Here is a 229,114-nt window from a genome sequence, read left to right as displayed (position 1 = left end):
AAGGAGATCGAAGGTCTGATCGCGGAATCGACGGCGACCGTGCAAAGCGGCTTCCAGATCGCCGAGCAAGCCAGCACGACGATGCAAGGCATCGTTCAGCAGGTCGGCCAGGTGCGCTCAATCATGGGCGAGATCAGCGTTGCATCGCGCGAACAATCGGGCGGCATTGAACAGGTGAACCTCGCCGTTACGCAGATCGGCGAAGCGACTCAGCAAAACGCGACGATTGTCGGCGAAGCGGAAGACGCAGCCGCCGAGTTGCGCGAGCACGCCGCGCGTCTCGCGCAAGTGGTCAGCGTGTTCAAGCTGGAAAGCGGACGCGATTGAGTCGCCGCGGGGTCGCGGTTACGGAGCGGTTACGGAGCGGTTAGGTAGCGGTTAGGTAGCGGTTAGGTAGCGGTTAGGTAGCGGTTAGGTAGCGGTTAGGTAGCGGATACGTAGCGGCTCGGTCGTGGCCAACTAGCAGCTTTGCGGCACGTGACGACGCGTGGTGGCTGCCGCGTCATTCAAGCGCATCTGCGGCTCATCAGAACTCGACGTCCAGCTCGTCGATCTCTTCCGCTTCCTGCTGCGCGTCCGCGACCCACTGCTGCATCTCGGGCAAAGCCATGATGCGCTGCCCGTATTCGACGATATCCGGATCCAGCTTCACGTCGTAGGTCACGAAACGCGTGACGACCGGCGCGTACATCGCATCGGCCGCGGTGCGCTCACCAAACAGGAACGGACCGCCGTACTGTTTCAGGCACTCGCTCCAGATCGTCACGATACGGTCGATATCCGATTGCGCGCGCGCCCATACCTTGAAGCCGGGGAAATGCGCTTTGAGATTCATCGGCAGCGCCGAGCGCAGCGAAGCGAAACCCGAGTGCATCTCGCCGCAAATCGAGCGGCAATGCGCACGCGCGCGAATGTCCTTCGGCAACAGCAGCGCTTTGGGCTTCACCTCATTCAGATATTCGGCGATGGCGAGCGTGTCCCAGATCTTTATGCCGTCGTGAAAGAGGCACGGCACAAGAATGGACGGCGATAGAAGCAGCAGTTCGGCGCGCGCCGCCGGATCGTCGATCGGCATCACGATCTCATCGAAGGGCAAGCCGCTAAAGCGCGTCAGCAACCAGCCGCGCAGCGACCACGACGAATAGTTCTTGCTGCTGATGGTAAGCGTGGTGTTCGCCATACGTGTCTCCTCCAGATGACGCATTCGTGCGGCGCCCGACTGGGCGCATGCACGCTGCCGTGCGCGCGCGCACCAAAGCGCGGCGACTTCGGCCCGCCCGGACCAGGCGCGCAAATGCTGTGCCAATGCATCGCCGCGGCCCTATTGGTGCATTAACGCAATTGGCATATGACTTGCCTTCTATTCGGGCTCCTTGACTTCCAACGCTCCTGCGAAGGCATGAACCTGTTCGCCTACTCTACTTATCAAGCCTTCGCAGACATGATGCTGCCAATACGTCACGGCGCAGCGCTGGTGAACCGTTCGCTCGACACATGGGCCACGTTCGGCGCGACCTCGCATGGGCGGTCGCTGCGCGCCGGCTGCGATCTGCTGACGCTCGCGGGGCTCACTCCCGTGCGGCCGCCGTTCGAGATCCACAGCGTGATCGTGGAAGGCAAACCTGTCGCGGTCGTCGAAGAAATCGCTGCGCGCACGCCGTTCTGTTCACTCCTCCACTTTCGCAAGCAGACGACGCCGGCGGCGCCGCAACCACGCGTGCTCGTGATCGCGCCGATGTCCGGCCACTTCGCGACGCTGCTGCGCGGCACCGTGCGCACGATGCTCGCCGAACACGACGTGTACGTCACCGACTGGCACAACCCGCGCGATGTGCCGCTGAGTCAGGGCCGCTTCGGCTTCGACGAATTCGTGCAGCACGTGATCGACTTCACCGAAACTATCGGACCCGGCGCGCATCTGCTCGCCGTATGTCAGCCGACTGTTGCCGCGCTCGCCGCCGTCGCGCTGATGGCCGACGACGATCATCCCGCGCAACCCGCCAGCATGACGCTGATGGCCGGTCCGATCGACACGCGCGTCAATCCCACGCGCGTCAATGAACTGGCGAAGAGCAAGCCGATCGAGTGGTTCGAGCAGAACCTGATCAGCGCAGTGCCGTTCGGTTTTCCCGGCGCGCATCGGCGCGTGTATCCGGGATTCGTGCAACTGACCGCGTTCATGTCGATGAATCTGAGCCGGCATCTCGACTCGTTCGAAACCATGCATTACGAGCGGGCCAAAGGCGATCACACGAAAGCCGACACTATTCGCTCGTTCTATGCAGAGTACTTTGCGACGATGGATCTGACCGCGGATTTTTATCTGGAGACCGTCGATACGGTTTTCCAGCGGCACGCGCTGCCGTTACGCGAACTGGAAGTAATGGGGCGCGTGGTGGATCCGTCGAAGATACGGCGTACCGCGTTGCTCACCGTCGAAGGAGAAAAGGACGATATTTGCGCGGTCGGCCAGACACTCGCCGCACAGGACATGTGCGACAAATTGCGGCCGTATCTGAAGACGCACCATGTGCAGACCGGCGTCGGGCATTACGGCGTATTCAACGGGCAGCGCTGGGAGCGGCAGATTTATCCGCGAGTGCGGGCCGTGATTTACGACAACGAACCTCGCGCGGTGCTCGTGAGTTCGATGGCGCGCACCATTCAGCCGGTGCCCGCCGCTACTGCCGCTGAGGTGACGGTAGCGGCGCCAGTTGCGTCCGCGGTGGGTGCGGTGGACGCGGTGGATGGCGAAGCGGTGGCTGCATCCAATGGGTCGACTGCGGTGAAAAGCGGCGATACCGTTTCGACAGCGAAGCCGCGGGCCTCGCGGCCTTCGCGTCGGCGGCCACCGGCGACGCAATGAGCGCTGCCTCGCCCGGCGCGATTTCGCTCGCCGCTGTCTATGCGGTCGGGCGGAACATCTGGAACATGTCGCCGATTTCCGCGTAATCCGCGCGATAGCCGGCGCGCATGATCGGTTGCGCGGCGTGGGTATCGAACAGACCGTCCTTCAGATACGCGTCGTTGATGTGCACGCCGACCACCTGGCCGAGCGACAGATAGTTGTCCATCGGCTTGCCATCGAGACTATGAAGATGCACCACTTGCAGCAGCTTGCATTCGAGCGCAGCCGGCGCTTCGGCGACGTGCGGCACCTGCACGTTACGCCCTGGCGCAGGCGTGAGTCCCGCGAGTTCGAATTCGTCGACGTGCGCCGGGACGGGCGCTGACGAGCGGTTCATCTGCTCGGCGAGCGGTTTGCTCGCCAGGTTCCACACGAACTCGCCGGTGGCTTCGATATTGGCGACGCTATCTTTGCGGCCCTCGCTGCAAAAGCCGATGATCGGCGGGAAGCTCGCGAACGCGCCGAAGAAACTGTAGGGCGCGAGGTTCAGCGTGCCTTCGGTGTCGCGCGAGGAAATCCAGCCGATCAAGCGCGGCGCGACGATGGCTTTGAACGGATCGTGCGGGAGATTATGGCCGGCGGCGGGGTCGTAGAAGTAGTGGGGCATGAATGTAAACGGTAGCGAGCACGAGCGGTACTTATACCGCAGAGTTGTGCGGGGCGCTGCGGGCGGGTCTTACAGGCTAAAGGTTTCAAATGCGATTTACAGCTTTTAGCCTGTATTTGCTCGACCGACACCTCACGATTATGGGTGTCGAGGCGCCGAGCCAGTTTTTCCGCCGCTCTCGCCGGCGTCCGGCCGCAGTCCCTGCCTTTCTTCCCCTCTCATCCCCGCCGAATCAGCCGCTTGCGCCCTTCCTTCACTTGCGCCAGATGCGCTTCGTCCCAGTCATAAAAACCCGCACCGCTGCGCAGGCCGACACGCCCCGCCTGTACCTGCTGACGCAGCAGATCGAGCACGTCTTCGTCTTTTGCGAGTTCCGGCATCAGATGAGTGGAAATGTCGAGGAAGGTATCCAGCCCGCCCATGTCCGCGGCTTCGAGTGGACCGACGATTCCCCACCGGCGTCCGAGCGACGCCTTCATGACGCGATCCACCACATCCGGCGTCGCCGCGCCCGAGCGCACGATATTCAGCGCCTCGCGCAACACCGCGAACTGCAGGCGGTTCCCGACAAAGCCGGGAATTGCCCTGGCCAGAATCACGGGCTCCATGCCGATCGCGCTCATCAACTCGGCGGTTTTCGCCGTGACTTCGGGCGCGGTTGCGGTTCCAGGCACGACTTCGACGAGCGGAATCATGTGCGGCGGATTCCAGAAATGGGCTATGACAAAGCGCTCTTTCGCGCGCAACGGAGCGACGAGCTGGTCTGGCGGGAAACCACTGGTATTGCTGGCGAGAATCGCGTCGGCGGCGAGCAGCGCAATCAATTTTTCGTACAGGCGATGCTTCAACTCGAGCACCTCAGGAATCGCCTCGATCACGAAATCCGCCGACGCCATCACGTCCAGTTCCGCGTGTGTCTCGATGCGCGCGAGCGCCGCCCGTTTCGCATCCCGGTCGATGCGGCCGGCGTCGATCAATTCGTCGAGCACCGCTTCCGCTTTCGGCGCGACGCTCGCAAGACGCGCCGCGTCGACGTCATGGACGATCGTCCGGTAACCGTGCAATGCGCTTTGCGTCGCGATGCCGACGCCCATCAGTCCGGTGCCCACTACGCCTATCGTTGTCTTCATTGCCTCGCTCACGCCGCTCTCCCGCTGCCATCCATGAAAGCGTTAAAGCATAGCGCAGCGCGCAAGTTGGCAGTGCCGAACGCAGCAAAGCCGGCCTTCCGCGAGGAAGAGCCGGCTTTGCCCTTTTTCACGCCGCGTCAGGCGGCGACGTCATGCGCGGATCAGTAGCGCGGCGGCGGACGGTGTTCGTCGCGGCCATGATGACGCGGGTCGTTGTCGTGCGGATGATGGCGCATCCACTCGTCGTGGCCCCAGTAGCGGTGACCGTCGTAATAACGATCGCCATGCCAGCCGATGTCGATCGACATTCCCACCGGCATCATGTGCGGCTGGCCGTAGACGGCCGGTCCCGGGCCGCGTTCGACGATCACGCGTTCCTGAGCGGACGCGCCGCCCGCTGCCAGCATGGCGCCACCGGCCAACAGAGCCGCGATGATCGAACGCGATGTTTTGTTGAAAGCTTTCATAGTTCTCTCCCGTCAAAGTTTGAATCAAGCCGGCACCGTGTTCCGCGAGCCTCGAACTCTTTGTGGCCCGCACAAGACGCCGTGCGCTTGAGATGAACTTTAGCGACGCGAACCGCATGAAGACGTGAGCACTTGTAAGCGCACATTTCAAAGAAAGGGACGGATGGCGGACTCTTGATGTCGCCTACGCGACCCGTCGCGAAGGCTTTGGCGGCCAACCGTGCCGATTGCGCGGCAAGATGGTGTGAGCCGCCGTTACATTCATTTCGGCCGGGAAATATTCGACGGCTCGCTACCTCGTCGAACTGACGCGAAGAAGCGCACAAATGACGGCCTGCTACCCGCTCAGATAAAACAAAAGCCACGGCACGCGCTTCGCGGGCAGTGGCTTGAAATGACGCATGCGCACTTGAGGTGCGGGCCCGGCGCAATAACCGCGCGCAGGCCGGTACAGCGAGCTATTAGTCGGTCAGCTTGATGCCGAACAACGTAGCTTGTGCTTTACGCACGCGCTCTGCCTCGCGGGCACGCGCTGCATACGAGTAGTCCGTATCCAGCGGCAGATGGGGCGACGTAAAGAGGTCGCTGACCTTTTGGAACAATGCAAAGATGAAGCTCATGGCGACTCCCGGTTGGTTACTGCATTTGCTAGGGTATTCCCTTAAGAATCATTATAGGGTTTTCCCTAGGCAAAAGCTAGTGCAATGCAGCATTTTTCCGGTGTGGCGCCATGCGGTACCGCTCGGACGGTCATATTGCGTTGCAACACGACAACGTCCCCGTTTTTGAGACGCTTTCTGCTCGGTCCAAGCGCCTATTGCAGCGGGGTGGATCCAGGTTTCGGGCTAGCCGCGCGGCGCTTCGCCGGTGCGCTTTGGCGGGGATTGACCACGGCGGCGTCGATCGAACCTTGCGCCGACGCGTCGGCGCCCACTAGCGTTGCGCTGTTCACAGACACGATCAGTCCCGGCAGCGTGCGCGTCGGCTGGTCTTGCGGCTTGACGGCGGCTCCCGTGGCGGAGAACTCGATATTCAGAGCCCAATGTCCCTCGTGTATGCCTTGATCGCGCAGAAGCGCGGTGATCAGGTCCTCGACGCAGTATTTGTGTTCGCTAGTCGGCATGTTGGCTTCGGTGAAATGAGGCGCTGGCGTGCCCGGTCCGGCTACGCTACAGCATCGAGAGTGTAGAGCGCGGGACTTGGTTTGCGACGGATTGTCGGCGGCCTTCGCCTTACGGCGCCTATCAGGCCAAAGGGGCGGAGATTGCCGCCGCGGCCGGCGTTTCGCCGGCGCGGCGGGCTATCGCGGATTCAATGTGAGTTGGCCGTTTTCGGCTTGTGAGCGTGCTGTGCGCGCGCGGCGCGCTTGCCATTCGTGGATGCCGGGGCTGCGGCTTGCTGCGACGCCGCGAGCACCGGCGCTGTCGGCGCGGTCGGCGGCCGCGCGGCATTTGCAGCGGCGGCCTTGGCCATCGCCATTTGCGTGTCGAGCAGGCTGGCCGTCGCGGCCTGCTGGTTTTGCATCATCTGTTCGACGCGGTGTTGCTGAGCGGTGGTCTCACGCGTGAGGCGCATCAACAGCAAGGTTTGCGTGATGCCGATTGCGACCGTCATCAGGAGCGCGCCGACCACGATCGACAGCATCCATTTCATGCGGCGCGAATGGTCGGTCGCCGCGCGGCGCTGATCGGCGATCACACCGTATAGCGCGTCGACGGTGTCCGCGAACGCGGTCGCCCGCGCGCGGTCGAGTTCCGGCGCGGCGCGCGAAGCGGCTGCCGCCGCTTCGACGCGTTGCGCTTCTTGCCAGGGCACGGCGAAACTTGCGCGGGCTTGGGCGGACGCCGCCGTGCCGCCGGGCGGTTTCGTCTCTCGTGCTGATGCTTTTTCGGAGTCCAGCGAAGCGCCTTCAGTGCGCGCGTTCGTGGCGTTCGTGGCGTCCGCTTCGGCCGTGGCTGCTTCCCCGTGCCCGGCAACTGTGGTTTCGCTTACTAGCGGCGAAGGTTTGCCACTTGCCTCAGACGTAGCGCCAGCCGCCGTATCGGCTGTCGCACCGCCCCGCTCGGCGGCGGCCTGGCGCAGCGCGGTCACACTGCGCGCCACCGTCGCGGCGGCCATGGCGGGTGGAAGCGGCAAAGCGGCATCGCGCGCCGATGCAACGGCTTTGTCCTCGTCGGCCAGATCAGGAGCGCTCGCCTTCGGCCCGACCTCAGGCTCGGCCTCCGTCGACGACTCGATTTCCAGTCCACTCAATTGAGCATTAACCGCTGCCGGCTCGTCGGCCCGAACTGCGCGCGGTGCGCGGCGCGCCGCCTTTGCGTCCGGCGACGCGTTGTCGGCGGGCGGATCGAGAGCGCCGACGGCGGCCAGCACGACATCGGGCAATTCAAATCCATGCAGCGTGCCTTGCCGGACGTCGATGTTCATCGCTTCCAGCGTGGCGCGGGTGGGATCGTCGGGGAACAGGTCGAGCGTGCTGTCGTCGCGCGGAACGTCGCTCAGTTGCGCGAGGCGTTGTGCCGAGCGCGCGGCGCGCGCCAGCTTTTTTTCGGTTTCGGTCGAGACGGTGGCCTGACGCTGCTTCGGGGAAGCGGCGCGCGGAGGCCGGGACTGCGTGGATACTGCGGAATCTGCCATAGAGAAAAAAGCGGTCGTCGCCGGGGAGCAGGCGCCGGCACCGCTCGTCAATGCCATTGGAATTTTTCGAGACCGCATTGTCGCATGGCGCTCACCGCCACCGAAGCCATTCGCCGACGATTTTCCGTTTCAAGGCGATGCGTCGTCTTGCCGGAACTCCCTGACGCCCTGCAGTTGACGCAAGCGCGCGCAAATCGCCTCGTATTCGGTATTCGACACGCGGTGCAAGGTGATCATCACCTCGTCGCATTCTGGCGTTTCGTCGCTCTGCTGCATGACGAATTGTTTGACGCGCGGGCTCGCGGCGCCTAGTTCGTCGTGCAGCGAGTGAAATGTCATGGCGCCGCGTTCCACGATCATGGTCACCTGGCGCCGCTGCTTGACCGTGATGAACCGCCGCTCGAGCGGCTTGATGCCCGCGAGGATGATCAGAATGATGATGGTTGCCGCGATCGACGCCGTGTACAGCCCGCCTCCGACCGCGAGCCCGATCGCGGCGACCGACCACAGGCTGGCCGCCGTCGTCAGCCCGCGCACGATTTCGCCGCGCAGCAGGATCGAACCCGCGCCGAGAAAGCCGATGCCTGAAACGACCTGCGCCGCCATCCGCGAAGGATCGAGCATGATGTGTTGGCCCGTGAGCACTTCGGCAAAGCCGTAGGCGGACACGATCATGATCAGCGCCGAGCCCACGCAAACCAGCATATGCGTGCGCAATCCCGCAGCCCACGACAGACGCTCGCGCTCGAAGCCGATCACACTGCCGAGCGCCGCGGCCAATACCAGACGGGAGATGAGTTCGAGGTTGCCCAACATCGTCTTTCTCCTTCTTGAAACTATGAAGCGTTTTCCTCGTCCATATTGGGCGCCGGCTGACACTGGTTTGCTTTATCCTAAGCCGCACGCTGCCCCCGCGCGCGCGGCTTGCTGCCGATGGTCTGCCAGTTGTCTGCCAGTTGTCTGCCGGTTATCTGCCGGTTATCTGCTGGTTTTTTGCCGGCTTTTTGCCAGTCTTTCTGCCGGCAGTTGCACTATCGCCAGAACCGGGCCCGCTTTACCAGGCGCGCGTCCACGGGCGCTTTGAAATGTCGCATTTGACGAACTTGACTATGCCGAGCACGAACCCTACCGCCGCCTCAACGATCGCACTCGCCGCCGCACTACGCGATCACTTTAATGGCGTCATTCTGCCAATGTGGCGCGGCCCCGGTTTCAACAACGCGCTCAAGCTGCCCCACGAAGCACTCAGCGCGGAAGACCACCGTCCGGCACCCTCACAACGCTATCGGGCAATGGCCTGCGCGCGGCAACTCTTCGTGTTTTCTAAAGCTGGCGATGCCGCCCACGCACAGCTTCTATTCGATTCGCTCACACGCACTTTTCAGGACACGCAACACGGCGGATGGTTCTACAGCGTGGACGAGCACGGCGCACCGCTCGACACGGCCAAAGACCTGTACACGCATGCGTTCGTGGTGTTTGCCTGCGCGGAATATGGCCGGCGCTCCGGCAATGGTGACGCGCTGGAAATCGTGCATCGCACGTCGGCGCTGATTCAGTCGCACTTTGCCGCAGAAGACGACCTCTTCAACGCCGCACTCACCGCAGACTTCGCGCATGTCACCGGCACGCCGGTCCAGAATCCGTTGATGCATCTGACCGAAGCGTGGCTAGCTGCCCGCGAAGCCACTCGCGACAACGCTTTCGACGCCGCGCTGCGGCGACTCGCCGGCGCGGTCGCGCGTCACTTCGTGCATGCGCCTTCGGGCTGCATCGCCGAATTGCCGATCGGCACGCACGACAATCGCCTGGAACCCGGCCATCAGTTCGAATGGTTCTGGCTGGTCAACCAGGCGGGCGCCATGTTTGAAGGCTCGGGTCTCGTGGAAGCCATGCCGCGCGCATTCACCTATGCGCAACGCAATGGCGTGGATCAGGAAACGGGCGGCGTGTATGCATCGCTCGATGAAGACGGGCGGATCAAGGACCCAACGCAGCGTATCTGGGCGCAAACGGAATATCTGCGCGCACTCGCAAGCCATGACGAACCGGCTATGAATGCGGTTCTGCCGCGGCAGATCGAATTGTTCCAGCGGCGCTTTCTGCGCCCGGAAGGCTGGTTTGAATGCAAGACTTCAGCGGGAGAGGTGGCGCGGGCCGACATGCCGTCGACCACGCCTTACCATCTCGCTACCGCTTTTGACGCGTTGCCGGCCTGAAGCCAGCCCTACGTCAGTTTGTCGGTTCATCACTATCGTCACGCGCCGGCACCAAAGTGAGCCGGCACTGACTCAAACCGCATGGTCGATCAATACTCCTCGCGCTGCCAGGGGCTCCAGTCCTTCCCGTCTGATCTGAATCGCATATAAGTGGCGCTTTGGCCGGTAGGCGTATCCGACACATCGCCTTGTGGCTTTCGGTCGGTTGTGTGGAGGGCGAAAGCCTGGCGGTCATCGGCATCGACGGTGATGCGACCGACCGGGTCCGGCGCGCCTTCCTGAGGTGATTTAGACTCCAATATCGCGAGATAGGGGGTCAAACGACTCCAGAACGACGTGAGTTCTTCTTGCAGATAATGTGTCAATGTTTTTCCTGGAAGAGTAATACGCACAGTTTACCCTACCCGCAGGTGCGCCCTTTTTTGCGCCCTCGACGTTCCAAAAAGACCGAAGCCGGGGAATACCCGAATACTTGTTGATTGGCGTCCGTCATAAAGACGTGATACAACTCGTACTTCGCGCTCGATCTCGAGTTGAGAAATAGCGGTCGCGAATGCAATACACAACATTTACTGGATCAAAAATGGCAACAGGTACTGTGAAGTGGTTTAACGATGCAAAGGGCTTTGGTTTCATCACGCCGGACGACGGCGGCGAAGACCTGTTCGCACACTTTTCGGAAGTTCAAGGCAGCGGCTTCAAGTCCCTGCAGGAAAACCAGAAGGTGTCGTTCGAAGTTAAGCAAGGCCCGAAGGGCAAGCAGGCTGCGAACATCCAGCCGGCCTAAGTACCAACGGTACTTTGAGGCACCCATAGGCGCTTGCGTCTAGTACAAAATGGCCCGCTTTTGCGGGCCATTTTCTCTTTCCGGTTGCCCGATTCTTGAGCGCGAACGATTTAAATTGCGCGCATTCCGGACAACGCAAATTGTCCAGTTTCCGTCGGCATGTCGTCGATCTGTTGCGTGCGCAACACAGCCTCCGAAATTTCGAACACGGAAACCGCCTGCTTCAACTGCTGGGTCTGTTGATGCAGCGAAGCCGCCGCTGCCGCCGCTTGCTCGACGAGCGCCGCATTCTGCTGCGTCATCTCATCCATCTGCACGACTGCCTGGTTCACCTGCTCGATGCCCGTGCTTTGCTCAAGCGACGACGCGCTGATTTCCGCCATCATCTGCGTGACGCGCGAGATCGAGGCGGACACGTTGCTCATCGCTTCGCCGGCATGCTCGACCAGCGTGGAACCGCCCTGAATCTCGGCGACCGATTCGCTGATCAGCGTCTTGATCTCCTTGGCCGACTGCGCGCTACGCTGGGCCAGCCCGCGCACTTCGCCGGCCACCACCGCGAAGCCGCGGCCCTGTTCGCCGGCCCGCGCCGCTTCGACGGCCGCATTGAGCGCGAGAATATTCGTCTGGAACGCAATGCCGTCGATCACCGAAATGATCTCGGCGATCTTGTCGGAGCTCTGCGCAATGCCGCGCATTTTGTCCACCACCTTGTCGACCACTTCGCTGCCGCGCGACGTCGCCTCGAGCGCGGTCTCGGCGAGCGCGTTCGCTTCGCGCGCGTGATCGGCGTTCTGACGCACGGTGGCCGTCAATTCCTCCATGCTCGAAGCGGTTTCTTCGAGCGATGCCGCCTGGTTCTCAGTGCGTGCGGAAAGATCGGCGTTGCCGGTCGCAATTTCATCGGCGCCAAGGTGGATCGAGTCGGCGGATTCCCGCACGGTCCGCACAGTGCGCGCGACGCTCGCCTGCATTTTTGCGAGGCCCGAGAACAACCGGCCGATTTCGTTGGTGCCGCGCGCGGCGATCGGTTGATCGAGACGTCCTTGCGCGATGCGGTCGAAGTGACGGCCCGCTTCCTCGAGCGGCGCGACCACGCCGCGGCGCAACGCCATGTAAACCGCAAACGTCCCGCCGACCAGCGCCAGCAGAATCACGATGCTGACGGCGCGGAAGGTGTCCATGCGCGTATCGATTGAATCGAGCGATGCACGGCTCGCCGCGTTACCGAACTGCGTGAAGGTGTGCAACTCGGTCAGATAAGCGTCCTGGAACGACTGCGTCGGCTGGTCGAGAAATGCCTGAATGTTGTTCGCGTCGAGAAACTGCGCGAGCTCCGTGAGCGCGCCGTGCAGCTTCTTGTAGCGCTCGGCGAGCGCCGCCGCGCGGGCGCCGTTTTCGTCGCTGGTCTTCGGCGCGCTCATGAAGGCGCTGAACGACTGCTCGGCGGCCGTCAGCTGCTCGCGCGCGTGCTGAACGATGTCAGTCGGCTCCGCCCCGCCGCGCACCATGCGCGTACCGGCGCGCGACAGGTTGATGCGCGCGTCCATCAGATGCTGCGTGGTTTCGTTGACAGCATCCACCTGCTTCAGCGCAATGTTCGACAGATCGCCAACGTCGTCATGGGTGCGCGTCAATGACCAGAAACCCAGACCGACCGTGACAAGCTGGAAAACGCAAAACGCGGCCAGAACACACAACAGGCCGGATGCGACCTTGATCTTGCTGAACATCGTGAACACCTGAAGGCAAAGAATAACGGAAGCTACGTCAGGGTTAACGGCAGCAACCTGCCTGGCTGAAGACCAAGTACGTCAAAGATCGTCTTACATAGCTTTTACATCGGCCAACGTCTGAATTTCTGTCGGTTTACTCGCGCGTACCGCGCAGATATTTCCGATTCACCTTGACGGCGCGCGTCGGCGCTTCCTAGAGTGGGTAGGGACTGACGAGCGCACGCCAGTGCGCGATGCCACTGCGGGGCTTCCTCGAAGGAATCACAATGACCGACCTACTCGACCGGGCGCGCGGCGCACTGCATGCCCAGCCGTTCAGCGTGCTGTTAGGCGCAGACCTGATGCATACGGGCACCAATGAACTGACGCTGAGCTTGCCGATCCGCGACGAGCTGCGGCAACAGCACGGCTTCGTGCATGGCGGGGTGATCAGCTACCTCGCAGACAACGCGCTGACGTTTGCCGGCGCGCTCTCGCTCGGGCCGAAGGTGGTAACGGGGGAGTACAAGATCAACTATCTGCGTCCCGCCGTGAACGGCACGCTGATCGCGCGGGCGCAGGTGGTGTACGCAGGCCGCCATCAGGCGACCTGCCAATGCAACATCTTTGTGATGGAGGGCAACCGGGAGAGACTCGTCGCGGTTGCACAGGGCACCGTCAACCGGATCGGCGAGAACGGCGACCACGAACCGGCGAATTAACGCTTGCGCGCTCGCCGCCGGTTGACAACGGCTCACTCCGCCGCGTAAGTCTTCTGCGTTTGCTCGCCGAGACCTTCGATACCCAGACGGATCGTCTGGCCCGGCCTCAGATACACCGGATTCGGCTTCACGCCCATGCCGACGCCCGGCGGCGTGCCGGTCGAAATGACGTCGCCCGGTTGCAGGCTCATGCACTGAGACACGTACGAGACCAGCTTCGCGACGCCGAATACCATCGTCTTTGTGCTGCCGTTCTGATAGCGGTGACCGTCAACTTCGAGCCACAGACTCAGGTTCTGCGGATCGGCGACTTCGTCGCGCGTGACCATCCACGGGCCGATGGGACCGAACGTGTCGAAGCCCTTGCCTTTATCCCACGTGCCGCCGCGTTCGATCTGCCACTCGCGTTCCGACACGTCGTTGATCACGCAGTAGCCGGCGACGTAATCCAGCGCGTTCGCTTCGTCGACATACTTTGCCGGCTTGCCGATCACGACGCCGAGTTCCACTTCCCAATCGGTCTTCTTCGAACCGCGCGGAATTTCGACGTCGTCGTTCGGACCGGAAATCGCGCTCGTCCACTTGTTGAAGATCACCGGCTCGGCCGGCACGGGCAGATTCGACTCAGCCGCGTGATCCGCGTAATTCAAGCCGATGCAGATGAACTTGCCGATCTTGCCGACGCACGGGCCCATGCGCGGATTGCCTTCCACGACCGGCAGCGAAGCCGCGTCCAGCGTGCGCAATTTGGCGAGGCTCTCGTCGGTGAGCGCCGCGCCGTCGATGTCGGCAACCACGCCGGACAGATCGCGAATCTTGCCTTGCGCGTCGAGCAGGCCCGGCTTTTCCTGGCCTTTCGGCCCGTAACGAAGCAGTTTCATCGTTGCACTTTCCTCTGGTTTCAGTGGTGTTCAGTTCGTGTGTCAGGGGCGCGGGCCTGTGCGTCGGCTTTTGCGCTCAGCTCATGCGTTAGTTCGACCAGCCGCCGTCGATCACATGCGCGTGACCGGTGGTGAACGACGACTCGTCGGAAGCGAGATACAGCGCCAGCGCAGCGATTTCCTCGGGCTTGCCGATGCGCCCCATCGGCTGACGCGCGATGAACGCGGCCTGCACGGCTTCGAGCGTCGCGCCCTGCGCCGCGGCCTGCTCGACGATCCGCTGTTCGAGCGACGGCGACGACACCGTGCCCGGGCAGATCGCGTTACAGCGTACACCACGCGTGATGAAGTCCGCGGCGACGGACTTGGTCAGCCCGATCACCGCCGCCTTCGACGCGCTATACGCAAAGCGGTTCGGCACGCCCTTCACGCTCGACGCCGCCGACGACATATTGATGATCGAGCCGCTGCCCCGCTCGAGCATCGCCGGCAGGAACGCGCGGATCATCCGGTACATCGCCTTCACGTTCAGGTCGAACGCAAAGTCCCAGTCTTCTTCGCTGCATTCGAGGATCGACCCTGCATGCACGAAGCCCGCGCAGTTGAACAGCACGTCGATCGGGCCGACTTCAGCGGCCAGGGCCTTGATCGCGGCGCCATCGAGCACGTCGAGCTTGCGCGCCTCGACGGGCTTGCCGGCGAGCCCGTCGAGGCGAATGTCGGTGGCGATCACGCGCGCGCCTTCGCGCGCGAACATTTCGGCGGTTGCGAGGCCGATGCCTTGCCCCGCCGCGGTAATCAATGCTGTCTTGCCGGCCAGTCTTTGTGTCATCTACGACTCCAGTTGAATGGGCTAACTTGTCTACGTCACGTCAAAGTCGATAAAACGCGGCGGCGTTGCCGCCAAAAACCGCTTCGCGCTCGTCGTCGCTTAGCGACGCAAGCAGCGTGTTCGCCACCGAATGCCACAGCAGATAATCGCCGTTCAGTTCAAGCACCGGCCAGTCGCTGCCCCACATCAGGCGCGCCGGACCGAAAGTAGCCAGCAAAAGTTCGACGTAGGGCCGCAGCGTCTCCTCGGTCCAACCGGGCGACGCCTCGGTGGCGAGACCGGACAGCTTGCAATACACGCCCGGCAGCTTCGCAAGCCGCGCGATCGCGTCGGCCCATGTTTGCCAGCCCGCCCGACCGTAGCGGATAGGCGGCTTCGCGCCGTGGTCGACGACAATGCGCAGCGCCGGAAAACGCGCCGCGAATGTCTCCACATGCTCGACGTGCCGCGCGTAGATCAGTGCGTCGAAAGCGAGGTCGTGCTCGATCAGCGCTTCGATTGCCGGCGCGAGATCGGGGTTCGCGATCCATGTATCGTCGGGCAGGTCTTGCAGCATCGGCCGCACGCCTTTGAACTTCGGCTCTTGCGCGAGCGCTCCGATCAAGGACGGCGCGGTAGGTAGCAGAAGCGGCACCCAACCGACTACGCCCGCGATAGACGGCTCCTCGCGCGCAATGTCCAGCAGATAACGCGTTTCGTCGATGGTCGGCGCCGCCTGCACGACGACCGTTCTGTCGATGCCTGCTGTCTCTCGCAATGGTTTCAGATCCGTCGGGCCGAATGGCCGGTACAGAATCTCAAGCTCCGGCGTGAGCCATTCGTAATCGCCGCGAGCGGGGTCCCAGTAGTGCTGATGAGCATCGATATGCATCTTCAGATTCAGTCCTCTGGCGCGGGCGCGCGGCTGTCGAGCAAGCCTTCCTCGCGCAACGCGGACCACAACGCCGTGGGAATAGGCAACTCGAACGACGCAGCGTTCTCACGCAATTCATCGGCACTGCGCGCGCCGGTCAGCACAGTGGCGACCGCCGGATGCGCATATGGAAACTGCAAGGCCGCCGCGGCGAGCGGCACGCCGTAATCGCGGCACACCGCTTCCAGCCGCGCAACGCGCTCGATCACTTCGCGCGGCGCCTCGCCGTAGTTGAATTTCAGATCGCCCTCGACGCCGCGCGCCAGAATGCCCGAATTGAACGCGCCGCCTAACAGGATGCTGATGCCGCGCTTTTCGCATGCCGGCAAGAGGTCGTCGAGACTTGTCTGTTCGAGGAGCGTGTAACGGCCCGCAAGCAGCGCGCAATCGATATCGAACTCGGCCATCGCATCGAGTATGACCGCCCCTTCGTTGACGCCGAGTCCCACGGCCTTGATCGCGCCGGCCGAGCGCAGGTCGTCGAGCGCGCGAAAGCCGCCGCCTTCGGTCAGTTGCCGCCAGTAATGGGGATTGTTCTCGCCGTGCGTGACACGGCCGATGTCGTGAACCAGCAGAATGTCGATCTCGACAATGCCGAGGCGCTGCTGACTGTCTTCGAATGAACGCAGAATGCCGTCGTGCGTGTAGTCGTAGATGGCTTCAAAGGGCAGCGGATCCTGCCAGCCTTCCTTGCCGTCGTAGGGCGTGGTGCGCGGCACGAAGCGGCGCCCCACTTTGGTCGACAACACATATTCGCTGCGTGGATAGCGGCGCAGAGCGTCGCCCAGACGATGCTCCGCTCTCGTGTGGCCGTAATGCGGCGCGGTATCGAAGTAACGCACGCCGGCGGCCCATGCGGCAGCGACGGTCGCATGCGCGTCTTCATCGGACAGATCGCGGTAAAGGCCGCCCAACGGCGCCGTGCCGAGGCTCAATCCGGTGACTTCCAGCGCGCCGCGGCCAACGCGGCGGCGCTGCTGGATTTTCGAACCGTTCGTTGCAGTCATTGAGCGTGTCTCCTTCTTGCTCTCATCGCATGCAAATGGTTGCTGTTGCATGTCTTTTTATCACACATCAAGCCAACGCCAAGCCAACGCTCAGTGCGACTCCACAGCAACTGCGCGCCTCAGCGGCGCGGCGCTCGACGGCAAACAAGCAGGCCCGACTGGCTCGAAACTTTTGTACGTCAGAATGAATTCCTGATGTCCAAGCATTTCCGATTTCGACGCTGCGCCCTGCGACACGGCCACCGTCTGCTCGAACACTTCACGCCCCACTTCGTCGAGGGTGCCGCGGCCTTCCAGAATACGGCCCGCATCCACGTCCATGTCGCCGGCGAGATTGCGATACGTGGCGGGATTCGCGCACACCTTGATGACCGGAGAAATCGCGGAGCCGACCACAGAACCGCGGCCGGTCGTGAACAGAATCACATGCGCGCCGCACGCAATCAGCTCGCCGATTTCCGCGTTGTCGCTGATGTTCGGAAAGCCGAAACGCGGTTCGCCATCCGGCACGACATCGAGCAAATACAGGCCGCCGGTTGGCGGAATATCGCCCGGCTTGACGATGCCGGCAATCGGCGATGCGCCGCTTTTCGCATACGCGCCTAGCGATTTCTCTTCCTGTGTGGTGAGGCCGCCGTCCGCGTTGCCGACCGCAAAACTGCCGTGGCCCAGAATCGAGTAATAGCGCGCGGCCTTCGCGACGCATTCGACGATCGCATCGCCGAGTTCCGGCCGCGCCGCGCGCGTCTTCATATGGAATTCGCAGCCCACCAGTTCGCCGGTTTCCTCGAAGAGGCAGGTCGCGCCCGCGTCGATCAGATGATCGAACGCGCGGCCCACCGCCGGATTCGCGGTGATGCCGCTCGTGCCGTCCGAGCCGCCGCAAATCGTGCCGATCACCAGTTCGCTCAACGCCATCGGCACTTTCTGTTGCGCAGCGAGTTGCTTGCGCGTGCCGCGAACCCAGTCGACGCCATATTGGATCGTGCTGCGCGTGCCGCCCTTTTCCTGGATCGTCAGTACCTCGACGGGCCGGCCGCTCGCGCGCACCACATCGACGAGATAGTGCTTGTTCATGCTCTCGCATCCCAGCGAGACGAACAACACCGCGCCGACGTTCGGATGCGTGGTAAGCCGCTCGAGCATTTTTTCCGCGTACCCGTTCGGATAACAGCCGGGAAAGCCGATCAGATGCACGGGTGGTTCGTGCTCGGCTGAAGCGTCGGCAAGCGCGTCGCCGAACGCGTCGAGCGGCTCGCGGAACTGCGTGACGATTTCGCGCGCCACGTGATGCGCGCACTCGACCAGATACGCCACCGCGACCACATTGCGGATGCCTTTGCGGCCGTCGCTGCGCGGGTAGCCTTGGAGCATCGGCTGCTGCGTGCTGGCAGTTGCTACGGAAGTGTCAGTCATGATCGTTCCAGCGCGGCGCGAGGCCGCGTCGTTGTGCGCAAATCAGTGGTGTACGAATTGATGACCCGCGTCGTGCGTATAAGTCGGCAGGTAATCGCTTTCGAGGTTGTGCGTATGCAGATGCGCGCCGCGCTGCACCGCTTCGGTCACGTGGCCGATCACGGCGCCGTAGCGCAGCACCTTGTCGTCCTTCGCGAGTTCGCGGCGAGCCACCTTGTGACCGAGTTCGACGGTTCCCGTCAGCGTCACGCACTCGCCTTCGATCTCCACTTGCGTGCCGGCGTCGAGACGCGCCGCCGCGATCAGGCAGTTGTCGTCGGGACTGAGCAGGATCAGACGCGAATCCGTCTGCATTGGGCGGCTGGTCAAAAGAGTTCTCCGTGAGACAGTTGCATTAGTTCTGACCTTCGCCGCTCGCGAGGCGCGCCACCATCAACGAGCCGAGAATGATCGCGCCGTAAATCGCCTGGATCCAGAACGACGGCACCTGAGCGAGCGTCAACAGGTTCTGCACGACGCCCAGCAGCAGCACGCCGGACAGCGCGCCGATCATCGAGCCCTTGCCGCCGTCGAGCGAAATGCCGCCAATCACCGCCGCCGCAAACACCGTGAAGATCATGCCGTTGCCCTGGTTCGCATTGATCGCGCCGACGTAGCCGGTCACGATCAGCCCGCCGATCGAGGCGAGCATGCTGCCGAGAATGAATACGCCCCACGTGATGCGCTCGACGCGAATCCCCGCCGCGCGCGCCGCTTCCGGATTGCCGCCGATCGCGTACAACGCGCGGCCCAGGCGGTGATAGCGCAGCATGAACGCGGCGATCGCAAAGGCCACGCCGGCGAGCCATACGGATAACGGCAAGCCGAGCACGATGGTGGTCGCGAGCGAGAAGAACGACGACGGCATATCGAACAGCGTGCCGCCCTTGGTCGCGCCCACCAGCATGCCGCGCAGCACGATCAACATGGCCAGCGTGACGATGAACGCATTCAGCCGCAAACGCACCACCAGGAAGCCGTTGATCGCGCCGATCACTGCACCGACCACGAGGATCGCCAGCAAGCCGGCCGCCGCGGGCCATTGCGTGCCGAAACCCGCGGACGCAGCCGGCATCACGAGCATCGCGCCTACTGCGGGCGCAATGCCGACCGTCGATTCCAGCGACAAATCGAACTTGCCGGTCAGCACGATCAGCGATTCGGCGAGCACGACAAGCGCCAGCGCCGCCGATGCGCCCAGCACGCTAATCAGATTGGCTCGCGTGAGAAAGCTCGGGCTAATCAACGCGCCGATCACAACTAGCAACACGAGCGCCGGCAACAACGCCAGTTCACGCAAGCGCGCGAGTTCGGAACGAACGCGTTTGCCGCGCGGCGCCTGGGGGGCGGACGGTTGCGGATGGCCGTGGGCCTGCGCCGTACCGAATGCAGGACTGGGCACACTATTCTTCATGGAGACTGACTCCTTCAACGGATGCAATGAGGTCGTGGTCCTGCCAACCCGCGGGGAATTCGGCCGCGACACGGCCTCGGAACATGACCAGCACGCGGTCACAGGTGCGCAGATCGTCGAGCTCGCCGGACACGACCAGCACGGCCTTGCCTTCCTCGCGCACACGATCCACGACGGAGAGCAACGCTTCTTTCGATTTCACGTCGACGCCCGCAGTCGGGTCAATCAGCACGAGCACGTTGGGATTGGTGGCGAGTGCGCGCGCCATCACCACCTTCTGCTGATTGCCGCCCGAGAGGCCCGACACGACATGCTCCGGTCCTTGCGCGACGATGCCGAGCGCGTCGATCATCTTCTCGCCGAAGGCGTTTTTTTTCGCGGGCGTCGCGATGCCGAACTTGCCGAGCAGGCGCGCGATCGTCATCGACGCGTTTTCTGCGACCGATTGCGTCAACACCAGGCCTTCGTGATGGCGGTCTTTCGGCACGCAGCCAATGCCGTGCGCGAGGGCTGCGGGCACATCGCCGGGCGGCAATGTCACGCCGTCCACTTTGATCGTGCCGCGTTTCGCGGCGCGCAAGCCGGCAATCGCTTCGGCCACGCTCGTGCGCCCGCTGCTCGTCGCGCCCGTCAAACCGACCACTTCGCCGCGCTTGACGGTGAACGACACGTCGTCGTAATCGGACCCGCTTAGTTGATCGACTCGCAGCGCAATTGCGGTGTTAGCCGGCAGTGCGTCGCGCGCCGCCGCATCGGCGACAGCGAGGCCGCCGCGTTCGCCGGTCATCGCTTCGATCAACTTTTCGCGCGGCAACGCGGAAACCGGCGCGCTGATAATATGCCGCGCGTCACGCAACACGGTGACGGCCTGGCAAATCTCATACACCTCTTGCAGATGATGCGAGATGAACAGGAATGTCACGCCTTCGCGTTGCAATTCGCCGATGCGTCGAAAGAGACGCTTGATTTCATCGCCGTCGAGTTGCGCGGTGGGTTCGTCGAGAATGATGAAGCGCGCGCCATACGACAACGCACGCGCAATCTCTACGAGTTGCCGCGCTTCGACGCTCAGATCGCCGGCACGCGCGTTTTCACGCACGTCGATCTTCCAGTGATCGAGCAACGCGCGCGCGTCGCGGCGCATCGCTTGCCAGTCGATGACGCCGCCTCGCGACTGCTGCCGGTTGATGAACAGATTCTCCGCGACGCTCAAGTCGCGGATGATCGTCGAATGCTGATAGACGCAGGCCACGCGCTCACGCCACGCATCGCGATCCGCGATCGACGGCGCGGGCGCGCCGTTGAAACGCACTTCGCCGCTGTCGGGCTTGCGCAGGCCGGTGAGAATCGACACGAGCGTCGACTTGCCCGCGCCGTTGCGCCCGACGAGCGCATGCGACTCGCCGGGCATCACGCGGATGCTCACATCTTTCAGCGCGGCCGTGGAGCCGTAGCGTTTGGTGACGTCAAACGCTTCGACTACAGGCACGGATGGCGTCAGCTCGCTCATTTGACGGTGTTGCCCCACAAAGCTTTGTCGTCCACATTCGACTTGGTCACGAGCGGTGCGGGCAACTGGTCTTCGAGGATGCCCGGCGCCAGCTGGATGATGTTGCTGCCGTGATCGGTCGGGCCCGGCTTGAAGGTTTGCCCTGCCAACGCCGCCTTGATGTAGTAGAGGCCGTACTTCGCGTACGAATCGGCGGGTTGCGACACGGTTGCGTCGATGTCGCCGCGGCGGATCGCGTCGAACTCCTGCGGAATGCCGTCGTTACTGACGATCACGACATGCTTTGCATCGCCAGCGGGAAACAGCATCTGCTTGCGGCGCAAGGTCTGCAGCGTCGGCGACAGATACACGCCGCCTGCCTGCATGTAGATGCCCTTCACGTCGGGATTCGCGGTGAGCAGGCTGTCGAGCCCGGTAGCCGCGACGTCGCCCTTCCAGGCCGCCGGAATTTCCAGCACCGAGATGCCCGGATAGCCCTTCATACAGGAGCGGAATGCCTCGGACCGGTCTCGTCCGTTCACCGAAGCCAGGTCGCCCATGATCTGCACGACCTTGCCCGACTTCACGTGATCGCCGATGTACTTGCACGCCTTCTCGCCATACGCGTGATTGTCGGCACGCACCACCATCGCGATCTTGCCTTGCGTCGGCGCGACGTCCACGGCGACGACCGGCACATTCCTGGACGTCGCGGCATCGAGCGCACGGCTGATCGCGGCGGAGTCGAGCGGGCCGACCACGATGCCCTTCGCACCGAGGTTCAGCAGGTTGCTCATGTCGGTGATCTGCTGTACCGGATCGCCATTCGAGTTGACCGGCGCGAGGATGTCGATGCCCATCTCCTTCGCGTACTTGGGCAGATAGTTGTTGTACGACTGCCAGAACGGCGACGTCAGCAGGGGCAGGCCGAGACCGACCTTGCCCGCGTCGGCGGCTTGCGCGGTGCCGGCAACGCCGAGCGCCGTCAGGCACGCAGCAGCGGCCACGGTGAAAAGCGACTGGCGGAACGAACTGCGAACCAAACTGCGAGCCGCATGCGGCCCTTTCGCGAACGACATGGTTGTCTCCTGATGTGCGTTATATGAACTGCGTGGACCGGTCATGGACGCCGGCACTCCGTCCTGCGCTTTTTTACAAGTATTGGCGCGTGCATTCACCAATGAACGCATTATTCATATACGAACTTTATGAAGTCAAGCAAAGTGCACTGCACCAGGCGTCCGTATTTTCCCTGGACGCCTTCGATCGCACGAGATCGCTCGCCGCACTTACACTCAAGCGCCACCAACCGGGAACAACAGCCCACGGAACTCGCTTACGATGGACGCAGAAGATAAAGACGACGCTGACCGTTACCGCGCTCCCGCGCTCGACAAAGGTCTCGACATCCTGGAACTGCTCGCCGAGCAGAAGGAAGGACTGACCCGCGCCGAGATCACGAAGCTGCTCGGGCGCAATGCCAGCGAGATGTATCGGATGCTCGAACGTCTGGTCGCGCGGCAATATGTGGTGCGCTCCACAGGCGGCGATCGCTACTCGCTGAGTCTGAAGCTGTATGCGCTCGCTCATCGTCATCCGCCGATGAACCGGCTCATCTCGGAAGCGTTGCCGCTGATGCAACGTTTCGCCGACGCCGCCGAGCAATCGTGTCACCTTGCCGTGTACGACCGCGGCAATCTGCTCGTGATCGCGCAGGTGGACGGGCCGGGCACATGGGGCATGTCGGTACGGCTCGGTTCGCGAGTCGGCCTGATCGACACCGGCTCGGGCCGCGTGATGCTCGCGTTTCAAAGCGTCGAACAGCGCGCGCAGATGCTTGCCGAACACACCAAGGTCAAGGGCGAGGTGACGATAGACCGCGAGGCGCTGGAACAGGCGTGCGAGCGGATTCGCGCGGCGGGTTTTTCGCAGAAGGACAGCCAGCAGACGTTCGGCGTGACCGACGTCACGTTTCCGGTTCAGGGGCCGTCCGGCCAGGCAATCGCGGCGCTCACGTGCCCGTATTTGCGGCGCATCGACGAATACGTCGCGCCGACGCTCGAAGCCGCGACCGCGCTGCTGCGCGAGACGGTTCAGGCGCTGTCGATGTTCAGTGAGAAGGTTGTTGACGCGTCGCTACGTGAACCGGATTAGCGCGGCTGCCTGGCTCGATGCCGGCCGCTTGCGCACATGGTTTAGAATGGCGACCCTCTCAAAAATCACGCCGCATGAATTCATTCGTGCGCGCCCATCGACAAGCAATGGCGAAACTTCTGACCGATTCCGAATTCCAGCGTTTTTCCGAACTCCAGCAGAAGCAGTCGAGCTTCACGATCACGCCTGAAGAAGCCGACGAACTGCGCGACATCGTCGCTCATGCGCAAAAGCGCCGTGACGACCGCGCTGCGGCGATGCAAAGCATCGAGACCTTCATCCAGCAATTCGACATCAGCCCCGACGAACTCTTTTCGCCGGAGCAGATCGGCGACGCCGCGCGCACCTACGGCCTGATTCCGGCGGCCAAGAAAGAACGCGTGCTGCCACCATCGTTCACGTTCAACGGCAAGCCGTATCAGTGGACGACGCGCCCGCTGCCGGACGACATCCGCGTGCCGCTGTTCGATGCGTTCACGGCCGGCGAATCGGTCAAGTCGTTCATCGCGACGCCGAAGGACGCCAACCGTTGTGCGGCGACAATCGCGCGTCTGGAGCGCGAGACGGGCGCGGTGTATGCGGATGCATGGCTGGAGGAGTTGTCGGTGACGCGCGCGCAAGTTGATGAAGCCGTAGCCAAATTGCCGGCCTGATCGATCCAGTCGATCAGTCTGCGGGACGTGAGGCCTTCGCCTCATGTCCGGCTGATGAGCCCCCCTATATCGCGGGGCCGTGCCATGTTCACATCAAGGCACGTTGCGAGTAGTCTCCGTGCTCTTCTGCTCGTCGGCTTCGTTGTCCAGCGCCATCCGAAACCCCACCACGCCCGGATCTTCTGTCGGCGTAATCGTGAAGCCGCTCGATCGCGCCAGCGCGATCATCGGCCCGTTTTCACGCAGCGCCTCGCCGATCAGCCAATGCGTGCCACGCGCCCGCGCGTATTTGATGATGCGGTCCATCAGCAACTGACCGAGCCGCCGCCCTTTCTGATCCGAGCGAATGGCGACCGCGAATTCCGCCGTTTCGTTGTCCGGGTCGGCCACGGCGCGCACCACACCGAGCGTGCGCGAAATCCCTTCTTCGTTTTGCACGGTCGCGATCAACGCCATTTCGCGGTCGTAGTCGATCTGCGTCATCCGCGCGAGTTGCGAGTGGTCGAAGCTGCCAACGGCTCCGAAAAAGCGCAGCCGCAGATCTTCCGGCGTCATCGCTTCGGCAAAATCGTGATGCGCGGCCTCGTCTTCGGGGCGAATCGGCCGAACTGTCACACGCAGACCTTGCCAGTCGAGAATCTCTTCGAAGCGGCGCGGGTATGGGACGATCGCGAGGCGGCTGCGCGTCAGCGCAATACTGAGCGTGGGATCGACGACCGTCACGTGATCGCGGTAGACGCGCAGCGTGAGCGCGAGCCCGACAATTTCCCTGACGTCGCAGACGGCTTGCGAGAGCGCCGTCAATGCGGCTAACGCAGGCTCCGGTGCGACGAGCCGCGCATACGGCGAACGCGTGACGATGTCGCGCGCGAGCGTCGGATTGAGCGGCGGCAAACCATAAACGCGCAAGGGCTCTGAAACGCCATCAGCCGACGGCGCCGTAAAGCGGAACACAGGACCGAAGTTGTCGTCGTCGTGAAGCTCGACGGCGATATCGACCACGGGTTTTTTTAGTGACCCGGCCGCGTTTTCCGTGCAGTCATCTGAGTCACGCGACGTTTCAACGGCACCCGAACTTGCGCTGACGCGTGGCGTTTCTATCTCCAATCCGAAGCGCTCCAGCAAGCACGCCGCCGCTTCGCCGGTTAGTTGGCGCTCACCTGCCGCAAGCGCCGCGCGCGCCTGAACCTGAGCGGCCTCGATTGCCTCTGGGATGTGGGCCGGCAAACCTTCCGGCGTCTGCATCAGCAATTCCCGTCCCATCCGGTAATCGACGAGGCGCGCGAACGCGCGTGCGAGCCGCTGCGGCGTCGTGTGAACCGGAATACCTTGGGCGTGCAACGCGTCGCGCGTGGCCGCGTCCACGCCGCCGAAGAAACATGCGAGCAAGCCGCGATACGCGAACCGCTGGTTCGCGATCAACGCCTGCGCCACGTCGCCGACCGGCGCGCCATGCGTCGACGCGTGAACCACGAACGCGGTGCCGGTGCCGCGATGTTCGGCGAGCAGCTTGAGCGCGGTGCCGAAGTGCTCGGGACGCGCGTCGTCGCCAAGTTGCAGCGGATTGCCGCCGACCGCGTGCGGCAGCGCCTGCTGCAACGCCTGCGACGCTTCTTCCGGCCACGGTGCGAGCGCATTGCCGGCTGCGGCGAAGGCGTCGCAAGCGAGCGTCGCGAGGCCGCGGTCGCTCGTGATCAGCGTCGCCGTCGCGCCCGCCGCCACGCGGCCCACGCCGAGCGTCTCGATCTCGTCGAGCAGATCGTCGAGCGCGTCGACGCGCACCATGCCGGCACGGCGGAATGCGGCGGTGTAAAGCCCGTCGGCGGGATCGGCACGGCCCGAGCGCAGCGCGAGCACCGGCTTGTTGCGCGCCGCCGCGCGAGCCGCCGACATGAACTTGCGCGCCGCCCGCACGCTGTCGAGTTCGAGCAGAATTGCGCGCGTGCCGGGGTCGCTGGCCAGATAGTCGAGCACGTCGCCCGCATCCACGTCAGCCTCGCCGCCCAGCGCGACCGCGTGCGAAAAACCGAGGCCGCGGGCGTGCGCCCAGCCAAGCACCGCATTGGTTAGCGCGTTCGATTGCGACACCCAGGCGACGCCGCCCGCCTTCACCGTGCACGACGGCGCGCCGAGATGCGCGCGCAGCGCCGGCGACACCACGCCCAGGCTGCCCGGCCCGACGATCCGCAACAGATGCGGCCGCGCCGCCGACAGCGCATGCCGCAACGCGAGCCGGTCGTCATCCGAACGCGCCTCGCCGACGATGATCGCCGCGCGCGTCCCCAATCCGCCGAGCTTGTGAATGATGGAAGGCCAGCTCGCCGGCGGCGTACAGATCAGCGCGACGGTGGGAGCTTGCGGCAGGTCGCCGACATCGCCGGTTACGGCGTGCCCGCTTAGCGTGTCGTACTTCGGATTGACGGGCCACAGCGGGCCCTCGAAGCCGCCTTCCAGCAGGCGCGCCCACACCATGGCGCCGGTGCTGCCGGGCCGCTCCGAAGCGCCGATCACAGCGACAGATTTCGGTCGGAACAACGCGTCGAGATTGCGAACGGTCACAGGCGCTCCGCGGATAGAATGGCGCGCCGCTCGGGCGTCGATGCGCGCGTCTTCGTCAGCATAGGCGAAGTGAGGCCATCGCGCGGCGCTTCTCGGGACTCTACGCGAGCCATATCAAACGATGCTTGATCAGCGCCGCCGCGCGCTACGATTTTTAGTGCCGCTGACCACCGGAGGCAGACAGCGCGCCCACAACGAAAAAAGCCGCGTGCATGACACGCGGCTTTTTTTCGCTGTTGCAGACTCCGCAAGCCACCTACGCTCGCGAACTGCTGGTCTGGCGTTACATCGCCTTCTTGAACGGCGCGCCCGAATGCTCGCGCAACTCGTTGAACACGATTTTCGGCCATGCCTTCTGCGCGACTTCGATCTCCGACACGTGTGAGGCTAGATACGTCGGCGCGTCCGATGCATCGAGCGCGATTCGCGCGGCGTATGAATCGGTGAAGCGGCGCAGTTCGGCGGCGTCGTCGCACGTGACCCAGCGGGACATGCGGTAGCGCGCGGGCGCCATACGCACGTCGACCTTGTATTCGGTCGACAGACGATGCGACACCACTTCGAACTGCAGTTGGCCGACCGCGCCGAGAATCATCAAGCCGCCCACCTCGGGACGGAACACCTGAATCGCGCCTTCCTCGCCGAGTTGCTTCAGCGCCTCGCCGAGTTGCTTCGCGCGCATCGGGTCGACCACTTCGACGGTCTGGAAAATTTCCGGCGCGAAGAACGGCAGGCCGACGAATTGCAGCGCTTCGCCTTCGGTCAACGTATCCCCGAGACTGAGCGTGCCGTGGTTCGGAATACCGATGATGTCGCCAGGATACGCCTCGCTCACCGTCTCGCGCCGCTGCGACAGGAAGGTCACGACATTGTTGGCGCGGAACGTCTTGTTCGAACGCGTCACCTTCACGGCCATGCCGCGCTCGAAACGCCCCGAACATACGCGGATGAACGCCACGCGGTCGCGGTGCGCCAGATCCATGTTCGCCTGCACCTTGAAGACCACGCCGGTGAACTTCGGCTCGTCGGGCATGACCGGCCGCTGCACGGTCATACGCATCGACGGCGGCGGCGCCAGGTCGACCAGCGCGTCGAGAATTTCCTTCACGCCGAAGTTGTTGATCGCCGAGCCGAACAGCACGGGCGATTGCTGGCCGGCGAGAAACTGCTCGCGGTCGAAGTCGGGCGTGGCGCCGGTGATCAAATCGATCTCTTCCTTCGCCTTCGTCCAGCTATGACCGAAGCGGCGCTCGCCTTCTTCGTCGCTCAACGCTTGCAGCGTTTCCACCGCGCCGCCCGCCGTATCCTGCCCGGCGCGGAACACGCGAACCTGGTCGCGCTGGATGTCGTAGACGCCCTGGAATTCCTTGCCCATGCCGATAGGCCAGGTGAACGGCACAGCGGCCACACCAAGATGCTGCTCGATTTCGTCCAGCAACTCGAGCGGCTCGCGCACTTCACGGTCGAGCTTGTTGATGAAGGTGACGATCGGCGTCTTGCGGCTGCGGCAGACTTCGAGCAGCTTCAGCGTTTGCGCTTCGACGCCGTTTGCACCGTCGATCACCATCACCGCGGCGTCGACCGCGGTCAGCACGCGGTACGTGTCTTCGGAGAAGTCTTCGTGGCCTGGCGTGTCGAGCAGATTGATGACGGCGTTACCGTACTCGAACTGCATCACCGAACTGGCGACGGAAATGCCGCGCTGCTTTTCGATCTCCATCCAGTCGGACGTCGCGTAGCGATTGCTTTTGCGGCCCTTGACGGTGCCCGCGATCTGAATCGCGCCCGAAAACAGCAGCAGCTTTTCGGTCAGCGTGGTTTTACCCGCGTCCGGGTGGGAAATGACCGCGAAAGTGCGGCGGCGTTTGAGTTCGGAGACTGACATCGGGTCTGGCGGTCACGGATAGGGGTTCGGCGGTCTTCGAAAGCTTGCGGCTTCCGGGCGGCCACGCGTGCGCGGCGGCGTCGAGCTGCGGGAGTCGGGTCGGGAACCCGCATCACTATGGCAACCGGGCCGCGTCGGAAAACAGGTCGGGAACGAGCGTTCGACAATACGGGTAATCGCCAGCGCAGAACAGCGCAGGGAACGAATGATACACGCCGCGACGGCGGACGGGGAAAAGGCCTCCCGCGAGGAGTGGATGGCTGCGGCGGCTAGTGGAGCGGAGCAGGCGCTGCGCTTCGACGGCGCTTAGCCGCTCGCCTTGGTCCAGTGGCCGGCGCTCGCTTCGTTCAACGCCAAATGATCCGTTTCAGGCGCCCATGCAGGAAACGGTGAATCGCGAGCGGTGACGCGCGCGCAAAGGTGAGAGTTTTCGGGACTTCCGGTGACGCGTCGCATAGGACGGCGAAAGGTGAGCATGCGCGAAGTAATTCGCGCACCTGGGACGCGGCGTTGACCACGCGGCGATTCCTCGCCGACGTGCGCAGATGGATGTTCGTATTGCCTTCTGCGATTCTTCGCAGAGCCTGGGAACACCCGCCAGCAAAGGCTGGCGCGGGTTTCGGGGGCATCGGTGAGACGCGTTGCACTCATCGCCTTCACCGTGGCCGAGGTGCGTCGATCGGCGAAACCAGGCTCACCGAAATAATGCAGCATCGCCTGAGCGGCTAGTCGGAACCGAGGACGCGCTTTCCAGATTTGTTCGAAAGGTGAGTGTTTTCGGGACCGCCGGACGGTGAGAAGAGAACCGCTTGCGGCGTCACCGCAGCCTCACCGCGGCGTGGCTTCAGGCAGCGGCCCACGTAACGCGTGACAAGGCCCGGCGCGGCCAGGTCTTAGCCTTCGATCCGAAAACGCTCGCGATTCTTGCCTGCGAGCCAGGCAGGCGCGCGGCCACGACCGCTCCATGTCTCACCGGTTTTGGGGTTGCGATATTTGGCAACGGAAGGAGTCTTTCGCGCCACCGTGCGCGAGCTTGCGAAACCGAGTTCCTCGGCGCTCAGGTCGTACTCGGCGATCTTTTGCTTGATGTCGGCGATTGCTGCCGCGATCTCCTTTTCGCGAGCCGCCGCAACTTCCTTGTGAAGCTTTTCGAGCTGAGCGGTCAACTGCTTGTACGAGGCCATGACGGATGCTCCATTGGTTTGGCGATCTCAAGTGCGGACGCTATCAGACGAATAAAACGCCGGATAGGGAGCCCGTCATTGTGCCGCGTTAAAAGAACAGCCGGTGTCGGCGAGGCTCGCGGACTCAATCGTCGATTGCATCGTACACGCGGCGCTCGAAGTCGACGGCCATTGAAAACGGTTCGATGTCGCGGCGCTGAATCAGCATGATTCCGACCAGGTCTTCGACCGGATCGGCGAACCAGCTCGTGCCAAAAGCGCCGGGCCAACCGAATGAACCCGTCGAGCGATAGCCGTGCGGCAACTGCTGCGCGGGATCGTCGACGATGGACAAGCCCAGGCCGAACCCCTGGCCTGCCCACATGGCATGACCGAACGCCGGGACGCGGCGCTGGTCGCGCGTCAGAAAGTTCGAGCGCATCAGATCGACCGAGCGATGCGACAGCAAACGCGTGTCGCCGACCCGTCCACGCCGCAGAAGCAACTGCGCGAATTGCAGATAGTCCTGAGCTGTGGAGACGAGCCCGCCGCCGCCGCTCTGAAAGCGCGCCGGATTCGCCCAGCGGCTGGCCGACGGATGATCCTCCACCACGCGCCGCCGCGTGCCCGGATCGACACGGTATGCCGTCGCAAGGCGCGCGAGTTGCGGCTCCGGCACCCAGAACGCGGTATCGCGCATGCCGAGCGGCTCGAAAATCCGCGTGCGGAAGAACTCGCCCAGCCGCAGGCCGCTCACTCGCTCGATCAGCGCGCCGAGCACGTCGGTTGAAATGCCGTAGTGCCAGCGCGTGCCGGGCTGAAACATCAATGGCAAACCGGCGATGCGCGCAAGCCACATGTTCATATCGCCGCGCGCGTCGAAGCCGTTGAACGCTACCGAGTAGGCTTGCGCCAACGGACCGGTCGCGGTGAAGTGATAGGCAAAGCCCGCGCGATGCGTCAGCAGATCGAGCACGGTGAGCGGCGCGCACAAGGCAACGGTGTCGTCCAGCGGGCCGCCGGGGTCGCGCAACACACGTGGCGCGGACAACTCGGGCAACCACTGGGCGATGGGCGCGTCGAGCGCGAGCTTGTCCTCTTCGATCAGCATGAGGACGGCGGCGCTCGTCACCGGCTTGGTCATCGACGCGATGCGAAACAGCGTGTCGCGCTGCATCGACAAACGCGCCGCGTCATCACGTAGGCCGAGCGCCTCGAAATAGCCGGTCTCGCCGCGCCGCCAGACCAACGACACCACGCCGGCCACATCGCCTCGTTCCACGTAGCCCTGCATGGTGCTCGTCAGGGCCGTAAGCCGAGCCGGTGAAAATCCCGCTGGTTGCATGTCGATTGATTGTCGTGGCTCAACGTTGCCGATCGGACACTATAAGGCAACGGTGACCGGCAACGCCCGTCATGCTTTTTGTCGCTTCTCCAACGCCGCAAGCGCGGCATTGAGACGTTTGATGCGGTTGGCCTGCGCCGGCATACGGACCGCGCCGGAAACCGAATCAATGCGGTTGCGCCAATACGAAAGCGGTATTCGGTCTTCGGCCGAAATGTGTGAAATGACGTGTTCGAGATGTTCGATGTCTTTTTCGAGTTGTTGATGATTCATTGTTTTCCCCGGAATACGCGTTGACTTAATTCGAAACGCAATGAAACGCACATTGTGCCGCTCTTAAAGCGCGATTTTCGTTAGTCGGCAACTTCTTCCTCGCTTTTGCGCGTGGTCTCCCCATCCGGCAAAAGCTGCTGCTCGCATGCTGTGGCGAACCTGTGAAAACAGAATACTGCTACGGCACTTCGCGTTCCGTTACCTGGCGCACCGACTTCGCTCCAGTGCAAAAAATACCGTGACTTTTTATTGACGTCGAGCCACTCGGGAGTAAATCCGAAGTAAGGGATTATATGTATCGTGAAATCCCGCTTCTTCACAAAGCCGCATTGGACGAAGATATTTATGACGCTCGTGCAATTATGCAAAGGCGGCCCTCCGCGCAATCGCCTGGCGGCCAAGGCAACCGGATTAAAACCAGCGCTTTTGCAAGAGGACGAATGCAATGCATTGTGCGCAATTCGTCGACGAGTTGCGCAACGGTGGGAGGGTGTATCGATCGCGCGGCCGTGCGAGCAGTGCACGGCCGGGTGCCGTCACTTTGCCCGGCAGGCGTAGATCAGGCTCAGCGTGCCGCTATTTGTGGATCGCCGCACGACGTCGAATGCACCGCCGCAACTTACCGTGGCCTGCTGCGCGCAGGAGTCAGAACCCGCTGGGCATTGAACCAGCGTGGTCGGGCGTCCGTCCGACAAAAAGAGCGGCGCGCTGCTGCTGCAGCCGCTCAGCGCGGTGCCCGCTGCGATGGCCAGCATGGCGAAGACGCGGCTGACGAAGGAAGAGAAGCTCCGGTTCATTTGAAACCCCGATCACGTCTTGTTTTTCGATCACGCGATTGTGCCACGCGGCAATTACGCTGCGTGACTGCTGCGTGACTCAATCCATGAGATCAATGCAACGAGATCCAATGCAAAGCGACTTTTGTCACACGTCGATGCCATACGCCGCAATCTTTTTGTAGAGCGTCGCACGGCCCATGCCGATCTGCGCCGCAGTGTCGATCACGCGCCCGCCATTGGCGCGCAGAGCGTCGCTGAGGAAGCGTTTTTCGAACGCCGCCATCGCCTCGCTCCACGACGATTCTCCGGCCGCGCCTACGGTTGCGGCAGCAGGCTGCGGCTGAGCGCTCGGCGCGGACACGTTCGCGGTCAGCACGCCGCCCTGCCCCGAACCGATGAACGGCGCGAGCGCCCGCGCGTCGATCCGCTCGCTGTCGGACAGCATCACGGCGCGCTCGAGCGTATTGCGCAACTCGCGCACATTGCCGGGCCATCGGTAGCAGCACAGCAGGCGCAACGCGTCGTCCTCCAATTCGAAGTGGCTGCCGCCGCGCGCCTGCGTCGACAGATCCTCGAGCATCGCGTACGCCAGCGCTTCGATGTCGGAAGCGCGCTCGCGCAACGGCGGAGCGTGGATTGTCAGCACATTCAGACGATAGAAAAGGTCTGCGCGGAAGCCTCCCGCCGCAACGAGCGCAGGCAAATCCGCGGAGGTGGCCGCGATAATCCGCACGTCGGCGCGCACGATCCGGTTCGAACCGAGCGGCTCGAACTCCTTGTCCTGCAACACTCTTAGCAGCTTGCCCTGCAAAGGCACCGGCATATCGCCGATTTCGTCGAGAAAAAGCGTGCCGCCGTTCGCCAGTTCGAATTTGCCGACGCGCCCCTTGCGATCAGCACCTGTGTAGGCGCCGGGCGCCGCGCCGAAGAACTCGACTTCGAGCAGTGTGTCGGGAATCGCCGCGACGTTGACGGTCACGAGGGGCTGATTTGCACGCGCCGAGCCACCGTGGATCGCATGCGCGAGCAGTTCCTTGCCGGTGCCCGTCTCGCCGAGCAATAGAACCGGCGATTCAAGTTGCGCCGCGCGGCGCGCCTGGCGCTTCACTTCGAGGCTGGCCGCGCTCGTGCCGACAAAACTGCCGAACGTATATTTGGCGCGGCGCGCCTGTGCCAGCGACTGGCGCGTCGCGATCAATTCTTGCTGCACGCGCGAATAGTGCGAAAAAAGCGGCGTCAGCGCCTTTAGCTCGTCGAACAGGGCGAAGCCGACGGCGCCGACGGTTTCGCCAGCATCGTCCTTCAGCGGCAGACGCGTGACGACCAGCGGCTCGCGATCCGTCTCCAGAATGTCAAGCAGGATCGGCTTGCCGGTTTTCACCACTTCGCGCATCAGGCTGTTTGGAATCACCGCTTCGCAATCGCGGCCAATCGCCTGCTCGGGGTCCGCAAAACCGAAACGCGCGGCATAACGCTTGTTGATCCAGACGACGCGCGCTTCGGCATCGACGATAAACGTGCCCTCGCTGAAGTTTTCAAACGTGCGGAAGAGCGAATCCATCGCGCGGCGCAGGACGTCGCCATAGGTAGCGGGAAGGCCCGCCCAGTCGTTCATCATGTTGTCGCTGTCTCCGGGTATCGTTCTATTTGTCGTTGTCTCCATTCGTAGACAAGCTTATCTCAGCGACGAGATCGCCGACAAGCTTATCCATCATGGCTTACCGTCGATGCGGGCAAACCTTGCACGACTCGCGTCCCGATTCGGAGACGTTTGGGTACAATCTGCGGCACCGCGTCTTCCCGCTTTGCCCGCTTCGCCCGGTCGAATCAACGCACACGCCGTTGCCAGGCCGCATGGCATGGAACCTGCGTTCGCGGGCGCCATGTCGTCGCGAACTCGGGACGGCGTACATGTAGAACAAACCAAGCTTCTGGAGACTCAATGTCCTTTGTCATCGTCCTTGCCGCGCTGGCGTTTCTGATGTTCGCCGCGTATCGCGGCTACAGCGTTATTCTGTTCGCGCCGATCGCCGCGCTCGGCGCCGTTCTTCTGGTCGATCCCGCCGCCGTCGCACCGGTTTTCACCGGCATCTTCATGGAGAAGATGGTCGGCTTCGTGAAGCTCTATTTCCCCGTGTTCCTGCTCGGCGCCGTCTTCGGCAAAGTCATCGAACTGTCCGGCTTCTCGGAGTCGATCGTGGCCGCCGCGATTCGCTATATCGGCCGCTCGCGCGCCAATGCGGTGATCGTCGCGGTGTGCGCGCTGCTCACCTACGGCGGCGTCTCGCTGTTCGTGGTGGTGTTCGCGGTCTATCCGTTTGCCGCCGAGCTGTATCGCCAAAGCAATATCCCGAAACGCCTGATGCCTGGCGCCATCGCGCTCGGCGCCTTCTCGTTCACGATGGATTCGCTGCCGGGCACCCCGCAGATCCAGAACATCATCCCGACCACGTTCTTCAAGACGACGTCGTGGGCCGCGCCGGCGCTCGGCGTGATCGGCTCGCTGTTCATCATCGTGGTCGGCCTGACGTATCTGGAATGGCGCCGCCGCGCGGCCATGGCGACCGGCGAAGGCTACGGCACGGAACTCGTCAATGAGCCGGAGCGTGTCGAGTCGACGCACTTGCCGCATCCGTTGCTCGCGGTCGCGCCGCTCGTGCTGGTCGGTGTCGCGAACTTCGTGCTGACGCGCTGGATTCCGGACGTCTACGGCACGTCGTATACCGTCGCACCGGATATCCTGCCGGGCGTTCACACGCCGGTCACAACGACCATCAAGAGCGTCGTAGCGATCTGGGCCGTCGAAGGCGCGCTGCTGCTTGGCATCGTCATGGTCGTGCTCACCGCCTTTGGCCGCGTGCGCGAGCGTTTCGCGGTCGGCACCAAGGCTGCGGTGGCGGGCGCGCTGCTGGCGTCGCTGAACACCGCGTCGGAATATGGTTTCGGCGGTGTGATCGCGGCGTTGCCGGGCTTTCTCGTGGTCGGCGACGCGCTCAAGAGCATTCCGAACCCGCTCGTCAATGCAGCGGTGTCGGTCAGTTCGCTGGCGGGCATTACGGGTTCGGCGTCCGGTGGCATGAGTATCGCGCTGGCGGCAATGTCCGACGTGTTCATCAAGGGCGCCGAGGCCGCGCATATTCCGATGGAAGTTCTGCACCGCGTGGTCGCCATGGCGAGTGGCGGCATGGACACGCTGCCGCACAACGGCGCGGTGATCACGCTGCTGGCGGTAACCGGATTGACGCACCGTCAGTCGTATCGCGACATCTTCGCCGTAACCGTAATCAAGACGCTGGCGGTTTTCTTCGTCATCGCGGTGTATTACACCACCGGGCTCGTGTAATCGGGGTGTTGCGGGATGGATGCCGGCCACAGCGCCGGCATCACGAGTTTTGATCGGTTATTGTGTCAGTCCGACACTCGCAGCCGCCAGGCGCAGACCGTCATGAACTCAGCCCCCGTTTTCTGGACGATTCCCGGCGCACCCACGCCGGTCGGCCCGTTCTCCCATGCCGCTGAAGCCGACGGCTGGGTGCTCCTCACCGGCCAGATGCCGACCTCACCGACTGACGACGCCGCGCCGCTTCCCGAAGGCGTGGTCGCCCAGACCAGGCGGGTGATGGATAACCTCATGCTCGTCCTCGAAGGTCTCGGCCTCGGTCTGCAACACGTGGTCGCCGTGCGCATTTTCCTGACCGAGTTCAAGCGCGATTACGCGGCGATGAACGAGATCTACCGCGCTTATTTTCCCGCCAACGCGCTGCCGGCTCGAACCTGCATCGGCGTGACGGCGCTCGCGCGCGACGCGCTGGTCGAAATCGACTTCATCGCGCGGCGGCCCGGTTAATCGCCGAGGCCGCGCGCAAGATCAGTGCGTCGACTCTTCGTCGACGCGGTAGTGATCGCACAAAGCGTCGTGCAACGAAACGGCTCGTTCATCCATTTCGGCGATCCAACGTTCGCTGTCGTTGCATAGCCGTTGCAGCTGCCTGCATTCTTCAACGAACCGCGACTCCTGCACGATCACGAACGCGCCGCTCGCGCTATGCGCCCAACCGGCCAACGCCTGCCGGTCTTCTTCATCGACGATGGCGAGCAGGCGCGGCAGGTCGTTTTTCAGATGCTCCTTGAGCATGGCGGTGTAGCGCGCTTTGTCGTCCGCGGCGAGGGTGCTTTCCGTCGCCGCGGCGGACGCCGACGCCGGCGCGACGGCACGCGCCGCTCTATCCGCTGCGGCAGGCGCCACCGCGAGCAATGCGGCCTGGAGTTCGCCCAGCGACGCCGGCTTCGACACGTAACCGCTAAAACCGCGCTCGCGCCAGCTTTGCGCTTCCTGGTTCTCGGCCACGGCGCTAAAGGCAAGCAACGGCACGTCCGCATCCAGCTTGCGCAGCGCGACGAACAACTCGTAGCCGTCCATCGCCGGCATGTGGATGTCGGTCAGCACGACGTCGAAAGGCGTCCGTTCGAACAAGCCGAGCGCCTGTTTGCCATCCCCGGCGATGGTCGGCACACACCCGAGCGCGGCAAGCTGTTCTGCGATCAAACTCTGGATCAGCGGGTTGTCTTCCGCGACGAGAACCGTGAGGCCTTGCAACGCCGGATGCGTCGTCAGAGAAGGCACTGCGGCGCTTGCGATTGCGCTTGTGCTTTTGCTTGCGGTCGTCATTGCCGGCGCCGCTGCGGCGGGCGTGCCTTCTACTGCCAGCTCGATGGCCGAGCGAACCGCCGTCCGGCTGAATTCACTCACTTCCAGCACGCCCTCGCCGCGCGCTTCCGGTCGATGCGGACCCGCTCGCGTGACCCAGACTACGCTCACCGGCTGCAACGCGCGTAACGTGGCGATTGCATCGAGATCGTATGCGCCGGACACGATCAGCGCCTTAGGGCGATTCACTCTAAGCCACGCTTGCGCGGCAACCAGCGTGGGCACCGTATGCCCGGTCCAGCCGAAGTGCTCGAGCCAGCGGTCCAGCAACTCGGCGGCCTCCCGCTCCTGGCACAACGTGAGCAACGTTCCCCGTGCTGCGACGACCGGCGCCGACGCCAACATGTCGCCGGGCGCCGCCGCGAGCGGAATCGACATATGGAATACGCTGCCCACGTCCAACACGCTTTCCGCCGAAATCGTGCCGCCCATCAACTGGCATAAGCGCGCGCAAATCACGAGTCCGAGGCCGGTACCTTCCGCGCCTCGCGACGTGCCTGCCTCTCCTTGCACGAACGGCTTGAAGAGCCGCGCGACCAGTTCCTCGCCCATGCCCGGCCCGGAATCGGACACGCGGCAATTGAGGACCGGGCGGCCTTGCGCATCGTCGGTGACTTCCGCGTGCAACGTGATCTTGCCGCTCGACGTGAACTTGAACGCGTTGCTCAACAGGTTGTTGACGATCTGCGCGATCCGCATCCGATCGCCGATCACCGTACGGTCGAGCGTCGGCGAAAGCAGAGAAAAGAAACGGACGGCACGTTCGCTGCGCATCGGCGCGTAGGAAAGCGCGATGCTCTCGAAAGCGTCGATGAGAGCAAACGGCTCGCGCATCAACAGCATCTCGCCCGCATCGATCTTCGAAAAATCGAGAATGTCGTTGACGACACGGCGCAGCGCATCGCCCGCCACGTTCAAGGTGGCGAGCCGCTGCGCGTGCGCCTCCAGACCGGGCGTGCGCGCGAACAGTTCGAGATTGCCGAGCAGCGCATTCAACGGCGTGCGGATTTCGTGGCTCATCGCCGCGAAAAAATTGGTGCGCGCGCGCATCATGGCCTCGGACGTCTGCTGGGCCTGTCGCAATTGTTGTTCGAGCGTGTGCTGCGCCGTCACGTCGAGAATCGCGCAGAACAGCACGTTCTCGCCGGCATAACGAGCGGGCGCGTAGGTGACTTGCAGAAACTGCGCGGGCGTGTCGCCCGCTTCGTTCGATGCCGACACGGTTTGCGCGTTCGCGTTCGGCAGAGCCACAGGCTGCTGCTGCGCGGCCGCGACGAAGGCGGCAACCCGCGCGAACGCCGTAACCGAAGGTTGATCCGGCGCCTGAGCGAGAAACTCGGCGGCAATATGCGGCGGCAGCCGGCTCGTGCCTGGCTGGATCTGCAGCAACTCGGTGGCGAGCGCGTTCGCAGTCAGTATCGAGTAGTCGCTTTGCCGGACGATGCACAGCCCGATCGGCGTCGCGCTCACCAGGATGTGATTGATAGTCTCGCTTTCCAGCGCGCGCGAGGTCTCGGCGAATGCATTGCGCAAGAGCCGCAGCCCGAAGAAGCGCGCGGTCAGCGCGATGGCCAGCAAAACCAGCAACGCGGAGCCGCCAATCGCCGCGAGTTGCCAACCGAGCGCCACGGCCAGCACGCCCCACGGCACGTAGCCGACGAGTGAGCCGAAGCCCTGCATCAACGGCTCATGAAAAATCGCGCCTTCGCGGCCGTAGTGAAAGACGTGAGGCGGCGTCTCGGCCACCGTCTGTTGCAGCATTGCGCCGGTTTGCGCGTCGAGTGCAGCGGAAGATACCAGGAAGCGGCGGTCGGGCGCCATCAGCAGCGTCGCGCCCGCGCTGTCGGGCGGCGCAATGCGCGCGGCGAGCACGTCCAGTGGAATGCTGACGCTGATCAGCGTGACGGGCGTGTCGCCTTCGTAATAGGCGCTCACCGCCGACATCACCGACGTGTTTTCCAGTGGATCGCGATACGGTCCGACCCACACGCGCTCGCCCTTGCCCGGCACGCGCTTGCCGGTTTGCGACTGCAGTTCGCGTTCGATCGTCTCACGCAGCGTGCCGGCGACCGTCTCTTGCGGCGGCGGCGTGGCTGAGACCTCAGCCTCGGTGCTTGCGCCTGTTACGGATCGGGCCAGCGAAGGCAGAATCACGGCGTAGTTTTCATCGAGACCGATCAGCGTCGCGCGTTGCTGTAGCTCGAACGCCTGCTGCGTCACGAGTGTGGATTGCGCGGATTCGTACAGCCGCCCGAGATTGTCGCCGAATCGCGTGCCCCACGCGGCACGCGTCGCCTGTCCAATGACGATGTCGAAGTCCGCGTCCACTCGGTCTACCTTGCCGCGCGCCGCGCCCGTTTGCGCGATCGATCGCTCTACCGCATCGGGCGCGCGCCGTACTTCTGTGGCGCTGTAGTAATAGTCGAGCGTGAATTCCGCGCGCCGCAAGAACGACTCTTCCCGATGCAGCAGCAGCGACAGGTCAGTTGCATTCTGAGAGGCGAACGTGCGGCGATATTCGAGTTGCTTGAGCGCCGCGACGACCGCGAGTACCAGCGCAAAAATCACCACCATCAACATTAACGAACCGATTGTCGCCAGATAAACCCGCTGCTGGCGCCTCGCATTCTTTGCGAGTGAAGCGAACGCTTGCGCAAGCGACTCCTGAGTACGGTCGAGGATTTTCTGCATCGGCTCGCATGAGTGACGGATTCGCGCAGGCAGACCGCTGCAATCTCCGTGGCGAACTCCGTCTGCTGGCCTTACCGGCGCAGTGTAGTCCTTTTGACGGTGCGACGCGACGCATCCGGCACCTTTTACGCGGGCAGTATCCAGGCGTGCGGGAACGGTGTATGAGCGGCGCTATCGGGCGTAACGGCGCCCGCGCGAGGGGCCGCGGCCTCGGCGACGCGTGCGCGCCTGTTAACCGATGCTGCGCACTACCCGAGATCGGCAGCAACACGTCAGCATGCCCCGCACAACGCGCACGATAGAGCGTGAGGACGCCGCATTGATCTGATAGATCGGCGTTACTCCTACCTCGACAGCGAGGTAACGACGCCTCACGATGCAAGCGTCAGTGCCCAATGAATGCAAGGGCAGCTGACCCGAGTAACAACGGCGTTTAGCGGCCCGTCCCAAACAGACGGGCCGTTTTTTTGCACACGATTTATGCTGCTTGAGCAGGGCCAATTTGTGCTTGGGATATGCCCACGAATTTATGCCAATCAGCATCGATGGAGGCCGACATGATCCGTTCCGATTCGCGAAGCGCCGATCCGCGCGATCTCTTGTCTTCGCACTTCACCGCGATGGCGCATAACAACGCGTGGTCCAACCTGCGCCTCTACCGCGCGTGCCTCGCCCTGACCGACGAAGCGTTTGCCGAACGCAGAGTGAGCTTCTTCCCGTCGTTGCAGCTCACGTTGAGTCACATTTTGCTGGTGGACCGGTACTACTACGACGCGCTGGTCGGCGGCGGGGAGGGCCTCTCAATTTTCGACGACGAAGTGCCTTACGCACGTGCGGCAGAACTGTGGGATGCGCAGGCGAACAGCGACCATCGGTTGCTCGGCTTCTGCGAGTCGCTCACCGACGACGACCTGCCGCGCGAGGTGGGAATCGATCGTGGGCCGCCCGTCGGTGTGCAACGCGAAAGCATCGGCAATATGCTGCCGCATCTCTTCGTGCACCAGATCCATCATCGCGGGCAGGTTCACGCGATGTTGAGCGGCACGACAGCCGCGCCGCCGCAACTGGACGAGTTCTTTCTTGCCGGCGACGCACCCTTGCGCGCGTCGGAACTGCTCGACCTGGAACGCATGCGCGAGGCGCGGAACAGACCGCGATAACCTGCAGTCTGCAAAGCTGCGCGCGCGAGCCGAGTCTGCGTTTCGCATCGGGCCTTTTTGCCGCCGCCAGTTCGTCGCGCGGGTCGCGCTGTCTAACCAGGACGCACGTCATCCGCATGACAGTCTCGAAGATGGACTGCACCGCCGCGGGGCACGAAAAATGCGTCCGCCGTCGCGACGAGTCGCGTTAAACTGATTATTGCTGCGGGACGTCATCGCATGCGCGTCGCTTCGCGAGCCGCGCCAAGCAACGCGCGCGGCGGCGACGAGGCAAGCACGCAGACGCATCGGTCAATCCCCGAAGCGTGAACATTGCGCGACAGACGGCGCGTGATGCTGCCCGTACAATGATTCGATCAACAACGGAACAAGGACAACTTCGATGCGCACTACCGGGTCCTCCGGGTCAATGGCCCTGCTCACCGAATACGACGACGCAACCGGGCGCGAACTGCGTTCGCTGCGCCTCGAATCGACAGAAGACGGCAAAGGCATTCTTCTGGTCGAAGTCGACGAGCGCAAGCCAGGCATACATCGCGAAGTGCGCTATGAAATCACGCCTGCTGAACTGATTGCCGCGATTCGCGCGCACGGCGCCGAACTGCCAGGCGAGCAGCACAATCATCGTCAATAAGGGAAGCACGCGGCACTGCGCTTCGGCGTGAATGCCGCGTGTGTGCAGCGGATACTCGGCGTTGCGATTGCTGAGTGCCATTGCGTATTCGTCGCGCGCCGCTTTTCTTCAGGCCGCGCGAGCTTCAATCGTTCTCACTTTATTCGGGTCGCGCGAGGCTCCCGCCTGGTTCGAAGTTCCAGCCTGCACTGTTCAGGCATCGAGCGGGTGGCGGTAGCGCTTCCAAACCCCGAATAACCGGCGTTTTTCAGGGCCATTGCACGCCTTGAAAATGGTCCATAATCCCCCCATTCTCCTTTGCTTTCCTACTGCGCCGTGCCTGAAAAGGCCGCGGATGTAAGTCGATGCTACATGATCTCGTCGAGCAATATGGGCCGGCGCTCATCTTCGCCAACGTGCTGGCCGCCTCGATCGGCCTGCCCGTACCGGCTATGCCCTCGCTCGTGCTGTTCGGCGCCATGGCCGCGATGCACCCGGGTTCGGTCGGCACGCAACTGCTGCCGGTACTCATTCTGTCGATATTCGCCACGCTGATCGGCGACAGCGCCTGGTATCTCGCCGGCCGTGTGTACGGCGGCAATACGCTGAAAACCATCTGCCGTCTGTCGCTGTCGCGTGACACCTGCGTAAAAAAGACCGAGCGGTTTTTTGGCCGCTGGGGCGTGCGCGTGCTGGCCGTCGCGAAGTTCGTCCCCGGTCTGTCGATCGTGTCCATTCCGATGGCCGGCGCAATGGGCACGCGCTATCGCACGTTTCTCACGTACGACAGCATCGGCGCTGCGTTGTGGTCGGGCACCGGGCTCATCATCGGCGCATTGTTCGCGCAGCAGATCGACATGGTGTTCGCCGCAGCCGGGCGTTTGGGACGCACGGCGGGCGTCGTCGCTGTCGCGCTGCTGCTGTTGTACGCGGCGTACCGCTGGATTCGCCGTCGTCAGTTGATCAACAAACTCGCGTCGGCTCGCATCGAAGTGGACGAACTCGCCACACTGGTCGCGGCGGGCAACACGCCGGTGCTGTTCGATATCCGTTCGCACGAGAAACGCAAGCTCGATCCTTTCGTGATTCCCGGCTCGCAATTCGCCGACGAGCGGCACCTGGATCAGATCGTCGCCACGTATCCGCGCAATCAGAAACTGGTGATTTACTGTTCGTGTCCCAATGAAATTTCGGCCGCATGGATGGCCAAGCAGTTGAACGAAGCAGGCTTTGCCGACGTGCTGCCGTTGCGCGGCGGCATGGAAGCCTGGCGCGACTCCGGCAGGCCCGTCGAGGCCTTGCCCGGCATGCCGCCGCCCGAAGCCGCGGTCGAGCACATCGCGCCGAAGGCGGTTTGACGCCGCGGGCGTTGCCGCTTGCGCGCTTTTGCATGCGCGCCGCCGCGCCTTCGTTCAATCAATCAACAAACACCGAAGGAGAGCGGTTCAATGCTTTCGACTCTAGATCCTGAAGCGCAAGCGGAAGCGGTAGTTGCCGACGCGCCGTTTTCCAATCTGTCCACGCGCATGCATCAGATGTTCCCCGCGCTCACCCCCGCGGAGATCGATCGCGTGCGCCGGTTCGGCGAGGTCGGCCAATGGCGGGCCGGCGAACTGCTGTTCGAGACCGGCCGCACCGGTCCTGGCATGTTCGTGCTGCTCGAAGGGCACGTGAAGGTCTATCAGCGCGACGGCATCGGCCGCGAAGTCGTGATCGGCCAGCATGGTCCGGGGCATTTCCTTGCCGAAGTCGGTCAATTGTCGGGACGCCATGCGCTCGTCAACGGTATGGCGCTCAGCGCCGTGGAGGCGCTGCTGATTCCGCCGGAAAAACTGCGGGCACTACTTGTCGCGGAAGCGGAACTCGGCGAGCGGATTATGCGCGCGCTCATTTTGCGGCGCGTGTCGCTGATCGAAAAAGGCGCGGGCGGGCCGATCCTGATCGGCAGCAGCACCGACGCGCGGCTTGTGATGTTGCAAGGCTTTCTGTCGCGCAACGGTCATCCGCATTCCACGATCGACGAGTGCGACGAGGACGCGTTGCGTCTCGTCGAGCAATTCGGCGCGCAGCAGGAAGACATGCCGCTGGTGATCTGCCCGGACGGCTCGGTGCTGCGTCATCCGAGCATGCCAGAACTCGCCACCTCGCTTGGGCTTCTACCCGATCTCAACGACTCGCTGGTCTACGACGTCGCGATCGTCGGCGCAGGACCGGCCGGGCTTGCCACCGCAGTGTATGCGGCGTCCGAGGGCTTGTCGGTGATCGTGCTCGACAGCCGTGCGCCCGGCGGCCAGGCCGGCGCCAGCTCACGGATCGAGAACTACCTCGGCTTTCCGACCGGCATCTCCGGTCAGGCGTTGGCCGGACGCGCGTTCGTGCAGGCGCAGAAATTCGGCGCGCACGTCGCCATTCCGGTCCACGTGAAGGCGCTGCACTGCGGCGAGGCGCCGTACCGGCTCGAGCTGAAATGCGGCGGCCACGTTACCGCGCGCACCATTGTGATCGCGAGCGGCGCGGTTTACCGGCGCCCCGCGCTCGAAGGGCTCGACCGTTTCGATGGACGCGGCGTCTACTACTGGGCGTCGCCCGTGGAGGCGAAGCTGTGCAAGCGCCAGGAAGTCGTGCTCGTGGGCGGCGGCAATTCGGCCGGCCAGGCGATCGTCTATCTGGCGTCGCACGCGGCGAAGGTCCACGTGCTGATCCGGCGCAGCGGCTTTGAAGCCACCATGTCGCGCTATCTGATCGACCGGATCCGCTCGCTGCCGAACGTGGAGGTGCATCCGAATTCGGAGATCGGCCGGCTCGTCGCGGACGAAAGCGGCCTCGCCTCGGTCGCCTTGAAAAAGCCTTTGCCCGACGGCACCGATCACTTCGACACGCGGCATCTGTTCCTCTTCACTGGCGCAGATCCGAATACCGACTGGCTGCGCACCTGCGGCGTCGAGCTCGACGAAAAGGGCTTCGTGCTCACGGGCACCGGCGTGGACGGCGCGTCGGCTTGCGACCTCGCGACGACCGTGAAGGGCGTGTACGCGATCGGCGACGCGCGCGCGGGATCGACGAAACGCGTGGCGGCGGCGGTCGGCGAAGGTGCGGCGGTGGTCGCGCAGATTCATCAACTGCTGGCGGTTTCCGCCGATGACGCGGTTGCATCGGTAGCCTGAGGACGCCGGAGCCGAAGCCGGAGCCTGCGCGTGGTTCCGCCGCGCCGTAAAAAGGGCCGCCGAGGTAATGCCCTGTTACACACGCCTTCAACTCGTTGCACCTGCTTGTCTTTCTGCCTCGTAAGATGAACGTCAGCCATTCGACAGCAACTGGACGGCGTTGGGAACATCTTTCATCGGATCACAGGAGACAAGCATGATCAAACGCGCGATCGCTTTCGCCGCCTTCGGCCTTGCCGCCGCTTGCGCATCGACTGCCGCCTTTGCCCGCGTGGATGTCGGCGTGTTCGTCAACACGCCGGGTCCCGTGTACGCCGCGCCGCCGGTGATCTACGCGCCGTCGCCGCCGGTCATCTACGCGCCTCAGCCTGTCTACGGTTACGGCTATCGTGACGACTATTATCGTGACCGCCGTTGGCATCACGATCATGGCCGTCATCGCGGCTGGGACAAACATCACGGGCGCGGCTGGTAATCTTCTAGCGCGAGAGAAGGCGCGACCGTGACGCGGCCGCTCAGGCGCTTCGCGCCATCGCCAATCTCTCTGCCGCATTCACGCTACAGTAGCGTCTGCTGATTCAGGCCGGGCTTGTGCCCGCCATCGCAGTCACTCACTGAACGACGCTCGCGTGAAGATTCTTCCGCTTTCCGCCGCCCGCACGCTGCATCTGGCCGCACAAGGTTTGCTGACGCCGCCGCGCCGCAAAGCCGTGAAGGCCGACGTGCTCGACGCGATCCGCCGCATGGCGCAATTGCAGATCGACACGATTCACGTCGTCGCGCGCAGTCCTTATCTTGTGCTGTTCAGCCGGCTCGGCGCCTATCCGCAACAATGGCTCGACGACCATCTTGCCGAAGGCAAGCTCTTCGAATACTGGTCGCATGAGGCCTGTTTCGTCCCGACGGAAGACTACGGCCTGCTGCGCCATCGGATGCTAGATCCGAGCGGCATGGGCTGGAAATACGCGGCCGATTGGCATAAGAAGCATCGCGAGGACATTGAGAAGCTGCTTGCGCATATCCGCGCCACAGGTCCGGTGCGTTCGGCGGATTTCGCTCGGGAGGCGGGCAAGGGCAACGGATGGTGGGACTGGAAGCCCGAGAAGCGCCATCTGGAAGTGCTCTTCGCCATCGGGCAATTGATGGTCGCGGAGCGGCGCAATTTCCAGCGCGTCTACGATCTCACCGAACGCGTATTGCCAGGCTGGAACGACGCACGCGATCTGCCGCCGGCGCGCACCGTCACTGATGAACTGTTACGCCGCACGTGTCGTGCGCTCGGCGTCGCGCGGGCGGACTGGGTGGCGGACTACTACAGGCTGCCGCGCCGTCCCTATCACGACGAACTTCGCGCGCTCGCCGATCGCGGCGAATTGATTTCCGTTCAGGTGCCGGGCTGGAAGCAGGACACGTTCGTCCATCGCGATTTCGCGTCAATGCTCGACGACGCGGCAAGCGGCAAGCTCGCCTCAACGGTGACAACGGTGCTATCGCCGTTCGATCCGGTCGTGTGGGACCGCAAGCGGGCCGCCGCGCTATTCGACTTCGACTACGCAATCGAATGCTATACGCCCGCGGCGAAGCGCAAATACGGCTACTTCGTGCTGCCGCTGCTGAGCCGCGGGCGCCTCGTCGGCCGCGTCGATGCGAAAGCGCATCGCGCGCAAGGCGTCTTCGAATTGAAGTCGGTGCATATTGAACCGGGCGTGCGTCCGAGTGCGCGGCTCGCCGGTGATCTGCGGCGCGCGTTGCAACGTTGCGCGGATTGGCATGGCACGCCGCAACTGCAAATCACGTCCGCACCGCCGGAGTGGCGAAAAGCGCTGAGCGTGCGAGGCAGCGTCGGCGACCGCGTCGAAGTGTAAGCGCGCGGCCCGCGCGCGCAGTCAATGCAACGCCGACCACGCTAGCGACAGCGAAAACACGCCGAGCACGATCGACGCGCCGCGCTGCATCTTCGCCGGATCGAGCCACTTCAACTTGCCGCTGCCGAGCGCCGCGCCGAACGCGATCCACGCGAGCGCGATCGGCATTAGCAGGCACGCGAACGTCAGCATCGCCAGGAGATAAGTCGGCCAATGTGCGAAAGCGGCGGCCGGAAAGATCGTGCCCGCAAACAGCAGAGCTTTCGGATTGAGCAGCGTCGCGATGAAAAGCGTATGCATGCCGCTGGTCCGCTGCGTCGAATCGGGCAACGCGACGGCCGCGCGCCACATATCGACGGCAAGCCAGGCGATGTACAAACCCGCTGCCACGCGCAGCAGCGACGGCAGCCACGGCAATGCATGCGCGGCTTGAGCGAGGAAACGTCCCCAGACGGAAATAGAGACCAGATAGCCGGCGAGTTCGGCGGCGACGAGCGGCAGCGAGCGCTGCACGCCCTGGCGCAAACCCGCCGACGCGAGCAACGTATTGGTAGGCCCCGGCGTAAGCAGCACGACGACGATGCCGGCGGCCAATAACGCGATAGCGGACACAGAAAACATGGAAAAGGCGCAATGTTGGAAACAGTGCGCCTTTTTATCACAGACAGCGGCGTGGCCGGACGCGGCGCGCGATTGCGATGACGAATCGCAATCGTCAAGCGCTAATCTTTCAATCGCAACCGCAAAGCCGCGAGCCCCGGTTAGTGCTCCAGCTTCGCGCGCAGTTCGCGAGCGGCTTCGAGCAGCCCTTCATAGCCCGAACGCGCGTGCTCGGGCAAATCGGGATCGCCGACAAATGCGCCGAGCGTTTCGATCAGGCTATACAGAATGCCCTTGGCTGCGCCCGACGCAATGCTGCCGGAGGACACCTGCTGATCCACGTGACTGAGCGCTGCGTCGAGGTTTTCCAGATCGGGCCGGTCGCCCGTGGGCGGCTTAGGCGTTACGTCTTGCGTCATGATGAAGCATCTCTCCGTTTGAAGCGTCGGTGAACGAGCCATCCTTTCATGTTGTTATATACCGATCGCGCGTTGCCGTCTATTCGTGATCGGCGCGAACACGATCGGGATTAAGGCGTCCACCGATACATCAGGATTTTTGCGCGCGCGTCGTCTTCGACCAGGATCACGTACTCGCCGTTGTCGCGTTTCGCCGCGCTGATGCCGAGATACACATCCACCCATCCGCTCGTGTTGCCCACGCTCGCGCCCGGCGTCATATAACCGACCGGCTGACCGGTGCGCGCGTCGTAGACATCCACCTTCGCCGTGTACAACTCAGCAACGAAGATGTAGTCGCCGGCCACCGCGACGCCCACCGTGGTCGTCTGCGGCGTGGTCTGCGTGTTCCATGGCAGCGAGACCGCGTACTGCTGCGTGGGCGTGCCCGCACTCCAGTTGTCGTAGCGCGCGAGCACCGGGCCGGCCTCCTTCCAATGCGTCGAGTCCCACGGAATCGCGCTCGTGAAGCCGGAGAGATACATGGTGTCCGTCTCCGCGATGTAGACCAACCGCGCGAGCCGCGTGAACAGCTGCGGCATCGCGAACATCTTCGAGCTTGCGTAGGTGTAGATCGGATTGCCAGCGGAATCGAGACCTTGCAACGGCATCTCGCGGATGCCGCTCAGCGGCGTCGCAAGCCAGATGTTGCCAGGTGTGTCCACCCACCAGAAGCCGTTGCCCACTGTGCTGCCGGTCGACGGATTGCTGGTGATCTCGCTCGTGTCGACGACGCCGTTGCCATTGACGTCGCGCCACAGCCATTCGCCATAGCTCGGCTGCCCAGAAGGCCACGTGCCCGGCTGCGGATTTTGTGCGAGCAGGCCCGACGGAATCGCCATCTGACCACGCGCGGTATCGAAGCGATAGACGTTCAGATAATGTGCGCCTGGATCTAGCGTGTAGAGAAACGGCTGGCCGTTGATCCTCCGCACCATCGGCTCGCCGCGCACGCCGCGCGGCTGGTGAAACGTCGGACCGTCGGGATAATCGAAACGATCGAGCGTGAACGCCGCATATGACCATTCGTGGCCGGCAGGCTGACTATAGTCGAGCGTAAAACGCTTCGAGCCCGTGTAGACGGAAGTCGGCGTGGCCGGATCGAACGCGGCGCTGTCGACGAATGTCAGGCCGTACAGCCGCCAGTTGAACGCGTGCGAACTGTACACATAGCTTTCCAGAACCGCGCCTTGCCCGACGGATGCCGAGCCCGGCGGCCGCGGTCCTTCGCCGTTTTGTGCGACGTAGAGATTGCCCGCCGGATCGAGCCCAATACCCGTTATGCCATTGAAGCGCCAGTTGCCGGGCACGCCCTTGACCACGTGAAAAAGGCCGTTGCGCGTGCCGAGCGGCGCGGCGGCTTGCGGCTGACCGTTGGCGTCCTTGTTGAAGACCAGAATCTGCTGAGACGGGCCATTGTCCGCGACAAGAACTTGTCCTGACGGCGTGACGGTGATGTCGGCGGGAATCGCGCCGGCAGGCAACGGCAACGTGCCGGCGAGCGCGTCGCCGTTGGCAGTGAAGTGCACAATAGTTAGTATCCCTGACGATACGCCACTTATCACCCATAACGTCGAATCCGTGTCGATAGCGATGCGTCCCGGCGAACTCACGCTCCATGAGCGCAAAGGCTGCATGGAGTTCGCGTTCAACACGACGATGCGATTGGCGTAGGTGTCGGACAAGTACAGTTCGCTGTCCGTGGCGGCGAGTCCGCGGATGGCCGCGTCGGTGCCTGTGGTCACCGTGTCGACGGGCAAAAAGCTGTTCTTCGTTGCGTTCGCGCTGTTGCCCACACCGCCGCTGAACGCGACGCCGGCCGAGAGATTCGCCAGCGTGCGGCGCGTAATGCCGTACCAGGTCTGCCCAGCCGGCGGATAGTCCGTGCCGACCAGCCTGTTGTTCTCGCTACCGATCGACATCGCCGCGTACAGATACGTAGGGTTCACCGCGACGGCATCGCCACCGGCGGCGCCCCAACCGTGCGTGAAGCCGGCGACACCGACTTTGTCGCCCGCCCGATACGCGGCGATTTCGCTGCCGCTCTCGTCCCATGGCGCATTCGTATAAACAGTACCGTCGGCGCCGACGCTGATTGCCTGGATATCCTGCTGCACCCATTTGCTGTCGCCGAAACCAAAACTATTGCCAATCCACGACGTGCTGTACGTGAGTTGTGATTGCGCCGATGCGGTAACGGGAAAAAGACTGTGGCAAAACATCAATGCCATGCCCAGACGGGAGAGGAGTTTCACGACGGTTTTTCCTTGCGAGTGACGCTTTTATCGTCGCATAGAAAACGCGTGAATTAATTGATTAAAAATTTGTTTAAAGTGTTTAGCAAAGCAAATATTCGATGCGCATAAGTTCGCGCGGAGAGCCAGTTTTTCTGCTGTAGCGCGGCCTTGCGAGAATGAATCGGTGAGTTTTGTCAGGCTCGCGCAAGAGCTCACCAATTGGAGTTATTCAGGCCTTTTTACGTCCTCTTTACGTATTGCCATTTCCCCAAAGGCTCGCCTTCGCGCGCATGAACCATGCGCTGACTAAGCGTGACTTCGCCGCCCGAAGAGTCGCCGGGTCATATCGAACGCGACCAGGTTGCCGGCGACCACCAGCAGCAATCCGACTACGGCCAACGCGGACCACTGGTAGCCCTCGAATACTGTCGATACCGCCAGCGCCACGATGGGAAACAGCACGGTGGAATAGGCCGCGCGCTCCGGGCCGATGCGCCCGACGAGCATCAGGTACGCGGTAAAGCCGATCACCGAGCCGAACACCGCGAGATACGCGAGCGCACCGAGATAACGTGCGGACGGCTCGATGGCGAACGAGAAGCCGGCCAGCGCGCTGCCGATTGTCAGCACGCTGGCGCCGATCAGCATCGCCCAGCTATTGGTAGCGAACGGATGCAGGCCCATCGACTGCATGCGGCTCGACAACAGATTGCCCGCCGAGAAGCACAAAGTGCCGAGAAACGCGATGCCAAGCCCGAGCCATGCAGCGTGATCGCCGAGATGCCCGCTCATCTGCTGAACGAACAGACACACAATACCGACGAGGCCGAGCATCGCGCCCGCAATTGCGGAAGCTTGCAATGTGCGGCCCATGAAAAGCCGGCCGTTGATGGAGTTGAGCAGCGGCGCGGTCGAGAACACCACCGCGACCAGGCCGCTCGGCACGACCTGTTCGGCGTAGTAGAAGCATAAAAAGTTGACGCAGAAGAGCGCCAGTCCTTGTGCGAACAGTAACCGCCATGCGGCGCGCGGCGGCCACATCGGCCGGCGCATGATGCGCAGCAGCGCGAACAGCACCAATGCGGCGATCCAGAAGCGCCACGCGATCGACACCGGCGGCGGCACCGCGCCCAATTGCCATTTGATCGCAATCCACGTGGTGCCCCAGATCAGAACGGTAACGGCATAAAGCGACAGATTCATGGATCAAGCCTGCAACAGCGAATACGGGAGTTCTACTATGCGTGATCGCAAGCGGCGGGACTTGTCCAGGATTGCGCACTTTTCGCGGCAAGGCGCGGCCGCGTATGACTGCGTGCGTGGCTGGCCGTATACTGGCGCTTATCCCTTGCACCAGATATCCACCCGTTCCGTGAACACGAGCCCGCCCGTCCCTGTGATCGACGCTACTGAAACGCCGTTCGGCATTCAGTCGGTGTGTCACACGCTGAGCAGCTCGAACGCGAACCTGGACCGCTTCGCGTGGCTCGGCGACGGCCTGGCGATTGCCGTCTGGACGCGCGACACGGAAGTCGCCGAGACGGTGTACGACCGGCCCGGCCACCACACGCTGTCGTGCTATCTGGATGGCGGCTATCGCACCGAGCGTCAGAAAATGCCGGGGCGTTACGGCGCGCCGTCGCGACTGTGCGCATTGCCCGGCGACCACGAATCGCGCTGGTGGGTGCGCGGGCACATGCACTTCATGCACCTTTACTTCCTGCCCGAGCACTTCACGCAGCGCGCCGTGCAGGAACTGGACCGCGAGCCGCGCGAATTGACACTCGCCGATCGCACCTATTTCGAAGACACCCGCATCGCCGGTCTGTGTCAGTCGCTCGCGAATGAACATTGGGACGACGCCGACGGTTTGCTGCGCACCAACGAAACCGCGCATGAAGTGCTGAGTCTGTTGCTGCGTGCGCAAGGCGTGCGCCGGATCGGTTTATCGCTGAGGGGCGGTTTGTCCGTGGCGACTCGCCGGCGCCTGCGTGACTACATCGAGAGCCATCTTGCGCAACCGTTCACGCTCGGCGAACTGGCGAGCGTGGCGGCGTTGTCGGAGTTTCATCTCGCGCGCATGTTCCGCACGTCGTTTGGACTGCCGCCCGCTGCGTGGATCGCGCAGCAGCGGCTCGAGCGCGCCCGCACGCTGTTGCGCAGCACGGCGCTGCCGCTCGCGCAAGTCGCCGAACTATGCGGCTACGCGAACGCCAGCCATTTCAGCCACCGTTTTCGCGAGGGCGTGGGCGTGTCGCCTACCGCGTACCGGCAGGCCGTCACGGTCTGACGTTCGAGGCCGGCCGACCTCTGGCGCATCACTGCAATGCCATCGCGAGCACGCGCGCCACATGAATGGCCTCGACGCCCGTGCCATCGTGAATCTGATGCCGGCAACTCGTGCCGTCTGCGACCATGACCATATTGCCGTCGATCTTGCGCACTGCCGGCAATAGCGACAACTCCGCCATGGCCTGCGACGTCGCATAGTGTTCCGCTTCGTAGCCGAAACTGCCGGCCATCCCGCAACACGACGACTCCACCGTCGATACCTTCAGCTCAGGAATCCATTTCAATACGGTTTGCACGGGCGTGAAGGCGTCGAAAGCCTTCTGATGACAATGGCCATGCACCAGCGCCTGCGGCGTGGCCAAGGGCTTTAACGCGAGCTGCAAGCGTCCTGCCTTTTCCTCGCGCACCAGAAACTCTTCGAACAGGAACGCTTGGCTGGCAAGCCGCTGCGCTTCGTCGCCGAAACCGTAGTGCAGAAACTCGTCGCGCAACGACAGCAGGCACGAAGGCTCCAGACCGACAATCGGCACGCCGCGCTCCACGAATGGCTTGAACAGATCGAACATGCGCCGCGCTTCGTGCTTCGCTTCATCTACAAGACCCGCGGCGAGGAATGTCCGCCCGCAGCACACGGGCCGCTCGCCCTGACGCGTATTGAAATGCACCGTGTAGCCGGCCGCCTCCAGCACCTGCTGCGCAGCCCGCGCGTTGTCAGGCTCCATGTTGTTGTTGAACGTGTCGACGAACAACAGCACTTCCTTTAACACGGCGCCATGTGCGTTTACGGTCGGCGTTGCGCTCGATAAAAACGACTTCCTGAAGCGCGGCAAGCTCCGTTCGCCGGCGAAGCCGACCGAACGCTTGAACCACGCCGACAACAGCGGCACATTATCGGCAAGCGCCATCAAGCCCGGCATGCGGCTCGCGGCTGCGGCGTAACGCGGCATGAAGGCCACGAGCTTGTCGCGCAGCCTCAGGCCATGACGTTTGACACGCGCCGCGCGGGCCTCGATCTTCAACTTCGCCATATCGACGCCGGTCGGACAATCGCGCTTGCAGCCCTTGCAGGACACGCACAGATCGAGTGTGTCCTTAACGTCGTCGCTCGCTAATCCGGCTTCGCCGAGTTGGCCGGAGATCGCGAGACGCAACGTGTTCGCGCGTCCACGTGTCAGATGCTGTTCGTCTTTCGTCACGCGATAGCTCGGGCACATGGTGCCCGCATCGAACTTGCGGCAGTGGCCGTTGTTGTTGCACATCTCGACGGCTTTCGCGAGCCCGCCTGACAGATCGTTGCCGCTGCCGGGCGCGCTTTCGCGGCCCGTCAGCGGATCGCGCTGGACATTCCATGCCGACCAGTCCAACGCCGTTTCAATGCGCCGTTCCCGGTAGTCCGGCGCGAAACGGAAATTGCGAGCATCGTCCATTTTCGGCGGACGCACCATCTTGTCGGGATTGAAGCGGTTGTCCGGATCGAACAGCGCCTTGATCTCGCTGAACGCCTCGTTGAGCCTGGGCCCGTATTGCCACGCAACCCATTCGCCGCGACACAAGCCGTCGCCATGTTCGCCCGAATAGGCGCCCTTGTATTCGCGCACCAGCGCCGCCGCCTCCTCGGCAATTGCGCGCATTTTGATCGCGCCGTCGCGGCGCATATCGAGAATCGGCCGCACATGCAGCGTGCCGACGCTCGCATGCGCATACCAGGTGCCCTCCGTGCCATGCCGATGAAACACCTCCGTCAACTTGCTCGTGTATTCGGCCAGATGTTCGAGCGGCACCGCGCAGTCTTCGATGAAAGACACCGGCTTGCCGTCGCCCTTCATGCTCATCATGATGTTGAGCCCGGCCTTGCGCACTTCCCACAGCGCCTTTTGCGCATTCATATCCGGCATTTCGACGACTGAGCCGGGCAAGCCGAGATCGGCCATTAATTCGGCAAGCTGCCTGAGCGACTCGTGTTGCGCGTCGAGCGACTCGCCGGCGAATTCCACGAGCAGCACGGCTTGCGGCTCGCCGACCAGCGCCTTTTCGACCACCGGACGAAACGCGGGATTGCTCATCGCCAGATCGATCATTGTGCGATCGACCAGCTCCACTGCCACCGGCTTCAGCTTGACGATGTGCTGCGTGAGATCCATCGCCTGCCAGAAGGTCGGAAAGTTGACCACGCCCAGCGTTTTATGCGCGGGCAGCGGCACGAGCTTCAGCGTCAACTGACGGCTGAACGCGAGCGTGCCTTCGGAGCCGACCAGCAGATGCGCTAGATTGGCCACGCCGTCGTCGGTATAAGCGCGGGGGTTCTGGCAATCGAACAGGTCGATGTTGTAGCCCGCCACACGGCGCAACACTTTCGGCACGCGCGCCACGATTTCGTCGCGCTCGCGCTGCGCGATCCGCTTCACGCCTTCGAGTATCTGCTGCAAACGCGCGCCTTGCGGCGCTTCGCGCAATGATGCGAAACGCGCTTCACTGCCATCGGCGAGAATCGCGTCGATGGCCTCGACGTTGTGCACCATGTTGCCGTATTCGATGGAACGCGAGCCGCACGAATTGTTGCCCGCCATGCCGCCAATCGTGCACTGCGCGGCCGTCGACACATCCACCGGAAACCATAGACCGTGCGGTTTGAGCCACGCGTTCAGATGGTCCAGCACGACGCCCGGCTCGACGGTGACGGTGCGAGCCTCGGCGTCGAAATCGACGATGTTGTTCAGCCACTTGCTCGTGTCGATCACGAGCGCTTCGCCGACCGTTTGCCCGCATTGACTCGTACCGGCGCCGCGCGCAAGCAGTGGCACTTTTTCGCTGCGGGCGATTTCCAGCGCGATGCGCAGATCGTCCTGATCGCGCGGCACGACCACGCCCGTCGGCATGATCTGATAGATCGATGCGTCCGTCGCATATCGGCCGCGGCTCGCCGCGTCGAATAACACGTCGCCGCGCAACGACTTGTGCAGATGTTGCGCGAGCGGCGTCGTCAGACGCGCGGCGGACGGCACCAGATGAATCGGCTTGACCAGTAAAGCGGAAGTGGGATTCGTCATAACGTCTGTTGGAGCAAAACGCGGCAAGTGCAGTGAGCGCGCAAACGGTTAGTACAGCGTAACGCTGACGGGCGGCAGCCCTTCAATGCGCCCGTGCGCCGTGCCCGCGCTTCGTGGAAAGAACATTCCGGTGTATGAACCGGTAGTGACGACCATTTCCGGCGTCACCGGGATGCCACGCGAGCTCGCGTGATTGACGAGCCACCTGAGCAGACGCCGCGGATCGCCGGCCGGATTGGTGGGCGTCAATTCGACGACATCGCGTCCTTCGAAGTCGAAGCGCAGCGAAGGCGCGGCAAACGGAAAACGCTCGTCATACGGCAGGAATTCGCCGACGATCAGCGCGCCGTGATTCTGCAGATCCGCGAGTTGCGCGAGCTTGTCGACGTCGGGCCACGCGGCGAAGCGGCTCGCGACGATTTCGATCGTCGCGCCAAACGAGGCGATGCCCGCGTGCACGTCGGCTTCGCTATAGGACGTTGTCGAAGGCTCGAAGCGGCGGCCAAAGCGAAACGCGATCTCCAGTTCGAGCCCTAACGGCGCAAACGCTGCTTGCGGCAGACGGGTGCGATCGGCGTGCAGGTCGACGTCCGGCAGCGGCGCGCCCTGAATCGGACCGCTGTCGGACTTCGCGCCAATTTTCCAGCCGCCGATGCGCGCGCCCGAGATGGCCAGAATCTCGTGCTGGATCGCATACGCCGCTTGCGCGTCGGCGGGCGAGCGATCCGGCGGCAGATTATCGAGCGTCGCGTGGTTGCGGCGGGCGTCGGCAAGCAGCCGGCTAACGAGTTGTGTCGTCATGTCGATAGCGTCGGCGTGAGAGGAGTTCAGCATCGCGCTTACATGCCCATGCTGGTGGAGACCTGCCCCTTGTCCGCAGGACCGTTGGCGAACTTGCTTTCCGGTTGCATGCGGAACGCCAGCACGACACCGAGCGCCATCAACAGCATGCTGCCGACGAACGGCAACTCCCAGTTGCCGAAGTAGTCGATCAGGAAGCCGCCCACCACCGGCGAGATGATCGCCGCGAGCGCCGAGCCCGTGTTCATCATGCCGCTCGCCGTGCCCGAGGCTTCCGGTGCGATGTCCATGGGGATCGCCCACATCGGTCCAATCGTCATCTCGGCGAAGAAGAAGCCCGACGCGAGACACGCCATCGACAGATACAGGCTGTGGGTGAACATCAGCGGAATCAACGACAGCAGGCAGAACATCATGCACACCGACACCATCCAGCTACGTGCGCGCTTCAGGCTGCCGGTGCGTTTGAAGATGTAGTCGGTCACGATGCCGCCGAGCGTATCGCCCACCACGCCCGCCAGGAACACGACCGAAGCGAAGATCGCCGACTTCTTCAATTCCAGGTGATAGCTGTGCAGGAAGTATTGAGGGATCCAGCTCAGGAACAGCCACAAGGTCCAGCCGTAGCAGAAGTACACGATCGTGACCGGCGCCATCCGGCGAAACAGCTTGCCCCAAGGCACCCCTGCCGACTTCACCTTCGGAGCGGGCAGGATCTCGAGTTCTTCCTTCGTAATACGCGGGTGATCTTTTGGATGCTCGGTGAACGTGAACGCCCATACGACGACCCACAACAAGCTGAACGCCCCGCAGATGTAAAACGATTCACGCCAGCCCCAGCTCGCCATCACGAGCACGATGAGGCCAGGCGCGACCGCATTGCCGATGCGCGACGCGGCATGCGTGATGCCCTGCGCGAAGCCGCGTTTTTCTTTAGCGACCCAGCGCGCCATTGCGGATGTCGCAGCCGGAAACGTTGCGCCCTCACCGAAGCCGAGCAGCACGCGCGCCGCCAGCAAGGAGACGAGGCCGCCGGCGAAACCGGTCAGCAACGTGGCGATGCCCCAGATCGCGCCGCATGCGAGCAGTGTGCGTCTTGCGCCGAACCGGTCGCTCACCCAACCGCCGATGATCTGAAACAGCAGATACGGATAAGCAAAGGCCGAGAACACCAGGCCGACTTCCGTATGCGAAAGATGGAATTCCTTGCCGAAACCCGCCGCCGCCGTACTGACGTTGACGCGGTCGAGGTAAGTGATGAAGTACATGATGCACAGCATCACTAGAACGATACTGGTCGCACTCGTTACACGAAACCGCTTCATCGTCTCTCTCCATTTGCATGTATCGACGGCGCGCCTGAAATGACGCGCTTCGTCGTTGCCGCGGCGGCGCGCGCCGCGGGAACATCGCATGTTGTTCAGGGCCGCATTCTGTGCGCGGCTTCATGAAGGAACTGACTTTCGTTGATGCTTGCTTTCGTTGATTCTTGGCCTTCGTTTGGCTGCGCGCTTTTTTCTGCGCGTTTGCTTGTGCGTTTGCTTGCGCGTTTCCCACTCAGCGCGGCTGCCTGGCGTTTGATGCTGGCGTTTATGCCGGCTCGCTCAGGCTGCCGCCCTTAAACCGGAGGCTTGCGTCGGCTCGCTCAACCAGTCCATAGCGGCAGGCAAGCCGCTTTCCTTAAGCGGCACGCCCGCGAGCCGCAAGCCCATTTCGCAGCCAGCCAGCGTCGCGAGCAGTGTCAGGTCGTTGCAGTCGCCCAGATGACCGATGCGGAACATGCGGCCTTTCATCTTGCCGAGGCCCGTGCCGAGCGACATGTCGAAGCGTTCGTAGATCAGCTTGCGCACCGCGTCGGCATCGACGCCCTCGGGCATCATCACGCCGGTCAGCACCGGGCTATACACCGCCGGATCGGCGCACTGAATCTCGAGACCCCACGCACGCACCGCGCGACGAGTCGCTTCCGCGAGACGCTCGTGACGCGCGAAGACGTTGTCGAGCCCTTCGCCGAGAATCATTTCGAGCGCTTCGTGAAGGCCATACAGCAGGTTCGTGTTCGGCGTGTACGGCCAATAGCCGGTCTTGTTCATTTCGACGATTTCGCTCCAGTCCCAGAAGCTGCGCGGCAGTTTAGCGTGCTTGCTGGCGGCCACGGCCTTCGGCGAAATCGCGTTGAAGCTGATGCCCGGCGGCAGCATCAAGCCCTTTTGCGAACCTGAAACGGTGACGTCGACACCCCATTCGTCGTGGCGATAATCTGCACAAGCGAGCCCCGAAATGGTGTCGACGAGCAACAGCGCGGGGTGACCCACGGCGTCGATTGCGCGGCGCACGGCGGCGATGTCGGAAGTCACGCCCGTCGATGTTTCGTTGTGAACGACGCACACCGCCTTGATCGCGTGCTGCGTGTCGGCGCGCAGACGCTCTTCGATCATTTGCGGTTGAACTCCGCGCCGCCAGCCTTCGATGCCTGGCAAACCGAGGAACTCGGGCTTTAGCCCAAGGCTCTCCGCCATTTTTTTCCAGAGTGTTGCGAAGTGGCCCGTTTCGAACATCAGCACATGATCGCCGCGGCTCAGCGTGTTCGAGAGCGCCGCTTCCCATGCGCCGGTGCCGGACGCGGGGTAGATCACCACGGGCTGCTGCGTCTTGAAGATCTTCTTGATCCCGTCGAGCACCTTCAGACCCAGTTCGCCGAACTCGGGGCCGCGGTGGTCGACGGTCGGATAGCTCATCGCCCGGAGGATGCGGTCGGGCACGGGGCTCGGCCCCGGAATCTGCAGGAAGTGACGGCCGGCGGGATGAAAATCTAACTTCAGCATTGGGTTCCTCCGATTGAATTTTGCATGCAAAAAACTATATCAGACGAACTTGGCCGAGCGAAAGACGAAAACAGGGCTGTGAGACCGGTGTTTACCCGCGCGCTTACGTCGTCGACGCGGTTCGGATAAAATCACATCCAACGAGGCACGAGGGACGTTTGTATGCAAAATTCGGAATTTGACGCAGGCCTAGCGGCATCGTCGGTATTGCCGAAGGTGGAGCGTCAGCGCTTGCATGACACGGTGGTCGAGCACATTCGCCGCTTTATCGTCGAAGGCGTGCTGGAACCCGGCAAGAAACTGAACGAGCGCGAGTTGTGTGAAACGCTCGGCATCTCCCGCACGCCGTTGCGCGAGGCGCTCAAGGTGCTCGCTGCTGAAGGGCTGATCGAGATTTCGCCGAACCGGGGCGCGTCGGTGTCGAAGATGTCCGAGGCCGAGTTGCGCGAGACCTTTGAATTGATGAGCGGTCTGGAGGCTTTCTCAGGCGAACTCGCGGCGGAGCGCATGACGGCGGCCGAGCTCGCTGAGATCAAGGCACTGCATTACGCGATGCTCGCCTGCCGCGCGCAAAACGACCTGGCCGGCTACTACAGCCGCAATCAGGCGATTCACGACAAGATCAATGAAGCCGCGCGAAATTCAGCGCTGCGGCAAACTTACATCGCGGTGAACCGGCGCTTGCAGGCGCTGCGCTTCAGGTCGAACTTTCAGATTCCGAAGTGGGACCGCGCAATCCACGATCACGACGAGATGTTGAAGGCTCTCGAGGCGCGGGATGGGAAAAGGCTGAGCGCGATTCTGCGGCAGCATCTGCTCGATAAGCGGGATGCGGTTTTGCAAGTGCAGTCGCGGGAAGAGGTGGCGGGGTCGGGGTTGAAGGCTTGAGGGTAACGGGTTTATGGCGACCCCGCCGGTAGGGTCGGTAGGGTTAGGGAAGCTTTTGCGCAGGGCTAAAACACGGCCGGCGCTCATCCACTACTGCCCCAGCGCGGCGCCTCACGCTGGCCGATGAAATCTGCAGCGACCCGGTTGTAGCCGGCCGGATCAATGTCGCGTACATCGCCCCGTTCAGCAGTTCGCCGTAGCAAATGGCGCCCTGATATTCGATAGATGCCGCGCTGTTCGGCGAGGGCTACCGATAACCGCCAAGCGACTGGATCGTGCCCCGACTGACGCTTGTACGCTTTCTAGCGATGTAATGAGCGACTTGCCGTTAATCATGCCAGCCTGCTGCGTCTGCACGATGGCCGGCGAATTGTTCGGGGTCGTGCCGTTCTTCTGCGCGTTGAACTGGCCATACATGTTCATCGAGACGCCAGCACGGAGGGCCGATTGATGTTGATCTGCGGGATACCGTTCTGCGTCGCGATGGCGCCCGGCATGATGTGCGCGCCGGCCCGGGCGGGCAGCCGAGCGGGTTATGCAGGAATGACGGGAAGAAGCATGCGGAAAATTCAGATTGACATGGGGCACCGCCCCGAGGGCCGTTGCGTATGAACGGCGACTTCGTGAACTGTGCATGCCGTTAGCTGTGCCGCCCATCGGGCGGCCACTGCATGAACTGTTTCCGGTCGCCATGCCTGCGGCTTTCCGTAGTCATCCTTAACGGTTGTACCCGTTAAGGCACAGGCGCTGTATAAGGAAGATGACGATCACGAAATCCGGCAACTGCCGAAATCAGGTTTTCATTGCGTCAGGACCGCGAGACACTTTCTGCATATGCGCGCCGCGCAAGGCATCATGCAATGGCCAAAGCCGCCCTCGTGGCGCCACCTGTGCACGAACAGGACCGACGTGAAGCCCGCAGGACATCGGCGGCAAGCCCAACCTCCAAAGTTGTCCACAGAATCTGTTCAGAAGCCTGTGGACAACCTCCGCAAACAAACGCCAAGTACTTGACCCGACACCTCAATCCCGCGCTGTCTCCACTGCGGGCAACCCGACACGGCATCGCCCGAAAATCCGCTCCCTCACCGCACCCCGTCCCTGCGTCGCAGCGACTCCGGCAACCCACGCAATACGATCACCGCGCAAACCAGACTCATCGCGCCGATCACATATAACGCCGGCGTGGTGCTGCCAGTCAAATCCCGCACTCGCCCGACCATGATCGGGCTTACGATTCCGCCCAACTGTCCGAGCGTATTGATCAACGCGATGCCGCCGGCCGCGCCTGCTCCAGTGACCAGCTTCGGTGGCAACGCCCAGAATGCCGGTATCGACGCCACCACGCCCGCGCCCATCACAGCCAATGCGACGATCAGGAATCCGGTCTGCTTGTCGAAGAAGCCCGCGGCAAAGAATCCAATTGCCGACGTCACGAGCAAGCCGAAAACGAATTTGCGCCGCTCGCCCGTCGCGTCGGACAAACGCCCCACCACCACCATGCAGATCGCGCCGCACACATAAGGTACCGCCGTAAGCAAACCGATCAGCGTCGGATTATGCGTGCCCGCCACGCGGATCAGATGCGGCGTCCAGAAATTCAATCCGTACGACGCCACCTGAATCAGGAAGTAGATGAGCCCCAGCGTGAGAAAGCCGGGCGTCCTGATCGCCCCGAGCAACGAATGCCCCGTGTCCGGATGACGGCTTTGCTGCGCGATCTGCTCGGCCAGAAATGACTTTTCAGCGGGAGACAGCCAGTTCGCGTCCTCGATGCGGTCCTTCAGCAGCTTCAACACGAGATAACCAAGCAGCACACAAGGCAGCCCGCCGAGCAGGAACAGCCAGTGCCAACCCGGCATGCCTAGCACGCCGTTCATATGCCCGATGACGAGCCCCGCAAGCGGCGCACCGACCAGCCCCGAGAACGCCGACGCGAGAAACAGCATCGACGTGATACGTCCGCGATAGCTCGGCGGAAACCACAGCGTGAGGTAATACAGTACGCCCGGAGCGAAGCCCGCTTCCATTGCGCCGATCACAAAGCGCAGCCCGTAGAACTGCCATTCGTTGCTGACGAACACCATTGCCGCCGTCGCCAGTCCCCACGAAATCATGATCCGTGCGATCCAGCGCCGCGCGCCGACCTTGTACAGGAACAGATTGCTTGGCACTTCGAACAATACATAGCCGATCACGAACAGGCTCGCGCCGAGACCATACGCGGTATCGGACAAGCCGAGATCGCTTTGTAACTGGAACTTCGCGAAGCTGATATTGATGCGGTCAAAAAACGCAAACAGGTAGCAGATCATGATCAGCGGCATCAGCCGCCACGCCACTTTGCGGATGATGGCCGCGGCGCCATCCGCGCTTTGCTCACGGCCGCCGGTTGCAATTGCGCCCAGGTCACTCATGTTCGTCTCCATTGCCGGATTCGGCAGTGCCGTCCGGTCGTTTAGTGGATCAAGGAAAACTTCAGATTTGCAACACGTAGTCCGGCACGGGATGCAAGTCGCTATTGCGCCCCGCCTTCGCCACTTGCCCCGGCACGTCGTGACCGAGCAAGGCGGGCAGTGCTCGCGACAGCGCAAGCAGCTTCTCCAGATTGATCCCGGTGCGAATGCCCGTTTCGTCGCACATGTTCACGAGATCTTCCGTGCAGATGTTGCCCGATGCACCCGGGGCGAACGGACAACCGCCGAGGCCGCCCAACGCGGCGTCGAAGCGGCGCGCGCCGGCTTCATAGGCGGCCAGCACGTTGGCGAGCCCAAGCCCGCGCGTGTTGTGAAAGTGCAGCGTGAGCGCCGAGGGCTCCACCCGTTCAAGCACCCGCGCGACAAGCCGCGTCACCTGGCGCGGGTTCGCCATGCCGGTGGTATCGGCGAGTGTGATGCCCTCGATACCCATCTCGCGATACGTGTCGACAATGCCGATCACGCGATCCTCGTCGATCGTGCCTTCGAACGGGCAGCCGAACGCGGTCGCCACCGATGCATTGAGCAGCACACCCGAACCCTTCACGTGACGCACGATGTCGCCAAACGCCGTCAGCGACGATTCGCAACTCATGCGCATGTTCGCGCGGTTGTGCGTTTGACTTGCCGACATCACGAGGTTGAGTTCGTCAGCCTTTGCAGCGAGCGCGCGCTCGGCGCCCTTCAGGTTCGGTACCAGCGCCACGTAAATCACGCCCGCGTGCCGCTCGATCCGCTGGAACACCGCGTCGCCGTCGCGCAATGCGGGAATCGCTTTCGGCGACACGAACGAGCCCGCCTCGATGCGCGTAAAGCCTGCCGTGGAGAGCGCATTGATCAATGCGACCTTGTCGGCGGTATCGACCCATGTGGGTTCGATCTGCAAGCCGTCGCGCGGCGCGACTTCCTGCACGATCAGCTTGTCTGCAAACGGCGTGTTCGATACGTGGTTCGACGCGTGGTTCATTGCACGGCTCCTTCGCGGCGCAGCCGCTCGATTTCTTCGCTTGCAAAACCAAGTTCGCGCAGCACGCTGCCGGTATGTTCACCGAGCGCGGGACCTTGCCAGCGCACTTTGCCTGGCGTATCCGACAGCTTCGGCACGATGCCCGGCATCTTCACCGACGCGCCGCCCGGCAATTGCGCCTGCAGCAACATATCGCGCGCCTGGTAGTGCGGATCGGCGACGATGTCCGCCACTGAATAGATGCGTCCCGCCGGCACTTCCGCGCGTTCAAGCGCGGCGAGCACGTCGTCGGTGGAATGGTGCGAGGTCCATGCGGCGATGGCCTCGTCGAGCATCGCGCAGTGTTTGGCGCGGCCGTCGTTGTGAGCGAGCGCCGGATCGTCGGCGAGATCGGCGCGACCAATCACCTGCATCAGCCGCCGGAAAATCGGATCGCTGTTGCCGGCGATCACGACGTAGCCGTCGTCTTCAGTGGGATACGTGTTGGACGGCGCAATGCCTGGCAACGCGCCGCCGCTGCGCTCACGCACGTGGCCGAGCAGGTCGTATTCCGGCACCAGGCTTTCCATCAGATTGAAGACGCTTTCGACGAGCGACACATCGACCACCTGGCCTTCGCCTTGTCCTGTCTTCACGCGAAGCAGCGACATCAACGCGCCGATCACGCCGTGCAGCGAAGCGAGCGAATCGCCAAGACTCACGCCGACGCGCGCCGGCGCGCCGTCCACTTCACCCGTCGTATAGCGAATGCCGCCCATCGCCTCGCCGATCGCGCCGAAGCCCGGTCGGTCGCGATATGGACCCGACTGGCCATAGCCGGAAATGCGGACCATCGTCAGTTTCGGATTGATCGCATGCAGCACATCCCAGCCTATGCCGAGTTTTTCGAGCGCGCCGGGACGAAGGTTTTCGATCACGACATCGGCCTCAGCCGCAAGCCGCTTGACGACCTCTACACCATCGGCTGACTTGAGATTCACGCAAACCGACTTCTTGTTGCGCGACTGCAGATACCACCAGAGCGAGGTGCCTTCGTGCAGCTTGCGCCATTTGCGAAGCGGATCGCCGGTGTGTGGCGCTTCGATCTTGACGACGTCGGCGCCGAACTCGGCCATGAGGCGCGCGGCGAACGGCGCGGCAATAAGAGTTCCGATCTCGACGACGCGGATACCCTGAAGGGGTCCACCCATGTGCTGTCTCCGATGCAGTTTTCTGTTGAGAGACAGCTTGATGGCATGCCGCGGCAGCGTCCAACCGCAATTCGCCAACGACCGTTCGCGAACGGCGAACGCTCAGGCGCAGCGCGGGTTCATGCCGCTGGCGTTGGCGGGCCTTCCGACGCTTCCACCGAACGCAGATGATCGAACAGCAGACGGCTCACCGGCGACAACGCATCGACGTCGCGCACCACGAGCACGAGGCTGCGTTCGGACCAGTCGTCTTCGAGCGGCGCGCCGACCAGCCCAAGAGGACGGCCCATGAGTTGATACACCTTTTGCGGCAACACGCCGACGCCCATGCCAGCTTGCACCATCCGGCAAACCGCGTCGAAACCGGGCACGTGGATGCGCAGCCGCAACGGCTTGCCGGCCTGACGCGCGGCCATATGCGTGCGCGCGTTGATGGAACTCGCGGCGTGGAGGCCGACGTGATCGCCGTCGAGCGTTTCGGCGAAGGTCACGCTCTCGCGTGTTGCCAATGGATGATCGTCGCGCATCACCAGCACCAGAGAATCGCGCCGGTAGTGCTCGACGTGCAGATCGCGCGTATCCGCGTCGCCGGAGCAGATGCCGAGGTCGGCAAGGCTGTCGTCGACTGCTTCGACCACGCCACCGCTCGGCCGCTCTTCGAGGTCGAGCTTCACACGCTCATGCTGCAACTGGAATGCGCGCAGATCTTCGGGCAGGAATTCGACGATGGCGGACAGGTTGGCCATCATCCGCACATAGCCGCGCACGCCGCTCGCGTGGCCCGCCAGTTCTATGCCGATATTTTCGATGTCGCGCATCACGCGCCGTGCGTGATGCAGCAGCGTTTCGCCGGCGGGTGTGAGCGTCATGCCCCGCGCGTTGCGCTGAAACAGCGTGGCGCCCACCGCCTGTTCGAGTTCGAGCAGGCGCTTGCTCGCGGCGGACACGGCAATCGCCTCGCGCTCCGCGGCGCGCGTGAGCGTGCCTTCTTCGTAGACGGCGAGGAAAAGTTGGAGCGTAGTGAGGTCGAGCTTGCGAAGCAGGTTTTTGATCACCATGGCGCGGCGCCGTGAGTTCGGTCAGCGGTAATCATCCCATATGCAGCCGCGCAGCCGCCGCGTAGTCCTTCAATGCGTGAAAGCCTGGATCAACGAAACGCGCTCAACGTGCGGCGCAAAAGCGCGTTTGGTATGCTCGATTGCGGCGCACTTTTGTACTGCAGCTTCCATCGTCAAAGGAATCACTGCGGACCGCATGCGTATCGTCTTCATGAAAAGAATCGGCGTAACGCCGACGCAATACCGTGAGCGCTTTCGCGCAACCTGAAAGAATTGCGCGCGAGCTCCGCCGCTGCGCGACAGAAACATGCGTGAGAAGATAACGGCGTGCTCAAGCCTAACAATCAAGGAACGCCATGAACTCATCTTCTCCGATCCGCGCCATCGTCACCGGACATACGCGCGGCCTCGGCGCGGCGCTCGCTGAACAACTGCTCGCACGCGATGTCGCCGTGCTCGGCCTCGCCCGCTCGCGTCATGCATCGCTCAAACAGCGCTTTCCTGCGTTGCTAGAAGAGATCGAGCTCGAACTGGCCGATTCCACCCGCGTCGCGCAATGGCTGGCGACCGACGCGCTGCGTGCGTTTGTCAGCGGCGCGCACACCGTCTTGCTGATCAACAACGCGGGCATGGTGCAGCCGATAGGTCGGGTCGAAGAGCAGGACGCGGCGTCCATCGCCACCGCGGTGAGTCTCAACGTGGCTACGCCGCTGATGCTGGCGAGTGCGCTCGCCGCAGCGAGCCCGGACGCAAGCGATCGGCGCATCGTGCATATTTCGAGTGGCGCGGCACGCAAGGCATACGCCGGCTGGAGCGTCTACTGCGCGACGAAGGCCGCGCTCGATCATCATGCGCGCGCCGTCGCACTCGACACAAACCGCGCGCTGCGTATTTGCAGTCTCGCGCCGGGTGTGATCGATACAAACATGCAGGCGGAAATTCGCGGCACCGACATAGAGCAGTTCCCCATGCGCGAGAAGTTCGAAGACCTCAAGCGCAGCGGTCGGTTGTCGACGCCCGAGCAAGCCGCGGCTCAATTGCTCGACTACGCGCTCAGCGATGCATTCGGTAAGACACCCGTGGCCGACATCCGCGAGATGGCGAAATCAGCTTGAGGCGTCGCGACTATCGTGGCTCCCGAAAAGTCTCACCTTTGAGCGCACGCGCAGACGATTTATGGGCTTTTGTCACGGGTCATCGCGCGAATTGCGCTGTATGTGCAACGGTATTCAGCGTCGCTCGACACGACGCGTTCGCAAGGCAAGCGCTGAACCGTACGATCCCGAAAACCCTCACCTTTCACACGCAGCGTACCAGTCCCGACGAAATGCGGGATTGGACGACTCCCGAAAACCCTCACCTTTGGATCTGAGGGACAGGCCGCAAAGCCTTACTGGGCGCCGCACCGCAGTGCGTCGACAGACGATTCCCGAAAACTCTCACCTTTGGGAGGGCACCAATGATCTGCATACCCAGGTAAGAGGTTTTACGCTCGGTGTTCGATATGCGGCGACTCACGACCCGCTGCTTCGTACACATGCGACGGTGAGGCCCCGGCAATCCAGTCGCTCACGGATCCTTAAACGACTCATTGGCTCCTGAATTTCCTCACCTTTGAACCGGCGAAGCGGCCTTAGGACCTGCTTTCATCGCCGCGCCGGCTGGACATCTCGCACATTTAGCGCATTTCAGCGGCAGGAAAGGGCGCAACACCAGCGTTAAGGAAGCTCACCGAGCCGCTCCCGAAAACCCTCACCTTTGGCCAGGGCAGACACTCGCGCCAGCAGCGCAAGCAAACGCATTTAGCCCGCGAGCTTGCGAAACGTCTCGAGAACCGCGTCGCCCTTGAACGGCTTCACGATCCAGCCCTTAACGCCCGCCGCCTTGCCGCGCTCTTTCATCGCAGGGCTGCTTTCCGTTGTCAGCATGATGACGTTGACGGTCTTGTTCGCGAGTTCGCCGCGAATCTTTTCAACCATCGTGAGGCCGTCCATGTTCGGCATGTTGACGTCGCTGATCACGAGCCGGATTCCGGGACTCGCCTTCAGTTTCGCGAGACCGTCCTTGCCGTCCACCGCCGTATCGACATCAAGACCGTTCTTCTTCAGAAAGCTGGCCACTTCATCGCGCACCGCGCCTGAGTCATCCACTACCAGAATTTTCGACATATCTATTTCCTGTCACAACAATCCGTTGACGATCAAAACAACTCCAGCTCACCGCTGGTTTCTTCAATGGCACTGGTGTCCGCAATGAAGTCGACGGGCGCAGACGCACAGACGCACACGGTCGCGGCAAGCCGAGCGGTGCCGTCGAGCGTCACCGAATACGACGACAGCAGTCCCGGCTTCAGCTCATGCAGATGCGGCAAGCAACGCGCGCTCAACACATAAGGCGTCGACATGCCGAGGTCCGGAAAATAGCGCAGCAGTTCCTGGTTCATCGCCCCGCAGCACAGGTTGCAGATTTCCAGAAACGCTTCCTGAAACGGCCGCTCGTCGGCGTCTTTCAGGTAGTAGTTGCGCGTGCTGTCGTTTTCGTCGAAGTGAAGAATCAGCAGCAGCCTGAACACGATCGACGAAATGGTCAGCACGACAACCTGGGTGCGGTGCGTCGCGCCTGCGTCGGCTTGCGCAATCGGCACGATTTCGCAGCAGTCGTCGGGGCTCAACGGCAAGCGCGCCTGTGCGGCCTTGCGAAAAATGCGCTCGAAGCTGTCTTTTGCGTGCGCCGTAATCACGCCGTCACCTCGTCCAGCTTCGAATGAAACTGATTGGCCATCGACTCCACGCTGGCAAGCGACGCCGCAATCATCTTGCCGCCCGCCTGAATGTCCTGAAACGTCGAGGTCGTGGTCAGGTCATTGCGATGCAGACTGTCGCGATAGCTCTTGGACAACTCTTCAGAACGCGCGGCGAGCGTGCGCACTTCGCCGGCCACCACCGCAAAGCCGCGGCCCGCGGGACCGGCACGCGCCGCTTCGATCGACGCGTTCAACGACACGATCACCACATGCCGCACGATCGACGACAGCTCCTGGTTCTTTGCGTGCATGTCGTGATTTTGCGTCATCAGCGAAATCATTTGTTCGTGCCAACGCTCGAACGCCGCGCCGAGACTTTTCAGGCGCGCGGCCTCGCTGGCGATCTGCCGGGCCTGTTGCGCCAACTGCGCTTTGTCTTCGGTAACGGCTTTCAGCGTCGTGCGCAATTCGTCGACGGTTGCCGATTGCTGCATCAATTCGGCGCGCAGATGGGCGGTCTGCGTTTGCAGCTCATGCTCGGCCCGCTCGCGTTCCTGGGCCGATGCGTCGGGTGAGCTCTGCTCCGCCTTGAGCGAATCGATCCGCGCTTGCGCTTCGGTATGCAGCCGCGCAGTGAGCCTCGCTGTGTGCAGCCGATGCGCGGCGAATCCGAGCAATGCGGTTACTGCGCTGCCCGTCAGCGCCGCCAATAAATACTGTTGAATCACAACCATTCCTTGAAGGGCGCCGCGAGCTGCGGCGCAAACAGTGCTCAGCACGTCATCGCGTGGATCGGAAGTTCGCCGTGTTCGTTACGAGCCTCGATGCCGAGCGTATCGACGGCAACGCTGTCTGGCACACTCACGATCATCTGGAATTGACGGAACGCCGCGCCCTTGCGGTCGTCGGTAAAGCGCAGTTGGATGCTGCCGTTTTCGCGCGTCAGGAAGTCGCGCACGGCGTCCATGCCGACGCCGCGGCCCGACACTGCCGTGACCGTCTCCGCCGTCGAAAATCCAGGCCGGAATATGAACTCTGCAATGGCTTCGTCGTCCCGCGTTTCCTCGGAGCCAATCCAGCCGCGTTCCGTCGCAATCCCCCGAATCCGTCCGAGCGCGAGACCGCGGCCATCGTCGCTAAGCGTAATCTGTAATGCGCCGCAGTCCACGCCGACTTCGATCGATATCGAGCCAGCCGGCGTCTTACCTTGCGCGCTGCGAGCCTCGGCGCTTTCAATGCCGTGATCCATAGAATTACGCAGCAGATGCATGAACACGTTATTCAGCGTGCTGCCCGCCTGGCCACGCAGACGGTAGCCGTTATCGTCGATATGCACGCTCGGCGCCGGCTTGCCCAACTCGCTCGCGAGCGAAGGCAGCGACCCGAGCACGCCGGACAGCGCGTCGCGGATGCTTTCGCTGCCTAGCGCGCGCAAATTCCGGCGCAGCGTGTCGCGCATGGTTTGCAGCTCGTGAAGATCGCGTGCGTCGGTCTTGTCGAGCAGATTCAACGTGCGCTGGATCTGTTCCTTCTCGACCATTACGTAGCGGCCCGCGTCGCCCGCGTCGTTATGCTGCGTTTTGCCCTTGCGGCCGAGACTCTGTTCGTTGATCTTCGCGTAGCTCTCGATTGCCTCGCGCACACGCGTCAACTCCTGCATCAGATGCTCCTGATCCCACGAGCGGTCCGCGTCCGGCTGGCGCAGTTCGTGATAGCTCTGCTCCGTTTCATGAACCACGTCCGTCAGATGCTGCAGGTTATACGTGCGCGCATTGCCCTTGATGGTATGCATGTTGCGGAACAGTTCGGCAATTGCTGCATGGTCCGCTTCCGAATGCTTGCGAATGATGCGCTCGTTCTCGCTGACAAAGCCCGCCGAGCTCTCGATGAAGTGATGGAACTTCTCTTCGCTGACCGCCAGAATTTCGCCGATCATGTCGAGACGGCGACGCTGTTCGCTGGCTTCGGCCGCGAGCTTGCGCAACTCCGTCACGTCGCGCACGCAGAGCATAAGGCGCACGATGGTGTCGTTTTCGTCGGTGATCGCGGACCAGCTTAAATCGAGAATCTTCACGCGGCCATCGGGCATGCGCTTCGAAATCTCGCCGACCAGCAGATGCTGATTGAACGCGAAGTTGATGCAGTCTTCACCGAGGCAGGCATGCGCGGCGGCATCGACTTGCGACAACGCGTCAGCGCCCAGATCAGTATCCGCGAACACGAGATCCATCAGCCCGCGCCCGGCAATATCCTTCGTTTCGAAGATGTCTTCCAGATACGCCGAATACTCGGCGTGAATCACAGCGCCGTCGATCACCGTCAGGATGCCTTGCTGCATGTTCTGCAACATCGCCTGAATGTCGGCGGTTTTCTGCTTGAGTTGCGCGGAGCTTTCCTGAATCTTTTCGATCATGCCGTTGAAGGCGACAATCGAATGGCCGATCTCATCGAGCCGTCCCACCGGTACGCGGCGCGTGAAGTCCTGGCTCGATGCGATCTCGCTCATCATCGCTTGCATGCGGCTAAGCGGGCGCGTGATCTGACGGTAAAGCAATGCACCAATTGCGGTCAGCAAAATAATCGCAATGCCGGTAACGACAGCGATTGCCGTCGTCGTGGTCGCGAGCGTGGCGTTGAGCGCGGTGATCGCTTCATCCTTCTCGCGGTTTTTCTCGACGCGCAGCGTTTCGACAATTCCTTCCATTTCGTCGCGATACTGCGCGACGTTCGCGAACAGATACGCCTGCGCGAGTTCATTCTTGCCGTCCGCTTTCATTTTCGCCGTCTCGGCAATGGCGGAGAAATAGTTGCCGAGACTGTCGCCAGCCTGCGAAACGAGGCCCTTTTGCGCGTGACTCGCGGCGTCTCTCGCCTGCACGGCGAGCGCCTGTTGCAGCGCGATTCTTTTCTTCTTCAGTTCGTCCTGCGCCTGCGCGACGACGTCGCCGTCGGGAGCGTAGACCAGCGTCATCGTGGCGAGCTGGACGTCCTTCACTTGCGATACGAGGTCGGCCGAAGCGAGCGCACTGGGCACCACGCCTTCAGTGACTTTGCGCACTTCGGCTGCGCTGCCGCGCGTTTGATAAACGGCGTAGCCGCCGATCGCCGACAACGCGACGAACATCAAAGCAACCAATAGCGTGATGCGATGACGAATAGTCATGTGAACCCCGGATTCTGGTCTTCGCGTCCGCCCTCGTTTGGAGCAGCGCGTTTTTGTGCGAAATAAGATCCCTGCTTGCAGCGCTGCCGAGTATTGCCGAGCCGTGTTACTAAGCGATGACTACACTCTTTTCCGCGCATTCAAAGCCGCAAATTCTTTTCTCAAGTTTTCCGTGGCTATGCCGTTAATTGATCGTCATTAAATTGCGCATTGTCACTATTCCAACAAACTGCGCGTCCAGACTGAAACTCCGTCCGACACCATGGAGCGACGCAATGAACGTCAGCGTGCGCAGCTATCTCTCTCCGACACTCGTATTACTCGCGTTCGATTGGCCCGAAGGCGGCAAGCGCGACGATTTTCTCGGCTTCGCGATCAAGCGGACGCCGGGTTTTCTTTCCGCCGATGGACGGCAGCGCGAAGCGAGCAGTTGGCTGCCCAACCGGCTCACGTTCAACGGCGCCGTGCCGGACACGCAACAAGACGCGTCGACCAACGAGGCGCCGATCCAGAAGTTCATGTGGTGGGACGCACGTATCGACGAAGCAGACCGCGAGAAGTCGTTCACGTATCTCGTGTATCCGGTTGTCGGTACGCCGGGCGCGCTGCATCTGCTCGACGCGCAGAAGGGCGAATGCAAGCTGACGTTGCCGTCGCATATCGAGGCAGGCATCGGCACGTGGTTCAACCGTGCGGTGGTCAGCTCGCAAGCATTTGCGCGCAAAGTTGCGGCGCTGCATCTCGCGCCGGATGCGGCGCCTTCGGCGGAGCAGGCGTTGCGCTTGCGCACCTGGCTCGCGAACGATTTACAGGATGTGTTCGCGCTGACGCTGAAGCAGGCGCATCGCGCGGCTTCGGCCGTGTATCACCTGACCGATCCGCTCTGGGCGATTCCGGCGTTTGCAGAGTTCGGCGCGAAGCAGGGCAAGGCGTCGCTCGCGATCGTATACGACTCGCACGAAGTGTCGCAGAAGGGCAAGCCGCCGGCGCCATCGCCGAATCAACCCGCCGTCGAACAGCTCGCCGATGCCGCCACGTTCGCGCCACGCGACAAGACGCACATCATGCATGACAAGTTCATCGTCACGGACAACGGCAATGGACAAGCCGTGCCCGCGCGCGTGCTGACAGGGTCGGCAAACTTCACAATCGAGGGCATCACGGAGCAGGCGAACGTGCTGCATCTGTTCGACTCGCCGGAACTCGCCACGCTTTATAGCAATCGCGCCGAGGCGCTCGCGAGCAACCCCAGCATTGCCGATACAGCGAAGCTCGCGCCCGGTTGGTCGGAGCCTGTCACGATCGGCAGCGCGAAGGTGCGCGTGTGCTTCTCGCCGGAACCGAAAAACTCGCGCCTGCAGATCGATACGATTGTCGAAGCGATCAGGAATGCGAAGCAGTCTGTGGCGTTCTGTCTTTTCATGCCGACAGACGAGCCGCTGCGGGACGCCTGCTTCGAGGCCGGCGACAAAGGACTGATGATGTTTGGGCTCGTCAATCACATCGGCGCGAAATCGGCGGAAGTAGCGGAAGAGGCCCGGAAAAACGGACAGATCGTGACGACGACCGCGCTCGCCAACATGGATCTGTACCACCGTGGCCGCGACAAGCACGACGTGATCGATGCGGAATACTTTTCACCCGCAACGGTTCCGGCAGGCTTCGAGCCCGAGCTGCGCCTCTTTCCTGGGGAAAGCGCGCCGGGTTATGCGCCTGTGATCATTCACCACAAGTTTCTGGTGATCGACGCCGAGGGCGCAAATCCGATCGTCTACACAGGCTCAGCCAATATGAGCAACAACTCGGAGCATTTCAACGACGAGAACCTGCTGGAGATTCGCGACCGCCGGATTGCCAGCAGTTACCTCGCGGAGTTTCTGCGGCTTTATGAGCACTATCGAGCACGCGCATTGGCGATCCGTCAGCAGCACGGCGGCGCTCACGAGCGATTGATGCTTGCACCAGACGGCGCGTGGTCGAAGAAATACTTCGTCGCGAATAGCCCCGAAGCGAAGGCGCGCATTGCGCTCGCGCACGGCGCGGACTAACAATAGAAATGCGAGCGGTGAGAGATGAAACGCCCGATACCGACGCTCCCGAATTCTCTCACCTTAAACATTAAAGTGCGCCGACAGGTACGCATATTCTCACCTCGCCGGCTCCCGAATCTTCTCACCTAAGCACGCTCGACCAGCTTCAGGCACCCTCCCATCCACCGCCCAACACCTTGTACAACGCCACGAGATTGGACTGCCTCGAAAGCATGTCCGGAGCGCGAACTCCATGTGCCAGCTGTGCGCGACAGGTTTTCAGGAATCGGAGCGTCGAGCACCGTGACGAGGTTGTTGCGGTCTTGCGCAATAGCGCGCCGCTACGGTGCGAGGCTTTCCTTCCTGCTAACGAGCGAGTTCTGCGCCTGTGGTAAGGAGATTGGCAGTCCCCGCAGGTACGCGCGATTGAAAGCGATGAGTCATCTCCTGGAATGGCTCACCTTTGCGGCGACCTCCTGGAACTCCTCACCTTTGCGCCTGAATCACGCAGAACTGTTGAAGGTGCGACCAGAATCCTGGGATGACTCACCATTGCGAGCGCTGCGCCGTCTCCTGGAACGTCTCACCTTTGCGTCGAAGGTGATGGGGTCTCCTGGAATTCCTCACCATCCTGGAATTGCTCACCCTTTGGCGGGATGCGAGCGCGGGCAGTGTGTTCTTGCGATGCGCTATCGCATCAGCTTGACGACGTTGGAGCGGTCCGGTCCTCGCGAGGCGCCGAAGCTGTACCTGGAGCGGCCACTACGCTTTGCCACATACATGGCGGCGTCGGCGACGTCGAGCAAGCCCGCGATCGTCCCGACTCGATCGGGAAAGGTGGCAATGCCGATGCTCACGCCAATCGGAAAACGGCCGCCGTACTCTTTGTCGCCGACGGCGCGAACGCTCGAGACGAGGCGCTCCGCGAGCTCTCTTAATTTCGTGTCGTCACCGCAATGGCTCGCGAGCAGCACGAACTCGTCGCCACCGACGCGGGCCAGCATATCGTTCTGCCTCGTCGCTATTCGCAACGATTCGCCGAGCCGGCGCAGCAATACGTCGCCTGCGCTATGGCCCATCGCGTCGTTGACATTCTTGAAGCCGTCGATATCGAGGTACAGAAGCGCAATTCGATGCGACTCCGCCATGGTGTCGCCCGCGAGCGCGTCGATGGCTGAAAGCAACCGGCGGCGGTTCGGAAGTCCCGTCAATGTATCTTGGGCGGCTTGCTGATCGAGCGCATTCGAGTACGCATGCACCCGGGCGAACGCACGCCGCTGCACATAAATCGTATAGACCATCAGGCAGCACACCAGCACAGCGATGGCTACCAGCGCAGCGCTTCCGAACATAAGGCGTTCGTGAGCGTCCTGTGTGGCCACCTTTCGCCTCTCGCGCCAGTCGCTCAGCAACAGTCCGAGGTCCTGGCGCAGTGCATCCATATAACGCTTGCCTTCGTTCGTCTGCACGAGCGCGATGGCGGCTGCCCGGTTGCCGCTGCGCGCCAGTTCGATAGTGCGCGCGAGTTCCGTCACCTTGTCCGTCTTCCCATGCATGACGCGGCGCACGAGTTCGAGAGACCTTTCGTCGCCGCCTGCCACCTGCTGCAGCCGCAGCACGGTGTCATCCAGATCGAGAATCCCCTGTCGGTAAGGCACGAGGTAGCTTTCATCGCCGGTCAGCAGATAGCCGCGCTGGCCGGTCTCCGCGTTTTCCAGATCGTGCAGCACCCGGTTCACGGCGCCGAGCACGGCGAACGCTTCCTCGTCGCGCAGACCGTCGGCGACGATGATCCGCGCTTCGTACACGAACAGACCGGCGGCGACAAGCAAGCCAATGGCCATGCTGACGTAGAGCGCAATGAAACGGTTACGGTCAGCTTTCGCGGAGCGGAACAAACGCGCGGGCACAAGAGGCTCCAAGGCGGTGGTGGGACAAAGGAAGCAATGATACTGGAGAGCCGTGAGCGGTTCTCGTAAAGCCGGGAAGCGGATCGGCAGGCGGCTCTTCGATATCGGTTAAAAAGATGAGAGGCATGTTGTTCGGTGACGTTGCGGTCCTGACGGCGGTTACTGTTTATCGGCAAATACAGCCGCATCATTAACGCAGTGCGTGCGAAAGGATTTGGCTGAACAATCGTGCGCTATACCGCCTTGTCCTGTGCTTTGGATAACAGCTGGAACGTCGAATCGACACGGCTTGGTGAAGGCTCGCGTGTGTGGTGCACTTAATCAAAACAAGCCTTCCAACCTGCCGCGAATAACGCTTCACTTCGTGACAAGGCTTGCCTATGTTCATAGAGCCACCAGCGAATCCCCAGCTATTTGCGGCGCACCCGAGCACAGGCTTTTGCCTGAGCCCGCACGCTCGACGCGAGAGCCGCTAGTGCACAAACTTCGCCGACCCCGGCAGTTGAACGCACGCGCAGATTGCCACGAACAACCGCCACGTCCGCCAATACGATTCTTTTTAAGGAGACAGCAATGAGCACGAATCTGTCAGTGGTCAAAGGTATGTATGAGGCGTTTCAGCGGGGCGACATTCCCGCGATACTCGAGGTCATCGCGGAGGACGTGGAATGGCGCCTCGTCGGTCCGGCCTCGATGCCGTTTCCGAGAGAATGCCGCGACAGGAACGAGGTAGCCGGATTCTTCAGGGCGCTGGCGGAAAGCGACGACATCGCGCTATTCGAAGCGCGTGAATATATCGACGCGGGAGACAATATCGTCATACTCGGCTTCGTGAAAGGCACGATCCGATCGACGGGCAAAGCGGTCGAAAGCGAGTGGATTCACGTGATGACGCTCAAGAACGGCGTGCTGACGCGGTTCGTTGAGTTCTTCGATACAGCATCGAGAGGCGGCCACTAGCCTGATGTTGCGCGACACGCGGCTAGAACTTCACCTTCACCTGGAAGCCGATGGTGAACGGAAGGCGGTCGGACGGAATGGGCGGAACCACGATGAAGTTCGCGCCCACGCGCTTATATTCGACCATGACAAGCGGCGCGAGCACCGGCCCGATCGTATGGTCGCGGCCGAGTCCCCAGTTGCCGTAGTTGTAACCCGAGATGATGCCGCCCATCGCCGCGATTCGCACGATGCCCCAATGCAGGAAATCAGGTGACCAGACGCCGCCACCATAATACGAAGGCCGGCTCAACGAATTGCGAAAACCGCCCGCCGTCAGCGCCCATTGATTGTTGAGCCAGCATTCGACGCCGAGGCCCGGATTGAACGGCTCGAAGTGAGTGTCCGGGTCGGGGTTGATGTGATACGAGCCGAGCATTGCGTCGGCCCATACGCCACCCTCGCACCAGCTGGCCGCGTGGGCCGCGGATGCGCCGGCGAGGCCCGCGACGAGCGCGAACACTGTGTGTCCAATGTGCTTGCTGATCTGCCGAAGATGCATGTCCTCTCCATCGCCGGTCGAGCGCCGGTGTAATGCTGTTCTGGTATTTGTGCGTGCCGCCCGTCGCGCACTGTACCGCAAGCCACTCATGCGATGTTGAAGACGCACTCGGGCTTGCGGGCACAAGACGTGCCGGCAAACGGCTACACAACCATAACGGAGGACTGATGGAAAAGCAGTGAAGGCGGGCGTGCGCCTTCACGTCGTGTGGCGAATGTCTACAGACCGAGATCCGAGAGGCCCGGATGATCGTCGGGGCGGCGGCCGAGCGGCCAGTGGTACAGACGGTCGGCGTCACGGATCGGCAAATCGTTGATGCTGGCGTGACGGCGAGCCATCAAGCCATGTTCGTCGAACTCCCAGTTCTCGTTACCGTACGACCGGAACCAGTTGTTCGAATCGTCGTGCCATTCGTAGGCAAAGCGGACGGCGATGCGGATATCGGTGAATGCCCACAACTCCTTGATCAAACGGTAGTCGAGTTCCTTTGCCCATTTGCGGCGCAACAGCCCGACGATTTCCGCGCGGCCATGCGTAAATTCGGCGCGGTTGCGCCACACGCTGTCCGGCGTGTAGGCGAGCGATACGCGTTCGGGGTCGCGCGTGTTCCAGCCGTCTTCAGCGGCGCGAACTTTCTGGATTGCGGTTTCACGCGTGAACGGCGGCACCGGCGGGCGGGTTTCAATCGAATCGGCCATGAGGGTTCCTCGCTTGTCAGGTCGGGTTGGGATCAGGTTGCGGTCCGCCGGGATGGCGGGGGCTTGCTTGAAGATTGACGTGAGGCTTTGTTGCTTGCGGACGCATCTCGCTTGCCGATGGACGGCACGTCGATCAAGGTCTGGGCGGCGGCTTGCGCGTCGAGTGCGGCGTCTGGCTCGCCGCTCACGAGCGCCACGGCGATCGCACCGTCGAGCAAGACCAGCCACTGACGCGACAAGCGCGCGGCGCGCTTCGCGTCCCCATTCGATTCCGCGACGAACTCGTCGCATTGCGTCCGCACAAAAGCCAGCAGGTGTTCCTTATGTTCCCGCGCGACGACGCGGATCGGATCGTCCGCGAAAGCGATCTCGCCCGCTGCATTCAGAAACGCGCAGCCGTGAAAATCTTGCGACGCGAACCATTCCCTTAACACGTCGAACATGCCGAGCAGCCGTTTGCGCGCGGTTGTGCCGCGCCGCTGCGTGCCCGCGATAAACCAGTTCATCCAGCGTTCGTCGCGCCGTTCGAGTGCGGCCGCGACGAGCGCGTCTTTCGATTCGAAATGCGTGTAGAAGCTTTTACGCGCGGTGCCGGACTGCTTGACGATGGCATCGACGCCGGTCGCATGAATGCCACCCGCGTAGATCAGTGCTTCGGCAGCGTCCAGCAGACGGTCACGTGCGCTGGGCGCCGGTGCTGGCGCCAAGGTTCTTTCGGTAGTCGTATTCGTTGCCATGTGCAAAGGGTAGAACGGTCATTCTCCTTCGTCAAGGTTTATCGCATTTTGTGTGTGGCTCGCACGAACTGTTATCTTGATCGCGCTGAATCAACCGGAATCCATTCATGAGCACATTGACTGCCCGCGCCGTGATCGTGCGCGCTTTGCTTGCTGCAACGCTGCTGACGGCAATGGCCTGCACGCCTCTGCAAGTGCTCACGCATTCGGTCAGCCAGAACGAGGCGCGCGTACCGGCGGGACGCTACGATCTCGACCATGACCATTGCAGCATTACGTTCGACGTCGAGCACTTCAAGTATTCGCGCTTTACGATGCGTTTCGATCGCAAGACGGGGCAGTTGGACTGGCACGAAGGCGGGCTCGATCGGAGTAGTACGTCTATCGCGATCGACGCCGCGAGCATCGACACGAATGTGCCGCTACTCGACAAGATGGTGAAAAGCGAGAGCCTGCTCGACGTGGAACGCTATCCGGAGATTCGTTTCGTCAGTACGAAATTCGAGCGCACCGGCGAAGCGCGCGGCATGTTGACGGGCGATCTGACCATTCACGGGGTCACGCAGCCAGTCGCGCTCGAGGTCACGTTCAACGGTTTCGGGTTCGACCCGCTGACGAAAAAAGACACGCTCGGCTTTTCCGCGGACGGGCATTTCAGTCGCGCGAAGTTCGGTTTAGCGACGTGGTATCCGGCAGTCGGCGACGATGTACATGTTCGTATTCAGGCCGAATTTGCCAGAACGCCCGCAGGCACGTGAGGGCAGTGCGGGCGTTGTAGGCTGCATTGTTCTCACACGGCAAGCGTTGTCTTGCCTACACGGCCGTCCAATCGAGAATCACCTTGCCGCTTTCGCCGGAGAGCATGGTCGCGAACGCTTGCTGATAGTCATCGACCTTGAAGTGGTGCGTGAGGATCGGCGACAAGTCGAGGCCGCTCTGTAGCATCGCGACCATTTTGTACCAGGTTTCGAACATCTCACGCCCGTAAATGCCCTTGATTTCGAGGCCTTTGAAAATCACCTGCGTCCAGTCGATTGCTGTTTGAGCGGGCGGAATACCGAGCAGCGCGATCTTGCCGCCGTGATTCATCGCTTCGAGCATGCTGGTGAACGCGCTCGGTACGCCGGACATTTCCAGGCCAACGTCGAAACCTTCAGCCATGTGCAGGTCCGCCATCACGTCGCGCAACGATTCGCGCGACACGTTCACCGCGCGCGTCGCGCCCATTTTGCGCGCGAGTCCGAGGCGATAGTCGTTGACGTCGGTAATCACGACATTACGCGCGCCGACGTGCTTCGCAATCGCCACCGCCATGATGCCGATCGGTCCGGCGCCGGTAATCAGCACGTCTTCGCCAACCAGGTTAAACGATAGCGCGGTGTGCGTGGCATTGCCGAAGGGGTCGAAAATCGCGGCGAGGTCGTTGGAAATTTCGGGCGGAATCTTGAAGGCGTTGAACGCCGGAATCACCAGATACTCGGCGAACGCGCCCTCGCGATTCACGCCCACGCCCACCGTATTGCGGCACAAATGCCGGCGTCCCGCGCGACAGTTGCGGCAGAAACCGCATGTGATGTGCCCTTCGCCGGACACGCGGTCGCCAATCGAAAAGCCGCGTACTTCCTCGCCCATCTCGACGATTTCACCGACGTATTCGTGCCCGACATGCATCGGCACGGGAATCGTTTTTTGCGCCCAGTCGTCCCACTTCCAGATGTGAATGTCGGTGCCGCAAATGGCGGTATGCGTGATGCGGATCATCACATCGTTATGGCCAACTTCGGGCACTTTGACGTCGGTCAGCGTGAGGCCCGGCGCGCGTTCGAGTTTTGCCAGTGCTTTCATATGCGCCTCGTCTCAGATGACACCAAGCTCACGACCGACGCGCGCGAACGCATCCACAGCGCGGTCGATCTGTTCAGTCGTATGCGCGGCGCTCATTTGCGTTCGGATGCGCGCGCGGCCCTTCGGCACAACCGGAAACGAAAAGCCGATCACATAGACGCCTTCGTTCAACAGCGCATCGGCCATTTTCGAAGCGAGTTGCGCGTCGCCGAGCATCACGGGAATGATCGGATGTTCGCCCGGCACGAGCGTGAAACCGAGCGCGCTCATCTTGCTGCGAAAGTGAGCGCCGTTTTCACGTACGCGCGTGCGCAGTTGCGCGCCTTCCGCGCTTGCGAGCAATTGGAGCACTTTCAGCGATGCCGCCGCGATGCTCGGCGTCAGCGTGTTCGAGAACAGATACGGACGTGAACGCTGCCGTAGTAAGTCCACAATTTCCTTGCGCGCGGCAACGTAGCCGCCCGATGCGCCGCCGAGTGCTTTGCCAAGCGTCCCGGTGATGATGTCGACGCGCGACAGCACGCCGCAATGTTCCGGCGTGCCGCGCCCGTGTTCGCCGACAAAACCCACGGCGTGCGAATCGTCGACCATCACGAGCGCGCCGTAACGGTCCGCGAGATCGCAGATGCCGGCGAGGTCGGCGATGATGCCGTCCATCGAAAATACGCCGTCCGTGGCGATCAGTTTGAAGCGCGCGCCGGCGGCGTCCGCTTCTTTCAGTTTCACTTCGAGGTCTGCGAGATCGTTGTTCTTGTAGCGAAAGCGCTTCGCCTTCGAGAGCCGCACGCCGTCGATAATGCTCGCGTGATTCAACTCGTCGCTGATGATGGCGTCGTTCTCGTCGAGCAGCGTTTCGAAGAGACCGCCGTTCGCATCGAAACAGCTTGAATACAGGATGCAATCGTCGGTTTGCAGAAAATCGGCGAGCGCCTGTTCGAGTTGCTTGTGCACGGTCTGCGTGCCGCAAATGAAACGCACCGACGCCATGCCGAAGCCGTCGTTGTCGAGCCCCTGCTTTGCGGCTTCGATGAGGCGCGCGTCGTTGGCGAGGCCCAGGTAGTTGTTCGCGCAGAAGTTCAGCACGTCAGTACCGTTGGCGAGACGAATGTCAGCCGATTGCGGGCTGGCGATCACGCGCTCGCTCTTGAAAAAACCGTCGGCGCGGATCTGCTCGAGAGTGCCGCGCAGATGGGCGAGGTAAAGGTCACGCATGAACCAGGCTCCTGAATGGTGATAGACCGCTGCTATCTGTCCACCGCTTGAGTGGCTCAACATGGGCGGGCACGAGACGGCCTGTTATAGTCGGCTGTCAGTTTTATCGGAAATTTTCGTTTTTCCGAACTAGAATCCGGTATATCGAACAACTCTAAACGATGGGTCAAGAAATGGCAAGTTCGGGTATTCGCCGTGCGGCGGCTGGCGCGGCGCCCCCTCCTGGCGCAATGCCGGCTGCGGCAATCGCGGCGCCACCGCGTGTGGGCGAGCGGATTCAGCGTCTGCGCGCCGAACGGCGCATGACGCTCGACGATCTGTCGCGCGCGGCCGGCGTGTCGAAATCCATGCTATCTGAAATCGAACGCGACAAGGCCAATCCGACCATCGCGGTCGCCTGGCGGCTGACCAATGCGCTCGGCGTCAGTCTCGATTCGCTGTTCGCGCCGCAAAAGACGCCGGAAGCTATCGCCGTCGCCGGCCCGCACGACATTCCCACGTTGAGCGGGCACGACGCAAAGTATCAGTTGCGAGTATGGGGGCCGATCGAGCTGGCCGGCAAATTCGAGTGGTACGAGTTGACACTGCAGGCCGGCGGAGCGCTCGTCTCGAACGCACACGAACCCGGCACGCGCGAGCATCTGACTGTGCTGCAAGGATCAATCGAAATCGAGGCAGCCGGAACGACGAAGCGGCTCAAGGCAGCGGACACCGCGCGCTATGTCGCCGACGAGCCGCACGCCATCCGTAACGCTGGAAAAGGCGAGGCGAAAGCGCTGCTGGTGGTGATTCACGGCTGAAGCGGCGGCTCACCGCAGCGCCGCGCTGAGTGCAGGCCAGGCTGCTTGATGGCGGAATCGGCTCTTGCGGCGAGGTTGCGTCGATCACTGTATATTTGTACAGTACAGGGTATCGACTGGAGCCGACAATGAACGACCCGACGACGGACCGAACCGACCCAACCGACCGCGCTCTGGCCGCGCTACGCTATCGAACCGCGGTGCGCGACCTGGAGCATATCGTCCGCAACATCGCCGCGCGCTACATCGTGCAGCAGGTGCCGCTCACCTGGCGTCTGCTTCACGGGATCGAAGCGGAGGCGCTCGCGGATCTTGGATTTGCCAGCCGGCATGACGCGCTCATGCTCGGTCTCTTTCAACGCCCATCGGATCTGCCTTATCCGGAAACCGACGAGGCAGTCGACTTTGGCATGTCGACCGCGCTGCCCGCGGTGTTCGCGTTTGCCGTCTCCGCTTACGAGGATGCGGCTCGCGGCGCAGCGCAACGGGCGGCGGAAAACACGACACCCAAGCGGGCTAGAGCCTGGGGCGACTGAGGTCCGGTTTATTGGTCGAGGTCTACAATACGCGCAACTAACGGAACGATAGCGCATGTCGCCACCTCACTTGTCCGATCCCGTCCCGCGCCCCGAGCCGTCCACCGATCTGTTCGATCAGCAGCGTGAAGACTGGCGTCGCGATCCACAAATCGCTTTCGACGCGTGGCTCGCGAAGCAGCATTTCCGACGCTCGTCAGCAGAGGTCTATCAGGCGCAGTGGGGGCTTTTTCTCGAGTGGCTGGCCGCCCGTCAAAAGAGTCTCGTCACCGTCGATACGCAAACCATTGCGGATTTCGTCGCCGGTCTGGAGATTCGCAAGCCGCAACGTGTCCGGTATTTGCGTCTGATTGAGCGCGTGCTCGATCATGTGCGCGAAGTGGAAGCGTCGTCGACCAATCCGGCTCGCTTCATCGCTCAGGATGGCGAAGCGGCATGGCGCAACGCGCGCGACAACGAACCGACCGGTTTTCTCAATCACGCCGAACGGGCCGCGCTGATCGCGCATCTGTTTTCACCGTTGCAGCGATTGTCAAAGGCACAGCGCTGGAAAGAGCGGCGCGACCGCGCATTGATCGCCGTGTTTCTTGGCGGAGGACTTAAGACGGGCGAGGCGGCCGCGCTTACGGTTAGTTGCACGTTAATGAACTCGCCCTGGGTAACGATCGATTCGGCCAATCCGACGCTGATCCGGCGCACCCGGGTCGTGCCTTTCGCCTCGGCCCTTCTTGACGCCTGGCTTGCGGACCGGCGTCTCGCGGAACTGGCTGGCGATCTGGTGTTTCCGGCGTCGCCTTCGGGAAGGCCGATGCACAAAGCCACGATGCTGAGGGCGGTCGATGCGCTCGTCGAGGCGGCCGGCATCGCCGCGTCGCGCACGTCGCGCACGTCGCGCACCAGTCCGCAAACCTTGCGGAACACGTTTGCCGCCGATTTGTTCGAAAGCGGCGTGGAGGCGGAACTGGTCGGGCAATGGCTCGGATTTGTGCAGGCCGTGTCTGCGAATCGTCTCTATCGCGCGTGGCAAACGTGGGTGGATCAGCAGGATTTGCGAGTCGTCGATGAACCGGATGCCGCCGCGCCGCTACTGCCTGAGCCCCGAATGGACGGGCGTTTCACGAGGAAACCTGGCGCGGGGAAGTCCTGAAAGTCCTCACTTTCCGTCTCCCGGATTTCCTCACCCCGGATTTCCTCACCTTTAACGATTGGGCGCTTAGGCGCCGCAATTCGCGTCACGTCCGCGCCGAAAGCGAATCGCTCGATAAAAACCGGCTCACCGCTTCCAGCCGTGAATCCCCGGGCCCGGACGAGTGGTCGCATTCCGGGCATTGCAATTCGAATCGGTGATCGACGTGAGACAACTCGGGCTCACCTTCATCGCACTTGGGGCAACGCAGCGGCAAAGTCACGTGGCCATCCGCTGCAGTGCCGATGGCGCGCAGTTCGTCATTTGTCAACCGGCCGGCTTCGACTAGCGAGCAAAGCAGGTGGCCGATCGCAGGCTCGATGCCCTGCTGTCCGCGCAGTGCCGCAAGTTCTTTGGTCAACGCATCCACTTCGTCAGATTGCTCGCGCAATTGCGCATCGAGCCGGTCGCCGCGCGCCTTGGCTGCCGCTAGCTGCTGAATGAACTCGAATTCTTTGCGGCTCGCGTCACGTACCCCCGACTGATATGTGGCCGCCATGCTGCGCAGCGAATCGAGTTCCACGAGCATCGGCTTCACGCGGCGCTCGGCTTCCGCGATGGCGTCCTTGATCTGCTGCGCATAGTGTTCGGTGCTCTGACGCAGTTCGACATGCAATGCGTCGATGCGGTCGCGCAGCGTTGCGTTGGTCGCCTGTTCCGTATCGATGCGTTGGCGAAGTGTTTCGTTTTCATGTTCCAGCCGACGCACCGCCGCCTGCAGGCCTTCCTGATGCGCCGTTCCATGCGTTGTGATGCTAGACAACTCGGTTTCCAGCGCCCGAACACGCTCCCAAGCAGTTTCCGCTCGTTGCTCGCTGCGTTTGATTGCATCTTCAGAAGCGTCGCGGCGAATTTCCGCGTCTCGTGCGCGTTGCTCCGCGGCCGCGATTTGCATGCGCGCTTCGTCGCGCTCGGCATCCAGTGTTGTGCGTGCCTGGGCGACCGCTTCTTCGAAGAGTGCGCCCAGCAGTTCTCCAGCGCGCTCTTCCAATGCTTTCGGAATGGCGCCGGCGCCGATGTTAACGCGCGACACGCTGCGGATGCGTTCCCAAAAATGATCGATGTCCTTCGGGATATCGCTGGCGCTGCCGGTTTGCGTGAGCTCACGTACCGCAGCCATGGACGGACGTATTCCCAGATCGAAAAAAAGTCGCTTGCAGGCATGTAGCGACAATTCCTGGCGGCGGCCACCGCCAGCTCGCATGGCGTCGAGTTCTTCACGAATGACTCGCCGTTCGTCGTCCAGGTTCATACCGGTCCCGATGTTGTGCGAATTGTATAAATCATAACAAAGTACGTAGCAAACGCTACGGTTTTTTAGCGTTGTGCCGGAATGCGTGCTTCCAGGGTCTTCGTGCTGTGAGTTTGCGCCTGCAGAGCCGCGCGCGTTGTCCTTTTCCGTGAAACAAAACGAAGAGTAGTCGGTAAGTTATTGTAAATACAGCAAATTTGTCATTGCTGGCTTCATCGGGCACTGTTTCACGATACGCGAGATCGGGACTGGGGTGAGTTAGAGGCTTGTTTCGGAGAACTCGCGGGGGCGATGCTAGAGAGTAATAAAAATAAACACCTTTGAACCATGTTAAAAACGTTAACGCCACAGCAAAGCCTTATCTGACGGGGCTTTCAGACGGCAAAGGTGAAGCTTTGCGGGAGACGTGGTGAGATCCTACGGGAATCTGGAGTGATGACCTTCGGGATGCTCGGTGAGTAACTCCGGGGCACATCGTGAGCGGGTTCGGGAACACCCCTTACTGCGCGGTTTGACCGAAGGTGAGGCTTTGCGGGACCTCATTGCCCGCAAGCGCCCGCTCGTACGAGAAGGCAGCCGGAAGTGAGGCCACAGCGACGGTGAGCGCTTTCGGGACAATGGCATCGTCTTGTTTTTGCCCGTATTTCCGCCCCACAAAACCTCGAGGTGAGTGAACACAGGAGAAAACGCGGACCGCAGGTGAGCTTTTACGGGGATAGATAGAGCTATTTGCCTGTATTTCGAGCATCGAAACGCTGAGGTGAGCTTTTGCGGGACGTATTTCCCGTTTTGCGACGGATTTCCCCTAGCCACTATTGCGCGCGCAGAGGTCGGCACATGCAAAGGTGAGGAAATTCGGGAGCTGTAGTCGGTGTGGCCCGATGCCAGCCAAAATTCCAGGCGTTAGGCGGAAAGGTGAGGCTTTTCGGGACACTTTGGGACTCGTTTTCAGCCCAAAGGTGAGCCGATGCGGGATCAGAATGCCCTTCGTGGTCCGCTAATGTCCGGTGCACGGGTGTCTTCGTCCGTTCGTTCGATGTCGCTGGAATGGCCAAGGTGAGACTTTTCAGGAATGTTTTGCGCGAGAACCGGGTTCGACGATCTGGGTGATGGACCGTTAAGGTGAGGTTTTACGGGAGGGCTGGGAGCTGGATTGTGGCTGCATCCCGTCGATCGCAGCTCTTTAACCGTATGAAAATAAACGATAAATTTTTCTTTCGGCGGAAGGGTGAGACTTTTCGGGAGCTGCGTCGACGGAGGCTGCCGACGCACAGTTGGGTGCTAAGGTGAGAATTTTCGGGATCGTTTCAGGCCGCTTTTAAGCGGTTGGGCTTTGGAAACCCGCGCCATTTCGAGCGTTGAACTCAGGCAATGGTGAGCCTTTACAGGATGCTGCGGGCGAGACGGACGCTCATTCTGCGGTCGCTATCCCTGTTTTTATGAATCTGCACGGTGAAGGACGTTGCGGCGTACAGACACGCCTCGCAGACGTCGCTGGAATACAGTGAATGCGCTGGCTCACCAGTTGATGCGCAGTTAGCCACGCAGATTCGCCCTCCGGATAAAAGAACGCAAAATTTTTTGAGGTGAGCCGATTCGGGATGACGTGCTCCCCTTTGCGTCGACGCCCAAAACGGTGTCATTTTCCCGAAGCCGCGACGTTAAAGGATCGCCGGAACCTGGCGTGAAATCGCGGAGGTGAGCGTTTTCGGGAGTCGTTGGAGGTGAGTCGCGTCGCGTAACCTCGCTTCACCCGCAACGGTGAGAGCCACGCTATAGACGTGTATCACCACAGTCGGTATGCTCTCGCCAAATCCCTCCTTGACCCGACGCATGGCCACGAAGCGCGCCAAGAAAACCGATGTAGTCAGCCCGAGCTCAGCGGAATTGCGCAAGGCCGTCGAGGCGATCGCCATTCAGCCTAAGAGCGGCAAGATCACGCTGCTCACACGCAAGCTCTTCAATGTGCTGCTCGCCGTCGCCCAGCAAGCCGACGAATCCGGCGACACGTATCGCGCCCTGCTGTCCGACATCGTGGCGAATTCCGCATTCGACTCCAACGACACCGCGCTCGTGAAGGAGCACCTGCGCCGCATGGTGTCGGTTCAGGTCGAATGGAGCACGGGCACGTCCAGTCAGAAGCCCGGCCGGAAGTGGGGTATCTCCACGCTGATCGCCGACGCCGAAATTCTCGAAGATCCAACCACCCGCCGGGTCTGGGTGGAATTCTCATTCGCGCCCAAGATCAAGAAGAAGCTGCTCGATCCGGTCCAGTACGCGCGTCTGAGCCTGCAGTTCCAGAGCCAACTGCGCAGTAGTGCGGGTCTCGCGCTGTACGAGATCTGCGTGCGCTATCTGACCAACCCCAGCCATCTGACGATGCGCGAATCGTGGGAATGGTGGCGCCCTATTCTGTCCGGCACCCCGGACACCGAGGCGGGCGATGAAGCAAAGCGCGAATATAAATACTTCAAGCGCGATTACTTGCGCCCGGCGATCGCCGAGGTGAATGCCGTCACAAACATTTTCGTTGAACTGATCGAGCACCGGGAAGGCCGGCGCGTGGCCGAGATCCAGTTCCGTGTAACCGAGCGCAAGCAGCCTATGCTGGCACTCGATGAGCATCCGAATGTGTTCGACAGCACGCTCGTCGACCGGATGGTTAAGATCGGCATTCCGCTAAAAGAGGCGCAAACGCTGTATGCGGACAGCGAGGAAAACCGTATCCGCGCGGCTTTGCAGATGACTGAGCAACGCATGCGCAGCACGTCGTTGCCGCCGGTGCGCAGCGCGCCGGCGCTGTTCAAGGACGCGCTGAAAAAGGGCTACGCACCCCCGGTTGAAGCGCTTCCGTCTACTGGCGGCGGTAAGACTGCGATCGCGGCTCCTGCCGACGATCTGAAGGCCCGCCTGCTCGGTGAGTATTCGGCGTATCGCCGCAGGGAAGCGCGCGAGCTCTATGAAGAACAGGGCGAGTCCGAGCGCGAGATTGCGCGGCAATCGTTCGAGGAAGACGAATTGCCAGGACTTGGCGCCCATATGCGCGACGACTGGCGCCGCCGCGGGCTGGATTCGAAGATCGTCGAAACCGCGTTCTTCGATTGGCTTGCACGCAAGACGTGGGGTGAACCGACGGATGGCGACCTGCTCGCCTTCACGCTAAGCCAATCGCGCGCGGCTTGATCGTCTACGAGATTGGCCCCTGCGCCCATGTAGGGCAACCGCGACGGCTTGTCACCGCTGCCCGGTCAGCAGCCACTTCGACGTGACTTGCTGCAACATGACTTACTGCAACGCCTCTTACTTCAACATCTTTTCGATCTGACGAAGAATGTCGTCACGTTTCTCACGCGTGAGACCCTTGAGGCGCAGTTCGATTCGATCGTCCCCGTACGATTTCAGGTCTCCCACCGACACGCCGTCGAGCTTGATTTCCAGACGCTGCGCATAACGCTGCCGCCCGGCGGGTTTGGTGCTTTCCTGCGCGCTGGCCCTGCCCTTGACGATGTCGGCCACTTGCCGCGTGCTCAGGTCGTCGGAGAGGATTTTATTGATGAGGCGCAGCGTGGCATCTGCCCCGCGAGCAGTGTGATAGCGGCCAACCTGATACGCCATGTTGGAGCCGAAACGGTCGGGCCGGGCAACCATCTCATGCATGACTGTCTCTGGCAACTTGGCAATCGACAATGCGACTGCCACGGTCGACTCGTCCAGCCCAAGATGCTCGGCCAGTTCCTTCTGGCTCTGGAAATGTCGATCGTCGAGAAAGCGTTTCCATACGACTGCGTTGTCGAACACGGTCTGCGAATCGCGCTGGACGTTCAGGTCGTAGCCAAGCTTGTAGCTCTGGATACCGATCGGCAGATCGATAACGATCGCCTTCACCGATTCTTTGTTCGCTTCTTTCAGTGCGCGTACACGTCGGCCGCCGTCACTGACGAAATACGTGCCGGGATTGTCGTAGTCGGGAATGACGTGAATTGCCTGCTGCTGTCCTTGCTTCGCCAGATTGACGGCAAGTTCGGCAATCGACGACTTCAGATAGAAGTGGCGGGGATTGAACGGGCTTGGCTTGATGGTCTTCAGCGCGAGATCGATCACCTGGCCCGGGCGATATCCGTGCTCGATCCTCCACGCGCGGTAGGCCGCGGACTCGTTCTCCGTGTCAACGGTGTCGAGCTCGGTGACGGTCTGCGGCATGACGGCCGCCAAAGTTCGCGCTGTCCCATCCGGCGTTTTCGTAGCATTGTTCTTGACGAGACCGTCAATAGCGTTCAGACGGTCTAGCGCGGTTCGCTTTTCGCTGCTGGTCGTATCAGGACGTGCTTGAAAGCCTTTGGCGAATTGGGAGGGTTTCATTCAGGGTCCTTTATGCGCATAAATTCACGGGAGCAAGGCGGCGATCTCATTCGCGCACGCCCGTACTTCGATGGCGGCAAGCTTGGCGCCGCGATCGCTCATCTGAAGCACTGTCTGACCCAACGCCATTGCCTGCTTGTAGGCTTCGCGCGTCGGAATCTGGGTCTTGAGGAGAGGAAATCCGAGTTCCTCCAACGCACGTTTTAGTTCGCGTGTCAGCATGCGCTTTTCTTCTGTCTTGTTCAGCAGAAAGACCGCGCGCAGGTCTTCGTTCATCACCTGTGCTTGCTGGACCAGTTTCACTAGCCCAACGCTCGACCAATAATCGGCGGGCGAGGACGACGTCGGTATTACGGCGACGCTGGCGGCGAGCAATACCACGCCGGACACTTTTTCAGTAATGGAAGGCGGGCAGTCGACCACGATGATGTCGTAGTCCGCCACGAACTTCTTGATCTCGCGATGAATCTGGCTACCGGCTTCGGAGAGATTGACGACGGCGAACGGAATGCCGGAGTCTCCGTCCGATGAGGCACTGGCCCAGTGGATCAATGTGTTCTGCCCGTCTGCGTCCACGACGAGGACTCGTTTGCCTTTCTCATGGAATGCAGCCCCGAGGTGCATCGCGATCGTGCTCTTCCCGACTCCACCTTTTTGCTGAGTTACCGCGATGATTTCCGCTGCCAATCTTCACCTCCTTTTTTAGACGCAGATGGATTTTACCTGGATGAATTCGCATTTCAATCATTTCTGTGGAAAGGAGATAAGAAATAGCCATTCGGCCAGGTTTATGCGCATAAAGACGCGCGCTGAGCGGTCAGCCGGCGGCCGAGCTACCGTTCAGGAAGCGGTTTTTGAACTTGGGTTTCGAGGCGACTGAGAAGTGCAGAGCGATCAGATGGCAAAGTGCGATGTGACCGCTTGCGCCGGGGTGTAAATCAAAGCGTGAACTGCGTGCAGCGCGCTGCCAATGTGCGCACCGACTACACACCGCGTGACCTTACAGACGGTGTCGGTTGCTTAGAGCGTTTCGCCGAAGGGCTTCGAACGCGGTGCGAGTGGCCCCGACGGTTTATGCGCATAAAGTGCGTCGTGCATCCCCCAAGGCGGGCTCATGTTCGGCACTTCACGCTGTCGGACATGAGTAAACCAAGGCACGTCTTTATGCCCTCGTCGATCGGTACATGTGCCCCGAGCATGTCAGTTCAGTAGCGACGAACGGCTGGGCGCCCAGCCTCGACAGGCACTTTATGCGCATAAACCGAGCCTGTCGCATTCCGCAGCACGGCTGCGGCGGTAGAAGTGGCCACCTTCCATCAGGCAATGCCCGACGTCCGCAACGCGCGGCGCGCGTACCTATCCACGGGTGACAGTCGACGCGGAAAAAATCCCTACACCTGATCTGTTAGCCAACCGCTCGCTCGCTCGCTGAAACAACAAGCAACAAGCGCGGCGCGCCAAAAGCCAGCCGCTGCCGCCGCCGGCTAAAATCCCCTCCACACGCAAGCGATCAGTCCATCTCAACGAGAACCACCATGATCACCATCTACCACAACCCCCGCTGCTCCAAATCACGAGCGACGTGCGAACTCATCGCCGCCACATATAACTACGCCGGAGAAGCAACGGAAGTTATTGAATACCTGAAGCGGCCACTCACCGTCGCGCAACTGCAGCAACTCAATCAGCAACTCGGGTGTGCGGTGCGCGAAATGATCCGCGACTCGGAGCCCGAATATGAAGAACTGGGGCTGTCCAACGCCGCACTATCTGACGCTCAGTTATACGAAGCATTGGCAGCACGTCCGATCCTTTTGCAACGACCGATCGTCGTGCGAAACGGGCGGGCCGTGATCGGCCGGCCGCCCGAAAACGTTGCGACGTTATTCGCCTAAGACGGCCCCGGCGAGCCGGTCGATTTGCATCGTCTCTGCGATGGGCGCGGACCTAGACCTTGGCCGGTAACGCCGCGTCCTTCGTGACGATCTTCGTCGGGATGATGCGTAGTTCGCTGAAGGTGTCGGCGATGCGTTGCTGTTCCGCCAAAACGCTCGCATCGACTGGCTTATAGATGTGCTCATAGTGGCGCAGTCCAGCCTCGATGACGCTCGCGTCCAGGCCCTGAATCGGCGCAAGTTGCGCGGCGGCCTCGCCGTAATGACCACGTACCCAGGCGCCTTCCTTGTTGACTTCGTCCATGGTGATTGCCAGGACATCGCTGTTCTGTTGCGCAAACGACCGGGCACCCAGGAAAAACTGATGATGGTTGACGATGCCGCCCGCGTCGACCAGCAAGCGTGCGTTTGACTGCCGTTTCGCTGCTTCGAGGAACGGATCCCAGATCGCCCACGCATCGATTGCTCCACGTTCGAATGCGGCGCGCGCGTCGGCCGGCGGCAAGAAAACCGGTTGAACCTCGTTGTATTTCACTCCGCTTTTCTGCAACGCGGCGACCAGAAACCAGTGCACATCCGAGCCCTTGTTCAAGGCAATCTTTTTGTCCTTCAGATCGGCAAGCGTTCTGATCGGCGTATCCCGACGAACAAGGATGCCCTCGGCATGCGGCGTCGGTATTTCATAGGCGACGTAGACGAAATTCGCGCCGGCCGCTTGCGCAAATACCGGCGGCGCCTCGCCCACATAGCCGAAGTCGATCGCGCCTACGTTCAATCCTTCCAGTAATTGCGGACCCGCGGGAAACTCCGTCCATTTGACCGTGATGCCCAGCGGCGCAAGCCGCTTTTCCAGCGTCCTGTGCGACTTCAACAGGACAAGCGCGCTGGCTGCTTTCTGATAACCGATCCGAAATTCCTTCGCGCGGGCATCCGCGGCGAAAACAGACGTAGCAATGCCAGGCAAAGTGGCGGCAGCCAATGATGCGCCCACGGTGGCAACGAACGCGCGGCGCTTCAGCAGGGGATGACGGGACATAGAGTGCTCGAAGAAAAAGACGGACGCGAAACGGACCGATTGCCTCCGACGATAATTCGTCTGCCAGGCTGGACGAACCGATAAATTCGCATAAGCAAATCACATCCGCGCAGTGGTTGTACTTCCCGTGCAAGGCGGTCTCGTCATTCACCGCACTGGCAGCAATTGACGCCGAGCTGTCTCTTTCTCCCATCCCACGCCGCTTAGACTAGCTATGCAGCAAAGGGCGAAAATCCGCCGAATCCTGAACGAAGCAAAATAGAAACGAAAGTGGAGTTCCAATGCTTGAACTACGACCGTCGTGTGAAGGATGCGGCAAGTCGCTGCCGCCCAATGCGGCCGACGCGATGATCTGTACGTACGAATGCACGTTCTGTGAAGTGTGTGCGCTCACTACGTTGCGCAATGTGTGCCCCAACTGCGGTGGCAATTTCCAGCATCGACCGGTACGCACTCGAGCGCAGTTGGCTAAACATCCTGCCGGCAGCGAACCGAGCGCGGTCAAGATCGACGAAGCTTCACACGCAAGCTTCTTCGAGCGCTATCGAAACACGCCACCCGGCCAACGGTGACCGCCAACCGCATCACCCCTACCACAGTGGGCCGTCAATCGTCGCCGTTTGCCGCTCCGGGCGTCGAAATACCGCTCATCGTATGGGCGGCCTCGCGAAGCAGACGAATTTGCTTGCGATAGTTGCGGCAGCCGCTGCACGTGGGCAAGTGCAGCCGGATGGCAACCCATTCGCCGGTCGTCAAAGGACGATCGAGCGCGTCGGACAGGAGGCGAGTGATGTTCCTACATTTCCCCATTGGCATCCTCGCTGGATAGACCCTTCTCGCTCAGGCAAGTGCGCAAGCGAAGCCGCGCGCGGTAAATAAGCACGCTGCAATGGTTGGCGGTCATCTGCAATTCGGAGCAGATCGCGTCCGTCTCGAGGTCGAGAAATTCGCGCATCATAAAAACGCGGCCGATGTGCTCGGGCAGATGTTCCAGACATATCTCGAACAACGTCCAGAACTGCTGCTGACGCAGCGCCGTTTCAGGCGTCGGCCAAGGGCGCGGCTTCGTCTGTTGCGACCAGTGGCCGTTATCTTTGAATAACTCGCGATCGAGCAGCGCCTCGCCATCGAGTTCCGATTCCAGTGACGAGAGATTCACCGTGCGTTGCCGGGCGCGCAGCGTGTCAACGAGTTTGTGCCGCAGGATGCCGAACACCCATGTCTTATGCTCCGACTGCGCGGCGAACCGGTCAGCATGCGTCCAGGCGGCGGCCAAGGCTTCCTGCACGGCATCTTCCGCGGCGGCCGCATCGCGCAATTGCAAACGGGCAAAACGTACGAGGTCGCGCCGAAGCTGCGTCAGATAAACCGTATCGTCGAGCGCCGGCCCGCTTACGTGCACCACGACAGGCTCCGCTGCGCGATCCACGGGACGCGCGTGTTTTCTTTCGAATAGTTGTCGCTCATAAGCGGGGCGTTTTTTTCGCACTGTGTCCGGACACGTGCGCCATTCTGCCGCAGGTTGCAGCGCAAGCGAATCGGTATTGGACATTGGAAGCTCACAAGGGCGAGACTAATTCGGCTTCGTCGCGCGGGGCAGCCCTCTTATGACAAACAGAAACGAATTATTGCGAAAATTGAGAATAACGCTTGACGGTGAGCCGGGCGGTCCTTGAGAGGCAGGAAAGGCGCGCCAGTGCTCATGCCGGCCTATTTGTGACCCACCCACCGGGCCTTTATTTCACTTATTGAAAAGATGTCTTCTCATCCACGCTGTTTTTAGGCGGACACTGAATCGCTATTCTTCAGCCACCGATCGCAACAGATCGCGAACTAACGCTCAAGAGGAGTAGCCCCATGAAACGCATTCTGTCCGTCCTGATTGCTTCCGTAGCCCTGTTGGCAGCAGCTTCCGGTGCAGCCGAAGCCGCCGCTCCGGCGCAGTGCAGCGGCCCGGCGTCTTATTGCAACGTGTTCTTCGGCAACTGAGCGACCGCAGGCGCACTGGGCGCAGCACTACTCGGCCGGACGTCCGACGAAACTGACCGCCAAGACAAAAAGGGCGCCCGCTGCGGCGCCCTTCTTACGTCCACAACCAGTTAGAGCTCAAAGCGGCCACTCCCGCCAGGCCGCTACCTCTTACCGCCTCCATCCATTCCCGCGCCCTCGCGCCAGACTTCCTTGCCGCGCTCCGACAACTTGCCGCTGCTGCGCGTGGCGTCCGGCTGTGTGCCTTCGACGGCCATCTCGCCGCCCGGCTGCTCCAAGGAACGCGGCTTCTGCTTCTTGCGAGCGGCCACGGCTTCATCGTGCGATTTACCCGCGTGATTGAGACTCATTGCTGATCCTCCGTAAATGGCTGCTGCCTCCAAACGCCCTGTGCCGGAGGCAGGCTTGATTGACAAGGCAAAAGTACCAGTTATCCACAAGGTTATTCAGTAAATCTGTGGATAACTTTAGTGCTCGCCGTGTTATCCACCGGAACCTGTACAACGCCGCCAGACTTTTCCGCCACGTCGCGCGATTCCGGCATCGACCCACGCTTCCGCCCGCCTTTTTGCCTATGATGGACAGTCCGTACGTTTGCGCGTCGAGCGCCTTATCTCAAGGAAGCGAATCATGGCCCTACACATCGCAGTTGTCGTCGGCAGCCTGCGCCGCGAGTCGTTCAACCGCCAGTTGGCGCAAGCCGTCACTTCGCTGGCGCCGCCCGACTTCACCTTCGAATTCATCGACATCGGTTCATTGCCGCTCTACAGCCAGGAGTACGACGCCGATTACCCCGAAGCGGGCAAGCACCTCAAGCAGCGCGTCGAAGCCGCCGACGGTCTGCTGTTCGTCACGCCCGAATACAACCGCTCCATTCCCGGCGTGCTCAAGAACGCGCTCGACTGGGGTTCGCGCCCGTGGGGCACTAACTCCTGGGGCAACAAGCCGGGTGCTGTGATCGGCACGTCGGTTGGCGCGACCGGTTCGGCGCTCGCGCAACAGCATCTGCGCAATGTGCTGGCCTATCTCGATGTTGCCACCATGGGTCAGCCCGAAGTGTTCATCAAGCACGATCCGGCGGTCATCAACGAGAAAGGCGAAATCCTGAACGACGGCACGCGCAAGTTCCTACAGACTTTCGTCGACCGCTACGTCACGTGGGTCAAACGGCACACCGCCGCATAACGTCGACAAGCGCATCGAGTGTTAAATGCGGCGGCACCGCCATAGCTTCATGGCGCGCCGCCGCTAACGCTCCCCCGTTTATGTTTTTATACGTGGTGATGCCCCGTCACGCGTTCCCAGCCGTGGCGCACGGCGAGCTTGAAGCGCTCCCATGTGCTCTCCGGCGAAGTCGTTTCCCAATGACGGCGGGCTTCGGGTTCGACGTCGTCCCAGGCTCTGTCGCGATAACGCATATCTTTGCCGATCTCCGCGCCGTAGCGATAAGCCGGCACATAGTCCTCGTAACGCGAGTCATCGGCCGAGTACTGCTCGTCATAGTGCGTGCGGAAGTCTTCTTCGTATTCCAGATATTCGTTCGGAATCTGTCCGCTCAAACCCGCCGTTGGCTGCCCGGCTTCCGAAACGACTTCGGACGGCCGCATCACCGCGCCTGAGCCGGGCGCCGACCCGGCGGCGATTGCGCTGCGTCCCGCATCTCCGGTCAAAGGATCGGTCACGGGTTCACTGAGCGGATCCGTTGTTGGGCGCTCGCTGAGCGGCGGCGGCTCGACCGGCTCCCCGGCCGTGCCGCGCGGCGGCGTCGAATACAGCGGATCAGCGGTCGTGGCAGGGCGCGTGGTTGCGCCCGGAGTGGTCGTGAAAGGCGTCGCCACGCCGCCCGGTGTCACTGTCCCAGTCCCCGTGGATGTCGTCGTATCCCTGCTGCTCACGCCGGTCGTTCCCGCTTCTGGCGCGCGCGGCGTTCCGGGCGTGACCATGCCGATGCCCAATTCGTCGAGCAGCGAATGTTCCCGCGCGGTTTCGGTCGCCGGTTGCGTGCCCCGCTCCGGCGAGCGTTCGCCGATGTCGGTTGCGCCGAGCCGCGTCAGCGTATTGCGAGCCAGTTCCGCGTGCGCTTCGCTGGCGGCATCGATAACTACAAGCACTGCGCCGCGCCGCACGGCTTCCGTATAGCGCGCCGTTTCGGGCGCGCGCGAGCCGCTGGCAAAGAGGCTCGACAGAAACCGTTCTATGTTGGCGAGCACGCCCGAACCGGCGACTTCATCGGTTGCCGAGCCCGCGGACGGTTCCGCATTGGCCTGTAACTCGATCGTGTCGCGGGCGAAACCGGTCTGAACCAGCGTGTCCCGAGCGGTTTCTGCCTGAGCGTAGGTGTTGAATAAGCCAATCACGGTGTGTCGCATGACTGTCTCCCGACGTTTTGGGTAGGACGGACAGCGCGCCACGCGCCATCCTCATTACCTGTTCGATGCCGCAACGTTCATGCCGGGATCGGTACCTGCGGGCCGCGCGCCCCCTGCCGTAGGGCTGCGCAAAGCGCTCGGGCGACACAGCGCGGCGGGCCGCGGCCCGCGCTTTTTACAATTCAGGCGTAAATGGCGGAAAAGCCGCCGGCGAAGTTCCGGCTATTCCACGTGATGCGTTGCCGGAACGAGGCCTGTCTGCGCCAGATCGCGCTGGATTCCCTGCAAAAGCTTCTCCAGCAGCGCGATATCGAAGGGTTTTGAGAGCACGCGCACATTGACGTGTCGGGCGCGGTCGAGTTCTTCCGCGTAGCCGGTGACGAGAATGACCGGCAGTTGGGTGTCGAGGGCCGTCACCGCTTCGGCCAGATCGATACCGTTGAGACTGCCGGGCATATGAATGTCCGATAACACCAGATCGAACGGCAGCGGTTCGCCGGTGCGCGCCTGCCGCGCCTGCGCGTCGTTGAAGAGGCCCAGCGCCATGTCGGCATTGAACACGCACGTGACCTGGTGGCCCATCATCTGTAGCAGCGCCTCGGTGCCCGCGGCCACTTCTTCGTTATCCTCGACAAGCAGAATGCGCAGCCCATGCGGTGCGTCATGTTCCTCGGTGCGCGCTTCGACCGGTCCGGCGATTTGCGGCTCGGCCGTTGCGCGCGGCAAGTAGAGCCGCACGGAAGTGCCGGCGCCGACGGCGCTGTCGATCGCGGCAAGCCCGCCGGACCGCTCGCAGAACGCGAACACCTGCGGCAAACCGAGGCCAGTGCCCATACCCTTCGACTTGGTCGTGAAAAGCGGCTCGAAGGCGCGAGCGAGCACCTCGGGCGCCATGCCGGCACCGGTGTCTTCGAGCGATATCTGGACGAAGTCGCCCGTCAGCGGGAAGCCGTCTTCGTGACGGAACGTGATGTTGGTCGCGCGCACCGCGAAGCGCCCGCCGTTGGGCATGGCGTCGCGCGCGTTGACGGCGAGGTTGATCAGCGCGAGTTCCAGCTCGGCGACGTCGACGCGCATCGGCCAGATGCCGCTGCCAATGTCCATTACCAGCGACACCTTGGCGCCGAGCGACGCGCGCAGGAGATCGCGGCACGCCGGCAGCCAGCGTTCGAGCACGACGGTCTCGTTGCGCAGCGGCTGTTTGCGCGCGACGCCGAGCAACTGCCGCGTGAGCGACTGGCCGCTCTTGAGCGCCCGCTCCATCGCCGACAGTTCGCGGTCGAGCCCCGGCGCGCCGCGCCGCCGCGCGATCTGCACGTTGGCCGAGAGGATCATCAGCAGGTTGTTGAAATCGTGCGCGACGCTGCCTACCAGCGTGCCGAGCGCTTCCATCTTGCGCGACTGCCGGTACGCCGATTCGATCGAGCGGCGCATCGACGCTTCCGCCTGCCAGCGCTCCCACGCCTCCTCTTCGGCGCTCAGCCGTCGCAGCGATAGCCAGATGACGCACCACAGCGCGATGGACGGCGTGAAAATCGACAGAATCAATACAGCGAGGTGGCGGTACCACGCGGCCCACATCGCCGACGCGCGATAGCCGCACATCACGTAGACCGGATAGGAGCCGACGTGCCGGAAGGCGGCGATCACGTTCTCGTCGTCGAGATTTGAGCGCATATGCGTCACGCCTGCGCGCCGGCCCTGTCTCATCGCCTCCGCGAACGGCAAATCCGCCGCGATGGCCGCCGCCTCGCCCGGGCGACGCGGATAGTGCGCGAGCACAGCGCCGTCGGCGCGAACGAGGCTCATGGTCATCGGCATGCCGCCGGCGCCGCCGAGCAGCTCGCGGTAGAACGCGTCGAAATAGCTGGGGCGCAGGGCGACCGAGACGACGCCGGCGAACGTACCGTCGGGGGCGCGCCGCTCCATGCCCGTGTTGAACACCTGTTCGCCGGCGACATGCCCCGTCATTACCTTCGACACGTGTTCGAGATCGCGGCCGTCGCGAAGGCCAATGAAATCGTCGCGCTCGCCAATAGAGACAGTCGGCGCCGGATAAAACCGGCTGCTCACGAGCAACGCGCCGTCGCGCCCGAAGACCGAAACCGCGGCCACCTGCGGATAGCCGCCGCCCATGGTGCGCAGTTTCTGGTGAATGGCGGCTTCGCGCGCGCGAATGCCGTTGTCGTCGAGACCTTCCGTCAAATCGACGATGCGCGTGTCGAGCGTCTCGTTCATGTCGAACACTTTGAGCGCGTGTTCTTCCGCGACGCGCACGGTGCGCATTGTCATGTCCGTCGCGTCCGCTTCGCGGGCGCGCAGATCGCTGAACGCCATGGCCGCGACGTACAGGCACGGCAGGACGATCGCGGCGACAAGCAGCGCGATCAGCGTCATTCGCCGAACATGGAAATTCTGCTCGGGCACGGCGGGAAACACCGCCTCGTCCGGCCCGTCAGCGGAAAGGCGGCTCGCTCGATGCGGCTCGAACCGGTCGTGTGTCATTGTTGGTAATGCTCTGATCTTTCCAGGCAGTGGAGACAGCGTCATAAGAAGCATAGGACACAGAACGGCGGTAGAAGTTACCGTTATTAACTGCGTCCGCCATGCCGGTCCGCGATTCGTCTGCTTTTTAAAACAGTGACGAATCGAGAAGCGCAAACGTACACAAAAGTATAAACGGTAAAGAAAGTATTCTTATGCGGCGCGTATTTTTTCGAAAAATGGCGAACGAAGGAAGATATTGTTAATCAGGCCGACATACGGCGTATTGCTTTTCTGCTGTTTTACTTCGAGAATCGACGCCACGATAACAGTGCGTCCGCCATGTTCGAACGCATATGCCGCGAGGGCACCGGATCATGCGTATCACGCGTGAGTGCCGGCGTTCGCGGACAAACGCGCGCCGCACGGGACCAGCCTGATCCAAACGGCCGCGCCGACTCATCTACGGGGTAGGCTCAGCACATGCCGGTTATAGCCGTCGTCCACCGCACGCGCCCGCATTCTCGCGTGCGCCATGGTTTCGCCAAACGCGCCGCGCCGCGCATTCTCCCCGCTTGGCCGCAAGCTGTATCCCAGCGGCCGCACGTGCATTTCGCCGCTCGCCGCCAGACTCCGTCCTAAAGAGATCACGCTATCCGCCGTTAACGCGCAAGAGCTAATTCCGTCTTTTTCGACCTGCCATGCCTTTGCCCATTGTGATCGCCGACGATTCATTGCTTGCCCGCAAGGTGCTCACCAAGGCATTGCCGCCGGATTGGGACGTCGACGTGTCCTACGCTGCGAACGGACGGGAAGCGCTCGCTTTGTATCGTCAAGGCAAAGCCTCGGTGATGTTCCTCGACCTGACCATGCCGGACATGAACGGCTATCAGGTGCTGGAGGCATTACAGCATGAGGACCTGAACACCTTCGTCATCGTCGTCTCAGCCGATATCCAGCCGATGGCCCAGGCGCGCGTGCGCGCGCTCGGAGCCGCAGCGTTCATCGCCAAGCCCGTGACGCCGGACGCGGTACTGCCCATCCTCAAGGAGTACGGGTTGTATGTCTGAGCCAGTCCTCACCGAAGATCAGCGCGACGCGCTGCAAGAGCTCGCCAATCTGGCGATGGGTCAAGCCGCGACGCGTCTCGCGCGGCTGCTCGATTCGTTCATCGAATTGTCGGTGCCGCGCGTGAAGGTGGTGGCGGTCAGCGAGGCCGCGCAAGCGCTGAGGGACATGACCGGTATCGAGGACCCGGTGAGCGCGGTGCGACAGGGCTTTCGCTCCGACATCAAAGGCGAGGCGCTGGTGATTTGCCGCAGCGACAGCGTCGAGGACCTGTGCGCGCTCGTCAGCGATCCGTATTCGCGCTCATCGTACGAAGCGGTGAGCCAGAAAGAATTGATGTTCGACGTCGCGAACGTGCTTACGGGCGCCTGCGTGTCGTGCATTCTCGACCAGCTCGGCCGCACGCCGGTGTTCTCCGCGCCCGGCCTGCTAGGCGACGCATTGACGCTCGATGAAGTGTTTCAGCCCGGCGTGCTGCAATGGGAAGTCGCGTTGCTCGTGGAAGTCAATTTCGCGCTCGAGGACCAGAGTTTCCGCGCGCATCTCGTGATGCTGATGGCGGAAGAGTCCATTCGCCACATGAACGACGCGCTAGACGCGTTGTTGTCCAGCCTATGAACGCGCCGACCGAGTCGTTAAGCGATCTGGTGGTCGAGCGCGTGGGCTTCGGCATCTTCGTGCTCGACCGCGAAATGAACGTGCTCATGTGGAACCGGTTCATGCAGGACCACAGCGGTCTGTCCGCGGAGCAGGTGGTCGGCAAGTCGCTGTTCACGCATTTTCCGGAGCTGCCGCGCGTGTGGTTGTCGCGCAAGATCGAAAGCGTCTTCCAGCTTGGCAGTTTCGCGTTCAGCTCGTGGGAACAGCGTCCGTATCTCTTCAAGTTCGATCACGACCGGCCGATCACGGGCGGCGTCGATTACATGCAGCAGGACTGCACGTTCATGCCGCTCACGCGCGAGCGCGAAGTGGTAGCCGTCTGCGTGACGATCTCCGACGTGACGCATGTGAGCATCGTGCAGCGCGAGCGCGAGGAGGCCGTTGCGAAACTGCAGGAATATGCGGACCGCGACGGACTCACCGGCATTGCCAACCGCCGCTTCTTCGAAGCGCGGCTGCTCGACGAGTACACGCGCTGGCAGCGCTATGGCGGCGACATGTCGGTGCTGCTGTTCGATCTCGATCACTTCAAGAAGATCAATGACCAGTTCGGCCATGGCGTCGGCGATACCGTCTTGCGCGTGATGGCGCAGCGCGTCGCCGAGGTCGTGCGGGCGCAGGACACGTTCGGCCGTTTCGGCGGCGAGGAGTTCGCGTTGCTACTGCCGTGCACGCCGCTGGAGGACGCGATGCGCGTGGCGGAGAAAATCCGCTGCACGATCGCCGATACGCCGGTCGAAGTGCAGGGCACGAGCGTGCCGGTGACGGCGAGCGTGGGCGGCGCGGCGGCGCGTCCCGGCTTGCCCGCGTATGACGTGCTGATCAATGAGGCGGACGCGGCGCTTTATAGCGCGAAGCGGCAAGGACGCAACCGCTCGGTCGCGCTGACCTGATTAGGCAGTGATCGCGCAGTGAACCGGTAGAGATCAATCAGACTGCGTTGGCGCACGGGCAACCGGTTCTACCAGCAGCCCGGCACGCCGTACGTCGCGCTTCTTCCACCGATCGTACCGGCTCGCGCCCCTTATTCCACAGGCGAAACTGCGTCGTCTCACAAACGTTGATATACTTTTCGCCGTTTCCGGCATACCCGCCGTGTGTTTCGCGCGTGTCCGCGCGCGCGGGCCGCCTGCCCTGCGGCGAAACATAAAAAATTCCTGAACGCCTTTCAGCGGGCGCCCTCCAGCGGAGATCGTCTTGGCTGTTTCCAATCTTGTCGTGGACGATACTGAAATCGACGCCGCTGCCGCCACATCCGGCAGTTCGTTCTATCTCGCAATGCGCATCCTGCCGGCCGCGCAGCGCGACGCGATGTATCAGGTCTACGCTTTCTGCCGCGCGGTCGACGACATCGCCGACAGCGACATGCCGCGCGCCGACCGCGCCGCCGCTCTCGAGCGCTGGCGCGCCGACATCGACGCGTGCTATGCCGGCGCGCCACGTGCTTCGTTGCGCGCGCTGACGCGGCACATTCACACGTTTCGTCTGCAACGCGAGGATTTCCACGCGATGATCGACGGCATGGCGATGGATGCCGCCGCCGACATCTGCGCGCCGGACGAAGCCACGCTGGACCTCTATTGCGACCGCGTCGCGAGTGCGGCGGGCCGGCTATCGGTGAGAATATTCGGGATGCAGGAGGAGCCGGGCCGTTTGCTGGCGCACCATCTGGGCCGCGCGCTGCAGCTCACGAACATTCTTCGCGACATCGACGAAGACGCCGGCATCAATCGTTGCTATCTGCCGCACGAACTGCTGGCGCGCGAAGGCATCGCGGTAAAGAACCCTGCGCAGATCGCCGACGACCCCTCGCTCCCGCGCGTCTGCGCAACGCTCGCCGGGCGCGCGAAGGAACACTTCGCCGCGTCCGACGCGATCATGGACCGCGAGCCGCGCAACCAGGTGCGCGCGCCGCGCATCATGTCGGGTGTGTACCGCGTGCTGCTGGATCGCACGCTGGAGCGCGGCTTCGACATTCCGCGTACGAAGGTCAGCAAGCCGCGTCTGCGCATGCTGTGGATCGTCGCGCGTTACGCTCTCTTCTGAGCTGATGTCGAGACTCGTACATGTGGTTGGCGCGGGCCTCGCCGGCCTGGCCGCCGCGGTGCAGTTGCAGCGGCGCGGCGCGCGAGTCGTGCTGCACGAAGCGGCCGAACAGGCCGGCGGCCGTTGCCGTTCTTATTACGACGCCAAGCTCGGGGCAACGATCGACAGCGGCAATCACCTGATGATGTCGGGCAACGTCGCTACGCTGAACTACGCGCGGGCGATCGGCGCGGCGGACGAACTCACGGGGCCGGCGCTGGCCGAATTTCCGTTCGTGGACTTGGCGACTCGTGCGCGCTGGACCGTGCGCATGTCGTCGGGATGGCTCCCGTGGTGGATTTTCGATCAGAATGCGCGCGTGCCGAACACCGGCCCGAGCGATTATCTAAGTCTCATACCGCTGCTGTTCGCGAAGCCTGGCCGCAGCGTCGCGCAAACCATGCGCGGCAATGGTCCGCTGTGGGACCGTCTGCTCTCGCCGCTGTTTCGTGCGATGCTCAACGTGGAACCGCGCGACGCGTCGGCGGAACTGACCGCGGCGATGGTGCGCGAGACGGTGCTTGCCGGTGGTCTCGCGTGCCGGCCGCTCGTCGCGCGCAATGGTCTTAGCAGTGCTTTCGTCGATCCGGCGTTGCGGCTGCTGCAGCATGGCGGCGCGACGATCAAGCTCGGTTCCCGGCTCGAAAAAATCGTGTTCGCCGCTAACGTGAATACAAGCCGTGTCCAGGCGCTGGATTTCGTGGAACAAAGCATCCTGCTCGATGCGAACGCGGCCGTCATTCTGGCGGTGCCGCCGGACATCGCGCAGACGCTTGTCCCCGGCCTGCGCGCGCCGACCCGCTTCGCCGCGACCGTCAGCGTGTATTTCGCGGTCGAGCCGCCGTTCGGCTTGCCGCCCGTCACCGGTCTCGTGAACGGGACGGCGCAATGGCTGTTCGCGTCCGACGGGCGGGTGTCCGCGACGATCTATGCCGCGGAGCATCTGCTCGACACGCCGCACGAAGAGCTCGCGGCACGCTTGTGGGCCGAGGTTGCTCAGGCGGCCAATCTGCCCGCCGCGCCGATGCCGGCCTGGCAGGTCGTCGTCGACAAACGCGCGACATTCGCCGCGCTGCCGGACCAGGAAACGCAGCGTCCCGGCACGCGCACTCGCTGGACCAACCTGATGCTCGCGGGAGACTGGACGGCCACCGGCCTGCCCGCGACGATGGAAGGCGCGATCCGCTCTGGCCAGAAGGCCGCGGATACGTTGCTGAATCAACCGATGGAACGCCGATGAACGACTTATCTCAAGCCCGGACGCTGGGCGCCGTCATGCCCGACTCCGCCGATGAAGCGCTCAGCGCGCCGGCCGTTGCGAGCAATGCGCCGCACGCGCCCGCCGCGGCTGCTTCTTCGCTCGACGCCGCAATCACGCGCGCAACTGATGCGATCCTCGCCGCGCAGAAGCCGGACGGCCACTGGATCTACGAACTCGAAGCCGACGCGACGATTCCGGCCGAATACGTGCTGCTGGTCCATTACCTCGGCGAAACGCCGAACGTCGAGCTGGAGCGGAAGATCGGGCGCTATCTGCGCCGCATCCAGCTGGCCGACGGCGGCTGGCCGCTTTTCACCGACGGTGCGCTCGATATCAGTGCGAGCGTGAAGGCGTACTTCGCGCTGAAGATGATCGGCGACCCCGTGGATGCCGAGCACATGATCCGCGCGCGCCAGGCGATTCTCGCGCACGGCGGCGCGGAAGCCGTGAATGTGTTCACGCGAATCCTGCTCGCGCTGTTCGGCGTCGTGTCGTGGCGCGCGGTGCCGATGATGCCCGTAGAGATCACGCTGCTGCCCATGTGGTTTCCGTTCCACCTGTCGAAGGTGTCGTACTGGGCGCGGACGGTGATCGTGCCGCTGCTCGTGCTCAATGCGAAGCGGCCGCTCGCGCGCAACCCGCGGCGCGTGCGCATCGACGAATTGTTCCGTGGCGCGCCGGTGAACGCAGGCATGCCGGCCCGGGCACCGCATCAGCATGTCGGCTGGTTCCGCTTTTTCCGGGTCGTGGACACGGTCCTGCGCACGGTCGACGGCCTGTTTCCGAAAGCCACGCGTGAGCGTGCGGTGCGCGAGGCGGTGGCGTTCGTCGATCAGCGGCTGAACGGCGAAGACGGCCTCGGCGCGATCTTCCCGGCCATGGCCAACTCGGTGATGATGTACGACGTGCTCGGCTATCCGGCCGATCATCCGAACCGTGCCATCGCGCGTCAGTCGATCGAAAAGCTGCTCGTCATCAAGGATGACGAAGCATATTGCCAGCCCTGTCTGTCGCCGGTATGGGACACGTCGCTTGCCGCCCATGCGTTGCTCGAAACCGGCGAAGCGCGCGCCGAGCAGGCGGCCGAACGCGGCCTCGCGTGGCTGCGTCCGCTGCAGATTCTCGACGTGCGCGGCGACTGGATTTCGCGCCGGCCGGACGTGCGTCCCGGCGGCTGGGCGTTCCAGTACAAGAACGCGTATTACCCGGACGTCGACGATACGGCGGTGGTCGCAATGGCCATGCATCGCTCGGCGGCGCTCACGCAGTCGAGCGTCGACCGTGATGCGATTGCGAGGGCGCGCGAATGGGTCGTCGGCATGCAAAGCAGCGACGGCGGCTGGGGCGCATTCGAGCCCGAGAACACGCAGTATTACCTCAACAACATTCCATTCTCCGATCACGGCGCGCTGCTCGATCCGCCGACCGCGGACGTGTCGGGCCGTTGTTTGTCGATGCTTGCGCAACTCGGCGAATTGCCGCAGAACAGCGAGCCGGCGCAACGCGCGTTCGACTACATGCTGAAGGAACAGGAAGCGGACGGTAGCTGGTACGGCCGTTGGGGCTTGAACTACATCTACGGCACATGGACGGCGCTGTGTTCGCTGAACGCGGCCGGCATGCCGCACGACGACCCGCGCATCCAGCGCGCCGTCCAGTGGCTCCTATCGATCCAGAACCAGGACGGTGGCTGGGGCGAGGGCGGCGAGAGCTACAAGCTCGACTATCGGGGCTACGAACGTGCGCCGAGCACGGCTTCGCAAACGGCATGGGCGCTGATGGGCCTGATGGCGGCAGGCGAGGTGAATCACGAAGCGGTAGCGCGCGGCATCGACTATTTGCAGCGCGAACAGCGCGAGCATGGCTTGTGGGAAGAAACGCGTTTTACAGCCACCGGTTTCCCGCGCGTGTTTTATCTGCGTTACCACGGTTATCGCAAGTTTTTCCCGCTGTGGGCGCTGGCGCGTTTCCGTCATTTAAAGCGCAACGGGCTCACGCGCGTCACGGTCGGGATGTAACGGATGTTTCGTTCAACAGCGCCGTCCGCCGATGCCGGCTCGAGCGGCTTGCCGGTTATCGTCGTGACGGGCATGGCCTTTGAAGCGCGAATTGCGCGAGGCGAGGGCGTCGAAGTGGTCTACGCCGCGCGCGCCGATCTGCTCGAGCGCGCGCTTAGCGCGGCGGTGGCCCGTGGTTGCTCGGGCATCGTCAGCTTCGGCACGGCGGGCGGGTTGGCGCCGGATTTGAAGCCTGGCGCGCTGATTGTCGCGGATGCCGTCGAAGGCCCGTTCGGGCGCATTTCCACCGATTCCGCGTGGGCAAACCGGCTGGCCGCGGCACTCGCGACGGCACCGCTTGGGTCGCGTTTGCAACGCGGGCCGATGGCCGCAGTCACCGCGCCGCTCATGTCCGCCCACGACAAGCGCGCGCTACATCGCTCGACGGGCGCATTGGCTGTGGATATGGAGTCGCATCTCGCGGGCGCGATGGCGGCCGCGCGTGGATTGCCGTTCGCCGTGTGCCGCGCGATCGTCGATCCGGCCTGGCGCACGCTGCCTTCAGCAGCGACCGCTGGTCTGCGCGATGATGGCAGCACCGCGCTTGCCCCGATCTTGCGCGAACTAATGCGGCAACCGTCGCAGATCGGCGCGCTGATTCAGGTGGCGATCGACGCGCGCGCGGCACGTATCTCGCTGGTGCAGGCTCGGCATGCGCTGGGCGCAGCGGGCGCGTTGCATTTCGGCGCCGCCTGAGGCCGTCCGATCAGACGCAATGCGGGTTTGCCGCCCAACGTCAGATATTCCGGCGAAGCGGCAACGGCGTATTTCACAGCGGACCGAATCCACCGGGCAGCGTCCATTCGGCATGTTGCGCGCCGCAGTTCGTTTAGTCTTTCGGCGCCATCGGAGCACGTCCCGAGCGGGCATTTGCCGATGTTATTGTGCAGCCGGCGCTGAAGCCGGTTGTTGCTGACCGGCAGGCGCAGTCGTCGTGGGCGTGGCTGTGCCGGGCGCTGAGGCCGCAGTTGGCGCGGTTGCTGGGGCCGCAGTCGACACATTCGGCACAGAGCCAGCCGTGCCACTGGCCGGAGCCTCGCCCGGATCGCTGTAGTCCGGCACCCCCGCAGGGACACCCGCCGGCGCACCCTTAGCCGCTCCAGACGCCGCATCCGGCGCTTCCGCCGTATCGCCTGGGTCCGCGTAGTTCGGAAGCGCCGCTGGTGCGCCCGCCGCCGCGCCCTTCGCCGGGATGGTGGCGGCGCCGGATTCGCCCTCATCCTCGTATTCCGGCAGCGGGGCGGCATTGTCGTTCGGGCCGCGCAGACGCGCCCGCCGTTGCTGCGTATAGGCGTCACGCACGAACGAGTACTTGTCCAATGCCGCCTGTTGGAGCAGGTCCGTCGCGCCCAGCAGATCCGAGCGCACGCTCACGAACTGCAGCACGTACAGCGGATTACGCAGCGCCGGCTCCATGTAGTTCAGCGGATTGAACTTCACATCCACCACCAGGCCCATGCTGTCTCGCACGGTGCTCGGACCGAATAGCGGCAAGACCAGATACGGTCCGGACGGAATGCCCCAGTGTCCGAGCGTCAGGCCAAAGTCCTGATGATGTTTCGGCAGGCCGGCCGGTGTCGCCCAGTCGAGCAGACCGCCCAGTCCGAACGTGGAGTTGAACGCGAAGCGGACGAAGTCCTCCGTTGCGTCGGTGAACTTCAATTGCAGCAGCGCGTTGGCGGCGTTGGTGAGGTCGCCCAGGTTCGAGAAGAAGTTGCTGACGGCCGTGCGCAACGGCTGCGGCGTCACCTTCTGATAGCCCTTGGCGACCGGCACCGCGACGTAGCGGTCCAGGCCGTCGTTGAAATTGAACACTGCCCTGTTCATCGGCTCGAACGGGTCGCCCGGTTTGCGGTCAGGACCGGTTGCGCAGCCGGAAATCAGGCCGGTAGCGGCGAGCGCCAGCACGGTGGTACGCAGTTTCATGCTCATATTCCTTTGTGCTTCCCGCGACGTGGGCGCGGCTTGCCCATCAGCACGGGTTGGAAAACCACTGCACCGATCAGCGTGCAAAACAGTGAAAGCGCCAGCAGGCGGCCCATGCTGGACGTCCCCGGATGATGCGATAGCCAGAGGCTGCCGAACGCCGTCGCCGTGGTCGCTGCGCTGAACAGCACGGCGTGCGTCAGGCTCGACTGCAACAGACCGGTCTGGCCGTTACGCCACGCCATCACGAAGTAAATCTTGAAGGCCACGCCGACGCCGAGCATCAGTGGCAACGCGATGATATTCGCGAAGTTCAGCGGCATGCCGAACACCACGCACAATTCCAGCGTGACGAGGGCCGACACCAGCAGCGGCACCAGCGTGCGCAGCATGTCGCCAAGGCGCCGCAGCGCAATCCACAACAGGATCGCGATCGACAGCAGCGCCCAGCCCGCGGCCTGCAGAAACGCCTTGATGATCGTGTCCGCTGAATGCAGGATCGAAATCGGTCCGCCTATCGCGCCCGGCTCGGCTTTCTTCACCGCGTGCGCGAAGCCCGCAAGCGCCGCGTCGTCGTTTGGATCGGCGCCGGGCTTTACCTTCGGCGCGATGTCGATGAGCGCGCGGCCGTCCTTCGACACCCAGCCCTTCGAGATTTCCTTCGGCAGATTGTCCCGCGTGATCTCGGTCGGCTGCAGCAGGTTCTCCAATTGCTTGAGCGCAATGCGCAGCGGCTCGGACATCGCGGTTTCGGCGCGGTCACGCGTCGCGGCGTCGGCGGCGGCGAGCTTTTGCAGTGTGTCCGACAGATGTTTGGCTTCGGCGGCGCCGGGGCCCGGGTGATCCTCGGCGGCGAGCGAGAGCTGGTTCGACGCGCGCTTGAGCGCGGCCACGCGTACCGCGTCCGTCGCCTGCTGCGCGGGTTGTTGTTGCAGCGCGGGCAGAAGTTGCTGCGCGGCGCTCGCGATCAGCATCATCTTCTGTTGCTGCTGAGCCGGAACGAAGGTGTCGAGCGTCGTGACGCGGCCCACTTGCGGCAACGCTCGCAAGCGCTCGGCCATGCGATCCGCGTCGGCAAGCGACGGCGCGAGCGCATGCACGTTGTTCACCGCAGCCTCGGGCGAATCCTTCAACGACAGCAGCGTGGCCATCGACTCCGTATGCGGATCTTTCAGATGCAGCGGATTGAAATCGAAATGCAGATGCGTGAGCAACGGCGTGGCGCCGATCACGACGATCAACGTGCCGATCAGCACGGGCTTGCGGTGGCGGGCGAGGAAATCGTCGACGGGGGCGAGTTGCCTGAAGCCTGGTGACGCGGGCTCGCCCGGCGGGTTGAAGACTTTCAGCAACGCGGGCAACAGCGTCATGTTGGTCAGATACGCGACGAACATGCCGACGCCGGCGATCTCGCCCAACTCCGACACGCCACGGTAGGCCGTCGGCAAAAACGAGAAGAAGCTCAACGCGACCGCGACCGCGGCGAGCGTCAACGGCACGCCGATGCTGTGCGCGGTATGGGCGAGGGCGGCGGAAAGCCGGTCGTCGCGATTGCGCTCCTCGCGATACTTGACGCCGAACTGCACGCCGAAATCGACGCCGAGCCCGACGAACAGCACCATGAACGCAACCGAGATCATGTTCAGCGCGCCAACCATCATCAGGCCGAGCGCAGCCGTAATCGCGAGCCCGACGAACAGCGTGATGAACACCGCGGCGATCATGCGGCCCGAGCGCAACGCGAGCCATAGGATCACCAGCACGACCACGAACGTGCCAATGCCGTTGAGCACGGCGCCGTCTTTGACCGACGCGAACTCTTCGTCCGCGAGCGGCTGTGCGCCGGTCAGACGGACCGTCGCGCCATAGCGCGACTCGAGATGCAGCGCGGCGGCCGTGTCGCGAATCGCCTTCGATGCGGTAGCGCCCGGCTCGAGTGCGTCGTAGTTCACGACCGGCTGCACGACGACGAACGCGCGCGCCGGATTGGTTGCCGCGCTCCTGTCGACGAACGCGCGCCACGAGAAAGCGGCAGGCTTGCCCGCCAGCACGAGATCGAGCGTGCTCGCGCTTTGCGACAACAGGCGGCTCATGTCGGACAGTTTCACCTGGCCGATCTGCAGCGGCAGCAACAGGCTCGTGGTGAGCGTGCCGGCAAGTCCGGTGAGGCTCGGATCGTGCGCGAGGGTGTTGACGAGCGGCCGCGACTGTACGAGTTGCGAAGTGGTCGACATGACTTCTTCTGTCGACGGGAACAGCAGGCCGTTGTGTTCGAAGAACGGGCCGCCGGCGGGCTGCGAGACCGCGACGAATTCCTTGGGCGCCGCCTTGAGCGCCGCGGTCAGTGAGTTCGCGGCGGCGTCGGCGAACTCGGGCGCGCGCGCTTCGACGACAATCAGCACGGTTTCACCGCGGTCCGGGAAGGCCTGGTCCATCGCGTGCTGGAGCGTCGACCATTCCTTGTCGGTTTCGATAAGACGGCTGATGTCCGTGTTGATCTTGAAGTGGTGCGCGACATAGATGCCGCTCAAAACGGCGAGCACGACCGACAGTGCGATGATCCGCAACGGATACCGCACCGAATAAGCGACGAGGCGAACAATAGATGACTTCAGCATGTAGGCGAACTTGGCCTTATCACGGGTGGCATTTTGACGAAAGTGCACAAGTATACAGAGCCGGAGCAATCCGGACCGTATTGGTAGCAATGCGCGGTAGCAAAGCGGGGCCGCAATGCGGGTAGCAAGTGCGGCTCCCGGAGCGGTTCGCCGGGGCGGGAACGCAATCTCGGTATACTGGTCTACCAACTTTCGCCGCGAGCTTATCGTTGTCGGCGCACACTCTTTTCGGGTCTTGTCGAGCGTATGAAACGTTATCTGTCTGCTTTTCTGGCTGCGGCCGTGGTGTCAACGGCGGCGTATGCGCAAAGCGCGCCGGACGCCGTGGTAAAAAGTGCCGTCGAAGGCACAGTTTCGGCAATGAAGGCTGACCCGCAGGCGCGCGGCGGCGATATGTCCAAGATCACGCAACTGGTCGAAACGCGCTTTGTGCCGGCAACGGACTTTCAGCGCACCACGCGCATCGCGGTCGGCAAGGCGTGGAGCACCGCGACGCCCGAGCAGCAAAAGCAACTCTACGACCAGTTCACACTGTTGCTCGTGCGCACTTATGCTTCGTCGCTTTCGCAGTTGCGCGACCAGGATGTGAAGTTCAAGTTTGTGCCGGCCAATGTGCCCGGCGGCGCGAAAGACGTCGTCGTGCAGTCGCACGTCATCAGCAATGGCGGCGACGATGCAATCGACTACCGGCTCACCAGGGGTCCGTCCGGCTGGAAGATCTACGACATCAACATGATGGGCGCGTGGCTGATCCAGGTCTATCAGACGCAGTTCGCCGATCAGCTTTCGAAGGGCGGAGTCGACGGCTTGATCAAGTTCCTGACCGCGCATAATGCGCGCAGCGCGGGATAGGGCGAATCGCAGAGGCTGATCGCGCCGAAAGCGACGATCAAGGCGAGGCAGCAAAAGAAAAAAGCGCGGTGGCCTTCAAAGCCACCGCGCTTTTTCATGCATCATGCGGCGCGCAATTCATGAGCGGCGCGAAGCCGCTCCGATTCAACGCTCAGTGTGCAGCCGTAGCCGTCTGCACCTTGCTGCCCTTGCCGGTCACCTTGATCTCTTCCAGCTTGATCTCGACGTGCCGCGAGAACACATACTCGGCCGGGCGCTGCTTGTCCAACGGAATATCTTTGGTGAAAGCACCGGACGTCTTCGGGCCACGCATGCTGACTTTCAATGCCTTCAGCGGATGCGCAACCGTATCCATCACGGCCGTGGCTTCGAAGCCGCAGTGGACCATGCAGTCGGCGCACTTTTCATAGTTGCCCGTGCCGTATTTGTCCCAGTCCGTGGTGTCCATCAATTCCTTGAAGGTCTTCACGTAGCCTTCGCCGACCAGATAGCACGGCTTCTGCCAGCCGAACACCGTGCGCGCCGGATTGCCCCACGGCGTGCATTCGTACGTCTGATTGCCGGCGAGGAAGTCGAGGAACATGGCCGACTGGCTGAACGACCAGTTCTTGCCATTGTTGCCACGCTTGAAGATTTCGCGGAACAGATGCTTGGTCTTGTCGCGGTTCAGGAAGTGCTGCTGATCTGGCGCGCGCTCATACGCGTAGCCCGGCGAGACGGTGATACCGTCCACGCCCATCGGCCCCACGGTGTCGAAGAACGCGGCCACGCGCTCCGGCACCGCGTCGTTGAACAGCGTGCAGTTGATGTTCACGCGGAAACCGCGGCGCTTCGCTTCCTTGATGGCAGCGACCGCCTTGTCGTACACGCCGTCTTGCGACACCGAATGGTCGTGCATCTGCTGATCGCCATCCAGATGGACCGACCAGACGAAGTACGGATTCGGCTCGTAGTCGTCCATCTTCTTTTCCATCAGCAGCGCGTTCGTGCACAGGTACACAAACTTCTTGCGCGCGATGATGCCCTTCACGATCTGCGGCATTTCCTTGTGCAGCAGCGGCTCGCCGCCTGCAATCGACACCACCGGCGCGCCGCATTCGTCGACTGCGCCCAGGCATTCTTCCAGCGACAGACGCTGATTCAGGATGGGATCCGGATAGTCGATCTTGCCGCAGCCATTGCAGGCAAGGTTGCAGCGGAACAGCGGCTCCAGCATCAGGGCGAGCGGATAGCGTTTGTTGCCGGACAGGTGCTGACGCATGATGTATGCGCCGACTCGGACTTTCTGTAGCAGCGGAATAGACAAGACGTCCTCCTTAAACTTCGCGTGCAGCGAGTGGTTGCATCAGCTTCGATGGCAACTTGAATTCGACTTTCTCTTCACGGCCCGCCATCGTCGTGACATCGACAGGCCCCAATGCGCTCAGCGCATCGATTACGTTCCTGACCATTTCTTCCGGCGCCGAAGCCCCGGCCGTGATGCCGATGGTCTGCGCATTCGCGAACCACTCCGGCCTCACTTCCGAACCGTCGGCGACGAGATAACTCGCCACGCCGCTTTCGCTGCCGATTTCGCGCAGTCGGTTCGAGTTCGAACTGTTGGTTGCGCCGACTACCAGCAGTACGTCGACCTGCTTGCTCAACTCGCGCACTGCCGCCTGGCGATTTTGCGTCGCATAGCAGATGTCGCGCGTGTCCGGACCGACGATGTTCGTGAAGCGGCGCAGCAACGCGTCGATAATGCCACGTGTGTCATCCACCGACAGCGTGGTCTGCGTGACATAGGCGAGCGGCGCGTCGGCCGGCAGGTTCAGATGCTCGACCTCGGCCTCGCTCTGCACCAGCAGCACCTTGCCCGGAATCTGGCCGATCGTGCCTTCCACCTCCGGGTGCCCGGCATGACCGATCAGGATCAGCGTGCGCCCGGCGCCCACATATTGACGCCCTTGCACGTGCACTTTGGTGACGAGCGGGCAGGTCGCGTCCAGCACGTCGAGCCCGCGTGCTTCGGCATCGCGCTCAACCGTTTGAGCAACGCCATGCGCGCTGAAAATCGCCACGGCGCCTTGCGGCACTTCATCGAGTTCTTCGACGAAGCGCGCGCCTTTCTGGCGCAGATTGTCGACCACATGTCGATTGTGGACAATTTCGTGGCGTACATACACCGGCGCGCCGTGCTGCTGCAACGCGCGATCGACGATCTCGATTGCGCGAACAACGCCCGCACAAAAGCCGCGGGGTTGGGCAAGGATGACTCGCATAAATTGGCGGACTCCGACTGACGCGGGTTTCGAGGAAGCCGGAAATTCTGACTTTATCGCCGCGACCATCTAATTAGTTGACGTCTTGAGCCCCGGCGACGTGCCGGTACAGCAAAACCAAACGCGCATTCTAACGCTATCAGGCCACCTTTGCTCTGGCGGGGCCGCCATAGTGTCGGGCGGGCGCGGCATACGCCGGAGTCGCACATGACGTAGACGGCAATCATTGCGCGCTGCACCGCTTCGAGGGAACCCTTAAACTACGGCGTCGCGGGAGCGCTTCGCGCCCCGCATTAAAAAACGATTCCGGGCTTCCTGAAAATCGAGGGTAACGCTTAATGGGCTTGGCGGCGGTGATTCTGTTTTTTCTTTCCTGTTTGTCCCTGCTGATCTGGGCCGTGCTGCTATTCGCGCGCGGCGGCTTCTGGCGTGCGCGTCCGGCCGCGCCGCTCACGCTCGCGCCGCGCGACGCATGGCCCGCAGTTGCCGCCGTGGTGCCCGCCCGAAATGAAGTCGACGTCATTGCGCAAGCCGTCACGACGCTGCTTCAGCAGGACTATGGCGGCGAGTTTCACGTGATTGTCGTCGATGACCACAGCACCGACGGCACCGCCGCCGCCGCCCGCGCGGCCGCGTTGCAGCTGCAATGTCCGGACCGTTTGACCGTGTTGAGCGCGAAGCCGCTGCCGCCGGGATGGTCCGGCAAGGTGTGGGCGCAGTCGCAAGGCATAGACGCGGTGCGCACGCTTGGCCTGCCGGCTGAGTTTCTGTTGTTGACCGACGCCGACATCGGCCATCCCGCCGACGCCGTCACGCAACTCGTGGCCCGCGCCGATGCCGAAAAGCGCGATCTCGTCTCGCTGATGGTGCGGCTGCGCTGCGATTCGTTCTGGGAAAAGGCGCTGATTCCGGCCTTCGTGTTCTTCTTTGCGAAGCTGTACCCGTTTGCGTGGGTCAACAATCCGCGCAATCGCACGGCCGCCGCGGCGGGCGGCTGCATGCTGGTACGACGCAGTGCGCTAGAGGAAGCGGGCGGCATCGAATCGATCCGCGCGGAATTGATCGACGATTGCAGCCTGGCCGCGCGCATCAAGCATCGCGGCACGGGGCGTCATCCGATCCGGCTCGACGTGGCGGCGCGCAGCGTCTCGCTGCGTCCCTACGATAGCTGGCGCGAGATCTGGAACATGATTGCGCGCACCGCGTTCACGCAATTACATTATTCGCCGTTGCTGCTCGCGGGTACGCTCGCCGGCATGACGATCATCTATCTGATGCCGCCGGTGGCCGCGCTCGTGCTCGGCCCGACGGGCTGGCCCGCGTGGCTAGCATGGGCGGCCATGTGCTGCGCGTATGCGCCTATGCTCAGCTACTACCGCCGCTCGCCGTTGTGGGCGCCGTTTCTGCCGCTGATCGCGCTGTTTTACGTCGGCGCGACGTTCGCGTCGGCGCTGCGCTACTGGCGCGGCAAGGGCGGTCAGTGGAAAGCGCGCGTTCAGGCGCCCGTGCAGGAGCGTTGAGGCGCCGGGGCTGCGATGAGGCCGCCCTGACGGCCGCTCGATAACGAAAAAGCGGCGCATGGCGCCGCTTTTTTCTCGCCGCTCCGTTTCAACCCTTGGTGAGTAGCATATAAAGCTGAATCACCATGTCGGGCGAAAACGTGAACGGCACCCAGCCGTGACCGGTATGGCGCATGACCAGCAAACGGTCGCCGTTCGATTGTTTCTGCACGGCCATGACCGGATTCTTGGTCGACACGAAACGCCAACCCGGCGGAATGCCCGGCGGCGGTTCCGGCGTCATCGAGGCGCGCGCGTTCGACAGTTCTTCAATCAGTTGACCGATCTGCTCCGGACGCAGCGCGACGGTCTGACCGCCGATCGTCATCGTGATTTCGTTCTGCGCCGGACGGTTGATTTCGAGCGTGGGAGGAACCGGCGTTGCCGCGGGTTCCTCCGCGGTTTCGCTCACCGCCGCTTCGGCTTCAGCCGCTTGCGCTTCGACTGCCGTTTCGACTTCCGACACGGCATGCTCCGCTGACGCCTGCGGTGCGTCAGTTTCGTTGTGTGTCTCGGGGATGTTTTGGGCCTGCGGGGCCACGACAGCCTGAATGAGCTGATCGACGCCCACTTCCAGCGCGCCGAGCTGTTCGTGAAGATTCATGCGAGGTTTCTCTGGTAAGACCCACGATTTTAACTGCTGCGCGTAGGCTTTTACCTTTCGCAAAGACAGCGACGTTGTAACAAAATGCTTGTGCTACGGCTTCAGATAGCCGGCATGCCGGAACCATTCGAGCGCATCGCTCAGGCCCTCGCGATACGGGCGCGCGCGATAGCCGAGTTCGCGTTCCGCCTTCGCCGAACTGAAGTACATCTTGTTCTTGGACATCTTCAGACCGTCGACGGTCACGAACGGTTCGCGCTTCGTGAACTTGGCGACCGCTTCGGCGCCCATCGCGAGCGGGTAAAGCGGCCAGCGCGGCAAGCTGATGGTGGGCGCCTTGCGGCCTGTCAGCGCCGCGATATCGGCGAGCATCTGCTGAAGCGGCAGATTTTCGCCGCCGAGAATATAACGTTCGCCGACCTTGCCGCGTTCGAGCGCGAGAAAGTGCCCGGCCGCGACGTCGTCCACATGCACGAGGTTCAGACCCGTATCGACGAACGCGGGAATCTTGCCGAGCGCTGCTTCAACGATGATACGCCCGGTCGGCGTCGGCTTGACGTCGCGCGGACCGATCGGCGTGGACGGATTGACGATCACCGCCGGAAGGCCGTCTTCGGCGATCATGCGCTCCACCGCGCGCTCCGCGAGCACTTTGCTGCGCTTATAGACGCCGATGGCCTGATCGGCTTTCAGCGGCGAGGTTTCATCCGCGGAGTTGCCGGAGCTTGTCACCTTGAGCGTGGCCACGCTGCTCGTGTACACAATGCGCTCGACGCCTTCCTTCAACGCCGCGCGCATGGTCGCCTCGGTGCCCTCCAGGTTGGAGCGCTCGATTTCGCTCGGGTCCGGCGCCCACAGCCGGTAATCGGCGGCGACGTGCAGCAGATAGCGCACGCCGCGCAGTGCGTGGCGCATCGATGCTTCGTCGCGCATATCGCCGACGACGATCTCCGCGTCGAGCGCCTCGACGTTTTGACGCGGACTCGTTGCACGCACCAGCACGCGTACGTTGAAGCCCTTCTGTTGCGCGATGCGCGCCACCGACGAGCCGACGAAGCCGGATGCGCCGGTCACGAGCACGAGATCGCGATTCTGTTCGGTCATTCTGTTTCCGTTTCCTGCGTGACAGTCGACGGATTGTACGTGCCGCGTGGGGCTGCTGTCGCTGTCGCCTGTGTCGCGCGCGGTCGCCATAGAGCGAACGACTACGCTCCACGTCGCCCAAGCAAGCTAGCCGCGACGCGACTAGAATGCCGGCTTGAAAGATTGTGAGGAGAATGCGGCATGGCCCCGGATCTCGATGAACGGATCGAAACGTATTACGTGCGAGTGCGCGGCACCGTGCAGGGCGTCGGCTTTCGTCACGCGACCGTGCGTCAGGCGCACGCGCTCGGCATCAAGGGATGGGTGGCGAATGTCGACGACGGCTCCGTCGAAGCCCTGTTGCAGGGCGCTGCCAACCAGGTCGATAGGATGCTGTCGTGGCTGCGGCATGGGCCGCCGGCGGCGCGCGTGACCGAGGTCACCGGCGAAGAGCGCGCGACCGAAAAGCGCTATGAGCGTTTCGAGCAGCATTGAGCTGCGCTGAGCCTCACTGAGCCGCACGCAATCGCGTTGAGCTTTCATGCGCGGCGCGTCTCACGTGAAAAGAGGTGGCGCGCAATCGCTCTGAGCGCGCGCCGCCTTTCTGGCTGGCTGACAGTTTGCGAACCCCCAACCGTGAGCCGTTACCGCTTATCGCGCCACAAGCAGGCTCTCGGCAAATCCCCACTCGTTTTCTATCCACTGATGGCTGCACGCGAAACCGGCATCATCGGCGATCGCGGGCATTTCTTCGGCGCGATACTTGTGGCTGCTCTCGGTCCAGATCGTCTCGCCGGCTGTGAGCGACACCGTCAACTGCGCGGCGCCAATGCGCGCTGTGACGTCGCGCGTCGCGCGCAAATGCATTTCAATGCTGCGCGCGTCCGGGTTGAAGCGCGCGACGTGCTCGAACGCGTCGAGTGGAAAATCGCCGTCGAGCTCGCGATTGACGCGCGCAAGCAGATTCAGATTGAACGACGCGGTGACGCCGATCGCGTCGTCGTAAGCGGCAATCAGAACCGGCGTCGGCTTGATGAGATCGGTGCCGAGCAGCAACGCATCGCCGGGTGCGAGCATGTTGCGGATGTCGCGCAGAAAACGTGTCGCCGCAAGTCTGCCGAAATTACCGATCGTACTGCCAAGAAACAGTACGAGTAACCGCTCGCCGGCCGCGCGCTTCTTGCTGACTTCCGCGAGACCGGCCAGATAATCGCGCTCATAACCGACAATCGAAATGCGTTCGATGTCGCCCAGTTCGCGCCGGCACAACTGCAACGCGGTGCGCGAAATTTCAATCGGGCAGTAAGAAGTGGGGCGCTTTTTACACAGCGCTTCAAGAATGCGGCGCGTTTTGCGGCCGCTGCCGCTGCCGAGTTCGGCGACGGTCACATCGTGCGGAAGGTGCTCCACGATGTCCACTGCGTGCTTCGCGAGCAGCCGCTCCTCGGCGCGCGTGACGCCATATTCCGGCAACACGGTGATCACCTCGAACAACGCGGAACCCACTTCGTCGTACAGATACTTCGAGGGCAACTCTTTTTGCGGCGTGTGCATGAGGCCGGCGCGAACGTCGGCGGCGAAGGCTGAGCGTAGGTCGGGAGATGCGTCGTGCGAGAGGGCTGGCTGGGTCATGCTGGCTCCAGTAGTCACATTCGATGAGCAGGATTGCTGGGGGACGCCGGCACGCGGATCGAAGCAGATCGGTGCGTGCCGCGAAAGAAGGCGGGCCCGGCGATGCCGGCCCGGCTTGTTGATGTTGCAAATGATGCAGAAAGACTGGGTAGCAAGATTCGCGCTTGAGCGACGGTGCGCTGCGTTCGCAACGGATACGCACGGGCTTGCCTCGCGCGCGTGTTCTATGTTCTAGTCCATCGATGCGCGATGCGCACGGATAAATTGTTGCGGTGTCAGTGAAGACTCGATGTTGCAGCGCACACGCAGGCCTTCTTTATTCAACGTTGGACGACGAATATATCGTGCAACCAGACGCATTCCGGCCGGTGAATCCAACCGCGCGTTCTTTACCTGTGTGCCGCCGCGCGCTCCGCATTGATGCGCGTCGCTCCGACCTCGCGCTCGATCGCTTCGCGCAGCGCTGGCCGCCAGCCAATGCCGAACAACGCTTCGGCCAACACGAACAGCGGCCCAATCAGAAGGCCGATCACGTCGTCGACAAAAGCGGGTTTGCGATGCTCGTACGCGACGTGGCCCACGAACTGAAACGCCCAGCCGATCACGAAGAGTCCGACGCCCATTCCAAGCCAGACAAACGTGGATTGCGCGGCCGTCCACTGGCCGAACGCAATGCACAACGCGGACACCGCGGCCATCATCAAACCGAGCGGCACGTCGAGCACGAGGTAGTAGACGGTGGCGGCAACAAAGAGCAGCCACGCCGGCGATAGCACCAACGGCGGCGCACTCAGCGCAAGAGCCGGACGGCTCAACAACACCGCCAACGCGACCACGATCATCGGAATGCCGATGAAATGCGTGGCGATATTGCGCCGGTCGCGATGATAAGCCGCATATTGCGTAAGCTGCTGTGTCAGCGTTCTCATGGATGCCGCTCCTCGGTCAAAGCCAGCATAATCGCGGCGATCGAAATTTAAAACCATCGGGTAGCCGACAATCGGCACAGGCGCGATTCAATGACCGCAAGAATTCCATCGACTCAGCTTGCCACGCTGCTCGCAGGCAGCGCATGGTTTCGCTCGGCCCCGGCCGCTTTGCAGACGCAATTGATGGAAGCGGGGCGAGTCGAGCGCCTCATGGCGGGCGATCGTCTTTTCACACGCGGCGATTGCGACGACGGCATCTATTGCATGCTTGGCGGTCTCGTGCGGATCGGCGCGGCGAGTTCGAGCGGCAAGGAGGCGTTGCTGGCTGTCATCGAGCCAGTGAACTGGTTTGGCGAGATCGCGCTGTTCGACAATCGTCCGCGAACGCATGACGCGTATGCCGAGCGCGACGCCGAACTGTTTCATGTGCCGCGTGCCGCACTCGCCGCGCTGCTTGAAAGCACGCCTGCGTATCGGCACACATTCGGTTTGCTGCTGACGCAAAAGCTGCGTCTCGCCTTCGATGCCATAGAAGAGGCCGCATTGCTGCCGGCCGCGCAACGCGTCGCACGTCGGCTGTTGTTGATGGCCGGTGGATATGGCGAGCCCGGCGCCTTGCGGCGCGTGCTCAACCTGCCGCAGGAAGATCTCGCGATGATGCTGGCGTTATCGCGGCAGACGATCAACCAGGTGCTGAAGCAGTTTGAAACGCAGGGCGCGTTGAAGCTCGGCTATGCGGAAATCGAAATTGTCGACGAGAGACAACTCAGCGAGTTCGCGCAGCTAAACTCCGCTTCGGATTGATGGCTTCTTTGCGCTTTACATGCGCTTCATGCGCCATGCTGCTGCCGCGCTAAAACCGCATGAAAAAAGGCGAGTCATACGACTCGCCCTCCCTGAACGGCATATCCCAGCTTCGATTATTTTCTTCTATACCGCTAGATGCGTGGCCGGTGCATGCCGAAACCGTACACGTGTTATTGCGTTTTGGTCGTGTCGGTCTTTGCGCCGTCGGCATTCACCGGCGCATTGCTGGTCTGTTGCGCGCCGTCCGTTTTCGTTGCCGCCGCGCTTGAATCGGCGGGCGTCTTCTTCACGGCTTTGTGCGTCTTCGCCGTGTGCTTCGAGGATGTCTTCACGTGCGCCTTCGTGGTTGCCTTGGCAGGCGCTTTGGTCGTGGCGGCGCTTTCGTCCGTCGTACCGGTTTGCACGGCGGTGCTTGCTTTCAGATTGGCCTGGCCGGCGGGCTGGGTTTGTGCGGGCTGTGCAGGTCCGGACGGTGCGGGTGCAGCCGTTTGAGCAAAGGCGGTCGATACGAGCAGAGCAGAAGCGAGAGCGGCGAAAAGCGTCTTCATGGTTTAACTCCTGGTTGAACCGGTGGATTTCTGTTTCGCGGCTGAAATGATTCAGCGCTGCCGGTTTAACGCAGCCATGAAGACAGCAGTTGACGCCGCCGTGGTGACAAAACGTAACGGCCGAAACATATCGGCGTGCTGAACACGCTGCTCGCCTTCTCGCATTAACGGCGCTCTGACAATCCTCAAAAATTATTGAAACGGATTCTGCACGACGCCGGGTTTCGCATCCGGCTCCTCCTTCACTTTCGCGGGCAAACCGGGATGCGCCTGCAAAGCCGCTACGATTGCATCCACTGCGTCCTTCAGTGCGAGTGCCGCTTTAAGTCCGCGCTGGTCTTGCGTCAGTTCGAGCGTACCGTTCAACACGACGCGCGTTGTTCCGTTACTCACGGTCATTGCGTCGCCTTGAATGTTGAGCACGTCGTCATCGTTCGCATAGGGCTTAAACACCTTTGAGTCCTCCCGGTCGCTGATCTTTGAGGTCTTCCGGAATGCCCGGAAAGCGGATGCCTGATGTTGCTTCGAGTTCGTGAATCGTCCTGATGTCGTAACGATTCGTGGACACATTGTCGACTACCACTGCGAACGCCACTTTCCGCGAAGGTACGTAGACGGCCTTGAATAGTTGCGTCGGTACGAACACGCGCGTTGGTCCGATGGTTTGCAATTGCTGGCCGTTGAATATCGGACCCGTCACGATGTAGGTGTCGTCATATGACATTGAAATTTTGCGCACCGACGTTTCAATGCGCGCCCACAACCGCTGATTGTTCTCGCGATTTTGCGGCACGACATTGGCAAGTGAAAACGATTGTGCCATCCCTTCGGGATTCCAGCGATTGCCCGCCGGACTCATATGGCCGCGATCGAAGCCGCTGCGTTTATAGTCGGCGAGCGTCGCCCCTTCGCCCTCGGGCAGACGCGCGTCCTCGAAAAATTTGTTGGTGCGCAACATGTCCTTGGCGGCTTCAATATGGTCGCGCGTCAGATGCTCGGCGGACCACAACGGACCGTGTGTGATGCCCGAATGCAGGACCGCGAAATCGCTATAGCAAAGCATGCGCGTTTTCGGCGCCATCTTCTGATTGCTCAGAACCGGCCATTGCGCATTCGGTGTGAATTGGGTGCAGGAAGATGCCGCGCTCGCGTGAGCGGCAACTGCAAGGAGCAGACAGGCGAACCACTTCTTCATGGGTTGATCGGTGCAGAGAGAGGGGCGCAGAGTATAGCGTTGAGCGCGTGCATCGAGCGAGAGAAATGCGCGCGGATGCAGTGTTGGGTGACAGCAGGAATTGGACGTTCGTGCGGGAAGGCCGACATGACGCTTCGCCGCGCGAGCAAAAAAATGGGCCGCCTTGCAGCGACCCGAATGCGTGGATTTCCAACTCTACGCACGCAAACTTAAGAAGAGCTTAAGTGCGTGCGTTGCTCAAGCGAACCGAAGCGCGGCCTCGCACACCGCCCGGATGCGCAAACAAAATGATTCCCGCGCGTGCGTCGATTAACGCGCCCGTGGGAATTTCGACCGAGCAGAAAAGACGCTGGAATTAATTGCCGAACACGCTGTTTTCCGCTTGCACGGTTTGACGATCCACCGCTTGCAAACGCCAGAAACCGCTTGTTGGCGCGCGATTGCGCAGCGCGGTCCAGGCTGCGTCGCCTTGCGCGGCGCTGACGCGCTGCTTGCGGTCGACGTGCAGTCCACGCAGCGTGCATAACGGCGCGTCGGTGCTTGGCGCACACAGGGTGGTCACGCCATCTTCGTCATGCAGTTCGCCCCACGGGGGCAGATCGATCCCTTGATGCGCTTCCCTCGACCACCGGCGTTGGTCGGTGTCGAGCCATAAGACGGCGTAGTCGTGACTCACGGTGGGATCGGAACCGTTAATGAGAATGGTCAGGCGCATATCAGTTCCGTATGAATTGCGCAGAATTGCCTTAACAGTCTATGTCGCAACGCGTGTTATGCAAAGGCCAAAGACGTGACTTTCTCGCATGAAAAAAAGGACGCGCGAAACGCGTGGCAGTACCATGGCCACGTCGCTGGTCGGCCCCGCGATCACGTGCCCGATGTTGCCCTTTCGTTGTCTTCGTAGCATTCATGGAGGCGTGCCATGCAGCATCGATTTCTGCGTTTTGGGGCGCTGGCGGCGTGCATAAGCGCGGCTCCCACATTGAGCGTCGCGGCGGACGACGCGCCGTTCGCCGCGCCAGCGCCGGTCGTCTATGTATCGGACTTCGAACTGGATGCGGCGGACGTCACGCCGGACAGTGGCCCCGGTCAGCGCGTGCGCCGTCTGCGCGGTTTGTTGCCGAGCGGTCCGGGACCGTTGGGGCACGACGCGAATCCGCAAGACCACGCAACGAAAATCGTCAACGAAATGGCGGATGCGCTCACTGCCGATCTGAAAAAAGGCGGCGTGGATGCGCGCCGTACTGCGCCAGGCCAGCCGTTGCCCGCTTCGGGCTGGCAAGTGCGCGGTGTGTTCCTGAATGTCGACGACGGCAACCGTCTACGGCGTGCGATGGTCGGTTTCGGCGCCGGTCAGAACAACATTCAGGTCGCGGTATCGTGCGACAGCCTGGCGTCGGCGAATTTGCCGCCGCTCTACGATGCGGTCGAAGAGGCCGACAGCAAGCGCATGCACGGCGCAGCCATCAAGCTGAACCCGTACGTGATCGCCGCTGAGTTTGTGATGGCGAGCGGCGACGAGAAAAAGACGATCCAGAAAACGGCTCAGCAAATTGCCGATGCGGTGATCGCCACGCTCCACGCCGCCGTGCAGTGATCGGGTAATCACCGCTCGGTGATTGTTGAGCCTGGTCGTTAAGCCAGATTGTTAAGCCAGGTCCAACGGCGCGGTCAGATCCCCAAGCGGCGCGAGACCATTGCGCGCGAACGCACGATCACGCGCAACGACGCCGTCGAGCGGCGCGAGCCCATGCACCCGGCTGATCAGGCGAAGAATCGAGTTTGTGTCGTACACCGTATGGTCGACGTAGCCCTTTTTGGCGAGCGGCGAAATCACCAGCGCCGGAATCCGCGACCCTGGACCCCAGCGGTCGCCCGTGGGCGGCGCGACCGGATCCCACCAGCCGCCGTTTTCATCGACGGTAACGATCACGACCGTGTTGGCCCATTGCGGACCGCGCCGAATATGCTCGATCACATTCGCGACGTGCCGGTCGCCCGATTCGACGTCCGCGTAGCCGGCATGCATGTTCAGATCGCCTTGCGGCTTGTAGAACGTGACCGTAGGCAAGCGCCCGGCATCGACGTCCGCGATCAGACGGTTCGTCGACGCATCGTTGCCGAGGCCCGCATCGCGCAGATATTTGCGCCGCGCGGCCGTGCCCGGCGCGTAGTTGGCGAAATAGTTGAACGGCTGATGGTGATACTGGAAGTCAGGCACTGCGCCCGTGTCCTGATGCTCCAACGCGTATTGCCAGGCCCCGCTGTACCACGCCCAGTCCACGCCCTTGTCCGTAAGACGGTCGCCGATGGTCGCGTAATTTTGCGGCGGCAGCACGCGCGGATTCGACGCGTCTGCGAACGCCGGGTTGCCGCCTTCGGCCGGTCGCACACTGCTAGGCTGATAGGGCGGCGCCATCGTGTTGACGGCGTAGCCGTCGGCGGTAAACGCGCCGTCGTTGACGAATTTCGGCGGGCCGTCGAGCGCCGACGCGGGGGATTCCGCCGCGAGCTTCAGCCGCACGCCGGTCGGGTCGTCGCCTTCCACCACCGACACCATTTTCTTCGCCGGGCTGTTCTGAATGTCCGGATAGAACGGCGCCTGCGCCGAAATAAGGAAGATGTGGTTCAGCCACGAGCCGCCGAACGCCGCCATAAAAAAGTTATCGCACAACGTGTATTGCTGCGCGAGATTCCATAGCTTCAGCGTGTCGGCGGAAGTGCGGTAATGCCCCATCACAAGGCCGCCCGAATCGCCCCACGCGGCGAACTGGTTGTTGCGGCCGGCGTTGATCTGCATCTGGTTCTGATAGAAGCGATGCACGAGATCGCGCGTGATGACGCCGGTGGGCAGCGGCGCGCCGTGCGCGTCGGTGAGATGAAAAGGGCCGTTGCGCAGATTGCCGATGTCGTTCTGGCCGATCATGTAGCGCTTGCCGTCCACTTCCTGCGCTTGCGGCACGAGGCCGCCCCAGATTGCCGGCAGGCGCGGCAACGGCGTCTTGCCGTCGCGGTCGAGTTGCAGATAGCGCTCGGCGCTGACCGCATCGAGCGGATGCTGGATGCCCGGAAAATTGCCGTACAGGTTCGCGAAACTGCGGTTCTCGGCGTAGATCACCACGATGTGTTTGACCTGATCGCGCAGGGCGGCGTCGAGCCGTAAATCGGCGGCGCTGCGAGGCGCGCCATCGCTTGCCATCTGTTCCGTCTTGCAGCCGGTCAACGCGAGCCCGATGCCGACCGCCGCGAGGCCGGTGAGGACACGCCGACGGTCGGGATTCTGAGGATCGTCCGCGGCGTTGGGCGCGTTGTCCGCGCTATCGGGGTTCGGCGGCAGGAATGAGTCGTGGTCTGTCATCGGTCAGTTCCGAAATGTGCGTGACGAGCAGTCAAGTGCGGCTCGGGGCGGCGCGCGGGGCGCCGGCTGTAGCTTCGATTCGGCTGAGAGTACGGCTGAAGTACGCTGAATGTGATGCGGTGGTTGCAGCTAAGGCAAGCGGCGCTTCACTCGCCAACTGTTGTGCGTTGCGTCGACGGCGAGCAGCAGCCAATGCCTGGTGTTGACCGGGTAGCGCTTTTGCGTCGCATAACCGTCGACGGTCAATTCGAGTTCGTCGTGAGCGCGCAAATGGCAGGTGGCGTGAGCGCCGGAGCCATCCGCGAATTCGACGATCGCGGCGGCCGCTCGGGCGGGCTCCGGCAAGTGCGCTATATGCACCGCGCAACCGGGATAGAGGTGTGAATCGGCAACCTGGATCTGCACGGAATTCGACATGAGCGTAGTCTCCGGACGCTTGAGCAGAACGCAGGCGTGGCAACGAGGCCTCGCGCAACGGACCGCATCAGAGCATAGCACCGCAAAGACGCTATCACGCTGATCTGAGCTTGATGAACAGCAGAAAACGGCAGCCAAGATGGCAAAAGAAGAGCAGAGACGAGCGGGACGTAAGCCAAGGCTACGCACTGCGGCCGCTTCGGGCTCGCAGGACGACGAGTGCAGACAGCTGCCAAAAGAGCCAAGGGCCGCAATATGCGGCCCTTCTCAATGAAGCGCAATAGACGGCGCTGAGCAATAGCAATATGCGTTGACGCCCCGCGAGAGGCGCACGATGGCGCCGCTACACTCCCTTCCGATAAACCACAAACCCCGACTTATCCGCCACCGTGTCATACAACCGCATCGCGGTGTGATTCGTTTCATGCGTTTGCCAGTACACCCTTTGCGAGCCATCTGCTTTCGCCCGTGCATACACCGCTTCGATCAACGCGCGGCCGACGCCCTTGCCGCGCTCCGACTCCAGCGTATACAAGTCTTGCAGATAGCAGATCGGTCCCGCCATCGTCGTGTGACGGTGATACAGAAAATGCACGATGCCGACCAACTGGCCATGACGTTCGGCGACCGTCGCATGCATCGGTTCATAGCAGTCGAAAAAGCGGCCCCACGTGAGATGCGTGATTTCGCGCGGCAATGCGGTTTCGCCGGAGCGACCGTAGAATGCGTTGTAGGCATCCCATAGCGGCAACCATGCATCGAAATCTTCGCGTCTAATGGGGCGGATTTGAATCGTTTCGGACATCGGCGGCTCCTTGTTATGTCGATAAGCAAGCGTTGCACGGCACCTTGTCTTCATCTGACACATCACGACAGGCGCCGGCTCGCAAGCCGTGAGCATAAGAGCATCGGGCCGCGATTGTTAGCTCCACCGGATGCTCCGATTTTGGAACCACGCACGCGCAGAGCATGAGAACCAGCGTTAATACGAGCGCTGCTTGATGCCCCCGCGCCCATCTTGCCACGTCACAATCCACAGATTGCGATGCTGCTTAACGATTGAACCATCCGCGCGATTTCGCGAGTACATCACCCGCAGGTGCACTTTGCGCAGGGCATGCCGTGAAGCCGTCGATGCACCGCAACGCCGCGCGCGTCATCGCCGCTTCGTCGGCTCCGTCAGTGCCATCGAACTGCGGGACGAAAAGAGCATTGGCGTCCGACATCGCGTCTTACGCCGTCTCGGCTCTGAGCCACTGCGCGAGCGCGGCGTCATCGTCGGTCTCGAGCGCATGCGCGACTCGCTGACCCACGGCCGCGCCGAATTTGTAGCCGTGCCCCGAGCAGGCGGACACGACGAGCGTCTTGCCGATGCGCTTCGAAAAGAACCGCTGATCGGCCGTGAACGTGTACGCGCAGGTTTTGACTTCGGTTACCGCATATTCGTCGATGCGCGTGAACGGCGGCGCAAAAAGCTGTCGCAAGCGCTCGCCTTCGCCGGCAACCGGAACCCGCTCGGTTTCAGCATCCGGCACGGGTTTCTTAAGCACACCCGCGCCGAACTTCAGACCGATACCGTCGATTGGCGGCAACACGTAGCCATCGCTTGAACCGCCAATGTCGACGATCGCCGGCGCATTCGACCACGCGCTCTCCAGATCCGCGGGCGGCGCAAGATAAGCCACGGCGTTGCGATAAATGACGAGGTTCTCCGCGAGCGCGGGGAACAGTCGCAGCGTCCAGGCGCCCGCTGTCACGACAAGGCGGTCGGCGCAAACGCTGGTGCCGTCCTCAAAGTGCGCGCTCGCCGTGTGCGGATCGATCGAAACCGCCTTCGTGTGCATGCGAATATCGACGCCGCGCATTCTGAGCCACGCTTTCAGGTCGTGTGCAATGCGCTCGCTGAAGAGCGCGCCGCCGTCATGGTCGAGGTACGCGTAACGAAACGTGGCGGCGTCGAGAAACGGATATCGCTCGGCGGCTTCCTGCGGATTGAGCCGTTCATATTCGAAGCCCATGCGGTCGAGGCCGATACGAAACTGCTCGGCCCCGTCGCCTGCCAATTGCGAAATGCCGAGTACGCCGCAATTCGCATAATGGGACACGCCGAGATCGTCCCAGAGCATGTCCCAACTATCGAACGCTTCGGCGATAGTTTGCGCATAGCCGTCGGCGTCGCCATAAGCGCGGCGAATCATGCGATGCCGATCGCCCGATGCGGCAAGCGAATTCGGGATCGAGCCCTGCTCGATCAGCGTGACGTCGTGCCCCAGCTTGGTGAGCGACCACGCCGTACTCAGTCCGGCGATTCCTGCACCAACGATTGCCACCCGCATACCCATTCCCCCCGTCGGTTGAACGGGGTCAAGTCTAGCGCGGGAATTAATCGGCGGGTTGTGTGCATCGGTGATCAATCAGCCGACGAATGGCACGTGGTCGAGCAGCGCTGGTCTCCGGCGCCGCCGTGTTCAGTGCTTGCGATGCGGGTCGTCGCGAAGCTTGTTGCGTACTTTCTTCGCCGCGAAGAGCGGCACGTAATCGAACACCCGGGCGTCGTGGCGATAGTCGGCCAATGTGTCGGCATACATCTTGGAGACGGTTTCCGCCGGGGTGTCTGTTTCCTCCGCAATGCTTTTCACCACTTCCTCTATATTCGGCTCAGGTTGCGACATTGGATCTCTCCTGTTAAGCAGCGTTGGACGGGCGGGTGCAGCCAAACACAGGAGTTTTATTAGAGGATGCGATGCGCGTCGATGCCAATTGAATCGGTCTATCGCGGGTTGCATGCCACAGAGATTTTTTTCTTGCGGTGGGAATTTCGCCGGCGTAGCACGGCGGTTAGACCCCGTCCGGCCCATGCCCCTTCCGGTTCGAGTAGACTGACGGCCATAACGGCCGCGAGATGCGGCTACCGACTCTATCCGCTCGTGCACGGAGGCTCCACACTATGCATGCAGTTCCCCCGCTCGAACAAGACACCATCGACGCGTCGCCTACGCATGCGGCATCGTCCAAGGCTGCTCACACGCCGGATCAAGCCGCGAACGACGCGCCGGTCCGCGACTTGCGCCGCGTCGGCATTCATCCCGACTACTGGTATCCGCTTGCATGGTCGCATGAAGTGAAGCGCGGCAAGACACATGGTGTGACGTTCGCGGGCGATCCGATCGTGCTGGCGCGCACGGAGTCCGGCAAGGTGTTCGCGCTCGAAGACCGCTGCGCGCATCGCCAGGTGCCGTTACATCAGGGTGTGGTCGACGGCGAGTCGATTCGTTGCGGGTACCACGGTTGGACTTACGATTGCTCGGGCAAATGTATCGACGTGCCGTACCTGGGACGCGAGCGTCTGCCGAACGGCGTGCGCTCGTATCCGTGCCGCGAAGTGGACGGGCTGATCTTCGTGTTTCCCGGCGACGCGGCAATGGCCGAAGTTCGCCCGCTGCCCACGCTCGGCTCCGTGTCGGACAAGAAGTACAAGACGCGGCGCTTCGGCCGTCCGGTCAATTGCCACTACTCGTTCATGCACGAGAACCTGATGGATATGAACCATCAGTTTCTGCATCGCCGGCAAATGGGACAGATGCGCGCGCGGTCGCTCGGCCGGCGGCGCGGTGAAGGCTGGGTCGAGGTCGATTACACGTTTGCACGCATGGCCGGCCAGCAGCCGATCGGCGAAGCGATCGTGTTCGGCCAGAGCCGCAAAAGCGGCGGCGACAACGACAAGGACGTGATGACGATCCGCACCGAGTATCCGTATCAGACGCTGCAGATTCGCACGTCCGAGCAGACGCTGGTGATGGACCTGTGGATCGTCTACGTGCCGCTGGATCGCGAGCAGCGCATCAACCGAACGTTCGGTCTGCTGTCGATTCGCAAGCCCGGCATTCCAGGGGCGCTGAACCTCGCGTGGCCGCTGCTGGTGTGGTTCACCGAGCGCATCTTCAAGGAAGATCGCGAGATCGTCGAGGCCGAGCAACGCGCGCACGATTCGCAAGGCGCCGACTGGAACCATGAAGTGTTTCCGGTCATCAACGAGTTGCGCGCGCTGCTGCGCGAAAGCGGCGCGCCGGATCGGGTCGTCGGCGCGGGCACGGGCGACACAGAAATCATCCGCTTCTGGGATTCGCGCCACGGCAACCCGTTGGCAAAAACCTGAGCGTCGAGGGGCAGGCGATTTCCGCCTCGCCGCGAATGAGTTCATCTCCATCCAGCAGGTAATCCGGCGCGGTCGACCGGCGATAATGGCATTTGATTCACACGGGTTTGCGCAAATCGGCATGCGCCGCGCCGCGACCCGTGTACCATTTCGCTTTTTTCGACTTTTGAAGACCACTCCGTGACCACGCAACAACTCCCAATCGCATCGCGCAAATCCCTCACTCTGCTTCAATTACTCGGCCTCATCGGCGGCGCTGCACTGATTGCGCACATTCTGCTGAATCTGCTGGTGTAGTCGTGTCATGTACAAGAAGGGCGTAGCCGTAGAAATCCAGTTTGCCCCCGAGCGGCTCAACGACCGCGCAGGCGATCCCTACTGGATCGACCTGACGCAAGACGAAGCGCAGCGCCTGCTCGAAACTCTGAAGGGACGCCTCGCCGGCAACAGCGCGAGCACGGCGGCACCGCTCGTCGTGAGCCTGGATGAGACGTGGACCGCGCGCGAAGAAAACGCGCCGGAGACGTCCGTCGGCAACGCCGCTTCAGCGGACGACTTCAAGCAATGGGTCTGCGTGATCTGCGGCTGGATCTACGACGAAGCAGCCGGCTTGCCCGAGGAAGGCATCGAACCGGGCACGCGCTGGACGGATATTCCCGCCGACTGGCGTTGCCCGCTGTGCGACGTGGGCAAGGAAGATTTCGCGCTGGTGGAGTTTTAGGCTTCCAGATAATCCGCGGCGCGGGTGCGGCTTCCCACGGTTAGCATGCCGCGCATAGCGCCCAGCTTGTTGCGCCGCTCGCGGGTTCGATCACAAACGCTGGATTGACTATCGATTGCGCGCGTCCTTCAACGCGCTCTTACTGTACGCGTGTACGAAGCGATCATCGTTGCTAGCTCCTGCGCAGCGGGCGTGAGAGGAATGGCCGCGCGTTGCAACAGGCAAACGGTTTGCTCGATCGCGCGCTCTCGCGAACGTCGATGGTGGCCAGCGCTCGCAGACGGCACTCGCCTGGCGACAATCGACGATTCGAGCGACAGGCAATCCATCGCGCCGACCAGATGCAACGTCTCGTACAAGCCCTCCACGGTCGCGACGATTTTAGGCGGCGGTAAGCCGTGGCTTTTGAACAGATGGAACTTCAATCGGCATTTCATGCAGTTTCCGAAGCTGGCCGCGGCAGCGAACAGTTCTATGCACCTGTGAGCGGGATTCTTGTTCATCGCGCGAAGATCGGCGACACGATTTGCGTCGGACAGCCGCGGTTCGATATCGTCGATCCGTTGACCGACGAAACGACTACGCTGACGAGTAACACCGAAGGCGTGTTTTATATGCGTCGCGCGATTCACTTCGTGACGGCGGGGGCGCCGTTGGATCCTGTGACGGGGGCTCGGGCGTTCAGGACGGGGGTGTTGTTGGGGGCGTGATTCTCGCCCACATGCAGACGCGTTTCTGAGCGACGCGTTTGTGAGCGACGCTTCGGCTAGGGGCGCTCACAACTAGCGCACCCGGCCGGAGCGTCACCGTAGCTCGACTTAACTCGCCACCAACACCGGCGCCACTGCCGCCGGATCGCTGATACTCGGCCGCCCATTCTCGACGTGGCCCGCGACACGACGCGAGAAACCGGCGTCGTCGTTATCGGTCACCGTCAAGTCGTACCAGTGATGGCTCGACGCCAGCACCCACGCTTCTTCGATATGCGCGCCGGCCGGCACCAGCACCGGACGCGGACGCGCGCCGTATGCGTTATCGGTCACTGTCAGACGCGCCATGCCGCCGCCCTTGTTGCTGAACTTCAGGAAGACGTTGCCGTTGGCGACATCGTATTGCACCTTCACTTCCGGCTGCGCCGGTTTCTCGTTGCGATGCCCGCCGGCAATCTGCGATGCCTGCGCCGTCGCCTGAGCGTTGCCCGCGAATTTGCGCACGAAACCGTTCGGGCCGAATACCTCGAACGCATAGGCGCCGTTCGTCCCTGTCAGATCGAACGATTCGCTGAGCGACTTGCCCGCTTCGACGGTATAACGCCACGGACCATCCGTGCGATTCGTCACGTACACATAGAAATGCGCGCCTTGATCGCCGGTATTGCCGATCGAAATCTCGAACGTATTGTTCTTCACGTCCAGCTGGCCGTTCACATGCAGCTCGTACGGCAACGCGCGCGCGAAACGAATGCCGCTTTCCTGCGGATCGACTGCGCCCGGCGTTGCGGGAACGGTCGGCTTCGGCTGCGTCGCGCACTGGTTGTCGGCGATGCTCTTGTAGTTGCTCGTGTCCGGCAGCGGCGGCACCTTCGAATCCGGCGTGCGGAAATCGAACGCCGTGGTCAGGTCTCCGCACACCGCACGCCGCCATGCGGTGATGTTGGGCTCATACACGCCAAAGCGCGTTTCGATGAAGCGAATCACCGACGTGTGATCGAACACCTGCGAGCACACGAAACCGCCCTTGCTCCACGGCGAGACGATTGTCATCGGCACGCGCGGGCCGAGGCCGTACGGCAAGCCGTCAGCCGTATAGGTGCCGCCGCGCGCGGGATTGACCACGTTGTGAATTTCGCCTTCCGTGCTGACCGTCGACTTGCCTTGCGCGGACGTGCTCGCCGGTTGCGGCGGCACGAGGTGATCGAAGAAACCGTCGTTCTCGTCGTACATGATGAACAGCACGGTCTTGCTCCAGACCTCTGGGTTTGACGTCAACGCATCGAGAATCTGCGACGTGTATTCGGCGCCATACGCGGGCGTATATTGCGGATGCTCCGAATATGCGGCCGGCGGGCACAACCACGACACTTGCGGCAGCTTGTTCGCGAGCACATCGGCCTTCAGATCGTCGATGGTGCGCACGGTCTGCGCGCGCTCATACAGCGGCGAGCCCGGCTTCGCGTTGATGAAGTTGGTGAAGTTCTGCAGGACGTTGGTGCCGTAATTGCCGTTCAACGGATCGGCGCCGGTCAGGCCTTGCTGATACACCTGCCACGAAATACCCGCGGCTTGCAGGCGCTCAGGGTACGTGGTCCACGAAAGCAACTGATAATTCGGCGGACCATCGCCGTCGACCCAATCGTTGTTGTCGAGTAGCGGACCGCCGAGCGTGCCGGTCGGATCGACCATGCCGGTCATCAGATACGAGCGGTTCGGGTGCGTCGGTCCCGGCAGCGAGCAGAAGTAAGCGTCGCAGACGGTGAACGCATCGGCCAGCGCATAGTGGAACGGAATGTCGCTGCGCAGATGGTAGCCCATCGTCATGTCGGTCTTGGTGGCGGGCCACTGATCGTAGCGGCCGCCGTCGATCGCGGCATGCGTCTTGTACCACGAGTGATCCAGATCGCCCACGCATTGCGCGCTCGTGGTCGACGTGTCGAGATGGAACGGCAGTACAGGTTTCGTGGGATCCGCCTTCGACGGTTGATACCAGACCGGCTTGCCGTTCGGCAGCGGAATCGGGAAGCGGTCGTTGTAACCACGCACCCCGCGCATGTGCCCGAAGTAGTGGTCGAACGAGCGGTTCTCCTGCATGAACACGACAATATGCTCGACGTCGCGAATGGTGCCGGTGCGCGAAAACGCGGGGACGGCCAACGCATTGCGAATCGACTCGGGCAGCGCGGTCAGTGCTGCGGCAGCGCCGGCGGACGAAGCCACGGTCTGCAGGAAACGGCGACGGCTATTTGATGTCATCGAATATCACCTTCTGCGGGGGAAGAATAGCGCGCCTCGCGCGCCGGAGGAATGGGTCAGTTGCTGTTTGCGCTATCGCCCGGTGCATAACGAATGACGGGCGCGACTTGCTGGCTGTCGGCGGCGAGACTGGCTTGCATGTTGTGTGTAATCGCGTCCGACGCGAGAGCGGGGTCTGCCGCGAGCGTCGAGGGTCTGTTGAACATCGCTGCGGCGGGCAATGTTGATGAAGATGCGGCGGCAGGCGTCGCCGCGCGGTTCGCGGCAACGTTCGACGATGAAGACGCGTCGGCGGACGCGGAGTCGTCCGCGCCGCAGCCGTTCAGCGTTAGCGTTGCGAGCGCAACGAACACACTGCCGACGAGGCGTTTGTCTCTTCTCATGTCTGCATCCCGTTTCGTGAAAGCGGATGCAGTCTCCAACCCTTTCAAGAAATAATTGTGAAACGTTTGCGAGTGGGAAAAATGACTCGCGTATGTGAGTTCTTCGAAAGCAATCGGAAAGTGATAAGTAGGAGAATGGTCACCGCAGTGCCATCTGTTCGAGGTCCAGGCATACCGAAACATAACGACGGCTTTGCGCAATTGCTCACGCCATGACACATATCGAACGACCTTTTGACATCGCGCGTCTCGAAGACGAATGGCTGGAAGCGGACGGCTTCGGCGGCTTTGCGTCGGGGACGGTAGGCACGCTTCGCACGCGCCGTTATCACGCGTTGCTGTTGACGGCCACGCGCGCGCCGGGCGGCCGCGTGGTGCTTGTGAACGGCGTTGAGGCATGGCTCGAAACGGACGGCGAGCGTTATCCGCTAAGCATGCAGCGCTATGTGCCGGAGGTGCTTTATCCCGACATGACAGCGAACGTGCTTGGCTTCCTCACGGAACCCTGGCCGACGTGGCGTTTTCAGTTCGATGCGCAAACGCTGATAACAGCGGAGGTGTTCGTCAGCAAGGCGACGCGCGAAACTGTTTTGCGCTGGAAATGGCAACGCATGCAGGCCGCTTCGCAAACACGCGTGCTCACATTGAAGGTGAGGCCGTTGCTGTCGGGCCGCGACTATCACGCGCTGCATCACGAAAACGCCGCGTTCAACTTCAATGCGCAAACCAGCGACGATGCGAGTTGCGTAAGCTGGCAACCCTACGGCGACCTGCCGCGTATTTATGCCGCGACGAACGGCAACTACCTGCACGCGCCCGACTGGTATCGCAATTTCTGCTACGTCCGCGAGCGCGAACGCGGGCTCGACTTCACGGAAGACCTCGCGACGCCCGGCGTCTTCAGCTTCAATCTCGCCGATAACGACGCAGTGATGATCGTGAGCGCGTCGGATATAGCAGGTGCAAACGCATCGGCAACAAGTCATGCGGCGAAGCTTGCGGAGAAAGAGCAACAACGCCGCAGCGCGTTGGGTTCGCGCCTGCAACGTTCCGCCGATGCCTACGTCGTGCAGCGCAACGAAGGCCGCACGATACTCGCAGGCTTTCCGTGGTTCACCGACTGGGGCCGCGATACATTCATCGCAATGCGGGGCTTGCTGATCGCGTCGGGCCGTCTCGACGATGCCGAAGCGATTCTGCTCCAATGGTCCGGCACGTTGTCCGAAGGCATGCTGCCCAATCGGTTTCCCGATTACGGCGACGCGCCGGAATACAACTCCGTCGATGCATCGCTGTGGTTCATCGTCGCCGTGCACGACTATCTGGCGACGAACCACGCGAGCGCCGCAACCATAAAGCGTCTGCAGCAAGCAGTCGAAGCGATTCTCACGGGCTACACGCAAGGCACGCGCTTCAACATCAAGGCATCCCCGGAAGACGGTCTGCTGTGCGCGGGCGTCCCCGGAATGCAACTCACGTGGATGGACGCGAAGGTCGGCGATTGGGTCGTCACGCCGCGCATCGGCAAGCCGGTGGAAGTGCAGGCACTATGGATCAACGCGTTGCGCATTGCAGCAATGTGGAATTCGCAATGGCAAGGACACTCCGAGCGAGCGTTGCAAGCGTTTCATGAACGTTTCATCGACCCATCGACGCAAGCGCTTTTCGACAATATCGACGTCGATCATGTGAAAGGCACACAAGACCGTTCGATTCGCCCGAATCAGATTTTTGCGGTCGGCGGCCTGCCGTTTCCCGTGCTCGAAGGCGCGGCGACGCGCGCGGTGGTCGATCAGGTCGAAGCGCAGCTGCTCACGCCGCTCGGCTTGCGCACGCTCGCGCCGTCGGACCCGGCTTATTGCGGACACTACAGCGGTGCTCCATTCGAACGCGATGGCGCCTATCATCAAGGAACGGCGTGGCCGTGGCTGCTCGGCCCGTTTGTCGAAGCCTGGCTGCGCGTTCACGGCGATGCGGCGGATGTGCGCCAACAAGCCAGAACGCGCTTTCTCGATCCGCTCTATGCGCACCTGGATCGCGGCGGGCTCGATCATCTTTCCGAAATCGCCGAGGGCGACGCGCCGCACGCGCCCGCCGGCACGCCGTTTCAGGCGTGGTCGCTCGGGGAGCTGCTGCGCATCGAACATCTGCTTGCCGCCTTGGATCGCGCCGCGGCGTAAACCGCGCTACGATGTGTGTCCCACCGCCAAGCCCGACGCAAGGACGCTGTCATGCCACCGCTGCGCGCTGCCAATCTGTTCGCCACCACTGAAGGTTCACGTCTGCATTCGGCGGATTGCGCCCACTGGCAACGCTGGGGGCCGTACCTCAGCGAGCGTCAATGGGGCACCGTGCGTGAGGATTACAGCCCGGACGGCACTGCGTGGGACTACTTTCCGCACGACCATGCGCGCAGCCGTGCGTATCGCTGGGGCGAGGACGGCATCGCCGGTTTCGGCGACGACACACTGAGCTGGTGCGTGTCCCTCGCGCTATGGAACCGCAAGGATCCGATCCTGAAGGAGCGGCTCTTTGGTCTCACGAATGCGCAGGGCAACCATGGCGAGGACGTGAAGGAGCTGTACTTTTATCTCGACGGCACGCCCACGCATTCGTACATGCGGATGCTCTACAAGTACCCGCACGCCGCTTATCCGTACCGGGATCTGATCGAGGAAAACGCGCGCCGTGGCGGCGACACGCCCGAGTACGAAATTCTCGACACCGGCGTGTTCGACGACTTGTGCTATTTCGACGTCCAGGTCGAATACGCGAAGCACGCGCCTGACGACATCGTGATGCGCGTGACAATCGAGAATCGCGCGGACGAATCCGCTTCCCTCGATGTGCTTCCGCAAATCTGGGCGCGCAATTCGTGGTCGTGGAAGGACAATCCCGAGAAGCCGTCGCTCGTCGCTGGCACCGATCATAACGGCAACGCGCAGTTGATCGGGCATCAGCATGGACATGAGCCGATTGTCGTCACGGCCTGGTCCAACGACGCGCCGCAAATCACGTGGTTGTTCTGCGAAAACGACACCAATGTAAAGCGCCTCTACAACATGGAGGCGGAAGGTCCGTTCAAAGACGGCTTCAACGATTACCTCGTACATGGCGATCAGCAAGCCGTGCGTCGCGACCGCGGCACCAAGGCCGGCGCGCATGCGTCGATCGAACTGGGTCCGCATGGGCGCGCGGTGGTCTACATGCGCTGGCGTCCGCAAGCTAGCCCTGACGACGTGCCGCTCGATGCCAATGCGCTGTTTGCGAGGCGTATTGCCGAGGCCGACGAATTCTATGGCGCGCTGCAACGCGATATGGACGACCCCGACGCACGTCTCGTGCAGCGCCAGGCGCTCGCGGGCATGCTGTGGTCCAAGCAGTACTACCGGTACGACGTGCATCGCTGGATAGAAGGCGATCCGTTGCAGCCGAAGCCTTCGGCCGCGCGCAAACGCGGTCGCAACGCGGACTGGATGCATCTGTGCAACGCGGACATCGTGTCGATGCCCGACAAGTGGGAATACCCGTGGTACGCGTCGTGGGATCTGGCGTTTCATGCGGCGGCGTTTGCTCTAATCGATCCCGCGTTCGCAAAGCGCCAATTGCTGCTACTAGTGAAGGATCGCTATCAGCATCCGAACGGGCAATTGCCCGCCTACGAATGGGCGCTTGGCGACGCCAATCCGCCCGTTCATGCGTGGGCCGCGTGGCGCGTGTACGAGATCGACCGTGCGCTCACCGGCAACGCCGACCGCGATTTTCTCGAACTGATCTTTCATAAGCTGCTGCTCAATTTTTCGTGGTGGGTGAACCGCAAGGACGCCGACGGCCACAACATTTTCCAAGGCGGTTTTCTCGGCCTCGACAACGTAGGCATCTTCGATCGCTCGTCGCCGCTGCCGACCGGCGGTCACATCGACCAGGCCGACGGCACTGCGTGGATGGCCGCGTACGCGCTCGACCTTATGCGTATCGCGCTCGAACTCGCGTATGCGAACCACGTGTTCGTCGATATCGGTGTGAAGTTTTTCGAGCACTTTCTGTACATCGCGCAAGCCGTGAGTTGCGACGACGGCTGCGATACCGGACTCTGGGACAGCGAAGACGAGTTTTTCTACGACAAGCTGCGCCTGCCTGACGGCACCAGTTTTCCAATGCGTGTGCGCTCGATTGTCGGACTCATTCCACTCTTCGCCGTACACGTGCTCGAAGAGCGATTGCATGGCGAATTGCCGGGATTGCGCGACCGGCTCGTATGGTTCCTCAAGCATCGTCCGGATCTCGCGAAGCTGGTTTCGCGCTGGAACGAGCCTGGCAAAGGCAACGCGCTGCTGCTCTCGGTGTTGCGCGGGCATCGTATGAAAGCGCTGCTGCGCCGCGCGCTCGACGAAAGCGAATTCCTCTCCGATCATGGCGTGCGGGCGTTGTCGCGATACCACCGCGATCATCCGTTCGTGTTCAACCACAATGGCAACAGCTTCACGGTCAAATATTTGCCGGCCGAATCGGATACGCGCGTATTCGGCGGCAATTCGAACTGGCGCGGTCCGGTGTGGATGCCGGTGAACTATTTGTTGATCGAGTCGCTTTATGAATTTCACCGCTATTACGGCGATGAATTCCGCGTCGAATATCCGACCGGCTCGGGCCAGAACTTCTCGCTGTGCGAAATCGCCGACGAACTCGCGCGTCGCGCGACCACGCTGTTTCTCAAGAACCAGCACGGCGAGCGTCCGGTGATGGGCGCTTATCCGCTGTTGCAGGCGGACCCGCGTTCGAGCGATCTGGTTCTCTTCCATGAGTATTTCCATGGCGACAACGGGCGCGGCGTGGGCGCTTCGCATCAGACGGGCTGGAGCGGGCTTGTCGCCTTGCTCCTGCAACCACGCGTGATGGCGGCTTCTGGCAGCGTGCCGCTGGCTGGCGAGCCGGGGCGCGCGCCGATTCCGACAGCGCCGCCGGCACCGGCGCGGCCCGCGGTGCCGGAAGTCGTGCCGGCGTCGTCGACTGAAGTTGAAACAGCGTCTGCGCTGGCGAGTACGTCGGTCAAATAGCGCGACTTCGTTGTTGAACTGTGCGGGTGCGTGTGTGGTCTTTTCGAGTATCGCCACGTCTGTTTCATTGGCTTCCTCAAGTGAATCCCATGTCGACTACACCGAACACTCAAGCTGCTGAAGATCCGAATGCCAACGCTAACCCAAGCCCCGGCGCCGCGGCCGCGCGAAGCTGCAAGGTCAGCGCGAGTCCGCATGGCGAGCCGCCGTCGCCCGCAGGCAAGCGTCCCGCGCCGCCTTGCACGCTGGTGATCTTCGGCGCAGGTGGCGACCTCACCAGGCGCCTTCTGATGCCCGCGCTGTACAACCTCGCGGTGGATGGCTTGCTCGACGGCGGCATGCAGATCGTCGGGGTGAATCATGGCGAGCGCGAGACGAGCGAGTGGTGTGAAGACCTGCATCAGTCGCTGCAAAAGTTCGCCGCCGACAAGGCCAGCACTTTCCACGCCGGCAAGCTCGACGACGCGGCGTGGGACTGGGTCGCGCAACGTCTTGAATACATGGCCGGCGACTTCGGGACGCCCGATACCTTCGCGAGGCTCAAGCAAAAGCTCGCTCAGACGCCGGGCGGCAATGTGATTTTTTATCTGGCGGTCGGCTCGCGTTTCTTTAAACCGATCGTCGAGCGTTTGGGCGAAACGGGTTTGCTAAAAGAGGGCGATGGCTTTCGTCGCATCGTGATCGAGAAGCCGTTCGGCACCGACCTCGCGTCGGCGCGCGACCTGAACGCGCATATTCTTTCGTATGCGAAGGAATCGCAGGTCTATCGCATCGATCATTTTCTCGGCAAAGACACGGTGCAAAGCATTCTCGCCGTGCGCTTCGCGAATGCGCTATTCGAGCCGGTGTGGCGGCGCGAATACATCGACAGTGTGCAGATCACGGCCGCCGAAACCATCGGCGTGGAAGGGCGCGGCAAGTTCTACGAGCAGACCGGCGCGTTTCGCGACATGCTGCCGAACCATCTGTTCCAGTTGCTCGGCATGGTCGCAATGGAGCCGCCCAATTCATTCGATGCCGAAGCCGTGCGCGATAAAAAGGCCGAAATTTTCGATGCCATCTTGCCGCTGAGACCGAACGACGTCGTGTTCGGTCAATACGAAAAAGGCGCAGCGGGCATTGGTTATCGCGAGGAACCGGATGTCGCGCCGGGCAGCACGACAGAAACCTACGCCGCCGCGCGCGTGTTCGTCGAAAACTGGCGCTGGGCCGGCGTGCCTTTCTATCTGCGCACGGGCAAGCGGCTTGCCGCGCGCCGCACGGAAATTTCGGTGCAACTGAAACCGGTGCCGTTCCGTCTATTCCGCGACACGCCGGTCGATGCTCTCACGCCGAATGTGCTGACCTTGCGCATCGATCCCGCGCACGGCACCAGCTTCGACTTCAACGTCAAGACGCCGGGGCCGTTAATGCAGATCGGCCCGGTGCAGTCTTCGTTTGACTATGGCGACTTTTTCGCGGAGCGCGCGAACGTGGGCTATGAAACGCTGCTATACGACTGCATGCTCGGCGACGAGACGTTGTTCCAGCGGGCCGACAGCATCGAAACGAGCTGGTGCGCGGTGGACGATGTATTGCATCCGACAACTGGCGGCGCGATTCCAGTGCACGGCTATGCGGCCGGCAGTGAAGGGCCCGCCGAGGCGGACGCGCTGTTGGCGCGCGACGGTCGCGCGTGGCGGCCATTGAAAAGAGACGCGGTCGAGAAGAAGTAATGGCGTGAAGCACAACCATACAAACGGGGGTAACTAACCGTGGCGACATCGAAAGCAAACGCGGCAAAAGCGGCAAGCCTGGCAAAAGCAGCAACCAGTGACGAGCGGATCCTCGCTATCGACGTTGGCGGTACCGGCTTGAAAGCGGCGGTGATCGACGCAGACGGTCAGATGAAAACCGAGCGCGTGCGCGTGGCGACGCCGCATCCGTGCACGCCGGATCAACTCGTGGATGCGTTGGCACAACTCGTCGAACCGCTGATCAGCAAGGCGCCGCCCGTTTTCATGTCGATCGGCGTTCCGGGCGTGGTGCGCAACAACCGCATTCTGACGGCGCCGCATTTCGGCGTGGAAGGTTGGCACGACTTTCCGCTTGCCGATTTACTTGCGCAGAAGCTGGGCGGCTTGCCGGTCCGCATGATCAACGACGCCGAAATGCAGGGCTTCGCCGCGATCGAAGGCAAGGGTATCGAATTCGTATTGACGCTCGGCACGGGCGCGGGCACGGCGCTCTTTCGCGACGGCGAGCTGATGCCTCATCTCGAACTCGCGCATCATCCCGTGAGCAAGAAGGGCGTTGCTTACGATGAATACATCGGCGAGGCGGCACGCGAAAAAGCCGGGAATAAACGCTGGAACCGGCGCGTTCACAAGGTGATCGGAATTCTCGAATCGCTCGTGAATTGCGACAAGCTGTGGATCGGCGGCGGCAATGCTGCGCGCCTTACAATCGATTTGCCGGCTAATGTGGCTACGATTTCGAACGATGCGGGCATTCAAGGCGGCGCGCGGCTATGGCATCCGCGGTCGGTGCGTGAGACGCGGCAGCTTCCCGAAGCCAATGCTCGCACGGGCAAGTTCAAATAGATTTCACCTGACGCGGATCGCGGATTGCGAATCGCGAATCGCGGTTACGCGGGAGCAAACAGCAATGATTCGACGCGCTAACCGTGGCGCTGCAAAGCGCCTGATGTCTGTCGGCCTAGGCACGATGTTGGGGTTTGCCGCCGCGCAGGGCTATGCGGCCGATGCGTTCACATTGACCTCGCCTAGCCTGGCCGACGGCGGCACATTGGAGTCGAGCCATGCGGCGAGCGCCAATAGTTGCGGCGGCGGCAACGTGTCGCCCGCGTTGCAATGGCGCAATGCGCCCGCCGGCACGAAGAGTTACGCGGTGACGATCTTCGACCCGGATGGCGCGAAGGGCCTCGGCATCGTGCATTGGGTGCTATACGGCGTGGCGCCGTCGATCACCGCACTCAATGCCGGCGCGGCAGCGCCACCTGGAAGCGTCGCGGGAACGAACCGCACCGGTGGCCCCGGCTATTACGGGCCGTGCCCACCGGTCGGCGATGTTCCGCATCACTATGTCGTGCAGGTCTATGCACTCGATCTTGCGCCGGACGCATTGCCGGCCGGCTTGACGAGAGACGCATTGCTTGCCGCAATGAAGGACCATGTGATTGCGGCAACCAGTACGGTGCTGCGTTACGGGCGATGATGGCCGCGTGATGCAGCCCGGCAACGCACGCCACGTTTAGCGAGCCGCGTCGCCCCAACGGTACTCGACGCTCGCTTCGTCGAGTTGCTTCTTGATGTCGGCGTCCAGCACGAACTCCGAAGCCGCAAGCGTATCGGTCAATTGCTCGGCGCGGCTCGCTCCGATAATCGCGGAGGTCACGAGCGGATTCGCCAGAACCCACGCGAGGGACACGCGAGTCAGCGACTCGCCGGTCGGCTCGACAATCGCTTTGAGCCGCTCGATGGTCTCGAATTCGCGTTGATGCCAGTACCGCTCCTGATACATCGAGCCAGCTTTGCCGACACTTTCGGTGAAACGCCCGGACGTGGGCGTCGCCTCCAGCTTGTGCTTGCCGGTCAGCAAGCCGCCTGCCAGCGGGTTATAAGGCATCACCGCCAATTGCTCTTCGGCGGCGAGGGGCAGCAGTTCACGTTCGATCTGGCGGAACAAAAGGTTATAGCGCGGCTGCACGGAGACAAAGCGTGCCACGCGCAGCACGTCGGCGCGACCGAGCGCGCGCGCGAGACGGTAGGCGAGAAAGTTCGACACGCCGATGTAGCGCGCCTTGCCCGAGCGCACGATCGCGTCGAGTGCTTCGAGCGTCTCGTCGAGCGGCGTGTTAGCGTCGTCGGAATGGAGTTGGTAGAGGTCCACGTAATCGGTGCCGAGGCGCTGTAGCGAGGCGTCGATTGCATCGAGCAGATGCTTGCGCGACGCGCCTTGATCCCACGCCGAAGGGCCCATCTTGCCGACCGCCTTGGTGGCCAGAATGAAGCGGTCGCGCTTGCCCTTCAGCCACCGCCCGACGATTTCCTCCGTGCGGCCGGCATTATTCTCGCCGCCGCCGAGCGGATAAACGTTGGCCGTATCGATGAAATTTACACCGGCCTCCGCGGCCGTATCGAGAATGCGGCGCGATGTCTCTTCTTCGGTTTGCAGGCCGAACGTCATGGTTCCAAGACATAGGCGGGAAACGGTCAGACCTGTGCTGCCGAATTTGCGATATTGCATGTTCAACTCCGGAGATGAACGGAACGGTTGCGATATGAGAGGCTGCGAGAAGGGTGCAAAGAGGATAAACGCAAAACAATAGTTGTGTTTCGGAGCCGGGCCTTATCCATATCGCCGCAGTGGGCACCTGCGCGTGCGTGCCAGGCGGCAGGAAAACCGTCGTTGGGGCTAGAATCGTTGCATTGCCCGTCTGCGAATAGAAAGCGCCTGCAATTCAAGCGCACCCCACTTCCACCATGCGAGTGAAAAAATGAAAACATCGCGCCGCCATTTTCTGTTGATGAGCGTTTGCGTAAGCGCGGGTTCATCGCTCGTGCTGTCTCGCGCGGCATTCGCCGCCGGCGCGAATACACTCAGCGAGGCCGACCCGCAAGCGCAAGCGCTCGGTTATAAAGAGGACGCGTCGAAGGTCGACAAAGCGAAGTTTCCACAGTACGCAGCGGGACAAACTTGCGGCACATGTTCGCTGTTTCAGGGCAAGGCCACCGATGCGTTCGGCGGCTGCACTTTGTTCGGCGATAAACAGGTCGCCGCCCGCGGCTGGTGCAGTTCGTACACGAATATGTAAGCGACGCGCGGCTGCGCAGATTCGTCAGATCAACGCATCGAGCACCAGTTCGTGCGAGCGGCCGACCCATAGCGCGGCGTCGCGGTGATCGCGCAATGCGTCGCCGGTATTCGGATGCACGAAGATATCGAGCGCGCCGTGGTTGAGCGTGAGCCAGCCAATGATGTCGGCGAACTGCTCGTGAGCGAACGCCATCTGATACGACCACATCGGATGCGGCCCGACCGGGCGTTCGTGAAAGCGGCCCATTTGCAGCTTGCCATTCCAGTGTGCTTCGATCTGCTCGCGAAAAGTCCAGGCGCTGTCTCGCGTCGTTGAGTCGAAATAAACGTGCGCGTGCCAGCTTTGAATCGCGGAGGTGTCGCGAAAAGTCATGGTAGGTCCGTGGTGCGTCAGTCGTTATCCGCCATTCATTCTGCTTCAGTTTCCGCCGACGCGCCAGGCGCGCGTCTCATGTGAAACTGTCGTTCATCTTCGCCTGCGATTTTGAAGCCCAGGCGCTCATAAAGGCGCCGCGCGCGATTGCCTTTGAGCACCCTCAGCGCGACGGGCAACGCATCGGCGTCGGCGGCGCGCAGCAACGTGCGCAACGCGCTTTTGCCGATGCCGCGCCCTTGCAGCGCAGGCGTGATCTGAAATTGAACAACCACCCATTCGGTATCGGTACGATGCGCTTTGAGCAAACCGGCACGCATGCCATCGACAGAAATAACACGCGCCGCGTCATAACGATGCAGCAAACGCGCGCGATGCTCGGCGTCGTCCGCGGCTTCGCCGACATGGGCCAAGTGCTCGGTCATGGTCGCCTTGCGCAGTTCGAAGAGGAAGGGTTCGTCGTCTGCGAGCGCGGGACGCAGGATAATCGTCGGGTCGTAATCGGACATGACGTGGCGGAATCGGACACGTGGTCGGCTAGTAAGAATGGGCGCGAATTGTCACGCTCACAGCGCGTTTTTACCATGCAACGCCGATTGAGCGCGCCGGCTTCTGCACTGAACGGGCGCACGTTGCAGTTTGCCAGGCGGTGGGAAGCAACATGCCCTCCAGCGACTTTAGCCGCGATGCATCAGGCGCCGCCGATGTTTGCTGCTCGCAGATCACGTTTCCTCTCCCGTTTATGTCGCTCAAGCGACCACGAGCGCCATGCGTTTTATCCGGATTGGCATGTGCCTTGCTTTTGCCTAACCCGCGAATTTCCACGCGTGCGGGTTCGAGACCATGCACGCGATACGCCGAACCACCGGCGAACGGCGCCACCTGGCAAAAAACGAACAATGCTGAACACGCGACCACAGATCCTGACGCGCGCAACAGATGGCGATGCGATGACGCTCGTCTTCTACCCCGACACAGGTTGCCTGCGTTTCGCCGCTTCACGTGGCGTGGTGCGCCATGAACTTCGGCCGCCGCATTCCTGGTTGGCGATTGCGTCCGCGTCGCGCGAAGTGCGCGGCGGGACACACGCGATATCCGAAAGCTTGAGTACGCTATTGCATGACTTCTGTGTGAAACGCTCGCAATGGCTCGGCGGTCCGGCGGGCACGCTCGGGCCCACGCACGCGCGCGCGTTGTCGTCGCCGCCTGCTCATGCCGACATGCACATATCTTTACGTTCGCTTACGATGGACGTGGCGACGGCGCAGTAGCGGATTCATCAGCCGAAAGACGGATGCTGGTTTGCGAGTCTGTTCAGTTTTGTTCGGTGTCGTTCGTTCAACCCGGCGGACGGCATAACCAACTTTGCGAGGTGGGCTATGGAGATTATCGAGCTTGAACCTAGCGTCTCGGCAGACGGACGCGCGGTGATTTTCCTGCTTTCGGCGCGAGGACGGGACCTCGAATGCGCCGTTACGCGCGAAGCGCTGGAGCAGCACTTCTGGCTGCAACGCGGCGCCGCTGAAGATCGCATGCTGAAGACTTTCGCCGATGGCCGCAAACGCATCACTGCCGTCGCCGAAAGAAAAATGCTGGCGCGTCCGGGCGAAAAAGTCCTGCTGACGATCAGCGATTTTGCCGCGCGTGGCTGATGTCGGGTTGATGCCGGTTGGTGAGTTCATGCGGCACGTCCGCGTGACGTCTTGCCTGCTTTACTTGCGCTGAACATCATGCGAGCGACGCGTGATTGCACCGTCGCTCGTTTCGTCGTTGCCGCTTTGCCTGCCAGACGTTCCTGAATTCTTCTCTCGAATTCGTCCCTCGCATTTGCCCCGATTGTTACGCCGTTGTTACGCCGATTCGTCAAACTGGCGCGGCAAATCCCTTCCTTTTGCCCAATTGCCTGAGCGGTCGCTCGCATACACTCTTTTCCATGGAGCGACAAATCACCGAGCCCATCGACGCGGTCTTCCCCGCGTTGTTTTGAACCGTACCGTTGATGGCAGTTTGCCGCGGTGGTCCACGCGGCAGCGCAGTAAAGCAGTAGGAAGTAGAAGCAATGCAAATGGCGCAGTGGAAGGTGAAGCAGCAACAACCGTTTTGGCAGTAGCAGTAGCAGTAGCGGTAGCGGTAGCGGTAGCAGTTGAAATAGCAACGAAAGTCTTCGCAGCAGCAACACAAGTAGCAACAGCTTTATCTGTTTTGATGGTCACAGGTCGGCGAGCATCCACGCGCAAGCACGACTCTTCCATCCTGTCCGGCCCTGTTCTCTCGCGGGAACAGGGTTTTTTTTCGTCGATGCGGTAGAGGAGCAGGATTTTCGCTCTTTAAGCCGGTCTTAATATTGACTTGCCATCATGCTTGCACAGACTCACATTAGAGGCCTGTCGAGCCGCCGGCGCATCGGCGGCATTCGTCGCCGGAAGTCACACCGATCCGGTGACGAAGCCGGGAGTTAGCGAAGGAGGTTGAACCCTATGTCCAGTAAATCGCGAGTCCGCAAACACAATCCGCCGGCCATGTCTCCACTGTTGCGTGCACTGGCCTATAGCCGTACTGCTCATGAGCCGGTCACCGCCGCGATGCTTCTGCAGTGTTACGCCGCGCTCGACGCGTTCCAGCACGGCCACGGCTCACGCGATCTCCACGTGATGTTGAGCCGGCATTTGCTGGTGTCGCAGGAGCTTGCGCGCCTCGGCCTCGGCGAAGACGTTCTCGCTGACGTTCAGAGGGGGCATGCTGCCATGGTTCAACTGGACATCCGTGAGCAGCGGACTGGCGCATGGACGCTCGACGAGAACGAATACGCGCGCCTCTGCACGGCGCTCGCGATTCTCGACGGACAACTGTCGGTCGCCTCGTTGAGCGAGATCGCAAGCGCACAGGCGCGCATGATTGAAGGCTTGATGCGGTCTGCGAGGACAAAGGCGATCGCCGAAGCGGTGCTCTGAACCGCAGAGCCGTCCACAAACAAGAAACGCCCCACGGGGCGTTTTTCGTTTCGGCGATGGTTAATCGATGCACTCAGCCAGTCAGCGAAGTTCGCGACGATGGCCATGATTGCTCGGGCGCAGACGAAATTCGAACCACCGTCATCGGGTCGCGCTGCAAAAGTAAACCCCACACGCCGCGCCGTTATTACGAGTCTCCGTAAGACCGCACGACCAGCCGCCGCCTGCCCGCCGGATGAGGTTTACCGGAACGATCCGCGCTTGTTAGACTGGTTTTCTCCCGCTCACCGCGAGCGCGTTTATCGCCGTCGTACGACTGCCGGGCGTCGGTCCGCAGCGTAATTCAATGGAGACGTCATGTCTTATATGCTGCTTATCGTCGAACCCCCCGAACAACGCATCGAGCGCGGCGAAGCGAAGGGCCGCGAAGTGTACGGCCAGATGGTGCGTTTCGCCGCCGACCTCAAAGAGCGCGGCAAACTGCTGGCGGCCGAATCGCTCACTTCTTCTCGCGACGCCGTGCGCGTCCAGGTGCGCGACAGTCAGCCAAAATTGCTCGACGGCCCGTTCGCCGAAGCGAAGGAAATGATCGGCGGCTTCTTCCTGCTCGATTGCGATTCGCGCGAGGAAGCCGTGGCGATTGCGCAAGCCTGTCCGGCGGCAACGTGGTGCACCGTCGAAGTACGCAAGCTCGGTCCGTGCTTCACATAAGATATCGACAGTTCTCTGCTCGGGGTTTTCCCCAGGTAGCGCAAGCTATGTGTCGATTCGCTCGCGCATTGCTCGTCGTGTGAATAAGAGCCGGCAAACGCGCCGGCTCCTAACTCACAACTTGACGACGATAGGAGTAACGGCGATGCGATTCATGATCCTGGTGAAGGCGACTGCCGCAAGCGAAGCGGGCGACATGCCCGAAGCATCCCTGATGGCCGCGATGGGCGCGTACCACGAAGAACTGGCGAAGGCTGGCGTCTTGCTCGATGCCACGGGCTTGCAGCCGAGTTCCAAAGGCTGGCGCATTCGCTATAGCGGCGGCGAGCGTTCGGTGATCGACGGCCCGTTTACGGAAACGAAGGAATTGATCGCCGGCTATACGCTGATCCAGGTACGCTCGCGTGAGGAAGCGATGGAATGGGCGCGGCGCTTTCCCGCGCCGTTTGGCGAACAGGCTGATGGCGAAATCGAAGTGCGGCAGCTGTACGAACTCGACGATTTCGAGCCGAGTACGGAACTCGAGCGCTTCCGTGAACTGGACGCGGGCCGGCGCTGATTTCGCGCAAATCGATGATTGGATTCCATCATGCACAAGCAAATTTTCGTCAATCTCGCCGTCGATAATCTGGAACGGTCGAAGGCATTTTTCAGCGCGCTCGGCTTCAGCTTCGATCAGCAATTCACCAACGAGCAGGCAGCGTGTTTGATCCTCGGTGAAAACCTTTACGCGATGCTGCTGGTCAAGGACCTGTTCAAGTCGTTCACGCGCAAGTCGCTTTGCGATCCGAAGGAAAGCACCGAAGCGCTCGTGGGCCTGTCGTGCGAAAGCCGCGGGGAGGTCGACGCACTTGTCGCCAAAGCGCTCGCCGCTGGCGGAACGGCGCCGCGCGCGCCGCAAGACTACGGCTTCATGTACGGCCACGGTTTCGAAGACATCGACGGGCATATCTGGGAGCTCATCTACATGGACCCGAACGCCAAGGCGGCGGGCTGACTCTGTGACGAAACCGGCCACTCATCGTGCGATCGAGGCAGTCTGGCGGATCGAATCCGCCAAGGTCATCGCCCACGTCGCACGGATGGTGCGCGACGTCGGGCTCGCTGAGGAACTGGCGCAAGACGCGCTCGTCGCCGCGCTCGAACATTGGCCGGACGCGGGCGTGCCCGACAATCCCGGAGCGTGGCTGATGACGACTGCAAAGAACCGCGCGCTCGACCGCTTGCGACAGGAAGCGCTGCACGCTCGCAAGCGTGAAGAACTCAGTCACGATCTCGACACGCTGGAGGCGCATCTCGTGCCGGATTTTGTCGATGCGCTCGATGCCGCGCGGGCCGACGATATCGGCGACGATCTGCTGCGGCTCGTGTTCACCGCATGCCACCCGGTGCTGTCCACCGACGCACGCGTTGCGCTCACGCTGCGTCTTCTCGGCGGTCTGACGACAGACGAAATTGCACGCGCGTTTCTCGTGCCGGAGCCGACCATCGCGCAACGCATCGTGCGCGCGAAGCGCACACTGTCGGCGGCGAAAGTGCCGTTCGAAGTGCCACAGGCTGCGGCTCGCGCGCCGCGGCTTGCGTCGGTGCTGCAAGTGATCTATCTGATTTTCAACGAAGGCTACTCTGCCACAGCCGGCGACGACTGGATGCGCCCGGCGCTTTGCGAGGAAGCGCTGCGGCTCGGGCGCGTGCTCAGCGGTCAAGTGCCCGACGAAAGCGAAGTGCACGGCCTCGTCGCGTTGATGGAAATTCAGGCGTCGCGCACGCATGCGCGCACCGATGCACGGGGCCGCCCGGTTCTGCTGCTTGATCAGGACCGGAGCCGTTGGGACCCGCTTCTGATCCGTCGCGGGCTCGCGGCGCTCAACATCGCGCATGCGCTTGGCGGCGCGAGCGGGCCGTATGCGTTGCAGGCCGCGCTGGCTGCTTGTCATGCCCGCGCACATCGCGCGGAAGAAACCGACTGGACGCGGATTGTCGCGTTATACGACGCGCTTGCGCAGGTGGCGCCGTCGCCGGTGGTCGAGCTGAATCGCGCGGTGGCGGTGGGCATGGCGTTCGGGCCGGCGGCGGGCCTTGACATCGCCGACGCACTCGCCACCGACGCAGCACTCGCGAACTATCACTGGTTGCCGAGCGTGCGCGGCGATCTGCTGGCCAAACTCGGTCGCATGGATGAGGCGCGCGCGGAATTCGAACGCGCTGCCGCGATGACGCGCAACGCGCGCGAACGTGAATTGCTGCTCGAACGCGCGCGCTCGGTGATGCCGTAGGCGGCATTACTTTGTGCGCATAAACCGCGCATAGACCCGGCGCGCGCGAACCGGCGCTATCGGACGCGCTATCAACGGCGGTATCGAAGGCGTTATCGGATGAACTGCCGCACACCCAACGCGACGATCAGGCCGCCGCATACGCGGTCGATCCACGCCTTGCTGCGCCGGTACGCCGACGCGATGCGCGCCTGCGACAACGTCAGCGCGACGAAGCCGTACCAACTGCTCGCCACGACGAACACCATGCCGAGCATCGCCGCAAAGGTGCCGACGCTCTCATGCGGCGGCGCAGCCGACGAAAACACCGCCGCAAAAAACGCGACCGATTTTGGATTCGCGATATTGGTCGCGAAGCCTTGTGCGAACGCTTGCCGGACGCTGCCGGCCGGCGCCTGCGCGCTCTGTTGCGGCTTGCGTGCCGACGCATTGACGATCAGCTTTCCTCCGAACCAAATCAGATAAGCGGCACCCGCGACTTTCACGGCGAACGCGAGCCACGGAAAAGCCGCGAACACAATGCCGACGCCGAGAATTGCGCAACTCGCCCAGAACAGATTGACGAGCACGATGCCGGCGACCACGGCGAGCGCTTCAATGCGCGTGGCGGATGCGGCCTTGTGCGCAACGGCAACAAAGTTCGGACCGGGAATGACGACGCCGGCCACATACACGGAAAACACGCCGAGAACGGCGGAACTATCGATCACGCGAAGCTCCCGTCAAGCCGAGAAAAATGCTAGTGCGCCGAGCGCGACACCCGCCGCCGCGACCACGAACGACAGATTGCGGAGCCACTTCTTACGCGTAAGTAAGGTGATCGCGCACAGAGCGATGGCGACCTGGATCAACGTGGTCGCCTGTGCCCAGCGATGATGGCCATGCAACAGCGCTTCGCTCTTCGCGTCGTTGTCGAGCACTTCCTTTTCGATCGCCTCAGCCTTCGCGCGGATCGGCTCTTTCTGCTGCTTGTACTTGTCGACGTCAGCGACGAATTTCGTATGCGCGTCGCTATTACCCGGCGACAGCGCCGCGCCGAGTTCCGCGAGATTCTGTTTCTCGCCCTTGGCCTGGTAGTAATTCCACTGGTTCGACGCCTCGGTCTTTTTGATCGCGGCTTCGTTCTTGTAGTAGAGCGCGAGGTTCTCGCTGTTGCCGCTCTGATAGGCGCATAGTGCGCCGATAGTCGCCAGGACCGCCGTTATCACGGCCATGCGGCTCCCGAAAGAGTCGGCGTCGTGGTGACCAGCGTGCTGCACGGCATGGTCGTGCGGACCATGCACTTCATACTCTTCAGACATCACATTCTCCGAGGCAAACTTTTATGTCGTATCCGGGCGGCGCATAGGCCCGACGGCCTCAATCTTAGCGTGTGAAGGGAGGAGGATGGAAAAGCCCGCGTTCGGTGGGGGCGTTGTGCTTCGCCGTTCCGGTTCAGGCGCGACGCCTTCCCTTCGAAGAGCGGGCGAGATAATATTATTTAGGGATCCGTAGTACGTGGATGCACGGACCGACAGGCCACGCAAGGACAGAGCCTCATGCCGTAAGATGGTCCAATGATCGCTGAAGCAGCAAGCAACACGAAGCTCATTCCTCGCCCGCTAATACTCGTCTCCAACAATGCCCACTCCCCCCATCCTCACCACCAACCGCCTCGCGCTGCGCCCCCACACCCGCGACGACTTCCTCGAAAGCTACACAATGTGGTCCGATCCCGAGGTGATCCGCTATATCGGCGGCAAGCCTTTTACGCGCGAAGAAGTGTGGGCACGTCTGCTGCGCTACGCCGGTCATTGCGAGCAGCTTCGCACCACCTACAAAGGCGAGCCGACCATCGTGCTACGGCGCATGGCTGGCGCGACGACGAAGTGAGCCGGCGCGGGCGGCTCACGCGGTTTCTCCTGCTTATCACCAAGCTTCGTTTGCCGCCGCCCTCTGCTGCGCGATCAGATCCGCTAGCCGTTGAACCTGCCGCCCTTGCGCATCGAAGTTGGCGTCATCAAGCCAACGCGTATAGCTCGCACGCAGCGCGGGCCATTCGCTGTCGATAACTGAAAACCACGCGGTATCGCGACTGCGCTGACGATACACAATCGCCTGACGGAAGATTCCCTCGAATGTGAAGCCATAGCGCAACGCCGCCGCGCGCGACGGCTCGTTCAGCGAATCGCATTTCCATTCGAAGCGCCGGTAGCCGAGCTCATCGAACACATACTTCATCAGCAGAAACATGGCGTCGGTCGCCACGCGCGTTCGCTTCAGACGCGGCGAATACGTGACGTGCCCCACTTCGATCACACCGTTGGCAGCGTCGATGCGCATCAGCGCCAGCGTGCCGACCGCCTTGCCGCTCGCGAGGTCGATCACCGCGTAGTGCAGCGGATCGGCCAATGCGGCGATGCGCGTCAGATGCTCGCGATATGCGTCGACGCTCTCAAACGGCCCGATTGCCAGATACGTCCAGTCGCGCCCATCGGCCGCCGAGTTGTAGGCCTCGAACAGATCCGCCGCGTGGGCTTCGACGCTCACCGGTTCTATCCGGCAATAGCGGCCCGCGAGCGACGTGCGGGCAGGTGGCTGCGCGCCGCTCCAGTCGGGCAGCGGCGCTCCGATCGGCTGTTCGAACGCATTACGGCGGGGTTCCATGTTTGCACTCCTGGTGTGGTTGGTCATCGTTGCGTTGATCACAGCGAACATCAAGAACGATACGGCAAGCGTGGTATGTTAAAAAGATCCACCAGAACCTCATTCGATAGGTCCAGCCGTCATGATCGAGATTATTGGCCCGCTTGCTCATACGGCCGCAAACCTTGGCGTCGGCCGCGCACAGAAACCCGCGCCGCTGCAGAAACAATTGACCGGACGATTGCAGCAGGCCATTCTCGGCGGCCGCTTGCCGGCGGGATCGCTGCTGCCGTCGTCGCGCCTGCTCGCGGCGGAGATGGGCGTGTCGCGCAACACCGTGGTCATCGCGTATGAGCATCTGGCGGCGGTCGGCTATGTGGTGGCCGACAAAAAGGGGACGCGCGTGAGCCCACTGTCGAGTACCACTGCGCGTGGCGAGCCGCCGACGCAGTCCGCCGCGCCGGAAGTGGCGTACGCGGCGCGCATCGGCCAGTTCACGGCGACGCGCACACATGTCGATGCCACCTTGCCCCTGACGCCCGGCACGCCCGCGCTGGACCGCTTCCCGCTGGCCGCCTGGCGGCGCGCGCTCGAACGTTCGATGGAACGCGCCTTGCCACTCGCGCTCGGCTACGGCACGCCGAGCGGCGAACCGGCGTTGCGCGACGCCATTGCCGCGCATCTGCGCATGGCGCGCGGCGTGCGCTGCGAGGGCTCGCAGGTGGTGATCACCGAGGGCGCGCAGGAGGCGCTTAATCTCTGCGTGCGGCTCTTTACCAATCCCGGCGACCTCGCGTGGATCGAGGACCCCGGCTATCGCGGCGCCAAAGCGGCCTTCAACCAGGGCGATCTGACGACTTTGCCGATGCCCGTGGATGCCGAAGGCATGTCGGTTCCGCCCGGCGCGTGGCGCGCGTATCCGCCGAAGCTGATCTACACGTCGCCCGCACATCAGTATCCGACGGGCGCGGTGTTGTCGGTGGCGCGGCGTCTTGAACTGATCGCCGAAGCGCGCCGCTGCGGCGCATGGCTGATCGAGGACGATTACGACGGCGAATTCCGCTACGCCGGCGAACCGATCGCGAGCATGCAGGGACTTGTCGAGGACGCGCCGGTTCTATACGTCGGCTCCTTCAGCAAGACGATGTTTCCGGCGCTGCGCATCGGCTTTGTCGTGCTGCCGCGCGCGATCGCCGCGCACGTCGGCGTCGCGTTGCACGAGATGCTGCGCGGCGGGCATCGGCTGGAGCAGCTTGCGCTCGCGCATTTCATGGAGAGCGGCGAATTCGGGCGGCACCTTGGACGCATGCGACGGCTGTATCGCGAGCGGCAGCAGGCGCTGCGCGAAGCACTTACTGAGCACTTCGCGTCGTCAGAGATTCTGGGCGGCGACTGCGGCATGCATTTGACGCTGCGCCTCGCTGCCGACATCGACGACCAGGCGCTCACCGAACGCGCGTTCGCGAAAGGCCTCAGTCCACGCGCGCTGTCTGGCTTCACGCTGGAGCGGCGCGCCGGGGCCAACGGCCTTGTGATTGGCTATGGCAATACCGGCGCAGAGGCGCTGGCGCCGGCTGTCCGCATATTGGCCGAACTCGTTGCCGGAATGGTTCCAGCGAGCGGAAAACCGCGCCTGCGTCGCGCGTAAGTTTTTGCGTTTGTCCGCGCGGCCCATGTCGCGCTATCGTGTCGTTTATGCGCGGCGATCCTGAACATGCGACGTCGACGGATCGCCCGCATCATGTTCCGCGCGCCGTCCGGTGCGCGCTCGCCGGACGGCTGTTCGGTCCGGGCATGAAGCATCCTTTGGTGTGGTTATCTATGACGATTTATCCGAGTGGAGATGACATGAAGGAAATCGAACCGACCCCGTGGTTTGAACTGGCCGCTCACTCGCCCGCGCGCGACGGCTGGTACGAGGTGCAACTGAAGAGCGGGGACACGGCATTTGCAAAATTCGGCGAGGGTGAATGGACCGACAAGCCGATGGACGCGTTCACGCACTGGCGCGGCCTGTCCGCCGATCCATCGCAGGCGGGTGAGGGCGAGGGTAAAAGCCACGTCGAAGCGGCCGACGCCGAGACAGGATCCGCAGCGGAGAGCGCAGCCGGCGACGAACCGATCAATGCTGAGGCCACGGCGGCGGAGGGCGTACGAGCCGCATGGAACGCGTTTTTCCCCGCGCTAAGCGAGGAGCAGCATAAGCCGGGGGACGCCGTCCCCAACGGTAAAGCGCCGCATTGATGCATGGAAGGGCGGCGGCTCGCGGGTTGCCGCCCTGACCAACCAGACCTTCGGGCAAAAGCAAAATATGAAAGTTACGCGGGAACCCGTGGCATTGCCGCGCGCCACGCAGTTACTCAATCATGGACCGGTCACGATCATCACGAGCGCGCATGAGGGCCGCTCGAACGTGATGGCGGCTTCGTGGGCGATGCCGCTCGACTTCGACCCGCCGAAGGTGGTTGTCGTGGTAGACAGTCGCACGCTCACGCGGCAATTGATCGAAGCGAGCGGCGTGTTCGGGCTGCAATTGCCGAGCCGCAAATTTGCTGCGCAGACGCTGGCCGTGGGCAGCAACGCGGGGCTCGAACTCGACAAGTTTTCGGCCTTTGAACTCGAAACATTCGCCGCCGAAAAAATCGAAGTGCCGATGCTAGCCGGCTGCATCACGTGGATGGAATGCAGGGTGGTTCCCGACGACAGTCAGCGGCACGATCTGATCATCGGCGAAGTGGTGGCGGCGTACGCGGACAGTCGCGTGTACTCGAACAACCGCTGGCATTTCGGCGACGATCCCGGTCTTCGCACGTGCCATTACGTCGCCGGCGGAACGTTTTTCGCGACAGGCGAAGCGTTCGAAGTGTCGCCTGCCGCAAATGCCTTGAGCGCGTCGCCAGCCAGCCGGTAACGAACCCATTCGCTTTGCGCGCTTGCGCCGATCGATTCATAGAAGCCGATTGCCGGCGCGTTCCAGTCGAGCACGCTCCATTCGAAGCGGCCGCAGCCGGTGTCGCACGCGATGGTCGCGAGGTGGCGCAACATCTGTTTGCCCGCGCCGGTGCCGCGCGATTTCGGCGATACGTAGAGGTCTTCCAGATAGAGGCCTTGTTTGCCCAGCCACGTCGAGTATGAGAAGAAGTAGACGCAAAAGCCGATGGGCTCGCCGTTCAGTTCGCAGATGAGCGCCTTCGCGGTGGAGGCGGCGGAAAAGAGGCTCGCTTCGATGTCTTCGACGGTGGCGAGGACTTCGTGCTCTGCCCTTTCGTACACCGCGAGTTCGGTAATGAAGCGAAGGATTAGCGGGGCGTCGGAGGTGGTGGCGGGGCGGATGCGGATGGTCAAGGTTGGGGCTCGAGCGGGATGTTGGGATGAGAAGTGGAGTTTAGCGCGCGTCGCCCGACGGTGGTCAGGCGAGGTGTGGTCCTAGTCCGTGCACGGAGGTGCAATTGCGCGCGTCGGTGCGGGACTAGGAAGTGCCTTTCAACTGGTGAGGGCTTTGGAACTATCTGCAGCGTTGTCCGGTCCGGGCCTTGCAGTTCGCCATCTGCCCCTCGCAGGAACTCAAGTTCCAATAGCCGGATTGCGAGGTCCGCGAACAATAAGACACAAACCGGTGCGCCATCAACATCAGTCGGCCTTCCCGCAAATGGGAATGTGTGTGTGCTGCCCGATATGGTCGGGCCGCTGGTAGCCGTCGATGTGGAAAAGAATCAGGGATTCGTCTTCGAGTCGCGGCTCTCCGCGAGCGTTGGCCAGGTCGGATAGGAGTTTGTTGCTTTTGTCGGGGGCGAGCCGGAAGGCAATGCCGCGAAATAAAGGTGCTTTCGGTTTCAGTTAGGTCACGGAGCATTAGTGCACCGACTTCATTTTGTGCGGCTTTGATTTGACGTTTGCGTTCCCGCAATTCACTTACCGCGACCGCCGCCGATACAGCTGTTGTCCATTCTTTGTGGCCAGACGTTTTGACACGCTCTGGGCCAACAGGAGAAAAAAAGGGGCCGTTCGCGCGCGTTGTCACGATGAAGACACAAATGGGAAGATGGCGCGCCGCGCGATGCGAGGTTATGCGTTTTGCCGTTGTTTAATTGTTAAATAATGCAAGATCATTCAGCCCTATCCGGCTTTCCGTAGACAAATTTAAACGCTTGTGTGAGAGTCTCACTGACAAGTTTCGGAGACTTACGTTTTCTTACATTCGCCCAATGCGAGCCGTAAAGAGGCAGTCGTCAGGAGTCGGTTCACGCGATACAGCAGCCGCTCGGTGCTACATCCGAGTCGCCCTTAAAGGATGATCTACTCGCATAAGTTTCAGAAAATCCTTACATAAAGTTTCTCAATTCTGCGCCGTAACCTTGGATTAACGCCCAGCTTCGTGGCCGGCGACGATCGACTCGTCGCAGCGATGTTGCGCGCGTATTAACCAGGAATCGGGTTAGTTAGTAATGCTTACTGACAGGTTGTTGCGCGAAAATGACTAGGTTAGTTAGGTATCCCAATAGATGGGAAGTGGGAATGTGATGGAGACCAGACATGAATATTTTTCGACCCAATTTGTGAGAAAGGAAAACGCAATGAATAAGAGCCGATATAAGTTGGTTTGGAATCGTCGAATTGGCGCACTCGTCGCGGCAGCCGAAACGCAGAGCGGCGTGCAGGGTGAGCCGGGGCAAGCGGACATGGGCGAGATAGGTGTCCCCCTGAAATCAAAGGCGGCGCTGGCGGTATTGACGGCATTGATGCTGCTGCCGGTGAGTCAGGCGTACGCCGATAACCTTGCGGTTGGCGGCGAAATCGGGGGGACGACTGCAACGATAGGGGGCGCTACGGCCCCGCCCGCGAGTACAGGCGGGACCCTTCCGGCTCTAGCCGGCGACGCGAGCAACACAAGTCAGAATACGGCGGTCGGGATCAATGTCACGGCGAATGGCGGGGCCGCAACTGCTCTCGGCGACACGGTCACGGCGAGCGGCCAGAATGCCACGGCAGTTGGCGCTAATTCGGTTGCAAGCGGCACCAGAGCAGTAGCGTTCGGCGGTGGGTCGAGCGCGGTGAATGGCGACTCGACTGCGATTGGTGCCCTGGCACACACTACTGCTGAATTCTCAACGGCGGTCGGCACCAATAGTTCAGCTGCTGGTGGAACCGCGGTGGGCTTTCAGGCAAATGCCAACGCGTCTGACGCTACCTCCATAGGTGTCGATTCCGTTGCATCTGGGATCGGTAGCGTTTCAATTTCTCGCGCACAGGCAACTGCCCAGAATGCGATCGCTATTGGTGAGAATGCCTCGGCAACTGCGGCGAATGCCGTAGCCTTGGGGGCAGCTGCAATCGCCAACGGCACGAACAATATCGCAATCGGCGCCGGCAGTTCTGCCTCGGGTTTCGGTGCGATCGCGCAAGGCGCGGGAGCAGTCGCCAACGGTGGGCCCGGCAGCGTCGCGATTGCGATTGGACTAGACGCGGTTGCGACGTCATCGGGTACGGCTGCCTCGCCCGTTGCAATCGGCGCGGGCGCACAGGCAGTTAACGGAGAAGCCGTCGCAATCGGAAACGGCGCTTTTGCGCAAGGTAACGGCTCCATTTCCATGGGCGTGAGCGCCAATGCGGCAGTAGCGGGTACGGTTGCGCTGGGCGGTGTCGCACAGGCGACAGGCGCAAATTCCATTGCGATCGGCAACGCAGCCGTGGCGTCGATCGCAGAATCGACGGCGCTCGGTTCCGGCTCGGTCACACGTGCGGCAACGAACGTGAGCAGCGTCACGTTGAACGGCGTGACGTTCGGTGGCTTCGCGGGCGCGACACCGACCGGAGTCGTGAGTATCGGGGCCGTCGGTCAGGAACACCAGTTGCAAAATGTCGCCGCAGGGCAGATTAGCGCAACGAGCACGGATGCGGTGAACGGCTCGCAACTTTTCTCGGTTGCTTCACAAGTCTCGGCTCTGTCAAGTAAGGTCGATACGGTTACCGCGACCGTCAACACCATCTCGACAAGCGGCTCGAATGGCACGGTTGCCGATCAAACAGGTACGGCAGTTGGCAAAGGTTCGGGCGTGTCCGTTCCCAACGGAACTGCTGTCGGTAACGGCTCGAATGTTTCGGGCCAGGACGGTACGGCAATCGGCACCAACACGACTGTCACAGCTGCACGCGCGACCGCCATTGGCAGGAGTTCCAGGGTCACGGCAACGAACGGAACTGCAATCGGTGATGGTTCGAATGTCACCGGCACGAACGGAACTGCAGTTGGCGCGAATTCTCAGGTCACCGCAAACAATTCGGTTGCCCTGGGTGCAAACTCAGTTGCGGACCGGGACAACACGGTTTCGGTCGGTGCGCCGGGTGCTGAGCGTCAGATCACCAACGTTGCAGACGGTACGGCTCCGACCGATGCTGTGAATGTGCGCCAGTTGAATAGCGCGGTGAACAGTGTCCGCGACGATATGCAAAGGTATCGCCGTGATGCCAACGCCGGCACCGCTTCCGCTATTGCAATGGCTAACCTGCCGCAGGCCGTGTTGCCGGGCGAGAAGGTCGTAGCGCTTGGCGGTGGCACGTACGGCGGCCAATCGGCAATGGCTGTAGGCCTGTCGGTCGCGACGCAGAAATGGATGGTTAAAGGCTCCGTCACGACAGCGGTTTCTGGACATGGCTCACTGGGAGCCGGCGCGGGTGTTGGCTATCGCTGGTAACCGAGGTTACTCCCGCTGCTGCGTTGTGTTGCCGCAGCGGGCAAAGCCCGCGGGAACTGATTTTTGGGAGAAAGCGTGCGCGCTATGAAAAACGCCGCGCACGTACGGCTATCAACGTCGATCGGTCTGTCCCACAAGCCTCAGGGTAAAGATGCGGCGGGGCAATTGAAATACGGGGTCGGTGGCTACCATCGGAAGACGTAGCGCAAATCGGAAGGACGCGCCGTTACCGGCGCGTCCTCCTCCAAGAACTGTACGCGCGAGTTTCCTCGCATACAGCTGAAGCCCCCGCGAGACCGCACAAGCGTGCAGCCGGTCCGCCGCGCGTCCCGCGGCAAGACTGCTAGCCGAGGCAGCGCAGAAAGCCAAAGCAGCCGGAGCGACCGTACACGCGCCACGGCGCAAAAGCCCATCATCGAAAAGTGCCGCAGCGTTGAGAGCAGACGTCATGACACAACGGGTTGTCGCGCCACACCAGGCGACGCGCCGAACGGTGAAAGTCCGGCCACCCGGCCGTCCGCAAACCGATTCAACCTTTCAGCGGCAACCATATCTCTAACCCGCCCATCCCACTCACCGCATCGAACCTCTCGTCGTAGCGCTCGAAGTTGGGCGCATCGGCGGGAAGGTGTCCCGATGCCGGCAGCCACTTGTTCCAGATCGTGTTCCACGTGCGCCGCACGGTGGAGATATGCTCGCGATGGCTGAACACCGCATAGCGCTGCGCGGCAATGCGCAAGCGGCTGAATTCGGCGGGCAATGCCGAGAAGTCGCTGACTTCCACGCCGCACAGGTAGTCCATGCTGCCGGCGTCGTCGGCGTTGTAGCAGACGCCATACGCCACGTTGCCCACCTGGCCCGGCACCTTGCCGAAGTAATCGCCAAAGCGCTGCCACTGCGATGGAATGGCGGCGGAGCTCTCGCACGTATAGCGTTCGCTCAGACCCGCGACGAGAAACGGCTTGCCGTCCTCAAAGCGCGGCGGCTCCAGATGCGTGAGAAGGGTTTCATCCATTTTGATCGGCTCCACGATGACAAGGTTGTCGAGATGACCCCGCGCGCGCAGTGCTTCGGGCGTGAGTCCGAATTGCTCGCGAAAGGCGCGCGTGAATGCTTCGTGAGAGCCGTAACCGGCGTCGATGGCAACCGTCAGTATGTCCGGCGCGCCGTTGGCGAGGCGTCGCGCGGCCTCGCCCAAGCGACGCGCCCGCACATAGCGCATGACCGACACGCCGGTCGCCGCTTCGAAGGCACGGGCGAGGTGAAAGCGCGACACGCATCCACAACTGGCGATGTCGTCGAGCGTCAGTTCTTCGTCAAAGTGGCTTTCGATAAACCACAGCGCTTTTCCAACCGGGTTCATATCGGCTCTCATGTGACATGAAGCCAGCGTAGCCAACCGCGCACAGATGCGTTTGATCGCGCTTGCGGTTTTGCTATCGATTCATTCAAGCGATTCAAGCGCGCGGCCATGGCCGCCTGTCGATATCGATCAGACGTTTTCCGTCGCGGCCGCGTTGCCAGTGGAGCGAGGACGCTCAGCGGCGGGTACGCCATGCCCACCGTCTGCATTGGCATGGGCGGCGACACCAGCGCCGCCCGGCCGTCCCGCGCGCAACAGCAAACCGCCGATCACGCCCGCCGCCGCCGCGAAAATCGCACCGAACGCAAACGCCACGTGATAGCCGCTATTGAGCGCGGCAGCATCGTTTTGCGTCGCCAGCATTGCGCCGCTGCGCGCGGCGGCAAGACTTGCGAGGACCGCGAGGCCGAGCGCACCGCCCATCATGAACGACGTATTGACGATGCCCGACGCGAGCCCCGAATCGGCGGGATCGACGTCGCTCATCGCGGCGAGCAGCACCGGATTGAACGCGATGCCGGCGCCGAAGCCGAGCAGCATCATGCCCGGCAGCACATCGACGACGAAGCTGCCGCCGACCGGCGCGCGCGCAAAGAGCGCAAGACCGCACGCCGCAACCAGCAGGCCCACCGCGAGCGGACCACGCAGCCCGAAGCGCATCACGACGCGCGCCGACAGGCCCAGCGAGAAGAACGCCATGATGAGATTGGCCGGCAGAAACGCGAGCCCGACTTGCAGCGGCTGATAGCCAAGTACGCGCTGCAAATACAGCGCGGAGATGAAGAACCACGCAAACATCGCAGCGGCCCACAGCACGCCGACGACATTCGCGGTCGCGACATTACGCAGGCGGAACAGGCCGAGCGGCATCAACGGATGCTGAACGCGCGACTCGATAATCAGGAATACGGCGAGCAACGCGAGTGCGACCAGCAGCAAGCCGAGCGTTTGCGCCGAGGCCCAGCCGGCTTCGTTGCCGTTGACCACGGCATACACGGCGAGCATCAGCGAAACGGTGACCGATACGGCGCCGGCCACGTCGAGCCGTTCGCGGTGCGCATGACCGCGCGCGGAAGGCAGCAGCGCGACGCATAGTGCGTACACGGCAATGCCGATCGGCAGATTGACGAGAAAGATCCAATGCCAACTCAGCAGGTTGGTCAACAGTCCGCCGAGCAGCACGCCGATGCTGCCGCCGCCCGCGCAGACGAAGCCATACACGCCCATGGCTTTCGCCCGTTCGCCGGTTTCCGTGAACAGATTCATGATGAGCGACAGCGACACCGCGGATACGATAGCGCCGCCCAAGCCCTGCACGGCGCGTGCGCATACAAGCAGTATCTGCGAGTTCGCGAGGCCGCATGCAAGCGACGCCACCGTGAACAGCGTAATGCCACCGAGGAACAGCCGGCGATGACCGTACAGATCGCCGAGACGCCCGCCAAGCAGCAGGCAGCCGCCGAACGTCAGCATGTACGCGTTGACGACCCACACGAGCGACGTTTCCGTAAAGCCGAGATCCGCTGCGATAGACGGCAACGCGACGTTCACGATCGTCGTGTCGAGCACGATCATGAGCACACCGAGGCACAGCACGATGAGCGCGAGCCAGCGTTTGTTGCCCTGAATGGAATGGGTCATGCGGGCGCTCCTTTTCCGCGGTCGGTTGGGATTGCCGGCGGCTTCGAGCATATTAGGTCGTTTCAACGCGATGCCGGACGGGCCCGCCGCCCGGCGCGATGTTGACAACACGGTCGGCAACTCGTCGAGGGCAAGGGGTTTTTGAGTCTAGCACTCGCGAGTTTTGGGTCACAACTACGAATTCCTGGGCGGAGTGCCCCCCATCAGCCCATTCGACGGCAACGTCTCATCCAGCAACTTGCGCGCGCTTTCAATACCCGCCACCGGCAGTCCCTCCGGATTCAGCAAGCCCACCTGCACCAGCACGCTAGCCTGATCCCAGTAGATATGCTCGTTATAAAGCTTATCGCCGCGAAAGCACACCACGGCCAGCATCGGCACCTCGAAATACTTTCCGGTCGGCGCAACGCCCGGCAATAGCCAGTCGATCTCACAGCTATGCGTGCAACTGAAAATGAATTCGTCGACGATACGGTCCGCGCCGATGGTTCGCGAAATCGGAATCAGCTTTGTATCAGACGGATTCGAATTGACGAAGTGATGCGTATAGAAGCGCTGGAGATTGTCATGACCGACACCGCCGGTCATCGTAGGCACGTGATTGACGTAGGGCTGCGCGACCATCGTCGGCATAACCGCATCCACATCCCGCGTGGCGAACTCATGGTAGCAATGCGCCTCCCATAGCGCGTTCAGATCGTAGACCGGACCAAGCACTTTGCGCAGCAGCGCAAGCGTGCGCGAATACGCCATCATCGCGGCGGGCTTGTCGTATTGCACACGCGCTGACGCCGCGAACGCATGATCGCAACCGGGGTACACGTACTGCTCGATTTGCGGCCGCGTGCTCAGCGCGGCGCTGATCCGCTCGCGCGTTTCCGGCGAGCAATGTGCGTCGTTTTCGGGGAAGTGAAACACCATCGGACAGCGCACGGCCGGTACCTCGTCCAGATAAGCGTCGAGGCCCACGCCGTAGTAGCTGACCGCACAGTCCACATCGGTACGCGCCGCGCTCAAAAACGCGAGCTTGCCGCCGAGGCAGTAACCCACCGCGCCCACTTTGCCGGCCTGTTCGGGCATTGCACGCAATGTCGCAATCGTGGCCACGATATCGTCGACGGCGAGATCGGCGTCGAACTGACCGAGATAGTCGAGTGCCTGCTTCATGTCGGCACTGCCATAACCGAGGTCGATGCCCGGCTTGATGCGCCAGAACAGATCGGGCACCAGCACCACATAGCCTTCCTCGGCGAAGCGCTCGGCCGTCTCCTTCATGGCGTCGTTGATGCCGAAAATCTCCTGCAACAGAACGAGTCCAGGGCCCGAGCCTTGCTTCGGACGCGCGACGTAGGCGTTAAAACGGCCGCCATCCTGGGCGACGACTTCCATCAAAGAGCTGGCCATGCGTTTGTTCTCCTGAGATGTACGCGCGAGAGCAACGAAAGCGCTACGCCATCGTACGCAATTCGAAGCGCTTGAGCTTGCCCGTTTCAGTGCGCGGCAGTGAATCGGCGAAAACAATGACGCGTGGATATTTATACGGCGCCACCGTATTTTTCACGAAATCCTGGAGTTGCGCGACGAGTTTGTCGTCCGGCGCATAGCCGGGATTGAGCACGATGAATGCCTTCACGATCTGCCCGCGCGTCTCGTCGGGCACGCCGACCACGCCGCACTCCGCCACCGCCTCGTGTTGCAGCAACACGCTTTCCACTTCAGGGCCGGAGATGTTGTAGCCGGCGGAGACGATCATGTCGTCGGCGCGCGCCTGGTAGAACACGTAGCCGTCTTCGTCGAGGTACACGGAATCACCCGGCAGATTCCAGCCGTCGCGGACGAACTTCAGTTGCCGTTCATCAGCGAGATAACGACAACCGGTCGGCCCGCGCACCGCGAGCTTGCCGATAGTGCCGGGCGCAACGGGTTGCATCGCGTCGTCCACGGCCTGCACGACATAGCCCGGCACCGCGCGGCCGATTGCATGCGGACGTATCTCGCTGCCCTGCGCCGAAATAAAAATGTGGATCAACTCGGTGCCGCCAATACCGTCGATCATGTCGATGCCGGTCGCGTCATGCCAAAGACGCCGTGTCGAATCAGGCAACGCCTCACCCGCCGATACCGTCTTTTGCAAGCTCGACACGTCGTGATGCGCGACGAGCGGCGCCATCTGCCGATAGAAAGTCGGCGCGGTGAACATGACGGTCGCGTGAAAGCGCTCGACTGTCTGCAACAAAGTCTCGGGCGTGAGCTTCTCGATCAATACCGTCGACGCACCCGCGCGCAGCGGAAAACATAACAAGCCGCCGAGTCCGAACGTGAACGCGAGCGGCGGCGTGCCGCAGAAAATATCGCTGGACGAAGGCCTCAGCACATGGCGCGGGAACAGATCGCACATCGCTAATACGTCGCGATGAAAATGCATGCAGCCTTTCGGCGCGCCCGTGGTGCCGCTCGTGAAGGCGATCAGACAGACGTCGTCGGCTGCGGTATCGCACGCAGTGAAGTCAGCGGGTTTGTTGATCGCGAGCGTATCGAGCGAACCGGCCGCATCGTCATGAAACAGCAGCGTTTGCTTTAAATCCGCACAGTAACACTCGTCGTGCGGATCGTTGCAGCGCGCGAGTTCTTCTGTCAGACGCGCGTCGCAAAGTGCCGCGCCGACTTGCGCCTTCACGATGATCTGCTTCAATTCCTTTGCGCGCAGCAGCGGCATGGTCGGCACGGCAACAAGGCCAACCTTTAATGCCGCGAGTGTCGCGATTGCCATCTGCAACGTATTGGGCCCGCGCAACAGAACGCGATTACCCGGCTTCAAACCCATTTCATCGACCAGCACATGCGCGCTGCGATTCACCATCGCGAGCAATTCGTTGTAAGTCGTGGCACACGGTTCGCCGTCGAGCAGCGACCATATCGCCGGACGCTCGCCGTGACCCATTTCGATCGTCCTATCGAGCAGTTCGGTCGCGCAATTGAAACGCGCTGGGTAAGCGACGTCGGGATTGTCCAGCAGAAAAACAGGCCATTGATCCTGCGGCGGAAGATTGTCGCGCGCGAAAGTATCGACGTGTGCTGACGGTTCCATCGTGGTCTCCCGGGTGTTGAGCCGGCTGTGTACGCTTCAGTTGACGAGGGGCTGCGTGTCCTTACTGCGGAATCACGGCAGTTGCTTCGATCTCGACCTTGGCTTCGTCTTCGATCAACGCAACGACTTGCACCGCACTCATCGCGATGTCGTAGTCGCCGATCAACTCGCGAAACGCGCGGCCGATTTCCTTCAACGATGCGAGGTACTCGCGTTTATCGGTGACGTACCACGTCAGGCGCACCAGATGCTCAGGCTTGCCTCCCGCTTCATGCAGCACGGCTAGCACATTCCTGAGCGCCTGAATGGCCTGGCCGGCGAAGTCGGTGCTCTGGAAGCGCGCCTGTTCGTCCCAGCCGATCTGACCTGCAATAAACACTTGCGTGCCGGTTGCCGCGACGCCGTTCGCATAACCGCGCGGTTTGATCCAGCCGGCGGGAAGAAGAGCTTTTTTCATGAGCGTTGCGCCTCGCTGAATTCAGGCTGTGGTGCGAACATCGCGAGTGCATTCGCGATGTCGGTGGGAATGTCGATGGAGCGGCCGCTTTCCAGCGACGTCGTCACGAGCACCTGCTTTGCGCGAAAGCGCGCTTCGCCGTTGCTATGACCGAGAATGTCGATGCTGATCGAACGCTGCCCGATTGCCGCAACCTTCAGCGTCAGCATGATGGTTTCACCCATCTGGCTCGGACGCGAAAACTCGCAGTCGAGTTTGACGATCGGCAGGCCGATACGGCGTTGGCCGATCATCTGCGCGTAGTCGATGCACAAACCTTCGTTGAACCAGTCTTCGACCAACGCGTTGGTCATCACCAGATATTGCGGAAAGAACACGATGCCCGCCGGATCGCAGTGCGAAAAGCGGATACGTACGGGCCTTTCGAAGTGAGTAGTCATTCCGCACGTTCTCCAGAGCTTGCGGCAGCGTGTGCTCTCAGCAGATCGCGGCCCACGATCAATTGCTGCACTTCGGTTGCGCCTTCGTAAATGCGCAACGCGCGAATCTCGCGATACAGCATCTCGACGGCGGTGCCGCTTTGCACGCCCATGCCGCCGTAAAGTTGCACGGCGGCGTCGATCACCTGCTGCGCGCCTTCGCTTGCATGCCACTTCGCCATCGCGGCTTCGCGTGTGACGCTTTCGCCCTGATCGCGCAGCCATGCCGCGCGATAGACGAGCAGCGCGCTGCTGTCGATGGTCAGCGCCATTTGTGCGAGCTTCGCTTGTGTCAGTTGAAAATCGCCGAGTGTCTGGCCGAACATCTTGCGCGATGCTGCGCGTGAAAGTCCCTCGGCCATCGCGTGTCGCGCGAAACCGAGCGACGCGGCCGCCACTGACGTGCGGAAAATATCGAGCGTGCGCATCGCGAGCCTGAAGCCTTCGCCAGGCACGCCGAGCATCTGGCTACGCGGCACGCGTGCGCCCGCAAAATGCAAACGCGCGAGAGGATGCGGCGCAATCACGTCGATGCGTTCGGCGATTTCGAGCCCCGGCGTATCGGCATCCACAATGAACGCGCTGATGCCGCGCGCGCCTGGCGCTTCGCCGGTGCGTGCAAAGACGACATAAAAATCGGCGATGCCGCCATTCGATATCCACGTCTTGTCGCCGTCGAGCACATAGGCGTCGCCGTCCTCGCGTGCAGCGAGCGACATTGCGGCGACGTCCGATCCTGCTTCCGGTTCGGACAAAGCGAACGCCGCGATTGCGGTGCCGTTCGCGACGCGCGGCAAGTAGCGCGTCTTCTGTTCATGTGTGCCGCCAAGCGAGATCGCGCCGGAGCCGAGTCCTTGCATTGCCAGAGCAAAGTCTGCGAGGCCTGAATGTTTGGCGAGCGTTTCGCGCAGCAGGCAGACCGCGCGCGTGTCGATCGTGTCGCCGTGGCCGCCGTATGCCATGCCGCCGACGCCATACTTGAGCCATCCGGCCGCGCCGAGTTCGCGCACCAGTTGACGGCAAGTGGCATCCACATCGCCGTGTTCAACGTGCGATAGATTTTCACGGCACCATGCTTCGATAGCCGCAGCCAGTTCGCGATGACGCGGCTCGAAGAAAGGCCAGGCGAGCGCGCTATGCAGATCGACGTTTTTATCGGCGCTCAACTCAATCTCCCTCGAATACGGGGCGCGATTTTGCGGCGAACGCCTGATACGCGCGCTCGAAATCGCGAGTGCTCATGCAGATGGCTTGCGCCTGTGCTTCGGACTCGATTGCTTCGTCGATGCTCATGCTCCATTCCTGGTGCAGCATCTTCTTCGTGATGCCATGCGCGAACGTGGGGCCGGCGACGAGATCAGCGGCGAGGTTTTGCGCATCTTCGAGAACCGCGGTGGGTTCGCAAAGGCGGTTATAAAAGCCCCATGCGTAGCCTTCGTCGCCGCTCGCCGAGCGGCCCGTGAAAAGCAATTCGGCGGCGCGTCCCTGACCGATGATGCGCGGCAGGATTGAGCAGGCGCCCATGTCGCAACCCGCAAGTCCGACGCGCGAAAACAGAAACGCGAGCTTGCTGCGCGCGGTGCCCAGGCGCATGTCGGACGACATCGCGAGAATCGCGCCCGCGCCGGCGCACACGCCGTCGACGGCGGCGATTATTGGCTGTGGACAATGGCGCATGGCTTTGACGAGGTCGCCGGTCATGCGTGTAAAGAGCAATAGCTCAGGCATTGGCAGATCGATCAGCGGCGCGATGATGTCGTGCACGTCGCCGCCCGAACAAAAGTTTTCGCCGGCACCGTGGATCACGACGGCTTTGACGTCGGCCGCATACGTGAGCTGGCGGAACAGATCGCGCAACTCTGCATACGATTCGAAGGTGAGCGGGTTCTTTCTCTCCGGGCGATTCAACGTGATGGTCGCGACTTTATTCGCGACCGACCAGCCGAAGTGCCGCGCCTCGTAACCTGCCAAGGTAATGCGATTGCCGGCCAACAGTGCATCGACGTTCGAACGTGTCATGTGTGTCTCCTTTGCTCGCCAATTAGTCTTTCAGACTGTCCAGCAGATGTTTTTTCAATTTGCCGAGTCGCTGATGTGTGCGCGACTTTTCGTCGAGACTCAAGCCGCCGAACAGTTCGACCACCCACTGCTCATGCGCCACCGCCATCCTGTCGAACGCTTTGCGGCCTGCCGGCGTGAGGCACACGCTGATCGAGCGGCGGTCGTTCGAGTCGGTATCGCGCGACACGAGGCCTTCTTTTTCGAGCTGATCCGTAATGCCCGTGACGTTGCCGCCCGTCACCATCAAACGGCGCGATAGTTCGGTCATCTTCAGCCCTTCAGGATGGCGCTCGAGTTGCGCCATCAAGTCGAAGCGCGGCAACGTGGTGTCGAATTCGTTACGCAGACGCTTGCGCAGTTCGGCCTGCACAAGATTCGTCGTGGTCAGCATGCGCAGCCACAGGCGCAAGCCCATGTGACTATCGGTGCCGGTGCTCATTTCCAGATCCACGACGTTCTCCGCAGGTTTCGCAACACCTTTGCGCGGCGTTTTCGTTTCCGCTGCCTTCGTTTCGCCTGCCGTGATCTTCTTGATGTTGGATGACCTGGTCACATGACTTCTCCACCGGAGATGGAAATGGATTGCCCCGTGATCGCATCGGAGCCGGGCTGGCACAGCCACAACACTGCGTTGGCAACCTGTTCCGGACTCACGAAGCGATGTTGCGGACTAGAACGAAGCAAGGTCTCGCGCGCCTGCTGTTCGGTGCGGGACGTCTTGCTGGTGATCTGTTCGAGCGATGCGTGCAGCAACTCTGTCTCCGTATAGCCTGGACAAACGGCGTTGACAGTGATGCCCCTCGTCGCGACTTCAAGCGCAAGAGAGCGCGTGAGACCGATCACGCCATGCTTCGCGGCGCAATATGCGGCCACATACGCATAGCCGATTTGCCCCGCCGTACTTGCCACATTGACGATGCGTCCGCGACCGCGTTCAAGCATGCCTGGCAAAACGGCGCGTGTGCCGAGAAAGACGCCAGTGAGGTTCACGTCAAGCATGCGTTGCCAAAGCGTCATGTCCGTGTGCGTGAACGGCGCGGCTTGCGCCTGGCCCGCGTTATTGATGAGCACATCGACCGCGCCCGCTCTATTGAATGCGTTCGCGACGGAGTCTTCTTGCGTGACGTCGACGGTGATGCACGCGACGTCGCCCAATGCGCGACATTTTTCGCGCTGCGCGTCGAGCCGCTCTGCATTGCGGCCCATCAGCGTGACGCGCACGCCGGTTCGCAGCAGCGCCTCCGCGATGGCCGCGCCAATGCCGCTGCCGCCGCCGGTGACGACAGCATGCTGTCCTGCGAGGGAAGATTGAGTCGAGTTCACGTGGTTCCTTCCGCGCGTTGTGCGCGCTGCTGCGCGGAGAGGCCCGCATTCGCCGCCACCTGGGCGCGCTCGCGTTCCAGATTGCGTTCGAGTTGCGACTTCGCGGCGGCGTACTGGTTTGGCCACGTCACGTCGAAATAGCCTATTTTTGCGGCCTCATTCAACGTCCACGATGGATTGGCGAGATGCGGACGCGCGATCGCGCAAAGATCGGCGCGGCCCGCCGCGATGATGCTGTTCACGTGGTCCGCTTCGGAAATCGCGCCAACGGCGATAGTCGCGATGCCGGCCTCGTTACGCACGCGATCGGCAAACGGCGTCTGGAACATACGTCCGTACACGGGCTTTTCGTCCTTGCTGACCTGGCCCGACGACACGTCGATCATGTCGGCGCCCGCAGCCTTGAACGCGCGAGCAATCTGCACGGCGTCGTCGGGCGTAGTGCCGCCTTCGACCCAATCGTTCGCCGAAATACGCACCGAAACTGGTTTGTCCTGCGGCCATACTGCACGAATCGCCTTGAAGATTTGCAGTGGGTAACGCAGGCGGTTCTCGAGCGAGCCGCCGTATTCGTCGGTGCGATGGTTAGTCAGCGGCGACAGGAAGCTCGACAGAAAATAGCCGTGCGCACAGTGCAATTCGAGCCAGTCGAATCCCGCTTGCGCCGACATCTGCGTGGCGCGAACGAACTGCGCTTCTATTTCGCGCAGGTCCTCGTGTGTCGCTTCGCGCGAATATTGGCTGATGCCACGCAGATACTGTTGTGGCGACGCGGAAACCAGCGGCCAGTTGCCTTCGGGAAGCGGCTGATCGATGCCTTCCCACGCGACACGTGTCGATCCTTTCGCGCCGGAATGTCCGAGCTGGATACCGATCTTCGCGTCGGACTGACCGTGCACGAGATCGACAATGCGCTTCCATGCGCTGAGATGCCCGGGCGCATACATGCCGGGACAGGCGGGCGTGATGCGCGCTTCGGGCGATACGCATGTCATCTCGGTCATGACGAGCGCGGCGCCGCCCATGGCGCGCGCGCCGAGATGCATCAGGTGATAGTCACCGGCAATTCCGTCGACGGCCGAGTACTGCGCCATCGGCGACACAACAACGCGGTTCTTCAGCGTGACGCCGCGCAACGTGAACGGCGTGAACATCGGCGGGATGGAATGCTTTTGCGGCGCGCGCTCCACGCCGGAACGTCGCGCGAGCCAGTCTTCGAAGCCGGACAGATAGCGCGCGTCGCGCTCGCGCAGGTTCTCGTGGGAGATTCGCTGCGAGCGCGTGAGCAGCGAATACGCGAACTGTTCCGGCTCGAACGACGTATAGCGCTCGACATGCTCGAACCACTCCGTCGAATTGCGCGCGGCGTTCTGAATACGCAATACGTCGACGCTGCGCACTTCCGTGTAGTGCTTCAACGCCGCGGGCAAATCGCCGGGATGCGCACTGATGCTGTTGGCCAGTTCGATCGAATCTTCGAGCGCGAGCTTGGTGCCCGAGCCGATCGAGAAGTGTGCGGTATGCGCGGCGTCGCCCATCAGAACGACTGGCGTTTGCGTACCGTAAGCATTGCTGCGCCAGTGCACCCATTCTTCATTGACCACGCGTGGGAACCGAATCCATTGCGATGAGCCGCGCAAATGCGCGGCGTTCGAGAGCAACGCATTGCCGTCCAGATACTTTGCGAAGAGCTTCTCGCAGAAGGCGATGCTGTCTTCCTTGCTCATTTCGTCGAGTCCGGCGGCGCGCCACACGCGCTCCGGCGCTTCGACGATGAAGGTGGACGTCTCGTCGTCGAAACGATAGGCGTGCGCCTGAAACCAGCCGAATTCCGTCTTTTCGAACGCGAACGTGAACGCGTCGAACAGCTTTCGCGTGCCGAGCCAGACGAAGCGGCAATCGCGCATGTCGACGTCCGGCTTGTAAGTCGCCGCGTATTTCTGGCGGATCGTGCTGTTTGCTCCATCACACGCGACGATGAGATCGGCTTGATAGGTGGTGTCGTCAGTGACCTGAGTTTCGAAGACGAGCTTCACGCCCAGTTCCTCGCAACGCGCCTGCAAGATATTCAGCAGACGTTTGCGGCCGATGCCGCAAAAACCGTGGCCGGACGAGCGAACCTGACGCCCGCCGAAGTGGATCTCGATGTCGTCCCAGTGATTGAAGGCATCGAGTATGGCATCAGCGCTCGGGGCGTCGGCGGCGCGCAGATTGCCGAGCGTCTGGTCGGAGAACACCACGCCCCAGCCGAAGGTGTCATAAGGACGGTTGCGCTCGACGACGGTGACATCGTGCGACGGGTTCCTGCTCTTCATCAACAGGCCGAAATACAGCCCGGCCGGGCCGCCGCCGATACAGACGATGCGCATGCTGGTTCCCCACTGTGAACTTTGCTGGTGAGGTTAATTTAGGCGTAGATAGTTTAGATGTCAAGTAAATGCGTGGGCCTGTCCTGGCCGCGGGGTTCCGATTGCCGAGCCGGTAGGACTTTCATATTCATCATGTTGTGATATAAAATAATCATGTGCGCGCGAGTCAGGCATTGCGAACAAGCCAGTCGCTCGGCGCCGCATCGTAGTGCGCATTCGACGAGGAGCCATCATGCTGATTACCTTCCAATCCACTGCCTCACCCGACGTGGTGATGCTTCGCGACCTTGCCCAGTACTTACTGGGCGTTATCGGCAAGCGTCTGAGCGAGCGAGGCGTGATCATGCACGACGAATTGCCCGCCGCGATTAACCGGCTCGAATCCGCGATCACTGAAGAGGCCACGGCCGAGGTTGCACTTGAAGCGTTGCATTGTTCGCCAGGCAACCGGCGCGAGTCGCGCAACGGACTGTCGCAACGCGCATGGCCGTTTCTTGACATGCTGCGGGAAGCGAGCAGGCGCGACGCGGACATCATCTGGGGCCTGTAGGCATTGGTAGTCGATAGGATCGACGACGGCTGATCTTATTAGTTAGGTCGCCGAACGGCGCATCTCCGCAGCGCGAGATGCCCAGCAGCCGAAAAGCGAGCAATAGGAGCCAATTTCGAAATCATTGCCAACGACTATTTGGCCCGGAGATTCGTATGTTGAATCAGCGGATTAAAAATCACCGCGTGACAGACTTTATTATCGCCGATAAGAACCGTCGGAAGAAATGAAATTGATCCGAGCGAAATACCGGCGTCGACGGTACCTGGCGAGAACTTTTGCTGAGTCCACGCCATCGGCATGACCCCCGTTTTCTTTTTATTACCCACTGTGCGCCGCCGCACCTTTCTCCGCCCTGCGCGCCCGGTACAGTGCTTTACGCCGCGAGCAACATGATGAGGCCCGCGCCCGGTGCTGCAAGACACATCTCTCGAAGCCGGCGCGTACGCAGACGTGCAGACCACCTGAGCAGATTTTCTGTCCCACCAAAGATTGAGCGCCTAGCCGGCTTCGGCAAGGCGGTTAGTGATACCGCATTCCATTGGAATGTCGATCGCATGACCCCCAGCGATGGCTTGAGGGTCGCGCACGTACGAGGACTGAGGAAATCGATCCTATGTCGAGCCCATACGGTTTTGATCAGACGGTAGGCGTAGTTGTGGGAGCGGAACTGAATGGGCTCGGCGTGGCGAGGTCTCTCGCACATGCCAGGGTTCCAGTCATAGCGGTCGAAACAAAAAGAATGCGCGCGGGATTGTGGTGTCGTTACGTTCGCGCTCACTCTGTTAAGAGCTTTATTGGAAAAGCTTTTGTGGATGACATGATCGCGCTCGGCAAGAAATTTAGTCAGCCTCCTGTTCTTATCCTGACCGATGAAGACGCCGTCCATGCGGTGTCGGAAAATCGCGAGGTGCTTTCCAGGTGGTTTCGTTTTCGTCTGCCGGTGGGCGACACCGTCGAAATGCTGTCCAGTAAGGCGAGATTCCACGACTTCGCGACGAAGCACCACTTTCCTGTGCCGCGCTCCGTCGTGCTCGAGAAGCTATCCGACATTCAATATCTGTCGGAATTGCGTTACCCGTGCGTGTTGAAACCGGACGACAAACGCAATGTATTGAGGGGCGAGAAGGAGCGCGCGCTGCGTGTTGATTGCCTGCAGGATGCACGCGAGCGTGCCGCCGCGATGCTGGCCACGCCAGGCGGGATCATCGCGCAGGAGTGGATCGAAGGGCCGGACAGCAACATCTATTTCACGCTCTTCTATCGAGGCAGCGGTGGGAGAGTCGTCAGCATCTTCACCGGACGCAAGGTACTCAGTTCGCCACCGGGGACCGGCAGTACCGCGATATGCGTTGCCGCGCCCGAAGCGCGCGGCGTGCTCGAACCACTCACGTTGTCGTTCGCCGAACAGGCCGGCTTTGACGGAATGGGCAGCATCGAATACAAGTGGGACGACAACTACAAGGAGTTCGTGATGGTCGAGCCGACGGTCGGCCGCACGGACTGGCAGGAAGAAATCGCCACGCTATGCGGGGTCAACATCCCGCTTGCCGCCTACCGGCATGAAGCCGGACTGCCGCCGTTGCCCGAAGGCTCATGCCGTGTGCCGGTCGCGTGGCGCGCAACGTTCGCCGACCGCCCGCCGCCGGATCTTCTGCATGAGCGGACAAAGATAGTCGACGGTTACTTTCGCTGGAGCGATCCGCTTCCTGCGCTGCAATTCTATTGCGTGGTCAGTCCGCTACGGTGCATGAAGCGCGGGTGGCGGAAGGCCATCAAGGCGCCAGAACCGCGGCAAGCGAAAGCCTGATTTGGACCGGCACGCAGATCGTGTCGTGCGCGGCACCTCGTTGGCAAGCGTGCGCTGCGCGGCGATGCATCCCGCCTTTGGAGGAGACGAACAATGTCCGTGACCGACACCGCAATCATTGGCGCGGGGCCCTATGGGTCGTCGCTGGCGGCTCATCTGCGAGCTGCGGGCATGGCCCATCAGATTCTCGGGGAGCCTATGGGCGCCTGGAGAAACTACATGCCCCCTGGGATGCTGTTGCGTTCCGAGGCGTTCGCCTCGAGCCTCCATGCGCCGCGAAGCGGATTCACGGTAGAAGACTATTGCCGCCAGAAAGGCATTCCCTATCAGCCGATGGGCATGGCGTTTCCGCTCGAGACATTCGTCGACTATGGGCTCTGGTTCCAGGGGAGTCTCGTCGGCGATATCCAGGCGGTGGACGTCCTCAATCTGCGGCGCGTCGGCGGGCAATTTCAGTTGGCGCTTAGCGACGGCCGCTCGTTGATCGCGCGCAAGGTGGTGATTGCGCTGGGCCTCAAAGGCTATGCCCAAACGCCGCCGGCCCTACAAGGTCTGCCGCAACGCTATGCGTCGCACTCGGAGCAGCACGGCGATCTTACGTGGGCACGCGGCAAGGACATCGTGATTGTCGGCGGTGGCCAGTCGGCGCTCGGGCTCTCCGCGCTGCTGCACGAACTGGGCGCGCGGGTTCGCGTGCTGATGCGCGAAGCGGAGATAGTGTGGCATGAAAGGCCCGAAGCTGGGCGCAGCATCCTGTCAAAAATCAGGCATCCCGACGCGGGGCTCGGGCGAGGCTGGCGATCGCTGTTCCTGTCCGAATGTCCACACCTTTTTCATATGCTCGACCAGGCCAGGCGCCGGCTCGTCATGGACAAGTCGTATGGCGCTTCCGGCGCGTGGTGGCTGCACGATCGCGTGGTCGACAAGGTGGAGATCTGGTCTCGCACGGAGGTTCGCTCCGCATCGATCGACAACGACCGCGTGGTGCTGCGCGTGATGAGCGACAACGAGGAGGCGCTGGTCGACGCGGACCATGTGATCGCGGCGACAGGCTTCAAGACCGATATGCGGCAGCACGCATTTCTTTCGAAGGACATCGTGGACGCGATTTCGGTCCACGGCGGCTTGCCCGAACTCACGTCCAACTACGAGACCAGGATTGGCGGCCTCTATGTGATCGGGCCGGCTTCTGCTCACAGTTTTGGACCTGTGATGCGCTTTGTCTACGGCACCAAGCACGCCGCACCGAGCGTGGCGCGTCATATCGCCGGTTCGTTGAAAGCGGGCGCGAGAGAAAGCCGGTGGTCGCCCGGCGACTCGCCGATGTCAGAGCAAACGAGTGAGTGAAACCGGATCTTTCAGGGAATCCACGCGGTCCTCGATGGACCGGTTTCCACACGATTCCAGGCTCCATCATGGCGGCACCAGTTCGGCGAGACGCAGTCAATGAGGGCAATATGAAACGGGGTAAGGCAATCATCAAGGAGATCCTCGCAGGGCTTCTCGTGCTCACCGGCCTTGCCCGCGCCACGCGTATCTTTCTATGGCGCGACCGGGTAGCGGTCCTGCTTTATCACGACCCTGACCCGGTGACGCTCGACAGACATCTGCGGTACCTGCGGAAAATCTGCGATCTGGTGCCGCTGACGGATGTCCGCGCACCCGGCACCGGACGTCCGCGGGCAGCCATCACGCTCGATGACGGTCACGCGGGCAACGCGGCCTTGCTGCCGATCTTCATCAAGCACAACGTGCGGCCAACCATCTTCCTGTGCAGCCGCATCGTGGGCCGTCCGCGCACGCATTGGTGGCTGCATCCCGGTTCGCTGAGTGCGGGCCACGAGCGATTGAAGCGGATGACCAATGCGGAGCGCCTCGCCGAACTCGCCGCTCAAGGTTTTCAGCAGGACATTGACGACCGGCCGACCGGCCTGAGTCTCGAGCAGATGGAAGCGATGCGCTCGCACGTGGACTTTCAGGCGCATACGCGCTTTCATCCAGTGCTGACACGCTGCACCGATGCCGAGTGCGCGAGCGAGATCACCGACAGCAAACATGAACTCGAAGCGCTGCTCAACAATGCCTGCGAGCACTTCGCCTATCCGAACGGCAACTATGGCGAGCGCGAAGTCGACCTCGTGAAGGCGGCGGGATTCAGGAGCGCACGCACCTGCGATATTGGTTGGAATGACCAGCGCAGCGATCCATTCCGGTTGCGCACGATCATCGTTGACGACACTGCGTCGACGCGGCGGTTTGCTGCGCAATTGACCGGCATTCCGCTGTTTCTGCGCTATCTGAAGGAGGGCGGCGGTTGGAAAGGAAAGTTTCCGCAGTTCTAATCTTGCGTTAGTGCAATGTCGAACTACGTGTGCTGACAAACAGAGCCATAGAGAGGGTGCCAGTAGGATATTTGTAAGAAGTAAATCTGAAACGGACACCGTTCCGCGTTTTGCGTGGTTGCGTTCGTGCGTTCAATTGGAGAGCAACATGCAGCGCTGCAGGGTATTGGTGATCAACGATTTTGCGCAAGGGGGCGGCGCGGAAGTCGTCTACCGACAATCGGCTGACCTCTTGGCCACATTGCCCGATGTCGACGTCGAACGCTTCGACGACAATCAGTTTTCCGTGCCCTCCACCATGTTGTCCCGGTCATGGAACTTGTCCGCCGCGCGCGCGATCGAGAAGGCGCTTCTCAGATTCCGGCCGCACCGTCTGATGGTGCACAACTACCATAACGCTCTCTCGCCCTCGATATTGAATGTGATCGCGCGCCATCAGCGCGATCTGCGGTACCGCGCTTACCACACGTGCCACGACTATCATCTGGTCTATTACAACCCGTCGTTGCAGTACTTCGACAACGACCGCCGGCCCGTGATTCTTCCGCTCGACATCTTGCGCACGCGCGCGGCATTCAAGCTTCGCCCGACGCCCAAAGGTTTCGTGCACGACCTGATGACCAAGGCGTACTGGCACGTCATACGCGCGGCGTATCAACCTGCGCGTGTGTTCGAACGGATACTGTGTCCCAGTGCTTTTATGCAGGAAGCACTGCATCGCAGCGGCATCGACAACACGGTGATTCTGCACAATCCCTCTGCGGTTCCGATTGCGCAGCCGCTAGTGACGGTGCGCGGCAAGCAGCGCTTCAATCTCGCGTTCGCCGGAAGGATCTCGCAGGAAAAGGGCCTCGCGCAGTTCATTGCGCTCGCGCAGGCGGCGGACTTCGACGGGATCCACGCTATTGGCGTCTATGGCGACGGTCCGGATCGCGCGGCGATCGAGCAACGTTACGCGTCGCTCGTCGAACAGCGCAAGCTGATCTTTTTTGGCAGCATGCCGCAAGAGAAGTTGTTCCCGGAAATGCAGCGCTTTGCCGATGCGGTCGTGGTGCCGTCCGTTGGCGCCGAAAACGCGCCGCTCGTCATCATCGAGGCGGCGATGCTCGGTATACCCGCGCTCGTTCACGACGGCGGCAGCATGGCGACGACCGGGGATTCGGTCGGCAATAAGATCAAATTCCACGCCGACCCAAAGAGCCTGAAGCGGGCGATCGGCGAGCTGGCCATCCATCTTGCGGATGCCGATAGAAAGTATGACGTCGACGAATATCTGCCTGAGCGTTATGCGCAGCGTCTCGCGGAGATCATGCATATCGGCGAAAACATGGCGCCTGCTGCAACTCGCGAGTTAGCCGGACTATTTACAGACAATGCGCGCCACGCCCGTTAAAAATAAAAACGCCGTTTGCGTGAAATGAAAAGAGTAACGACATAAGTATGCTGTCAAGAAAATATTATGGATACCGAAGTTGAATGGAGCGAACTTAATACTACCCGGTTGGACTTTGTGTGTGGTGCCGCACGTTCCTTCAGAGGCCTGTCTGAATACTATGGTGACGAAGAACGACGCGAAATGAATCCAGGCGTGTGAGGCTGGAAACAGCCTCATTAAGGCTTGAACAGATCGACAGCACGTCGGCGAACCTGAAAGAAAGAGGCTAGGTGAGGCGTGACCAGGTCTGCGGTACAAGCAGGCCGGACGCCGCTTATCGCGAACATCTCGGCGGGGTCGGCTATCCGGTGAACGGTGTGGCCGCAAAGCGGCTACTGTTGAGCGAAGGGGCGATTCTGGCGGTTGCGCATGTGACTACTGCGGGCGCGCACTGTATGGATCGGACGTCTGGGGTGACGCGTAAGTCTGGTCTGCATTCCATGGACTATTGCTGTAAGCGCCCGCGGCGGTTGCTGCGCTGGCCGGCTGCCTCACGTGTGGCCGCGCGGTTTTTGTGCGGTTGTTTTTCGATCCAGTATAGACGGGCGGTTGCAGATAACGGCTCTTTTTCCCATATGAGGATAAAGCCGAATCGGCATCGTAGATAGTCGAGGCACTGGCGGGGTGCGGACTCATCGCATCGAATTGAGAATGTTTTTCGACGTAATGCGGTACAGAACGCGGTGCTGTTGCCGATGGAATTGTTTGAGCACACAGCTCCTGAGTGGCGAGTGATAACAACAGAGCAGATACAAGAAGTGTTTTCATTTTTCGGTCTCTCCACGAATGCGTGTGATGCGATGGTAGGAAATCGAAGCGAATTCGTATAGCCGCAGTTACACGGAGAAGGTGTCGCGGCACACTTCGCCGACCCTTAGTAGTGCAGCGCTGCTCCCGGCGCCCGTCTGACGTGGCAACCCGTCGACTATTGGAGAACGCGCATGAATCGAAGCAGCACATCGTTCGAGTACAAGGACGTCGACGCGCATCCGCAAGCGGGGTTCGCAAATTATTTCGACGCACTCTACGACAACCGCAAGCTGATTACCGTCACGACGGCTGTGGTACTGGCCATCGGCATTGGCTACGCTGTCTTCGCTCAACCCGTTTATCGTGCGGACGTTCTCGTGCAGGTCGAGGAGAACGCGGGTACGTCGAATAATAAAAATGTTCTGGGCGACGTGTCCGCGATGTTCGATGTCAAGACGGCGCCGTCCGGGGAAGCCCAGGTGATCGGCTCGCGGATGGTGGTCGGTCGCGCTGTCAATAGCCTGAACCTCTACATCCAGGCAACGCCCCGCTATTTCCCGTTGTTCGGGCGCTGGCTCGGCCGACATTCCGATCATTGGTCCACACCGGGTCCGCGCGGCTATGTCTGGGGCAACGAAAGCATCAAGGTGAGCAAGTTCGATGTGCCGGAGGAACTCTACGACCATCCGTTCGTCTTGAAGAAAGGCGAAGGACAGCGCTACGAGATCCAGTACGGCGAGCTCGAACTGGAGGGCATGATCGGCGAAGTACTGAGCGCGACGACCCATTACGGCCCGCTAACACTGCTGGTCCAGAGCATCGACGCCCAGCCGGGTGCCACCTTCGAACTGCGCCGTTTTTCCGAGCTGGCGACCACGGAGAAGTTGCGCCGCGAATTGTCGATCGCCGAGAAGGGCAAGGAGTCCGACATTATCGGCGTGTCGCTCGAAGGCAGCGACCGGAAACAGATCAGCGCAACGCTGGGCGCGATCGCCACCGAATATGTCAGTCAGAACGTAAAACGAAAATCGGAAGAGGCTGAGCGCTCGATCCGGTTTCTCGAAGTGCAGTTGCCCGAGTTGAAGCAACAGCTTTCCGATTCGGAGACGCGCTTCAACGACTTCCGCACAAAGCACGGCACCATCGATCTCGGCGAGGAAGCGACAAACCTGTTGCAGCTGTCGGTGGCCGCGCAGACGCGCCGCGCCGAACTCGAGCAGAAGCGCAAGGAATTACTGTCGCGCTTCACCGGTCAGCATCCGGCGGTTCAATCGGTCGACGCGCAGTTGCGCGCGGCGCAGGAAGAGGCGACGCAGATCGCAAGCCGAACGGCACTGCTGCCGCCGCTGGAGCAAAGCGTCTTGCGCCTGCAGCGCGATGTGCAAGTGGGCTCCGAGCTGGACACGATGCTGCGCAACACGCTCGAACAGCTGAAGCTCATCAAGGCGGGCAAAGTCGGCAACGTGAGGGTGGTTGACGGGGCCGTGGTGCCTGACACGCCGATCCGGCCCAAACACCTGTTGATTGTCCTCGCGTCGCTGTTATTCGGGCTGTTCGCCGGAGTGGTCGCCGCACTGGTGCGCCAGCGTCTATTCGATGCGATCGACGATCCGTACGACGTCGAGTTGCACACCGGTCTGCCCGTCTATGCGAACGTTCCATTCAGCAGACAGGAGGAGAAGCTCGCCCATAGCCGCCGCCCGAACACGCGTAGCCTCGTATTGGCGGCAGAATCCGCGGCCGATCCGGCGATCGAAAGCCTGCGGGGTTTTCGCACCGCGCTCGAATTCACAATGACCAGGGCGCGCAATCGCGTCGTCCTGATAAGCGGCCCGACGCCCGGTATCGGCAAGTCATTTGTCGCGCTGAATCTCGCGGCGGTCATCGGTGCGACCGGCAAGCGCGTGCTGCTGATCGACTCGGATATGCGCCGGGGCTTCCTGCACCGCCATCTCGGCGGCGACCGTGGTCCGGGCTTGTCGGACCTCCTCCAGGGGACGTTCGGAGTCTCCGAAGTTATCCGCGCAACCCGCTTTGCCGGCGTCGATTTCATTGCAGGCGGCCGGCAGGTGGCGAGTCCGAGCGACCTGCTCTCGAGCGGCAGGCTCGAGGTGCTGCTGCACCATCTCGCGGCAGGCTACGACGTCGTACTGTTCGACGGTCCGCCGATTCTGTCCGCCTCGGATGCGTTGCGTCTGGCGGGCATGGCGGGCACCACCTTCCTCGTCGCGCGGCAAGGCGTCACCGGGATAGGCGAGTTGCGCGAGTCGGCCCGGCAACTACAGAAGATCGGACTGCCGGTGCGCGGCGTCATTGTCAACGGATTGCGGCTGCGGCCGGGACGCTATAGCTATGGATACGGGCGCTATCGATATGCAAACTATATCTATAAGCCGTACGAACGATGAAACAGGGCAACGCGCTCGTTGCCTCCCGATGCGCCAGGACTGAAGGAGCTGACCGGATGAAACAGCTATTTGTCACGCCTTTTCTGCCTCAGAAAAACGCGCCGCAAGCTGGGCATCGTCTCGCGTTCGATTACCTCGCCAAGCTGTGCGCGGAATCGGAAGTCGACGTGTTGATCATTTCACGCGTGCCGGTCGACGAGAAAGACATCGAGTTCCGGGCGAACGTGGGCCGCGTCTATATCAAGTACGTGAGCCGGTTCGACATGCTTGCGTCATTCATCGCGAATCCGTTGAAGTTCTCGCCACGTCTTTTCACGAGATATAAGAAGTCGATCGGGGAATTTATCGGCGAACTGGTCGAGCGCAATCGCTATGACGAGGTGCGGCTGGAGTTCTCGCAGTGCTTCGTTTACGCGCGCGCTTTGCGGCGCCGCTTCGGCAACGCCATCAAGCTCGTGATGAGTGTGCATGACGTGCAGATTCAGGTCGTGCTCAGGATCAGGAGCGTGGAGGGGCGGCTGTTCGCACGGCAGACGTTCGAGATCGAACAACAACTGCTGAAACTCGCGGACAAGGTACTGGTGCTCTCGAACAAAGATGCGCAACTGATTCAGGGACTCTATCCCGGCGTCGGCGAACTGCAGGTCGTGCCGATCGTGTTGCCGGCTTTTGTGAAAGAGGTGCGGCGCTCAAAGGACACCGTAAAGAAGGGCAATCTGTTGTTCTGGGGCGCGATGCAGCGCCGTGAGAACGAAGAGGCGCTGATCAACTTCGTCCAGTCGACGTTTCTACCGCTACGTCGCCGCGGGCTTGCGCTCAAGTTGTTCGTGGTGGGTTCGGACCCGAGCGATCGCGTGAAGCGTCTCAATAGCGACGACATCTGCGTCACCGGTTTCGTGGACAACCCGAGCAAATACTTTGAAGCCGCCGATCTCGGCGTGGTGCCGCTGCTCTCGGGCGCCGGCGTCAAGCTGAAGACGCTGGAAATGCTGGCCGCGCAAGTGCCCGTCGTGTCGACGCCGCTGGGCGCGGAAGGCGTGGATCACGACGGGACGTTGCTCAAGATCTGCGAGATCGAAGAGTTCGCGGGCGTTATCGAGCGAATCTACCTCGGAGACGCGCCGAACGTCGCTGCCTCCGTGGCATGTCCGGCGTGAAGAAAAAATGGTCGCGACCATCGCTTACCTGCTCGCTGTCATCCTCTGCTCGAGTCGCGGCGTGCTTGAGTTTGTCATTGGCAAGGATGCCGCCTATCTGATCCAGGTCGGCGGCATCGTCGTGCTGCTTATCTGCTTCGTGTCGCCGTCGGCACTGGCCGCTTACTTCCGCCGCGAGGGGACATGGCCGCTCGGGTGCATTCTCGGCATTGTCTTCACGGTGGTCCTGTCCATCGTGGTCACGCTTGCGCAAACAGGCCAGTTCGGTTTCACTTATCTGTTCGTGTTCGTCTTCACGATCTTTGTCTATTTCTATTCCGTTTCCAATTATCGGAAGCGCTTTATCCGACCCAACGTGGCGTATGCGGGCGTCGTGCTGATCGCGCTGATAGAGGCGGGTATTGCCGTCGCGCAGCAGCGTGGAAGCTTCCCCATCGATCTGCCCGGCACGACATACGGGTTCGATAACCTGCGTGTGCCATCGCTGACGGGCAGCTATCTGCATTACCCGCTTTTCGTGTCGATCGTCGCGTCGTTGTGCGGCGCACGTTACCTGGTGCACAAGAAGGTAATGTCAGGGCTTGCCTGCGCCGTACTGACTGCATGCATCTTTTCGGCATTGTCCCGAAGCGGGATGCTGATCATCATGGGCATGTTTGCTCTCGCGTTCATCCAGGAGCCGATCCGGTTTTTGACAAGGAATGCGAAACTGATCATCGCCGGATTGGCGGCCTGCATGGCAATCCTTGTGCTGGGTGGTGCTGGCGGCGACGGAGGCAACAGCGTCACAAGCGTCGGCACCGACAGAATGATCGGCGCGGCCAATCTGCAGTCGGACGGCAACGACGGCCGCACCGAGGCGTGGGACAAGGCAGTGGCCCTGGCGTTGCCTGTCAATGCGATTGCCGGTTCGTATTTCGGGCTCGTCACGAACGCCGCATCGGATTCCGTCAAGAACGAATTCGGGATCGTCGAATCGAGCCTGCTTCAGCAGGTGCTAAACGTTGGCGTGCTCGGCACGATCTTTTACTTCGGCCTGCTGATCTCCGTGACGAAGCTGGTCAGTAGGCGCAGCAAGATAGCGCTCTGCGTGCTGGCCGCGCTATTTCAATCGCTTTTCTATCAATCGATAGAAGTGATTCCGTTCGTATTCGTTCTGATGACGCTTCCCGTATTCGATGCGGTGGACGAGCCGCGCCGAACATAGGGACGGTGCGCGTTGACTGGTTTGCTTGAACAGATGGACTGCCGTGCGTCGGTGCGGCACTTGCCAAAGAAAAGAAAGCTCAGTTTCACCGGGGGCAATTCCACGAGGGCCTGATGCCTTGCAGGAGAAGGGAATGAGCTTGATAGGAATGTTTAGCGTGGTCATCGTCAATTACAACACACCGAAACTGGTGCGCAATTGCGTGCAATCCGTGCTTGATTCGTCGATTGCTCACCACGAGGACATTGTCGTGGTGGATAACGCCTCCACGGACAATTCATTCTCGCATTTGAAACTGACGCTGCCTGGCGGGATTCGCCTCGTGAGGACTTCGATCAATCGCGGTTTTGCGGCAGGTGTAAATTTCGGCATGGTAGGGTGCTTGAGAGACCTGGTTCTCGTGCTGAACCCCGACACGTATTTTGTCGATGCATCGCTGGAAAACGTCGTGACCTTGTTGAGAGACGAGGTTGACGTGGGACTCGTCGGTCTCGATCTGATCTATCCCGATGGCGAAAGGCAGTTCTCGGCGCGGCGTTTCTATTCGTTGCTCGACATCCTCGGGAGACGCTCGCCGCTGGGTCGGCTGGAGGCGTTCAAGCGGCGCATCGACGATCACATGATGCGCGAAGCGTGGGGGGCGGGCACGCCGTTCGAAGCGGAGTGGGTGTTGGGGACGGGCTTTGTGGTGCGCCGCAGCCTATACGGAGACCTGGGCGGAATGGACGAGCATTTCTTCCTTTATATGGAAGACGTCGACTTCTGTGCGCGCATATGGCAGGCCGGTTATCGCGTGCTGTGCGTGCCAGGCGCAAGGCTCACGCATGAGCATCAGCGCGAGTCTGCATCGGGGTTGCTGAGCAAGGCCGCGCGCCGTCACATGAATAGCCTCTGGCGATTCAGCCGCAAGTACCGCGTGCCGCTATTCAGACCGCCCGGCGTGGCGGGCCTGATACGCGGGGCCAAGCCGCAGCCGATGATGCTCGCTGCGCATGCCGCGTCGGAGCAGCCGCAGACGGCGGAGTGACGAACATTGCGTGTGAGCAGAAGGGGAACTCAATGAGGGGGCGATAGGATGAATACCCGGCGTCAGGCGATCAAGACGTTCCTGCTCGGCGGCCTGGCCGGGGCCGGCGCAACAGTCGCCGAACTTCGCCTCGTGCGTGCATCGGGCCGCACGCCTCACGAGCAGGAGACGCTCGCGGGCGCGAGCACGATGCACGACGGAAAAATTGCGCAGGCCGCGGCGCCTGGGCAGGAGCATCCGCTTGCGGAACGGGCTACGCCCAGCTATCTGAAGACGATTAGCGATATTGCGGCGGGCGAGGAAATAAGCGTCGCCCGGTTTGTCGATCCGCGCAAGATCGCGGCGATCCAGAGCGGCACATGCACCTACGATTGCGGTGCCGATCTCAGGGCGGCCTGCGCGAGCGGCGCGCGCGGCTTGTATCTCCCGCGCGGCATATGGCGGTACACGGGCGAATTGACCACGGCGGCAGGTTCCAAATTGCGCGGCGACGGCGGCGGCGAATATTCCGTGATCAGCGATCTTCCGGGCGCTGCGACGGTGCTGGAGAGGCAGGATGCCGGCGGTCATATGTCGGCGGTGCTGACGCTGGGGGAGGCATGCAGCGTCGAGTATCTGCAGGTGCGGCCCGCGAAGTACGCGCTCGCGATCTACTACCTGGCCAATTACCCGGCGCACACTGGCAATACGCCGGTCGGAATACGCTTTGGAAAAACGAGTGGCGCGCGTCATTGCACGGTCGTGGGACTGCCGCACACGGGCTTCGAGTTGAATGTGACGTCGACCCTTGAGCGTTGCTACGCATACATGTGCGACCGCGGTTTCCATTCCGCTGGCCACACCGACGGGTCGCTGATCAATTGCATCGGCATGTTCTGCCATACGGCCGGTGCGGATCTGGTCGACAACTTCTGGCAGGTAATTGGTGGACGATGGGAATGGAACGCGCGTTACGGCGTCATTCTCGGGGCCGAATCGCTGATCGTCGGCGCAGTGCTCGACCGCAATGGCTGCGCCGGGGTCTGCATGAGGAGCGGCAACTGGGGAAAAGTGGTGAGCGGCAACTACTTTTCCAGGAATGGCTGCGGTGGCGACGGGTCGCTGGGCCGCTGGAAGTTCTCGAAGCCAACGCACCCTTCGTATGTCGAAGTGCCGGCCGGGCAGAGCTGTCACATCCAGCTCGATTATCAGCAGGGCGCGACGATCGTCGGCAACCGCTTCCGGCATGGCCGGGATGACGATAACGACGGTTGCGACGGCCCGCAATTCGTCTATGGCAGTTCGACGGCGTCGGGCAGCACGCCGCTCGACGGTATCGCGATTCATGGCAATTTTGGCGACCGTTCGGGCGATTCGATTGCTGGCTTCAATAAGGCTTACCCCGGCGGCGGTTCGTTTGCTGGCGGCAAGGATACCAATCTGGTCCGCAGTCTCAATCTGGGCGTCGCATTCGAGCGCGGTGGCGTGGCCTCGGCGCTGCACTGTGGCGACCAGGTGGTTTCTCCGAAGACGACGCGGACCACCGTCAACGTGCTGCGCGGTTCTTCCGGCCGCGTGCTGGTGAGAGCCGCCATCGAAGGTCACGCGCAACTGGCTGAGATTCTTTTCGCCACCGATGCGGCCGACGCCGGCTACCAGACGATCGTCAACAACCTGATCGGCAATGCGGTGAAAGGCGCTGTGTTCGGCGCGAATCCCGCGGACGATCGCTATAACCGGATCGACATCGTTCTGACAGAGCCTTGCTTCGTGTCCTGTTCGATTTTTTCTACTTGAGGCGCGATGCGCCGCATGCGGGCTGATATGAAATCATCGGAACGGATATGAGTGACGAGCAACCGGAACCGCGACGAATCGGGTCGACGAGAAACGTAATCATTGCTCTGTACTCGGTTTACGCACTGAACTATGTACTGCCGTTGATCACGTTACCGTATCTGTCGCATGTGCTTGGCCCGGCCGGACTCGGCGTGATCGGCTATGCGCAGTCTATTGCACAAATTCTGCTGGTCGTGGTCGACTTCGGGTTCGGGCTGAGCAGCGCGCGCAAGGTGGCGGTTCATCTCGATCAGCCGGAGGTCGTGAACCGCATCTACTGGTCGACCACGATCGGCAAGGCGATCCTTGCCACGCTCTGTTCGGGGTTGCTGGTCGCGTGGTCGTTTGCCGGATACATGTCGCCCGCCGAGCGGGGCGCCACGCTGCTGGGCTCGCTGATGATATGGGGCGGCGTCATTACGCCGGCCTGTTTTTACGAAGGGTCGCAGCGACTGCCGGCGTTGGCTGCGACCTTGCTGCTCACGCGAGTCGGCATGCTGATTCCGCTATTCCTGTTCGTAAAGAGCCGCGACGACGTGATGCTGGCGGCTTCCTTGCAATATGCGCCGACCTTCATCTGCGGCCTGATTCTCACGATCACGCTGATCTTGAAGCGCGAAATCCGGCTGAACGTCAAGATCGGTTTGTCGGATGTACTGGCCGAGGCCAGAGACGCGTATCACATCTTTCTCAGTTCGGCGCTCACGTCGGTATACGTGTACGCGAACGTGATCCTGCTGCGGATGATCAGCGGTCCGGGCGCGGTCGGCTATTACGTGGCGGCGGAGCGGCTGACTAACGCACTGCGCGCGTGCACTGCTCCCGCAATTCAGGCCTTCTTCCCGAAGATTTGCATCGCATTCGAGAGGGGCGAGCGCGACTACATTCACAAGATCAATCGCCGATTCACGCTCGCCTTTGCCGCCTCGGCGATTTTGATTCTGGTGGGATTTTCGGCGCTCGGCGAGTGGTTCGTCGGCAGGTTTCTCGGTGAGGCGTTCGGCGAGACATTCCGCATTTTACGTATCCTCGTTTTCGTACCGGCAATCGTTGGAATGACGACGACGCAAGTGATGCTCACCATCATTGCGTCAGGCAATCAATCGTTGCTCAAGAGAATTTACGTCTACGGCGCGGTGTTTCATCTGGTGCAGGCGCCGGTGTGCATTTATCTGTGGGGTGGTGTTGGAACAGCTTGCTCGGTCGCTGCGACGGAGTTGTTCATGCTTGTCGGCGTGTACCGCGTTTCGAACAGAATCAATCACGGTCAGATCGCGGTGCGCGCGCAGACGCAGATGGACAGGCAGACGCAAAGGCAAAAGCTCCGGCACGAGATGGCCACCGAAAGGGATTGATCCCTCACCGCAGGCGCGCCGACCGCACGGCGTGGCTCCCACGGCCTCAAAAAAGGGACGCCGCGTCGAGGTCCACGGCAAGGCCCCTCACTACTGGCCACGATGGCGACGTCTATTCGTGTGATCAATATGACTGTCAGTCGTGGTCTGTGCGGCGGGATCATCCGCGTCAGCCACACAAACTCAAAGGGCTCTTTCGCGCTGTTGAGAAGTGAGGGTAGCTTAATCGCGCCGGAACCTCTCATTGCGCTGGCGGTCAATACGACATGTCGCCCTTTTTAAGGGGATGCCAAATGACTGCCACACAGCCAGGGGCGGTGCCCCTCTCGGACGAGGATGCACGGCGCCAGTTACGCCGCGCTGTCATCGCCAGCACGATCGGCACGACGATCGAATGGTATGACTTCTTCCTCTACAGCACGGTGACGGGTCTGGTATTTGCGAAGCTGTACTTTCCGCAATCGGACCCACTCGTCGGCACACTTCAAGCTTTCCTCATCTACGCAGTCGGCTTCATAGCGCGACCGGTTGGTGCGGCGATCTTCGGCCATTACGGCGATCGCATCGGACGGAAAGCCACATTGATCGTCACGCTCTTGCTGATGGGACTCGCTACATTTGCCGTCGCATTTGTTCCGACCTATGCGTCGATCGGCATCTGGGGCGCCGTCATCCTGACCGTGCTGCGCTTCATTCAGGGCGTGGGCGTCGGCGGCGAATGGGGCGGCTCTGTACTGATGTCGATGGAATGGGCACGCACCAATGCGCACCGCGGCTTCGTCGCATCGTGGCCGCAGTTCGGCGTGCCGGCGGGACTGTTCCTCGCGAACCTGGCCGTGCTGGCCATGAGTGAGATTTCCGGCAATGCATTTCTCACGTGGGGTTGGCGGGTGCCGTTCTTCCTCAGTATCGTGCTCGTCGCGATTGGCCTTTATATCCGGCTGAATATTCTCGAGACGCCAATCTTCGCCAAGCTCCTGGCCGAGCGCAGAATCGAAAAGACGCCGATGCTCGAAGTCTTGCGCCGTCAGCCGAAAGACATTCTTCTTTCAGCCGTTGCGCGCATGGCTGAACAGGCGCCGTTCTATATTTTCACAGCCTTTGTGTTCACGTATGGCGTGACGACACTGGGCGTGTCGCGCAATCTGCTGCTGACGGCGGTCCTCGCCGCATCGGTACTGGAATTCGGCACGATCCCGCTGTTCGGCCATCTGTCCGATGTGATCGGTCGACGGCGCATGTACATGATCGGCGCCGCGGCTGCCGGCGTGTTCGGCTTCCTTTATTTCGCCATGGTCGACACACGCAATCCGACGTGGATCTTCGTGGCCATCGTGCTCTCGCTGGTGCCGCACTCGATGATGTACGGTCCGCAAGCCGCGTTGATCGCTGAATCGTTCACGGGGCGGTTGCGTTACAGCGGTGCTTCGCTCGGCTATCAGTTGGCGTCCGTCATCGCGGGCGGTCCCGCACCACTGATCGCGACCGCGCTGTTCGCTTACTACCATTCCGGCTATGCGATCGCGAGCTACGTGCTCGCGTGCGGCGTGCTCAGCCTGATCGCCGCTTCGCGACTCGGCGACTACACGAACAAGGACATATCGCGGGAATACGACGAGCCGCGATCGAGCGGCGACAGCGGGCACGCTCATCCGACTGCGTGATGAGGGTTCGGTGCGGCGGCGCCATTGCCGTCGCTATACGCCGTAAAGCGCCGGAAGGGCTTCTCGCCTGACGAGACACCCGCTGCGCCTTTCCGGCCGCACACGATCTGCGGCGGCCGGCCAGGTGATTTGTCGTTACGCCACCTTATAGCGCGGCGCCGGCGCATTGCTCGACAGCAGCGGGAACATCGCGCGGCGGGCGCCTTCGTACTCTTCCCACTTCTCCACCGCGTGCAGCGACGGAATCGTGATCAGTTCACGGCGGTCGAAGCCGATCAGCGCGGCGTCGACCATGTCGTCGGCGGACATCACGATCGCCTTGTCGAGATTTTCGAGCGGCAGGCCGCCCGTCTGCCAGAACTCGGTGGCAGTCGCGCCCGGCAGAACGGCCTGCACCTGAACGCCCTTGTCGGCCAGCTCGTGATTCAGCGACTGGCTAAATGCCAGCACGAACGCCTTGCTGCCGCCATACACGCCATTCAGGACCTCCGGCGCGATCGCGACGATCGACGCGATGTTGATCAACGCGCCCTTGCCACGCGAGACGAAACCGGGCACCGCCGCATACGTGAGCCGCGTCAATGCGCTCACGTTGAGGTCGATCATGCGCTGCATCGCGTCGACATCGCTGTCGACGAGCGGCGTATGCGTGCCGACGCCTGCGTTATTGACGAGCAGCGTGATGCTCGCATCCTGCTTCAGTTTCGCTTCGACGGCGGCGAGTCCCGCTTTGTCGTTCAAGTCAGCGTCGAGTATCTCCACGCCGCGGCGCGTCTCGGTCGTGATGCGATTGGAGAGCGCGACGAGCCGCTCGCGGTTGCGCGCGACGAGAACCAGATCGTAGCCGCGCCGCGCGAGACGGTCCGCGTAGATCGCGCCGATGCCCGACGATGCGCCCGTGATCAGCGCGGTGCCTTTGTGTGCTTCAGTCATGGTGTTACTCCTTGCGGCAAAATTTTTTGGATGGCGTGACGGAATTCTGGCCTGTTTTGACGACGGCGCAAATGACATATATGGTCATGTTTCAGGACATACGACTTCGACGGAGAATTGCCATGCACCGCGTTGGATATTTGCTGAGCGACGGCTTCCAGGTGATGGCGATCGCGACGCAATCGGTTTTCGAATATGCGAACCTGGTGGTGGGTGAGCCGTTCTATCACGTGGAGAATTTTTCGCCGGCGGGCGGCGAGGTGCGTTCGTCGCTCGGTATGAGCGTGAGCACGCGGCCGCTCAAGTCACGCCGGCCGATCGACACGTGGATCGTCGCGGGCGTCAACGATCCGCTGGCCTCGCCGCCGCCCGCCGACGTGCTCGCGTTTCTGCGCAGGGCGGGGCCGCGCGCGCGGCGCATCGGCGGCATTTGCACGGGCGGCTTCGTGGTGGCGGAGGCGGGTCTGCTGTCGCAGCGTCGCGCCACAACGCATTGGGCTTACTCACGCGAAATGCAAAAGCGCTTTCCCGATGTTCGCGTGGAAGACGACCGCATTTTTATCGTCGACGGACCGGTCTGGACTTCAGCCGGTATGACTGCGGGGCTCGATCTGGCGCTCGCGATGGTTGAAAAAGATCTCGGCGCGGAGGTGGCACGCTCGGTCGCACACAAGCTCGTCATGCATCAACGACGCTCCGGCGGTCAGTCGCAGCATTCGGAAATGCTCAATCTGGCGCCGAAGTCCGACCGCATCCAGAGCGCGTTGAGCTACGCACGCGAAAATCTGAGCCGGCCGCTTACCGTCGATGAATTGGCGGACAAGGTCAGCCTCAGCCCGCGTCAGTTCAGCCGCGTGTTTACGCTGGAGACGGGGCAATCGCCGGCGCGGGCCATCGAAAGCCTGCGCCTTGAAGCAGCGCGCCTGATGATCGAACAAAGCCGGCATCCGCTCGACGTAATCGCGAAAGAGACGGGCTTTCGCGACCGGCGCCATCTGCGCGAAGCCTTTATGCGCGGCTTCGGACTGCCGCCGCAGGCGGTGCGGCGCGAAGCACGCAATGCGGCGTAAATGCAAGCACGGTTCGTGGCTCGGAGTGGATGGCGCTTATCGGATGTCGGCACTCTCGCGTTGAGGGCGGCGAACAGCACGCACCTTTCCACTATTGCCGCCGCCGCAAAAAAATTGTCCGCTGCCGTCCGACTCGAGTCCCGACACGCCGACGCCAGCCGGCATTTCAACGCTTTCCAGAACTTCTCCGGTGCCCGGGTCGACGTGCCTCAACTCGCTTGCATCGTCTTCCCAGGTGCCATGCCACAGCTCTCCGTCTACCCACGTGACGCCCGTGACGAAGCGGTTCGACTCGATGGTGGAAAGCACCGCTCCGGTCTCGGGATCGACTTGATGGATTTTGCGCTCGCGATGTTCGCCGACCCACAGCGAGCCCTCGGCCCACGCGAGTCCCGAGGCGCTGCCGCCTCCCGGCGCGGGGATTGTCGAGAGCACGTGGCCCGTCGTGGGATCGACCTTCTGGATGCGGCCCTCGGCGATCTGAAAGAGATGCCGGCCGTCGAAGGCCGTGCCCGCATCGGCGGCGACCTCGATTGTCTTCAGCGTCTCGCCGCTGGCCGGATCGAAAGCGTTCAGTGTCTTGCCGGTCGCGATCCAGACATGCTGGCCGTCATAGGTGACGCCAGCCACTTGCTGCACGCCCGGAAAAGGACCGTATTCGCGGATGATGGTGGCGTTTGATCGATTCATGCTGTCATCCTAATTGAGCGTGATTGGCGTGGGGAGTAACAACGTTGTCGCGAATCCCGACGCGGGCGGGGCCATCCAGCGACGCGCCCGTCCACGTCCGAACGACTGCGCCTTGCCTGCGGCCGCGAGCGAATCGAGCGTTCGCTGCACGGTGCGCTGGCTCGCGCCGAGCGCAAGCGCGAGCGCCGAACTTGACCACGACTCGCCATCGGCGAGAAGGGCGAGCATCGCCGCGTGCGTTTCTTCGACCGGCCGCGCGAGTACGACAACCGCGCGTGCGTCACGCGGCGTCAACGCGAAACCATGCCGCGTCGCGCTGACATCGGCCAACGCGCCAAGCACCGTGCGAAGCCGCCCGATCTCGACGCGCAAACGCGCGCGATGCGAGTCATCGGCATGCTTCGCCCGGAATGCGCGCGCGATGAGCGTGTCCCGCGGCACATCGGTAGGCCACGCTTGGGCGAGCACGTACACGAGCGTGAAGAGCACGGGCCGCCTCGCGAGCGAGGCAACCGCGTCCGCCTTCTGCACGACATGACGGCATGCGTCGACTACGAACGCCTTCGACGCCAGCAACGCTTCCACTTCGTCAAGCAGCAGAAGCCGCTCTTCGCCGCGCGCGATCAGACGCGCGGCGGGCAGGTTCAACGTATGCGATGCGCTTTCGACTTCGGCAATCAGCGCGGGAATGCGAGCTTCATGGGCGGCCTGCTTCGCCTGGGCGAACGCGGCACGAGCCGTGCGGGTCTGCAAGCGCCTCAATGCAACGCCCGCTACGACTAACTCATGCGCGGCCCTCAAGGCAGGCGGCAAAGGCGCAGGATCGAGCGCGGCGAGGGTGCTTTCGGCTTCGTCGATACGGCCAATCAGAACAAGCCGCCGGACCTCCAGATAGCCCGCGTGGGCGGCGTTGGCGCGGTCGCCATGTGCTTCGAGCGTCGCGCGTGCGGCGCCGAGCGCTTTTGCGGGCCACGCGAGATCGCGCGACGCAAGCGCGATCTCGGCTTCGGCAACGACACACCTCGCGCGGGCCACGGCTTGTTTCGGACCGAAGGCGCGCGCGGCGCTTCGCACGAGCGCCTTCGCTCGAATGAAATCGCCGAGCTGCGCCATTGCGATGCCGCGAAGCGCGAGTGCGGACGCGTCGTCGCGCAACGCGACGCGCTTGAGTGCGCCGAGCGGATCACCCGCAGCAAGCGCCTGCGCGGCGGCCTGGATTAGCGGGTCCATGTTGATCGAAATCGCGTCACACTTGTCACTCCCACCGTCCGAAAGCCCGGTACTAATCTAGCACGGCCGCTAACCAGTACGTCGTTCGAAACCGCTTGAACGACGAAGGAAACCGAACGGAGAGAACTATGACCACGACACATACGACCGGCACACGCGAACAATGGCTCGCAGCGCGGCTCGACCTGCTCAGCGCGGAAAAAGAATTGACGCGGCGCAGCGACGAACTGGCGCGGCGACGCCAGGAACTGCCGTGGGTACGCGTCGACGAGGCGTACCGGTTCGAAACCGAACAAGGCAGCGCGTCGCTGGCCGATCTGTTCAGGGGACGCTCGCAGCTACTCGTCTATCACTTCATGTTCGGGCCGGACTACAAGGCAGGATGCCCGTCGTGCTCGTCGATTGCGGATGGGTTCGACGGCTTCTCGATTCATCTGGCCAACCATGACGTGACGCTGACCGCCGTATCGCGCGCGCCGCTCGCCAAACTGCAGGAATACAAGCGGCGCATGGGATGGACGTTTCCGTGGGCGTCGTCGGCGGGCAGCGACTTCAACTTCGACTTCAACATCTCGTTCACGGAGGAGCAGCAGCGCGAGGGCACCGTCGAATACAACTATCAGCGCGGTCGTCATGCGATGGATGCGGTGCCGGCTCCCGAGCCTGTCGCACAGTTCGCGGCCACATGCGGCACGGACGCGTCAACGTACGCGCGCGACCGGCCCGGACTAAGTGCATTCGTGCTCGAGGACGGCGCGGTGTATCACACCTATTCGACATTCGCGCGAGGCCTCGACGGCCTGTGGGGCATGTACCAATGGCTCGACCGCGCGCCGAAGGGGCGCAACGAGACCGGCATCTGGTGGCGCCGCCACGACGAGTACGAGCAGCGCTGAGGCGCGTCGTGGAACTCGTTCGCGCAAGCGGATGCGGGGAGTTCGCGAAACGTGTGATCGGCGCGCGGCTTTCTTCGCGCGCTGTCTTCTACGGCGTCTGCGGGTTGCTGTTTGCGCTCTGCGCGGTGGGCACCATCGCTGCATGCGTGTCCATGTCGTCGATGGGCGAGACGCCCATGCCCGGCGGCTGGTCAATGTCGATGACGTGGACTCCCATGTGCGGACAAACTTGGCCGCGCGTTGCGGCATCGTTCATCCGCATGTGGACCGTGATGATGATCGCGATGATGCTGCCGTCTCTCGCGCCTGTGTTATGGCGCTATGGCGAACGCGTGAGGCATGCAGGGGAGCCGCATGCAGGTCGACTCACGCTACTCGTTGCAGTCGGTTACTTCGCCGTGTGGACTGCGTTGGGAATGGCCTTGTTTCCGCCAGGCGCCGCGCTGGCGACGCTTGAAATGCAGATGCCCGCGTTCTCGCGCGCTGTTCCGATCATCGCGGGCGTGGTCGTTGTGATCGCCGGGGCGTCGCAGTTCACCGCGTGGAAGGCGCATTATCTCGGCTGTTGCCGGCAGGCGCCGGGGCGCGTTCACGCATTGCCGTCGCGCGCTAGCGCCGCGTGGCGATACGGCTTGCGCCTGGGCGTGCATTGCAGCTACTGCTGTGCGGGCTTGACGGCGGTCCTCGTCGTGATCGGCGTGATGGACCTCGTTGCAATGGCTGCAGTGACGGCGGCGATGACCCTCGAACGTTTGGCGCCGCGCGGTGAGCGCGTGGCACGAGGCATCGGGTTTGTCGTGGTCGGCATGGGGTCGTTTATGATTGTGCGAGCCGCCTGGCTCATGTGAACGCTCCTGCTCAACACTCAATCGAACTCACCTGATGACCCGATATGTCGCTCTCCTGCGCGCCGTGAATGTCGGCGGTACCAGCAAACTTTCCATGGCCGACTTGCGGACAATGTGCGAGTCCGTTGGCTTCATCAATGTCCGCACGTATATCGCAAGCGGCAATGTCGTATTCGACAGCAAGCTTGCCGAGGCATCCGTCAAGAGCCGCCTCGAGCGTTGCCTCGAGCAATACGCGGGCAAGCCGGTCGGCGTCGCGGTGCGCACAGGTGCGGAACTTACGGAGGTGCTTGCAGCGAATCCGTTCAAGGCCGCCGCGCCGAACAGAACGGTCGCGATTTTTCTCGACGCACCGCCACCTGCCGATGCACTCACTCACATCAGCGGCCAGCGCGAAGAAGAAATCGCGCTCGGCGCGCGCGAAATCTACGTGCACTACAACGACGGAATGGCCGACACGAAACTAAAAATTCCCGCCGCGAAAACGGGAACGGCCCGCAATATGAACACGGTGGCAAAGCTTGTCGAGATGGCGATGGAATAGGAAGCCTCAAAAGAAACGGGCGGCACACCAAGGCTTTTCGCCGTCACGAACTGCGCATAGAGCCACGCGGCAGCGCGCTGATTGGCCGGCGTCGACTTGAAGAATGTCCATGAGCCGACGTCCTGGTAGCCGTTCTGCATGCCGTCCTTCCAGTACGCGCCATGGGGGTTCCAAGACCAAATTGCTCTCCTTTCAGGCACGCGCGAGACGCCAGCGGGAAAGCCAGGCCTTAACGGCCGGCGTCAATCAGGTTGATTTGGTTTACATGCCGCAGACAGAATGTCCATTTTGTTGGTTTCTGTTTAAATCGGGGTTAACCTTATGAAAGCAGGAAATAGAGAACATCGTCGGCGCCCGTATGCGAAAGCCCGAAAGTGGCCGAGTTTCTGGCTGTTCGTATGCCCAACAGTTGGGAAAGGTGATCCAGAGAAGCCGTCCGGCAAATTAACCTTTGAACTCTTGTTTACGTAATAATCGGGCCACACGCTGCCTGTTTCGATCCACTAACCATTAAAAATGCGCAGGTCATGGCTTTTAGCGAACCAAGGTCTCCATTTTTCAGGTGGATCGTCTCTTCCGCTCAAAACCTGAGCGCGGAGAACCGGCAGATACTTCTCGCCAACCTTTTCACGCGAACGGCTTCAATCGTGTTCGCGTCAATCTGCGAAATCAGCGTCTGCGCGACCGCTTACTATCTCTATCCGAACCTGCTGTATGCAAGCTGGACGAGTGCCGTCGTGGCGCTATTGATGGTGCGTCTCGGACTCATCTGGCTGTGCTGCAGCCGCAGCAACCGGGACCTGCCGACGCCCACGTCGGCCTTTCTATTTGCGAGCATTCTGTGGAGCGCGTTGTTTGGCTTCGGCAGCCTGTTGTGCAATATCAGCGGAGACCCGACGCTGTTTCTGCTTGGCAATGTATGCGCGGTCGGGGTTATCGGTGGATTGGCGGGACGCAATGCGGGCACGCCGCGGCTCGTGCTGCTGCAGATTGTCTTCATTCTCGGTTTGCTAGGCTTTGGCGCGGCGCTGTCGCCGGGCTCCGGCAAACTCGTGCTGCTGTTTCAGGCGCCGTTCTGCGCGGCCGGTTTTCTGACCGTTGCGGTGCGCAGCAATCGCGATACTGTTGCGCTGCTGCTGGCGCGCGAAAACAGTCAGCGCCTCGCGCATCACGACAGCCTCACGGGCTTGCCGAACCGGGCGCGCATCAACGACCTGCTGCTCGAGCGCACATGGTCCGGCTCGTCGGTTCGCAATGAATTGTTCGCTGTTCTATTGATCGATCTGGACGGATTCAAGGCGATCAACGACAGCCTGGGTCATGCCGCGGGCGACCAGATTCTGCAGGAAGCCGCGATTCGATTGCGTGAAGTGCTGCCGGATACCGACATAGTCGGGCGCCTTGCGGGCGATGAATTCGTGGTCATTTCAGAAGCGCCCGAACCGTCGCGCGATGTGCGCGTGCTGGCGGATCGCATCGTCAAAACGCTTGCGCGGCCTTTCGCATTGAGCGACGCACTGGTGCATATCGGCGCCAGCGTGGGCGTGGCGCTTTATCCCGAGCACGCGTCGACGGGGCCGCAATTGCTGATTTGCGCCGACCGTGCGTTGTACGCGGTGAAGCGCAGCGGAAAGAGCGCGTACGCGATTTTCGACGCCGACCAGCACGTATCCGACGAAAGCCTCAGCCTGCTGCGCAGCGATCTTGAAGGCGCGCTGCGCTCGTTCAGCGGCTTGCGCGTGGAGTATCAGCCGATATTCGATCTGGGCAGCGGCGCCGTGGCTGGCCGCGAGGCGCTGATTCGCTGGACGCATCCGACCCGCGGCGAGCTGCCGCCTTCTGCGTTTATTCCCACTGCGGAGCGCACCGGCCTCATTCTCGCGTTGGGCGAATGGGCGTTACTGCAATCGTGCAAGGAAGCGGTCATGTGGCGCGACGAGGCGCCCGTCGCGGTCAATGTGTCGCCGGTGCAATTGCGCGAGGAGAGCTTTGCGTCGATCGTCGCCGGCGTGCTTCGCAAGACGCGGCTGCCGTCCGCGCGCCTGAATATCGAAGTGACGGAGACCGTGCTGTTGAACGACGACACGGTGACCCGGCGCAATATCGCGCGGCTGCGTGCGCTGGGCATCGGCCTGGCGCTCGACGATTTCGGCACCGGCTTCTCGACAATGTCCACGCTCGTGCGCTTCACATTCGACAAGCTGAAGATCGACAGCTCGTTCGTCAAGGAGTCCGTGCATCGGCGTGAATCGGCAGCAGTCGTGAGAGGCATCGTCGCATTGGCGCGCGAAATCGGCATGCCGACCACGGCGGAAGGCATCGAAACGCAGGAGCAACTCGATTTCGTGCGGCGCTCCGGCTGTACACACGCGCAGGGCTTTTTGCTCGGCAAGCCGGTGCAGGGCTGCGAGATTGCGCGCATCGACGACAAGCTGCCTGCTCATTCCGCGAAGCAGGCATAACCAGGCATAACCAGGCATAACCAGGCATAACCAGGCATAACCAGGCATAACCAGGCATAACCAGGCATAACCAGGCATAACCAGGCATAACCAGGCATAACCAGGCATAACCAGGCACAAGCGCGCTTGCGTTGTTAGCGCTCGTCGTTGTCTTTCTTCTCGCCGCGCGGCGAGCGGGCGGTGCGTGCTTTGGGCTTAGTGCTGGAGCCAGCGGTCCACTGGCTGTCGTCGAGCAGGCGATCGAACAAACGTGCGCGCTCCTTTTCGGAAAGCGGGCACAGCCCTAATAGCGTCGTAAACACAAGACCTCTCGCCGCCGACCAGCGCAACAGCGCGAGGTCCGGATCGGCCGCTTCCGCCTTGATACGCTTGACCTTCTGCGCGCTCAGTTCAAACGTTGAGGACAGCAACGCCGGGTCCTCCACGAGCGCGGCCAGCACGGCAAAGCCACCGGCTTGCGGATTCTCGGTCGCTTCGCGCATGGTTGCGATTTCGGCCGCGAGATTGGCCTCGGGCGTGCTGCCGCCCACCTTCGTCAGATACTGTTGCGAGAAGTTTTCGAAGCGCTCGATGTCGTGTTCCAGCAGCGCTTTCAGCACATCGGTCTTGGTGCGAAACTGATGCGTCAACCCGCCCTTGCTGATGCCGCTTTCGCGTGAAATGGCTTCGAACGTGAGTTGCCCCGGACCGTCGCGCGCGATGATGGTGAGCGCCGCTTGAAGCGCAGCCCGGCGAGAGCGTTCGGAACGAGTGGGGTTATCCATGAAATTCCTGGGCGTGGCTGCGTGAGTTCATTGAACATTCATTTTACAGACCGGAGGTACGGTTTGTCCGCGAACCGATAGTAACGGGAAGCGTATGCTGCGCTTTTGAATCGCGGCGCTACTCTCCGTCTTCATTCGAACAGCGAGGTATACGTGGACTCGACATTGAAATTCCAGCTGCGAATCACCGTCTCGGCCGAACTCGCCAATGCTTTGCGCGCCGATTCGTCGGGCGCGGCGCTTGCCCCGCTTCGCGAGATTTTGCATCGGCATCACGCGACCGTGAAATGCCAGTACGACGCTTTCGCGGACTACGCGAACGAGGCCGAACGGCTTGGCGCCGAAAACTATCCGCTTTATCAATGGACGCGCGACACGATCGCGAACCCCGAAAAGAAAGCGAAATACCTGCGATCTTTTACCGTCTATGTAAATGGCGAACAGATCTACGAGAAGAACATAGCGGACGCCATAGAGACCGAACTATTGAAGCTCCCGACCGAAAGCGGCATTGAAAGCATTTCGAAATTCGACACCAATCCCGCGAATAGCCCGCAGCCGCCAACGCGTTAGCGCGCTGCCGTTTTCATTCAACTGTCACTGTTTCGCGACTAGGATCACTGGTCAACGCCGCCAGTCCTTCCTACCCACAAAACACAGACATGTCGAATACAAAAAACGCTAAGGCTTTGCCAGCCGATCAGGGCGCTTCCATCGTTTCGCGTCGCGGGTTCCTGAAGTTCGCCGGCGCATCGGGTCTCGCTACCGCCGCGAGCACGTTGTCAGCGGCGCGCGCCGCGAGCAGCGCGCCCGACGGCACGCCCGAGCAGGTTCACCTGACCTGGGGCAACGATCCATCGAGTGAAGTCACCGTGTCGTGGGCATCGCTCGCGGCTGCAGTCAAACCGCATTTGCGCATCGGCCGCGTGGGCGACGCCAAACGTATCGTGCATGGCGTGCAGAGCACCTACACCGACGGCCTCAACGGCGAGGTCGTGTTCAACTATCACGCGCGTCTGCGTGACCTCAAGCCTGATACGAGCTATGAGTACGAGGTCAGTGCCGATAACGACAGCAACGCGGCGCAGCCCTTCAGCGGCGGTTTTCGCACTGCGCCGCGAGGCCGCGCGCCGTTTCGCTGGACGAGCTATGGCGACCTCGCGACCCCGAATACCGGCTGGGTGCTGTCGTCGCCGCAAAGCCGCTTCGCCGTGCAGGCCGTCGAGCGCTTCCAACCGCTGTTCCATCTGCTAAACGGCGATCTTTGCTACGCCAATCTGAACCCGACGCAGCAGCCGGCAGTGTGGCGGGACTTCGGCAACAACTGCCAGACGTCGGCGGCGAATCGTCCGTGGATGCCGTGCCCCGGCAATCACGAAATCGAATTCCATAACGGCGAGCAAGGCCTTGCGTCGTATCTCGCGCGTTACACGCTGCCTGAGAATCGCACGCGTTTTCAGGGGCGCTGGTACAGCTTCCGAGTGAGTTCGGTGCTGTTCATTTCGCTCGATGCCGACGACGTCATCTATCAGGACGCAGCCGCGTTCGTGGCCGGGCCGAATCCGCCGGTGCCGGCCGCGAGCACGGGCAATCCGCCGATCCAGGCGGGCACGTCCCTGTATGTGCGCGGCTACAGTGGCGGCGAGCAAACGCGCTGGCTGGAGAAAACACTGCGCCACGCGGCCGAAGATGAGGACGTCGACTGGATCGTCGTGCAGATGCATCAGGACGCGCTGAGTTCGTCGAAGAACGGCAATGGCTCCGATAAGGGCATCCGCGAGGCCTGGCTGCCGCTGTTCGACCGCTACGGCGTGGACCTCGTACTGTGCGGCCACGATCACGACTACGAGCGCAGCTACCCCGTGCGCGGCTGCAATCACAACAAGGGCACCGACATCGCGACGGGCCACCCCGTCGATACCTTGCAGCCGAAGCCGGTGATGTCGGCGATCTCCGCGGGCGCGTCGACATTCGATACGAGCCACGGCACGATCCACCTGATTCTCGGCGGCGGCGGCACGAGCGCGCCGCTCGACGTCTACGGTGTCGATGCCGGCACCGGACTGCCGCAGGCGCGTATTTTCACGCGGCCTAACCGTCCGGTGCCAGGCGCGACTGCCGGCACGTTCGTGCGAGCAAGCGCCGACGCCGTTGAAGACGCGATCTGGTCGGCACAACGCGATACCGGCACGGGTTACGGCATCGCCGTGTTCGATCATGATCCGGGCCATCCGGGCGGCGAGACCACGATCACGATGAACTACTACCATGCGCCGGGTGCCGATCAGACGCCGACAGCGAACTACGAATTGTTCGAAACGATCGAGCTGAAAAAGAAGCGCAGGCGCTGAGGCGGCGCGGACAGGAAGGGATGAGAGACGGCGCAGCATGTTTTGTTACACGTCTTACCGGTACGCGGTGCGGCGGTTACAGAGGCCTTTCAAATGGCCGGTTATACTCGGCGCCGTCTCATAAAAACCAAAGACCTATTATGTCCAAGCGAATCCTTAAATTTGTGGCTGTTGCAGCGCTCATGAGCGCGGCGTCGTTGTCGGCGGTGGCCGGCGATATGAACAACGCGCTGGGCGGCGCGCTCGGCGGTGTCGCGGGCGCGGCAGTTGGCGGCGCGGTCGGCGGCAGCACTGGCGCCGTGATCGGCGGCGCAGTGGGCGGCGGCGCGGGCGGTGCGGTAACGTCGAATCGCCGCGAGCGCACGGGCGCCATCATCGGCGGCGCGCTGGGCGGCGGCGCGGGCACGGCGGCGGGCAATGCGATGGGCGGCCGCACTGGCGGCCTGGTCGGCGCGGCAGTGGGCGGCGGCGCGGGCTCGGCGCTCGGCGGCAACATCTCGCGCTCGAACTCCTACGCGGACGACTACTCGCGCGGCTATCATTCGGGCAAGAAGCGTCATAAGCATCGGCATTACGACTGAGTTGCGCCCGGGTTGAGTTGTGCTTAAGCGCTACCGTTGAAGTGCGCCGCGCGAGCGGCGTTCACTTCGGCTAACCGGAACGTCCGGCCATTCACGTCACGTGCTTCAGAAACTCCTTCAACCGTTGCGTCGGCGGATTATCGATCAGCGCGCCCGGCTCGCCATCTTCGGCGATGCCGCCGTTGTCCATGAACAGCAGGCGCGTGCCGACCCGTTTCGCAAAACCGATCTCGTGCGTGACGACGATCATCGTCATGCCCTCCGTCGCGAGATCCTGCATAACCTTAAGCACCTCATGACGAAGCTCGGGATCGAGCGCCGAAGTCGGCTCATCGAATAACATCAGCTTCGGCCTGATTGCCAATGCGCGTGCAATTGCCACGCGTTGCTGCTGTCCGCCGGACAACTCGGAAGGATAGTGATTGGCGCGCGATTCGAGCCCGACTTTGTCGAGTAGCGCCATTGCCTGATCGCGTGCTTCGGCACGCGATGCGCCGCGCACCTGGATGGGGCCGAACATCACGTTTTCCAGCGCGGTCATCTGCGGGAACAGGTTGAACTGCTGGAACACCATGCCGGCTTCCAGGCGGATAGCGCGAATATCAGACGCATTGCCCTTCACGCTGAGGCCGTCCACGAGCAACTCGCCGCCACTGATCTTTTCGAGCGCGTTGATGCACCGGAGCATCGTCGACTTACCCGAGCCCGACGGCCCGACCACCACCACGACTTCCGAATTCTCGATACTAAGACTGATGTCCTTGAGCACCGGCACATGGCCGAAGCTCTTCGACACGCTTTGGAATTCGACCATGCTCATAGAATGCGCATCCTTCTTTCAACGAGACGCAGTGAAAGCGTCATCACGCCGGTCAGCACAAGGTAAATCACCGCGACTGCGGACCAGACTTCGACCGCACGAAAATTCCCCGCGATGATCTCCTGACCCTTGCGCGTCAGTTCGCCCACGCCGATCACGATAAACAGCGACGTGTCCTTCAGACTCACGATGCACTGATTGCCCAATGGCGGAATCAAGCGGCGGAACGCAAGCGGGCCGATGATTTTCATCAGCACGCGCGGCATCGACAATCCCATTGCAAGGCCCGCTTCCATCAACCCCTTCGGAATCGACAGCAACGCGCCGCGCACGACTTCGGCGAGATAAGCGCCGGAGTTCACCGTGATGGCGATAATCGCAGCCGTCAGCCCGTCGATTCGCAAATGCGCGAGCAAGGGCAGCGCGAAGTAGAGAAACATCACCTGAACGACAATCGGCGTGCCGCGTATGAGTTCGACGTACACCTGCGCGACCACATTGAACGCAAGCGGACCATAGGCGCGGCACATGCCTGCCAGTACGCCGACGATAAACCCGCCGACCAGTCCGACGAAGGCGATGAAAACGGTGAGCTTCACGCCGGTTATCAGGTCTGGAAGGGCAGTCCAGATAACTGTCCAATCGAATTCCACAAACTGCTCCTTATTGATGCGTCTGCCGCGCGCTGCGACTCACCGCGCGTTCTGTCACGACGATTACGACTTGGGCGGCTCGGAGCCGAACCACTTCTTGTACAGCGTCGCGTAGCGGCCGTCGGCCTTGAGCCTGGCCAGCCCGGCGTTGACCGTGGCGACGAGCGGACTGCCTTTCGGAAAACCGATGCCGTACTTGTCACCGCTGACCGGCGTGCCGGCAACCTTCACCTTGCCTTTGCCGGCGGTGCTCACGAAGTACAGCACGTTGGGCGTGTCGTGCATCGCGGCGTCGACGCGACCCGCTTCCAGCGCGAGATAAGCCTGGTCGATGTTCGGGAACTGGCGGATTTCCTTGGGCTTCAGGTGTGCCTTGATCCAGTCGATGGTGGCCGTGCCTGTCTTCGCGGCAATCACCTTGCCGTTGAGATCGTCGATAGCGCGGATCGTGGTGTTGTCGCTTTGCACCATCGCGGCGAGCCCGCTGTCGTAGTACGGATCGGAGAAGTCGATCGCCTTCTTGCGCTCCTCCTTGATCGTCATGCCCGACAGCGCGACGTCAATGTTTTGCGTCTGCAATGCCGGAATCAGGCCGCTGAAGTCCATCGGCTGGACCTTGTATTTCCAGCCCTGGTCTTTCGCGATTTCCGCCCAAAGATCCAAGTCGAAGCCGACGTACTTGTCGCCCTGCTTGAATTCGAACGGCATGAACGACGTGTCCGTTCCGACGATAAGTTCTTTGTTGTCCGCGCGAGCGACGGCCGTACCGAGCAGGGCGGCGGCAACGATAGACATGAGGAAGGCACGACGTAACATTATTTCTCTCCGCATTGATTGACGACGTCCAGGACGCATTGCCACATAGCTGGCGGCCGCAGGTTGCAACCACAACATGCGATGTCCGTTCGTTCTTTCCGACAACATGTGTTGTCAATGCGGATACTACGACATCAAAAAGTTTCGCAACAGGATTTTTTGTCGATGAAAACCCTGGGCGCGACAACGGGAGTTCTTTGGCTGCGTATGCGAAGAGGCGAAGAGGCGAAGAGGCGAAGAGGCGAAGAGGCGAAGCCAAGAGGTCATCTGCGGACGCACGCAAAAGAAAAAGCGCCGCTGCTGCGGCGCTTTTAAGCGGTTTCGGCCCGGCTTTTCGTGGCTATTGCTTTGACGAGCCCGACGTAAACGCGATCACCGCGTCCTTGAAACGGCCGCTGCCATACACTTCTTCGATCAGGTCTTCGTCATCGAGTCGTTGTTCGACGACGATGCGGCGCAAGCTTTCCTTCACCGCCTTCTGCGTGACGGGCGAAAGCGCCATCAACCGTTGCGCGAGCGTATGCGCCGCCTCTTGCAGTGCGGCTGGCGAGCACACCTGGTAGACGTATCCACAGGCTAACGCTTCGTCGGCTGTCAGATAGTCGGCGAGCAGCAGCATCTTTTTCACACGCGGCGTGCCCAACGCGGCCTGGAGCCGCGCGATGTTGCGTGACGAGAGCGTGTTCGACAGCGTCTTCGCGATGGGCGCGCCGAACCGCGAAGCGTCGCTGCAGACGCGGAAATCGCAGGCCGTGGCCAGCGCCAGACCGCCGCCCACCGCCCAGCCGTCGATCACGGCGATGGTTGGCATGGCAATTCGCTCGACGGTGTCGATCACGCGCTCCACGAAGGCCTCATAGGCAATGCCGTCGCGCCCGTCGCGGAAGTCCTTGAAATAGCCGATGTCCGTGCCGGAAATAAAAGACTTGCCGCCCGCGCCTCGCAACAGGATGCAGCGCACGCGGCTATCTACCTCACACTGCGCGACGAGTGCGAGCAGCGACTCGTACATATCGAGCGTCATTGCGTTGTGTCGTTCGGGCCGGTCGATCACGATTTCCGCCGCGCCCGAAGGATGAACGGTGAGACTGACCAGTTCGCTCATGACTCGGCTCCGTTGATTTCCGCAAGGATCTCGTGGTTGTGTTCGCCTAGCAGCGGCGGGTGGCGGCGCACCGTCGCCGGCGTGCCGCTCAGTTTGACGGGAAAGCCGATGTTCCTGACCTTGCCTTCGTTCGGATGATCGATCTCCATGCACATGTTGCGATGCCGCGCATGGTCGCTCTCAAATGCTTCGGGATACGAAAGAATCGGGCCGGCTGGAATGCCGGCGGCGAGCAGCATGCCGACCCATTGCGCGCTGTCACGCTTGCCGAACTCCTGCTCCAGCACTTCGATCATCGCCTCGCGATTTTTCAGGCGTAGCGACACCGTTGCGTAGTCCTCGTGATCGATCAGATCGCGGCGATCCAGCACCTCGCACAATCTTGTCCAGAGCTTCTGATTCGTCGCGCCCATCACGAAGTAACCGTCGCGCGCTTTCACCGCCTGATAGGGCGCGCTCATTTTGTTGCTCGTGCCGAGCGGCGTGGGCGGCACGCCGGTGCCCCAGTAGTCGGACATGTCCCAGATCGAGAAGGCCATGATCGAGTCGAACAGCGACGCGTCGATATGCTGGCCTTCCCCGGCTCTCTGCGCGCCGATATAAGCCGACAGCAGACCGTACACTGCGAACAGCGCGCAGCCGATATCCGCCACAGGCACGCCGGCTTTCACAGGCTTGCCGCCTTCGTAGCCGGTCACGCTCATCACGCCGGACATAGCCTGCGCCATCAGATCGAAGCCCGGCCGCGACGACCATGGCCCGCTTTGCCCGAAGCCGGAAATGCTCACATAGACAATCTTCGGATTGATCGCCTTGATGGATTCATAGTCGATTCGCAAACGCTGCACGACGCCGGGACGGTAGTTTTCGACGATGACGTCAGCCGTTTTAGCGAGTTTGTAGAAGAACTCGCGGCCTTCGTCGCTCTTCAGGTCGAGTGTGAGCGAGCGCTTGTTGCGGTTCAGATTCAGGAAGCCCATGCTGTCGGGTCCCTTCATTTTGAAGCCCATCGAGCCTCGTGTCTGATCGCCTTCGGGCGGTTCCACCTTGATGACGTCCGCGCCCAGGTCGGCCAGCATCATGCAGGCGAACGGGCCCGCCATGACCTGGCTCACGTCGAGTACGCGAATGCCTTGTAGCGGTAGCTGTTTTGATTCCGTCATGTCGAGCTTTCTCCTGGATAAAGCGGGCCGCGCTTACGCGTGATGGCTCCACTGTCGCCGACCGGGAGGGCCGCCGCAAGAATCGCTGCGTCATGGCTGGTTTCGCGATTCGCGAAACCGTCGCGCGTGCATGCTTCGGTTAGGTGCCGCCGGCAAGCAATTCCGCCACGACGTTGCGCAGCGTTTGCTCCTGAGCATGACCTTCGACGCACGACAGCACGTAACTGCGTTGAGGCCACTCGCCGTCGAGTTCCGCGCATGCCAGCAATTCCTCGGGATGGAAGCTCCGCAACACGTCCGGCGGCATCAGCCCGACGCCCAGGCCATGGCGGACCATTGCAAGCATCGTGTCGAATCCGCTGACGGTGTAATTATTCGGGAACAGACGGCCCCGGCTGCGGTAGGCGCGCTGCACAGCGGACAGCACTGCCGAACCCTTGCCGAGACTCACAATGGGAAGGTCGAGAATATCGTCGATACCGACAGGCGCGTTGCCGAACTCGAAATGCGCACGGCTATAAACCAGCACGAGCCGGTCCTCTCTATACGCCGACCTGGCTAGATCCAGAAAGCCGCTTTTCTTCTCGTAGATGCCCACGTCGATTACTTTGTCGCGCAGAAGTTGCTGCACGATCTTGCTGTTTTCCTCGACGATCTTCAGGGCTATACGTGGATACTTCCGCTGGACCGCGGCGATCTCGCGAGCCAGAAACTGAATGACGACCGCCTTCGGCGCGCCGATAATGATGCGCCCGTCGAGACCATGATTGAGCGCCTGTGCGTCGCCCTCCATGCGGTCGATCAGGTTGTCGATCTGCCGGACATACTCCAGTAACTTCACGCCGGACTCGGTGATTTCGACACCATGCGGCACGCGCGTGAAGAGCTTCGCGCCCAGTTGGTCTTCGAGGTCCGACACGCGCCGCGACGCTGCCGCGACCGCCAGGCTCAGCTTGTCGGCGGCGCGCGAGATGCTGCCTTCCTCCGCGATGGCAAGGACCAGCCGGACGGTTGTCGTATCGAATTTCACGTGGTCTCCAGTTTGTCTCGAACGATGAGCGGGCGCGTGCTTGCCCGATAGTGTAGTGCCGGCGCGTGGCGGCTCAACCAGCGCCCCCTTCTACCAGACGATGAGCGATTGCGAAGGTTGAGCAATCCAATGTGTTTTTCTCATCGGCCGGTCGTATTGCGGACGCTACATCCGCTTGTACGGAAGCTACGCTCGTTCGTTATTTGCCGGCCGTGGCCCGCTATACGGGTTCGGGCAGCACCGAGGACGCTGCGAACATCGTTTCGTCGTCGCGCTGCTATTCCCGATGATGTATCGCAATCCCATGGACAGTAGGCGTCTTTCGAAGGACGAGCGCGAGTACATTGAAGCGGGCGGCGGCGGGCATGAAAGCTCACTCGTTAATTCATCGCTGCGGTGGCGCTCGCTGTTCACGCTCCGTAGTGTGTGCGGCATGATTCCGGCTACTTCTGCACGATCTGGTTGTGGAATATCTTCCTCGTGTTTTTGCCGCTCTATCTGCTCGACCGTTTTCATATCTCATTCGCGCAGCTTGGCGTGTATGCGGGCATTCCGTAGGCCGGCGGCGCACTTGGTGAGATTGCAGTCAGGTATCTCGCGAAGAAGATGGTCGACCGCGAGATGGCGTCGCCGATTGCTGCGAAGCGGCTATTGATTGCGTGCTGCGCGGCGGGCACGGCCGTGTGCACGATTGCGCTGCCGTTCCCTGATGCGTTGAATGTGACGCTCGCGTTGTTCACCGTCGGGCTCGCGTTCATTGCCGCTGTGGTGGGCTCCGCCTAGGCGCTTGCGGCGGACATCGCGCCGTCGTCGACGATTGCATCTGTTAGCGCGATCCAGAACTTCGGCGGTTATTTCGGCGGTGCGTTTTCGCCGGTCGTTGCTGGGATTATTGTCGACCGTACTGGCTCGTATGCGCTTACCTTCATTTCGGGCGGTGGGATTGCCGGATGTGCCGCGCTCTTCTATTGGTTCATGGCGCGTGAGCCGATCGTGGAGAATGCGGCTGTGTGAAAAGCATGGGTCACATAGGCGAAAAAAAACCTGCCGTCCGAGGGAACGGCAGGCCGAAAAGTCGAGGGACGGGGTAGTCCTGAAATAGCGATCCCTCGAAGACCGAAGCGGAGTGTAGTCGCGCATATCTGCCAATTGCTCGCACTCGGCTGATTAACCCAGGCTCTTGGCCGAACGGGACAACGAAGCCGGTCCGCCCGCCAGAAAAAGCGTCGTAATGCTGGAGAAAGGCGGCCTGATAACGTGGGACTGCTGGGATTAATGGTCGTTATTCGCTCTGGTACGTTTTGGATTCGGTGTTGTGTGGCACCGGAACCTCGCATGTGTTCGCGCGCGTGAAACTCGGGCGCGTGGCGGATTAATCGCGGCAAGGTTGTATGCTTCGGCTGGTGTTCTCGCCTTTATTAATGTCGAGCCGACAGGAACTCAATGAGACGGCCTATCACATTGCCGGTCTGCTTGGAAAGCCTTTGACACCGCAGCCGCTCCTCGGGCTTGGAGGCCTGAACGCGCTCGCTTTGCGGCGAGCCCTTTCGAGCTTCTCCATATTTGTTTGGGGATATTCTGTCTGCATAACGAATGTCAATTTTTTCACTGGAGCTGCAGCAATTTTCTCGCAAATCTGACAGTCGAATATCCCCGGACTAATACAGGTAGTGCCTTGGCACTGCACGTTGCCCCACACAGTTTCTCTGACACTCTTGGTCTGATCCGCCAATAGGTTGACGCAATCGGACACCTTGGGATTGCACGCGAATTGAACCGAATATGATGCGCTGCAGGAAAAAGAATTTCGCCGTATTGCGAGGGCAGCGATATGAACTATGCGTGCGATCAAGTTAGGACCAGAATGAATGCGGTCACGGATGGGGGCATGGAGGCACAGCAAGGCCAAAGGCAAGTCGTTTTAGTCCTGTCCGATGGTTTTTCTCTTACCCAGATGGGCCGGCTCGTCGAAGTGTTTAATACCGCCAACCGGTTGTCCGGCGCGAGCGCACCCGTGGGCGAGGATTATGCGATTCACCCGGTTTCCTCCGGAGGCGGGGCGGTCCGTTCTTCGTCAGGCGTGCCGATCTGGACGCGTGCTGTCGAGGACCATCATTTCATTCGCGTGCACGCGTTGTTCGTCATCGCCGGCGCGGCACTGGGCCATGACGAACACCTGCTCTCGTGGTTGAGCGACGTTTATCCGCGTACCGAAACCGTGCAAGGGCTCGGCGGCGGCGCTCGGCTCATCGTTCTTGCCGGGCTCACGCAGAAGGCAACTGCTACCGACGGACCGCTGGAAGTGCAGCCGTCAGCTTTCGATTCAACCGCCGATGGCGACGGCTCCACCGCACTCGTCAATGCGCTGAACATCGTCAAACACGATCATGGTGGCGAGATCGCATCGGCGGTCGCGCAAGCGCTGTCGCCGATGGCATCGCAGAAGATCGCGCGGCCCCCGCTGCACGAGGACGAGGACGGGGCGCAAGCAAGCGAATCGATTCGTGCGGCCGCTCATCAAATGCGTGTCGGTAGCGAAGCGCGCGTGTCGATCTCGGCGGCCGCGCGTGCCGCCGCAATGAGCGAGCGCAACTTTCTTCGGCGTTTCAAGAAGGAACTGGGCGTGACGCCGAGCGAATTCGTTCTGCGTATCCGGCTCGAAAAAGCGTGCTACATGCTGGTGGAAACCGACTTGCCCACGGACAAGATTGCGCGCCGTACTGGTCTTGGCAGCGGCGATCGGCTCGCGAAGCTGTTCAGGCAGCACCTCGCCATGTCGCCTACGGGGTATCGGGCGTCGGAGCGCCAGCGTCTCGCGGCCAGCGGCTCGTTGAAATCGCATGAGATTGCGGCGCATGAGGCAGGCCATGAGTAACCTGAATCGCTTGCTGAAAGGCGCGCAGTTAACTTCCCTGCTGAGCCGTCTCGGAGTGCGATCCGATGCTTCACGTCACGGCGCCATGCCGCTTTGCCTCGTTGCGTCGATCTTCAACGTGCGGCAGATCGAGGCTGCGTACGAAAGGTCGCTTGGAACCACCGTGCGGCGCGCGGTGCTCGAACGCGCGCGCCAGCTTGTTATGGTGGAAGGCGGCATGGTAGCGCGCAGCGGCGATCACATTCTTTTCGCATTCGATGCCGGTTCGCAAGCGGAGTCGCTGAGCGGCGCATTGCCGATGCGGGAAGCCAGTCTGCCTGACCGAATTGTCGAAGTGCTCGGAGGCGCACCGATCTATGGCGACAGCGGGACTGTCTATCCGGCGATCTCCGTGCGGGTCGTGGGCTATGGCGACGAATCCTTCGACATAGACGCGGTGGGCGCTGTGTCGATCCCGCCGGGAAGACTGCCCGGCTGGCGCCAACAGTTTCAAGGCGACATGGCCACTGCAATCGCGCTGTTCCGGGCAATGGACGACGGCCGGCTGGTCGTCGAGGTCACGCCTGTACAAGCTGACGCGCTGGAGACCAACTATTACATGCTCGCACTGACCGAGCGGATCGGCAACAAGACGAGGCCGTTGGGCATCGCGCTGACGGCCGTTGAACGCCTTGGCTTGACGCGCCGCCTGGACCGATGGGTCGTCAATAGTTTGCGGGAGGTGCTGGTTTTGAATCCGTCGATGAAAGTGAAGTTGAATACATCAATTGACGGGATGCTCCCTGAGGCATGGCGACTGCGTGTGATGAACGCACTTCTTTTATCGCCCGAGACAGTGTCGCGTGTAGCCGTCGACGCTGCGCATGGTGCCATATTGTCGAGGCACCGCGGCGCTGCGTGAACTTTCGCGGCGCGTTTCGGGAAAATTGGGCCGATAGAAGAGCCGCAAGCGGATGAACTGCTGTGAATCGGCTACGGCCATAACTTCTATCTAATTAGGATGACGTAATAACCGAGAGTCTGGTCTATTTCGACCGGGCTGACCTTGTTTTTTCCAGGGACGTTAAAGATGAAACAGGCCATTGCCCGCTTCTGTGACACGACGATTATTGTTACCGGAGCCATGCTCGCCGGAAAACTGGAATTGCACGCGTCGCCTTCCGATGCGCCATTGAACTTTCTGTTCTGCGTGGCAATAACGGCTTTTGCTGCGGTGGTCTTCCCTATGACCGGCGTCTACCGGTCATGGCGCGCGCGGCCGATCAGGCATTTGCTTGTCCGGTTGCTCGCTGCGTGGGTGTCCGTGCAACTGGTGGGTCTTGCGGTACTGCTCTTTATTGGCAAGCCGGCTGAGATTTCCAATCCGTGGCTCTATCGATGGGCGTTGATAACGGCCGCGTTGTTGCTGGGCGCGCGGATTGTCGCGTACGCTGGATTGCGCCGCTTGCGTCTGCTCGGCGTGGACCCGCGCCGCGTCGCTATCATCGGTACAGGTGTGCATTTCCACGAGACCATCGACTTGATCGATGCGAACAATTGCGGCGGCTTCGCTGTCGCCGATGTAGTGATGCTGAAGGGCGTTGCCAGGTATCCGAGCGCGGAGGCGAGTCAGAGCGACAAACAGGAACTGGCCGGCCTCTTGCCGTTGATTTCAGCGGGTGAAGTCGAGGAAGTGTGGATCGTCTTGCCGGTATCGTCGGATGCAGTGGTTATTCGTTGCATCGAAACGCTCAAGCACACGCTCGTGAAAATCCGCTTGCTGCCGGACGTGCGCGCACTAGGTTTGCAGAGCGCCTGCGGGCCGCTTGATCTGATGGGGCTATCCGCGCTCAGCGTCTCCGCGCCCCATTCTGCATCGAGCGTGCTGACTGGCAAGGACGTTTTCGACCGCCTGTTTGCAGCGTGTGCGCTGACAGCGCTGTTACCCGTGTTTGCCGCGATCGCTGTCGCTATCAAGATGTCGTCGCCGGGTTCAATCTTCTTCAGACAACGCCGCAAGGGCTTGAACGGACGACCATTCACGATCTACAAGTTCCGCTCCATGCGCGTGCACGCGCATGGGGGTGGCAAGCTCCAACAGGCCACGCGCAACGACAGCCGCGTGACGCCGGTCGGCCGTTTCCTGCGACGAACGAGTCTCGACGAGTTGCCGCAGTTCATCAATGTGCTGCGTGGAGAGATGTCGGTTGTCGGTCCGCGTCCACACGCGCTTGAACACGACGATCTCTATGCACCGTTGATCGACGGCTATATCGACCGTTACCGCGCCAAACCTGGCATTACCGGCTGGGCCCAGATCAACGGGCATCGCGGAGAAACGGACCGGCTCGAAAAAATGGCGGCGCGTGTCGAACACGATCTGTACTACCTGCGCAACTGGTCGTTCTGGCTCGACATGCGCATTGTCGTAACCACGCTCTTTCATGGATTCACAGGCTCACAAGCCTATTGACCCGTGGGCGCCTCCGCGGCTGCGCTCGCCCAAGCGCTAACCCAATCAACCTGAGACGGTCCGCCCAGTGCGGCCGCCTGCTGGCCGTCGCGTGAAATACCAATGCGCCGCCGCACCGAAATGAAGAGGTCATCTGGAATGCTGTATTGGAAGTTCAGGAACTACGGCCGACCGAGCACGGCACTGCCATTCGTGAGCAACAAGGCAATACGGCGTGGCGCCGGAGTGTTCGCCGCCGCGAGTCTCGCCGTCTTGTTGGCGGCGTGCAATGTCGCGCCCGGTATGCAGATGCAGCGCGATATAAAAGGTCGCGCCGTCACTGATTCCACTGCGGAACGGACCAACGCGCCCGAACTGTCGCTCACGGAAATCAATGCGGCGGTGATCGCGACACAGGTCGGCTTCGAGAAGGCACGCTCCGAATCGAACGCCCGGGAGTTGGTTGCCTACCCTTCTGCGTACACAGTCGGACCCGCGGACGTATTGCAGATCACGGTGTGGGACCACCCGGAACTGGCACAGGCGCAAGGTGCGCTGTCCACCGCGGCGCCGCGCGCCGCCGACGCGCCGCAAGGTGTGGTGGTCGATGAAGAGGGTTTTATCCAGTTCCCCTACACCGGCCGCCTGAAGGTCGCCGGACTCGGCACGTCGGCGATCCAGGCCACCGTGCAGAGAGCGTTGTCGCAGTACTTCAAGAGCCCGCAAGTGACGGTGCGAATTGCATCGTTCCGTTCAAAGCAGGTTCTGATTGACGGTGAAGTGCACACGCCCGGCTCGCTACAGATAAACGACGTGCCGATGACATTGACCGACGCGATTGGCCGCGCGGGCGGCTTTACCTCATCTGCCGATCAGGGACGTTTGCTGCTGATCCGCGGACGCCGCTCGTACACGCTGGACCTGACGGGCATGCTTGCGAACGGGCAGAGCCCGGCGGACATCGTGCTCGCACGCGGCGACGTGCTGCGCGTACTTTCTCGCGACGAGAGCAGTGTCTATGTGATGGGCGAAGTCAACAAGCCGGTGGCGGCGATCCCGAAGCAGAACGGCCGCATAACGCTGGCAGACGCGCTGTCTCAAGCCGGCAGCTTTAATCCTTCCTCGTCCGACCCGCGTCAGCTATACGTGGTACGGAACGTAAAGAGCGGACACCCCGAAGTGTTCCATCTCGACGCACGTTCGCCTGTGTCGATGATGCTCGCGTCGAAGTTTCCGCTTCAGCCCAACGACGTTGTTTACGTCGACGCTAACGATCTGGTGCGCGTGAGCCGCGTGTTGAACCTGCTGCTTCCTGCTATCGACGCAAGTCTGACCGCAGCGGTGGTAGGGAAATGATTAAGCGTGTGCTTGTTGTCTGCGCCGGAAATGTCTGCCGTAGTCCTATGGCGGAGGCCTTGTTCGCTCAGCGCCTTGGCACGGTGACGGTGGAGTCGGCGGGCATCACTGCAATGATCGGCCACAGTGCCGACCCCATGGCGGTGACGCTGATGCGCGAGCGGGGGCTTGACGTCCGACCACACCGGGCACGCCAGCTCGTCACATGGATGGCCGCCACCGCCGACCTCGTGCTGGTCATGGACCGGCTGCAAAAACAGTTTATCGAACAACGGTTCGCGACTTTATACGGACGTGTGTACCGGCTCGGCGAATTTTCTACGCTGTCAGGTCACATGGATGGCAGCGATATTCCCGATCCCTACCGCAAGGACCGCGCGGCATTCGAAGAAAGCCTGAGCCTCATCGAAGTGGGTGTCGACGTGTGGTCGGCACGCATCGCCAGCGTATCGGGCGCCGCCTCCGTGCCGCCCGTTCCCGACTCCGACGCCGGTCCATCGGCACCCTGATCGCACAAAGAGAGAACTAGCTTTGCACACAATGAAACCGTTGAACTCGCCCGACAATGAGGCGTTAAAAGACGATGAGGTCGATTTGATCGGCGTGCTTGACGTGCTGATCGAGTATCGGTGGGCCATCCTCAAAACGTTCCTTGCGTGTCTCGCGCTTGCCGTTGCGTTTGCATTTTTATATCCGCCGCGCTATCAGGCCGATATTTCGGTGCAGGTGGAAGACGGGTCCGGCATGGCGGCCGCTCAGAGCCTGCTTGGCAATGTATCGTCGCTGTTCGACTACAACTCGCCGACCTCGGCGGAGCAGCAGATCATGGCGTCGCGGCTCGTCGTGACGAGCGTCGTGGATGAATTGCACAGCTATATCTCGGTGCGTCCAAGCCGTTTTCCTGTGATCGGCGACTTTGTGTCGCGCTTCAACGATTCGGTCGCGCGTCCCGGGATTCTCGGCATCGGAGGCTGGGCGTGGGGCACTGAAAGCGTCGATGTGACCCACTTCGAGGTGCCCAAGCGAGTGGAAGGCGATAATTTCACGTTGACGGTGCTGGGCGGCGGCGCATATCGACTGTCGGGCTGGGACTTGGATTCTCCGCAAACGGGGCAGGTGGGCCGCGTCGCGATATTCCAGACCAGCTACGGGCCGTTGACGTTGCTCGTGAAGTCGTTCAACGCAGGCCCCGGCACGAAGTTCAAGCTGACCAGGAAATCGCGTCTCGACACGATCGCCGACATGCAGAGCGGGCTCGACATTCAGGAGAAGATCAAGTCGTCGGGCATTCTCATTGCAACGCTGAAGGGAACTGATCCGGCGGCGGTCCGCGATCAGATGCAGGCCGTGGGGCGCTATTACGTCAAGCAGAATGTAGAGCGCAAAGCCGCCGAAGCTGCGCAGTCGCTCGAATTTCTCGACACCCAGGTGCCGGTCCTCAAGAAGCAGCTCGAGGCCGCCGAAGTGCGTCTCACACAACTGCGCAACAAGCAAGGGTCGGTGGATCTCCCGGAGGAAGCAAAGCTTGCCCTTCAACAAACGGCGGACGCGAAAACGAGGATGCTTGAACTCGCGCAGAAGCGCGATCAGCTTGCCACGCGCTTCACGTCCTCGCATCCCGATGTGATCGCGTTAAACGCGCAAATTGTCACGCTGCGCGAGCAGCAGGCCGCATTCGATCAGCAGATCACGCGTCTGCCCGATTTTCAGCAGGATGCGGTGCGTCTGATGCTCGACGTCAAGGTCGACACTGAGCTCTATACGGCGCTTCTTAACAATGTGCAGCAGTTAAGGCTCATCAAGGCGGGGAAGACCGGCACCGTTCGCGTAGTCGATACCCCGGTGGTGCCCGAGACGGTTGCTTTTCCCAACCGTCCGGTCACGGTCGCGGCAGGCGCGTTGCTCGGCTTGCTGCTCGGTGTCGCATTCGCTTTCGTGCACAACTTCCTTTTTTCGGGAATCGGCGAAGCGGACGAGATCGAGAACCATGCGGGCCTCAGCGTCTACGCAACGATTCCCGAGTCGCGGTTTCAACAACAGATCTACGGCGAACGCGAAGAACTGCGCCCGCAAGTGCGCCTGCTCGTCGAAGCGTATCCGCGCGAGCCGGCTGTCGAAAGCCTGCGTAGCCTCCGAACAGCGCTTCAGTTCGCAATGCTCAACGCGAGAAACAACGTGCTGCTGATGACCGGGCCCACGCCGGGCGTCGGCAAATCGTTTGTGTCCGCGAACTTCGCGGCGCTGCTTGCGACAAGCGGAAAGCGCGTGCTGGTGATCGACGGCGACCTTCGCCGCGGCTATCTGCACCAATACTTCGGACTCTCGCGCGAGCGTGGCCTGACCGACGTCGTAACGGGAATGCTGCCGCTCGACCAGGTCATTCATCGCGGCGTAGTGTCGAATCTCGACTTCATCGCGACGGGCGCGCTGCCGCCCAACGCAGCGGAGTTGCTCATGCACGAGCGCGTCGCGCAGATCCTGCAAGCCTGCGCGAAGCAATACGACGTGGTGATCGTCGATTCCGCGCCGGTCCTTGTCGTGACCGACGCAGTCGTGCTTGCCGATCATTGCGCAACGGTGATGCTCGTGGCTCGTGCGGACAGAACCCGCGTCGCCGAACTTGTGGAGTGCGTGAAGCGATTCGCGCACAACGGTATCGGCGTCACCGGCGCGCTGCTGAACGGCATCGATCCCAAATCGGCTCGTCAGGCCTATAGCCGCAAAAACGGTGCCTATCGCTACGTTCAATACAGCTACGAAGATGAGAACGCCGCGTCCACCTCGCGCTTGCGTCGACTCATTACTCGTGCGAACCGGGGACAGTGATGCAAACCAATGCGGCAGATGCCGTCGAACGGGTACAGTCAAGGCGCGCGAGGCAACGGCCTGCCGCTTCCCGGAGTGAACAAGGCGTCACGCAGAGGGCCGTGCGTGTGGCATTGGTGGTCGAAGCGGCGGGCGGCGGCGTCGCGGTGCATATCGCCGACATAGTGCGTGGCCTGCGCGCGCGCGGCGGCTTTGAGATTCATCTTGTCGTGCCGCTTGGCGCGCGGTTCGATTCGGCGATCGTTGCGGACGATGTGCTCGCGCAATGCGACACGGTCCATCGACTGCCGATGCTGCGTTCAGTGGGCGCGTCCGACATAACCGCGTTTGCAAGCCTGTTCAAGTGCCTGCGGCGCATCCAGCCGGACATTGTCCATAGCCATAGTTCGAAGGCGGGCGCGCTTGCGCGGCTTTGCTTCGGACCGTGGAAACAGGTATACACGCCCCATGCAGTCTACACACTCAATCCCTATCTGCCGCCTGGCCAGCGGCGTTTCTACGGGCTTGTGGAGGGCTTTCTCGGGCGTTTGCGCAGCGACCGCATCATCGCGGTTTCCGTCGACGAGGCCGACCATTTGCGCGACGCGCTGCGCATTCCTGCCGCTCGCATTGAGACCATCTTTAACGGCGTGCGGGCGCCTTCGCTGCTGCCTGCGCTTGAAGCACGCGCAGCCCTAGGTTTGCCGGGCAACGCGGTGGTGGTCGGTTTTGTAGGGCGTCTGGACTTTCAGAAGGGCGTCGACCGGCTGATTCGAGTCGCGCAAAACCTGCTCGATCGTGGCTTGCATAATGTCATCTTTGTGGTCATGGGGCCGGGCGACTTCATGGCCGCGGCGGGCGTAACTGCGGATGCCATTCCGGACAACGTGCGCGTGCTCGGTCTCGTCCCGCACGCAGGGCGTTACTTCTCCGCTTTCGATATCTTCGCGCTACCGAGCCGCTATGAAGGCTTTCCGTACGTTGTGCTGGAAGCAATGGCCGCCAATGTGCCGATGGTGTCGACGCGCGTTTCGGGCGCGGCTGAATTGATCGACGCCGAGCAAATGGGATTCGTCGTTTCCAATGAGGATGACACGACGGTCTTCGCCGAAGCCACCGCCGCGCTTGCAGAGGACCCGATGATGCGCGAGCACATGAGTCTGAACTGCGAGCGCGCTGCGGGACGCTTCTCGGCTGCTGGCATGGTTGAGCGTACCGCCGATCTCTACAAGCGTTTGCTGAAGGAGTCCCATTGATGGAAACATCCACGCATGCTGTCCTGCTTCACGCATACAGTTCGAAGAATTCTGGCGACGGCTTGCTGGTCGATCTCTCCGTGGGGCTTATCAGGCAAGCGTTAGGAGCGACGACGCGCGTGTCGATCGTCGCCGCCGATCCGGCTTCGTTTCCGCAGTACACGGGTGTGCATGCCGCACCGGTTCTCGCGGATAGCGGCATGGCGCGTATAACTGGTGCCGCGAGCCTCGTGCTGCCCGTCGGCGGCAACGGCCGGATGCGAGAGTTGCGGCGACTTCTGTCGTCTGCGGATTTGATTGTCGGCGTGGGCGGCGGCTATCTCCGCGCGCGCAATTGCATCGAAGCAGTGAAGCTCGAAGCCGGCCACCTGCTGCAAATGCGCGCGGCCTCCCTATCGGGGAAGCCCACGGTGTATCTGCCGCAAAGCATTGGACCTTCGATGCCCGCCGCGCCGCTTGCGAGTCATCTGTCAGGCATGCTCGAGCGGTTTTCGTCCGTGTTCGTTCGCGACGATCGCTCAGTGCGCTTTTTGTCGCGCAACGCGAACACGCGACGCGCGCCAGATCTTGCCGTGATGGATTTCGAGCGGCGCAGTGACGAGATCATCGCGCGCGCGAGTCAGGCGCGGGCCAACGTGTCGCATATCGCCTTTGTGCTGCGTAGAGCACCGAGCTGGTCCGGGCGACAGCGCGAGCGCTATGAGACGTCGACGCGACGTCTGATTCAATTGCTGAGTCCCCTTTGCCGGATCACCTTTGCCGTGCAGAGCACCGGTCGCGGCAACGACGACCTGGCCTATTACCGCAGCATCGGTGTCGACGGCAACCTGAAATCGTTGAAGGAACTGCTGGCCACAGACACGCCCGATGTGGTCGTGTCTGTACGCCTGCATGGCGCATTAGAGTCGCTGTTGCATGGTGTCGCGTCCTACCATCTGAGCTACGAGCGTAAGGGGTTCGGCGCCTATGATGACCTTGGCGTGGACAATTGGGTATCGAATGCGGCGGACTTCGACCCGGAGCGCGTCGCTGCGACGTTGCTTGGCACGGATGCAATCCACAACTTCTGGACGAGCGCTTCGTCCGGCTTTTCGCATATACGCGCGGGCCAGTACCGGGTTATCGCGGGCCTGCGCTCGGCGCTGGGCCGCTAGACAAGGCATGCTGATGCAGTTTCTCCTTCGCCTCACCTTGCGCCTTGTCGCGCTCGCGCTGAAATTCGCGCTGACGATAGTCGTCGCGCGTTCCCTCGGATTCACAGCCGTCGCGGATTACGGTCTCGCGCTCGCGGTATCGGTTGTTTCGTCAAAACTGCTGGGCTTGGGTTTCAGTACCGAAGTCAATCGACGGCTAAGCCTTGCTGACCCGTCGGATGCGATTCGCGACGTGCGCCGGTTGTTGCTGCTCTATTGCACCGTATATGCGGCGATCGCTGTCGTGGTCGCGGTGCTTCGTGGCAGTCCGGGCGTGGGACAGTTCAACGCAATCAGGCCCGGCATACTGTGGGGCGTGATGCTGGTGGCCTTCTCCGAGCATGCGGGCCTGGAGACGACTTCATATCTGTTCTCGTTGCATAGACCGCGCGCGGGGGCCGTGCTACTTTTTATTCGGACGGCAGCGTGGGCCGGGATTGCGATTGTCGGCTTGCTGGCCGGTGTGATCCGCTCCGTTGAGATGGTCTTTACGTTGTGGTGGGCCACTAACGTGATTACCGCCGTCGCCGCGTGCTGGTGCGTCTGGCAAACGGCTCGGGAATTGAAATTGGCGCGCCACGATCGAACAACGCGTATTGCAGATAGCGTGCGCTCGGTGTGGATGAATGGCCTGCCGTTCTTCGTCGCGACGACCGTGCTTTCCGGTCTCCAATACGCTGAGCGATTTATTGCAAGCGGCGTGATTTCAGCCGATGCGCTCGGCCGCTATGTGTTCGCCTGGTCCATCTCCAACTCTGTTCAGACGATCGCCTACGCGACCATCGCGGTGACAGCGGGACCACGGCTCGTCCGCGCGCTCAGCGCCGCTGAGTGCGACTTCTGGACTACATTGCGACGCTCATTGCGCGCCAGCGCCGGTATCACGATTACCGCGGCGATCGCGATCCTGATTGCCCATAGACAGATTTTCCGGATCGCTCACGAGCCTTCCAGCAGCGAAGAACTAGCCACGCTTCTCACGCTGCTCGCGTCATTTGTTCTGCGTTCTGTAGCGGATATCTACTGGGGTGCTGCTATTGCATTGCGTCTCGGCAAGCGCGTGGCCGTGGCAATTTCTGCCGTCGCGTTAGTCAGCGTTCCACTTGAATGGATGATGGTGACTGAGCTTGGCACAATGGGCGCCGCGTTCGCGCATCTTACCGGGAGCATTGGCATCGTCGGTTTGCTGATCGTTCTCGTCATGCGCGCTGCCACTGTGACGCCAGCCGCATTTGCTAACGGGAGTTCTGCGCATGCTTCTTAGACTACTCCGCGCAGGACCACGGCTAAGCAAAGGGGTGCTGCGCTTCACGGCCGGTAGTGCCGTTCTGCTTTATGCTGCGATGTCGTGGAAAGCGAGCCAATTCTTGCCGGATTTCGTGTTTCGCGATTCTGACAAGATACAGTCGCAGATAGGCGGCTCGAGCACGTATCAGGACACGTCTTTCGATGCCGTCGCCAAGGTCTATTCTTCGCTTGGCGATCTTGGAACAAGCCTTTTTCTGATGACGGTAGGTTCGCTCTTCATCTGGTTGATGATCGGATATTCGAAGCGCGTGGGCGGACTTCTGCTGAATGTCGTGCTAATCGCGCCATGCGTGTTCTTCAATCTCTTCGTGGCCAGCAAGGACACGCTCGTCGTCCTGATTTCGATCGTGTTGATTCTGGTGGCTCGCAAGTCGAGCGTCATGCATGTGATGTTTGCGGCATTGGTGCTCTATATTAGCTATGCGCTCACGGTGAGGATCTACTTTGCTTTGATTCTTGCAATTGCGGCCGGTGTGTGGATATTTCGATCTGTCTCGCTGCCCGCGAAAATGGTTGTGGTTCTCGCAGTGTTATTCCTTCTGTATGCACTGCCGGACGGCGCGTACACGCTACTGCTGCATCCACGCGATATGGCCGTCGATTACCTTGTTGCCGGCTCGCCATATGGCGCGCGAACCAGCTTCTATAACCCCCTGGAGCCGAATTCCTTTTTTGCCTTTGGTGTGGATTACGCGTACGCGATGCTCAAGCTGAATGTTCCTGTTCTCTTTTATCCGGGGCCGAAAGAATTGGTGATGATGATATTCGTGTCGATTGCGGCCGGAGCGGCTTTCTTGCGCAGACCCGTGCATGCTGGCGGCAAGGAGGCGGTGGCGACTGACGTGATTGCCGCACTCGTGGTCGGCCACATGGCGGTTTCAATGCTGTTCGAACCGGATCTCGGCAGCTATACGCGCCATCTGTCGAGCGTTGCGCTTTTTTGTGCATGGCGATTGAGCTATCTTGCGACGCGGCCATCACGTACGCGCCGCGATCAAATCGGTGTTGTTCCGCAAGGTTATCGTTCGAACTTGAAGGCAATTGATCCATGAACATGAATGTCGCGTCCGTGAACCGCTGGTATGGCATAACGCGGCTATATGGAGTCCATCTGACATGATGTCATCCAAAAATCCAATCGTCCGCGCGTTGATTGCGCTTTGTTTCTGCGGTGCGGCCGCAAGTGCGCAAGCTCAGCAGTTCCAGCAATGGATCAGTGATGCGAGCGGTTCGACCAAGGTAGGCACTCAGGTTAAAGTCGAACGTTTCACGCCGGCAACGGGCAGGCAAATCAAAGCGGCTGGGTTCGATTTCGTGCGGTTCGGCGTGTGGATCAACTCGATGCAGGCGGAGGATTACCGCAAGCGCGTCGGCGATGCATTCGCTGCCGCGCAGCAGTCCGGATTGCCGGTGCTGCTGACGGTCCGTTCCACGGTTCCGCTTGCACGATCCGCGACGGGTCAAACCGTGCGTGACGCGCAGTTGCAAATGGCGGCGAGGCAACTGGCAGACATGATTCGCGACCTCGACAGTGCTTACGGGCGCAACCTGCTGGCCATCGAGTTATGGAACGAGCCGGACTTGCCGACGTACTGGCCGACGGGCGATGTCGAAACGACCTTCCCCGTTTATATGAGAATGCTATGTACAGAATTGAAAAGGATCCATACGCCGAGCCCGATTATTGGATTCGGCTTCGCGAAGGTGCCCCTGCCGGGCTCTAAATCGGACAGGCTTTTGCGCAGAGTCGCCGAGTCGTCGGCGCATTGTATCGATGCTGTTTCATATCATGCGTATGGAATGAGCGAGTTGCAGATTGAGAACGCGTCCACGTACATTCGCGATCAATACGGGTTGCCGGCACTGATTACGGAGTGGGGCGCTTCTTCGGGCGGATGGGCCGGGGCTTCCGGCCAAGCAGAGAATATCGAATCGTTTCTCTCAAAACGCAGATCGATGAAGACGCCGCTCGTTTCGATCTACGAATGGCAGGACACGCGAAACGGCAAGAACACGCGCGAGCGCAATCTTGGTCTGGTGGATGCCGCGGGTGAGGAGAAGCCGGCGCTCGGCGCGGCGTTGACGGTGCTGCGCAAGCGCTAACCCTTATTCACCGGGCGGCTTCTCTTTTCTTCCAATACGTTCGTTCACTTTGCATGTCAGTGCGACGACGAGCATCAAACAGACGAGCGCTTCCCCGGCAACAAAGGCGAGTACGGTCAGCACGTGACGCTTAATCTGATTCATGCATTTCTCTGGGTTCTTTTAACGGTGATCCGCGAGGATCTGCTGGCATTCTATTATCAACGACTGGGTCAATCATGCTGAAAGTGACGAAGGCCATATTTCCAGTGGCCGGCTTGGGCACACGGTTTCTGCCTGCGACAAAGGCGAGCCCCAAAGAGATGCTGCCGATTGTCGACAAGCCGCTCATTCAGTACGCCGTTGAAGAAGCGATGGCCGCCGGCATCACGGAGATGATCTTCGTGACGGGCCGAAGCAAGCGTGCCATTGAAGATCATTTCGACAAGTCATACGAGATCGAAGCGGAACTCGAAGCGCGCGGCAAACAGAAGTTACTCGAACTCGTGCGCGGCATCAAACCGGCTAACGTCGACTGCTTTTATGTACGCCAAGCCGACGCGCTCGGTCTTGGACATGCCGTTCTGTGCGCGGAAAAACTCGTGGGCAACCAGCCGTTCGCTGTGATTCTCGCCGACGACCTGTTGCATGGCGAGCCACCCGTGCTGACTCAAATGGTCGACGTCTTTAATCATTATCACAGCTCGGTGATCGGCGTCGAAACCATTGCGCCGGAACGTAGCAGTTCCTATGGCGTGGTGGGCGGCCGCGAGTGGGACGATGGTTTGCTGAAGCTGTCGACGATCGTCGAGAAGCCCGCGCCCAAAGATGCGCCGTCGAATCTCGGCGTGGTGGGACGCTATATCCTCACGCCCGCGATCTTCCGGCATATCCGCAATCTTTCGCCGGGCGCAGGCGGCGAGTATCAGCTTACCGACGCCCTGCAATCGTTGCTCGCGGACGAACAGGTGCTGGCGCACCGATATGCCGGCACGCGGTTCGATTGCGGCAGCAAGCTCGGCTATCTGAAGGCGACAGTGGAGTTCGCGCTGCGGCATCCCGAAGTTGCCGCTGAATTCGAAGCGTATCTTCGCGGCCAAGTGGCTTCCGGCTTGTTGTCACCCGACGCGGTGGACATCGCAACGATATAGCGCAGAGTCCTCGTTTATTGCGTGCCCGGCTGCTTCGGAGCCGCGGACGCAGGCGCTACTTTCGCGGACTCCTTGACCAGTTGATCGGTCATTGCCGCTGCGACGGGATTCGAACTGCGGTGGCTAACCTCGTCGCGATCCGTCGGGGGCGGCGGAGGCAATGACGGATCGAGTTTCGCCGACTCTCTGACGAGCAGTTCGGTCATCAAAGCGCCCACTTCGTTCGAACCGTGGCGGCGCAGTTCTTCATGGCCACGCGATTCTTCGACATGCTGCGTCGTTACAGGCTTCACGCTGTAACGTTGTGCTTGTTGTGCTTGTTGCGCTTGCAGTTGTTGCGGCTGCGGGGATTGCTGCGCTTGCCGTACTTGCTGCGGTGCCGGCTGCTGCACTTGCAACTGCGGCCCCTGCGGCTGTGGCTGCAATTCCGTCGCCGGAGCATTCGCCAGGTTGGCAGCGGGCGTAGCGGGGGCCACGGGTGCCACCGGCGTCACCGGAGCCGGTGCAACCACCGCTGCGGCAGGTGGCAACGGTCGCACATCCGAACCGCTCGCAGTTGTGCGCGCGTTCGCGTTGACGCTCGCGCTAGCGGGCACTCCCGGGGAAGCGGGGCGAACGATATTCCCCGCAATCACGTGGCTTTCGCCGGAGCTGGAGTCGGCCCTCTCAGGCGCGATCAACGCCGCGTCGGTAGGGGCCGCGGACTTCTTCTCGTCGCGCGGGTACAGTAAATAGGCGCAGATCACCAGGTCCGCCAACACGAGGCTGATAATCAACGTCTTGCCGGTATTCGTCATATCTAATCGATGCATTATCTAAGGCAGATGGGGTTCATGATAAACGACGACTCGTTGCCGTACCGTGAACGGCCCTCGCGGCTGTCCATGCGCGAGCGGCCACGCCGACGCACTGCCGGGATCGTACGCAAGAGTTTCTATAGAAGTCCGCGGTTTGTCACCCGCCGCTATTCAACGTTTTGGGCCATCTTCATCCAGCGCATGGCGCTATTTACAGGAGCCAATGTGAGCGTGCGCGGCAGATTTTGATGGACCTCGATCCAATAGGGCCATGACTGCGCGCCGGGCATTCTCTGATACGCTGCTCCACTCACAGCCACCACGAACAAGGAGCGTCAAATGAGCAAGGGGTATTGGGTAACCACGTATCGCAAGATCAACGACCCGTCGAAGCTGGCGGCCTATGGTCAGTTGGCCGGGCCCGCCGTGTTGGCTGCCGGCGGCAAGTTCCTCGTGCGCGGCGTCGCGGACGAAGTTCATGAGCAGGGCCTGAAAGAGCGGACGGTGGTGATCGAGTTCCCGTCTTACGAAGATGCACTCGCCGCCTATCAGCGGGACGACTACAAGAAAGCACTCGAGGCTTTAGGCGACGCAGTGGAGCGCGATTTGCGGATTGTCCGCGGCGCTGAATAAAGACATTTGATTCGACGCACGCGGCGGCGTCGGCCGGGGTGACCGCGCCGGCCAGGAGAACCGCGCTGAGACGACAAGCTCATCAGCGCGGTCCACGCACATCGGCTACTTCACGGCCCCGAGCGCCAGCCCCTTCACCAGATACCGCTGCAACCACGCGAACACGATCGACACTGGCAACGTTGCGCAAAGCGTGGCGGCCATCACCAGATGCCACTCCACGACATATTTGCCGGCGACCATATCGGTCACTTGCACGGTCAGCGTTTTGTTTTCGGGCGAGCGGATCAACGTATAAACCACGGCAAACTCATTCCACGCGTTGATGAACGTGAAGATCGCCGTGACGACGATCGCGGGCACGGCAAGCGGCAGGAACACTTTGAAAACGGCCCTGGTTCGGCCGCATCCTTCGAGCCACGCTGACTCTTCCAGATCGCGCGGCACCGTTTGAAAATACGAAGACAGCATCCACACGGCGAAAGCGATATTGAAGGCCGCATAGGAAACAATCACGCCGATTTTCGAATCGACGAGATTGCCGTCGCCATAAGGAATCATTGCCGCGAGCCGGAATAGACCGACCACCAGCAGAATAGGCGACAACATCTGCGTGACGAGTAAAAACTGGCGATACGGTCCGCGTCCACGGAACGGAAAACGGGCCAATGCATAAGCCGCCGGCAAACTCACTGCGAGGGCGAGCAGCGTCGACAGCAAGCTGATTACCGTGCTATTGCGCAGCGCGACGCCGAAATTGGCGGCCTGCCACATATCGACGAAGTTGCTCCATTGCCAATGCACCGGCAGCCAACGCGCGGGATACACGAAGACCTCCGACGCAGGCTTCAATGCGGTGAAGAGCATCACGGCGAACGGAAACAGCACAACCACGACCAGCGGCGACAGCGCGAGCCAGCACCACAACGTGCGCTTCATTTTGGCGCTGAGACTCATGACGGTTCTCCTTCTTTCGCGGGCTGCAGACGCAGATACGCAATCGAGAAAACGAACAGCATGACGAGCATGATCAGGGATACCGCCGCGGCTTCGCCGGGACGTCCGAGCCTGAAGCCGAGTTCGTACAGATAGGTGACCAGAATGTGCGTGCTGTTATCAGGCCCGCCTTGCGTCATTACCCAGATAATCGGAAACGAGTTGAACACATAGATCACGTTCAACAGAATAGTCATGTTGATGAAGGGCCGCATCAACGGCAGCGTGAGCTTGCGAAACTGCTGCCACGCGCTCGCGCCGTCCATGCGCGCAGCTTCGTAAATGTCGCCCGGCACCGAAGACAATCCGCCGAGCAGAATCGTCACCGTGAACGGAATCGACACGAGGATGCCGACCGCTATCTCCACTGGAAACGCGAGCTCGGGAGTCGCGAGCCAATGAATCGGCCCGCCGATCAATCCAAGGCGCTGAAGCGTGACGTTGACCATGCCGTAGTCGTCGTTGAAGGCCCAGCGCCAGACGACGGCGGTCATCGTGAGAGAGACGGACCACGGCAGCATGACAATGGTGCGCGCGACGCCGCGCCCATGGAAGTCCTGGTTCAACACCAGCGCAACGGGCACCGAGATCAGCACCGTGCCGCCCACCACGAACACCGTCCAGACAATCGTGCGCCTCGCCGCCGCGAGAAACGCGGGGTCGCTGAAGATCGTGGAGAAGTTTTGCAAGCCGCTGAAACCGCGAATGGCGCCGAAACGCGACACCTCATGCAGCGATTGCCACACGATGTTGAAAATCGGATAACTGATGATGAAGAGCGCCAGCACAAGACTCGGCGCAATCAGCAGCCAGGGCGCTTGCAGGCGCGAAGAAGCGGAACGGCTCATACGTGCTCGATCGTAAGACGCGCCCGCATCGAAGAGCGGGCGCGACGGGATGGGCCGGATGATGCATGACGGCCAGCATGACGGCAGAAATGCGCACCGCGCATTTGCAACGGCGGCGCGCGTTTCCAGTTCAGCGGATTACTGCAAAGTCACAGCGTTCCCCCGATCAATGACCGAGCGACTTGTTGGCTTGCGTGGCCGCCGCATTCAACGCGTCGGCCGGTTTGGCCTTATTCAGATAGATGGACTGCATCGCATCGGTCACGGCCTTCGCGGTGTCTTCCCAACCCGTCACAGTCGGCGCGAAGCGCGCTGTCGGCAGCAACGCGACGAACGCTTTGGTGTCCGGATCGTTGAACGCGGGGTCGGACGATTCGGCCTTGGTGGTCGGCAGGAAACCCTCGGTCCTGGTGAACTCGACGCGCGGTTCCTTCGTGAACAGATAGTCGAGGAACTTCCATGCGGACTTCTTCACCTTCGAGTTCTTGAACATCACGATCGAGTCCGTAACCGCGTACGTGGCGTGCGTGGTGCCCATCGGAATTGGATCGATACCGTACTTCAGGTTCGGCGCTTCCTTCTTGATCTGCTTCGACAGGAACGGCGCGGAAATTACCATGGCGACGCGGCCTTGCTTGAAGAGGTTCTGCACATCTTCACGGCTATATCCGGTGACGCCCGGTTGCGTCAGGCCCTGATCGATCAGCGACTTATACAGCGTGGCCGCCTTGATGCCCGCCGGCGAGTTGAACGCCGCTTTATTGTCTTTGCCGACCACGTCGCCGCCGTTCGTCCACAGCGCATAGTAAAAGTAGACGTCCGTTTCGATTTCTTTGCCTTGCAAACCGAAGCCGGCAATGTTCTGCGCCTTCAGCTTCTTCGACGCGTCAATCACGTCGTTCCACGTTTTGGGGCCGTCGGGATAGCCGACTTTCGCAAGCAGGTCCTGGTTGTAGTAGAGCGCGCGTGCCGAAGCCGCGATCGGCAAGCCATACACCTTGCCGTTGATCTCGCCTGGTGCCAGGAACGGACCGATAAAGCGGCCCTTGAAACTCGAATCCATATAGCCGTCGAGCGGTTCGGCCACGTCGTCCTTGACGAAGTCGAGCAGCCAGCGTGTGCCGACAATCGCGAGGTCGGCGTTCGCGTTGCCGGAGATGTCCGTCTGCAGCTTCTGTTGCAACGTGTCCCAGTTCACGTCTTCGATCTTGATGGTCGTGCCGGGGTTGGCCTTCTCGAAGTTGCGAGCCATCTTTTCGAAGTAAGGCGCGGTTGCATCGCTGTAATGCGCGACGGTCACGCGAACCGTGTCGGCGTGAGCCGCCACGGCAATACCTGCGAACGCGAGCGCCACGGCAACTTTGCCGAGCGCGAGGGAAGCACGGGTATGCAACGACATTTGTCTCTCCTGTGTCGACCGGAGTTAGCGCTTTAGCGCTTACTTCGGTTCCATCAACGATGGTGGGATGGTCCGCTGCCGTCGCCGGCCGCTGGATTGATTGTTTGAAAAAATCCTACACGGCTAAAAATGGCTTGTCACGTAGGGTCTGCGATATTTTTTATCACCCGGATTTGTGCATAAGATGCTGTAAAGCAGGGATATTCTGTGTGCGGGTCAGCGGCGACTAGCCCAATCTTCGGGACGATCAAAAACTACGCAACACGCGTTCTGTAAGAAATTTACAGGTAAT

The 229,114-nt window shown here is 61.8% G+C and carries 207 protein-coding genes and 3 pseudogenes (1 of these 210 running past the window's edge); 98 read left to right on the top strand and 112 right to left on the bottom strand.

The window, feature by feature from the left end; all coding sequences use genetic code 11:
• On the top strand, positions 1–327 hold the final stretch of the coding sequence (locus C0Z16_RS13000) for a methyl-accepting chemotaxis protein (RefSeq protein ID WP_102632551.1). 1,647 nt of this gene lie to the left of the window's left edge; 327 of the gene's 1,974 nt are visible here — the last part of the coding sequence; its start codon lies beyond the left edge, outside the window; the stop codon is at positions 325–327.
• 199 nt (positions 328–526) lie between these two features.
• Here the strand turns inward: C0Z16_RS13000 and C0Z16_RS12995 are convergent, their stop codons facing one another.
• Entirely contained in the window at positions 527–1,180 is a 654-nt protein-coding gene (locus tag C0Z16_RS12995; protein WP_102632550.1) for a glutathione S-transferase family protein, read from the bottom strand.
• A gap of 219 nt (positions 1,181–1,399) precedes the next feature.
• Here C0Z16_RS12995 and C0Z16_RS12990 point away from each other — a divergent pair, with 219 nt between their 5' ends.
• Positions 1,400–2,866 (top strand): polyhydroxyalkanoate depolymerase, encoded by a 1,467-nt coding sequence (locus C0Z16_RS12990; protein WP_102632549.1) that lies wholly within the window; start codon positions 1,400–1,402, stop codon positions 2,864–2,866.
• 37 nt (positions 2,867–2,903) lie between these two features.
• Here C0Z16_RS12990 and C0Z16_RS12985 read toward each other — a convergent pair whose 3' ends face one another.
• The 7 genes from C0Z16_RS12985 to C0Z16_RS12960 form a co-directional block, all read right to left on the bottom strand.
• Entirely contained in the window at positions 2,904–3,515 is a 612-nt protein-coding gene (locus C0Z16_RS12985; protein ID WP_102632548.1) for a flavin reductase family protein, read from the bottom strand.
• Positions 3,516–3,733: 218 nt separating this feature from the next.
• Positions 3,734–4,645 (bottom strand): 3-hydroxyacyl-CoA dehydrogenase family protein, encoded by a 912-nt coding sequence (locus C0Z16_RS12980; RefSeq protein ID WP_102632547.1) that lies wholly within the window; start codon positions 4,643–4,645, stop codon positions 3,734–3,736.
• Positions 4,646–4,806: 161 nt separating this feature from the next.
• A complete protein-coding gene (locus C0Z16_RS12975) occupies positions 4,807–5,112 on the bottom strand; it encodes a hypothetical protein (RefSeq protein ID WP_102632546.1) in 306 nt (101 codons plus the stop codon).
• A 461-nt stretch (positions 5,113–5,573) separates the two neighbouring features.
• Positions 5,574–5,732 carry a hypothetical protein gene (locus C0Z16_RS38150; protein WP_167403514.1) on the bottom strand — a complete coding sequence of 53 codons (159 nt, stop codon included), beginning with the start codon at positions 5,730–5,732 and terminating at the stop codon, positions 5,574–5,576.
• A gap of 194 nt (positions 5,733–5,926) precedes the next feature.
• Entirely contained in the window at positions 5,927–6,235 is a 309-nt protein-coding gene (locus C0Z16_RS12970; RefSeq protein WP_102632545.1) for a hypothetical protein, read from the bottom strand.
• Positions 6,236–6,423: 188 nt separating this feature from the next.
• Positions 6,424–7,749, bottom strand: coding sequence for a hypothetical protein (locus C0Z16_RS12965; RefSeq protein WP_102632585.1), 1,326 nt, complete (start codon positions 7,747–7,749; stop codon positions 6,424–6,426).
• Between the two features lie 129 nt (positions 7,750–7,878).
• A complete protein-coding gene (locus C0Z16_RS12960) occupies positions 7,879–8,565 on the bottom strand; it encodes an MgtC/SapB family protein (RefSeq protein ID WP_102632544.1) in 687 nt (228 codons plus the stop codon).
• Between the two features lie 293 nt (positions 8,566–8,858).
• Here C0Z16_RS12960 and C0Z16_RS12955 point away from each other — a divergent pair, with 293 nt between their 5' ends.
• Positions 8,859–9,968 carry an AGE family epimerase/isomerase gene (locus C0Z16_RS12955; RefSeq protein WP_102632584.1) on the top strand — a complete coding sequence of 370 codons (1,110 nt, stop codon included), beginning with the start codon at positions 8,859–8,861 and terminating at the stop codon, positions 9,966–9,968.
• A gap of 89 nt (positions 9,969–10,057) precedes the next feature.
• Here C0Z16_RS12955 and C0Z16_RS12950 read toward each other — a convergent pair whose 3' ends face one another.
• Complete coding sequence (locus C0Z16_RS12950) at positions 10,058–10,333, bottom strand: hypothetical protein (protein ID WP_102632543.1); 276 nt, start codon at positions 10,331–10,333, stop codon at positions 10,058–10,060.
• A gap of 218 nt (positions 10,334–10,551) precedes the next feature.
• Between C0Z16_RS12950 and C0Z16_RS12945 the strand changes: the two genes are divergently transcribed.
• Positions 10,552–10,755 carry a cold-shock protein gene (locus C0Z16_RS12945; protein ID WP_102632542.1) on the top strand — a complete coding sequence of 68 codons (204 nt, stop codon included), beginning with the start codon at positions 10,552–10,554 and terminating at the stop codon, positions 10,753–10,755.
• 110 nt (positions 10,756–10,865) lie between these two features.
• Here C0Z16_RS12945 and C0Z16_RS12940 read toward each other — a convergent pair whose 3' ends face one another.
• Positions 10,866–12,488, bottom strand: a complete 1,623-nt coding sequence (locus C0Z16_RS12940) for a methyl-accepting chemotaxis protein (RefSeq protein WP_102632583.1) — start codon at positions 12,486–12,488, stop codon at positions 10,866–10,868.
• A gap of 269 nt (positions 12,489–12,757) precedes the next feature.
• Between C0Z16_RS12940 and C0Z16_RS12935 the strand changes: the two genes are divergently transcribed.
• Complete coding sequence (locus C0Z16_RS12935) at positions 12,758–13,192, top strand: PaaI family thioesterase (protein ID WP_102632541.1); 435 nt, start codon at positions 12,758–12,760, stop codon at positions 13,190–13,192.
• A gap of 32 nt (positions 13,193–13,224) precedes the next feature.
• On the opposite strand, the gene C0Z16_RS12930 is transcribed toward C0Z16_RS12935, so the two are convergent.
• The 9 genes from C0Z16_RS12930 to C0Z16_RS12890 all read right to left on the bottom strand — a co-directional run bounded on the left by C0Z16_RS12930 (position 13,225) and on the right by C0Z16_RS12890 (position 22,262).
• Positions 13,225–14,073 carry an ureidoglycolate lyase gene (locus tag C0Z16_RS12930; RefSeq protein ID WP_102632540.1) on the bottom strand — a complete coding sequence of 283 codons (849 nt, stop codon included), beginning with the start codon at positions 14,071–14,073 and terminating at the stop codon, positions 13,225–13,227.
• Positions 14,074–14,161: 88 nt separating this feature from the next.
• Entirely contained in the window at positions 14,162–14,905 is a 744-nt protein-coding gene (locus C0Z16_RS12925) for an SDR family oxidoreductase (protein ID WP_102632539.1), read from the bottom strand.
• Positions 14,906–14,945: 40 nt separating this feature from the next.
• Entirely contained in the window at positions 14,946–15,776 is an 831-nt protein-coding gene (locus C0Z16_RS12920; protein WP_102632538.1) for an amidohydrolase family protein, read from the bottom strand.
• Positions 15,777–15,784: 8 nt separating this feature from the next.
• The gene (locus C0Z16_RS12915; RefSeq protein WP_102632537.1) at positions 15,785–16,825 is read right to left on the bottom strand and encodes an aldo/keto reductase; all 1,041 of its coding nucleotides are present in this window, start codon (positions 16,823–16,825) and stop codon (positions 15,785–15,787) included.
• Between the two features lie 90 nt (positions 16,826–16,915).
• Positions 16,916–18,241 (bottom strand): UxaA family hydrolase, encoded by a 1,326-nt coding sequence (locus C0Z16_RS12910; protein WP_102632536.1) that lies wholly within the window; start codon positions 18,239–18,241, stop codon positions 16,916–16,918.
• 42 nt (positions 18,242–18,283) lie between these two features.
• Positions 18,284–18,610 (bottom strand): UxaA family hydrolase, encoded by a 327-nt coding sequence (locus C0Z16_RS12905; RefSeq protein ID WP_175130684.1) that lies wholly within the window; start codon positions 18,608–18,610, stop codon positions 18,284–18,286.
• A gap of 25 nt (positions 18,611–18,635) precedes the next feature.
• Positions 18,636–19,694 (bottom strand): ABC transporter permease, encoded by a 1,059-nt coding sequence (locus C0Z16_RS12900; protein WP_102632534.1) that lies wholly within the window; start codon positions 19,692–19,694, stop codon positions 18,636–18,638.
• Positions 19,684–21,204 carry a sugar ABC transporter ATP-binding protein gene (locus C0Z16_RS12895; RefSeq protein ID WP_102632533.1) on the bottom strand — a complete coding sequence of 507 codons (1,521 nt, stop codon included), beginning with the start codon at positions 21,202–21,204 and terminating at the stop codon, positions 19,684–19,686. Before C0Z16_RS12895 ends, C0Z16_RS12900 begins: the two co-directional genes overlap by 11 nt.
• On the bottom strand, positions 21,201–22,262 hold the full coding sequence (locus C0Z16_RS12890; RefSeq protein ID WP_102632532.1) for a sugar ABC transporter substrate-binding protein: 1,062 nt from the start codon (positions 22,260–22,262) through the stop codon (positions 21,201–21,203). The genes C0Z16_RS12895 and C0Z16_RS12890 overlap by 4 nt, the downstream gene beginning before the upstream one ends.
• 262 nt (positions 22,263–22,524) lie before the next feature.
• Here C0Z16_RS12890 and C0Z16_RS12885 point away from each other — a divergent pair, with 262 nt between their 5' ends.
• Entirely contained in the window at positions 22,525–23,337 is an 813-nt protein-coding gene (locus C0Z16_RS12885; RefSeq protein WP_102632531.1) for an IclR family transcriptional regulator, read from the top strand.
• Between the two features lie 107 nt (positions 23,338–23,444).
• The gene (locus C0Z16_RS12880; protein WP_102632582.1) at positions 23,445–23,990 is read left to right on the top strand and encodes a hypothetical protein; all 546 of its coding nucleotides are present in this window, start codon (positions 23,445–23,447) and stop codon (positions 23,988–23,990) included.
• A gap of 93 nt (positions 23,991–24,083) precedes the next feature.
• Here the strand turns inward: C0Z16_RS12880 and C0Z16_RS12875 are convergent, their stop codons facing one another.
• The 7 genes from C0Z16_RS12875 to C0Z16_RS12840 form a co-directional block, all read right to left on the bottom strand.
• Positions 24,084–26,549 carry a bifunctional acetate--CoA ligase family protein/GNAT family N-acetyltransferase gene (locus C0Z16_RS12875; RefSeq protein WP_102632530.1) on the bottom strand — a complete coding sequence of 822 codons (2,466 nt, stop codon included), beginning with the start codon at positions 26,547–26,549 and terminating at the stop codon, positions 24,084–24,086.
• A gap of 283 nt (positions 26,550–26,832) precedes the next feature.
• On the bottom strand, positions 26,833–28,434 hold the full coding sequence (locus tag C0Z16_RS12870; RefSeq protein WP_102632529.1) for a peptide chain release factor 3: 1,602 nt from the start codon (positions 28,432–28,434) through the stop codon (positions 26,833–26,835).
• 893 nt (positions 28,435–29,327) lie between these two features.
• Entirely contained in the window at positions 29,328–29,618 is a 291-nt protein-coding gene (locus C0Z16_RS12860; RefSeq protein ID WP_102632527.1) for an H-NS histone family protein, read from the bottom strand.
• Between the two features lie 124 nt (positions 29,619–29,742).
• Entirely contained in the window at positions 29,743–30,942 is a 1,200-nt protein-coding gene (locus C0Z16_RS12855) for a serine hydrolase domain-containing protein (RefSeq protein ID WP_102632526.1), read from the bottom strand.
• Between the two features lie 69 nt (positions 30,943–31,011).
• On the bottom strand, positions 31,012–31,215 hold the full coding sequence (locus C0Z16_RS12850; RefSeq protein WP_102632525.1) for a hypothetical protein: 204 nt from the start codon (positions 31,213–31,215) through the stop codon (positions 31,012–31,014).
• Between the two features lie 536 nt (positions 31,216–31,751).
• The gene (locus C0Z16_RS12845) at positions 31,752–32,012 is read right to left on the bottom strand and encodes a hypothetical protein (RefSeq protein WP_102632524.1); all 261 of its coding nucleotides are present in this window, start codon (positions 32,010–32,012) and stop codon (positions 31,752–31,754) included.
• Between the two features lie 127 nt (positions 32,013–32,139).
• Entirely contained in the window at positions 32,140–33,612 is a 1,473-nt protein-coding gene (locus tag C0Z16_RS12840) for a sigma-54 interaction domain-containing protein (protein WP_102632523.1), read from the bottom strand.
• Positions 33,613–33,936: 324 nt separating this feature from the next.
• On the opposite strand from C0Z16_RS12840, the gene C0Z16_RS12835 reads away from it, so the two are divergent.
• Together C0Z16_RS12835 and C0Z16_RS12830 are read left to right on the top strand one after the other, a co-directional pair.
• Complete coding sequence (locus C0Z16_RS12835) at positions 33,937–35,337, top strand: GntP family permease (protein WP_102632522.1); 1,401 nt, start codon at positions 33,937–33,939, stop codon at positions 35,335–35,337.
• 102 nt (positions 35,338–35,439) lie between these two features.
• Complete coding sequence (locus C0Z16_RS12830) at positions 35,440–35,841, top strand: RidA family protein (RefSeq protein ID WP_102632521.1); 402 nt, start codon at positions 35,440–35,442, stop codon at positions 35,839–35,841.
• A 21-nt stretch (positions 35,842–35,862) separates the two neighbouring features.
• Here the strand turns inward: C0Z16_RS12830 and C0Z16_RS12825 are convergent, their stop codons facing one another.
• Positions 35,863–39,393 (bottom strand): ATP-binding protein, encoded by a 3,531-nt coding sequence (locus C0Z16_RS12825; RefSeq protein ID WP_102632520.1) that lies wholly within the window; start codon positions 39,391–39,393, stop codon positions 35,863–35,865.
• Between the two features lie 557 nt (positions 39,394–39,950).
• Between C0Z16_RS12825 and C0Z16_RS12820 the strand changes: the two genes are divergently transcribed.
• From C0Z16_RS12820 to C0Z16_RS12795, 6 genes are all read left to right on the top strand, one after another.
• A complete protein-coding gene (locus C0Z16_RS12820; protein WP_102632519.1) occupies positions 39,951–40,553 on the top strand; it encodes a DinB family protein in 603 nt (200 codons plus the stop codon).
• A 382-nt stretch (positions 40,554–40,935) separates the two neighbouring features.
• Complete coding sequence (locus C0Z16_RS12815) at positions 40,936–41,187, top strand: hypothetical protein (protein WP_027779988.1); 252 nt, start codon at positions 40,936–40,938, stop codon at positions 41,185–41,187.
• Positions 41,188–41,531: 344 nt separating this feature from the next.
• Positions 41,532–42,524, top strand: coding sequence for a DedA family protein/thiosulfate sulfurtransferase GlpE (locus C0Z16_RS12810; RefSeq protein WP_102632518.1), 993 nt, complete (start codon positions 41,532–41,534; stop codon positions 42,522–42,524).
• Positions 42,525–42,614: 90 nt separating this feature from the next.
• Entirely contained in the window at positions 42,615–44,330 is a 1,716-nt protein-coding gene (locus C0Z16_RS12805) for an FAD-dependent oxidoreductase (protein ID WP_102632517.1), read from the top strand.
• 196 nt (positions 44,331–44,526) lie between these two features.
• The gene (locus C0Z16_RS12800) at positions 44,527–44,805 is read left to right on the top strand and encodes a hypothetical protein (protein ID WP_102632516.1); all 279 of its coding nucleotides are present in this window, start codon (positions 44,527–44,529) and stop codon (positions 44,803–44,805) included.
• Positions 44,806–44,959: 154 nt separating this feature from the next.
• Positions 44,960–46,195: a winged helix-turn-helix domain-containing protein gene (locus tag C0Z16_RS12795; RefSeq protein WP_102632515.1), complete on the top strand. Its 1,236-nt coding sequence runs from the start codon at positions 44,960–44,962 to the stop codon at positions 46,193–46,195.
• Between the two features lie 21 nt (positions 46,196–46,216).
• Here the strand turns inward: C0Z16_RS12795 and C0Z16_RS12790 are convergent, their stop codons facing one another.
• From C0Z16_RS12790 to C0Z16_RS12775, 4 genes are all read right to left on the bottom strand, one after another.
• The gene (locus tag C0Z16_RS12790) at positions 46,217–46,816 is read right to left on the bottom strand and encodes a LysE family translocator (protein ID WP_102632514.1); all 600 of its coding nucleotides are present in this window, start codon (positions 46,814–46,816) and stop codon (positions 46,217–46,219) included.
• A gap of 140 nt (positions 46,817–46,956) precedes the next feature.
• On the bottom strand, positions 46,957–47,214 hold the full coding sequence (locus C0Z16_RS12785; RefSeq protein WP_102632513.1) for a hypothetical protein: 258 nt from the start codon (positions 47,212–47,214) through the stop codon (positions 46,957–46,959).
• Positions 47,215–47,324: 110 nt separating this feature from the next.
• On the bottom strand, positions 47,325–49,508 hold the full coding sequence (locus C0Z16_RS12780; RefSeq protein WP_102632512.1) for an NHL repeat-containing protein: 2,184 nt from the start codon (positions 49,506–49,508) through the stop codon (positions 47,325–47,327).
• Between the two features lie 288 nt (positions 49,509–49,796).
• Positions 49,797–50,693 carry a DMT family transporter gene (locus C0Z16_RS12775; RefSeq protein WP_102632511.1) on the bottom strand — a complete coding sequence of 299 codons (897 nt, stop codon included), beginning with the start codon at positions 50,691–50,693 and terminating at the stop codon, positions 49,797–49,799.
• Positions 50,694–50,862: 169 nt separating this feature from the next.
• Here C0Z16_RS12775 and C0Z16_RS12770 point away from each other — a divergent pair, with 169 nt between their 5' ends.
• On the top strand, positions 50,863–51,780 hold the full coding sequence (locus tag C0Z16_RS12770; RefSeq protein ID WP_102632581.1) for a helix-turn-helix domain-containing protein: 918 nt from the start codon (positions 50,863–50,865) through the stop codon (positions 51,778–51,780).
• Positions 51,781–51,808: 28 nt separating this feature from the next.
• Here the strand turns inward: C0Z16_RS12770 and C0Z16_RS12765 are convergent, their stop codons facing one another.
• From C0Z16_RS12765 to C0Z16_RS12750, 4 genes are all read right to left on the bottom strand, one after another.
• Positions 51,809–54,829, bottom strand: a complete 3,021-nt coding sequence (locus tag C0Z16_RS12765; RefSeq protein ID WP_102632510.1) for an FAD-binding and (Fe-S)-binding domain-containing protein — start codon at positions 54,827–54,829, stop codon at positions 51,809–51,811.
• A 48-nt stretch (positions 54,830–54,877) separates the two neighbouring features.
• Positions 54,878–55,663 carry a 2-keto-4-pentenoate hydratase gene (locus C0Z16_RS12760; RefSeq protein WP_175130685.1) on the bottom strand — a complete coding sequence of 262 codons (786 nt, stop codon included), beginning with the start codon at positions 55,661–55,663 and terminating at the stop codon, positions 54,878–54,880.
• Between the two features lie 5 nt (positions 55,664–55,668).
• A complete protein-coding gene (locus tag C0Z16_RS12755) occupies positions 55,669–56,955 on the bottom strand; it encodes an MFS transporter (RefSeq protein ID WP_102632509.1) in 1,287 nt (428 codons plus the stop codon).
• Between the two features lie 279 nt (positions 56,956–57,234).
• Positions 57,235–58,455: a pyridoxal-phosphate-dependent aminotransferase family protein gene (locus C0Z16_RS12750; RefSeq protein ID WP_102632508.1), complete on the bottom strand. Its 1,221-nt coding sequence runs from the start codon at positions 58,453–58,455 to the stop codon at positions 57,235–57,237.
• 162 nt (positions 58,456–58,617) lie between these two features.
• Between C0Z16_RS12750 and C0Z16_RS12745 the strand changes: the two genes are divergently transcribed.
• The gene (locus C0Z16_RS12745; protein ID WP_102632507.1) at positions 58,618–59,343 is read left to right on the top strand and encodes a GntR family transcriptional regulator; all 726 of its coding nucleotides are present in this window, start codon (positions 58,618–58,620) and stop codon (positions 59,341–59,343) included.
• Between the two features lie 1,085 nt (positions 59,344–60,428).
• Here the strand turns inward: C0Z16_RS12745 and C0Z16_RS12740 are convergent.
• From C0Z16_RS12740 to C0Z16_RS12725, 4 genes are all read right to left on the bottom strand, one after another.
• Entirely contained in the window at positions 60,429–61,760 is a 1,332-nt protein-coding gene (locus C0Z16_RS12740) for an MFS transporter (RefSeq protein WP_102632506.1), read from the bottom strand.
• A 61-nt stretch (positions 61,761–61,821) separates the two neighbouring features.
• On the bottom strand, positions 61,822–62,787 hold the full coding sequence (locus C0Z16_RS12735) for a hydroxymethylglutaryl-CoA lyase (RefSeq protein WP_102632505.1): 966 nt from the start codon (positions 62,785–62,787) through the stop codon (positions 61,822–61,824).
• Complete coding sequence (locus C0Z16_RS12730; RefSeq protein ID WP_102632504.1) at positions 62,784–63,977, bottom strand: CaiB/BaiF CoA transferase family protein; 1,194 nt, start codon at positions 63,975–63,977, stop codon at positions 62,784–62,786. Before C0Z16_RS12730 ends, C0Z16_RS12735 begins: the two co-directional genes overlap by 4 nt.
• A 119-nt stretch (positions 63,978–64,096) precedes the next feature.
• On the bottom strand, positions 64,097–65,035 hold the full coding sequence (locus C0Z16_RS12725; RefSeq protein ID WP_102632503.1) for a LysR family transcriptional regulator: 939 nt from the start codon (positions 65,033–65,035) through the stop codon (positions 64,097–64,099).
• 356 nt (positions 65,036–65,391) lie between these two features.
• On the opposite strand from C0Z16_RS12725, the gene C0Z16_RS12715 reads away from it, so the two are divergent.
• On the top strand, positions 65,392–66,150 hold the full coding sequence (locus C0Z16_RS12715) for an SDR family oxidoreductase (RefSeq protein ID WP_102632501.1): 759 nt from the start codon (positions 65,392–65,394) through the stop codon (positions 66,148–66,150).
• 687 nt (positions 66,151–66,837) lie between these two features.
• Here C0Z16_RS12715 and C0Z16_RS12710 read toward each other — a convergent pair.
• From C0Z16_RS12710 to C0Z16_RS12695, 4 genes are read right to left on the bottom strand one after another with little or no spacing between them, the layout of a single operon-like run.
• On the bottom strand, positions 66,838–67,203 hold the full coding sequence (locus C0Z16_RS12710; RefSeq protein WP_102632500.1) for a response regulator: 366 nt from the start codon (positions 67,201–67,203) through the stop codon (positions 66,838–66,840).
• 32 nt (positions 67,204–67,235) lie between these two features.
• On the bottom strand, positions 67,236–67,775 hold the full coding sequence (locus tag C0Z16_RS12705) for a hypothetical protein (RefSeq protein WP_102632499.1): 540 nt from the start codon (positions 67,773–67,775) through the stop codon (positions 67,236–67,238).
• Positions 67,772–68,506, bottom strand: a complete 735-nt coding sequence (locus tag C0Z16_RS12700; RefSeq protein WP_102632498.1) for a methyl-accepting chemotaxis protein — start codon at positions 68,504–68,506, stop codon at positions 67,772–67,774. The genes C0Z16_RS12705 and C0Z16_RS12700 overlap by 4 nt, the downstream gene beginning before the upstream one ends.
• Positions 68,507–68,550: 44 nt before the next feature.
• Positions 68,551–70,941, bottom strand: a complete 2,391-nt coding sequence (locus C0Z16_RS12695) for a HAMP domain-containing protein (RefSeq protein ID WP_102632497.1) — start codon at positions 70,939–70,941, stop codon at positions 68,551–68,553.
• A 275-nt stretch (positions 70,942–71,216) separates the two neighbouring features.
• On the opposite strand from C0Z16_RS12695, the gene C0Z16_RS12690 reads away from it, so the two are divergent.
• On the top strand, positions 71,217–72,989 hold the full coding sequence (locus C0Z16_RS12690; RefSeq protein WP_102632496.1) for a phospholipase D-like domain-containing protein: 1,773 nt from the start codon (positions 71,217–71,219) through the stop codon (positions 72,987–72,989).
• 671 nt (positions 72,990–73,660) lie between these two features.
• On the opposite strand, the gene C0Z16_RS12685 is transcribed toward C0Z16_RS12690, so the two are convergent.
• Positions 73,661–74,881, bottom strand: coding sequence for a diguanylate cyclase domain-containing protein (locus tag C0Z16_RS12685; protein WP_102632495.1), 1,221 nt, complete (start codon positions 74,879–74,881; stop codon positions 73,661–73,663).
• 573 nt (positions 74,882–75,454) lie between these two features.
• Between C0Z16_RS12685 and C0Z16_RS12680 the strand changes: the two genes are divergently transcribed.
• Entirely contained in the window at positions 75,455–75,841 is a 387-nt protein-coding gene (locus tag C0Z16_RS12680; protein WP_102632494.1) for a nuclear transport factor 2 family protein, read from the top strand.
• Between the two features lie 22 nt (positions 75,842–75,863).
• Here C0Z16_RS12680 and C0Z16_RS12675 read toward each other — a convergent pair whose 3' ends face one another.
• From C0Z16_RS12675 to C0Z16_RS12665, 3 genes are all read right to left on the bottom strand, one after another.
• Positions 75,864–76,382 carry a hypothetical protein gene (locus C0Z16_RS12675; RefSeq protein ID WP_102632493.1) on the bottom strand — a complete coding sequence of 173 codons (519 nt, stop codon included), beginning with the start codon at positions 76,380–76,382 and terminating at the stop codon, positions 75,864–75,866.
• Between the two features lie 218 nt (positions 76,383–76,600).
• Positions 76,601–77,080 (bottom strand): nuclear transport factor 2 family protein, encoded by a 480-nt coding sequence (locus C0Z16_RS12670; RefSeq protein WP_102632492.1) that lies wholly within the window; start codon positions 77,078–77,080, stop codon positions 76,601–76,603.
• 32 nt (positions 77,081–77,112) lie between these two features.
• Positions 77,113–77,817: a TetR/AcrR family transcriptional regulator gene (locus C0Z16_RS12665; protein ID WP_102632491.1), complete on the bottom strand. Its 705-nt coding sequence runs from the start codon at positions 77,815–77,817 to the stop codon at positions 77,113–77,115.
• Positions 77,818–77,924: 107 nt separating this feature from the next.
• Between C0Z16_RS12665 and C0Z16_RS12660 the strand changes: the two genes are divergently transcribed.
• Positions 77,925–78,575: a YceI family protein gene (locus C0Z16_RS12660; protein ID WP_102632490.1), complete on the top strand. Its 651-nt coding sequence runs from the start codon at positions 77,925–77,927 to the stop codon at positions 78,573–78,575.
• A gap of 55 nt (positions 78,576–78,630) precedes the next feature.
• Here C0Z16_RS12660 and tdh read toward each other — a convergent pair whose 3' ends face one another.
• Together tdh and C0Z16_RS12650 are read right to left on the bottom strand one after the other, a co-directional pair.
• On the bottom strand, positions 78,631–79,662 hold the full coding sequence (tdh, locus tag C0Z16_RS12655; protein ID WP_102632489.1) for an L-threonine 3-dehydrogenase: 1,032 nt from the start codon (positions 79,660–79,662) through the stop codon (positions 78,631–78,633).
• A gap of 12 nt (positions 79,663–79,674) precedes the next feature.
• The gene (locus C0Z16_RS12650; protein WP_102632488.1) at positions 79,675–80,874 is read right to left on the bottom strand and encodes a glycine C-acetyltransferase; all 1,200 of its coding nucleotides are present in this window, start codon (positions 80,872–80,874) and stop codon (positions 79,675–79,677) included.
• Between the two features lie 161 nt (positions 80,875–81,035).
• On the opposite strand from C0Z16_RS12650, the gene C0Z16_RS12645 reads away from it, so the two are divergent.
• The 3 genes from C0Z16_RS12645 to C0Z16_RS12635 all read left to right on the top strand — a co-directional run bounded on the left by C0Z16_RS12645 (position 81,036) and on the right by C0Z16_RS12635 (position 83,357).
• Positions 81,036–81,674, top strand: a complete 639-nt coding sequence (locus tag C0Z16_RS12645) for a helix-turn-helix domain-containing protein (RefSeq protein WP_102632487.1) — start codon at positions 81,036–81,038, stop codon at positions 81,672–81,674.
• Between the two features lie 128 nt (positions 81,675–81,802).
• The gene (locus C0Z16_RS12640; RefSeq protein ID WP_102632486.1) at positions 81,803–82,210 is read left to right on the top strand and encodes a DUF2471 family protein; all 408 of its coding nucleotides are present in this window, start codon (positions 81,803–81,805) and stop codon (positions 82,208–82,210) included.
• A 55-nt stretch (positions 82,211–82,265) separates the two neighbouring features.
• Positions 82,266–83,357, top strand: a complete 1,092-nt coding sequence (locus tag C0Z16_RS12635) for a tyrosine-type recombinase/integrase (protein ID WP_102632485.1) — start codon at positions 82,266–82,268, stop codon at positions 83,355–83,357.
• Positions 83,358–83,442: 85 nt separating this feature from the next.
• Here the strand turns inward: C0Z16_RS12635 and C0Z16_RS12630 are convergent, their stop codons facing one another.
• Complete coding sequence (locus C0Z16_RS12630; RefSeq protein WP_102632484.1) at positions 83,443–84,648, bottom strand: DNA-binding protein; 1,206 nt, start codon at positions 84,646–84,648, stop codon at positions 83,443–83,445.
• A gap of 1,833 nt (positions 84,649–86,481) precedes the next feature.
• Here C0Z16_RS12630 and C0Z16_RS12620 point away from each other — a divergent pair.
• Positions 86,482–87,831 carry a replication initiation protein gene (locus C0Z16_RS12620; protein WP_102632482.1) on the top strand — a complete coding sequence of 450 codons (1,350 nt, stop codon included), beginning with the start codon at positions 86,482–86,484 and terminating at the stop codon, positions 87,829–87,831.
• A gap of 117 nt (positions 87,832–87,948) precedes the next feature.
• Here the strand turns inward: C0Z16_RS12620 and C0Z16_RS12615 are convergent, their stop codons facing one another.
• Positions 87,949–89,007 (bottom strand): ParB/RepB/Spo0J family partition protein, encoded by a 1,059-nt coding sequence (locus C0Z16_RS12615; RefSeq protein ID WP_102632481.1) that lies wholly within the window; start codon positions 89,005–89,007, stop codon positions 87,949–87,951.
• A gap of 24 nt (positions 89,008–89,031) precedes the next feature.
• Positions 89,032–89,694: a ParA family partition ATPase gene (gene parA / locus C0Z16_RS12610; RefSeq protein ID WP_102632480.1), complete on the bottom strand. Its 663-nt coding sequence runs from the start codon at positions 89,692–89,694 to the stop codon at positions 89,032–89,034.
• Between the two features lie 848 nt (positions 89,695–90,542).
• Between parA and arsC the strand changes: the two genes are divergently transcribed.
• The gene (gene arsC / locus C0Z16_RS12605; RefSeq protein WP_102632479.1) at positions 90,543–90,902 is read left to right on the top strand and encodes an arsenate reductase (glutaredoxin); all 360 of its coding nucleotides are present in this window, start codon (positions 90,543–90,545) and stop codon (positions 90,900–90,902) included.
• 52 nt (positions 90,903–90,954) lie between these two features.
• Here the strand turns inward: arsC and C0Z16_RS12600 are convergent, their stop codons facing one another.
• Complete coding sequence (locus tag C0Z16_RS12600; protein ID WP_102632478.1) at positions 90,955–91,938, bottom strand: sulfonate ABC transporter substrate-binding protein; 984 nt, start codon at positions 91,936–91,938, stop codon at positions 90,955–90,957.
• Positions 91,939–92,219: 281 nt separating this feature from the next.
• On the opposite strand from C0Z16_RS12600, the gene C0Z16_RS12595 reads away from it, so the two are divergent.
• Complete coding sequence (locus C0Z16_RS12595; RefSeq protein WP_102632477.1) at positions 92,220–92,510, top strand: DUF1272 domain-containing protein; 291 nt, start codon at positions 92,220–92,222, stop codon at positions 92,508–92,510.
• Positions 92,511–92,544: 34 nt separating this feature from the next.
• Here C0Z16_RS12595 and C0Z16_RS12590 read toward each other — a convergent pair whose 3' ends face one another.
• Complete coding sequence (locus tag C0Z16_RS12590) at positions 92,545–92,754, bottom strand: zf-HC2 domain-containing protein (RefSeq protein ID WP_175130686.1); 210 nt, start codon at positions 92,752–92,754, stop codon at positions 92,545–92,547.
• Complete coding sequence (locus C0Z16_RS12585) at positions 92,735–93,343, bottom strand: RNA polymerase factor sigma-70 (RefSeq protein WP_102632579.1); 609 nt, start codon at positions 93,341–93,343, stop codon at positions 92,735–92,737. The genes C0Z16_RS12590 and C0Z16_RS12585 overlap by 20 nt, the downstream gene beginning before the upstream one ends.
• A gap of 452 nt (positions 93,344–93,795) precedes the next feature.
• Between C0Z16_RS12585 and C0Z16_RS39335 the strand changes: the two genes are divergently transcribed.
• Entirely contained in the window at positions 93,796–93,927 is a 132-nt protein-coding gene (locus C0Z16_RS39335; protein ID WP_279635063.1) for a hypothetical protein, read from the top strand.
• 143 nt (positions 93,928–94,070) lie between these two features.
• Here C0Z16_RS39335 and C0Z16_RS12580 read toward each other — a convergent pair whose 3' ends face one another.
• A complete protein-coding gene (locus tag C0Z16_RS12580; protein WP_102632475.1) occupies positions 94,071–94,277 on the bottom strand; it encodes a hypothetical protein in 207 nt (68 codons plus the stop codon).
• Positions 94,278–94,557: 280 nt separating this feature from the next.
• Here C0Z16_RS12580 and C0Z16_RS12575 point away from each other — a divergent pair, with 280 nt between their 5' ends.
• On the top strand, positions 94,558–95,112 hold the full coding sequence (locus C0Z16_RS12575; protein ID WP_102632474.1) for an NADPH-dependent FMN reductase: 555 nt from the start codon (positions 94,558–94,560) through the stop codon (positions 95,110–95,112).
• A gap of 86 nt (positions 95,113–95,198) precedes the next feature.
• On the opposite strand, the gene C0Z16_RS12570 is transcribed toward C0Z16_RS12575, so the two are convergent.
• Positions 95,199–96,296: a hypothetical protein gene (locus tag C0Z16_RS12570; RefSeq protein WP_102632473.1), complete on the bottom strand. Its 1,098-nt coding sequence runs from the start codon at positions 96,294–96,296 to the stop codon at positions 95,199–95,201.
• Between the two features lie 222 nt (positions 96,297–96,518).
• Entirely contained in the window at positions 96,519–98,801 is a 2,283-nt protein-coding gene (locus C0Z16_RS12565; RefSeq protein WP_102632472.1) for a hybrid sensor histidine kinase/response regulator, read from the bottom strand.
• A gap of 680 nt (positions 98,802–99,481) precedes the next feature.
• Here C0Z16_RS12565 and C0Z16_RS12560 point away from each other — a divergent pair.
• The 7 genes from C0Z16_RS12560 (at position 99,482) to C0Z16_RS12530 (ending at position 106,607) form a co-directional block, all read left to right on the top strand.
• Positions 99,482–99,850, top strand: coding sequence for a response regulator (locus C0Z16_RS12560; protein ID WP_102632471.1), 369 nt, complete (start codon positions 99,482–99,484; stop codon positions 99,848–99,850).
• Positions 99,843–100,466, top strand: a complete 624-nt coding sequence (locus C0Z16_RS12555; RefSeq protein ID WP_102632470.1) for a chemotaxis protein CheC — start codon at positions 99,843–99,845, stop codon at positions 100,464–100,466. The genes C0Z16_RS12560 and C0Z16_RS12555 overlap by 8 nt, the downstream gene beginning before the upstream one ends.
• Complete coding sequence (locus tag C0Z16_RS12550) at positions 100,463–101,401, top strand: sensor domain-containing diguanylate cyclase (RefSeq protein WP_102632469.1); 939 nt, start codon at positions 100,463–100,465, stop codon at positions 101,399–101,401. The genes C0Z16_RS12555 and C0Z16_RS12550 overlap by 4 nt, the downstream gene beginning before the upstream one ends.
• Before the next feature lie 304 nt (positions 101,402–101,705).
• Positions 101,706–102,554 carry a presqualene diphosphate synthase HpnD gene (gene hpnD / locus C0Z16_RS12545; protein ID WP_102632468.1) on the top strand — a complete coding sequence of 283 codons (849 nt, stop codon included), beginning with the start codon at positions 101,706–101,708 and terminating at the stop codon, positions 102,552–102,554.
• A 4-nt stretch (positions 102,555–102,558) separates the two neighbouring features.
• Positions 102,559–103,833, top strand: a complete 1,275-nt coding sequence (gene hpnE / locus C0Z16_RS12540) for a hydroxysqualene dehydroxylase HpnE (protein WP_102632467.1) — start codon at positions 102,559–102,561, stop codon at positions 103,831–103,833.
• Positions 103,830–105,872 (top strand): squalene--hopene cyclase, encoded by a 2,043-nt coding sequence (gene shc, locus C0Z16_RS12535; RefSeq protein ID WP_102632466.1) that lies wholly within the window; start codon positions 103,830–103,832, stop codon positions 105,870–105,872. The genes hpnE and shc overlap by 4 nt, the downstream gene beginning before the upstream one ends.
• 3 nt (positions 105,873–105,875) lie before the next feature.
• Positions 105,876–106,607: a phosphorylase gene (locus C0Z16_RS12530; RefSeq protein WP_102632465.1), complete on the top strand. Its 732-nt coding sequence runs from the start codon at positions 105,876–105,878 to the stop codon at positions 106,605–106,607.
• A 183-nt stretch (positions 106,608–106,790) separates the two neighbouring features.
• Here C0Z16_RS12530 and C0Z16_RS12525 read toward each other — a convergent pair whose 3' ends face one another.
• Together C0Z16_RS12525 and hpnN are read right to left on the bottom strand one after the other, a co-directional pair.
• A complete protein-coding gene (locus C0Z16_RS12525) occupies positions 106,791–107,837 on the bottom strand; it encodes an MlaA family lipoprotein (protein ID WP_102632464.1) in 1,047 nt (348 codons plus the stop codon).
• A gap of 2 nt (positions 107,838–107,839) precedes the next feature.
• Positions 107,840–110,455, bottom strand: a complete 2,616-nt coding sequence (hpnN, locus tag C0Z16_RS12520; RefSeq protein ID WP_102632463.1) for a hopanoid transporter HpnN — start codon at positions 110,453–110,455, stop codon at positions 107,840–107,842.
• Between the two features lie 246 nt (positions 110,456–110,701).
• On the opposite strand from hpnN, the gene C0Z16_RS12515 reads away from it, so the two are divergent.
• Positions 110,702–111,307 (top strand): MlaC/ttg2D family ABC transporter substrate-binding protein, encoded by a 606-nt coding sequence (locus C0Z16_RS12515; protein ID WP_102632462.1) that lies wholly within the window; start codon positions 110,702–110,704, stop codon positions 111,305–111,307.
• A gap of 151 nt (positions 111,308–111,458) precedes the next feature.
• Here C0Z16_RS12515 and hpnH read toward each other — a convergent pair whose 3' ends face one another.
• Together hpnH and ispH are read right to left on the bottom strand one after the other, a co-directional pair.
• The gene (gene hpnH, locus C0Z16_RS12510; protein ID WP_102632461.1) at positions 111,459–112,613 is read right to left on the bottom strand and encodes an adenosyl-hopene transferase HpnH; all 1,155 of its coding nucleotides are present in this window, start codon (positions 112,611–112,613) and stop codon (positions 111,459–111,461) included.
• Positions 112,614–112,623: 10 nt separating this feature from the next.
• Positions 112,624–113,568: a 4-hydroxy-3-methylbut-2-enyl diphosphate reductase gene (ispH, locus tag C0Z16_RS12505; RefSeq protein WP_102632460.1), complete on the bottom strand. Its 945-nt coding sequence runs from the start codon at positions 113,566–113,568 to the stop codon at positions 112,624–112,626.
• Between the two features lie 338 nt (positions 113,569–113,906).
• Here ispH and C0Z16_RS12500 point away from each other — a divergent pair, with 338 nt between their 5' ends.
• Positions 113,907–115,088, top strand: a complete 1,182-nt coding sequence (locus C0Z16_RS12500; RefSeq protein ID WP_102632459.1) for a glycosyltransferase — start codon at positions 113,907–113,909, stop codon at positions 115,086–115,088.
• An 88-nt stretch (positions 115,089–115,176) separates the two neighbouring features.
• On the opposite strand, the gene C0Z16_RS12495 is transcribed toward C0Z16_RS12500, so the two are convergent.
• Complete coding sequence (locus tag C0Z16_RS12495; RefSeq protein WP_102632458.1) at positions 115,177–115,731, bottom strand: hypothetical protein; 555 nt, start codon at positions 115,729–115,731, stop codon at positions 115,177–115,179.
• Positions 115,732–115,824: 93 nt separating this feature from the next.
• Positions 115,825–116,835, bottom strand: a complete 1,011-nt coding sequence (hpnA, locus tag C0Z16_RS12490; protein WP_102632457.1) for a hopanoid-associated sugar epimerase — start codon at positions 116,833–116,835, stop codon at positions 115,825–115,827.
• A gap of 180 nt (positions 116,836–117,015) precedes the next feature.
• Between hpnA and C0Z16_RS12485 the strand changes: the two genes are divergently transcribed.
• A complete protein-coding gene (locus tag C0Z16_RS12485; protein WP_102632456.1) occupies positions 117,016–117,309 on the top strand; it encodes an acylphosphatase in 294 nt (97 codons plus the stop codon).
• 156 nt (positions 117,310–117,465) lie between these two features.
• Here the strand turns inward: C0Z16_RS12485 and egtD are convergent, their stop codons facing one another.
• Complete coding sequence (egtD, locus tag C0Z16_RS12480; RefSeq protein WP_102632455.1) at positions 117,466–118,446, bottom strand: L-histidine N(alpha)-methyltransferase; 981 nt, start codon at positions 118,444–118,446, stop codon at positions 117,466–117,468.
• A gap of 389 nt (positions 118,447–118,835) precedes the next feature.
• Positions 118,836–119,375, bottom strand: a complete 540-nt coding sequence (locus C0Z16_RS12475; RefSeq protein WP_102632578.1) for an Mpo1 family 2-hydroxy fatty acid dioxygenase — start codon at positions 119,373–119,375, stop codon at positions 118,836–118,838.
• Between the two features lie 90 nt (positions 119,376–119,465).
• Here C0Z16_RS12475 and C0Z16_RS12470 point away from each other — a divergent pair, with 90 nt between their 5' ends.
• On the top strand, positions 119,466–120,179 hold the full coding sequence (locus C0Z16_RS12470; RefSeq protein WP_102632454.1) for a Crp/Fnr family transcriptional regulator: 714 nt from the start codon (positions 119,466–119,468) through the stop codon (positions 120,177–120,179).
• A gap of 173 nt (positions 120,180–120,352) precedes the next feature.
• On the opposite strand, the gene C0Z16_RS12465 is transcribed toward C0Z16_RS12470, so the two are convergent.
• The 4 genes from C0Z16_RS12465 to C0Z16_RS12450 form a co-directional block, all read right to left on the bottom strand.
• A complete protein-coding gene (locus C0Z16_RS12465) occupies positions 120,353–120,730 on the bottom strand; it encodes a hypothetical protein (protein ID WP_102632453.1) in 378 nt (125 codons plus the stop codon).
• A gap of 192 nt (positions 120,731–120,922) precedes the next feature.
• A complete protein-coding gene (locus tag C0Z16_RS12460) occupies positions 120,923–121,183 on the bottom strand; it encodes a hypothetical protein (protein WP_102632452.1) in 261 nt (86 codons plus the stop codon).
• On the bottom strand, positions 121,176–121,925 hold the full coding sequence (locus C0Z16_RS12455) for a DNA/RNA non-specific endonuclease (RefSeq protein ID WP_102632451.1): 750 nt from the start codon (positions 121,923–121,925) through the stop codon (positions 121,176–121,178). Before C0Z16_RS12455 ends, C0Z16_RS12460 begins: the two co-directional genes overlap by 8 nt.
• Positions 121,926–122,280: 355 nt before the next feature.
• Positions 122,281–122,640, bottom strand: coding sequence for a DUF3564 domain-containing protein (locus C0Z16_RS12450; RefSeq protein WP_102632450.1), 360 nt, complete (start codon positions 122,638–122,640; stop codon positions 122,281–122,283).
• A 207-nt stretch (positions 122,641–122,847) separates the two neighbouring features.
• On the opposite strand from C0Z16_RS12450, the gene C0Z16_RS12445 reads away from it, so the two are divergent.
• Complete coding sequence (locus C0Z16_RS12445; protein ID WP_102632449.1) at positions 122,848–123,522, top strand: DUF4410 domain-containing protein; 675 nt, start codon at positions 122,848–122,850, stop codon at positions 123,520–123,522.
• A 51-nt stretch (positions 123,523–123,573) separates the two neighbouring features.
• Here the strand turns inward: C0Z16_RS12445 and C0Z16_RS12440 are convergent, their stop codons facing one another.
• From C0Z16_RS12440 to C0Z16_RS12420, 5 genes are all read right to left on the bottom strand, one after another.
• Positions 123,574–125,283: an acid phosphatase gene (locus C0Z16_RS12440; protein WP_102632448.1), complete on the bottom strand. Its 1,710-nt coding sequence runs from the start codon at positions 125,281–125,283 to the stop codon at positions 123,574–123,576.
• Positions 125,284–125,412: 129 nt separating this feature from the next.
• Positions 125,413–125,700: a hypothetical protein gene (locus C0Z16_RS12435; protein WP_102632447.1), complete on the bottom strand. Its 288-nt coding sequence runs from the start codon at positions 125,698–125,700 to the stop codon at positions 125,413–125,415.
• A gap of 343 nt (positions 125,701–126,043) precedes the next feature.
• A complete protein-coding gene (locus C0Z16_RS12430; protein ID WP_102632446.1) occupies positions 126,044–126,505 on the bottom strand; it encodes a GNAT family N-acetyltransferase in 462 nt (153 codons plus the stop codon).
• 427 nt (positions 126,506–126,932) lie between these two features.
• Positions 126,933–128,036: an NAD(P)/FAD-dependent oxidoreductase gene (locus C0Z16_RS12425; RefSeq protein ID WP_102632577.1), complete on the bottom strand. Its 1,104-nt coding sequence runs from the start codon at positions 128,034–128,036 to the stop codon at positions 126,933–126,935.
• 132 nt (positions 128,037–128,168) lie between these two features.
• Positions 128,169–128,372: a DUF3562 domain-containing protein gene (locus tag C0Z16_RS12420; RefSeq protein ID WP_102632445.1), complete on the bottom strand. Its 204-nt coding sequence runs from the start codon at positions 128,370–128,372 to the stop codon at positions 128,169–128,171.
• Positions 128,373–128,647: 275 nt separating this feature from the next.
• Here C0Z16_RS12420 and C0Z16_RS12415 point away from each other — a divergent pair, with 275 nt between their 5' ends.
• Both C0Z16_RS12415 and C0Z16_RS38710 read left to right on the top strand, forming a co-directional pair.
• A complete protein-coding gene (locus C0Z16_RS12415; RefSeq protein ID WP_102632444.1) occupies positions 128,648–129,856 on the top strand; it encodes an aromatic ring-hydroxylating oxygenase subunit alpha in 1,209 nt (402 codons plus the stop codon).
• Positions 129,857–130,160: 304 nt separating this feature from the next.
• Positions 130,161–130,577 carry a rubredoxin gene (locus tag C0Z16_RS38710; protein ID WP_102632443.1) on the top strand — a complete coding sequence of 139 codons (417 nt, stop codon included), beginning with the start codon at positions 130,161–130,163 and terminating at the stop codon, positions 130,575–130,577.
• Between the two features lie 128 nt (positions 130,578–130,705).
• Here the strand turns inward: C0Z16_RS38710 and C0Z16_RS12400 are convergent.
• Positions 130,706–130,993 (bottom strand): annotated as a pseudogene (locus tag C0Z16_RS12400) (LysR family transcriptional regulator); the annotation flags it as partial.
• Positions 130,994–131,035: 42 nt separating this feature from the next.
• Here C0Z16_RS12400 and C0Z16_RS12395 point away from each other — a divergent pair.
• A pseudogene (locus C0Z16_RS12395) lies at positions 131,036–131,287 on the top strand (succinylglutamate desuccinylase); the annotation flags it as partial.
• A 108-nt stretch (positions 131,288–131,395) separates the two neighbouring features.
• Here C0Z16_RS12395 and C0Z16_RS12390 read toward each other — a convergent pair.
• Both C0Z16_RS12390 and C0Z16_RS12385 read right to left on the bottom strand, forming a co-directional pair.
• Positions 131,396–133,546 carry a phosphocholine-specific phospholipase C gene (locus C0Z16_RS12390; protein ID WP_102632442.1) on the bottom strand — a complete coding sequence of 717 codons (2,151 nt, stop codon included), beginning with the start codon at positions 133,544–133,546 and terminating at the stop codon, positions 131,396–131,398.
• 56 nt (positions 133,547–133,602) lie between these two features.
• Positions 133,603–133,929, bottom strand: a complete 327-nt coding sequence (locus C0Z16_RS12385; RefSeq protein WP_102632441.1) for a hypothetical protein — start codon at positions 133,927–133,929, stop codon at positions 133,603–133,605.
• A 212-nt stretch (positions 133,930–134,141) separates the two neighbouring features.
• On the opposite strand from C0Z16_RS12385, the gene C0Z16_RS12380 reads away from it, so the two are divergent.
• From C0Z16_RS12380 to C0Z16_RS12360, 5 genes are all read left to right on the top strand, one after another.
• Complete coding sequence (locus C0Z16_RS12380; protein ID WP_102632440.1) at positions 134,142–136,109, top strand: amylo-alpha-1,6-glucosidase; 1,968 nt, start codon at positions 134,142–134,144, stop codon at positions 136,107–136,109.
• A gap of 51 nt (positions 136,110–136,160) precedes the next feature.
• Positions 136,161–138,986, top strand: coding sequence for an MGH1-like glycoside hydrolase domain-containing protein (locus tag C0Z16_RS12375; RefSeq protein ID WP_102632439.1), 2,826 nt, complete (start codon positions 136,161–136,163; stop codon positions 138,984–138,986).
• An 89-nt stretch (positions 138,987–139,075) separates the two neighbouring features.
• Positions 139,076–140,701, top strand: a complete 1,626-nt coding sequence (zwf, locus tag C0Z16_RS12370) for a glucose-6-phosphate dehydrogenase (RefSeq protein ID WP_102632438.1) — start codon at positions 139,076–139,078, stop codon at positions 140,699–140,701.
• A 39-nt stretch (positions 140,702–140,740) separates the two neighbouring features.
• A complete protein-coding gene (locus C0Z16_RS12365; protein WP_407070669.1) occupies positions 140,741–141,568 on the top strand; it encodes an ROK family protein in 828 nt (275 codons plus the stop codon).
• A gap of 64 nt (positions 141,569–141,632) precedes the next feature.
• Positions 141,633–142,202: a YbhB/YbcL family Raf kinase inhibitor-like protein gene (locus tag C0Z16_RS12360; protein ID WP_102632437.1), complete on the top strand. Its 570-nt coding sequence runs from the start codon at positions 141,633–141,635 to the stop codon at positions 142,200–142,202.
• Positions 142,203–142,238: 36 nt separating this feature from the next.
• Here the strand turns inward: C0Z16_RS12360 and C0Z16_RS12355 are convergent, their stop codons facing one another.
• Positions 142,239–143,234 carry an aldo/keto reductase gene (locus C0Z16_RS12355; protein WP_102632436.1) on the bottom strand — a complete coding sequence of 332 codons (996 nt, stop codon included), beginning with the start codon at positions 143,232–143,234 and terminating at the stop codon, positions 142,239–142,241.
• Between the two features lie 250 nt (positions 143,235–143,484).
• On the opposite strand from C0Z16_RS12355, the gene C0Z16_RS12350 reads away from it, so the two are divergent.
• A complete protein-coding gene (locus C0Z16_RS12350) occupies positions 143,485–143,802 on the top strand; it encodes a high-potential iron-sulfur protein (RefSeq protein WP_102632435.1) in 318 nt (105 codons plus the stop codon).
• Positions 143,803–143,826: 24 nt separating this feature from the next.
• On the opposite strand, the gene C0Z16_RS12345 is transcribed toward C0Z16_RS12350, so the two are convergent.
• Complete coding sequence (locus tag C0Z16_RS12345; protein WP_102632434.1) at positions 143,827–144,177, bottom strand: DOPA 4,5-dioxygenase family protein; 351 nt, start codon at positions 144,175–144,177, stop codon at positions 143,827–143,829.
• Between the two features lie 35 nt (positions 144,178–144,212).
• Positions 144,213–144,686, bottom strand: a complete 474-nt coding sequence (locus C0Z16_RS12340) for a GNAT family N-acetyltransferase (protein ID WP_102632433.1) — start codon at positions 144,684–144,686, stop codon at positions 144,213–144,215.
• 441 nt (positions 144,687–145,127) lie between these two features.
• On the opposite strand from C0Z16_RS12340, the gene C0Z16_RS12330 reads away from it, so the two are divergent.
• From C0Z16_RS12330 to C0Z16_RS12300, 7 genes are all read left to right on the top strand, one after another.
• Complete coding sequence (locus C0Z16_RS12330) at positions 145,128–145,448, top strand: hypothetical protein (protein WP_244201224.1); 321 nt, start codon at positions 145,128–145,130, stop codon at positions 145,446–145,448.
• 108 nt (positions 145,449–145,556) lie between these two features.
• Positions 145,557–145,829 (top strand): DUF1488 family protein, encoded by a 273-nt coding sequence (locus C0Z16_RS12325; protein ID WP_102632430.1) that lies wholly within the window; start codon positions 145,557–145,559, stop codon positions 145,827–145,829.
• 825 nt (positions 145,830–146,654) lie between these two features.
• Positions 146,655–147,128: a hypothetical protein gene (locus C0Z16_RS12320; protein ID WP_102632429.1), complete on the top strand. Its 474-nt coding sequence runs from the start codon at positions 146,655–146,657 to the stop codon at positions 147,126–147,128.
• A gap of 357 nt (positions 147,129–147,485) precedes the next feature.
• Positions 147,486–147,839 carry a YciI family protein gene (locus tag C0Z16_RS12315; protein ID WP_102632428.1) on the top strand — a complete coding sequence of 118 codons (354 nt, stop codon included), beginning with the start codon at positions 147,486–147,488 and terminating at the stop codon, positions 147,837–147,839.
• 145 nt (positions 147,840–147,984) lie between these two features.
• Complete coding sequence (locus tag C0Z16_RS12310; RefSeq protein ID WP_102632427.1) at positions 147,985–148,398, top strand: YciI family protein; 414 nt, start codon at positions 147,985–147,987, stop codon at positions 148,396–148,398.
• Between the two features lie 30 nt (positions 148,399–148,428).
• Positions 148,429–148,836 (top strand): VOC family protein, encoded by a 408-nt coding sequence (locus C0Z16_RS12305; protein ID WP_102632426.1) that lies wholly within the window; start codon positions 148,429–148,431, stop codon positions 148,834–148,836.
• Between the two features lie 4 nt (positions 148,837–148,840).
• Positions 148,841–150,115 carry an RNA polymerase sigma factor gene (locus C0Z16_RS12300; protein WP_102632425.1) on the top strand — a complete coding sequence of 425 codons (1,275 nt, stop codon included), beginning with the start codon at positions 148,841–148,843 and terminating at the stop codon, positions 150,113–150,115.
• A 92-nt stretch (positions 150,116–150,207) separates the two neighbouring features.
• On the opposite strand, the gene C0Z16_RS12295 is transcribed toward C0Z16_RS12300, so the two are convergent.
• Together C0Z16_RS12295 and C0Z16_RS12290 are read right to left on the bottom strand one after the other, a co-directional pair.
• The gene (locus C0Z16_RS12295) at positions 150,208–150,825 is read right to left on the bottom strand and encodes a LysE family translocator (protein ID WP_102632424.1); all 618 of its coding nucleotides are present in this window, start codon (positions 150,823–150,825) and stop codon (positions 150,208–150,210) included.
• Positions 150,826–150,837: 12 nt separating this feature from the next.
• Positions 150,838–151,416, bottom strand: coding sequence for a DUF4337 domain-containing protein (locus tag C0Z16_RS12290; RefSeq protein ID WP_102632423.1), 579 nt, complete (start codon positions 151,414–151,416; stop codon positions 150,838–150,840).
• 319 nt (positions 151,417–151,735) lie between these two features.
• Here C0Z16_RS12290 and C0Z16_RS12285 point away from each other — a divergent pair.
• A pseudogene (locus C0Z16_RS12285) lies at positions 151,736–151,909 on the top strand (GNAT family N-acetyltransferase); the annotation flags it as partial.
• Positions 151,910–152,023: 114 nt separating this feature from the next.
• Here C0Z16_RS12285 and C0Z16_RS12280 read toward each other — a convergent pair.
• Positions 152,024–152,761 carry a GNAT family N-acetyltransferase gene (locus C0Z16_RS12280; protein WP_102632422.1) on the bottom strand — a complete coding sequence of 246 codons (738 nt, stop codon included), beginning with the start codon at positions 152,759–152,761 and terminating at the stop codon, positions 152,024–152,026.
• 121 nt (positions 152,762–152,882) lie between these two features.
• Here C0Z16_RS12280 and pdxR point away from each other — a divergent pair, with 121 nt between their 5' ends.
• From pdxR to C0Z16_RS12265, 3 genes are all read left to right on the top strand, one after another.
• Positions 152,883–154,388 carry a MocR-like pyridoxine biosynthesis transcription factor PdxR gene (gene pdxR / locus C0Z16_RS12275; RefSeq protein ID WP_102632421.1) on the top strand — a complete coding sequence of 502 codons (1,506 nt, stop codon included), beginning with the start codon at positions 152,883–152,885 and terminating at the stop codon, positions 154,386–154,388.
• Positions 154,389–154,588: 200 nt separating this feature from the next.
• The gene (locus C0Z16_RS12270; protein WP_167403513.1) at positions 154,589–154,984 is read left to right on the top strand and encodes a hypothetical protein; all 396 of its coding nucleotides are present in this window, start codon (positions 154,589–154,591) and stop codon (positions 154,982–154,984) included.
• Between the two features lie 67 nt (positions 154,985–155,051).
• Positions 155,052–155,651 (top strand): flavin reductase family protein, encoded by a 600-nt coding sequence (locus C0Z16_RS12265; RefSeq protein ID WP_102632420.1) that lies wholly within the window; start codon positions 155,052–155,054, stop codon positions 155,649–155,651.
• On the opposite strand, the gene C0Z16_RS12260 is transcribed toward C0Z16_RS12265, so the two are convergent.
• The gene (locus C0Z16_RS12260; RefSeq protein ID WP_102632419.1) at positions 155,558–156,085 is read right to left on the bottom strand and encodes a GNAT family N-acetyltransferase; all 528 of its coding nucleotides are present in this window, start codon (positions 156,083–156,085) and stop codon (positions 155,558–155,560) included. The two genes, C0Z16_RS12265 and C0Z16_RS12260, sit on opposite strands and share 94 nt — an antisense overlap.
• Before the next feature lie 1,229 nt (positions 156,086–157,314).
• Between C0Z16_RS12260 and C0Z16_RS12255 the strand changes: the two genes are divergently transcribed.
• A complete protein-coding gene (locus C0Z16_RS12255; protein ID WP_102632418.1) occupies positions 157,315–159,432 on the top strand; it encodes a YadA family autotransporter adhesin in 2,118 nt (705 codons plus the stop codon).
• 529 nt (positions 159,433–159,961) lie between these two features.
• Here the strand turns inward: C0Z16_RS12255 and C0Z16_RS12250 are convergent.
• From C0Z16_RS12250 to C0Z16_RS12200, 11 genes are all read right to left on the bottom strand, one after another.
• Positions 159,962–160,795, bottom strand: coding sequence for an AraC family transcriptional regulator (locus C0Z16_RS12250; RefSeq protein ID WP_102632417.1), 834 nt, complete (start codon positions 160,793–160,795; stop codon positions 159,962–159,964).
• A gap of 129 nt (positions 160,796–160,924) precedes the next feature.
• Entirely contained in the window at positions 160,925–162,436 is a 1,512-nt protein-coding gene (locus tag C0Z16_RS12245; RefSeq protein ID WP_102632416.1) for a DHA2 family efflux MFS transporter permease subunit, read from the bottom strand.
• A 174-nt stretch (positions 162,437–162,610) separates the two neighbouring features.
• Positions 162,611–163,840 (bottom strand): dienelactone hydrolase family protein, encoded by a 1,230-nt coding sequence (locus C0Z16_RS12240; RefSeq protein WP_102632415.1) that lies wholly within the window; start codon positions 163,838–163,840, stop codon positions 162,611–162,613.
• 43 nt (positions 163,841–163,883) lie between these two features.
• Positions 163,884–165,524 (bottom strand): AMP-binding protein, encoded by a 1,641-nt coding sequence (locus tag C0Z16_RS12235; RefSeq protein WP_102632414.1) that lies wholly within the window; start codon positions 165,522–165,524, stop codon positions 163,884–163,886.
• A gap of 61 nt (positions 165,525–165,585) precedes the next feature.
• Entirely contained in the window at positions 165,586–165,981 is a 396-nt protein-coding gene (locus C0Z16_RS12230) for a RidA family protein (RefSeq protein WP_102632413.1), read from the bottom strand.
• The gene (locus C0Z16_RS12225) at positions 165,978–166,421 is read right to left on the bottom strand and encodes an acyl-CoA thioesterase (protein ID WP_102632412.1); all 444 of its coding nucleotides are present in this window, start codon (positions 166,419–166,421) and stop codon (positions 165,978–165,980) included. Before C0Z16_RS12225 ends, C0Z16_RS12230 begins: the two co-directional genes overlap by 4 nt.
• The gene (locus C0Z16_RS12220; protein WP_102632411.1) at positions 166,418–167,626 is read right to left on the bottom strand and encodes an acyl-CoA dehydrogenase family protein; all 1,209 of its coding nucleotides are present in this window, start codon (positions 167,624–167,626) and stop codon (positions 166,418–166,420) included. Before C0Z16_RS12220 ends, C0Z16_RS12225 begins: the two co-directional genes overlap by 4 nt.
• Position 167,627: 1 nt before the next feature.
• Positions 167,628–168,479, bottom strand: a complete 852-nt coding sequence (locus C0Z16_RS12215) for an enoyl-CoA hydratase family protein (protein ID WP_102632410.1) — start codon at positions 168,477–168,479, stop codon at positions 167,628–167,630.
• Between the two features lie 22 nt (positions 168,480–168,501).
• Positions 168,502–169,074 carry a MarR family winged helix-turn-helix transcriptional regulator gene (locus C0Z16_RS12210; RefSeq protein ID WP_102632409.1) on the bottom strand — a complete coding sequence of 191 codons (573 nt, stop codon included), beginning with the start codon at positions 169,072–169,074 and terminating at the stop codon, positions 168,502–168,504.
• A complete protein-coding gene (locus tag C0Z16_RS12205) occupies positions 169,071–169,844 on the bottom strand; it encodes an SDR family NAD(P)-dependent oxidoreductase (RefSeq protein WP_102632408.1) in 774 nt (257 codons plus the stop codon). The genes C0Z16_RS12210 and C0Z16_RS12205 overlap by 4 nt, the downstream gene beginning before the upstream one ends.
• Complete coding sequence (locus C0Z16_RS12200; protein WP_102632407.1) at positions 169,841–172,213, bottom strand: bifunctional salicylyl-CoA 5-hydroxylase/oxidoreductase; 2,373 nt, start codon at positions 172,211–172,213, stop codon at positions 169,841–169,843. The genes C0Z16_RS12205 and C0Z16_RS12200 overlap by 4 nt, the downstream gene beginning before the upstream one ends.
• A gap of 232 nt (positions 172,214–172,445) precedes the next feature.
• Here C0Z16_RS12200 and C0Z16_RS12195 point away from each other — a divergent pair, with 232 nt between their 5' ends.
• The 5 genes from C0Z16_RS12195 (at position 172,446) to C0Z16_RS12175 (ending at position 178,308) form a co-directional block, all read left to right on the top strand.
• A complete protein-coding gene (locus tag C0Z16_RS12195) occupies positions 172,446–172,763 on the top strand; it encodes a DUF1840 domain-containing protein (protein WP_102632406.1) in 318 nt (105 codons plus the stop codon).
• A gap of 820 nt (positions 172,764–173,583) precedes the next feature.
• Entirely contained in the window at positions 173,584–174,573 is a 990-nt protein-coding gene (locus tag C0Z16_RS12190; RefSeq protein ID WP_102632574.1) for a carboxylate--amine ligase, read from the top strand.
• A gap of 93 nt (positions 174,574–174,666) precedes the next feature.
• Positions 174,667–175,920 carry an NAD(P)-binding domain-containing protein gene (locus C0Z16_RS12185; protein ID WP_102632405.1) on the top strand — a complete coding sequence of 418 codons (1,254 nt, stop codon included), beginning with the start codon at positions 174,667–174,669 and terminating at the stop codon, positions 175,918–175,920.
• 110 nt (positions 175,921–176,030) lie between these two features.
• Positions 176,031–176,915, top strand: coding sequence for a polysaccharide deacetylase family protein (locus C0Z16_RS12180; protein WP_102632404.1), 885 nt, complete (start codon positions 176,031–176,033; stop codon positions 176,913–176,915).
• Between the two features lie 148 nt (positions 176,916–177,063).
• Positions 177,064–178,308 carry a glycosyltransferase gene (locus C0Z16_RS12175; RefSeq protein WP_102632403.1) on the top strand — a complete coding sequence of 415 codons (1,245 nt, stop codon included), beginning with the start codon at positions 177,064–177,066 and terminating at the stop codon, positions 178,306–178,308.
• A 417-nt stretch (positions 178,309–178,725) separates the two neighbouring features.
• Here the strand turns inward: C0Z16_RS12175 and C0Z16_RS37395 are convergent, their stop codons facing one another.
• Positions 178,726–179,118, bottom strand: coding sequence for a hypothetical protein (locus tag C0Z16_RS37395; RefSeq protein WP_146014305.1), 393 nt, complete (start codon positions 179,116–179,118; stop codon positions 178,726–178,728).
• Positions 179,119–179,291: 173 nt separating this feature from the next.
• Here C0Z16_RS37395 and C0Z16_RS12170 point away from each other — a divergent pair, with 173 nt between their 5' ends.
• From C0Z16_RS12170 to C0Z16_RS12140, 7 genes are all read left to right on the top strand, one after another.
• Complete coding sequence (locus C0Z16_RS12170; RefSeq protein WP_102632402.1) at positions 179,292–181,508, top strand: GNVR domain-containing protein; 2,217 nt, start codon at positions 179,292–179,294, stop codon at positions 181,506–181,508.
• Positions 181,509–181,564: 56 nt separating this feature from the next.
• Positions 181,565–182,665, top strand: a complete 1,101-nt coding sequence (locus C0Z16_RS12165) for a glycosyltransferase family 4 protein (RefSeq protein WP_102632401.1) — start codon at positions 181,565–181,567, stop codon at positions 182,663–182,665.
• A 7-nt stretch (positions 182,666–182,672) separates the two neighbouring features.
• On the top strand, positions 182,673–183,872 hold the full coding sequence (locus C0Z16_RS12160) for a hypothetical protein (protein WP_102632400.1): 1,200 nt from the start codon (positions 182,673–182,675) through the stop codon (positions 183,870–183,872).
• 133 nt (positions 183,873–184,005) lie between these two features.
• On the top strand, positions 184,006–184,899 hold the full coding sequence (locus tag C0Z16_RS12155; RefSeq protein WP_102632399.1) for a glycosyltransferase family 2 protein: 894 nt from the start codon (positions 184,006–184,008) through the stop codon (positions 184,897–184,899).
• Positions 184,900–184,947: 48 nt separating this feature from the next.
• Positions 184,948–186,675, top strand: a complete 1,728-nt coding sequence (locus C0Z16_RS12150; RefSeq protein ID WP_102632398.1) for a hypothetical protein — start codon at positions 184,948–184,950, stop codon at positions 186,673–186,675.
• A 47-nt stretch (positions 186,676–186,722) separates the two neighbouring features.
• Positions 186,723–188,072, top strand: coding sequence for an oligosaccharide flippase family protein (locus tag C0Z16_RS12145; protein WP_102632397.1), 1,350 nt, complete (start codon positions 186,723–186,725; stop codon positions 188,070–188,072).
• 293 nt (positions 188,073–188,365) lie between these two features.
• Positions 188,366–189,736 (top strand): MFS transporter, encoded by a 1,371-nt coding sequence (locus tag C0Z16_RS12140; RefSeq protein WP_102632396.1) that lies wholly within the window; start codon positions 188,366–188,368, stop codon positions 189,734–189,736.
• Between the two features lie 135 nt (positions 189,737–189,871).
• Here C0Z16_RS12140 and C0Z16_RS12135 read toward each other — a convergent pair whose 3' ends face one another.
• The gene (locus tag C0Z16_RS12135) at positions 189,872–190,669 is read right to left on the bottom strand and encodes an SDR family NAD(P)-dependent oxidoreductase (RefSeq protein ID WP_102632395.1); all 798 of its coding nucleotides are present in this window, start codon (positions 190,667–190,669) and stop codon (positions 189,872–189,874) included.
• Positions 190,670–190,791: 122 nt separating this feature from the next.
• Here C0Z16_RS12135 and C0Z16_RS12130 point away from each other — a divergent pair, with 122 nt between their 5' ends.
• Positions 190,792–191,739, top strand: a complete 948-nt coding sequence (locus C0Z16_RS12130) for a GlxA family transcriptional regulator (RefSeq protein ID WP_102632394.1) — start codon at positions 190,792–190,794, stop codon at positions 191,737–191,739.
• A gap of 36 nt (positions 191,740–191,775) precedes the next feature.
• On the opposite strand, the gene C0Z16_RS12125 is transcribed toward C0Z16_RS12130, so the two are convergent.
• Positions 191,776–192,429 carry a Vgb family protein gene (locus C0Z16_RS12125; RefSeq protein WP_102632393.1) on the bottom strand — a complete coding sequence of 218 codons (654 nt, stop codon included), beginning with the start codon at positions 192,427–192,429 and terminating at the stop codon, positions 191,776–191,778.
• 9 nt (positions 192,430–192,438) lie between these two features.
• The gene (locus tag C0Z16_RS12120; RefSeq protein WP_102632392.1) at positions 192,439–193,659 is read right to left on the bottom strand and encodes a helix-turn-helix domain-containing protein; all 1,221 of its coding nucleotides are present in this window, start codon (positions 193,657–193,659) and stop codon (positions 192,439–192,441) included.
• A gap of 128 nt (positions 193,660–193,787) precedes the next feature.
• Between C0Z16_RS12120 and C0Z16_RS12115 the strand changes: the two genes are divergently transcribed.
• From C0Z16_RS12115 to C0Z16_RS12095, 4 genes are all read left to right on the top strand, one after another.
• On the top strand, positions 193,788–194,555 hold the full coding sequence (locus C0Z16_RS12115) for a DUF899 domain-containing protein (protein WP_102632391.1): 768 nt from the start codon (positions 193,788–193,790) through the stop codon (positions 194,553–194,555).
• 8 nt (positions 194,556–194,563) lie between these two features.
• Positions 194,564–195,403 (top strand): DUF2182 domain-containing protein, encoded by an 840-nt coding sequence (locus C0Z16_RS12110; RefSeq protein WP_244201223.1) that lies wholly within the window; start codon positions 194,564–194,566, stop codon positions 195,401–195,403.
• Between the two features lie 34 nt (positions 195,404–195,437).
• Entirely contained in the window at positions 195,438–195,947 is a 510-nt protein-coding gene (locus C0Z16_RS12105; protein ID WP_102632389.1) for a DUF1697 domain-containing protein, read from the top strand.
• A gap of 527 nt (positions 195,948–196,474) precedes the next feature.
• Entirely contained in the window at positions 196,475–198,409 is a 1,935-nt protein-coding gene (locus C0Z16_RS12095; protein WP_102632387.1) for a putative bifunctional diguanylate cyclase/phosphodiesterase, read from the top strand.
• 134 nt (positions 198,410–198,543) lie between these two features.
• Here the strand turns inward: C0Z16_RS12095 and C0Z16_RS12090 are convergent, their stop codons facing one another.
• A complete protein-coding gene (locus C0Z16_RS12090; protein ID WP_102632386.1) occupies positions 198,544–199,173 on the bottom strand; it encodes a TetR/AcrR family transcriptional regulator in 630 nt (209 codons plus the stop codon).
• A 153-nt stretch (positions 199,174–199,326) separates the two neighbouring features.
• Between C0Z16_RS12090 and C0Z16_RS12085 the strand changes: the two genes are divergently transcribed.
• The 3 genes from C0Z16_RS12085 to C0Z16_RS12075 all read left to right on the top strand — a co-directional run bounded on the left by C0Z16_RS12085 (position 199,327) and on the right by C0Z16_RS12075 (position 202,105).
• A complete protein-coding gene (locus C0Z16_RS12085; protein ID WP_102632385.1) occupies positions 199,327–199,746 on the top strand; it encodes a hypothetical protein in 420 nt (139 codons plus the stop codon).
• 89 nt (positions 199,747–199,835) lie between these two features.
• Positions 199,836–201,524: a purple acid phosphatase family protein gene (locus C0Z16_RS12080; protein WP_102632384.1), complete on the top strand. Its 1,689-nt coding sequence runs from the start codon at positions 199,836–199,838 to the stop codon at positions 201,522–201,524.
• A 140-nt stretch (positions 201,525–201,664) separates the two neighbouring features.
• A complete protein-coding gene (locus C0Z16_RS12075; RefSeq protein ID WP_102632383.1) occupies positions 201,665–202,105 on the top strand; it encodes a hypothetical protein in 441 nt (146 codons plus the stop codon).
• Between the two features lie 91 nt (positions 202,106–202,196).
• On the opposite strand, the gene glnQ is transcribed toward C0Z16_RS12075, so the two are convergent.
• The 6 genes from glnQ to C0Z16_RS12045 all read right to left on the bottom strand — a co-directional run bounded on the left by glnQ (position 202,197) and on the right by C0Z16_RS12045 (position 207,692).
• Positions 202,197–202,925: a glutamine ABC transporter ATP-binding protein GlnQ gene (gene glnQ, locus C0Z16_RS12070; RefSeq protein ID WP_167403512.1), complete on the bottom strand. Its 729-nt coding sequence runs from the start codon at positions 202,923–202,925 to the stop codon at positions 202,197–202,199.
• Positions 202,922–203,578, bottom strand: a complete 657-nt coding sequence (gene glnP, locus C0Z16_RS12065; RefSeq protein WP_102632382.1) for a glutamine ABC transporter permease GlnP — start codon at positions 203,576–203,578, stop codon at positions 202,922–202,924. The genes glnQ and glnP overlap by 4 nt, the downstream gene beginning before the upstream one ends.
• A gap of 63 nt (positions 203,579–203,641) precedes the next feature.
• A complete protein-coding gene (gene glnH / locus C0Z16_RS12060) occupies positions 203,642–204,394 on the bottom strand; it encodes a glutamine ABC transporter substrate-binding protein GlnH (protein WP_102632381.1) in 753 nt (250 codons plus the stop codon).
• 340 nt (positions 204,395–204,734) lie between these two features.
• Positions 204,735–205,499: an enoyl-CoA hydratase gene (locus C0Z16_RS12055; protein WP_102632380.1), complete on the bottom strand. Its 765-nt coding sequence runs from the start codon at positions 205,497–205,499 to the stop codon at positions 204,735–204,737.
• Positions 205,496–206,662, bottom strand: a complete 1,167-nt coding sequence (locus C0Z16_RS12050; protein ID WP_102632379.1) for a CaiB/BaiF CoA transferase family protein — start codon at positions 206,660–206,662, stop codon at positions 205,496–205,498. Before C0Z16_RS12050 ends, C0Z16_RS12055 begins: the two co-directional genes overlap by 4 nt.
• Before the next feature lie 139 nt (positions 206,663–206,801).
• Positions 206,802–207,692, bottom strand: coding sequence for a LysR family transcriptional regulator (locus C0Z16_RS12045; protein WP_102632378.1), 891 nt, complete (start codon positions 207,690–207,692; stop codon positions 206,802–206,804).
• Positions 207,693–208,118: 426 nt separating this feature from the next.
• On the opposite strand from C0Z16_RS12045, the gene C0Z16_RS39330 reads away from it, so the two are divergent.
• The 14 genes from C0Z16_RS39330 to C0Z16_RS11985 all read left to right on the top strand — a co-directional run bounded on the left by C0Z16_RS39330 (position 208,119) and on the right by C0Z16_RS11985 (position 223,019).
• Positions 208,119–208,250, top strand: a complete 132-nt coding sequence (locus tag C0Z16_RS39330) for a hypothetical protein (RefSeq protein ID WP_279635062.1) — start codon at positions 208,119–208,121, stop codon at positions 208,248–208,250.
• 48 nt (positions 208,251–208,298) lie between these two features.
• Positions 208,299–208,475, top strand: a complete 177-nt coding sequence (locus C0Z16_RS38705; protein WP_244201222.1) for a hypothetical protein — start codon at positions 208,299–208,301, stop codon at positions 208,473–208,475.
• Positions 208,476–209,083: 608 nt separating this feature from the next.
• Positions 209,084–209,332, top strand: coding sequence for a hypothetical protein (locus tag C0Z16_RS37390; RefSeq protein ID WP_146014304.1), 249 nt, complete (start codon positions 209,084–209,086; stop codon positions 209,330–209,332).
• Positions 209,333–209,580: 248 nt separating this feature from the next.
• A complete protein-coding gene (locus C0Z16_RS38365) occupies positions 209,581–210,567 on the top strand; it encodes a GlxA family transcriptional regulator (RefSeq protein ID WP_244201221.1) in 987 nt (328 codons plus the stop codon).
• Positions 210,560–211,468 (top strand): hypothetical protein, encoded by a 909-nt coding sequence (locus C0Z16_RS12030; RefSeq protein ID WP_102632377.1) that lies wholly within the window; start codon positions 210,560–210,562, stop codon positions 211,466–211,468. Before C0Z16_RS38365 ends, C0Z16_RS12030 begins: the two co-directional genes overlap by 8 nt.
• Positions 211,469–211,636: 168 nt before the next feature.
• Positions 211,637–213,019 carry an undecaprenyl-phosphate glucose phosphotransferase gene (locus C0Z16_RS12025; protein WP_102632376.1) on the top strand — a complete coding sequence of 461 codons (1,383 nt, stop codon included), beginning with the start codon at positions 211,637–211,639 and terminating at the stop codon, positions 213,017–213,019.
• 120 nt (positions 213,020–213,139) lie between these two features.
• Positions 213,140–214,354, top strand: coding sequence for a polysaccharide biosynthesis/export family protein (locus tag C0Z16_RS12020; RefSeq protein ID WP_244201220.1), 1,215 nt, complete (start codon positions 213,140–213,142; stop codon positions 214,352–214,354).
• Positions 214,351–214,863: a low molecular weight protein-tyrosine-phosphatase gene (locus C0Z16_RS12015; RefSeq protein WP_102632374.1), complete on the top strand. Its 513-nt coding sequence runs from the start codon at positions 214,351–214,353 to the stop codon at positions 214,861–214,863. Before C0Z16_RS12020 ends, C0Z16_RS12015 begins: the two co-directional genes overlap by 4 nt.
• A gap of 31 nt (positions 214,864–214,894) precedes the next feature.
• Complete coding sequence (locus C0Z16_RS12010) at positions 214,895–217,180, top strand: polysaccharide biosynthesis tyrosine autokinase (protein WP_102632373.1); 2,286 nt, start codon at positions 214,895–214,897, stop codon at positions 217,178–217,180.
• 101 nt (positions 217,181–217,281) lie between these two features.
• A complete protein-coding gene (locus tag C0Z16_RS12005; RefSeq protein ID WP_244201219.1) occupies positions 217,282–218,415 on the top strand; it encodes a glycosyltransferase in 1,134 nt (377 codons plus the stop codon).
• Positions 218,415–219,569, top strand: a complete 1,155-nt coding sequence (locus tag C0Z16_RS12000) for a polysaccharide pyruvyl transferase family protein (RefSeq protein WP_102632371.1) — start codon at positions 218,415–218,417, stop codon at positions 219,567–219,569. Before C0Z16_RS12005 ends, C0Z16_RS12000 begins: the two co-directional genes overlap by 1 nt.
• A gap of 13 nt (positions 219,570–219,582) precedes the next feature.
• On the top strand, positions 219,583–220,872 hold the full coding sequence (locus C0Z16_RS11995) for a polysaccharide biosynthesis protein (RefSeq protein WP_102632370.1): 1,290 nt from the start codon (positions 219,583–219,585) through the stop codon (positions 220,870–220,872).
• 34 nt (positions 220,873–220,906) lie between these two features.
• A complete protein-coding gene (locus C0Z16_RS11990) occupies positions 220,907–221,968 on the top strand; it encodes a hypothetical protein (RefSeq protein ID WP_175130743.1) in 1,062 nt (353 codons plus the stop codon).
• 64 nt (positions 221,969–222,032) lie between these two features.
• Positions 222,033–223,019: a glycoside hydrolase family 5 protein gene (locus C0Z16_RS11985; RefSeq protein WP_102632369.1), complete on the top strand. Its 987-nt coding sequence runs from the start codon at positions 222,033–222,035 to the stop codon at positions 223,017–223,019.
• Positions 223,020–223,022: 3 nt separating this feature from the next.
• Here the strand turns inward: C0Z16_RS11985 and C0Z16_RS37740 are convergent, their stop codons facing one another.
• Entirely contained in the window at positions 223,023–223,163 is a 141-nt protein-coding gene (locus C0Z16_RS37740; protein WP_158244486.1) for a hypothetical protein, read from the bottom strand.
• Positions 223,164–223,237: 74 nt separating this feature from the next.
• Here C0Z16_RS37740 and galU point away from each other — a divergent pair, with 74 nt between their 5' ends.
• Positions 223,238–224,149 carry a UTP--glucose-1-phosphate uridylyltransferase GalU gene (galU, locus tag C0Z16_RS11980; RefSeq protein WP_102632368.1) on the top strand — a complete coding sequence of 304 codons (912 nt, stop codon included), beginning with the start codon at positions 223,238–223,240 and terminating at the stop codon, positions 224,147–224,149.
• 14 nt (positions 224,150–224,163) lie between these two features.
• On the opposite strand, the gene C0Z16_RS11975 is transcribed toward galU, so the two are convergent.
• Positions 224,164–224,946, bottom strand: coding sequence for a hypothetical protein (locus C0Z16_RS11975; RefSeq protein ID WP_102632367.1), 783 nt, complete (start codon positions 224,944–224,946; stop codon positions 224,164–224,166).
• A gap of 339 nt (positions 224,947–225,285) precedes the next feature.
• On the opposite strand from C0Z16_RS11975, the gene C0Z16_RS11965 reads away from it, so the two are divergent.
• On the top strand, positions 225,286–225,579 hold the full coding sequence (locus C0Z16_RS11965; RefSeq protein ID WP_102632366.1) for a DUF1330 domain-containing protein: 294 nt from the start codon (positions 225,286–225,288) through the stop codon (positions 225,577–225,579).
• 105 nt (positions 225,580–225,684) lie between these two features.
• Here C0Z16_RS11965 and C0Z16_RS11960 read toward each other — a convergent pair whose 3' ends face one another.
• The 3 genes from C0Z16_RS11960 to C0Z16_RS11950 all read right to left on the bottom strand — a co-directional run bounded on the left by C0Z16_RS11960 (position 225,685) and on the right by C0Z16_RS11950 (position 228,822).
• Complete coding sequence (locus C0Z16_RS11960) at positions 225,685–226,536, bottom strand: carbohydrate ABC transporter permease (RefSeq protein WP_102632365.1); 852 nt, start codon at positions 226,534–226,536, stop codon at positions 225,685–225,687.
• Entirely contained in the window at positions 226,533–227,423 is an 891-nt protein-coding gene (locus C0Z16_RS11955) for a carbohydrate ABC transporter permease (RefSeq protein WP_102632364.1), read from the bottom strand. The genes C0Z16_RS11960 and C0Z16_RS11955 overlap by 4 nt, the downstream gene beginning before the upstream one ends.
• A gap of 166 nt (positions 227,424–227,589) precedes the next feature.
• Complete coding sequence (locus C0Z16_RS11950; RefSeq protein WP_102632363.1) at positions 227,590–228,822, bottom strand: ABC transporter substrate-binding protein; 1,233 nt, start codon at positions 228,820–228,822, stop codon at positions 227,590–227,592.
• Positions 228,823–229,114: the final 292 nt, after the last annotated feature.

The organism is Paraburkholderia rhynchosiae (genome assembly GCF_002879865.1).
Classification (GTDB): Bacteria; Pseudomonadota; Gammaproteobacteria; order Burkholderiales; family Burkholderiaceae; genus Paraburkholderia; species Paraburkholderia rhynchosiae.
The sequence above is the reverse complement of the archived record's forward strand: the minus strand, read 5'-3'. Positions and strand labels throughout refer to the sequence as shown.

Coding starts and splice junctions, on each gene's coding strand:
- C0Z16_RS12995 (WP_102632550.1), bottom strand. CDS start 1,180: ATGGCGAACACCACGCTTACCATCAGCAGCAAGAACTATTCGTCGTGG.
- C0Z16_RS12990 (WP_102632549.1), top strand. CDS start 1,400: ATGAACCTGTTCGCCTACTCTACTTATCAAGCCTTCGCAGACATGATG.
- C0Z16_RS12985 (WP_102632548.1), bottom strand. CDS start 3,515: ATGCCCCACTACTTCTACGACCCCGCCGCCGGCCATAATCTCCCGCAC.
- C0Z16_RS12980 (WP_102632547.1), bottom strand. CDS start 4,645: ATGAAGACAACGATAGGCGTAGTGGGCACCGGACTGATGGGCGTCGGC.
- C0Z16_RS12975 (WP_102632546.1), bottom strand. CDS start 5,112: ATGAAAGCTTTCAACAAAACATCGCGTTCGATCATCGCGGCTCTGTTG.
- C0Z16_RS38150 (WP_167403514.1), bottom strand. CDS start 5,732: ATGAGCTTCATCTTTGCATTGTTCCAAAAGGTCAGCGACCTCTTTACG.
- C0Z16_RS12970 (WP_102632545.1), bottom strand. CDS start 6,235: ATGCCGACTAGCGAACACAAATACTGCGTCGAGGACCTGATCACCGCG.
- C0Z16_RS12965 (WP_102632585.1), bottom strand. CDS start 7,749: ATGGCAGATTCCGCAGTATCCACGCAGTCCCGGCCTCCGCGCGCCGCT.
- C0Z16_RS12960 (WP_102632544.1), bottom strand. CDS start 8,565: ATGTTGGGCAACCTCGAACTCATCTCCCGTCTGGTATTGGCCGCGGCG.
- C0Z16_RS12955 (WP_102632584.1), top strand. CDS start 8,859: ATGCCGAGCACGAACCCTACCGCCGCCTCAACGATCGCACTCGCCGCC.
- C0Z16_RS12945 (WP_102632542.1), top strand. CDS start 10,552: ATGGCAACAGGTACTGTGAAGTGGTTTAACGATGCAAAGGGCTTTGGT.
- C0Z16_RS12940 (WP_102632583.1), bottom strand. CDS start 12,488: ATGTTCAGCAAGATCAAGGTCGCATCCGGCCTGTTGTGTGTTCTGGCC.
- C0Z16_RS12935 (WP_102632541.1), top strand. CDS start 12,758: ATGACCGACCTACTCGACCGGGCGCGCGGCGCACTGCATGCCCAGCCG.
- C0Z16_RS12930 (WP_102632540.1), bottom strand. CDS start 14,073: ATGAAACTGCTTCGTTACGGGCCGAAAGGCCAGGAAAAGCCGGGCCTG.
- C0Z16_RS12925 (WP_102632539.1), bottom strand. CDS start 14,905: ATGACACAAAGACTGGCCGGCAAGACAGCATTGATTACCGCGGCGGGG.
- C0Z16_RS12920 (WP_102632538.1), bottom strand. CDS start 15,776: ATGCATATCGATGCTCATCAGCACTACTGGGACCCCGCTCGCGGCGAT.
- C0Z16_RS12915 (WP_102632537.1), bottom strand. CDS start 16,825: ATGACTGCAACGAACGGTTCGAAAATCCAGCAGCGCCGCCGCGTTGGC.
- C0Z16_RS12910 (WP_102632536.1), bottom strand. CDS start 18,241: ATGACTGACACTTCCGTAGCAACTGCCAGCACGCAGCAGCCGATGCTC.
- C0Z16_RS12900 (WP_102632534.1), bottom strand. CDS start 19,694: ATGAAGAATAGTGTGCCCAGTCCTGCATTCGGTACGGCGCAGGCCCAC.
- C0Z16_RS12895 (WP_102632533.1), bottom strand. CDS start 21,204: ATGAGCGAGCTGACGCCATCCGTGCCTGTAGTCGAAGCGTTTGACGTC.
- C0Z16_RS12890 (WP_102632532.1), bottom strand. CDS start 22,262: ATGTCGTTCGCGAAAGGGCCGCATGCGGCTCGCAGTTTGGTTCGCAGT.
- C0Z16_RS12885 (WP_102632531.1), top strand. CDS start 22,525: ATGGACGCAGAAGATAAAGACGACGCTGACCGTTACCGCGCTCCCGCG.
- C0Z16_RS12880 (WP_102632582.1), top strand. CDS start 23,445: ATGGCGAAACTTCTGACCGATTCCGAATTCCAGCGTTTTTCCGAACTC.
- C0Z16_RS12870 (WP_102632529.1), bottom strand. CDS start 28,434: ATGTCAGTCTCCGAACTCAAACGCCGCCGCACTTTCGCGGTCATTTCC.
- C0Z16_RS12860 (WP_102632527.1), bottom strand. CDS start 29,618: ATGGCCTCGTACAAGCAGTTGACCGCTCAGCTCGAAAAGCTTCACAAG.
- C0Z16_RS12855 (WP_102632526.1), bottom strand. CDS start 30,942: ATGCAACCAGCGGGATTTTCACCGGCTCGGCTTACGGCCCTGACGAGC.
- C0Z16_RS12850 (WP_102632525.1), bottom strand. CDS start 31,215: ATGAATCATCAACAACTCGAAAAAGACATCGAACATCTCGAACACGTC.
- C0Z16_RS12845 (WP_102632524.1), bottom strand. CDS start 32,012: ATGAACCGGAGCTTCTCTTCCTTCGTCAGCCGCGTCTTCGCCATGCTG.
- C0Z16_RS12840 (WP_102632523.1), bottom strand. CDS start 33,612: ATGATGAACGACTGGGCGGGCCTTCCCGCTACCTATGGCGACGTCCTG.
- C0Z16_RS12835 (WP_102632522.1), top strand. CDS start 33,937: ATGTCCTTTGTCATCGTCCTTGCCGCGCTGGCGTTTCTGATGTTCGCC.
- C0Z16_RS12830 (WP_102632521.1), top strand. CDS start 35,440: ATGAACTCAGCCCCCGTTTTCTGGACGATTCCCGGCGCACCCACGCCG.
- C0Z16_RS12825 (WP_102632520.1), bottom strand. CDS start 39,393: ATGCAGAAAATCCTCGACCGTACTCAGGAGTCGCTTGCGCAAGCGTTC.
- C0Z16_RS12820 (WP_102632519.1), top strand. CDS start 39,951: ATGATCCGTTCCGATTCGCGAAGCGCCGATCCGCGCGATCTCTTGTCT.
- C0Z16_RS12815 (WP_027779988.1), top strand. CDS start 40,936: ATGCGCACTACCGGGTCCTCCGGGTCAATGGCCCTGCTCACCGAATAC.
- C0Z16_RS12810 (WP_102632518.1), top strand. CDS start 41,532: ATGCTACATGATCTCGTCGAGCAATATGGGCCGGCGCTCATCTTCGCC.
- C0Z16_RS12805 (WP_102632517.1), top strand. CDS start 42,615: ATGCTTTCGACTCTAGATCCTGAAGCGCAAGCGGAAGCGGTAGTTGCC.
- C0Z16_RS12800 (WP_102632516.1), top strand. CDS start 44,527: ATGATCAAACGCGCGATCGCTTTCGCCGCCTTCGGCCTTGCCGCCGCT.
- C0Z16_RS12790 (WP_102632514.1), bottom strand. CDS start 46,816: ATGTTTTCTGTGTCCGCTATCGCGTTATTGGCCGCCGGCATCGTCGTC.
- C0Z16_RS12785 (WP_102632513.1), bottom strand. CDS start 47,214: ATGACGCAAGACGTAACGCCTAAGCCGCCCACGGGCGACCGGCCCGAT.
- C0Z16_RS12775 (WP_102632511.1), bottom strand. CDS start 50,693: ATGAATCTGTCGCTTTATGCCGTTACCGTTCTGATCTGGGGCACCACG.
- C0Z16_RS12765 (WP_102632510.1), bottom strand. CDS start 54,829: ATGACGAATCCCACTTCCGCTTTACTGGTCAAGCCGATTCATCTGGTG.
- C0Z16_RS12760 (WP_175130685.1), bottom strand. CDS start 55,663: ATGCTGAACTCCTCTCACGCCGACGCTATCGACATGACGACACAACTC.
- C0Z16_RS12755 (WP_102632509.1), bottom strand. CDS start 56,955: ATGAAGCGGTTTCGTGTAACGAGTGCGACCAGTATCGTTCTAGTGATG.
- C0Z16_RS12750 (WP_102632508.1), bottom strand. CDS start 58,455: ATGCTGAAGTTAGATTTTCATCCCGCCGGCCGTCACTTCCTGCAGATT.
- C0Z16_RS12745 (WP_102632507.1), top strand. CDS start 58,618: ATGCAAAATTCGGAATTTGACGCAGGCCTAGCGGCATCGTCGGTATTG.
- C0Z16_RS12740 (WP_102632506.1), bottom strand. CDS start 61,760: ATGAGTGACCTGGGCGCAATTGCAACCGGCGGCCGTGAGCAAAGCGCG.
- C0Z16_RS12735 (WP_102632505.1), bottom strand. CDS start 62,787: ATGAACCACGCGTCGAACCACGTATCGAACACGCCGTTTGCAGACAAG.
- C0Z16_RS12730 (WP_102632504.1), bottom strand. CDS start 63,977: ATGGGTGGACCCCTTCAGGGTATCCGCGTCGTCGAGATCGGAACTCTT.
- C0Z16_RS12725 (WP_102632503.1), bottom strand. CDS start 65,035: ATGGTGATCAAAAACCTGCTTCGCAAGCTCGACCTCACTACGCTCCAA.
- C0Z16_RS12715 (WP_102632501.1), top strand. CDS start 65,392: ATGAACTCATCTTCTCCGATCCGCGCCATCGTCACCGGACATACGCGC.
- C0Z16_RS12710 (WP_102632500.1), bottom strand. CDS start 67,203: ATGTCGAAAATTCTGGTAGTGGATGACTCAGGCGCGGTGCGCGATGAA.
- C0Z16_RS12695 (WP_102632497.1), bottom strand. CDS start 70,941: ATGACTATTCGTCATCGCATCACGCTATTGGTTGCTTTGATGTTCGTC.
- C0Z16_RS12690 (WP_102632496.1), top strand. CDS start 71,217: ATGAACGTCAGCGTGCGCAGCTATCTCTCTCCGACACTCGTATTACTC.
- C0Z16_RS12680 (WP_102632494.1), top strand. CDS start 75,455: ATGAGCACGAATCTGTCAGTGGTCAAAGGTATGTATGAGGCGTTTCAG.
- C0Z16_RS12675 (WP_102632493.1), bottom strand. CDS start 76,382: ATGCATCTTCGGCAGATCAGCAAGCACATTGGACACACAGTGTTCGCG.
- C0Z16_RS12670 (WP_102632492.1), bottom strand. CDS start 77,080: ATGGCCGATTCGATTGAAACCCGCCCGCCGGTGCCGCCGTTCACGCGT.
- C0Z16_RS12665 (WP_102632491.1), bottom strand. CDS start 77,817: ATGGCAACGAATACGACTACCGAAAGAACCTTGGCGCCAGCACCGGCG.
- C0Z16_RS12660 (WP_102632490.1), top strand. CDS start 77,925: ATGAGCACATTGACTGCCCGCGCCGTGATCGTGCGCGCTTTGCTTGCT.
- tdh (WP_102632489.1), bottom strand. CDS start 79,662: ATGAAAGCACTGGCAAAACTCGAACGCGCGCCGGGCCTCACGCTGACC.
- C0Z16_RS12650 (WP_102632488.1), bottom strand. CDS start 80,874: ATGCGTGACCTTTACCTCGCCCATCTGCGCGGCACTCTCGAGCAGATC.
- C0Z16_RS12645 (WP_102632487.1), top strand. CDS start 81,036: ATGGGTCAAGAAATGGCAAGTTCGGGTATTCGCCGTGCGGCGGCTGGC.
- C0Z16_RS12640 (WP_102632486.1), top strand. CDS start 81,803: ATGAACGACCCGACGACGGACCGAACCGACCCAACCGACCGCGCTCTG.
- C0Z16_RS12635 (WP_102632485.1), top strand. CDS start 82,266: ATGTCGCCACCTCACTTGTCCGATCCCGTCCCGCGCCCCGAGCCGTCC.
- C0Z16_RS12630 (WP_102632484.1), bottom strand. CDS start 84,648: ATGAACCTGGACGACGAACGGCGAGTCATTCGTGAAGAACTCGACGCC.
- C0Z16_RS12620 (WP_102632482.1), top strand. CDS start 86,482: ATGGCCACGAAGCGCGCCAAGAAAACCGATGTAGTCAGCCCGAGCTCA.
- C0Z16_RS12615 (WP_102632481.1), bottom strand. CDS start 89,007: ATGAAACCCTCCCAATTCGCCAAAGGCTTTCAAGCACGTCCTGATACG.
- arsC (WP_102632479.1), top strand. CDS start 90,543: ATGATCACCATCTACCACAACCCCCGCTGCTCCAAATCACGAGCGACG.
- C0Z16_RS12600 (WP_102632478.1), bottom strand. CDS start 91,938: ATGTCCCGTCATCCCCTGCTGAAGCGCCGCGCGTTCGTTGCCACCGTG.
- C0Z16_RS12595 (WP_102632477.1), top strand. CDS start 92,220: ATGCTTGAACTACGACCGTCGTGTGAAGGATGCGGCAAGTCGCTGCCG.
- C0Z16_RS12590 (WP_175130686.1), bottom strand. CDS start 92,754: ATGCCAATGGGGAAATGTAGGAACATCACTCGCCTCCTGTCCGACGCG.
- C0Z16_RS39335 (WP_279635063.1), top strand. CDS start 93,796: ATGAAACGCATTCTGTCCGTCCTGATTGCTTCCGTAGCCCTGTTGGCA.
- C0Z16_RS12580 (WP_102632475.1), bottom strand. CDS start 94,277: ATGAGTCTCAATCACGCGGGTAAATCGCACGATGAAGCCGTGGCCGCT.
- C0Z16_RS12575 (WP_102632474.1), top strand. CDS start 94,558: ATGGCCCTACACATCGCAGTTGTCGTCGGCAGCCTGCGCCGCGAGTCG.
- C0Z16_RS12570 (WP_102632473.1), bottom strand. CDS start 96,296: ATGCGACACACCGTGATTGGCTTATTCAACACCTACGCTCAGGCAGAA.
- C0Z16_RS12565 (WP_102632472.1), bottom strand. CDS start 98,801: ATGACACACGACCGGTTCGAGCCGCATCGAGCGAGCCGCCTTTCCGCT.
- C0Z16_RS12560 (WP_102632471.1), top strand. CDS start 99,482: ATGCCTTTGCCCATTGTGATCGCCGACGATTCATTGCTTGCCCGCAAG.
- C0Z16_RS12555 (WP_102632470.1), top strand. CDS start 99,843: ATGTCTGAGCCAGTCCTCACCGAAGATCAGCGCGACGCGCTGCAAGAG.
- C0Z16_RS12550 (WP_102632469.1), top strand. CDS start 100,463: ATGAACGCGCCGACCGAGTCGTTAAGCGATCTGGTGGTCGAGCGCGTG.
- hpnE (WP_102632467.1), top strand. CDS start 102,559: ATGTCGAGACTCGTACATGTGGTTGGCGCGGGCCTCGCCGGCCTGGCC.
- shc (WP_102632466.1), top strand. CDS start 103,830: ATGAACGACTTATCTCAAGCCCGGACGCTGGGCGCCGTCATGCCCGAC.
- C0Z16_RS12530 (WP_102632465.1), top strand. CDS start 105,876: ATGTTTCGTTCAACAGCGCCGTCCGCCGATGCCGGCTCGAGCGGCTTG.
- C0Z16_RS12525 (WP_102632464.1), bottom strand. CDS start 107,837: ATGAAACTGCGTACCACCGTGCTGGCGCTCGCCGCTACCGGCCTGATT.
- hpnN (WP_102632463.1), bottom strand. CDS start 110,455: ATGCTGAAGTCATCTATTGTTCGCCTCGTCGCTTATTCGGTGCGGTAT.
- C0Z16_RS12515 (WP_102632462.1), top strand. CDS start 110,702: ATGAAACGTTATCTGTCTGCTTTTCTGGCTGCGGCCGTGGTGTCAACG.
- ispH (WP_102632460.1), bottom strand. CDS start 113,568: ATGCGAGTCATCCTTGCCCAACCCCGCGGCTTTTGTGCGGGCGTTGTT.
- C0Z16_RS12500 (WP_102632459.1), top strand. CDS start 113,907: ATGGGCTTGGCGGCGGTGATTCTGTTTTTTCTTTCCTGTTTGTCCCTG.
- C0Z16_RS12495 (WP_102632458.1), bottom strand. CDS start 115,731: ATGAATCTTCACGAACAGCTCGGCGCGCTGGAAGTGGGCGTCGATCAG.
- hpnA (WP_102632457.1), bottom strand. CDS start 116,835: ATGACCGAACAGAATCGCGATCTCGTGCTCGTGACCGGCGCATCCGGC.
- C0Z16_RS12485 (WP_102632456.1), top strand. CDS start 117,016: ATGGCCCCGGATCTCGATGAACGGATCGAAACGTATTACGTGCGAGTG.
- egtD (WP_102632455.1), bottom strand. CDS start 118,446: ATGACCCAGCCAGCCCTCTCGCACGACGCATCTCCCGACCTACGCTCA.
- C0Z16_RS12475 (WP_102632578.1), bottom strand. CDS start 119,375: ATGAGAACGCTGACACAGCAGCTTACGCAATATGCGGCTTATCATCGC.
- C0Z16_RS12470 (WP_102632454.1), top strand. CDS start 119,466: ATGACCGCAAGAATTCCATCGACTCAGCTTGCCACGCTGCTCGCAGGC.
- C0Z16_RS12465 (WP_102632453.1), bottom strand. CDS start 120,730: ATGAAGACGCTTTTCGCCGCTCTCGCTTCTGCTCTGCTCGTATCGACC.
- C0Z16_RS12455 (WP_102632451.1), bottom strand. CDS start 121,925: ATGAAGAAGTGGTTCGCCTGTCTGCTCCTTGCAGTTGCCGCTCACGCG.
- C0Z16_RS12450 (WP_102632450.1), bottom strand. CDS start 122,640: ATGCGCCTGACCATTCTCATTAACGGTTCCGATCCCACCGTGAGTCAC.
- C0Z16_RS12445 (WP_102632449.1), top strand. CDS start 122,848: ATGCAGCATCGATTTCTGCGTTTTGGGGCGCTGGCGGCGTGCATAAGC.
- C0Z16_RS12440 (WP_102632448.1), bottom strand. CDS start 125,283: ATGACAGACCACGACTCATTCCTGCCGCCGAACCCCGATAGCGCGGAC.
- C0Z16_RS12435 (WP_102632447.1), bottom strand. CDS start 125,700: ATGTCGAATTCCGTGCAGATCCAGGTTGCCGATTCACACCTCTATCCC.
- C0Z16_RS12430 (WP_102632446.1), bottom strand. CDS start 126,505: ATGTCCGAAACGATTCAAATCCGCCCCATTAGACGCGAAGATTTCGAT.
- C0Z16_RS12425 (WP_102632577.1), bottom strand. CDS start 128,036: ATGCGGGTGGCAATCGTTGGTGCAGGAATCGCCGGACTGAGTACGGCG.
- C0Z16_RS12420 (WP_102632445.1), bottom strand. CDS start 128,372: ATGTCGCAACCTGAGCCGAATATAGAGGAAGTGGTGAAAAGCATTGCG.
- C0Z16_RS12415 (WP_102632444.1), top strand. CDS start 128,648: ATGCATGCAGTTCCCCCGCTCGAACAAGACACCATCGACGCGTCGCCT.
- C0Z16_RS38710 (WP_102632443.1), top strand. CDS start 130,161: ATGTACAAGAAGGGCGTAGCCGTAGAAATCCAGTTTGCCCCCGAGCGG.
- C0Z16_RS12390 (WP_102632442.1), bottom strand. CDS start 133,546: ATGACATCAAATAGCCGTCGCCGTTTCCTGCAGACCGTGGCTTCGTCC.
- C0Z16_RS12385 (WP_102632441.1), bottom strand. CDS start 133,929: ATGAGAAGAGACAAACGCCTCGTCGGCAGTGTGTTCGTTGCGCTCGCA.
- C0Z16_RS12380 (WP_102632440.1), top strand. CDS start 134,142: ATGACACATATCGAACGACCTTTTGACATCGCGCGTCTCGAAGACGAA.
- C0Z16_RS12375 (WP_102632439.1), top strand. CDS start 136,161: ATGCCACCGCTGCGCGCTGCCAATCTGTTCGCCACCACTGAAGGTTCA.
- zwf (WP_102632438.1), top strand. CDS start 139,076: ATGTCGACTACACCGAACACTCAAGCTGCTGAAGATCCGAATGCCAAC.
- C0Z16_RS12360 (WP_102632437.1), top strand. CDS start 141,633: ATGATTCGACGCGCTAACCGTGGCGCTGCAAAGCGCCTGATGTCTGTC.
- C0Z16_RS12355 (WP_102632436.1), bottom strand. CDS start 143,234: ATGCAATATCGCAAATTCGGCAGCACAGGTCTGACCGTTTCCCGCCTA.
- C0Z16_RS12350 (WP_102632435.1), top strand. CDS start 143,485: ATGAAAACATCGCGCCGCCATTTTCTGTTGATGAGCGTTTGCGTAAGC.
- C0Z16_RS12345 (WP_102632434.1), bottom strand. CDS start 144,177: ATGACTTTTCGCGACACCTCCGCGATTCAAAGCTGGCACGCGCACGTT.
- C0Z16_RS12340 (WP_102632433.1), bottom strand. CDS start 144,686: ATGTCCGATTACGACCCGACGATTATCCTGCGTCCCGCGCTCGCAGAC.
- C0Z16_RS12330 (WP_244201224.1), top strand. CDS start 145,128: ATGACGCTCGTCTTCTACCCCGACACAGGTTGCCTGCGTTTCGCCGCT.
- C0Z16_RS12325 (WP_102632430.1), top strand. CDS start 145,557: ATGGAGATTATCGAGCTTGAACCTAGCGTCTCGGCAGACGGACGCGCG.
- C0Z16_RS12320 (WP_102632429.1), top strand. CDS start 146,655: ATGTCCAGTAAATCGCGAGTCCGCAAACACAATCCGCCGGCCATGTCT.
- C0Z16_RS12315 (WP_102632428.1), top strand. CDS start 147,486: ATGTCTTATATGCTGCTTATCGTCGAACCCCCCGAACAACGCATCGAG.
- C0Z16_RS12310 (WP_102632427.1), top strand. CDS start 147,985: ATGCGATTCATGATCCTGGTGAAGGCGACTGCCGCAAGCGAAGCGGGC.
- C0Z16_RS12305 (WP_102632426.1), top strand. CDS start 148,429: ATGCACAAGCAAATTTTCGTCAATCTCGCCGTCGATAATCTGGAACGG.
- C0Z16_RS12290 (WP_102632423.1), bottom strand. CDS start 151,416: ATGTCTGAAGAGTATGAAGTGCATGGTCCGCACGACCATGCCGTGCAG.
- C0Z16_RS12280 (WP_102632422.1), bottom strand. CDS start 152,761: ATGGAACCCCGCCGTAATGCGTTCGAACAGCCGATCGGAGCGCCGCTG.
- pdxR (WP_102632421.1), top strand. CDS start 152,883: ATGATCGAGATTATTGGCCCGCTTGCTCATACGGCCGCAAACCTTGGC.
- C0Z16_RS12270 (WP_167403513.1), top strand. CDS start 154,589: ATGAAGGAAATCGAACCGACCCCGTGGTTTGAACTGGCCGCTCACTCG.
- C0Z16_RS12265 (WP_102632420.1), top strand. CDS start 155,052: ATGAAAGTTACGCGGGAACCCGTGGCATTGCCGCGCGCCACGCAGTTA.
- C0Z16_RS12255 (WP_102632418.1), top strand. CDS start 157,315: ATGAATAAGAGCCGATATAAGTTGGTTTGGAATCGTCGAATTGGCGCA.
- C0Z16_RS12250 (WP_102632417.1), bottom strand. CDS start 160,795: ATGAACCCGGTTGGAAAAGCGCTGTGGTTTATCGAAAGCCACTTTGAC.
- C0Z16_RS12245 (WP_102632416.1), bottom strand. CDS start 162,436: ATGACCCATTCCATTCAGGGCAACAAACGCTGGCTCGCGCTCATCGTG.
- C0Z16_RS12240 (WP_102632415.1), bottom strand. CDS start 163,840: ATGGCCAGCTCTTTGATGGAAGTCGTCGCCCAGGATGGCGGCCGTTTT.
- C0Z16_RS12235 (WP_102632414.1), bottom strand. CDS start 165,524: ATGGAACCGTCAGCACACGTCGATACTTTCGCGCGCGACAATCTTCCG.
- C0Z16_RS12230 (WP_102632413.1), bottom strand. CDS start 165,981: ATGAAAAAAGCTCTTCTTCCCGCCGGCTGGATCAAACCGCGCGGTTAT.
- C0Z16_RS12225 (WP_102632412.1), bottom strand. CDS start 166,421: ATGACTACTCACTTCGAAAGGCCCGTACGTATCCGCTTTTCGCACTGC.
- C0Z16_RS12215 (WP_102632410.1), bottom strand. CDS start 168,479: ATGACACGTTCGAACGTCGATGCACTGTTGGCCGGCAATCGCATTACC.
- C0Z16_RS12200 (WP_102632407.1), bottom strand. CDS start 172,213: ATGCGCATCGTCTGTATCGGCGGCGGCCCGGCCGGGCTGTATTTCGGC.
- C0Z16_RS12195 (WP_102632406.1), top strand. CDS start 172,446: ATGCTGATTACCTTCCAATCCACTGCCTCACCCGACGTGGTGATGCTT.
- C0Z16_RS12190 (WP_102632574.1), top strand. CDS start 173,584: ATGATCGCGCTCGGCAAGAAATTTAGTCAGCCTCCTGTTCTTATCCTG.
- C0Z16_RS12185 (WP_102632405.1), top strand. CDS start 174,667: ATGTCCGTGACCGACACCGCAATCATTGGCGCGGGGCCCTATGGGTCG.
- C0Z16_RS12180 (WP_102632404.1), top strand. CDS start 176,031: ATGAAACGGGGTAAGGCAATCATCAAGGAGATCCTCGCAGGGCTTCTC.
- C0Z16_RS12175 (WP_102632403.1), top strand. CDS start 177,064: ATGCAGCGCTGCAGGGTATTGGTGATCAACGATTTTGCGCAAGGGGGC.
- C0Z16_RS37395 (WP_146014305.1), bottom strand. CDS start 179,118: ATGAAAACACTTCTTGTATCTGCTCTGTTGTTATCACTCGCCACTCAG.
- C0Z16_RS12170 (WP_102632402.1), top strand. CDS start 179,292: ATGAATCGAAGCAGCACATCGTTCGAGTACAAGGACGTCGACGCGCAT.
- C0Z16_RS12165 (WP_102632401.1), top strand. CDS start 181,565: ATGAAACAGCTATTTGTCACGCCTTTTCTGCCTCAGAAAAACGCGCCG.
- C0Z16_RS12160 (WP_102632400.1), top strand. CDS start 182,673: ATGGTCGCGACCATCGCTTACCTGCTCGCTGTCATCCTCTGCTCGAGT.
- C0Z16_RS12155 (WP_102632399.1), top strand. CDS start 184,006: ATGAGCTTGATAGGAATGTTTAGCGTGGTCATCGTCAATTACAACACA.
- C0Z16_RS12150 (WP_102632398.1), top strand. CDS start 184,948: ATGAATACCCGGCGTCAGGCGATCAAGACGTTCCTGCTCGGCGGCCTG.
- C0Z16_RS12145 (WP_102632397.1), top strand. CDS start 186,723: ATGAGTGACGAGCAACCGGAACCGCGACGAATCGGGTCGACGAGAAAC.
- C0Z16_RS12140 (WP_102632396.1), top strand. CDS start 188,366: ATGACTGCCACACAGCCAGGGGCGGTGCCCCTCTCGGACGAGGATGCA.
- C0Z16_RS12135 (WP_102632395.1), bottom strand. CDS start 190,669: ATGACTGAAGCACACAAAGGCACCGCGCTGATCACGGGCGCATCGTCG.
- C0Z16_RS12130 (WP_102632394.1), top strand. CDS start 190,792: ATGCACCGCGTTGGATATTTGCTGAGCGACGGCTTCCAGGTGATGGCG.
- C0Z16_RS12125 (WP_102632393.1), bottom strand. CDS start 192,429: ATGAATCGATCAAACGCCACCATCATCCGCGAATACGGTCCTTTTCCG.
- C0Z16_RS12120 (WP_102632392.1), bottom strand. CDS start 193,659: ATGGACCCGCTAATCCAGGCCGCCGCGCAGGCGCTTGCTGCGGGTGAT.
- C0Z16_RS12115 (WP_102632391.1), top strand. CDS start 193,788: ATGACCACGACACATACGACCGGCACACGCGAACAATGGCTCGCAGCG.
- C0Z16_RS12105 (WP_102632389.1), top strand. CDS start 195,438: ATGACCCGATATGTCGCTCTCCTGCGCGCCGTGAATGTCGGCGGTACC.
- C0Z16_RS12095 (WP_102632387.1), top strand. CDS start 196,475: ATGGCTTTTAGCGAACCAAGGTCTCCATTTTTCAGGTGGATCGTCTCT.
- C0Z16_RS12090 (WP_102632386.1), bottom strand. CDS start 199,173: ATGGATAACCCCACTCGTTCCGAACGCTCTCGCCGGGCTGCGCTTCAA.
- C0Z16_RS12080 (WP_102632384.1), top strand. CDS start 199,836: ATGTCGAATACAAAAAACGCTAAGGCTTTGCCAGCCGATCAGGGCGCT.
- C0Z16_RS12075 (WP_102632383.1), top strand. CDS start 201,665: ATGTCCAAGCGAATCCTTAAATTTGTGGCTGTTGCAGCGCTCATGAGC.
- glnQ (WP_167403512.1), bottom strand. CDS start 202,925: ATGAGCATGGTCGAATTCCAAAGCGTGTCGAAGAGCTTCGGCCATGTG.
- glnH (WP_102632381.1), bottom strand. CDS start 204,394: ATGTTACGTCGTGCCTTCCTCATGTCTATCGTTGCCGCCGCCCTGCTC.
- C0Z16_RS12055 (WP_102632380.1), bottom strand. CDS start 205,499: ATGAGCGAACTGGTCAGTCTCACCGTTCATCCTTCGGGCGCGGCGGAA.
- C0Z16_RS12050 (WP_102632379.1), bottom strand. CDS start 206,662: ATGACGGAATCAAAACAGCTACCGCTACAAGGCATTCGCGTACTCGAC.
- C0Z16_RS38705 (WP_244201222.1), top strand. CDS start 208,299: ATGGTCGACCGCGAGATGGCGTCGCCGATTGCTGCGAAGCGGCTATTG.
- C0Z16_RS37390 (WP_146014304.1), top strand. CDS start 209,084: ATGCTTCGGCTGGTGTTCTCGCCTTTATTAATGTCGAGCCGACAGGAA.
- C0Z16_RS38365 (WP_244201221.1), top strand. CDS start 209,581: ATGGAGGCACAGCAAGGCCAAAGGCAAGTCGTTTTAGTCCTGTCCGAT.
- C0Z16_RS12030 (WP_102632377.1), top strand. CDS start 210,560: ATGAGTAACCTGAATCGCTTGCTGAAAGGCGCGCAGTTAACTTCCCTG.
- C0Z16_RS12025 (WP_102632376.1), top strand. CDS start 211,637: ATGAAACAGGCCATTGCCCGCTTCTGTGACACGACGATTATTGTTACC.
- C0Z16_RS12020 (WP_244201220.1), top strand. CDS start 213,140: ATGAAGAGGTCATCTGGAATGCTGTATTGGAAGTTCAGGAACTACGGC.
- C0Z16_RS12015 (WP_102632374.1), top strand. CDS start 214,351: ATGATTAAGCGTGTGCTTGTTGTCTGCGCCGGAAATGTCTGCCGTAGT.
- C0Z16_RS12010 (WP_102632373.1), top strand. CDS start 214,895: ATGAAACCGTTGAACTCGCCCGACAATGAGGCGTTAAAAGACGATGAG.
- C0Z16_RS12000 (WP_102632371.1), top strand. CDS start 218,415: ATGGAAACATCCACGCATGCTGTCCTGCTTCACGCATACAGTTCGAAG.
- C0Z16_RS11995 (WP_102632370.1), top strand. CDS start 219,583: ATGCAGTTTCTCCTTCGCCTCACCTTGCGCCTTGTCGCGCTCGCGCTG.
- C0Z16_RS11985 (WP_102632369.1), top strand. CDS start 222,033: ATGATGTCATCCAAAAATCCAATCGTCCGCGCGTTGATTGCGCTTTGT.
- C0Z16_RS37740 (WP_158244486.1), bottom strand. CDS start 223,163: ATGAATCAGATTAAGCGTCACGTGCTGACCGTACTCGCCTTTGTTGCC.
- galU (WP_102632368.1), top strand. CDS start 223,238: ATGCTGAAAGTGACGAAGGCCATATTTCCAGTGGCCGGCTTGGGCACA.
- C0Z16_RS11975 (WP_102632367.1), bottom strand. CDS start 224,946: ATGACGAATACCGGCAAGACGTTGATTATCAGCCTCGTGTTGGCGGAC.
- C0Z16_RS11965 (WP_102632366.1), top strand. CDS start 225,286: ATGAGCAAGGGGTATTGGGTAACCACGTATCGCAAGATCAACGACCCG.
- C0Z16_RS11960 (WP_102632365.1), bottom strand. CDS start 226,536: ATGAGTCTCAGCGCCAAAATGAAGCGCACGTTGTGGTGCTGGCTCGCG.
- C0Z16_RS11955 (WP_102632364.1), bottom strand. CDS start 227,423: ATGAGCCGTTCCGCTTCTTCGCGCCTGCAAGCGCCCTGGCTGCTGATT.
- C0Z16_RS11950 (WP_102632363.1), bottom strand. CDS start 228,822: ATGTCGTTGCATACCCGTGCTTCCCTCGCGCTCGGCAAAGTTGCCGTG.